The sequence below is a fragment of the Novosphingobium beihaiense genome (assembly GCF_022832375.1).
Lineage (GTDB): Bacteria > Pseudomonadota > Alphaproteobacteria > Sphingomonadales > Sphingomonadaceae > Novosphingobium > Novosphingobium beihaiensis.
In genome coordinates this window covers 1-222,686 of sequence record NZ_JALHLG010000011.1, presented here as the reverse complement: position 1 = coordinate 222,686, position 222,686 = coordinate 1, and the positions used below count along the sequence as shown (strand labels likewise).

197 protein-coding genes, 4 tRNA genes, 6 pseudogenes and 2 riboswitches are annotated in these 222,686 nt (G+C 65.1%); of the genes and pseudogenes, 108 read left to right on the top strand and 99 right to left on the bottom strand.

What is annotated here, in order from left to right; genetic code table 11:
* Positions 1-232 precede the first annotated feature (232 nt).
* The 8 genes from MTR66_RS10575 to hisN all read right to left on the bottom strand — a co-directional run bounded on the left by MTR66_RS10575 (position 233) and on the right by hisN (position 7,629).
* On the bottom strand, positions 233-982 hold the full coding sequence (locus MTR66_RS10575) for an SDR family NAD(P)-dependent oxidoreductase (protein ID WP_243920694.1): 750 nt from the start codon (positions 980-982) through the stop codon (positions 233-235).
* Positions 983-1,007: 25 nt separating this feature from the next.
* Entirely contained in the window at positions 1,008-1,889 is an 882-nt protein-coding gene (locus MTR66_RS10570; protein WP_243920691.1) for an aldose 1-epimerase family protein, read from the bottom strand.
* 152 nt (positions 1,890-2,041) lie between these two features.
* Complete coding sequence (gene pheT, locus MTR66_RS10565; RefSeq protein ID WP_243920689.1) at positions 2,042-4,441, bottom strand: phenylalanine--tRNA ligase subunit beta; 2,400 nt, start codon at positions 4,439-4,441, stop codon at positions 2,042-2,044.
* A gap of 17 nt (positions 4,442-4,458) precedes the next feature.
* Complete coding sequence (gene pheS / locus MTR66_RS10560; protein ID WP_243920727.1) at positions 4,459-5,541, bottom strand: phenylalanine--tRNA ligase subunit alpha; 1,083 nt, start codon at positions 5,539-5,541, stop codon at positions 4,459-4,461.
* A gap of 135 nt (positions 5,542-5,676) precedes the next feature.
* Positions 5,677-6,036 carry a 50S ribosomal protein L20 gene (gene rplT / locus MTR66_RS10555; RefSeq protein ID WP_243920688.1) on the bottom strand — a complete coding sequence of 120 codons (360 nt, stop codon included), beginning with the start codon at positions 6,034-6,036 and terminating at the stop codon, positions 5,677-5,679.
* Positions 6,037-6,049: 13 nt separating this feature from the next.
* Complete coding sequence (gene rpmI / locus MTR66_RS10550) at positions 6,050-6,253, bottom strand: 50S ribosomal protein L35 (RefSeq protein ID WP_021232722.1); 204 nt, start codon at positions 6,251-6,253, stop codon at positions 6,050-6,052.
* A 159-nt stretch (positions 6,254-6,412) separates the two neighbouring features.
* Positions 6,413-6,850, bottom strand: coding sequence for a gamma-glutamylcyclotransferase family protein (locus tag MTR66_RS10545; RefSeq protein WP_243920686.1), 438 nt, complete (start codon positions 6,848-6,850; stop codon positions 6,413-6,415).
* On the bottom strand, positions 6,847-7,629 hold the full coding sequence (hisN, locus tag MTR66_RS10540) for a histidinol-phosphatase (protein ID WP_243920684.1): 783 nt from the start codon (positions 7,627-7,629) through the stop codon (positions 6,847-6,849). The genes MTR66_RS10545 and hisN overlap by 4 nt, the downstream gene beginning before the upstream one ends.
* A gap of 170 nt (positions 7,630-7,799) precedes the next feature.
* Here hisN and MTR66_RS10535 point away from each other — a divergent pair, with 170 nt between their 5' ends.
* Positions 7,800-8,744 carry a helix-turn-helix domain-containing protein gene (locus MTR66_RS10535; protein WP_243920682.1) on the top strand — a complete coding sequence of 315 codons (945 nt, stop codon included), beginning with the start codon at positions 7,800-7,802 and terminating at the stop codon, positions 8,742-8,744.
* Positions 8,745-8,775: 31 nt separating this feature from the next.
* Here the strand turns inward: MTR66_RS10535 and MTR66_RS10530 are convergent, their stop codons facing one another.
* Together MTR66_RS10530 and glpX are read right to left on the bottom strand one after the other, a co-directional pair.
* Positions 8,776-9,711 (bottom strand): ribose-phosphate pyrophosphokinase, encoded by a 936-nt coding sequence (locus MTR66_RS10530; RefSeq protein WP_243920680.1) that lies wholly within the window; start codon positions 9,709-9,711, stop codon positions 8,776-8,778.
* Positions 9,712-9,879: 168 nt separating this feature from the next.
* The gene (gene glpX, locus MTR66_RS10525) at positions 9,880-10,863 is read right to left on the bottom strand and encodes a class II fructose-bisphosphatase (protein ID WP_243920678.1); all 984 of its coding nucleotides are present in this window, start codon (positions 10,861-10,863) and stop codon (positions 9,880-9,882) included.
* Between the two features lie 117 nt (positions 10,864-10,980).
* Here glpX and MTR66_RS10520 point away from each other — a divergent pair, with 117 nt between their 5' ends.
* Positions 10,981-11,376, top strand: a complete 396-nt coding sequence (locus MTR66_RS10520; protein ID WP_243920676.1) for a hypothetical protein — start codon at positions 10,981-10,983, stop codon at positions 11,374-11,376.
* Between the two features lie 19 nt (positions 11,377-11,395).
* Here MTR66_RS10520 and MTR66_RS10515 read toward each other — a convergent pair whose 3' ends face one another.
* Positions 11,396-12,703, bottom strand: coding sequence for a homoserine dehydrogenase (locus MTR66_RS10515; protein ID WP_243920674.1), 1,308 nt, complete (start codon positions 12,701-12,703; stop codon positions 11,396-11,398).
* Positions 12,704-12,777: 74 nt separating this feature from the next.
* Positions 12,778-13,623 (bottom strand): hypothetical protein, encoded by an 846-nt coding sequence (locus MTR66_RS10510; RefSeq protein ID WP_243920671.1) that lies wholly within the window; start codon positions 13,621-13,623, stop codon positions 12,778-12,780.
* 363 nt (positions 13,624-13,986) lie between these two features.
* On the opposite strand from MTR66_RS10510, the gene MTR66_RS10505 reads away from it, so the two are divergent.
* The 5 genes from MTR66_RS10505 (at position 13,987) to MTR66_RS10485 (ending at position 17,155) form a co-directional block, all read left to right on the top strand.
* Entirely contained in the window at positions 13,987-14,646 is a 660-nt protein-coding gene (locus MTR66_RS10505) for an energy transducer TonB (protein WP_243920669.1), read from the top strand.
* A 66-nt stretch (positions 14,647-14,712) separates the two neighbouring features.
* Positions 14,713-15,483 carry a MotA/TolQ/ExbB proton channel family protein gene (locus MTR66_RS10500; protein ID WP_243920667.1) on the top strand — a complete coding sequence of 257 codons (771 nt, stop codon included), beginning with the start codon at positions 14,713-14,715 and terminating at the stop codon, positions 15,481-15,483.
* A gap of 122 nt (positions 15,484-15,605) precedes the next feature.
* Positions 15,606-16,139 (top strand): ExbD/TolR family protein, encoded by a 534-nt coding sequence (locus MTR66_RS10495; protein ID WP_243920665.1) that lies wholly within the window; start codon positions 15,606-15,608, stop codon positions 16,137-16,139.
* Positions 16,140-16,168: 29 nt separating this feature from the next.
* Positions 16,169-16,603 (top strand): ExbD/TolR family protein, encoded by a 435-nt coding sequence (locus MTR66_RS10490; protein WP_243920663.1) that lies wholly within the window; start codon positions 16,169-16,171, stop codon positions 16,601-16,603.
* A 123-nt stretch (positions 16,604-16,726) separates the two neighbouring features.
* On the top strand, positions 16,727-17,155 hold the full coding sequence (locus MTR66_RS10485; protein WP_243920661.1) for an ExbD/TolR family protein: 429 nt from the start codon (positions 16,727-16,729) through the stop codon (positions 17,153-17,155).
* 6 nt (positions 17,156-17,161) lie between these two features.
* Here the strand turns inward: MTR66_RS10485 and MTR66_RS10480 are convergent, their stop codons facing one another.
* On the bottom strand, positions 17,162-19,627 hold the full coding sequence (locus MTR66_RS10480; RefSeq protein ID WP_243920659.1) for a ligase-associated DNA damage response DEXH box helicase: 2,466 nt from the start codon (positions 19,625-19,627) through the stop codon (positions 17,162-17,164).
* A gap of 158 nt (positions 19,628-19,785) precedes the next feature.
* Here MTR66_RS10480 and MTR66_RS10475 point away from each other — a divergent pair, with 158 nt between their 5' ends.
* Positions 19,786-21,060, top strand: a complete 1,275-nt coding sequence (locus MTR66_RS10475) for an MgtC/SapB family protein (protein WP_243920657.1) — start codon at positions 19,786-19,788, stop codon at positions 21,058-21,060.
* Positions 21,061-21,192: 132 nt separating this feature from the next.
* Here the strand turns inward: MTR66_RS10475 and pgmG are convergent, their stop codons facing one another.
* Genes pgmG through MTR66_RS10460 form a run of 3 tightly spaced genes read right to left on the bottom strand, consistent with a single transcriptional unit; the run spans position 21,193 to position 23,705 of the window.
* Complete coding sequence (gene pgmG, locus MTR66_RS10470) at positions 21,193-22,584, bottom strand: phosphoglucomutase/phosphomannomutase PgmG (protein WP_243920655.1); 1,392 nt, start codon at positions 22,582-22,584, stop codon at positions 21,193-21,195.
* Entirely contained in the window at positions 22,581-22,865 is a 285-nt protein-coding gene (locus MTR66_RS10465) for a J domain-containing protein (protein ID WP_243920653.1), read from the bottom strand. The genes pgmG and MTR66_RS10465 overlap by 4 nt, the downstream gene beginning before the upstream one ends.
* Before the next feature lie 30 nt (positions 22,866-22,895).
* On the bottom strand, positions 22,896-23,705 hold the full coding sequence (locus tag MTR66_RS10460) for a division plane positioning ATPase MipZ (protein WP_243920651.1): 810 nt from the start codon (positions 23,703-23,705) through the stop codon (positions 22,896-22,898).
* A 139-nt stretch (positions 23,706-23,844) separates the two neighbouring features.
* On the opposite strand from MTR66_RS10460, the gene panC reads away from it, so the two are divergent.
* From panC to MTR66_RS10415, 9 genes are all read left to right on the top strand, one after another.
* Complete coding sequence (panC, locus tag MTR66_RS10455; RefSeq protein ID WP_243920648.1) at positions 23,845-24,708, top strand: pantoate--beta-alanine ligase; 864 nt, start codon at positions 23,845-23,847, stop codon at positions 24,706-24,708.
* 117 nt (positions 24,709-24,825) lie between these two features.
* The gene (locus MTR66_RS10450) at positions 24,826-25,599 is read left to right on the top strand and encodes a CsgG/HfaB family protein (protein WP_243920646.1); all 774 of its coding nucleotides are present in this window, start codon (positions 24,826-24,828) and stop codon (positions 25,597-25,599) included.
* A 187-nt stretch (positions 25,600-25,786) separates the two neighbouring features.
* A complete protein-coding gene (locus tag MTR66_RS10445) occupies positions 25,787-26,473 on the top strand; it encodes a response regulator transcription factor (protein ID WP_243920644.1) in 687 nt (228 codons plus the stop codon).
* Positions 26,470-27,825: a sensor histidine kinase gene (locus MTR66_RS10440; protein ID WP_243920642.1), complete on the top strand. Its 1,356-nt coding sequence runs from the start codon at positions 26,470-26,472 to the stop codon at positions 27,823-27,825. Before MTR66_RS10445 ends, MTR66_RS10440 begins: the two co-directional genes overlap by 4 nt.
* A gap of 169 nt (positions 27,826-27,994) precedes the next feature.
* A tRNA-Gly gene (locus tag MTR66_RS10435) sits at positions 27,995-28,068 on the top strand.
* Between the two features lie 212 nt (positions 28,069-28,280).
* Positions 28,281-28,502, top strand: a complete 222-nt coding sequence (locus MTR66_RS10430) for an Arm DNA-binding domain-containing protein (RefSeq protein ID WP_243920640.1) — start codon at positions 28,281-28,283, stop codon at positions 28,500-28,502.
* Positions 28,427-28,855 carry a tyrosine-type recombinase/integrase gene (locus MTR66_RS10425; RefSeq protein WP_243920725.1) on the top strand — a complete coding sequence of 143 codons (429 nt, stop codon included), beginning with the start codon at positions 28,427-28,429 and terminating at the stop codon, positions 28,853-28,855. Before MTR66_RS10430 ends, MTR66_RS10425 begins: the two co-directional genes overlap by 76 nt.
* 281 nt (positions 28,856-29,136) lie before the next feature.
* Positions 29,137-31,353, top strand: coding sequence for an O-linked N-acetylglucosamine transferase, SPINDLY family protein (locus MTR66_RS10420; protein ID WP_243920638.1), 2,217 nt, complete (start codon positions 29,137-29,139; stop codon positions 31,351-31,353).
* 123 nt (positions 31,354-31,476) lie between these two features.
* Positions 31,477-31,722 (top strand): hypothetical protein, encoded by a 246-nt coding sequence (locus MTR66_RS10415; protein ID WP_243920636.1) that lies wholly within the window; start codon positions 31,477-31,479, stop codon positions 31,720-31,722.
* Positions 31,723-31,833: 111 nt separating this feature from the next.
* Here MTR66_RS10415 and MTR66_RS10410 read toward each other — a convergent pair whose 3' ends face one another.
* Together MTR66_RS10410 and MTR66_RS10405 are read right to left on the bottom strand one after the other, a co-directional pair.
* Positions 31,834-32,445: an LON peptidase substrate-binding domain-containing protein gene (locus MTR66_RS10410; protein ID WP_243920635.1), complete on the bottom strand. Its 612-nt coding sequence runs from the start codon at positions 32,443-32,445 to the stop codon at positions 31,834-31,836.
* Between the two features lie 7 nt (positions 32,446-32,452).
* Positions 32,453-33,355, bottom strand: a complete 903-nt coding sequence (locus tag MTR66_RS10405; protein WP_243920723.1) for a tetratricopeptide repeat protein — start codon at positions 33,353-33,355, stop codon at positions 32,453-32,455.
* Positions 33,356-33,582: 227 nt separating this feature from the next.
* Here MTR66_RS10405 and MTR66_RS10400 point away from each other — a divergent pair.
* Positions 33,583-33,657, top strand: a tRNA-Gly gene (locus tag MTR66_RS10400).
* A 103-nt stretch (positions 33,658-33,760) separates the two neighbouring features.
* Here the strand turns inward: MTR66_RS10400 and MTR66_RS10395 are convergent.
* Both MTR66_RS10395 and MTR66_RS21225 read right to left on the bottom strand, forming a co-directional pair.
* Positions 33,761-35,053: an N-succinylarginine dihydrolase gene (locus tag MTR66_RS10395; RefSeq protein ID WP_243920633.1), complete on the bottom strand. Its 1,293-nt coding sequence runs from the start codon at positions 35,051-35,053 to the stop codon at positions 33,761-33,763.
* A gap of 17 nt (positions 35,054-35,070) precedes the next feature.
* On the bottom strand, positions 35,071-35,196 hold the full coding sequence (locus MTR66_RS21225) for a hypothetical protein (protein ID WP_268740428.1): 126 nt from the start codon (positions 35,194-35,196) through the stop codon (positions 35,071-35,073).
* A gap of 62 nt (positions 35,197-35,258) precedes the next feature.
* Between MTR66_RS21225 and MTR66_RS10390 the strand changes: the two genes are divergently transcribed.
* Positions 35,259-36,188, top strand: coding sequence for a LysR substrate-binding domain-containing protein (locus tag MTR66_RS10390; RefSeq protein ID WP_243920632.1), 930 nt, complete (start codon positions 35,259-35,261; stop codon positions 36,186-36,188).
* Positions 36,143-36,358, top strand: coding sequence for a hypothetical protein (locus MTR66_RS10385; protein ID WP_243920630.1), 216 nt, complete (start codon positions 36,143-36,145; stop codon positions 36,356-36,358). Before MTR66_RS10390 ends, MTR66_RS10385 begins: the two co-directional genes overlap by 46 nt.
* Here the strand turns inward: MTR66_RS10385 and MTR66_RS10380 are convergent.
* From MTR66_RS10380 to MTR66_RS10360, 5 genes are all read right to left on the bottom strand, one after another.
* Positions 36,343-37,977, bottom strand: coding sequence for a DUF5597 domain-containing protein (locus MTR66_RS10380; RefSeq protein WP_243920628.1), 1,635 nt, complete (start codon positions 37,975-37,977; stop codon positions 36,343-36,345). The two genes, MTR66_RS10385 and MTR66_RS10380, sit on opposite strands and share 16 nt — an antisense overlap.
* A gap of 76 nt (positions 37,978-38,053) precedes the next feature.
* Positions 38,054-39,700, bottom strand: a complete 1,647-nt coding sequence (locus MTR66_RS10375; protein WP_243920626.1) for an alpha-L-fucosidase — start codon at positions 39,698-39,700, stop codon at positions 38,054-38,056.
* A 134-nt stretch (positions 39,701-39,834) separates the two neighbouring features.
* Positions 39,835-42,723, bottom strand: a complete 2,889-nt coding sequence (locus tag MTR66_RS10370) for a TIM-barrel domain-containing protein (protein WP_243920624.1) — start codon at positions 42,721-42,723, stop codon at positions 39,835-39,837.
* Between the two features lie 29 nt (positions 42,724-42,752).
* Positions 42,753-44,384 (bottom strand): DUF5597 domain-containing protein, encoded by a 1,632-nt coding sequence (locus MTR66_RS10365; RefSeq protein WP_243920622.1) that lies wholly within the window; start codon positions 44,382-44,384, stop codon positions 42,753-42,755.
* A complete protein-coding gene (locus MTR66_RS10360; protein WP_243920620.1) occupies positions 44,381-46,540 on the bottom strand; it encodes a WD40/YVTN/BNR-like repeat-containing protein in 2,160 nt (719 codons plus the stop codon). The genes MTR66_RS10365 and MTR66_RS10360 overlap by 4 nt, the downstream gene beginning before the upstream one ends.
* Before the next feature lie 257 nt (positions 46,541-46,797).
* On the opposite strand from MTR66_RS10360, the gene MTR66_RS10355 reads away from it, so the two are divergent.
* Genes MTR66_RS10355 through MTR66_RS10335 form a run of 5 tightly spaced genes read left to right on the top strand, consistent with a single transcriptional unit; the run spans position 46,798 to position 51,898 of the window.
* Positions 46,798-47,922, top strand: a complete 1,125-nt coding sequence (locus MTR66_RS10355; RefSeq protein WP_243920618.1) for a fumarylacetoacetate hydrolase family protein — start codon at positions 46,798-46,800, stop codon at positions 47,920-47,922.
* Positions 47,919-48,725 carry an SDR family NAD(P)-dependent oxidoreductase gene (locus tag MTR66_RS10350; RefSeq protein ID WP_407673041.1) on the top strand — a complete coding sequence of 269 codons (807 nt, stop codon included), beginning with the start codon at positions 47,919-47,921 and terminating at the stop codon, positions 48,723-48,725. Before MTR66_RS10355 ends, MTR66_RS10350 begins: the two co-directional genes overlap by 4 nt.
* Positions 48,722-49,603 (top strand): SMP-30/gluconolactonase/LRE family protein, encoded by an 882-nt coding sequence (locus tag MTR66_RS10345; protein WP_243920615.1) that lies wholly within the window; start codon positions 48,722-48,724, stop codon positions 49,601-49,603. Before MTR66_RS10350 ends, MTR66_RS10345 begins: the two co-directional genes overlap by 4 nt.
* A gap of 4 nt (positions 49,604-49,607) precedes the next feature.
* Entirely contained in the window at positions 49,608-51,068 is a 1,461-nt protein-coding gene (locus MTR66_RS10340) for a sugar porter family MFS transporter (protein ID WP_327194497.1), read from the top strand.
* Positions 51,065-51,898, top strand: coding sequence for an aldose 1-epimerase (locus MTR66_RS10335; RefSeq protein WP_243920610.1), 834 nt, complete (start codon positions 51,065-51,067; stop codon positions 51,896-51,898). Before MTR66_RS10340 ends, MTR66_RS10335 begins: the two co-directional genes overlap by 4 nt.
* Before the next feature lie 476 nt (positions 51,899-52,374).
* Here the strand turns inward: MTR66_RS10335 and MTR66_RS10330 are convergent, their stop codons facing one another.
* On the bottom strand, positions 52,375-53,463 hold the full coding sequence (locus tag MTR66_RS10330) for a LacI family DNA-binding transcriptional regulator (protein ID WP_243920608.1): 1,089 nt from the start codon (positions 53,461-53,463) through the stop codon (positions 52,375-52,377).
* 128 nt (positions 53,464-53,591) lie between these two features.
* Between MTR66_RS10330 and MTR66_RS10325 the strand changes: the two genes are divergently transcribed.
* From MTR66_RS10325 to MTR66_RS10295, 7 genes are all read left to right on the top strand, one after another.
* Positions 53,592-56,012 (top strand): glycoside hydrolase family 3 protein, encoded by a 2,421-nt coding sequence (locus tag MTR66_RS10325; RefSeq protein WP_243920606.1) that lies wholly within the window; start codon positions 53,592-53,594, stop codon positions 56,010-56,012.
* A 13-nt stretch (positions 56,013-56,025) separates the two neighbouring features.
* Positions 56,026-57,024 (top strand): alpha/beta hydrolase, encoded by a 999-nt coding sequence (locus MTR66_RS10320; protein ID WP_243920604.1) that lies wholly within the window; start codon positions 56,026-56,028, stop codon positions 57,022-57,024.
* A 504-nt stretch (positions 57,025-57,528) separates the two neighbouring features.
* Positions 57,529-60,498 carry a TonB-dependent receptor gene (locus MTR66_RS10315; RefSeq protein ID WP_243920602.1) on the top strand — a complete coding sequence of 990 codons (2,970 nt, stop codon included), beginning with the start codon at positions 57,529-57,531 and terminating at the stop codon, positions 60,496-60,498.
* 73 nt (positions 60,499-60,571) lie between these two features.
* Positions 60,572-62,086 carry a tryptophan halogenase family protein gene (locus MTR66_RS10310; RefSeq protein ID WP_243920600.1) on the top strand — a complete coding sequence of 505 codons (1,515 nt, stop codon included), beginning with the start codon at positions 60,572-60,574 and terminating at the stop codon, positions 62,084-62,086.
* Positions 62,087-62,164: 78 nt separating this feature from the next.
* Entirely contained in the window at positions 62,165-63,733 is a 1,569-nt protein-coding gene (locus MTR66_RS10305; protein ID WP_243920598.1) for a GH39 family glycosyl hydrolase, read from the top strand.
* Positions 63,734-63,806: 73 nt separating this feature from the next.
* On the top strand, positions 63,807-65,447 hold the full coding sequence (locus MTR66_RS10300) for a family 43 glycosylhydrolase (protein WP_243920596.1): 1,641 nt from the start codon (positions 63,807-63,809) through the stop codon (positions 65,445-65,447).
* On the top strand, positions 65,444-67,339 hold the full coding sequence (locus MTR66_RS10295; RefSeq protein WP_243920594.1) for a sialate O-acetylesterase: 1,896 nt from the start codon (positions 65,444-65,446) through the stop codon (positions 67,337-67,339). Before MTR66_RS10300 ends, MTR66_RS10295 begins: the two co-directional genes overlap by 4 nt.
* Before the next feature lie 286 nt (positions 67,340-67,625).
* Here MTR66_RS10295 and MTR66_RS10290 read toward each other — a convergent pair whose 3' ends face one another.
* The 3 genes from MTR66_RS10290 to MTR66_RS10280 are packed head-to-tail and all read right to left on the bottom strand — an operon-like array spanning position 67,626 to position 71,469.
* Positions 67,626-68,480 (bottom strand): SMP-30/gluconolactonase/LRE family protein, encoded by an 855-nt coding sequence (locus MTR66_RS10290; protein WP_243920591.1) that lies wholly within the window; start codon positions 68,478-68,480, stop codon positions 67,626-67,628.
* A 32-nt stretch (positions 68,481-68,512) separates the two neighbouring features.
* The gene (locus MTR66_RS10285; RefSeq protein ID WP_243920589.1) at positions 68,513-70,309 is read right to left on the bottom strand and encodes an IlvD/Edd family dehydratase; all 1,797 of its coding nucleotides are present in this window, start codon (positions 70,307-70,309) and stop codon (positions 68,513-68,515) included.
* A gap of 11 nt (positions 70,310-70,320) precedes the next feature.
* Positions 70,321-71,469 (bottom strand): aldose epimerase family protein, encoded by a 1,149-nt coding sequence (locus tag MTR66_RS10280; protein WP_407673040.1) that lies wholly within the window; start codon positions 71,467-71,469, stop codon positions 70,321-70,323.
* Positions 71,470-71,608: 139 nt separating this feature from the next.
* On the opposite strand from MTR66_RS10280, the gene MTR66_RS10275 reads away from it, so the two are divergent.
* On the top strand, positions 71,609-72,931 hold the full coding sequence (locus MTR66_RS10275) for a sugar MFS transporter (RefSeq protein WP_243920587.1): 1,323 nt from the start codon (positions 71,609-71,611) through the stop codon (positions 72,929-72,931).
* Between the two features lie 221 nt (positions 72,932-73,152).
* Here the strand turns inward: MTR66_RS10275 and MTR66_RS10270 are convergent, their stop codons facing one another.
* Positions 73,153-73,920: a FadR/GntR family transcriptional regulator gene (locus tag MTR66_RS10270; protein ID WP_243920585.1), complete on the bottom strand. Its 768-nt coding sequence runs from the start codon at positions 73,918-73,920 to the stop codon at positions 73,153-73,155.
* Positions 73,921-74,031: 111 nt separating this feature from the next.
* Between MTR66_RS10270 and MTR66_RS10265 the strand changes: the two genes are divergently transcribed.
* The 13 genes from MTR66_RS10265 to MTR66_RS10205 all read left to right on the top strand — a co-directional run bounded on the left by MTR66_RS10265 (position 74,032) and on the right by MTR66_RS10205 (position 93,108).
* Positions 74,032-75,561, top strand: coding sequence for an aldehyde dehydrogenase (NADP(+)) (locus MTR66_RS10265; protein WP_243920583.1), 1,530 nt, complete (start codon positions 74,032-74,034; stop codon positions 75,559-75,561).
* An 85-nt stretch (positions 75,562-75,646) separates the two neighbouring features.
* Positions 75,647-76,642 carry an AraD1 family protein gene (gene araD1, locus MTR66_RS10260; RefSeq protein WP_243920581.1) on the top strand — a complete coding sequence of 332 codons (996 nt, stop codon included), beginning with the start codon at positions 75,647-75,649 and terminating at the stop codon, positions 76,640-76,642.
* Positions 76,643-76,645: 3 nt separating this feature from the next.
* Positions 76,646-77,572, top strand: a complete 927-nt coding sequence (locus tag MTR66_RS10255) for a Gfo/Idh/MocA family protein (protein WP_243920579.1) — start codon at positions 76,646-76,648, stop codon at positions 77,570-77,572.
* A gap of 21 nt (positions 77,573-77,593) precedes the next feature.
* Positions 77,594-79,162 carry an alpha-N-arabinofuranosidase gene (locus tag MTR66_RS10250; protein ID WP_243920577.1) on the top strand — a complete coding sequence of 523 codons (1,569 nt, stop codon included), beginning with the start codon at positions 77,594-77,596 and terminating at the stop codon, positions 79,160-79,162.
* Positions 79,159-80,061, top strand: coding sequence for a 2-dehydro-3-deoxygalactonokinase (locus MTR66_RS10245; protein WP_243920575.1), 903 nt, complete (start codon positions 79,159-79,161; stop codon positions 80,059-80,061). Before MTR66_RS10250 ends, MTR66_RS10245 begins: the two co-directional genes overlap by 4 nt.
* Positions 80,058-80,690: a 2-dehydro-3-deoxy-6-phosphogalactonate aldolase gene (locus MTR66_RS10240; RefSeq protein WP_243920574.1), complete on the top strand. Its 633-nt coding sequence runs from the start codon at positions 80,058-80,060 to the stop codon at positions 80,688-80,690. Before MTR66_RS10245 ends, MTR66_RS10240 begins: the two co-directional genes overlap by 4 nt.
* Positions 80,687-81,721 carry an arabinan endo-1,5-alpha-L-arabinosidase gene (locus MTR66_RS10235; RefSeq protein WP_243920572.1) on the top strand — a complete coding sequence of 345 codons (1,035 nt, stop codon included), beginning with the start codon at positions 80,687-80,689 and terminating at the stop codon, positions 81,719-81,721. Before MTR66_RS10240 ends, MTR66_RS10235 begins: the two co-directional genes overlap by 4 nt.
* 102 nt (positions 81,722-81,823) lie before the next feature.
* Positions 81,824-83,254 carry a glycoside hydrolase family 43 protein gene (locus MTR66_RS10230; RefSeq protein ID WP_243920570.1) on the top strand — a complete coding sequence of 477 codons (1,431 nt, stop codon included), beginning with the start codon at positions 81,824-81,826 and terminating at the stop codon, positions 83,252-83,254.
* Positions 83,255-83,437: 183 nt separating this feature from the next.
* Positions 83,438-86,254 carry a TonB-dependent receptor gene (locus MTR66_RS10225; RefSeq protein WP_243920568.1) on the top strand — a complete coding sequence of 939 codons (2,817 nt, stop codon included), beginning with the start codon at positions 83,438-83,440 and terminating at the stop codon, positions 86,252-86,254.
* A gap of 143 nt (positions 86,255-86,397) precedes the next feature.
* Entirely contained in the window at positions 86,398-88,461 is a 2,064-nt protein-coding gene (locus MTR66_RS10220; RefSeq protein WP_243920566.1) for an MGH1-like glycoside hydrolase domain-containing protein, read from the top strand.
* Between the two features lie 136 nt (positions 88,462-88,597).
* Positions 88,598-90,997 carry a TonB-dependent receptor domain-containing protein gene (locus MTR66_RS10215; protein ID WP_243920564.1) on the top strand — a complete coding sequence of 800 codons (2,400 nt, stop codon included), beginning with the start codon at positions 88,598-88,600 and terminating at the stop codon, positions 90,995-90,997.
* Positions 90,998-91,207: 210 nt separating this feature from the next.
* Complete coding sequence (locus MTR66_RS10210; RefSeq protein WP_327194495.1) at positions 91,208-92,044, top strand: hypothetical protein; 837 nt, start codon at positions 91,208-91,210, stop codon at positions 92,042-92,044.
* Positions 92,041-93,108, top strand: a complete 1,068-nt coding sequence (locus MTR66_RS10205) for an endonuclease/exonuclease/phosphatase family protein (protein WP_243920562.1) — start codon at positions 92,041-92,043, stop codon at positions 93,106-93,108. The genes MTR66_RS10210 and MTR66_RS10205 overlap by 4 nt, the downstream gene beginning before the upstream one ends.
* Positions 93,109-93,190: 82 nt before the next feature.
* Here the strand turns inward: MTR66_RS10205 and MTR66_RS10200 are convergent, their stop codons facing one another.
* The gene (locus MTR66_RS10200; protein WP_243920715.1) at positions 93,191-95,161 is read right to left on the bottom strand and encodes a ribonucleoside-diphosphate reductase subunit alpha; all 1,971 of its coding nucleotides are present in this window, start codon (positions 95,159-95,161) and stop codon (positions 93,191-93,193) included.
* An 814-nt stretch (positions 95,162-95,975) separates the two neighbouring features.
* On the opposite strand from MTR66_RS10200, the gene MTR66_RS10195 reads away from it, so the two are divergent.
* Complete coding sequence (locus MTR66_RS10195; protein WP_243920560.1) at positions 95,976-96,221, top strand: GlsB/YeaQ/YmgE family stress response membrane protein; 246 nt, start codon at positions 95,976-95,978, stop codon at positions 96,219-96,221.
* A 27-nt stretch (positions 96,222-96,248) separates the two neighbouring features.
* On the opposite strand, the gene nadB is transcribed toward MTR66_RS10195, so the two are convergent.
* The 7 genes from nadB to MTR66_RS10160 form a co-directional block, all read right to left on the bottom strand.
* Complete coding sequence (gene nadB, locus MTR66_RS10190) at positions 96,249-97,850, bottom strand: L-aspartate oxidase (protein ID WP_243920558.1); 1,602 nt, start codon at positions 97,848-97,850, stop codon at positions 96,249-96,251.
* Between the two features lie 453 nt (positions 97,851-98,303).
* A complete protein-coding gene (locus MTR66_RS10185; RefSeq protein ID WP_243920557.1) occupies positions 98,304-99,263 on the bottom strand; it encodes an ABC transporter ATP-binding protein in 960 nt (319 codons plus the stop codon).
* 96 nt (positions 99,264-99,359) lie between these two features.
* Positions 99,360-100,172, bottom strand: coding sequence for a sterol desaturase family protein (locus MTR66_RS10180; RefSeq protein WP_243920555.1), 813 nt, complete (start codon positions 100,170-100,172; stop codon positions 99,360-99,362).
* 131 nt (positions 100,173-100,303) lie between these two features.
* Complete coding sequence (locus MTR66_RS10175; protein ID WP_243920553.1) at positions 100,304-101,068, bottom strand: molybdopterin-dependent oxidoreductase; 765 nt, start codon at positions 101,066-101,068, stop codon at positions 100,304-100,306.
* Positions 101,065-101,928, bottom strand: coding sequence for a cytochrome b/b6 domain-containing protein (locus MTR66_RS10170; protein WP_243920551.1), 864 nt, complete (start codon positions 101,926-101,928; stop codon positions 101,065-101,067). Before MTR66_RS10170 ends, MTR66_RS10175 begins: the two co-directional genes overlap by 4 nt.
* Positions 101,925-102,563 carry a carboxymuconolactone decarboxylase family protein gene (locus MTR66_RS10165; protein ID WP_243920549.1) on the bottom strand — a complete coding sequence of 213 codons (639 nt, stop codon included), beginning with the start codon at positions 102,561-102,563 and terminating at the stop codon, positions 101,925-101,927. Before MTR66_RS10165 ends, MTR66_RS10170 begins: the two co-directional genes overlap by 4 nt.
* A 69-nt stretch (positions 102,564-102,632) precedes the next feature.
* A complete protein-coding gene (locus MTR66_RS10160) occupies positions 102,633-103,049 on the bottom strand; it encodes a secondary thiamine-phosphate synthase enzyme YjbQ (protein WP_243920547.1) in 417 nt (138 codons plus the stop codon).
* 72 nt (positions 103,050-103,121) lie between these two features.
* Here MTR66_RS10160 and MTR66_RS10155 point away from each other — a divergent pair, with 72 nt between their 5' ends.
* The 11 genes and pseudogenes from MTR66_RS10155 (at position 103,122) to MTR66_RS10110 (ending at position 112,035) form a co-directional block, all read left to right on the top strand.
* Positions 103,122-103,922, top strand: a complete 801-nt coding sequence (locus tag MTR66_RS10155) for an enoyl-CoA hydratase-related protein (protein ID WP_243920545.1) — start codon at positions 103,122-103,124, stop codon at positions 103,920-103,922.
* A gap of 2 nt (positions 103,923-103,924) precedes the next feature.
* On the top strand, positions 103,925-104,056 hold the full coding sequence (locus MTR66_RS21220) for a hypothetical protein (RefSeq protein WP_268740426.1): 132 nt from the start codon (positions 103,925-103,927) through the stop codon (positions 104,054-104,056).
* Between the two features lie 95 nt (positions 104,057-104,151).
* A pseudogene (locus MTR66_RS10150) lies at positions 104,152-104,346 on the top strand (IS110 family transposase); the annotation flags it as partial.
* 189 nt (positions 104,347-104,535) lie between these two features.
* Positions 104,536-104,937 (top strand): annotated as a pseudogene (locus tag MTR66_RS10145) (integrase core domain-containing protein); the annotation flags it as partial.
* 553 nt (positions 104,938-105,490) lie between these two features.
* Complete coding sequence (locus MTR66_RS10140; protein WP_243920543.1) at positions 105,491-105,772, top strand: hypothetical protein; 282 nt, start codon at positions 105,491-105,493, stop codon at positions 105,770-105,772.
* A complete protein-coding gene (locus MTR66_RS10135) occupies positions 105,772-106,395 on the top strand; it encodes a hypothetical protein (RefSeq protein WP_243920713.1) in 624 nt (207 codons plus the stop codon). The genes MTR66_RS10140 and MTR66_RS10135 overlap by 1 nt, the downstream gene beginning before the upstream one ends.
* Before the next feature lie 125 nt (positions 106,396-106,520).
* Positions 106,521-107,249: a response regulator transcription factor gene (locus tag MTR66_RS10130; protein ID WP_243920711.1), complete on the top strand. Its 729-nt coding sequence runs from the start codon at positions 106,521-106,523 to the stop codon at positions 107,247-107,249.
* Positions 107,249-108,574: an ATP-binding protein gene (locus tag MTR66_RS10125; RefSeq protein ID WP_243920541.1), complete on the top strand. Its 1,326-nt coding sequence runs from the start codon at positions 107,249-107,251 to the stop codon at positions 108,572-108,574. The genes MTR66_RS10130 and MTR66_RS10125 overlap by 1 nt, the downstream gene beginning before the upstream one ends.
* A gap of 131 nt (positions 108,575-108,705) precedes the next feature.
* Positions 108,706-109,395, top strand: coding sequence for a carbonic anhydrase (locus tag MTR66_RS10120; protein WP_327194494.1), 690 nt, complete (start codon positions 108,706-108,708; stop codon positions 109,393-109,395).
* On the top strand, positions 109,392-110,933 hold the full coding sequence (locus tag MTR66_RS10115) for a SulP family inorganic anion transporter (protein WP_243920539.1): 1,542 nt from the start codon (positions 109,392-109,394) through the stop codon (positions 110,931-110,933). Before MTR66_RS10120 ends, MTR66_RS10115 begins: the two co-directional genes overlap by 4 nt.
* 262 nt (positions 110,934-111,195) lie before the next feature.
* The gene (locus MTR66_RS10110; protein ID WP_243920537.1) at positions 111,196-112,035 is read left to right on the top strand and encodes a TorF family putative porin; all 840 of its coding nucleotides are present in this window, start codon (positions 111,196-111,198) and stop codon (positions 112,033-112,035) included.
* 192 nt (positions 112,036-112,227) lie between these two features.
* Here MTR66_RS10110 and MTR66_RS10105 read toward each other — a convergent pair.
* Positions 112,228-112,332, bottom strand: a pseudogene (locus MTR66_RS10105) (IS481 family transposase); the annotation flags it as partial.
* Between the two features lie 32 nt (positions 112,333-112,364).
* Positions 112,365-112,859 carry a MarR family winged helix-turn-helix transcriptional regulator gene (locus tag MTR66_RS10100; RefSeq protein WP_243920535.1) on the bottom strand — a complete coding sequence of 165 codons (495 nt, stop codon included), beginning with the start codon at positions 112,857-112,859 and terminating at the stop codon, positions 112,365-112,367.
* A 288-nt stretch (positions 112,860-113,147) separates the two neighbouring features.
* Here MTR66_RS10100 and ectA point away from each other — a divergent pair, with 288 nt between their 5' ends.
* The 9 genes and pseudogenes from ectA (at position 113,148) to MTR66_RS10055 (ending at position 122,886) form a co-directional block, all read left to right on the top strand.
* Positions 113,148-113,633: a diaminobutyrate acetyltransferase gene (gene ectA / locus MTR66_RS10095; protein ID WP_268740435.1), complete on the top strand. Its 486-nt coding sequence runs from the start codon at positions 113,148-113,150 to the stop codon at positions 113,631-113,633.
* Positions 113,634-113,649: 16 nt separating this feature from the next.
* Positions 113,650-114,990 carry a diaminobutyrate--2-oxoglutarate transaminase gene (gene ectB / locus MTR66_RS10090; RefSeq protein ID WP_243920531.1) on the top strand — a complete coding sequence of 447 codons (1,341 nt, stop codon included), beginning with the start codon at positions 113,650-113,652 and terminating at the stop codon, positions 114,988-114,990.
* A gap of 48 nt (positions 114,991-115,038) precedes the next feature.
* Entirely contained in the window at positions 115,039-115,482 is a 444-nt protein-coding gene (locus MTR66_RS10085; protein ID WP_243920529.1) for an ectoine synthase, read from the top strand.
* Positions 115,483-115,506: 24 nt separating this feature from the next.
* Positions 115,507-116,421 carry an ectoine hydroxylase gene (gene thpD, locus MTR66_RS10080; RefSeq protein WP_243920528.1) on the top strand — a complete coding sequence of 305 codons (915 nt, stop codon included), beginning with the start codon at positions 115,507-115,509 and terminating at the stop codon, positions 116,419-116,421.
* Entirely contained in the window at positions 116,418-117,857 is a 1,440-nt protein-coding gene (locus MTR66_RS10075; protein WP_243920526.1) for an aspartate kinase, read from the top strand. Before thpD ends, MTR66_RS10075 begins: the two co-directional genes overlap by 4 nt.
* A 74-nt stretch (positions 117,858-117,931) precedes the next feature.
* The gene (locus MTR66_RS10070; RefSeq protein WP_243920524.1) at positions 117,932-119,188 is read left to right on the top strand and encodes an MFS transporter; all 1,257 of its coding nucleotides are present in this window, start codon (positions 117,932-117,934) and stop codon (positions 119,186-119,188) included.
* Between the two features lie 29 nt (positions 119,189-119,217).
* Complete coding sequence (locus MTR66_RS10065) at positions 119,218-120,546, top strand: MFS transporter (RefSeq protein WP_243920707.1); 1,329 nt, start codon at positions 119,218-119,220, stop codon at positions 120,544-120,546.
* Positions 120,547-120,817: 271 nt separating this feature from the next.
* Positions 120,818-120,922: pseudogene (locus tag MTR66_RS21435) on the top strand (IS5/IS1182 family transposase); the annotation flags it as partial.
* A gap of 422 nt (positions 120,923-121,344) precedes the next feature.
* Entirely contained in the window at positions 121,345-122,886 is a 1,542-nt protein-coding gene (locus MTR66_RS10055; RefSeq protein ID WP_243920521.1) for a bifunctional aminoglycoside phosphotransferase/ATP-binding protein, read from the top strand.
* Here MTR66_RS10055 and cobU read toward each other — a convergent pair.
* Genes cobU through MTR66_RS10010 form a run of 9 tightly spaced genes read right to left on the bottom strand, consistent with a single transcriptional unit; the run spans position 122,883 to position 131,387 of the window.
* The gene (gene cobU / locus MTR66_RS10050; RefSeq protein ID WP_243920519.1) at positions 122,883-123,398 is read right to left on the bottom strand and encodes a bifunctional adenosylcobinamide kinase/adenosylcobinamide-phosphate guanylyltransferase; all 516 of its coding nucleotides are present in this window, start codon (positions 123,396-123,398) and stop codon (positions 122,883-122,885) included. The genes MTR66_RS10055 and cobU overlap by 4 nt on opposite strands.
* Positions 123,395-124,855, bottom strand: a complete 1,461-nt coding sequence (locus tag MTR66_RS10045) for a cobyric acid synthase (protein ID WP_243920517.1) — start codon at positions 124,853-124,855, stop codon at positions 123,395-123,397. The genes cobU and MTR66_RS10045 overlap by 4 nt, the downstream gene beginning before the upstream one ends.
* Positions 124,843-125,778 carry an adenosylcobinamide-phosphate synthase CbiB gene (cbiB, locus tag MTR66_RS10040; protein WP_243920515.1) on the bottom strand — a complete coding sequence of 312 codons (936 nt, stop codon included), beginning with the start codon at positions 125,776-125,778 and terminating at the stop codon, positions 124,843-124,845. The genes MTR66_RS10045 and cbiB overlap by 13 nt, the downstream gene beginning before the upstream one ends.
* Positions 125,771-126,748 carry a threonine-phosphate decarboxylase gene (locus MTR66_RS10035; RefSeq protein ID WP_243920513.1) on the bottom strand — a complete coding sequence of 326 codons (978 nt, stop codon included), beginning with the start codon at positions 126,746-126,748 and terminating at the stop codon, positions 125,771-125,773. Before MTR66_RS10035 ends, cbiB begins: the two co-directional genes overlap by 8 nt.
* Entirely contained in the window at positions 126,745-127,461 is a 717-nt protein-coding gene (locus MTR66_RS10030) for an adenosylcobinamide-GDP ribazoletransferase (RefSeq protein ID WP_243920511.1), read from the bottom strand. The genes MTR66_RS10035 and MTR66_RS10030 overlap by 4 nt, the downstream gene beginning before the upstream one ends.
* Positions 127,458-128,036 carry a histidine phosphatase family protein gene (locus MTR66_RS10025; RefSeq protein WP_243920486.1) on the bottom strand — a complete coding sequence of 193 codons (579 nt, stop codon included), beginning with the start codon at positions 128,034-128,036 and terminating at the stop codon, positions 127,458-127,460. Before MTR66_RS10025 ends, MTR66_RS10030 begins: the two co-directional genes overlap by 4 nt.
* Complete coding sequence (gene cobT / locus MTR66_RS10020; protein ID WP_243920485.1) at positions 128,033-129,049, bottom strand: nicotinate-nucleotide--dimethylbenzimidazole phosphoribosyltransferase; 1,017 nt, start codon at positions 129,047-129,049, stop codon at positions 128,033-128,035. The genes MTR66_RS10025 and cobT overlap by 4 nt, the downstream gene beginning before the upstream one ends.
* Positions 129,046-129,453, bottom strand: a complete 408-nt coding sequence (locus tag MTR66_RS10015; RefSeq protein ID WP_243920483.1) for a DUF1636 domain-containing protein — start codon at positions 129,451-129,453, stop codon at positions 129,046-129,048. Before MTR66_RS10015 ends, cobT begins: the two co-directional genes overlap by 4 nt.
* Entirely contained in the window at positions 129,453-131,387 is a 1,935-nt protein-coding gene (locus tag MTR66_RS10010) for a TonB-dependent receptor plug domain-containing protein (protein ID WP_243920481.1), read from the bottom strand. The genes MTR66_RS10015 and MTR66_RS10010 overlap by 1 nt, the downstream gene beginning before the upstream one ends.
* Before the next feature lie 197 nt (positions 131,388-131,584).
* Positions 131,585-131,774, bottom strand: a riboswitch (cobalamin riboswitch).
* Between the two features lie 59 nt (positions 131,775-131,833).
* Positions 131,834-132,035, top strand: a riboswitch (cobalamin riboswitch).
* A 209-nt stretch (positions 132,036-132,244) separates the two neighbouring features.
* On the opposite strand from MTR66_RS10010, the gene MTR66_RS10005 reads away from it, so the two are divergent.
* Genes MTR66_RS10005 through MTR66_RS09995 form a run of 3 tightly spaced genes read left to right on the top strand, consistent with a single transcriptional unit; the run spans position 132,245 to position 134,741 of the window.
* Complete coding sequence (locus MTR66_RS10005; protein ID WP_243920479.1) at positions 132,245-132,829, top strand: hypothetical protein; 585 nt, start codon at positions 132,245-132,247, stop codon at positions 132,827-132,829.
* Positions 132,826-133,443: a cob(I)yrinic acid a,c-diamide adenosyltransferase gene (gene cobO, locus MTR66_RS10000; RefSeq protein WP_243920477.1), complete on the top strand. Its 618-nt coding sequence runs from the start codon at positions 132,826-132,828 to the stop codon at positions 133,441-133,443. The genes MTR66_RS10005 and cobO overlap by 4 nt, the downstream gene beginning before the upstream one ends.
* Positions 133,440-134,741, top strand: coding sequence for a cobyrinate a,c-diamide synthase (locus MTR66_RS09995; RefSeq protein WP_243920475.1), 1,302 nt, complete (start codon positions 133,440-133,442; stop codon positions 134,739-134,741). Before cobO ends, MTR66_RS09995 begins: the two co-directional genes overlap by 4 nt.
* Before the next feature lie 83 nt (positions 134,742-134,824).
* Here the strand turns inward: MTR66_RS09995 and MTR66_RS09990 are convergent.
* Positions 134,825-134,898: transfer RNA gene (locus MTR66_RS09990), tRNA-Gly, on the bottom strand.
* A gap of 249 nt (positions 134,899-135,147) precedes the next feature.
* Here MTR66_RS09990 and MTR66_RS09985 point away from each other — a divergent pair.
* Positions 135,148-136,491, top strand: a complete 1,344-nt coding sequence (locus tag MTR66_RS09985; protein WP_243920473.1) for a malonyl-CoA decarboxylase domain-containing protein — start codon at positions 135,148-135,150, stop codon at positions 136,489-136,491.
* 24 nt (positions 136,492-136,515) lie between these two features.
* Here MTR66_RS09985 and MTR66_RS09980 read toward each other — a convergent pair whose 3' ends face one another.
* From MTR66_RS09980 to pepN, 6 genes are all read right to left on the bottom strand, one after another.
* The gene (locus tag MTR66_RS09980; protein WP_243920471.1) at positions 136,516-137,052 is read right to left on the bottom strand and encodes an adenine phosphoribosyltransferase; all 537 of its coding nucleotides are present in this window, start codon (positions 137,050-137,052) and stop codon (positions 136,516-136,518) included.
* Between the two features lie 79 nt (positions 137,053-137,131).
* Positions 137,132-137,968 carry a cytochrome c1 gene (locus tag MTR66_RS09975; protein ID WP_243920469.1) on the bottom strand — a complete coding sequence of 279 codons (837 nt, stop codon included), beginning with the start codon at positions 137,966-137,968 and terminating at the stop codon, positions 137,132-137,134.
* Between the two features lie 28 nt (positions 137,969-137,996).
* On the bottom strand, positions 137,997-139,280 hold the full coding sequence (locus MTR66_RS09970; protein ID WP_243920462.1) for a cytochrome b: 1,284 nt from the start codon (positions 139,278-139,280) through the stop codon (positions 137,997-137,999).
* Between the two features lie 23 nt (positions 139,281-139,303).
* Positions 139,304-139,837 (bottom strand): ubiquinol-cytochrome c reductase iron-sulfur subunit, encoded by a 534-nt coding sequence (gene petA, locus MTR66_RS09965; RefSeq protein ID WP_243920460.1) that lies wholly within the window; start codon positions 139,835-139,837, stop codon positions 139,304-139,306.
* 252 nt (positions 139,838-140,089) lie between these two features.
* Positions 140,090-140,860 (bottom strand): peptidoglycan editing factor PgeF, encoded by a 771-nt coding sequence (pgeF, locus tag MTR66_RS09960; RefSeq protein WP_243920458.1) that lies wholly within the window; start codon positions 140,858-140,860, stop codon positions 140,090-140,092.
* The gene (gene pepN, locus MTR66_RS09955) at positions 140,853-143,507 is read right to left on the bottom strand and encodes an aminopeptidase N (RefSeq protein ID WP_243920456.1); all 2,655 of its coding nucleotides are present in this window, start codon (positions 143,505-143,507) and stop codon (positions 140,853-140,855) included. The genes pgeF and pepN overlap by 8 nt, the downstream gene beginning before the upstream one ends.
* An 87-nt stretch (positions 143,508-143,594) precedes the next feature.
* On the opposite strand from pepN, the gene MTR66_RS09950 reads away from it, so the two are divergent.
* Positions 143,595-144,440, top strand: a complete 846-nt coding sequence (locus MTR66_RS09950; protein WP_243920454.1) for a Rossmann-fold NAD(P)-binding domain-containing protein — start codon at positions 143,595-143,597, stop codon at positions 144,438-144,440.
* Here the strand turns inward: MTR66_RS09950 and MTR66_RS09945 are convergent.
* Together MTR66_RS09945 and MTR66_RS09940 are read right to left on the bottom strand one after the other, a co-directional pair.
* Positions 144,350-145,261 (bottom strand): DMT family transporter, encoded by a 912-nt coding sequence (locus MTR66_RS09945; protein ID WP_243920440.1) that lies wholly within the window; start codon positions 145,259-145,261, stop codon positions 144,350-144,352. The genes MTR66_RS09950 and MTR66_RS09945 overlap by 91 nt on opposite strands.
* A gap of 10 nt (positions 145,262-145,271) precedes the next feature.
* Positions 145,272-146,267, bottom strand: coding sequence for a threonine aldolase family protein (locus MTR66_RS09940; protein ID WP_243920438.1), 996 nt, complete (start codon positions 146,265-146,267; stop codon positions 145,272-145,274).
* 79 nt (positions 146,268-146,346) lie between these two features.
* Between MTR66_RS09940 and MTR66_RS09935 the strand changes: the two genes are divergently transcribed.
* Genes MTR66_RS09935 through MTR66_RS09925 form a run of 3 tightly spaced genes read left to right on the top strand, consistent with a single transcriptional unit; the run spans position 146,347 to position 147,578 of the window.
* A complete protein-coding gene (locus MTR66_RS09935) occupies positions 146,347-146,661 on the top strand; it encodes a GNAT family N-acetyltransferase (RefSeq protein WP_243920436.1) in 315 nt (104 codons plus the stop codon).
* Positions 146,662-146,699: 38 nt separating this feature from the next.
* The gene (locus tag MTR66_RS09930) at positions 146,700-146,864 is read left to right on the top strand and encodes a hypothetical protein (protein WP_243920433.1); all 165 of its coding nucleotides are present in this window, start codon (positions 146,700-146,702) and stop codon (positions 146,862-146,864) included.
* A 12-nt stretch (positions 146,865-146,876) separates the two neighbouring features.
* Entirely contained in the window at positions 146,877-147,578 is a 702-nt protein-coding gene (locus tag MTR66_RS09925) for a hypothetical protein (protein WP_243920431.1), read from the top strand.
* Between the two features lies 1 nt (position 147,579).
* On the opposite strand, the gene MTR66_RS09920 is transcribed toward MTR66_RS09925, so the two are convergent.
* The 3 genes from MTR66_RS09920 to MTR66_RS09910 are packed head-to-tail and all read right to left on the bottom strand — an operon-like array spanning position 147,580 to position 153,781.
* Positions 147,580-151,176, bottom strand: a complete 3,597-nt coding sequence (locus MTR66_RS09920; protein WP_243920429.1) for a hydantoinase B/oxoprolinase family protein — start codon at positions 151,174-151,176, stop codon at positions 147,580-147,582.
* A gap of 8 nt (positions 151,177-151,184) precedes the next feature.
* Complete coding sequence (locus MTR66_RS09915; protein WP_243920427.1) at positions 151,185-152,399, bottom strand: M20 metallopeptidase family protein; 1,215 nt, start codon at positions 152,397-152,399, stop codon at positions 151,185-151,187.
* Positions 152,400-152,419: 20 nt separating this feature from the next.
* Positions 152,420-153,781 carry a lipopolysaccharide biosynthesis protein gene (locus MTR66_RS09910; protein WP_243920425.1) on the bottom strand — a complete coding sequence of 454 codons (1,362 nt, stop codon included), beginning with the start codon at positions 153,779-153,781 and terminating at the stop codon, positions 152,420-152,422.
* A 162-nt stretch (positions 153,782-153,943) separates the two neighbouring features.
* On the opposite strand from MTR66_RS09910, the gene MTR66_RS09905 reads away from it, so the two are divergent.
* Genes MTR66_RS09905 through MTR66_RS09895 form a run of 3 tightly spaced genes read left to right on the top strand, consistent with a single transcriptional unit; the run spans position 153,944 to position 156,647 of the window.
* Positions 153,944-154,702 (top strand): phosphocholine cytidylyltransferase family protein, encoded by a 759-nt coding sequence (locus tag MTR66_RS09905; protein WP_243920423.1) that lies wholly within the window; start codon positions 153,944-153,946, stop codon positions 154,700-154,702.
* Complete coding sequence (locus MTR66_RS09900; protein ID WP_243920421.1) at positions 154,699-155,997, top strand: MFS transporter; 1,299 nt, start codon at positions 154,699-154,701, stop codon at positions 155,995-155,997. The genes MTR66_RS09905 and MTR66_RS09900 overlap by 4 nt, the downstream gene beginning before the upstream one ends.
* Entirely contained in the window at positions 155,994-156,647 is a 654-nt protein-coding gene (locus tag MTR66_RS09895; RefSeq protein ID WP_243920419.1) for a DsbA family protein, read from the top strand. Before MTR66_RS09900 ends, MTR66_RS09895 begins: the two co-directional genes overlap by 4 nt.
* Before the next feature lie 28 nt (positions 156,648-156,675).
* Here MTR66_RS09895 and MTR66_RS09890 read toward each other — a convergent pair whose 3' ends face one another.
* Entirely contained in the window at positions 156,676-157,104 is a 429-nt protein-coding gene (locus MTR66_RS09890; RefSeq protein ID WP_243920411.1) for an HIT family protein, read from the bottom strand.
* 16 nt (positions 157,105-157,120) lie between these two features.
* A complete protein-coding gene (locus tag MTR66_RS09885; protein WP_243920409.1) occupies positions 157,121-158,257 on the bottom strand; it encodes a CDP-alcohol phosphatidyltransferase family protein in 1,137 nt (378 codons plus the stop codon).
* A gap of 150 nt (positions 158,258-158,407) precedes the next feature.
* Between MTR66_RS09885 and MTR66_RS09880 the strand changes: the two genes are divergently transcribed.
* The 3 genes from MTR66_RS09880 (at position 158,408) to MTR66_RS09870 (ending at position 161,259) form a co-directional block, all read left to right on the top strand.
* Entirely contained in the window at positions 158,408-159,457 is a 1,050-nt protein-coding gene (locus tag MTR66_RS09880; RefSeq protein ID WP_243920407.1) for a diacylglycerol/lipid kinase family protein, read from the top strand.
* Between the two features lie 63 nt (positions 159,458-159,520).
* Positions 159,521-160,444, top strand: coding sequence for a hypothetical protein (locus MTR66_RS09875; RefSeq protein WP_243920405.1), 924 nt, complete (start codon positions 159,521-159,523; stop codon positions 160,442-160,444).
* On the top strand, positions 160,441-161,259 hold the full coding sequence (locus MTR66_RS09870; RefSeq protein WP_243920403.1) for a nucleotidyltransferase family protein: 819 nt from the start codon (positions 160,441-160,443) through the stop codon (positions 161,257-161,259). The genes MTR66_RS09875 and MTR66_RS09870 overlap by 4 nt, the downstream gene beginning before the upstream one ends.
* Here MTR66_RS09870 and MTR66_RS09865 read toward each other — a convergent pair.
* Complete coding sequence (locus MTR66_RS09865; RefSeq protein WP_243920401.1) at positions 161,225-161,761, bottom strand: DUF2141 domain-containing protein; 537 nt, start codon at positions 161,759-161,761, stop codon at positions 161,225-161,227. The two genes, MTR66_RS09870 and MTR66_RS09865, sit on opposite strands and share 35 nt — an antisense overlap.
* Before the next feature lie 301 nt (positions 161,762-162,062).
* On the opposite strand from MTR66_RS09865, the gene rpe reads away from it, so the two are divergent.
* The 5 genes from rpe to MTR66_RS09840 all read left to right on the top strand — a co-directional run bounded on the left by rpe (position 162,063) and on the right by MTR66_RS09840 (position 167,155).
* Complete coding sequence (gene rpe / locus MTR66_RS09860; protein WP_243920399.1) at positions 162,063-162,725, top strand: ribulose-phosphate 3-epimerase; 663 nt, start codon at positions 162,063-162,065, stop codon at positions 162,723-162,725.
* Between the two features lie 101 nt (positions 162,726-162,826).
* Complete coding sequence (locus MTR66_RS09855) at positions 162,827-164,638, top strand: heparinase II/III family protein (RefSeq protein WP_243920705.1); 1,812 nt, start codon at positions 162,827-162,829, stop codon at positions 164,636-164,638.
* 98 nt (positions 164,639-164,736) lie between these two features.
* The gene (purH, locus tag MTR66_RS09850; protein WP_243920390.1) at positions 164,737-166,329 is read left to right on the top strand and encodes a bifunctional phosphoribosylaminoimidazolecarboxamide formyltransferase/IMP cyclohydrolase; all 1,593 of its coding nucleotides are present in this window, start codon (positions 164,737-164,739) and stop codon (positions 166,327-166,329) included.
* Between the two features lie 168 nt (positions 166,330-166,497).
* Positions 166,498-166,647, top strand: coding sequence for a hypothetical protein (locus MTR66_RS09845; RefSeq protein WP_243920388.1), 150 nt, complete (start codon positions 166,498-166,500; stop codon positions 166,645-166,647).
* A gap of 37 nt (positions 166,648-166,684) precedes the next feature.
* The gene (locus MTR66_RS09840; RefSeq protein ID WP_407673039.1) at positions 166,685-167,155 is read left to right on the top strand and encodes a Fur family transcriptional regulator; all 471 of its coding nucleotides are present in this window, start codon (positions 166,685-166,687) and stop codon (positions 167,153-167,155) included.
* A 180-nt stretch (positions 167,156-167,335) separates the two neighbouring features.
* On the opposite strand, the gene MTR66_RS09835 is transcribed toward MTR66_RS09840, so the two are convergent.
* A complete protein-coding gene (locus tag MTR66_RS09835) occupies positions 167,336-167,809 on the bottom strand; it encodes a GNAT family N-acetyltransferase (RefSeq protein ID WP_243920703.1) in 474 nt (157 codons plus the stop codon).
* A 145-nt stretch (positions 167,810-167,954) separates the two neighbouring features.
* Between MTR66_RS09835 and dxs the strand changes: the two genes are divergently transcribed.
* Positions 167,955-169,877, top strand: a complete 1,923-nt coding sequence (dxs, locus tag MTR66_RS09830) for a 1-deoxy-D-xylulose-5-phosphate synthase (protein ID WP_243920377.1) — start codon at positions 167,955-167,957, stop codon at positions 169,875-169,877.
* 29 nt (positions 169,878-169,906) lie between these two features.
* The gene (locus tag MTR66_RS09825) at positions 169,907-170,689 is read left to right on the top strand and encodes an alpha/beta hydrolase (protein WP_243920376.1); all 783 of its coding nucleotides are present in this window, start codon (positions 169,907-169,909) and stop codon (positions 170,687-170,689) included.
* Positions 170,690-170,746: 57 nt separating this feature from the next.
* Here MTR66_RS09825 and MTR66_RS09820 read toward each other — a convergent pair whose 3' ends face one another.
* The 4 genes from MTR66_RS09820 to MTR66_RS09805 all read right to left on the bottom strand — a co-directional run bounded on the left by MTR66_RS09820 (position 170,747) and on the right by MTR66_RS09805 (position 175,599).
* Entirely contained in the window at positions 170,747-171,238 is a 492-nt protein-coding gene (locus tag MTR66_RS09820; protein ID WP_243920374.1) for a GNAT family N-acetyltransferase, read from the bottom strand.
* Between the two features lies 1 nt (position 171,239).
* Entirely contained in the window at positions 171,240-172,541 is a 1,302-nt protein-coding gene (locus MTR66_RS09815) for an amidohydrolase family protein (protein WP_243920372.1), read from the bottom strand.
* Positions 172,538-173,866 carry an amidohydrolase gene (locus MTR66_RS09810; RefSeq protein ID WP_407673042.1) on the bottom strand — a complete coding sequence of 443 codons (1,329 nt, stop codon included), beginning with the start codon at positions 173,864-173,866 and terminating at the stop codon, positions 172,538-172,540. The genes MTR66_RS09815 and MTR66_RS09810 overlap by 4 nt, the downstream gene beginning before the upstream one ends.
* A gap of 80 nt (positions 173,867-173,946) precedes the next feature.
* Entirely contained in the window at positions 173,947-175,599 is a 1,653-nt protein-coding gene (locus tag MTR66_RS09805; protein ID WP_243920362.1) for a peptide MFS transporter, read from the bottom strand.
* A 267-nt stretch (positions 175,600-175,866) separates the two neighbouring features.
* Between MTR66_RS09805 and MTR66_RS09800 the strand changes: the two genes are divergently transcribed.
* A complete protein-coding gene (locus MTR66_RS09800) occupies positions 175,867-176,148 on the top strand; it encodes an integration host factor subunit beta (RefSeq protein WP_243920360.1) in 282 nt (93 codons plus the stop codon).
* Positions 176,149-176,231: 83 nt separating this feature from the next.
* Positions 176,232-176,316: transfer RNA gene (locus MTR66_RS09795), tRNA-Leu, on the top strand.
* 399 nt (positions 176,317-176,715) lie between these two features.
* Here MTR66_RS09795 and msrB read toward each other — a convergent pair.
* The 3 genes from msrB to MTR66_RS09780 all read right to left on the bottom strand — a co-directional run bounded on the left by msrB (position 176,716) and on the right by MTR66_RS09780 (position 179,596).
* Positions 176,716-177,195, bottom strand: a complete 480-nt coding sequence (msrB, locus tag MTR66_RS09790; RefSeq protein WP_243920701.1) for a peptide-methionine (R)-S-oxide reductase MsrB — start codon at positions 177,193-177,195, stop codon at positions 176,716-176,718.
* 119 nt (positions 177,196-177,314) lie between these two features.
* Positions 177,315-178,589, bottom strand: coding sequence for an ABC transporter permease (locus MTR66_RS09785; RefSeq protein WP_243920358.1), 1,275 nt, complete (start codon positions 178,587-178,589; stop codon positions 177,315-177,317).
* The gene (locus MTR66_RS09780; RefSeq protein WP_407673038.1) at positions 178,589-179,596 is read right to left on the bottom strand and encodes an ABC transporter ATP-binding protein; all 1,008 of its coding nucleotides are present in this window, start codon (positions 179,594-179,596) and stop codon (positions 178,589-178,591) included. The genes MTR66_RS09785 and MTR66_RS09780 overlap by 1 nt, the downstream gene beginning before the upstream one ends.
* On the opposite strand from MTR66_RS09780, the gene queG reads away from it, so the two are divergent.
* Positions 179,595-180,707 (top strand): tRNA epoxyqueuosine(34) reductase QueG, encoded by a 1,113-nt coding sequence (queG, locus tag MTR66_RS09775; protein ID WP_243920355.1) that lies wholly within the window; start codon positions 179,595-179,597, stop codon positions 180,705-180,707. The genes MTR66_RS09780 and queG overlap by 2 nt on opposite strands.
* Positions 180,708-180,978: 271 nt before the next feature.
* Here the strand turns inward: queG and MTR66_RS09770 are convergent, their stop codons facing one another.
* The 4 genes from MTR66_RS09770 to MTR66_RS09755 form a co-directional block, all read right to left on the bottom strand.
* Positions 180,979-182,208, bottom strand: coding sequence for an NAD(P)/FAD-dependent oxidoreductase (locus tag MTR66_RS09770; RefSeq protein ID WP_243920353.1), 1,230 nt, complete (start codon positions 182,206-182,208; stop codon positions 180,979-180,981).
* Positions 182,209-182,283: 75 nt separating this feature from the next.
* Complete coding sequence (locus MTR66_RS09765) at positions 182,284-183,276, bottom strand: LLM class flavin-dependent oxidoreductase (RefSeq protein ID WP_243920351.1); 993 nt, start codon at positions 183,274-183,276, stop codon at positions 182,284-182,286.
* Positions 183,273-184,145, bottom strand: a complete 873-nt coding sequence (locus MTR66_RS09760) for a tetratricopeptide repeat protein (protein ID WP_243920349.1) — start codon at positions 184,143-184,145, stop codon at positions 183,273-183,275. The genes MTR66_RS09765 and MTR66_RS09760 overlap by 4 nt, the downstream gene beginning before the upstream one ends.
* A gap of 16 nt (positions 184,146-184,161) precedes the next feature.
* On the bottom strand, positions 184,162-184,917 hold the full coding sequence (locus tag MTR66_RS09755) for an alpha/beta fold hydrolase (RefSeq protein WP_243920347.1): 756 nt from the start codon (positions 184,915-184,917) through the stop codon (positions 184,162-184,164).
* Between the two features lie 88 nt (positions 184,918-185,005).
* On the opposite strand from MTR66_RS09755, the gene MTR66_RS09750 reads away from it, so the two are divergent.
* A complete protein-coding gene (locus MTR66_RS09750) occupies positions 185,006-186,142 on the top strand; it encodes a glycosyltransferase family 39 protein (protein WP_243920345.1) in 1,137 nt (378 codons plus the stop codon).
* A gap of 84 nt (positions 186,143-186,226) precedes the next feature.
* Here MTR66_RS09750 and MTR66_RS09745 read toward each other — a convergent pair whose 3' ends face one another.
* From MTR66_RS09745 to MTR66_RS09725, 5 genes are read right to left on the bottom strand one after another with little or no spacing between them, the layout of a single operon-like run.
* A complete protein-coding gene (locus tag MTR66_RS09745; protein WP_243920343.1) occupies positions 186,227-186,412 on the bottom strand; it encodes a hypothetical protein in 186 nt (61 codons plus the stop codon).
* 2 nt (positions 186,413-186,414) lie between these two features.
* Entirely contained in the window at positions 186,415-186,609 is a 195-nt protein-coding gene (locus MTR66_RS09740) for a helix-turn-helix transcriptional regulator (RefSeq protein WP_243920341.1), read from the bottom strand.
* Positions 186,606-187,211, bottom strand: a complete 606-nt coding sequence (locus MTR66_RS09735) for a hypothetical protein (protein WP_243920339.1) — start codon at positions 187,209-187,211, stop codon at positions 186,606-186,608. The genes MTR66_RS09740 and MTR66_RS09735 overlap by 4 nt, the downstream gene beginning before the upstream one ends.
* Before the next feature lie 38 nt (positions 187,212-187,249).
* A complete protein-coding gene (locus tag MTR66_RS09730; protein ID WP_243920337.1) occupies positions 187,250-187,672 on the bottom strand; it encodes a hypothetical protein in 423 nt (140 codons plus the stop codon).
* Positions 187,672-187,866 carry a hypothetical protein gene (locus MTR66_RS09725; protein ID WP_243920335.1) on the bottom strand — a complete coding sequence of 65 codons (195 nt, stop codon included), beginning with the start codon at positions 187,864-187,866 and terminating at the stop codon, positions 187,672-187,674. Before MTR66_RS09725 ends, MTR66_RS09730 begins: the two co-directional genes overlap by 1 nt.
* Positions 187,867-188,230: 364 nt before the next feature.
* Here MTR66_RS09725 and thrS point away from each other — a divergent pair, with 364 nt between their 5' ends.
* Together thrS and MTR66_RS09715 are read left to right on the top strand one after the other, a co-directional pair.
* Entirely contained in the window at positions 188,231-190,228 is a 1,998-nt protein-coding gene (thrS, locus tag MTR66_RS09720; protein ID WP_243920334.1) for a threonine--tRNA ligase, read from the top strand.
* Positions 190,225-190,665, top strand: a complete 441-nt coding sequence (locus tag MTR66_RS09715; protein WP_243920332.1) for an acetyltransferase — start codon at positions 190,225-190,227, stop codon at positions 190,663-190,665. The genes thrS and MTR66_RS09715 overlap by 4 nt, the downstream gene beginning before the upstream one ends.
* A 196-nt stretch (positions 190,666-190,861) precedes the next feature.
* Here the strand turns inward: MTR66_RS09715 and MTR66_RS09710 are convergent, their stop codons facing one another.
* Positions 190,862-191,608 carry a DUF1223 domain-containing protein gene (locus MTR66_RS09710; protein ID WP_243920330.1) on the bottom strand — a complete coding sequence of 249 codons (747 nt, stop codon included), beginning with the start codon at positions 191,606-191,608 and terminating at the stop codon, positions 190,862-190,864.
* A gap of 163 nt (positions 191,609-191,771) precedes the next feature.
* On the opposite strand from MTR66_RS09710, the gene MTR66_RS09705 reads away from it, so the two are divergent.
* The 4 genes from MTR66_RS09705 (at position 191,772) to MTR66_RS09690 (ending at position 196,556) form a co-directional block, all read left to right on the top strand.
* Entirely contained in the window at positions 191,772-192,443 is a 672-nt protein-coding gene (locus tag MTR66_RS09705) for a spermidine synthase (RefSeq protein ID WP_243920328.1), read from the top strand.
* A gap of 295 nt (positions 192,444-192,738) precedes the next feature.
* Complete coding sequence (locus MTR66_RS09700) at positions 192,739-194,595, top strand: flavin-containing monooxygenase (protein WP_243920326.1); 1,857 nt, start codon at positions 192,739-192,741, stop codon at positions 194,593-194,595.
* Between the two features lie 70 nt (positions 194,596-194,665).
* Positions 194,666-196,087 carry an aromatic ring-hydroxylating oxygenase subunit alpha gene (locus tag MTR66_RS09695; RefSeq protein ID WP_243920318.1) on the top strand — a complete coding sequence of 474 codons (1,422 nt, stop codon included), beginning with the start codon at positions 194,666-194,668 and terminating at the stop codon, positions 196,085-196,087.
* Between the two features lie 196 nt (positions 196,088-196,283).
* Positions 196,284-196,556, top strand: a complete 273-nt coding sequence (locus tag MTR66_RS09690; RefSeq protein ID WP_243920316.1) for a histidine kinase — start codon at positions 196,284-196,286, stop codon at positions 196,554-196,556.
* 3 nt (positions 196,557-196,559) lie between these two features.
* Here the strand turns inward: MTR66_RS09690 and hemN are convergent, their stop codons facing one another.
* The 10 genes from hemN to ccoN all read right to left on the bottom strand — a co-directional run bounded on the left by hemN (position 196,560) and on the right by ccoN (position 205,976).
* Positions 196,560-197,885, bottom strand: coding sequence for an oxygen-independent coproporphyrinogen III oxidase (gene hemN / locus MTR66_RS09685; RefSeq protein WP_243920314.1), 1,326 nt, complete (start codon positions 197,883-197,885; stop codon positions 196,560-196,562).
* Between the two features lie 32 nt (positions 197,886-197,917).
* Positions 197,918-198,142 (bottom strand): hypothetical protein, encoded by a 225-nt coding sequence (locus MTR66_RS09680; RefSeq protein ID WP_243920312.1) that lies wholly within the window; start codon positions 198,140-198,142, stop codon positions 197,918-197,920.
* Positions 198,139-198,291, bottom strand: coding sequence for a cbb3-type cytochrome oxidase assembly protein CcoS (gene ccoS / locus MTR66_RS09675; protein ID WP_243920311.1), 153 nt, complete (start codon positions 198,289-198,291; stop codon positions 198,139-198,141). Before ccoS ends, MTR66_RS09680 begins: the two co-directional genes overlap by 4 nt.
* Positions 198,288-200,438, bottom strand: coding sequence for a heavy metal translocating P-type ATPase (locus MTR66_RS09670; RefSeq protein ID WP_243920309.1), 2,151 nt, complete (start codon positions 200,436-200,438; stop codon positions 198,288-198,290). Before MTR66_RS09670 ends, ccoS begins: the two co-directional genes overlap by 4 nt.
* Positions 200,435-200,932 carry a FixH family protein gene (locus tag MTR66_RS09665; RefSeq protein WP_243920307.1) on the bottom strand — a complete coding sequence of 166 codons (498 nt, stop codon included), beginning with the start codon at positions 200,930-200,932 and terminating at the stop codon, positions 200,435-200,437. The genes MTR66_RS09670 and MTR66_RS09665 overlap by 4 nt, the downstream gene beginning before the upstream one ends.
* Positions 200,932-202,389: a cytochrome c oxidase accessory protein CcoG gene (gene ccoG / locus MTR66_RS09660; RefSeq protein WP_243920304.1), complete on the bottom strand. Its 1,458-nt coding sequence runs from the start codon at positions 202,387-202,389 to the stop codon at positions 200,932-200,934. Before ccoG ends, MTR66_RS09665 begins: the two co-directional genes overlap by 1 nt.
* Positions 202,390-202,468: 79 nt before the next feature.
* Positions 202,469-203,395: a cytochrome-c oxidase, cbb3-type subunit III gene (gene ccoP, locus MTR66_RS09655; protein ID WP_243920302.1), complete on the bottom strand. Its 927-nt coding sequence runs from the start codon at positions 203,393-203,395 to the stop codon at positions 202,469-202,471.
* Positions 203,388-203,558 (bottom strand): cbb3-type cytochrome c oxidase subunit 3, encoded by a 171-nt coding sequence (locus MTR66_RS09650; protein ID WP_243920300.1) that lies wholly within the window; start codon positions 203,556-203,558, stop codon positions 203,388-203,390. The genes ccoP and MTR66_RS09650 overlap by 8 nt, the downstream gene beginning before the upstream one ends.
* Positions 203,555-204,304, bottom strand: a complete 750-nt coding sequence (gene ccoO / locus MTR66_RS09645) for a cytochrome-c oxidase, cbb3-type subunit II (RefSeq protein ID WP_243920298.1) — start codon at positions 204,302-204,304, stop codon at positions 203,555-203,557. The genes MTR66_RS09650 and ccoO overlap by 4 nt, the downstream gene beginning before the upstream one ends.
* A 22-nt stretch (positions 204,305-204,326) precedes the next feature.
* Complete coding sequence (gene ccoN, locus MTR66_RS09640; RefSeq protein WP_243920296.1) at positions 204,327-205,976, bottom strand: cytochrome-c oxidase, cbb3-type subunit I; 1,650 nt, start codon at positions 205,974-205,976, stop codon at positions 204,327-204,329.
* 229 nt (positions 205,977-206,205) lie between these two features.
* Here ccoN and MTR66_RS09635 point away from each other — a divergent pair, with 229 nt between their 5' ends.
* Both MTR66_RS09635 and MTR66_RS09630 read left to right on the top strand, forming a co-directional pair.
* Positions 206,206-206,904 carry an OmpW/AlkL family protein gene (locus tag MTR66_RS09635; RefSeq protein WP_243920294.1) on the top strand — a complete coding sequence of 233 codons (699 nt, stop codon included), beginning with the start codon at positions 206,206-206,208 and terminating at the stop codon, positions 206,902-206,904.
* Positions 206,905-207,052: 148 nt separating this feature from the next.
* Positions 207,053-208,363: a sulfotransferase family protein gene (locus MTR66_RS09630; protein WP_243920292.1), complete on the top strand. Its 1,311-nt coding sequence runs from the start codon at positions 207,053-207,055 to the stop codon at positions 208,361-208,363.
* A 44-nt stretch (positions 208,364-208,407) separates the two neighbouring features.
* On the opposite strand, the gene MTR66_RS09625 is transcribed toward MTR66_RS09630, so the two are convergent.
* The 3 genes and pseudogenes from MTR66_RS09625 to MTR66_RS09615 form a co-directional block, all read right to left on the bottom strand.
* The gene (locus MTR66_RS09625) at positions 208,408-209,109 is read right to left on the bottom strand and encodes a Crp/Fnr family transcriptional regulator (RefSeq protein ID WP_243920290.1); all 702 of its coding nucleotides are present in this window, start codon (positions 209,107-209,109) and stop codon (positions 208,408-208,410) included.
* 111 nt (positions 209,110-209,220) lie between these two features.
* The gene (locus MTR66_RS09620) at positions 209,221-210,648 is read right to left on the bottom strand and encodes an aromatic ring-hydroxylating oxygenase subunit alpha (protein ID WP_407673037.1); all 1,428 of its coding nucleotides are present in this window, start codon (positions 210,646-210,648) and stop codon (positions 209,221-209,223) included.
* Positions 210,649-210,934: 286 nt separating this feature from the next.
* Positions 210,935-211,441, bottom strand: a pseudogene (locus tag MTR66_RS09615) (transposase); the annotation flags it as partial.
* Positions 211,442-211,635: 194 nt separating this feature from the next.
* Between MTR66_RS09615 and gmd the strand changes: the two are divergent.
* Complete coding sequence (gmd, locus tag MTR66_RS09610) at positions 211,636-212,760, top strand: GDP-mannose 4,6-dehydratase (RefSeq protein ID WP_243920288.1); 1,125 nt, start codon at positions 211,636-211,638, stop codon at positions 212,758-212,760.
* A gap of 11 nt (positions 212,761-212,771) precedes the next feature.
* The gene (gene fcl / locus MTR66_RS09605) at positions 212,772-213,728 is read left to right on the top strand and encodes a GDP-L-fucose synthase (protein WP_243920280.1); all 957 of its coding nucleotides are present in this window, start codon (positions 212,772-212,774) and stop codon (positions 213,726-213,728) included.
* 167 nt (positions 213,729-213,895) lie between these two features.
* On the opposite strand, the pseudogene MTR66_RS09600 reads toward fcl, so the two are convergent.
* From MTR66_RS09600 to MTR66_RS09590, 3 genes and pseudogenes are all read right to left on the bottom strand, one after another.
* Positions 213,896-214,240, bottom strand: a pseudogene (locus MTR66_RS09600) (helix-turn-helix domain-containing protein); the annotation flags it as partial.
* A 313-nt stretch (positions 214,241-214,553) separates the two neighbouring features.
* Positions 214,554-214,829 carry a lasso peptide biosynthesis PqqD family chaperone gene (locus tag MTR66_RS09595; protein WP_243920278.1) on the bottom strand — a complete coding sequence of 92 codons (276 nt, stop codon included), beginning with the start codon at positions 214,827-214,829 and terminating at the stop codon, positions 214,554-214,556.
* 238 nt (positions 214,830-215,067) lie between these two features.
* Positions 215,068-215,988: a hypothetical protein gene (locus tag MTR66_RS09590; RefSeq protein ID WP_243920277.1), complete on the bottom strand. Its 921-nt coding sequence runs from the start codon at positions 215,986-215,988 to the stop codon at positions 215,068-215,070.
* 242 nt (positions 215,989-216,230) lie between these two features.
* Here MTR66_RS09590 and MTR66_RS09585 point away from each other — a divergent pair, with 242 nt between their 5' ends.
* From MTR66_RS09585 to MTR66_RS09560, 6 genes are all read left to right on the top strand, one after another.
* A complete protein-coding gene (locus MTR66_RS09585; RefSeq protein ID WP_243920274.1) occupies positions 216,231-217,136 on the top strand; it encodes a hypothetical protein in 906 nt (301 codons plus the stop codon).
* Positions 217,137-217,289: 153 nt separating this feature from the next.
* Positions 217,290-217,472, top strand: coding sequence for a hypothetical protein (locus tag MTR66_RS09580; RefSeq protein WP_243920273.1), 183 nt, complete (start codon positions 217,290-217,292; stop codon positions 217,470-217,472).
* Positions 217,473-217,653: 181 nt separating this feature from the next.
* Complete coding sequence (locus tag MTR66_RS09575; protein WP_243920271.1) at positions 217,654-219,546, top strand: asparagine synthase-related protein; 1,893 nt, start codon at positions 217,654-217,656, stop codon at positions 219,544-219,546.
* Between the two features lie 25 nt (positions 219,547-219,571).
* Complete coding sequence (locus MTR66_RS09570; protein WP_243920269.1) at positions 219,572-220,522, top strand: hypothetical protein; 951 nt, start codon at positions 219,572-219,574, stop codon at positions 220,520-220,522.
* A gap of 23 nt (positions 220,523-220,545) precedes the next feature.
* Positions 220,546-221,385: a sulfotransferase domain-containing protein gene (locus MTR66_RS09565; protein ID WP_243920268.1), complete on the top strand. Its 840-nt coding sequence runs from the start codon at positions 220,546-220,548 to the stop codon at positions 221,383-221,385.
* 188 nt (positions 221,386-221,573) lie between these two features.
* Complete coding sequence (locus tag MTR66_RS09560; RefSeq protein ID WP_243920266.1) at positions 221,574-222,350, top strand: hypothetical protein; 777 nt, start codon at positions 221,574-221,576, stop codon at positions 222,348-222,350.
* Positions 222,351-222,480: 130 nt separating this feature from the next.
* On the opposite strand, the gene MTR66_RS09555 is transcribed toward MTR66_RS09560, so the two are convergent.
* The coding region (locus tag MTR66_RS09555) for a hypothetical protein (protein ID WP_243920264.1) at positions 222,481-222,686 on the bottom strand (206 nt) is incomplete at its 5' end.

The following is a 222,686-nucleotide window of genomic DNA, read 5'->3' as shown; positions in this document are numbered from 1 at the left end:
TGCGAGATGATAGCGAAAGTACGGCGCGAATTGCTCATCCGCGCGCCTTTACTGGCGGGCGCGGCTTACCGCAATGTCTGGCGCCAATCACTGTTGCACCCCACCGTTCGTGTCGAGCGAAGTCGAGACACGTTAGCCCGGTGTCAGCGTGTCTCGATTTCGGGCTAAAAGCCCGAAGTTTATCCTGAGCATGACGAAGGGCTCGACACGAACGGGAAGGCGCGTGTTAATCCTATGCGTCCCGCGCCACCTGAAAGCCCGCGAAGGACTGCGCCACGGGCATCACTTCCAGCGTGTTGACGTTCACATGCGGCGGCTGGCTGGCGACCCAGAGCACAGTTGCGGCGATATCCGGCCCATCCAGCGGACGCATTCCCCCGTAGAGCGTATCCGAGGCCTCCTGATTGCCGCCGGTGCGCACCAGCGTGAATTCAGTTTCCACCATGCCCGGCTCAATCGAGGTCACGCGCACGCCAGTGCCGGACAGATCGCACCGCAGGCCCAGCGAGAACTGGCGCACGAAAGCCTTGGTCCCGCCATAGACGTTGCCGCCGGTGTACGGATAAGTCGCCGCCACCGAAGCGAGGTTCACGATCACCGCCTTGCTCTCGATCAGCGCGGGCAGCAGCTTGTGGGTGAGCGAGACCAGCGCGGTGACATTGGTATCGATCATCGTCTTCCAGTTGGCGAGATCGGCGTCCTGCGCCTTTTCGGTGCCCAGCGCGAGGCCGGCATTGTTCACGAGGCAGTCGATCTTCGAAAAACCCTCCGGCAAGGCCGCGAGCGCGGCATCGCGGGCCTCTTCGTCACGCACATCGAACACGCAGGGGTGCACGCGGTCCGCGCCCAGTTCCTCGACCAGCGCTTCGAGCCGTTCCGCCCGGCGGCCGGTGGCGATCACCTTCCAGCCGGCCTCCACGAATGCGCGGGCACAGGCTTCGCCGATACCGGCAGTGGCGCCGGTGACGAGAACGGTCTTCATGGCAAGCTCCTATTTAGGCGCCCATTCAATCGGCTGTCAGCACCGTCACGTCCATGCGGAAGGTGCGGGCCGCGCCGGGGGCCAGATTCACGATCCCCGGCTTCTCGCGGAAATCGCCCGAAAAGCCAACCGGGTCGGCATGGCCCTGCCAGGGCTCTATGCACAGGAACGGCGCGCCGGGCTTCTGCCAGAGCCCCAGCATCGCCGTATCCGGGAACGCCACGGCAAGCTGCGCCCCGCCGGGCGTGCCGAAGGTGAGCGAGCGGCTGGCCATATCGGTCCAGATCATCGCATCCGCTTCGAACAGCGCGGGATCGAGCGCGAGGTGATGCCCCTCGACCGGCGTCGGCTCCCCCTCCGGCAGCAGCAGGCCCGTCACCGGATCGACGCGACGCACCGGCTGCGGCTCGGGGCTGGCAAAAGCGATTACATGGTCCGCCTTGTCCGCATCGCCGGGCAGGGGCCAGGCGAAAGCCGGATGGTAGCCGAAGCTGAACGGCAGCGCCGCATCGCCGGTATTGCGCACGGTCGCGGCCATATGCAGCGTCGTGCCGTCCAGCGCGAAAGCCATCTCCAGCGCGAAGGCGAAAGGATAGACCGCGCGCGTTTCCGCGCTGTCGCGCAGGCGAAAGCAGGCGTGGCCCTCGGCCGCCTCCACCGTTTCGAAAGCCGAACGGCGCGCGAAGCCGTGGCGGGGCAGTTCGTATTCCTGCCCGTCCAGCCGGTAGCGATTCGCATGGAGGCCGCCCACTATGGGGAACAGCAGCGGCGCATGGCCCGGCCAGAAAGCCGGATCGCCATCGGTCATGAACTCGCGGCCCTGCGCATCGGCGAGCGACCAGAGTTCGGCGCCGAAGGGATGGATCCGGGCGGTGAGATCGCCGGAACTGATGGTCACGAATTCCATTTCCGGCACCGGCGATCTCCTAAGGCTTCGCATTCAGGTTCCCGCGCGCCCGCATTCGCCATGGCGAGCGGAGCGAAGCAATCCAGGGCGGTTACCACGCGCTCTGGATTGCCACGGCCCTTCGGGCCTCGCAATGACGATGCGAAGGGGATTTACCCCCTCAGCACGGCCCCGAGCTTGGCGGCAGCGGCCGTCACCTTGGCAGTGATCGCCTTGAGGTCGTCTTCCTTATAGCTCTTTTCGAGCGGCTGGAGTGTGACTTCCAGTGCCAGCGATTTCTGCCCTTCGGGAACGCCCTGTCCGCGGAAATCGTCGAACAGGCGGGCCGAAACGATGTTCGCCTTGTCCGCGCCCTGCACCACGCGCACCAGATCTCCCGCCGGCAGGTCTGCCGGGACGAGGAAGGCATAGTCGCGCGTCACCGCCTGCAGCGCGGGCGGCGCGTAGGAACTGCGCGCGAAAGTGGCGGCGCCCTTCTTGCCGGGGATGGCATCGAGATAGATCTCCACCACGGCCACCGGGCCCTCGATGTCGAACTGCCTGGCTGCCGTGGGATGCAGCATGCCGAAGCGTGCGAGCACGTTCCTGGGGCCCAGCCGCAGCGTCCCCGACTGGCCGGGATGGAACTGCGGCCCGGCCTCGCCCATGACCTGCAGCTTGTCCGCCGGAGCCCCGGCATCGGCCAGCAGCGCCAGCGCTTCGGCCTTGGCGTCATAGGCATCGAACGGTACCGCCTTGCCCGTCGCCCAGCCGCGCGGGGCCTTTTCGCCCGCAAGCACTACGCCCAGCGTCATGCGCTCGTCGCTCGCTCCGGCCTTGCCGCGCAGATAGCGGCGGCCGAGTTCGAACAGCCGCAGCGAAGACGCCCCGCGATCGAGATTGCGCTTCACCGCCGAGAGCAGCCCCGGCAGCAGCGAGGGACGCATGACCTTCATGTCCTCGCTGATCGGGTTGGACAGGGTCCACAACCCGCCATTCCCCTCGGAGAAGACATCGGCTTCGGCCTGCGGCAGGAACGACCATGTTACCGCCTCGTGCAGTCCGCGCGCGGCTGCGGCGCGGCGCACACGGCGCTCCAGCTTCTGCGCCGGAGTGGCGGTCGGCCGGGCGACGCCATCGGTGCGCGGCAAGGCCACGCTCTCGACCTTGTCGAGGCCGTGGATGCGCACCACTTCCTCGACCAGATCGGGCGCGCCATCCACATCGGGGCGCCAGCCGGGCACGGTAACGGCCCAGGCCTCACCCGCCACGACCGTGAAGCCGAGCGCTTCGAGAATGCGCTGCTGTTCCTCAAGCGGAACCGCAACGCCGCCCAGCTTCCCGGTCAGCGCCGGATCGAATTGGACCACCTTCGGCGCCGTGGGCGCGGCACCTGCCCGCACCACGCCCGAGGCCTCACCGCCGCACAGCGTCTGGATCAGCTTGGTCAGATGCGCGAGACCCTGATCGAGGAAATCCGGATCGATGCCGCGCTCGAACCGCGCGCGCGCATCCGAAGTGAGATTGAGCTTGCGGCCGGTCCGGGCAATCCGCTCGGGATCGAAATAGGCGATTTCGAGCAGGATATCGGTAGTCCCGTCCTCGCAGCCCGAATGCTCACCGCCCATGATCCCGGCGATGTCGTGCACGCCGCTGTCGTCGGCGATCACGGTCATGTCCGAATCGAGCGTGTATTCCTTCTCGTTGAGCGCCAGCACCGTCTCGCCGTCCTGCGCGCGGCGGGCGAAAACCGCGCCATTCAGCTTGGCCAGATCATAGGCGTGCGCCGGGCGGCCATAGGTCAGCATCACGTAGTTGGTCGCATCGACCAGTGCCGAGATCGGGCGCTGTCCGGCGGCCTTGAGCCGGTCCTGCAGCCACTGCGGTGAGGGGCCGTTCTTCACGCCCTTGATAACCCGGCCATAGAACGCCGGGCAGCCCTCGGGATCGTCAGTGCGAATCTCGACCGGGCACGGGAAGGCGCCGGGAATGTCGAGATGTTCGATCGGCTTCAGCGTGCCGAGGCCCGCCGCCGCCAGATCGCGGGCAATGCCGTAGAGGCCCATGCAGTCCGGCCGGTTGGGCGTGATCGCCACGTCGATCACCGGATCGGCGCCGTGGTATTCGGCAAAGGGCGTGCCCACCGGCGCATCCTCGGGCAGTTCGATGATGCCGTCGTGATCCTCGCCGAGTTCGAGTTCGCGCGTCGAGCACATCATGCCGTTCGATTCGACGCCGCGAATGGCGGACTTGCGCAGGACCATGCCGTTCGCCGGAACCGATGCGCCCGGCAGGCCCAGCACGCCGACCAGACCGGCACGGGCATTGGGCGCGCCGCAGACCACCTGCAGCGGCTGGCCGTCGCCGGTATCGACGCTGAGCACCTGCAGCTTGTCCGCATCGGGATGCTTCGCCGCGGTCAGCACTTTGGCCACGCGGAAGCCCGCGAGCTTTTCGGCCGGGTCCTCGATACCTTCGACTTCGAGGCCGATGGCGTTGAGCCTGGCGGCGACCTCTTCGGCCGTCGCATCGGTTTCCAGATACTGCTGGAGCCAGGAGAGCGAGAATTTCATGTGTTCTTTCCTTCCGCTCAGGCTGGCGTGCCGACACCGCCCGAAAGGGTCGGCACGTCGAGGGCGGAGAAGCCGTAGTGGGAGAGCCAGCGGACATCGCCGTCGAAAAAGGCGCGCAGATCGTCCATGCCGTATTTCAGCATGGCGAGGCGATCGACGCCGATGCCGAAGGCGAAGCCCTGCCATTCGTCGGGATCGAGCCCGCCCGCCTCGACGACGCGGCGGTTGACCATGCCGCTGCCCAGCACTTCCATCCAGGCATGGCCCGGCGCATCGCCCGAACCGCCGACCACGCGGCGTCCGCCTTCATTGGCATAGCCCACGTCCACTTCCACCGAAGGCTCGGTGAAGGGGAAGTAGCTGGGGCGCAGGCGCAGGACGATATCGTCGCGCTCGAAGAAGGCTTTCAGAAACGTTTCCAGCGTCCACTTGAGGTGGCCGAGGTGAATGTCCCGGTCGATCACCAGCGCTTCGATCTGGTGGAACATCGGCGTGTGCGTGGCGTCGCTGTCCGAGCGGTAGACGCGGCCCGGCGCGATGATGCGCACCGGCGCGCCTTCGGCCAGCATCGTGCGAATCTGCACCGGCGAGGTGTGCGTGCGCAGCACCATCTCGCGGCCCGCCTCGTCCCGGTCAGGAAAATAGAAGGTATCGTGCATCGCGCGCGCCGGGTGGCTTTCGGGCATGTTGAGCGCGGTGAAGTTGTGCCAGTCGTCCTCGATCTCCGGCCCGGTGGCGACGGCAAAGCCCATGTCGGCGAAGATTTCGGCCAGTTCGTCCATCACCTGCGAGACCGGATGCACCGAACCGCGCGGCAGTTCCGGCGCGGGGAGCGAAAGGTCGATGGTCTCGGCCGCCAGCTTCGCTTCGAGCGCGGCCGCTTCCAGCGCATCCTTGCGCGCGGCCAGCGCCGCCGTCACCGCCTCGCGCAGGCCGTGGATCTTCGGCCCTTCGGCCTGCCGCTCTTCCGGGCTCATCTTGCCCAGCGTCTTGAGCAGGCCGGAGACCGAACCCTGCTTGCCCAGCGCCGCAACGCGGATCGCCTCAACCGCCGCGAGGTCGGCCGCCCCGTCGATCGCGCCGAGCAGTTCGGCCTTCATGTTTTCGATGTCGCTCACTTCACTTCCTCTCGCGAATCGCAATGGCGCCTCAAGATGACGCGAAAAGGGCGCGGCCCGCACTTGCCGGCCACGCCCTTTCGGATCGCGCTGTAAAACGAAACCTTCGTGCCAGGCTTACGCCGGCAGCGCTGCCTTCGCCTGCGCGATGACGGCGGTAAAGACCGCGCCTTCGTTCATCGCGAGATCTGCCATCGCCTTGCGGTCCAGCTCGATGCCGGCGAGCTTAACGCCGTGCATGAACTGCGAGTAGGTAAGGCCTTCGGCGCGGACGGCAGCGTTGATGCGCTGGATCCACAGGGCGCGGAAGCTGCGCTTCTTAACCTTGCGGTCGCGGTAGGCGTACTGGCCGGCCTTTTCGACGGCCTGGCGAGCAACGCGGATCGTATTCTTGCGGCGGCCGCGGTAGCCCTTGGCCTGGTCCAGAATACGCTTGTGCTTGGCGCGGGTGGTGACACCCCTCTTGATACGGCTCATCGGTCAGTACTCCTCAGTTGAGCCCGTAGGGCGCCCACTTCTTGATCGTCTTGGCATCGGCGTCGGAAATGACTTCGGTGCCGCGATTCTGGCGGATGTACTTGCCGTTATGGCTCATCAGGCGGTGGCGCTTGCCGGCCACGCCGTGCTTCACCTTGCCGGTGGCAGTGAGCTTGAAGCGCTTCTTCACGCCGCTCTTGGTCTTCAACTTGGGCATTTTCGTCTCCTGTTCAGGGACACGTCCCACCGGCCCTGGCAGCCCTTTTCGCCAGACCGGCCCGCGAATCTCTTTGTGAAAGACTCAAGTCGTGTCGATTGAAGGGCGGGCCTTTAGTGCGGGAAGGGGCGAAAGGCAAGAGTGCAAAGCCCCGCCTGCTCATGCCCCGTTGCGCAAGGTCGAGAACGGCTGGCGCCGCGTGCGCCGCAGCCAGTCCGCGAAATCACCCCCGGCAATCGCCGGAGCACCCGGCGGCAAGCCAATGCGCCACAGATAAACTTGCGCCGGGACGCTCCCCCCGCCGCCCGTTTGCACGGGCAGGCAGGCACGGCGGTACTCTGGCCCTTCATAGCGGTCCAACAGCGAGAGATCGCCCAGCGCCAGAGCAAGTTCGCACAGCGTGCCCTGCACCCGGCTGCCGGACTTCGCAGGCACCAGCGCCGGAAACCAGCCGTTGCCCCCCTGAACGGCAAAGAGGCGGCCGGGTACACAGGCCGCCTCGCTGCGCACCAGCCGCCCCTTGATCCAGCGGGCCATGCGCGTCCCCGCCTGCGGCTGCAACGTGCCGTAGACGAAAAGACGCGCCGGGCGGCTCAATGCTGGCAGGCCAGCGCTTCGACCACGTCCTCCAGCCGCGCCGGATCGCCGATCGCCAGCACATGCCCTTCCGATGCGGCATGGAGCGGATCGCCGTTCCAGTCGCACATCGTGCCGCCCGCACCTTCGACGACCGGCACCAGCGCCGCCCAGTCGTGCAGCTTGAGGCCTGCCTCGCAGACGAGATCGATCTGCCCGCTCGCCAGCAGCCCGTAGTTGTAGCAATCGCCGCCCATCATCATCCGGCGGTGATCGGTGCGCGCGGCCAGCGCCATGAAGTGCTCGCCCTGATGATCGTCGAAGTAATGCGGCCCGGTGGTCGCCAGCATGGCGCCGGACAGTTCGCGGCACGCACGGGTGCGCACCGGCTTGCCATTGAAGGTGGTCGGCTGCCCGCTGGCGCCAATCCAGCGTTCGCCCAGAATCGGCTGGTCGATGATGCCCAGCACCGGCCAGCCATCGACCAGCAGCGAGATCAGCGTACCGAAGATCGGACGGCCCGCAATGAAGGACACGGTGCCGTCGATGGGATCGAGCACCCACGTGCGTTTCGAGGAACCTTCCTTCGTGCCGAACTCCTCGCCGATGATCGTATCCTGCGGCACTTCGGCCTGCAGGATATCGCGCATGGCTTCCTCGGCCGCGCGGTCGGCTATCGTCACCGGCGAGGCATCCGCTTTGCGCTCGGCATCAAGACCGCTGCGGAAATGCGGACGGATGGCAGCACCGGCCGCTTCGGCGAGCCGGACGGCAAGGGCGATGTCCTGTTCGATCTTCATGCCTGCCCTGTGCGCATGGCGCGGCACTCCGGTCAAGGTGCGGCTCCATATTCGGCGAACCTGTAATTTAATGGTAGGGAACAACACCCCTATGTGGGTTTTCCCACGTTGCACGAGTGTTTCACGCGACGTAATGCGGATTTCCAAGGGGTCGCAGCAAGAGTGGGGGCATGAACCACAATAAACGCCCGGCGTTCGATCCAACGATCGCGCCGGAACAAGGCTTGACGAAGGATGGGCAGCCCCTGTCCTACAACCGCGCGCCCGCGCCCGATCTGGCGCCGTGGATCGCACGCCTTTACGTAACCAAAGTCGCCGCTCCGGACGGCTACACGCTGTCGTGCGGGCTGTTCAACGATACGGCCTGCGTGCGGATTCAGCTCGCCGGTGCGTGGACGGCCGAAACCGCAACCGGGCACGAGGAGTTCGGCCAGGCGGCCTTGTTCTTCGGCCCTCAGTCGAAGCGGATGCCGGTGACGGTCACCGGCAGCTTCATCAGTGTTGGCGTTTCCTTGCGTCCAGGCGCCTGCACGGCCTTGCGCGGACCGAAGCTGAGCGACTTCATCGACCGCCTGATCCCCACGACGGCCGTCGCCATGCCCTCGGACAAGGTTCTGTCGATGCTGCCGCCCGACGGCATGCCCGAAGACTGGCTGCAAACGCTGGAGAGCCTCATCCGCAGGCGGGTGGAACACATGGAGGGCGCGCTGCCCGATCCGGTAGCCGCCCGCTTCGAGGAGATCACTTTCAGCGATCCCGGGATGTCCGTCAGCGAAGCGGCCCAGCTATGCGGTGTCGAACGCCGCAAGCTGGAACGCGTGGCCAACCGCGATTTCGGGATGTCGCCCAAGCAAGTGATGCGCCGGGCCCGTGCGCTGGATATGGCCAGTCACCTGCGCGGCGTGGCCGATTCGGACGAGGGGGAGGAAATGGCTCTTCGCTATTACGACGAAAGCCACCTGATCCACGAATTCACGGCCTTGTTCGGCATGTCGCCGCGCCAGTTCGTGAAAGCGCCGCAGCCGATTCTCACGCTTGCGCTCGAATCGCGCCAGGCCCGCAGACTGGAAGCGCTCAAGCGGATCGCACCTGGCGCCGCGCGGCCCTGGGAATAGGCCCAGCGCTACCGGGCCGGGCCCGCAGATATCAATCGAACAGGCTGGAAACCGAGCTCTCGTCCGCGATGCGGCGAATCGCCTCGCCGACCAGCGGGGCAATCGTCAGCACGCGGATGCGGTCGGACTGCTTGGCGGCCTCGGTGGTCTGGATCGAATCGGTGATCACCAGTTCCTTCAGCGCCGAATTGCTGACGCGCGAAACCGCCGCACCGGACAGGACACCATGGGTGATATAGGCCGTGACGCTGGCCGCGCCCTCGTCCAGCAGCGCCTGCGCCGCGTTGCACAGGGTGCCGCCCGAATCGATGATGTCGTCGATAAGGATGCAGGCCCGGCCCTTCACGTCGCCGATGATGTTCATCACTTCGGACTGGCCAGGACGGTCGCGGCGCTTGTCGACGATGGCCAGCGGCGCATTGTCGAGACGCTTGGCCAGCGCACGGGCGCGCACCACGCCGCCGACGTCGGGCGAAACCACCATCAGCGACTGGTCGCCGTAGCGGGCCTGAATATCGGCCGCCATGACCGGCGCCGCGAAGAGGTTATCGGTCGGGATATCGAAGAAACCCTGGATCTGCCCGGCATGCAGATCGACCGACAGCACGCGGTCCGCGCCGGCCTCGGTGATCAGGTTGGCCACCAGCTTGGCCGAGATCGGCGTGCGCGGGCCCGGCTTGCGGTCCTGGCGGGCATAGCCGAAATAGGGCACCACCGCCGTTATGCGCTTGGCCGAGGCACGGCGCAGCGCGTCGATGCAGATCAGCAGCTCCATCAGGTTGTCGTTCGCCGGATAGCTGGTGGGCTGCACCACGAAGACATCCTCGCCGCGCACGTTCTCGTGAATCTCGACGAAGATCTCCTCGTCGGCGAAACGGCGCACGCTGGCATCGGTAAGCGGCAGTTCCAGATATCCCGCAATCGCGCGGGCAAGCGGAAGGTTGCTGTTACCGGACATGATCTTCATGGCGAATCCCTCAAACAAGTGGCCGGAGGTGCTGGCTGGCCGCGCCCGCCTCTAGCCATGCGTCATGCGATTGCAATAGAGCGCGCACCGTTTTCACCGGCAGCCGGTACAGAAAAGGCCGGGTTCAAGAGCCCCGGCCTTTGCAAATTGACAGGTCACACCGGCCGGTCAGACCGTGCGGTGCTCACCCTTGATCCAGCGCACCGTGCCGGAGCTGGCGCGCATCACCACGCTTTCGGTGGTCATCCTGCCGCCCTTGAGATGCTTGACGCCATCGAGCAGCGAGCCGCTGGTCACGCCGGTGGCGGCAAAGATGCAGTCCCCCTTGGCCAGCTCTTCCAGCTTGTAGATCTTGTTCAGATCGGTGATGCCCCACTTGCGGGCGCGGCCGCGCTCGTCATCGTTGCGGAACAGCAGGCGGCCGTTGAACTGGCCGCCGACGCAGCGCAGCGCCGCCGCGGCCAGAACGCCCTCGGGCGCGCCGCCGGAGCCCATGTACATGTCGATCGTGGTGTTCTCGTCGGTCACCGCGATCACACCGGCCACGTCGCCGTCACCGATCAGCACCACGCCGCAGCCCAGGCCGCGCAGTTCGGCGATCAGCGCCTCATGGCGCGGACGGTCGAGCACGCAGACGATGATGTCTTCCGGCTTCACACCCTTGGCCGCGGCCACGGCCTTAACGTTCTCCGTCGGGCTCTTGTCGAGATCGATCACCCCTTCCGGATAGCCGGGGCCAACCGCGATCTTGTCCATATAGACATCGGGCGCATTGAGCAGGCCGCCTTCTTCGGCCGCCGCCAGCACCGCCAGCGCGTTCGGACCGGCCTTGGCGGTGATCGTCGTGCCTTCCAGCGGATCGAGCGCGATATCGATCTTGGGGCCCTTGCCGGGTGCGCCACCGACCTTCTCGCCAATGAAGAGCATCGGGGCTTCATCCCGCTCGCCTTCACCGATGACAACCGTGCCATCCATGTAGAGTTCATCAAAAGCCTTGCGCATGGCTTCGACAGCGGCATGATCAGCAGCCTTCTCATCGCCTCGGCCGACCAGGTTCGAAGCAGCAATCGCAGCAGCTTCGGTAACCCGAACCATTTCGAGAACAAGAACGCGATCAAGGACTTTACTTGCGGGAGTCGGCTTTTCAGACATGTTCACTCCGGATTAATCCTGGGAGGAAAGGTTTGGCCCGCTTAGACAGAGGAATTCAAATTGTCGAGAAGCTGGAAAGTCCTTTTCGCTATTGCAGCAATCGCCCCCGCCCCGGCGATGGCTCAAACGGCGGACAAAACGCCGGGCAATGTGAGTGAAGAGGACCGTGCCATAGCCGAAAATATGCTGGGTACGGGGCAAATCACGCCCGACCGTTCGCGCAATCACTGCCTGCGCACCATCAAGCAGGGCGAAATCGTGGTCTGCGCCCCCGACGAAGAGGAATTCCGCGTCAAGTCCACTGCGGAATTGGATCCCAATTCGCCGGAAGCGCTCGACGATGGCCGGCTGCATACGCCCGATGTCGCGGGTGCGGGTATCTTCAAGGGCAAGGCGACGGCTTCCTTCGGCAGCGTCACTGTGCCCTACATCATCGATCTGTCGGAGATTCCCGAGGCCCCGGCCGGTTCGGACGCGGACAAGATCGCCAAGGGCGAAATGCGCGCGCGCTGAACCGGTCCCAGGCTAGGCCTCAATCGCCGATGATCTGCATCACCAGCGGCTGGGCGGTCAGGCTGTGCGATCCTTCCAGAATCCGCATGGCTTCGCTCACGGCGCTTTCCGGCACTTCATGGGTGACAAGGGCCAGGATCACTTCGCCGTCATCGTCCGGATCGCCCTTCTGGATCAGGCTTTCGATCGAAACGCCCGCATCGCGCATGGCCGCCGTGATATCGGCGAGCACGCCCGGACGGTCGGGAACCGTGAAGCGGATGTAGGACCGGCCGAGGCGGTGGCCGGTCGGTGCCGGTTCCATCGCTTCCAGATCGCCCGCGGGCATCGAAAACGCCGCGCCTTTCTCGCCCCGGGCGATGTCGATGATGTCGGCGACCACCGCGCTCGCGGTCGGGCCATCACCGGCACCGGCCCCCTGAAACAGCAGGCGGCCCATGAAATTGCCCTCAGCCACGACAGCGTTGGTCGCTCCATCGACGTGGGCCAGCGGGTGATCGAAAGGCACCAGATGCGGCCGCACACGCTGGAGCAGACGCGGCACGCCTTCGCCGCGGTCGATTTCCGCCGTGCCGATCAGCCGGATCACATAGCCCAGCGCACGGGCCTGTTCGATGTCCGCAGCCTTGACCCGCGAAATACCCATCGTCTCAACTGCATCGAACCGCAGCCGCGCGCCGAACGCGATGGACGCCAGGATCGCCAGCTTGTGCGCGGCGTCGATGCCTTCGATGTCGAACGTGGGATCGGCCTCGGCATAGCCCAGACGCTGTGCCTCGGCGAGCACGTCGCCAAAGTCCGCGCCCGTGTCTTCCATGGTCGAGAGGATGTAGTTGCAGGTGCCGTTGAGGATGCCGTAGACCCGGTCTATCGCATTGGCCGCCGCGCCTTCACTCAGCCCCTTGATGACCGGAATGCCCCCGGCCACGGCGGCTTCGAACTTGAGCGGCACACTCGTCTGCTCCGCGCTCGCGGCCAGTTCCAGGCCATGATGGGCAATCATCGCCTTGTTGGCCGTGACAAGCCCCTTGCCGTGCTTGAATGCCCCGCGCGCCAGAGCCAGTGCCGGGCCATCGGAACCGCCGACCAGCTCCACCACCACATCGACATCGCCGCGCGCCGCCATCGCCACCGGATCGTCTTCCCAGGCATAGGGGGACAGATCCACACCGCGGTCCTTGCTCCGGTCCCGCGCGCTTACGGCGGTAATGCGGATGGGCCGCCCGGCGCGGCGCGCAATCAGGTCCGCGTTCGTCTCGATGAGACGGACGACTCCCGTTCCAACAGTTCCCAGACCAGCCAGTGCGATTTTGAGCGGTTCAGCCATAGTGCTCCCTTTCGGGAGCGCGCCCTAGGGCAGGCGCGGACGAATTTCCAGCGCCTTCACACGGGGCCGGGCCGTCAGGACAAATTGCGGCGGCACACGCCGAGTTCGCCTAGCACCATGCGGTAGTCGGCTTCCGCCTGCCTTTTCGCGGCAAAGCCATCGGACACGTTCGCGCCCGGCGGCGGCATGTTGGGCAGGAAGCAGGCCAGGCGATACCAGGTCAGCGTGCCGGGCTGGGGAGGACGCCCCATGTCCGCCACCAGCTCCGAAAACGACACGCCCCAGACCGGCGGGCCGCTGCCATCGTGGCGGACCGTGATCGAAGCGGCAGAACCGTCTTCGGTCTTGAGGAATATCTGCGTTTCGCCTTGCCCGGCCAGATTTCCGGGAACGTAGAAGAGTTCGCGCACCCCGGTCACCTTGGCGGGCGCATCGGGCGAGACCAGCGACTGGAGCACACGGCGCAGCCGCGCTTCGCCTGCGGCAGTGCGTTCCCATTGTGCGGTGGGGGAGACCAGCTGCAGCTCGCCGGGGTGCCCGGGAACCGCGCGGGCGAACAAAAACACGCTATGTTTTTTTAACTTGGGCGGTTTGCCTCGCGCATCCAGCGGCAGGTCAACAAGGTATTTGACCGATTCGCCCAGCGGCGCACTGCCGGTCAGCAAGGCGCGGGTCTTTGCCTCGATGTAGAAGCGGCCATAGCCCGGCTGGAGTCCCGGTGCCCGCTCGTTTTCCACACGCAACATTTTCGCCACTTCCACCAGCACCACCAGACCGGCCGAATCGGCCAGATCGGCAATGTCCGCGAACGTCGGCCCGGGGTCCTGCGGACCGGCCGGCTGGGCTGCGGCCGGAACTGCGCAAACCGCCAGAATCGCACCGCTCAGCGCCGCCAGGAGGGGGTTCGATTTGACTGGCATCAACAACTGTCTCCGTGGAAAAGCGGCAGGTTATAAGCACCTGCCGGAACGGGCACAAAATCGCGCGAATGGACTTTGGCATACCCCTGCATGAATTGCGGGTTAACCCTTGCATTGCCGATAAGGCGTTGCGCAGGGTGGGCATCGCCGCTAAGGAAACTCGCGAAACGGGGCGAATAATACAAAAATGCTCCTCGGTCCGCTTGCCCGTCGCACGCTTACGGCTGGTGGACTGTCAGCCGTCAGGGTGGGTAATTTAGAGTTTCGTCATGGGCTCCGCTTCTGGGGGGAGGTCATGGGCGCCCTTGGGCTCGTTCATGTTTGGACTTGTTCCGGGGCTTGGTAATGGAGTGAAGGGTCTGAATGGCTTACGCTGACCAGCAAATGAGCGGTAACAAGATTACTGCGCTTGTCATTGTCGCGCTGATCCATGTCTTCGTCGGCTACGCCCTGGTCACGGGTCTTGCCTATGAGGCGGCGAAGAAGGTGATCAGCAAGGTAACGACGGTAGACATCAAGGAAGAGAAACCGAAGGAGGAAGAGCCCCCGCCGCCGCCTCCGAAGCAAGAAGATACGCCGCCGCCGCCCATCGTGGCGCCGCCGCCGCCGATCAACATTGCTCCGGCCCCGCCGCCGGTGCAGACCGTGATCACCCCGCCGCCTCCGCCGCCCGTAGTCATCCAGACTGCAGCGCCGCCGCCTCCGCCGCCGCCTCCGGCGCCGTCCAAGGCTCGTGGTGTGTCGCCCAAGGGGCAGAACCGGTGGGCAGCCCGTATCCAGGCAAACTATCCGACCCGCGCTGCGCGTGAAGAGCGTGAAGGCCGCGTCGGTGTGCGCGTCACGATCAACAGTGATGGCCGCGTCGATTCCTGCTCGGTGACCAGCTCCAGCGGCAGCTCCGATCTGGACGAGGCGGCTTGTGACGGCATGACCCGTTATGCCCGTTTCAATCCGGCCCTCGACGCTGCGGGCAATCCGACCAGTGGGAGCTATTCCACTGCGATCGTTTACAGGCTTAACTAATTGACGGCTCCGATCGGAGCGCCTGGCTCCGGTCCTATCCTGCATTCTTCTTGAGAGGTAATTCGCATGCTTATCGTTGATATTCTTGCCGCTGCCGGTGAAGCTGCACCGCAGAACAAATTCGGCTTCGTTCAGGCTCTCGAACAGGGCGGCTTCATTGCCTATGCCACTGTGATCATCCTGGGCATCATGTCGTTCGGCTCGTTCTACATCCTGTTCACCAAGTGGTTCGAACAGTCGAAGATCATCCGCCAGTTCAACGCCGTCCGCACCTCGTTCTGGAAGGCCCCGACCCTGAAGGAAGGCGCCACCAAGCTTGAGAAGAACAGCGCATGGCGCCAGATCGTCGACGACGGCGTGAAGGCTGAAGAAGAAGCTTCCAAGCTCAAGGACCCGACCGAATCGCACGACTGGCTGCACGGTTCGCTGGCCCGCTCGGAAGCCACCATCAACGCCCGCCTCGCCGGCGGCCTGCCCTTCCTCGCCACCGTCGGCGCGACCGCACCGTTCATCGGTCTGTTCGGTACCGTTGTCGGCATCTACCGCGCCCTGATCGCCATCGGCCTCGCCGGTTCGGCCTCGATCGACAAGGTTGCCGGCCCGGTCGGTGAAGCTCTGATCATGACCGCGCTCGGTCTGCTCGTCGCCGTTCCCGCCGTTCTCGCCTACAACTACCTGCAGGCCCGCAACAAGCGCATCGCCGAGCTGCTGACCGGCTTCTCGACCGACGTCCTTGCCAACATCGCCTCGGGCGGCGCCGTCAAGCCCGCCATGGCCGCTGCTCCGGCCAAGCCTGCCGCGCCTGCCAAGCCGGCTGCCGCTCCGGCCAAGTCGTAAGGAGCACGGGTCTGCGGAGCCGGACATCCGGTTCCGCTTTCCCGCAGGGGATACAGGCGGCGGTATGTTGCATGCGCCATCCGCCGCCCTCCCCCAGGCAACGCAAGGATTAGGATAAGACTATGGCGATATCCACGGGCGGAGGCGGTGCAGACGCACCGATGTCCGACATCAACACGACGCCGCTCGTCGACGTCATGCTGGTGCTGCTGATCATCTTCCTCATCGCGGTCCCGGTCGCGATCCAGACGATCGAAAAGCTTCACATTCCGGTCATCGTGGCCGTCGAATCGAAGGACAAGGTTGAAAACCTTCTTCTCACCGTCTCGACCACCGATGATGCCGGCCGCAGTGCAGGTGAGCCCGGTTACGAGGGTGCATCGCGCAACGGCGATTGCCGCATCTACTTCAACAACATCACGCCGGTCACCTCGAAGGAACTGCGCGACAAAGCCTTCAAGCGCCTCGACAACATCGTCAAGCGCGCAGGCGGCCCCGAGCAGCTGATGGCGAATCCGGATCTGATTCCGCAGGTTCACATCCGCGGTGACGTCAACGCACCGTGGCGGTGCATTGCCGGCGCGATCTACAACGTCCAGGTCTCGGGCTACCCGACGGTTGGTTTCATCACCAACCCGATCGACCCGAACGCGTGACGTTTCGGCAGGAACAGGAGTAACTTTCCATGGCAATGTCAGGCGGCAGCGACGATGGCGCACCGATGATGGAGATGAACACGACGCCGTTGATCGACGTCATGCTCTGCCTCCTCATCATGTTCATCATGTCCATCCCGGTTGCGACCCACTCGATCGACATCGACCTGCCGGTCGCGACCCCTCCGACGGACACCCCTCCTCCGATCGACCCGGTCAAGAACAAGGTGGTTCTCACCGTTGACGGCAAGATCATGTGGAATGGCACCCAGATCGGTTCTCAGCGTCTGCTGACCACGCTCCAGGCGACCACCCGCATGGATCCGGAGCCCGAACTGCAGTTCCAGCCCGAGCCCAACGCCAGCTACGAGCTGTCGGCTCAGGTTCTGCAGGTCATCAAGGCCTCGGCCGTGACCAAGTTCGGTTTCGTCGGCAACGAGCAGTTCTCGGAATTCGGCAAGTAAGCCGGAACCCGATCGGATCTTTCGACGATCCCACGAAGGGGCGGAGCAATCCGCCCCTTTTTTGTTGCCCGAAAAGACGGTAGAGTGCCTCCCGGCGCGGAGCAGTCAGAAAGGACTTTGCTCATGGCATCTGCCGCGCCTGCCGTTCCCCAGGATCCCATCGCTGCGATCAACACCACGCCGCTGATCGATGTCATGCTGGTGCTGCTGATCATGTTCGTGATCACCATCCCGGCCGCCACCAACAGCGTCGACATCGACCTGCCGGGAAAGAGCACTCCGCCACCGCTCGCGGCCGATAGCGTCAAGAACAAGGTCGTGCTTACCGGGCAAGGCCAGGTGCTCTGGAACGGCGTGGCCGTTACCGGACCGCAGCTTGCAGCATTGCTGCACCAGACTATGCGCATGCCGATAGAACCCGAACTCCAGTTCGAACCCGAAGCCGACGCCAGCTATGATCAGGCCCTGCGCGTGGTCGATACGATCAAGGCCTCTGGCGTTACCCGCTTCGGTTTCGTCGGCAACGAACGGCACCGCCAGTTCGGCAAATAAACGGTGTCAGAGCCCGCCGTCATCACCGGACGGCGGGTCCACCCGCATCGCCATCGCCGCCAGGCTCTCGGCCTCCACCAGCAGGTCGTCATCCGCCGCGCCTGAAGGCAGGCTTTCGCGCCCGATCATCGAAAGCGCGGGAACGGCCAGCGGGCTGATCCGGTCAAGCTGCACATGATCCACCTCGCGTGCGGCCCGGTCGAGCACGTCGGCCACGCGCGCGACATCGGTCATCCGCGCCCGCGCATCGGCCCAGGCAGCTTCGATCAGCAAGTGATCGGGCTCGTACTTCTGCAACACGTCGTAGATGAGATCGGTGGAGAACGTGACCTGCCGCCCGGACTTGCGCTTGCCAGGATGCTGGCGCTCGACGAGCCCGGAAATCACCGCCACTTCGCGAAAAGCCCGGCGCAGCAGATAGCTTTGCTGCACCCAGTCCACGAATTCGTGCGTCAGGATATCGGGCGAGAGCAGCGATGCCGGGTCTTCCACCGGCTTCAGCCCCCAGATCACCAGCGTATAGTCGGTGGCGACGAAGCCCAGCGGCCCCAGCCCCCGCTCCTCCATCCGCCGCGTGATCAGCATGCCCAGCGACTGGTTGGCGTTCCAGCCTTCGAACGTGAAGTAGCTCGTATAGGCGAGCCCCTGATGCGGAAAGCTCTCCACCAGCAGGCGCCCGGGCGCGGGCAGGTGCGAGCGCCAGTCCTGCACTTCCAGCCATTCGCGCACATCGTCAGGGAAGCGTGCCCAGCCTGCCCGGTCCGCCAGCATCGCCCGCACCCGCCCGGCCAGATGGGTGGAGATCGGCATGCGCTGGCCCATATAGCTCGGGATCGTCGCGGAGCGCCGCGCCGCGCGCACGACAAGGTCGAGATCCTTGAGCGATTCCACTTCCAGATCGAGCCCGGCGAAGCGGAAGGTATCGCCCGGCTTCAGGCTGGCGCCAAAACCCTCCTCCACCCGGCCCAGCGAACGACCGTTGCGGAAGCGCACTTCCAGCATCTCGGCATCGACGATGATCCCCGCATTGAGCCGGTGGCGCGCGGCATGTTCCGGGTGCGTCAGCCGCCAGGTTCCGTCCTTCTCGCGCACGATGCGGCGGAAGCGGTCATAGGCGCGCAGCGCGTAACCGCCCGTCGCCACGAATTCCAGAACGCGGGCGAACACCGCCTCGTCCACCCAGGCATAGGCCTGCGAGGAGCGCACTTCGTCCAGCAGCGCCGCTTCGCGAAACGGCCCGGCGCAGGCCATGGCCATGACATGCTGCGCCAGCACGTCGAGCCCGCCGCGCCGGAAAAGTTCGCCATCGCGCTGCCCCTCGCGCACCGCCTGCTGCGCGGCGAAAGCTTCAAGGAATTCGAAGCGGTTGCCCGGCACCAGCAACGCTTCGCTCGGACAATCGAGCCGGTGATTGGCGCGTCCGATCCGCTGCAACAGGCGCGAAGAGCCCTTGGGCGCCCCCATCTGCACCACCAGATCGATATCGCCCCAGTCGATGCCGAGATCGAGACTGGCGGTGCAGACGAGCGCGCGCAGTTCGCCGCGCGCCATGGCGCCTTCCACCTTGCGCCGTGCCTCTTTCGACAGCGAGCCGTGGTGGATGCCGATCGGCAGGTTCGCCGCGTTTGCGGACCACAGTTCCTGAAAGATATATTCGGCCAGAAAACGCGTGTTGGTGAAGACCAGCGTGGTGCGGTGCGCGGCGATCTGTTCGATGAGCTGCGGGATCGCCCAGGTCGCCGCATGGCCGCTCCACGGGATGCGCTCCTCGCGCGGGAGCAGGATCTCCACCTGCGGATCGGCGCCCTCCTCGCCTTCCACCAGCGCGGTGCTGCCGATATCCCCCCAGGGCGCGAGCCAGCCGCGATAGGCATCGGGATCGGCCAGCGTCGCCGAGAGCGCGGCGCGCTGCAAACCGGGGCTCAGCGCCTGCAAGCGGGCGAGCGAGAGCGCCAGCAGATCGCCGCGCTTACCTGCGGCGAAAGCATGAACCTCGTCGATCACCACCCGCCGCAAGCCCGCGAACAGCTCCGGCGCCTCGGGATAGCTGAGCAGCAGGGACAGCGATTCGGGCGTCGTCAGCAGCACATGCGGCGGGCGCGCGCGCTGGCGTGCCTTGCGATCGGACGGGGTATCGCCGCTGCGCGTCTCGACCCGGATGGGCAGGCCCATGTCCTCGATGGGGGCAATCAGATTGCGCTGCACATCGTGGGCCAGCGCCTTCAGCGGAGAGACATAGAGCGTGTGCAGCCCTTCCGGCGGCGGTGCCGCGCCCAGCCGCGAAGGGCAGAACGCCGCCAGCGTCGGCAGGAACCCCGCCAGCGTCTTGCCCGCCCCGGTATCGGCCACCAGCAGCGCGTGCCGCCCGGCATCCGCCGCCGCCAGCATCCCGGCCTGATGGCGCCGCACGCGCCACCCCCGCACATCGAACCACGCGGCGATTTCGGGCGGAACCCCGCCAGCCTCAGTCACCGGACCGGTCCGCTCTGGAATGCCAAGTCATGCCCGTGGTGGAGCACATAAAGGCCGTGCCGGAAAGGTGGTCTCTCACCCGGAAATGCCGATAGAACCTTGCGGATGCTTTCGCCTTGCCCGAAGAGCCGGGAGGCAACGATCTGGCAGCACCCATCATGACCGCGCTTTCCGGCTATTCCCATCTGATCAACATCGCCATGGGCCTTGCCCTTGGCCTGCTGGTGGGGCTGCAGCGCGGCTGGGTACTGCGCGAACAGGCCTCCGGATCGCGCTTTGCCGGTATCCGCACGTTTGCGCTGATGGGCCTGGCGGGCGGCATTGCCGGGGTTCTCTATGACCATGCGAGCGGCCCCGCCACTGCCCTGCTGGCCGCCGTCATGGTGCTCGTCCTGCTGGGATACGAGCGCACCGCCCATGCCAGCGGGCGGATCGACGGCACTTCGGGCGTGGTGGCGCTGCTGACGCTCGCCAGCGGATTTCTGGTCGGCACCGGCGAGCGGCTGACCGGCACCGCCGTTGCCGTCGTCATGGTGCTGGTGCTGGCCATGCGCGAACAGCTTCACCGCTGGGTGCGGCATCTCACCGAGAAGGAAGTGCTCTCGATCGCGCGCTTCGCACTGATCGCGCTGGTCATCCTGCCGCTGCTGCCGGACCAGCCCTATGGCCCTTACGAGGCCTGGAATCCGCGCAAGCTGTGGATGGTGGTGGTGCTCGTCTCTGGCTTTTCCTTCGCGGGGTATTTCGCCGCGCGCATGCTCGGCCCCACCCGCGCGGTGATCGCGACGGCCGCGGCGGGATCGGTGGTGTCCTCCACCGCCGTCACGGCCTCGCTGGCGACGCGGATGAAGGAAGGGACTGCCGGAACGCCGATCCTGGCGGCGGGCATCTCCACCGCCTCGGCCGTGATGTACCTGCGCGTGATGGTGCTGACCGCTGCGCTGGCCCCTTTCGCGCTCGGTTCGCTGATACGGCTGCTGGTGCCGGGTCTGCTGATCAGCCTGATCCTCACCGTCTGGTATCTGCGCCAGGTTCCCAAAGGCACCGCGGCCGAGCCGCAGGACAAGATGGAGATGCGCAATCCCTTCGACCTGCTGCCCGCTTTCGTGCTGACCGCGCTGGTCATGGTGCTGACGGTCGCCGCGCGCTGGATTCTGGAGCATTTCGGAGACCGCGAACTGGCGCTGGTGCTGGCGGTATCGGGCACAGTCGATGTCGATTCGACGATCATCACCATGGGCAACCTTCCCGCGAACACGCTCCCCTCCGTGACGGCGGCGGTAGTGCTGGCCACCTCGGTCACGCTCAACACCCTGTTCAAGGCTTTCGTTTCGGCCAGCGTCGGGGGCTGGAGCAAGGGCAAGCACGGCGCCCTGCCGCTGGCGGCCAGCGCTGTGGCGGTGATCATCGGCGCGCTGGTGCTGGTTTTCTAATGCGTGATCGTTTCACTTTGAATCGTCATTGCGAGGTCCGAAGGGTCGGAGCAAATCAGAGCGCAGTGGCACCGCTCTGGATTGCTTCGCTTCGCTCGCAATGACGAGTATTTCACGCAGAGATGGTTATCTCTAACCGCGCGAGAGGCCGCAAAGCGCAAGCTGCGCGTCGATCTCGCCGATCAGGCGCTCCAGTCCCGCCCCGGTATCGCTTTCCGCGCGCGCCGTCAGCACGGCCTGCGTGTTCGAGGCGCGCAGGAGCCACCAGCCGTCTTGCGTCGTCACCCGCACGCCGTCGATATCCACGACTTGCGCGCCCGCTTCGGCGAGCCGCGCGCGGACTTCCTCCACCGCCGCGAACTTGCGCGCTTCGGGGGCGGGGAAGCGCAGTTCGGGCGTGCTGAACGTCTCCGGCATCGCCTCGCGCAAGTCCGCCAGCGTCCGCCCCAGCCGCACCACCGCCGCCATCAGCCGCACCGCCGCGTAGAGCCCGTCGTCGAAACCGTAATAGTCATCGGCGAAGAACACATGCCCGCTCATTTCGCCGCCGAGCAGAGCGCCGGTCTCCCGCATCTTCGCCTTGACCAACGAATGCCCGGAGCGGCCCATCACCGGATGCCCCCCGTTGCGGGCAATGGCATCGAACAGCGTGCGCGAAGCCTTGACATCCGCCACCACGGTAGCGCCCGGATGGCGGCGCAGCAGATCCTCCGCGAATATCGCGATCAGCTGGTCGCCCCAGATCACCCGCCCACTGCCATCGACCGCCCCGATCCGGTCGGCATCGCCATCGAAGGCCACGCCGAAATCGAGCTTTTCGCGCGCGACCAGCGCTTTCAGGTCTGCAAGGTTCGCCTCGATGGTGGGGTCGGGATGGTGGTTGGGAAAGTGGCCGTCCACTTGGGTGAACAGCAGATGGTGTTCGCCTGGCAGGCTCGCGGCGAGCCTCTCCAGCGCGGGCCCGGCCGCGCCGTTGCCTGCGTCCCAGCCGATCCGCAGAGCGGAGAGCCCCGCCGGATCGACGCCTGCCAATCCTTCCAGCAACCGCGCCACATAGGCATCGAGGACCGCGCGCTCCTCCGCACGGCCAGCACCCTCGTCCCAGTCCCCAGCCGCCGCCATGGTACCGAGCCGCTGTATATCCGCCCCGTAGAACGGCCTGCCCTGCAGCACGAACTTGAAGCCGTTGTGATCGCGCGGGTTATGGCTGCCCGTGATCTGAATCCCCGCATCGATATCCCCGCCCGAGGCTTCGGCGTAATAGAGCATCGGCGTGGGGCCGAGCCCGATGCGCACGGCCGTGGCACCGCTGGCCATGATGCCTTCCACCAGCGCCCGTTCCAGCGCCGGGGAGCTGAGGCGGCCGTCATAGCCCACCGCGATACGGCTGCCGCCTACGCGGTGCACCGCCGACGCGAAGCTGCGGCCGATGGCATAGGCGTCCGCCGCGTTCAGCGTCACGCCTGTAACGCCGCGAATGTCATATTCGCGCAGGATTTCCGGATCGAACCGGTGCCGCTTCAAGAGCGCGGGTCCAGCGCCAGTTCGGCCAGCAGCAGATCGCGCGCGGCGTTGGCTTCGTGCACCTGCTCGCTGCTGCCGCCCCGGTCGGGGTGGATCCGGGTGATCCGGCGGCGGTGCGCGTCGAGGATGTCCTGGCGGCTGGCCTTTGCGCTCACGCCGAGCACTTCGCGGGCATGGGCGGCGGCAAAGGACGGACGCACCTTTTTCTTCTGCCAGGGCCAGCGCCCCGCGATCAGGCGCCAGGCCACGCAGGCCAGCACGATGAGCCAGATCAGCTTCACGCCCGGACCGCTTTCATGCCGCAGCCCGTCCTATTCGGCCGCGAGGGCGGCGTCCCGCGGCGCCCGCACCGGCATCGGCAGCTTGAGCCCGGCCACAAGGCTGCGCAGTTCCTGCCGGGCAACGAGGTGGCTGGTGCCCAGTTCGCCCAGATAGCCCTTGTCGAGCAGCGTCAGGCCCGAGGGAAACAGCTCGCGGTAGATAACGCGTTCGGACAGGCCGCTCGCCACACGGAAACCAACGCGCTTGGACAGCTCGGACAGCGCCCCTTCGAGACGGCGCATATTGCGCGCTTCCACATGCTGCACGCGGTTGCGCACCACCACCCAGTCCATTTCCTTGCGGCCTTCGCTCAGCGTCTTCTGCCCGCGCTTCTTGCGGGTTTCCCACATGAGTTCGGCATAGAACGAGAGCTTCTTCACCTTGAAGGTCTCCCCTTCCACCTGACCGATCAGGTCGAAATCGACGAAACTGTCGTTCAGCGGCGTCACCAGCGTATCGGCCGTGGTGGCTACGTGGCGGGCAAAGGGATCGTCGCGGCCCGGCGTATCGAAGATCAGGAAATCGTAGCCATCGGCGATCTGCTCGGCGAGATCGTCCAGCTCGGCGAGATCGTCCCCGTCATAGACCGCGAAGCGTGCGCCCGGCAGCGCGATCTCGCGCTTGCGTTCGGTCTCCACCCGGTTTTCCAGATAGCGAAACAAGGTGCGCTGGCGCGGATCGAGATCGATCGCGGCAACATTGGCGCCCTGATAGGCGAGCGCGATGGCGACGTGCACCGCCGTGGTGGACTTGCCGGTGCCGCCCTTTTCATTGGCGAAGACGATACGATGCGCTGCCACGGTCTTTGATCGCTTTCCTGCTGCGGGACGGCCTGACCGGACCTTCCGCGAGTTCAAATAGATTGCCGCACAGGGCGCGCCGCGGCTAAGGGGCGGCGCGTCCACCGGCAAGGCCATCATATCGGAGCAGCCCCAGCCAATGCAAACCGTCCACAGCCTTGATCCACTGCGCCGTGCCGTGGCGCATTTGCGGGAAGCCGGTCCGCTCGCGCTCGTGCCCACCATGGGCGCCTTGCATGAAGGCCATCTGACACTGGTACGCGAGGCGAAAAAGCACGCCGCCAGCGTGGCGGTCTCGATCTTCGTCAACCCGCTGCAGTTCAGCCCGGGTGAGGATCTGGACGCCTATCCGCGCCAGCTCGAACGCGATTGCGCATTGCTGGAAGCGGAAGGCGCCGATCTCGTCTGGGCCCCCACCGTGGACGTGATGTACCCGCAGGGTTTCGCCACCAACATTGCGGTCTCGGGCGTCAGCGAGGGACTGTGCGGCGCGGACCGGCCCGGCCATTTCGACGGCGTCGCCACCGTGGTGTGCAAGCTGTTCCACCAGGTCTTGCCCGATTTCGCCCTGTTCGGCGAGAAGGACTGGCAACAATTGGCCGTGATCCGCCGCATGGCCCGCGACCTCGACCTCACCCGCCCCCATGCGGACAAGATCCTAGGCGTGCCCACCGTGCGCGAGGCGGACGGGCTCGCGATGTCCTCGCGCAATGCCTACCTCTCGCAGGAAGAGCGCGGGCAGGCTGCCACCCTGCCCGCCGCGATGAAAACCGCCATCGCGAGCATCGAGGCCGGCAAGGATGTAAACGCCGCCCTGCACGCCCTCGAAACCGCGCTGCGGGCTGCCGGTTTCAGCACTGTCGACTATGCCAGCTTGCGCGATGCGCAAGACCTGACCGAACTGGACAGCCGGTCCGCACGGCCCATGCGCCTGCTGGTGGCCGCACGGATCGGACGCGCCCGCCTGATCGACAACATGGCCGTATCGCCCGCAAGCTGCTAAATCATCTTACTGACATCGTCATTTGTTCAAAGGCCAATGGCGGCCTAGTTCTGACATGTCGTGGGACTGGGCACCCCCGCATTTCGCGATGCGGCAGTAACAGAGGGCAGATCTGATATGAAGAAATTCGTTTGCGCGCTCAGCGCATTGGCTGTTGCGTTGACGGCGGCTCCGGCGATGGCCGCCAGTAAGTCTTCCGCACGCAAACAGCAGGAACAGGGCACGCAGGAAATTCCCGTCTGCACCCGCAATCTCGGCACCGTGGCCATTGTCGAGCCCGACACCAAGTGGTGGCGCGAACTCAGCCTGGGCAGCCCGGAAGCGATCCTGCGCGTCTTCGTTCAGCGTTCCCACTGCTTCACGCTCGTCAACCGTGGCCGCTCGCTGCGCAGCAGCGCGATGGAACGCGCCCTCGCCGAACAGGGTGAGCTGCAGGCCGGATCGAATATCGGCAAGGGCCAGATCAAGGCCGCCGACTACTTCCTGCAGCCCGACATCGTCTCCACCAACAGCAATTCCGGCGGCGGCGGCCTCGGCGGTGTCCTGGGCGGCATCGGCGGAGGGCTTTTCGGCCGCAGCGTCGGCGCCATTGCCGGGGGCATCAGCGTCAAGAAAGGCGAAGCGAACGTGACGCTTTCGGTCGTCAATGCGCGCACCACTGTCGAGGAGGCGCTGGTCGAAGGCTATGCCCGCAAGTCCGACGTCAGCTTCGGCGCAGGCGGCGGCGGTTTCTTCGGCGGCACTTTCGCAGGCGCAGGCGGCGGCGGCTACCAGAACACCAAGATCGGCCAGATCATCGTGCTGGCCTACCTCGACGCTTACACCAAGCTGGTAACACAGCTCGGCGGCCTGCCCGAAGATGCCGCCGAAGCGGCACCGGAAGCACACTGACGCTCCCAACGCGGCCAGAAGGGAAGGCAGCCTGTGGGCCCGCCTTCCCTTCCCGCATGGAAATCCGGTATCCTGCCGGGTCTGGCATTCGCGATTCTGAGATTCACGATTCCGAAAATCATGCAAGGCGTGCGATACCGGTACGATGGGCAGCAACGAAGGGGCACCGCAGGATGAGCGGGGCAGAATGACCAAGCTCAACATCCTCTATATCGAAGACGATGCGCGCGCGGCCCTGCAAGTGCAGGAACTGGCCGAGGCAACCGGCAACACGGTCGTCTGTGCCTCCACCGGCACGGACGGGCTGCGCCGGGCCGGTGTCGAACGCTTCGATGTCATCATCCTTGACCGCATGCTGCCCGATCTTGACGGGATCACCCTGCTCTCACGGCTGCGGGAAAGCGGAATCGGCACGCCCGTGCTGATGCTCTCGGCGCTCGGCCGCACGTCCGACCGTGCCGAGGGGCTGGACGCCGGAGCGGACGACTATCTGGCCAAGCCCTTCGAGGCGGAAGAACTGCTCGCCCGCCTGCGCGCGCTCCACCGCCGCGGTTCGGGCCGCGAACACAGCGCCGTCATTCTCTACGGCGCGTTCGAATGCCATGTGAAGGCGCGCACCGCCTTTCGCGAGAACCGCCACCTTTCGCTGAGCCCCAAGGAATTCGACCTGTTCCGCTATTTCATGGCGAATGCCGGCGAAGTGCTGACGCGAGAAATGCTCCTGCGCGACGTGTGGAAGATGAATTTCGATCCGCAGACCAACGTCGTCGACGTCAACATCGGCCGCCTGCGCCGCAAGCTTGAGGATGGTTTCGACACCCCCGCGCTCGAAACCATCTGGGGATCGGGCTACCGGCTGCTGGACGGGCGGTGACGCACCTCGTCGCGATCCGCCATTCGATCTTTGCGCAGATCGTCCTCTGGGCGATCTTCACTGCGGCCGAAATCACCTTCGGGCTCTGGCTCCTCACCGACAGCACGATCCAGCGGACCAACCGCCAGGCGCTGGAACGCACGGTTGACCTCGATGTGGCGGGCATGGTGGACATCTTCGCCAGCGGCGGTGCCGAGGAGCTGTCCAAGCGCATCGAGGACCGCCTGTCTCTCCAGCAGCGCAATGGCAATACGGCGCACTATCTTCTGGCCGATGCCGAAGGCCGCCGGATCGCCGGCGACATTCCGGACTGGCCCGCACTGCGCCCCGCAAACGGTAACGACGCCGAAATCCGCCTGGAAGACGGCCGGAAGGCTTCCGCCCGCACGGCCCAGCTGGGGCCCGGGCTCCGGCTTCTGGTGGCGCATGAGCATCACGATCTCGACGTGCTGCTGCGCCAGGTTGCACTCGCCTTTCTGAGCGGCGGCATTCTGGCCGTTCTGGCCGTTGCCCTGGGCGGCTGGATGGCCGCGCGGCGGCTTGCCGGGCGTATCGAGAAGATCAACGCCGCGTTCCGCCAGCCCGGCGATTCGGCGCTGGAGGAACTTTTCCTCGACACCGGCGGCCGCGACGAGATCGACGAGCTGACCACGCACTCGGCCAATACCCTGGTCCGGCTCAAGCGTCTCGCCGCCGCGAACCGCGAAACCACCGACCATGTCGCGCACGAAATGCGCACGCCGCTGATGCATCTCGACAACCGGCTGGTCAAAGCGCTCGCGGCCACGCCGGACACCGAAACCGCCGCCCGCATCGCCGATGCCCGCACCGAGATCCGCGGGATCATCCGCATGCTCGAATCGCTGCTCGACATTGCCGCGAGCGAAGCCCGGCGCGGCGACCGGCACGGCCTGGCCCCGGTCAACCTGAGCGTTGTCGCCTCCCGCCTCGGCGAACTCTATGCCGACAGCGCCGAGGAGACCGGCCGTGCGCTCAAGCTGGATATCGAACCCGGCGTTGTCATCGAAGGCGAGGAAATGGCCCTGACGCGGCTGATCACCAACCTGCTCGACAATGCCTTCAAGTTCGTGCCCGCAGGCGGCACGGTCTGGCTCGTGCTGCGCAAGGGCCCCAGGCTCGTCGTCAGCGACGATGGCCCGGGCGTTCCCGAAGAACAGCGCGAAACGATCTTCGAAAAGTTCAGCAGGGGCGAACGCTCCGCAGGTCCGGAAGGCGCCGGGCTCGGCCTGGCCCTGTGCCGCGCCATTGCCGAACGCCACCACCTGGAAATCATGCTCGTGCCTACCAACAAGGGCGCCTGCTTCAGCGTGGCCCCGGAGGCCAAACGCTGAACCGCACCGCAGCGGCGCGCACCAATAGCGCACGGACATACAGAGAAGGTGTGTTGCCAAGCCCCGATGATTGTGGCAATCGCGCTGCGCTTGCGGGACAGTCCACATCACCCGGCCTGTAACCCGCCAGCCCTGCCAGCAAGCGAGACCGACGGTTTCCTGCAGGCATGCGGGTGTAGCTCAATGGTAGAGCAGAAGCTTCCCAAGCTTACGACGAGGGTTCGATTCCCTTCACCCGCTCCATTTTCCAGTCTAGCCAAGTCCGTATCTGTCTGGGCATATCCCTGAAATCCGCGATATTTAGCGAAAATTAGGCCGCATTCGTTCAATCACGTTCACATTCAGCCGCCGTCCACTGGGGGTATGATTGGGGAGTGTAGGCGAAGTGGCTAGATCGATACCCCCATGCCTGGGGGTATTCTTGGAGTGTCGGCCCGGATGAGGCTGATTTCGCTATGGCCCTTACTGACGTTACAATCCGGAATGCCAAGCCGGGACCGAAGCCAGTCAAGCTGGCGGACGGCGGCGGCATGTTCTTGCTTGTCACCCCAGCCGGGGGAAAGCTGTGGCGGCTCAAGTACCGTATCGATGGGCGCGAAAACTGCTGGCAATCGGTGCCTATCCCGAAATTGGGCTCGGCGAGGCGCGCCGTCGCCAGGAGGAAGCGCGAGAACTGATCGCCCTTGGTAAAGACCCGTCACGCGAGAAGCAGCGGGACAAAGTGCGCGCTCGCATACAAGCGGCAGACACGTTCGCGGCGATTTGCGACGAATATTGTGAGACGCGCCGCCGCGGCGGCTCCAAAGGCTGGGCACCCGCCACTGCCAAGCGGAGCGAATATCTGCTTTCTCTGGTTTGTGGCTCCATCGGTAAGTTTCCGATTGGCGAGATTGAACCGCCTGATGTGCTGACGGCTATTCGCAGGATTGAAGGCAAGGGAAAGCTGGAAAGTGCGCGGCGCAGCCTGCAATTGGCTGGCGCGGTGTTTTGCTATGCTGTGGCCACGGCCCGGCTAGCGTCCGATCCTTGAGCCGGGGAAGGTGGGCGAACTGCTGCGGGCGATAGACGGATATGAGACTTGGGATTACTCGGCTGGCGCTCCAACTGGCTCCCCATGTCTTTGTACGGCCCGGTGAGTTGCGCCACGCCCGCTGGGATGAAATCGACCTGGATGGGGCGCTCTGGACCGCATCAGGCACCCTCGCGCAGAGGCAGGATAGGTGCATGCACTTAGTTTGCCCTCACCCCCCATAAACCCTGTTTGCCTTAACCATTCGGTAACAGGCACACTAGGACGCAAGGGGACACGGGGTGAGTGGACTGGAAACTCTCCTTATCAAAGCCAAAGGCGCGGTAAAACGCGGTGAGACCGATGAAGCGCGCGCGCTCTATCGCAAGGTGCTCGACAAGCATCCGCGCAATCCGCGCGCCCGCGCGGGGCTGGAAGCGCTGGAGGCAGCGCACAACAACCCCTCGCAGCAGCAGTTCGATGCGATGGTCTCCGCCTATCAGTCCGGCCGCATGGACGAAGCGGCGCGGCAGGGCCACGCCCTCGCCGAAGCCTATCCGCATTCGCACGGCGTGCAGAACCTGCTCGGCGCCGCCCTGCTTGCCCTCAACAACTATGCCGGCGCGGAACAGGCTTTCCGGCGCGCGATCGAGGCGGACCCGAACCATCCCGCCAGCTACAACAACCTCGCCATTTCGCTGCGCAAGCAGGAGCGCCTGAGTGAAGCCGAGGCGATCTACCGCGAGGTCATCGCCCGCAAGCCCGGCTACGCCGATGCCCAGTACAATCTGGCCAACCTGCTGCAGATCGCCGAGCGCGACGAGGAAGCTGCCGAACACTTCGCCGCCGCTATCCGCATCGATCCGAACTATACCGAAGCGCACTACAACCTGGGCAACCTGCTGGCGAAAGCGGGCCGCCGCGAAGACGCTATCGCATCCCTGGCCAATGCCGCGCGCCTGAACCCGGCCCACAGCGATGCATTGAACAACATGGGAGGCGAACTGCTCGCCCTCGAACACCTTGACGAGGCGGTCAGCGCCTTCGACCGCGCGCTTGCAGCCAATGCCAGGAACAGCAAGGCCATGGTCAACAAGGGCAAGGCTCTGGTGCTCAAGAAAAAACTTCCCGATGCCATCGCCTCGTTCCGTGCCGCTCTGGACGTCGATCCCGCCAATCACTCCGCGCGGCTGCAGGCTCTGTTCGAGGAAGCGCATATCTGCGACTGGAGCAAGCGCCGCGAGTTCGTGCTGACCGAGAATGCCGAACAGGCCTTCTCGGCGCTGCCCTTCATCGACGATCCGGCCCATCAGTACCGCAGCTCGCAAAACTGCGCCCGCGTGCAGTTCGCGGCGGTACCGCCGGTGGACATGCCCTCACCCGCACCGTCCGCCGACGGACGTATTCGCATCGGCTACTTCTCCGGCGACTTTCACGGCCATGCCACGATGCACCTGATGTCGGGCTTCTTCCGCGAGCACGACCGCTCCCGCTTCGAAGTGCGCCTCTACAGCTACGGCCCGGTCAACGAGGAGGATCCGGCGCGCATCGAACTGCGCAAGAACGTGGATGCCTTCATCGAAGCCGGCAAGATGCGCGACGAGGAGGTCGCCGCCTTGGCCCGTGCCGACAATCTCGACATCGCGGTGGACCTCAAAGGCTATACCCGGGGCTCACGCGTTCGCTGGTTCGGCCATCGTCTCGCGCCTGTGCAGGTCAGCTTCATGGGATATCCCGGCACCGTCGCCCACCCCTGCATGGACTATTTCATCGCCGATCACGTGACGATGCCCGAAGGGGCCGAACAATGGTTCAGCGAGAAAGTCGTGCGGCTCGCCCACTGCTACCAGGCCAACGACAACTTGCGCGAAATCGTGCCCGACACCAAGGGCCGCGCAGGCTGGGGCCTGCCGGAAGACGGTTTCGTCTTCGCCAGCTTCAACCACACCTACAAGATTTCGCCGCGCGAATGGGACATCTGGATGGGCCTGCTGCGCGAAGTGGAAGGCAGCGTGCTGTGGCTGCTGCGTTCGAACGAATGGGCCGAGGATAACCTGCGCCGCGAAGCAGCGGCACGCGGGGTCGATCCCGCACGCCTCGTGTTCACCCCATCCATATCGCACGGCGAGCACCTGGGCCGCCTTGTCCACGCGGACCTGTTCCTCGACACTTTTGCCGTCAACGCCCACACCACGGCGAGCGACGCCCTGTGGGCGGGCCTGCCGGTGCTGACACTGACCGGGCGGCAATTCGCCGCACGCGTCGCCACGAGCCTTGTCAGTGCGGCGGGACTGCCCGAACTCGCGGTGGACAGCGAAGAGGCCTATGCCGCGCTGGCCCTGTTCCTCGCCCGCGATCCGGCCCGCCTCGCGGACATGCGTGCCCGCCTGACGGCCAACCGCGCGGCCTTGCCGCTGTTCGATACGGTACCGTATACCCGCCGGGTGGAAACGGCTCTGGAGCGCATGCACCAGCGGCGGCTCGAAGGACTGGCGCCCGGTCATTTCGACGTGGAGTGACGACAGACACTGCCAGCACACGTCATATCCTTGGCATGAAAGGCCAAATTAACTTCTGCAGATACAGAATCTCTGATACCTAGAAAGGGATTCAAAATCGAATCAGCAACAGGGGCATCTACAATGCGCATGACTAAACTTCTGGCTGCGGTCGCCGCTTCGTCGCTGATCGCGGCGCCGGCTCTGGCCAATACGGCAGCGCCGCTTTCGATTGCGAAGGTGGCGAACATCAAAACTTCGACGTCCGCAAAGAAGTCGAACAAGATTCTCGGCCTGGGCGCCACCACCGCCGCTATCATCGGTGCCGGAATTGTCGCTGGCGCGGTGATCATCGCCACCAACGACGACAACAATTCCGATAGCCCCTGATCCCTGCTTCCTGCAAATTCAGAAAAGGCGGTTCCGGCAGGAGCCGCCTTTTTTTGTTGCCCAAGGCATGCGTGAGCGGCGGCAGCTCGGTCCGTTACGCCAGCACCGCTTCTATTGCAGCGTCGCGCCGTCCTTGTCGTCATCGCTGGTGCGGCCGAAGAATTGCATGAGCTGCACCAGCAGCTCGCACCGGGCGGCGATACCCGGCGCTTCCAGCAGGGCCTGCTTGGCCGCCGGGTCGAACGGAGCGATCTGCGAGACGCCGTTGATCAGTGAGTAATCGTCCAGCCGGGTCACTTGATCCCAATCGACCGCATAGCCCTGCGCATCGGCAAAACGGCGCGCCTCGCGCTCGAAGCTCGCCCGTTCGACCGGAGCCAGCACTTCGTCCTCATCCTCTTCCAGCAACTCCCCTTCGACTTGCCGGAACGGTGTCGTCACATCGAGCTCGTTCACGATGCGAAAGCGCTGCTCGCCCTCCAGCACGATGTTGAAGCGCCCGTCTTCCAGCGCCTCGACATCGCCGATCCGGCCCAGGCAGCCGATCGAATAGAGCGGCGCGCCTTCCTCGGCTCGCTGCGGCTGGATCATGCCGATCAGCCGGTCGCGCGCCAGGGCGTCGCTCACCATCGCCCGGTAGCGGGGCTCGAAGATATGCAGCGGAAGCTGCAAACCCGGATAGAGAACCGCGCCAGGCAAGGGAAAGATGGTGATCCGCGCCAAGGGCTGCTCAGCCGAACAGGACGGTCGAAAGCTTGCGGCGCGTGGCCGAGACCCACGGATCTTCCAGACCGACCGCCTCGAAGATCTGCAGCAGCTTGGCGCGCGCGGCCCCCTCGTTCCATTCCCGGTCGGCCGCGACCATCGCCAGCAACGCACCGGCCGCGGCATCGCGCTCACCCGCCGCGAAAGCGGCATTGGCATAGGCCAGCTGCGCCTCCATGTCTTCGGGACGGCTGGCGGCGGCAGCCTTGAGAGTGGCCAGCTCGCTGTCCTCCGGCTTGTCCTTCGCCAGTTCGAGCGCGGTGCGGGCCCGTTCCAGATGCGGATCGGCGGCCACTTCCGGCGTCAGGCCGCCCAACACCTGCCCGGCTTCCTCCAGCCGCCCGGCCACCACAAGCCCGCGGATCAGGCCGGACAGCACTTCGGCATTGTCCGGCACCATTTCCAGAATCTGCATGAAGATGCTGGCGGCACGCTCGCCGTCGTTGGCGGCCAGGGCTTCTTCGCCCATCGCGATCAGCGGCGCGATGTCCTGCTGCGGCGCGGCGCCTTCGGGCTGCACCGGCAGCTTTTCCAAAAGCTGATCGAGCATCTGCTTGAGCTGCGATTCGGTGCGGGCATTGGTGAGATCGGCCACCGGCTGCCCCTGGAAGATCGCATAGACGGTGGGAATCGAGCGCACCTGGAACTGCGAGGCGATGAACTGCTCTTCATCGACATTGACTTTGGCCAGCAGCACGCCCTTGTCTGCATATTCCGCCGTGACCTTTTCGAGCACGGGCGTCAGCGCCTTGCACGGCCCGCACCATTCGGCCCAGAAATCGAGAACCACCAGTTGGGTCATCGAAGGTTCGGCCACCGTCTTGCGGAACCGGTCTACTGCCTTCTGCTCGTCGAGATTGAGCCCCATGCTGGCCAAAGTACTTGCTCCCATATCCTGAATGCAGCCCCCTAGATCGGGTTTCCTGCGCGGTTTGTGAAGGGTGAAAGCATCCACAGCCCCTCACCGTCACCCGGGCCTTTGCCCCATCGCGCGGGCGCTTGCAAAAAAAAATGCAATTCCCTCTTGCCGCCCCCCGAACCCCCTGCTAGTGGCGCGCCTCACCCGGCGGGAATGACCTTCCGCCAAGCGCCAGAGCGGGCGTAGCTCAGGGGTAGAGCACAACCTTGCCAAGGTTGGGGTCGAGGGTTCGAATCCCTTCGCCCGCTCCAGTTTTTCCAGAAAATTTGATGATCCGAAGAATCGGGGACAGCCTGATTTCGTGTCAGTTCGCGCTGTTTGCAGCCACGGCTGCACTTGGCTGCCGCAGCGCGCTCACAGTTCGCCTGCTGCAAAGCCAAGCGTGGAAAGCAGCGCCGCGCGGGCCGTGCGGCACTGGTGCCAGAGGCCGGGCTCGCCCAGATCGCCGGGCGCGATGCGTTCGGGCCAGGTCCGCTCGATCACTTCGGCGATCCGGTCGCACGCCGCCTCGTCCAGCAGGAAGCGAGGATCGATGGCCGCGTGGGCCTCTTCGCTCACCGCGACGCGCAGCCGCAGGCAGGCGGGCCCGCCGCCGTTGCGCATCGATTCGCGGACGTCGACGACTTCCAGGTGCCGGATGGGATTGTCTGCCGCCTTCACATCTTGCAGCCAGGCCCAGACTTCGGGGGTATCACGCGCCTCCTGCGGCAGGATCAGCGCCATATCTCCGCCCGGCAGCGTGACCAGCTGCGAATTGAACAGATAAGAGCGGACCGCCGCGTCCAGACCGACGCGCTCCGCCGGGGCTTCCACGATCACCGCTTCGGGCAGCCGCGCCCGGATCGTGCGATAGACCTCGTCCCGTTCGGCAAACGCCTGTTCGTGGGTGAACAGCACATTCTCGTTCGCGACCGCCACGACATCGTTGTGAAAGGCCCCGGCGGCAATGGCCGCATCACTTTGCCGCACAAGCGCAAGGTCCGCCTGCGCCAGCCCGTGCCTGCGGGCCACGGCGGCACTGGCGGCGCGATGCTGGCGCGCCGGGAACGGCTGCCTGGCCGAGCGCTCGCCATAGACGAACAGTTCCAGACTGCGCCCGGCATGGCTGAGCCCTAAGCGCATGAAGTTGGCCGCGCCTTCATCGCCCAGCCCGGCAGGCAGCGCCGGATGGACCGCGAAATAGCGCTCGTCGGCAAAGGCCAGCCGGAGCTGGCGCAGCGTCTGCTCATGCTCGATGCTGCGGTGGAGCATCGTCGAAAGGTTTGCCACGCTCAGATGACAGCGCCCGTCTGCCGTATCGGGCGCAGGCGAGACCGTCGCCGCATTCGCAGTCCACATGGCGGACGCGGACAGGGCATTGCGCAGCAGCGCCGGTTCCTGCTGCCATGCAGCCCGGCACACGGCATCGTCATCGCCAGTGAAGCCCAGCGCCCGCAGCCAGCCCGTATCGGGCCGGTCATGCGGCAGGAACAGCCCCTGCGGCAGGCCCAGCGCCAGCATCCGCCGCATCTTGTCCAGCCCTTGCAGCGCCGCTGCGCGCGGAGCCGAAGCCGCGCCCGCATTCCGGGCGGATGCGATATTGCCGAAGGAGAGCCCGGCATAGTTGTGGCTGGGGCCGATCAGCCCGTCGAAGTTGATTTCGCGCATCGGCGCTGCCTTTCCTGTCACCGCGTTTCTTCTCCGGCATGCGGCATGATGCCCTCGGTCTGCCCGGTCATGTCAACACGTTCGCCCGCCTCGAAGCCCGCGGCCGGACAGGCCCAGATTAATACCTCATAGAGAATTTGCATAATTCCCGATCTCAAGGCATGTAAAAAGCCTGAGAATAGCCATCAGTTGATGAGTTTTACGAATGAACTACGATGACCGGCGCAGGCTGCCGCCGATGGCGATGCTGCACTGTTTCGAAGCGGCGGCCCGGCTCGGCTCCTTCACGCGCGCGGGCGAGGCGCTGCGGCTGACGCAGAGCGCGGTGAGCCGCCATGTCTCCAATCTGGAACAATGGCTGGGCGCCGCGCTGTTCGACCGGAACGGGCGCCGGGTGGTGCTGAACGATACCGGCCGCCAGTTCCTCGAAGACCTGGCCCCCGCGCTTTCCGCCATTCGCCGCGCGGCCGGGCGGCTGATGGACCCGGAGCCGGAACACGTGATCGAACTGGCGGTGCTGCCCGGCTTCGGCATGCGCTGGCTGGCCCCGCGCCTGCCCCGGCTGACCCAGAAGCATCCGGACCTTGTCGTGAACATCTCCGCCCGCACCGACATATTCGATTTCGCCCGAGAACCGTTCCACGCGGCCATCCATGTCGGCGGCCCGGACTGGCCCGGCGCGGAGCACGACCTGCTGTTTCACGAACATGTCGTGCCGGTGGTGTCCCCGGCAGTGCAAGACAAATACGCCATCACCCGCCCGGAAGACTTTCTGCGTGTGCCCTTGCTGGTGCAGTCCCGGCGCAAGGATGCGTGGTCGCGATGGTTCGCGTTGACCGGCGTGCCCGCACCCGAAGCGCGCAGCCTGCCCAGCCTGAGCCATTTCCTGATGCTGGCCCAGTCCGCCAAGGCGGACGGCGGCGCGGCCCTGCTCCCCAGCTTCCTGATCGCACCCGAACTGGAGGCGGGAGAACTGGTGATCCCGGTGAACGTGCCCTTGCCCGAAGACCGCAGCTATTGGCTGGCCTTTCCCGAAGCGAGCCGGAAAACACCGGCCTTGATGCTTTTCCGGGACTGGATTCGCGAAGAATGCGGACTGATACGCCCTTCCGGCAGCGGTCAGGCCGCCGGATAAGGCGCGAGAGTGCTGCTGTTCTCGTCAATGCCAACGGCACGCCCGATGGCGGGGAAGACGCGCGGCGGCTTTCGTCCGGCCAGCTCTGGGTCAACCCGGATTGCGGCCTCAAGGCCCGCACATGGGAGGACGTGACGCCCGCGCTCCCCGGCGTTCAGCGGATGGGATAGCTCGCCAGCTTCACGCGCAGGATTTGCGGGGCGGCGGTGAAGTTCAGGCCCCAGTCCACCTGATCGCCATTCCACACCCGCTGGAACACCCAGTGGCCATCCTTGTCATAGGTGCCTTGCTCGACCCGGTCGATCAGCAGGTTGGCGCGCTCCGGATCGGTCAGCGCGAAATCGACGCGGGCGAAGAAGCCGGTGACGAGGAATTCGTCCGGCGCGAGCTGGGCGATCGCCACCCCGCCGGAGGGATAAGGATTGCCTTTGGGTTTCGCCGGGCCCCAGTCTCCGGTGCCGTAGCTGATATGGGCGGTATATTTGCCCAGCTTGAGCGTCTGCCTGTGGCCCTCGGCATCGCCTTCCGGCTCGGCCGCGCCCCAGGTCTTGCCTTCGAAGGCAAGCCGGGCCCACAGGCGCGCGATCGGGGCGAAGAGTTCGTAGTTCGCCGCGAAAGGCGCGATCGCCTGGGCATCGAGTTTGGAATGGACCGGGCGGCTGGGCAGATAGCGCAGCGGATCGATGCCGAAGGGAGACCAGCCGATCGCCCCGCGCCCTGCCGCCGCAAAGAAATAGCGCGCGTATTCCTTGGCATGGCCGGTCTCGGGGACGAACAGCGCGTTGTCCGGCCGGTCATAGGCGTCGAGGAAGCCGAGATAGGCCTTGTGCGCCGGATTGTAGATATCGGGCGCGACCAGATCGAGATGCGGCGCGGCGGCCTTGTAAACGTCGATCACCGTGTTCGCGGGCCCGCCGCTGGCATAAGTATTCGGGTCTTGCCAGGTGAAGGGATCGCCCGGCAGCGCCGCGTTGACGTACATCGGCAGCGGCTTTTCGGCCTTTCCGGCGGCGGCGACATGATCGATGTAGCGGGCCATGTGCCAAGCGTGGAAGTACAGCTCGGCATTGCGCCCGAACAGCGTCTGCCAGTTGCCCGGCCCCTTGCCCATGCGGCGGCGCAGCGCTTCGGGCACCGGAGCGGCGAACGCCGCGTTCGCCTCGCCCGAATGATCGCGCGCGAGGCCGTAGGAGCCTGCCTCGTTCTCAACCTGCACCATGATCACGGTATTGTCCCGGTCGGCCTCAGCCAGATGGTGCATCAGCGCGGCAAAGGCCCTGGCATCGGCGGCCTGCGTCTGCTGGCCGAAGGGCGAGAGCGCATAGTGCAGCGTGCCGTCGGGGCGGCGCATGCGCGGGAAGCGGGCATTGTCGAGCTTGACCCAGCGCGGGGTGTACTGCGGATTGGTGTTCTTCCAGCTGCCGAACCACAGCAGCACAAGCCGCACATGGCGTTCGCGCGCCTGTTTGAGCAGGAGATCGACGATGGCGAAATCGAAGCGCCCTTCCTCGGGCTCGATCTGCTCCCAGCCGACCGGCACTTCGACGGTGTTGACGTGCATCGCCGCCATCGTCGGCCAGACTTTGGGCAGGGCCCAGGGCCAGGTGCTCGAATTGTTGATCTGCGCGCCCAGCATCAGATAGGGCGCGCCATCGACGATCAGCGCGTGGCGGCCATCCTTTTCGGCGATATGGGGAAGCGAGTCCGGCGCGGCGCGGAGCGGCAGCGAGGCGGCCAATGCGGCCATCGCAGCCGATGCCGCTGCGGCGGCCGTGAACAGTCTTCTCATGTCTTTCCCCTCTTCGCTGCCGGAACGCCCTTCGACAAGCTCAGGGCGAGCGGAGGTGGTGCAAGTGTCAGGCAGGTTACACCAGTCCGCGCCCTTCGATCCGCACCACCGGCACGGTGCCGAGCCCGCGCGGCAGGTCCAGTTCCAGCGCTTCGAAGGTCTGGCGGAACGGCACGGCCCCGCCGCCGAGCAGCGTCACCGCCGCCACCTCGCCCTTGCCTGCCCGTGCCAGCGCGCGGCGGCCCAGAGCCTGCACCGCAAGCGGCCCGGAGGGCGCGGCCAGCATCAGCATGTAAAGCGCCCCGTCCTTCGTGGTGAAGCGCACATCGCCCTCGGCAAAGCCCTTGAAGCCGCCTTCGTTCTGCATGCCCGGCTGCAAGGCGGTCGGCCCTTCGCCATAGATGTGCCAGGGGCGCGAGCCGAAGATCGCCTCGCCGCCCACCGCCATCCAGCGGGCGAGATCGTCGAGGATCTGCTCTTCCTCGGCATCGATCGTGCCGTCGCCGCGCTGGGGGATGGAAAGCAGCAGGTTGCCGTTCTTCGAGACGACATCGGCCAGCCGCTGGATCACCGCGCGGGCACCGACATAGCTTTTATTGGTGAAGCGCGCGCGGTTGTAGAACCAGTCGCCGATGCAGGTATCGGTCTGCCAGGGCTCGTCCCAAAAGTGGTCGGTAAAGCCGCGCTCGACATCCTGCACCAGACCGAAACGGGCGCGGGGCTTCAACTGCTTGGCGGTGAGCACCACGTCGATATCGCCGTGCCAGCCGATCGCGCGGTTGTAGTAATCGGCGGCGGCGGCGAGGCCGTAGCGGCCGAAGGGCAGTTCGTAATCGTCGAAATAGCAGAAATCCGGGCGGTACTTGGCGACAAGGTCCATCTGCCGCAGCAGCCACTGGCGCGCGAATGTATCGTCGCCGGGCGGGGCGGTTTCGATCCACTGGCCATCGTGCCGGTCATGCCAGGCGTTCATCGCCGCGATGCTGTCGATGCCGCCGGGCGCCACCATGTGCGGGCCGGTGTAGAGCTGTTGCGGATCGAGCCCATCCCACCATTTGCCCGCGCCGTCCGCCCGGGTGAGTTTGAACGCGTCGTAGCGTTCGCCCTTGCGCGGCCCTTCCGGGTCATAGGCATAAGCCGTCTGATACCAGTGCCAGGCGTGCGCGGTGTGGTTCGACACGCCGAACTTCAGCCCCGCCGCGCGCGCCGCCTTTTCCCAGGTGCCGACCACGTCGCGCTTCGGCCCCACGCGCAGCGAATTCCACGCATGATGCGACGAATCGAAACAGTCGAGATTGTCATGATGGCAGGCCAAGCTGACGAAATAGCGCGCCCCCGCTTTCACAAAGCGCTGCATCAGCCCTTCCGGGTCCCACTTGTCCGCGCTCCACAGATTCTGCATGTCCATCATGCCGGTATCGGCGGGATGGCCGTAGGTCCTGAGGTGATGCTCGTACATCGGATGCCCCTGCATGTAGAGGAAGCGTCCGTACCAGTCGCCCTGCTCGGGCACCGATTGCGGGCCCCAGTGGGACCAGATGCCGAACTTCGCATCGCGGAACCAGTCCGGATAGCGGTAGTGGGCGACCAGCGAATTCCATGTGGGCTCGACCGGGCCCGCCGTCATCTGCCCCGGCGCACCGGACAGCGCCCGCGCGGGAACGCCCGCGGCCATGGCGCCTGCCGCAATGCCGCCTGCCAGAAATGTGCGCCGGTCAGCCATAGTCTCTCCCGGGATATTCGCACTGTCTCCGCAATACGGCGGAAACCCGCCGCTGCCCCATAGATAGCGCTACCATAAGTTTGACTGGCCTGCCCTGCCTTAGGAGGAGGAGGCGGCAGGGCAGGCCAGTCCGCTCAGCGCTGCGGACGCTTCACCCGCAGTGCTTTGCCATTCCAGACCACTTCGGCGTCGGCCGTGGTATGCTCGGCCACGCTTTCGCCAGCGGCAATCCACTTGATCCGCACCGAGCGGCTCTTCGGCATTCCGGCATAGCCCTTGCCTTCGCGCGCGCCGAGCGTGACCGTGCCCGTGGCATCGTCATAACGCACCGGCATGCGGCTCCACGCGCCGGTCTTGTACCGCTCGGAGCGGCCATCGTCGTTGTAGAGCGAGAAGGCCCCGTCCGCGCCGGTGTAGATCACCAGCGTGACCGGCGCATCGGGCTTTTCGTCGGTATACTGCATGACCGGGCCCATCGGCACGATCGAGCCGGCCCGCACGAACAGCGGCATCCGCTCGGCAGGCGCGGGAACCGTGGCACTGGCGCCGCCCTTGTAGGTCTTGCCGCTTTCGAAATCGTACCAGGTCACGTCCTTGCCGGGGAAATAGACCTCGCGCTCGCGCGCCTTCCAGGCCGTGACCGGCGCCACCAGGAACGCCTTGCCGAACAGGTACTCGTCATTGATCGTGCGGGCTTTGGCGTCTTCCGGGAAGTCCATCACCAGACCGCGCATGATCGAGCCGTCCTTCATGTAGGTATCGGCGCCGAGCGTGTAGATATAGGGCATCAGGCGGTAGCGCAGCTTGTCATACCACACCATCGAGGCGCGCATCGGCGAGCCTTCGGGCGAAATCTCGTAGATCTCGCGCCAGGGCTTTTCGCCATGGCTGCGGAAGATCGGGCTGAAGGCACCGAACTGGAACCAGCGCAAGTTCAGCTCGCGCCACTCGGCCAGATCCTGCGGCTCGGGATGATCGGCGGTATAGCGCGGTTCGACCGAGAAGCCGCCGATGTCATGCGTCCAGTTGGGCAGGCCCGACATCGCAGTGTTCACGCCCGCCGAGATCTGCGCGCGCAGATCGTACCAGCGCGTGGCGACATCGCCCGACCACACCGCCGCGCTGTAGCGCTGCAAACCGCCGAAGCCCGAACGGGTCAGCAGGAACGGGCGCACGTCCGGCTTGAACGCACGCCAGCCGTCATAGAACGAGCGGGCATTCATCAGCGGATAGGAATTGAAGAACTCCGCCGCCGGGCCGATCGCCGTCGGCCCCATGGTGTCGATGCGCTTTGCGATCGAGAGGTTGGAGTGCATGTCCGGCTCGCTGGCATCGGCCCACCAGGCATCGAAGCCCAGCACGCCGAGGCGGTCCTGGATCTGGCGCCAGAAGATCTTGCGCCCCTTGGCCGAATAGGGATCATAGAACGTGTTGAGATAGCCGGGGCCGACCCAGTCCTTGTTCCCCTGCTCCAGATTGCCGTGATAGACGGCGCCCGCGGCATCGAGTTCCTTGTAGTTGTCCGTGGTCGGATAGAACTTGGGCCAGACCGAAATCATGATCTCGGCATGGTCTTCGTGCACCTTGTCGACCATCGCCTTGGGATCGGGGAAGCGCGAGGCGTCGAACTTGTGGCTGCCCCAGCTATCGTCGGTCCAGTAGCGCCAGTCGAGCACGATATTGTCGATCGGGTACTGCAGCTTGCGGTACTCGCTCAGCACGTCCAGCAGCTCCTTGCTGGTGTCGTAACGCTGGCGCGACTGCCAGAAGCCGTAGACCCACTTGGGCATCATCTCGGCCTTGCCGGTGAGCTTGCGGTAGCCCGCGATCACCCCGTCCATGTCCTTGCCGGGCACGAACCAGTAATCCTTGTCGCGCGCGACATCGCTGGAGAACCACACCGAATGGCGGTCCGCCTTGGGCAGCGGATCGTTGTGCAGCAGCGCGATATAGCCCGCGTTGGGTTCCCACTCGATGCGGATGTGCACTGGCTTGCCCGCCGTCATCGGCAGCTCGAAATTGGCATACCAGGGGTTCCAGTTCTGGCGCCAGCGGTCGAGCACCAGCTTCCCGTCGGCATAGACCTTGTAATAGCTGGAGCCGTAGAGTTCGAACTTGTGCACCCCGGTCTTGTCCGGATGCACATCGCCGTTCCACACCACCGTCTGCGTCTGCACCGCGTTGCCGGCGGTGTTCTGGCCCTCGCTGGCGGCGACCGTCTTCGCCTTGGCCGCTTCGGGCCACTTGGCCTGATCGGCGATGTACTGATAATCGACGCTCGCTTCCTGCCGCGCGACCGCCAGCTTGCCGTCGAGGAAGTATTCAGCCTTGAAGCCCGGCTTGCCGTCGCTGGTGACTTTCATCCCGCCCTCGGCGCCGACCAGCGCGTAGGGCTTCGGATTGCCGAAGCGGGTGATGCTCTCGTTATCCCACAAGAGGCCATAGCCCTTGGTGGAGACGACGAAAGGCAGGCCAATGTCCATATTGTGCTGGGCGAGCTGCACGTCCTCGCCGTTGTAGTCCATCTGCGCGTTCTGGTGCTGGCCAAGGCCGTAGAGCCCCTCGCCCGTGCCCCGGTTGAACTGCTGCGAGACGGTGACGTAAGGCTTGCCGTCCGCCTGCGTCTGGGTGAACACCGTAGGCGCCGATTCCGCGAGCAGTTCCTTGCCCCTGGGATCGAGGAAGCGGACTTTGCCGCTGGCAAGATCGATATCCGCCGTCGCCTTCGCTGCCTTCACGGTCACATGGCCGCCGCGCTCGCTGACGGTATAGGCGCCCGCCGCCGGGGGATTGGGCGCCATCAGGCTTGCGTTCGGCGCCGGAACCTCCAGCCCGCGCGGATGGGCGGTGACGTGGAAAATGCCATCGCCGTGCAGCGTCACTTCGACGCGGTCCGCCGGGCCGCCTTCGGGCGTGACCACCACGCCGCCGGGCACTTTTTCCACGTGGGCCTCTGCCGCGATGGCGGGCGCCGAGCAAAGCGCGCTGCCTGCCAGCAGTACCGCGATCCGGATATGCTTCATAATCGTATTCCCCTGCCCTTCAGGTGCGTTCATTTGGTTGCGTAGAAACCGGTGGTGACTTTGAGCACCTGCGGCTTGTTTATGAGATTGAACCCGTAATCGGTCTGATCGCCATTCCACACGCGGGTCTTGACCCACTTGCCATCGCGGAACGTGCCTTCCTCGACCGAGACGATCACGCCGTTGGGCTCGCCATGCGCGGGCGTGAAGCGCACGCGCACGTGATCGCCCATCACCAGGTATTCATGGTCCGAAAGCTGCGCCACGGCCAGGCCGCCCACCGGCTCCTTCGCCCATGGCGCCGGATCGGCGGGGAGCCAGGTCCAGTCCTTCTCCCCGAACTGCCACTGGCCCCATGTCGCGGTAATCTTCCACTTGCCCATCACGGTCTCGCGATTGGAACCGTCGTCGGGCTTGGCCGCGCCCCAGGTGGGATGCGTGTAGGCGATCCGCGCCCAGTCGCGCATGACCGGCGCCAGCGTGCCATAGGGCAGCGCGAAGGCGTGCAGCGTCTCCTTGTCCAGCGCGCGGGCGCCGAGCGGATAGTTGAAGAAGCCGGTGTCATCCATGCCGAACGGCGAAAAACCGATGCCGCCGCGCCCGATGGTGGGCCAAAAGAAGCGCGCGAATTCCTTCGCATTGCCGATTTCGGGCACCATCAGCGCATTGTCGGGCCGGGTGTACTTGTCGAGGTACTGGATGACGTTGCCACTTTCCCGATCGTAGATATCGGGCGCGGCGAAATCGATATCGGGGGCAGCTGCCTTCCAGATATCGAGCACGTCCCACTGCGGCCCGCCGCTGGCAACGCCGGTGGGATCGGGCACATTGGAAGGCCCGGCGAGCGAGGCATTCACATACATCGGCAGCGGCTTCACCGCCTTGCCCGCTTTCGCCACGGCATTGACGTAGCTGGCGACATACCAGGTGTTGAACGCGCGCGGCGCCTGCTTGCCGAAGGCCTGCTGCCAGGTGCCGTGCTTGCCGGTCTTCGCCGCCAGCGCCGCCGGGATCTGTTGCGCGAAGAGGCGGTTGCCCTCGGCTGAATAGTCGCGCGGCACGCGATAGGAGCCGGTCTCGTTTTCCGGCTGGACCATGATCACAGTGTTCTGCCGGTCATGATCGCGCAGGTATTCCATCACTTTCACGAAAGCGCGCCTGTCCGCCGCCAGCGTGGTCTTCGCCAGCGGAGTGAGCGCGTAGTGATCCGAACCGTCGGGCGCCTTCATGCGCGGGAAGCGCGCGTTGTCGAGCTTGACCCAAGCGGGGGTGTAGGACGGGCTGGTGTTCTTCCAGGTGCCGAACCACAGCAGCACCACGCGCTTGCCATGCGCCCGCGCGCCGTCGAGCAGCGCCTGAAGATAGGTGAAATCGAACTGGCCCTCGACCGGCTCGACCTGTTCCCAGGCGATCGGGATTTCCAGCGTATTGGCATGGATCGCATCGAGCACCGGCCAGACCTTGTCCAGCTCGCCCGGATAATTGCTCGAATTGTTCGCCTGCGCGCCCAGCATCAGAAAAGGCGCGCCGTCGACGATCAGCGCATGACGGCCATCCCGGCTTTCCAGATGCGGCGTTTGCGCCTGCGCGGAAACCACCTGACCGGCCAGGGCCAGCCCGGCGGCCAGCGCCAGCGTCGTGACAAATGCAGCCTTTCTCATTCTTCCCCCTTCACCGGCGTGTTCACGGGATCGCCATAGACGATGCCCCTGCCGTCGGTTCCTATGTAGACCCGCCCGAACCGGCGCGGATCGCCCGAGATCACCCGGATGCGCATGCCCCATTGATGGGCATCGTCGTTGATCCGCACCCAGCTCTCGCCACCATCGTCCGAGCGCCAGATGGCGCGCAGACCGTTGATCGCGCCCAGAGCGTAGAGCGCCGGTTCGCGGCGGCCCGGCGCGGCCTTGCCCAGACCATAGCGCTCGACCGAGATCGTTTCACCCGTGCGGGCCCAGCTTTTCCCGAAATCCACCGAGTGCCACAGCCCGCCGCCCAGATTGAGCCACAACGCGCCTGCCCGGCCCGGTTCGGCCAGCAGCGGCGCGGGGGCTTCGCGGTTGGTGAAATGGGCGGCCGAAAGGTCCGCGGGCAGGCCCTTGCCCGCCACGGCATGGAAATGCGCGCCGCCATCGTCGCTGCGCACGATCCGGCCTTTCGCGAAATCGATCGCGTAAAAGCGCCGCGCGTCCACTTTGTCCGCCGTCACCCGCACCCGGCTCGGGAGGCCTTTGGCCACTTGCCAGTGCGCGCCCCGATCCCGCGTGAAGCGGGGCACATCGGTTTCGGCAAGGAACGTCCGGCCATCGGCGGACACCGTGATCGCGGCATCGCCGGTCTGCTCGGGCAGCGGCGAGCCATCCGCGTGCGGCGTGCCTGCGGGCACATGCAGCGGCGTCCACGAATTGCCGCCATCCGCAGACCAGGCGAGCGACGTGTCCGGCACCACCCGCGCATGCACGCTGCCGCTCCTCACCATCATCCGCGGCGCCCGCCCGGCATAGTCGAGCGTATTGGTGTTCGAAAGGAATGGGTTGAGGTGCATGTGCGGCGGCGAAACCTTGAGATCGCCATGCCGGAACCCCGCGATATCGCCGAAGCCCGAAACGAGATGCGCCCCGCCGGTGGGGCTCGTCAGCGTGATGATCGCGGTCTGCTCGATCCCGCGCGTCCACGGCGCCCAGTGCAGAGTGCCGGGCTGTTCCAGCTCGTGCGTCGCATAAACGGTCGCGCCGGTGACATAGGCGGCATGATCGGCATCGAACGGATCGATCGCTAGCCCGGCTATCCAGTGGCCGAAATTGGCCTTGCCGTCGAAATCGAGAAAGGGCGTAGCCGAAACGTCGCGCACCGAGCGCTTGTAAAGCGCATCCCAATGCGCCCCGCCATCGTGCGAGAGCCAGACGGTATCGACCGGATAACCGCGATCGACGGTGCTGACGGCGATTGTCTTCGGATCGGACGCCGCCACGGAAACGCCCATGTAACCGCCCGCAGGCGCATCCTTGCCCTTGAGCGGCGTGACATCGCGCCACGCCCCGCGCGCCGGATCGAAGCGCCAGACCGCACCGCGCGTGATCCCGTTGGGGCCGATGCCGTCGCACCACGCCACCGTCAGCACGCTGTCGCTGCCGATTGCGGCTTTCACCGGCAGCAGACCATCGTCAGGCGCGCCCGGCACCGCGTGCCACGTCTGGCCGCCATCGTCGGAGCGCAGCAGCGGCGGCGTGCCCGGATCGGCGCTGCCCACGAACAGGCGGCCTTTCACCTGCGGATCGAAGACCACGAAGGAGAGCCCGCCATGCGTCGCGCGCGGATCGGTGGGCACGCCCAGCCCGGCGAGCGGGAACGAGGCCGCCTTGTGCCATGTGGCTCCGGCATCGGCGCTCGTCCACAGGCCCTGATGGCGCGAACCGAAGAACAGCCGGTCATGATCGAAAGGATCGATCGCCAGCCGCTCGCCCAGCCCGCGCCCGTTCTCGTTGCCGCCCATGCGGAACGGCACCGGCGTCACCCGCCATGTCCTGCCGTAATCGGTGGAGCGGAAGATCGCCGAGGGCAACGACCAGTGCATCCCGGCGGCGAGATAGACCGTGCCGGGATCGACGGGATCGGCGGCTAGGCTCTCGATCCCCATATAACTGCCCTCGGACACGCCGTCCTGCAGCGCCAGCCAGCGCCCGGCCTTCGCATCCCAGCGGTAAGCGCCGCCCATGTCGGTGCGCAGCCATGCCAGCCCCGGCTCGACCGGGCTGAACACCACCCCGGGCGCGAAGCCGCCGCCGCCCACGCGCACGCTGTGCCAGTCATAAGCCACGCTTTGCAAAACCGGTTTGGGCGGCATCGATTCGGAGGCGGCAGAAGCCTGCGAGGGCGCTCGGGCACACAGGGGCGCACCGGCAAGCCCTGCCAGCATCGCGAGCGCCAATAACGGCGCCTTATGAACCCCTGAGATGGCCACGGCCTTCCCTCTCTCCAGCAGTTTCAACGTCCTCGACAGGCACTTTTGGAGTCGCACCTTGACGCTGCGTCGCTCTTCATAGATAACGCTAACACCTGTGGAGGGGAATAGCAGTGACGAAAAATTATCCCGCCGTGAATCGTGGCCTTCCCGAAGACTGGCGCAGCGGCATTTTCCTGGGCCGTATCGAAACGCGCGAAGGCCCCACCCCCATTCTGATTCGCGATGGCAGCGTGTTCGACATGACGCGCGTGGCCCCGACCATGTCCGCCCTCATCGCCTCCGGCGTGCGCTCCGGCGGCGAGCGCATGGGCGGCATCGAAGTGCTGGAAAGCGCGGAGCTGCTCAGCCCCATCGACTTGCAGTGCGTGAAAGCCTGCGGCGTGACGTTCGCGGTTTCCGCGCTCGAACGCGTGATCGAGGAACGCGCGCGCGGCGATCACACCCTGGCCGCCGAACTGCGCGGCAAGATCGAAAGCGTGCTGGGCGGCTCGGTGCGCAGCACTGTCCCCGGCTCGCCCGAGGCTGACGCGCTCAAGCAGGCGCTGATCGACGAGGACATGTGGTCGCAGTACCTCGAAGTCGCGATCGGGCCCGATGCCGAAGTCTTCACCAAATGCCCGGTGCTCGCCACCGTGGGGCATGAGGCGGCAATCGGCGTGCGCTCCGATTCCGGCTGGAACAATCCCGAACCCGAAGTGGTGATGATCGCCGGGCCCGACGGCAAGGCCGTGGGCGCAACGCTGGGCAACGATGTCAACTTGCGCGACTTCGAAGGGCGCTCGGCTCTGCTGCTCGGCAAGGCCAAGGACAACAACGCCTCCTGCTCGATGGGCCCGTTCATCCGCCTGTTCGACGACGGCTTCACCATGGACGACGTGCGCGTCGCCGACGTGGCGATGACCATCCAAGGCGAAGACGGCTATGTCCTCGAAGGGCACAGCACGATGCGCGAGATCAGCCGCGACCCCGAAGACCTGCTACGCCAGACGATGAGCGAGCACCAGTATCCGGACGGTTTCGCGCTGTTCTGCGGCACGCTGTTCGCCCCCACGCAGGATCGCGACGAACCCGGCCGCGGCTTCACCCACAAGCCCGGCGATACCGTTACCATCTCCAGCGCCCGTCTGGGCACGCTGGTCAACCGGGTGACGACCTCGGCCGAGGCTCCGGCCTGGACGTTCGGCATCGGCGAACTCTTTACCAACCTGGCTCGCCGGGGCCTGCTCCCGGCATGACGAACGATCAGGACACTATGTTGAAACAGACCTCTACCGGCGGCCTCAGCGCCATCTATCCCGAGCTGCAGGACCGCAAGGTCATCATCACCGGGGGCGCGTCCGGCATCGGTGCCGGGCTGGTCGAGGCGTTCGTGGCGCAGGGCGCGAAAGTGGCGTTCGTCGATATTCAGGACGATCAGGGCGAGGCCCTGACCGCGCGTCTGGGCGAAAGCGCGCGCCATGTGCCGCTCTACCGCCATCTCGATCTCACCGATATCGACGCCGTGACCGGCACGGTCCGCGAACTGGGCGAATCGCTCGGCGGGATCGACGTCCTGCTCAACAATGCCGCCAACGATGACCGCCACACCGTGGCGGAAGTGACGCCCGCGTTCTGGGAAGAGCGCATGAACGTGAACCTGCGCCACCAGTTCTTCGCCGCGCAGGCCGCGGTGCCCGCGATGCGCGAGGCGGGCGGCGGCGTCATCCTCAATTTCGGTTCGATCAGCTGGCATCTCGGCCTGCCCGATCTGGTGCTCTACCAGACCGCCAAGGCCGCGATCTCCGGGCTCACCCGCAGCCTCGCGCGCGATCTCGGCCGCGACAATATCCGCGTCAACACGATCGTGCCGGGCAATGTGAAAACGCCCCGGCAGGAAAAGTGGTACACCCCCGAAGGCGAGGCCGAAATCGTCGCCGCGCAGTGCCTGTCCGGCCGCATCATGCCGCAGGACGTCGCCGCGCTGGCGCTGTTCCTGAGCTCCGACGGCGCGCGCATGTGCACCGCGCACGACTACTGGATCGACGCAGGCTGGCGATGAGCACGATGCAGGCCGAACACCTTCTCTCCGTGGGCGCGACGCTGGGTGAAGGCCCGGTCTGGATCGAGGATGCGCTGTGGTTCGTGGACATCAAGCAGAACACCGTGTTCCGCTTTGATCCCGCCTCGGGCGATCTCAAAAGCTGGCAGGCGCCCGAGCATGTCGGCTGGGTGCTGCCTTCGGCGCAGGGCGGGCTGATCGCCGGGCTGCAAAGCGGGCCGCACCGGTTCCTGCCGGAAACAGGCGCGTTCGAACGGATCGCCGCGACGCAGCCCGATCTGCCCGACAACCGCCTCAACGATGCCGCCATCGACGGTGAGGGCCGGATCTGGTTCGGCACCATGGACAACCTCGAAGAGAGCGAGACCGGCGTGGTCTTCGTGCTGGACAAGGGTGTGGTGACGCAGACGGCGCTCCCCCCGGTGACGATCACCAATGGCCCGGCGATCTCGCCTTGCGGCACGCGCGTCTATCATGTCGACACGCTGGGCCGCAAAGTGATCCGCCACACAATCGCGGCGGACGGCACGCCGGACGCAGGCGAAGTATTCCTCGATTTCAACGGCGAGGCCCGTACCGACTGGGGCCATCCCGATGGCGCCACCTGCGATGCCGAAGGCGCCGTCTGGCTCGGTTTCTTCGGCGGATCGGCCGCGCGGCGCTTTGCGGCGGACGGCACAATGACGCACGAAGTGCGCTTCCCGGTCAGTAATATCACCAAGGTCGCGCTCGGCGGCGCGGACGGCTACACGGCCTACGCCACCACCGCACGGCAGGGTCTGACGGAAGCGCAACGCGCGGCCGAACCTCTGGCGGGCGACCTGTTCACCTTCCGCGTAGAGGTGCCGGCTCCACCGGCCCGTCGCGCAAACACCTGAAGCAATCCGGCCCGAGGCAAGAGACAAAGAAAGCCCGGGCCGAAGGGAAAGGATCTCCTTAATGGATAGGGTCGGAATCAACACGCGCCTTGTCGCGCTCGTGGTTGCTGTCGCGACGATCGGCGGCTTCATGTTCGGCTACGATTCGGGCGTCATCAACGGCACGCAGAACGGGCTGGAAGCCGCCTTCGATCTCGGCCGTCTGGGCATCGGCGTCAATGTCGGCGCCATTCTCGTCGGCTCTTCCATCGGCGCCTTCATCGCCGGGCGCCTGTCCGACCGGATCGGGCGGCGCGGCACGATGATGCTGGCGGCTATCCTGTTCCTCGGCTCCGCGCTGCTGGCAGGCGCTGCCGGGTCTTCGGCCGTGTTCATCGTCGCGCGCATCATCGGCGGCCTCGGCGTCGGCGCGGCGAGCGTGACTTCGCCGGTCTATATTTCCGAGATGACCCCGGCCCATCTGCGCGGCCGCCTCTCCAGCATGCAGCAGGTGATGATCATCACCGGCCTCACCGGCGCCTTCCTCGCCAACTTCGTGCTGGCACGCTGGGCCGGCGGATCGACCGCAACGCTGTGGTTCGATTTCCCGGCATGGCGCTGGATGTTCTGGCTCCAGGCCATTCCCGCCGCGATCTATCTCGTGGCCTTGCTCTCTATCCCCGAAAGCCCCCGCTATCTGGTCGCGCGCGGCCGTCATGACGAGGCGCGCGCGGTGCTGACCCGCCTATTCGGCCCCGCCGAGGCCGATCGCAAGGTATCCGAAATCAACGCCTCGCTGGCCGCCGATCATCACCGCCCGCGCCTGTCCGACCTTGTCGACAAGAAGACCGGCAAGATCCGCCCGATCCTGTGGGTGGGCATCGGCATTGCCGTGTTCCAGCAGCTCGTGGGCATCAACGTGGTGTTCTACTACGGCGCGACGCTGTGGCAGGCAGTGGGCTTCACCGAAGACTATGCGCTGCAGACCAACATCCTCTCGGGCGCGCTGTCCATCGGCGCCTGCCTTACCGCCATCGCGCTGATCGACCGGATCGGCCGCAAGCCGCTGCTGCTGATCGGATCGGCGGGCATGGCCGTGGCGCTGGCGCTGGTCGCCTGGGCTTTCTCGACCGCCGTCACCGGCACCGACGGCGGGCTGGTACTGCCGGGCCACTCCGGCCTCATCGCTCTGATTTCCGCCAACGTGTACGTGGTGTTCTTCAACCTGAGCTGGGGCCCGGTCATGTGGGTCATGCTCGGTGAGATGTTCCCCAACCAGATCCGCGGTTCGGCGCTCGCCGTGGCAGGCTTCGCGCAGTGGATCGCCAATGCCGCGATCTCGGTCAGCTTCCCCAGCATGGCCGAGAAGCCGGGCCTCGCGATCACCTATGTGCTCTATGCCACGGCAGCCGCAGTCTCGTTCTTCTTCGTGCGCGCGACCGTCACGGAAACGCGCGGACGCGAGCTGGAGGACATGGAAGGGTGAGGATCGCGGCGGGAGACTGGCAGCTCGATCTCGATCCGCATCGCGGCGGGATGATCCGGGCGCTGACCCGGCAGGGGCGCGATATTCTGCGCCCCATGCCGGAAGGCAGCACCGAACCGTTCGAGAGCGCCTGTTTCCCGCTCGCCCCTTACGTGAACCGCATCGCCCATGGCCGCTTCGCATGGGACGGCACGGCTTATACGCTGGCGCCCAACCACGAAGGGCAGGCCCATCCGCTGCACGGCACTGCCTGGCTGGGCGCATGGGACATCGAAGCCGACGATGCGCACAGCGTCACGCAAGTGCATCATCACAAGGCCGGGACCGGCTGGGACTGGCCTTTCACCCTGCGGCAAGCGCTGAGCCTCTCTCCGGACGGCCTCGAAGCCCGGCTGGAACTGCACAATACCGGCAGCCGCGCCATGCCCGTGGGCCTCGGCTTTCATCCGTGGTTTGCCCGCAGCGCCGTTACCGCCATCGCCTTCGAGGCCGAGGCCGTGTGGCTGGCCGATGCGGATATGCTGCCCACGCAAACGGCTCCTGCCGATGCGCTGGGAGACTGGAGCCGGGGCGCCGGGCTCGAACGCCCCGATCTCGTCGATCATTGCTATGCCGGATGGGGCGGCGCCCTGCGGATCAGCCGCACCGATGGCGACGTGCTGCTGGAAGGCGATGCCGCGCCCTTCCTGCACCTATACGTGCCGCCGGGCGAGGATTTCTTCTGCGCCGAGCCGCAAAGCACGATGCCCGATGCCGTCAACAGAATGCCGCCTGCCCCGCTATCACCCGGCGAGATGGCCAGCATCGCCATGCGCATCCGCAACGTCTAGGTGCTGTCTGGTGAAAACGAAGTTCGTGTCATAATTCGTCGCCCCCGCCCTTCGGCTGGCCGACAGGCCGGCCGCTCAGGATAAACTGCCCTTTGGGCAGGCGGGGGCGACGCTACCTTTTTACGCTATGCTGCAAAAAGCGGGATCCCCGCCTGCGCGGGGATGACGGAAAATAGTGACGCGAACTTCAGTTCCACCACACTAGAGCGTGATCGTTTTACGTTGAATCGTCATTGCGAGGCCCGCAGGGCCGCGGCAATCCAGAGCGCAGTGGCACTGCGCTCTGGATTGCTTCGCTTCGCTCGCAATGACGAGGGTTTCCTTCAAAGGTGATCACGTTCCAGAGAAACCTGCACCACGTCCGCTCGTCCTGAGCTTGTCGAAGGACGCCGGGAGCCAACACCCTTCGACAAGCTCAGGGTGAGCGGAGTTTGTTCAGGTTTCAGGCGTGCTGATCCAAGTCAGCCGTCCCGTCCTCAACCCGGCACGCGCAGCACCGGGCGGCGGCGCGGGGCGGCGTCGGACTGGCGGCGCACCAGCTTGTGATCGACCACGATCCGGTGCGTGCTGATCTCTCCCTGCTTTTTGTTGCGCAACAGGGAGACGAGCAGTTCCACCGCGCGGCGGCTCATCTGGGCGATCGGCTGCTGGATCGTGGTGAGTTCCGGCCAGATCGTCGTGGCGAGCGCCACATCGTCGAAACCGCAAACGGTGAGGTCTCCCGGCACGTCGAGCCCGCGCCGATGCGCGATGGCAACGGTCGCGGCGGCCATGTCATCGTTGCTCGCGAAAATCGCAGAGGGCGGATTGTCCAGCGAAAGCAGCACTTCGGCCGCGTCCAGCCCCGAACGGTAGGTGAAGTACCCTTGCGCGACGAGCGATTCGTCGTAAGGAATACCCGCTTCGGCAAGAGCTTCCCGGTAGCCCTCAAGGCGCTCGCCACTGGCGGAAAGGTCAGGATGCCCGGCAATGAAACCGACCCGTTGATGGCCCAGGCCGATCAGGTGCGCGGTCAGTTCCCGCGCGGCGCTGCGATCGTCGATCATGATCGCCGCCACGCCTTCGCGCGGCCGCGCCGTGGATACCGCGACAGTCGGGATAGCGGCCCGTTCCAGCACTTCCAGAACCGCGCTTTCCTCGTTCAGCGGCGGCGGCAGGATGATGCCGTCGATCCCGCCCGCGATCATCCGTTCGGTGGCCTGCGCCAGATCGGCGCCGTCTTCCACTTTCTGCACGATGATCTGCGCGTCCGAGCGCCCGGCTTCTTCCAGACTGCCGACGATAAAGGCGCTGAGGAACGCTTCGGACGGGTTGGAATAGAGCAGGCCGATGCGGATCTGCGCCGCCCCAGCGAGACTGCGCGCAGCCCGGTTCGGCGCATAGTTGAGTTCGGCGATGGCCGCGTTCACCGCATCGCGGGTGGACTGGCGGACTTTGGGTTCGGAATTGATGACGCGCGATACCGTCATCATCGACACGCCCGCCCGCGCCGCGACATCGGCTATCGTCGGAGCGCCTGTCTGGCGGGATTTGGAGGAACGGCGTTTACGCTCTCTATCGGACATGGGGCGACATTAGCAGGAGTTGCGCAAAGGCAAAATGCCTGCCGTCACGATCGGCTGCACGATTTATGGTAGCGCAATCATTTTTGATGCCGTAGGAAATCGGGAACCTGGGAATGAATGAGGATGTGATGAGGCGTTTTCACCGCGTACTGCAAGCTGCCGCTCTGGTTTCCTGTGCGTCTGTGGCTCTGGCCCAGGCCCCGGCGCCCGAGCCTACTCCGGTGCACCCCGAACTCTGGCCCGCCGCCAAGAGCCCGGGGCTGGTCGATGCGAAGACCGAGGCACGGATCACCGCGATCATGGCGCGCATGAGCCTGCGCGAAAAAGTCGGCCAGATGATTCAGGCCGATACCGCCTCGATCAAGCCCGAAGATCTTGAGAAATATCCGCTCGGCTCGATCCTGGCGGGCGGCAACTCGCCGCCGATCGACGCGCCGGACCGCTCGCCCGCCTCGGCCTGGGTCGCCACGGCCCGCGCGTTCAATGCCGTCGCCATGGAAAAGCGCGACGGGCATGAGCCGATCCCGATCATGTTCGGCATCGATGCCGTGCACGGCAACAGCAATGTCGTGGGCGCCACGCTGTTCCCGCACAACATCGGCCTTGGCGCGATGCACGATCCCGCGCTGATGCGGAAGATCGGCGCGGCGACCGCCGCCGAAACCGCCGCCTCGGGCATCGACTGGGCCTTCGGCCCCACGCTCGCCGTGCCGCAGGACGAACGCTGGGGCCGCGCCTACGAAGGCTATTCGGAAGACCCCGCCATAGTCGCCGCTTACGCAGGCCCGATGGTCGAAGGCCTGCAGGGCAAGCCCGGCACGCAGACCACGGTGCAGGCAGGCCGCGTCGCCGCGAGCGTGAAGCACTTCCTGGGTGACGGCGGCACCACCGGCGGCATCGATCAGGGCGATACGCAAGTCGACGAGGAAACGCTGATCCGCATCCACGACGCCGGATATCCCAAGGCGGTCGATGCCGGAACGATGACCGTCATGGCCTCGTTCTCCAGCTGGAACGGCACCAAGATGCACGGCAACAAGGCACTGCTGACCGATGTCCTCAAGGGCCGCATGGGCTTTGACGGCTTCGTGGTCGGAGACTGGAACGGCCACGGCCAGATCCCGGGCTGCACCAACACCGATTGCCCCGCCACCTTCAATGCCGGGCTCGACATGGCGATGGCGCCCGACAGCTGGAAGGGCCTGTTCGAATCGACGCTCGCCGCCGCACAGTCGGGCAAGATCCCGATGGCGCGCATCGACGATGCCGTGCGCCGCATCCTGCGCGTGAAGATGAAGCTGGGCCTGTTCAATCCGGCCCGGCCCTATGAGAACAAGCCGCAGGAAATGGGCTCGCCCGCCCACCGCGCGATTGCCCGTCAGGCCGTGCGCGAAAGCCTCGTGCTGCTCAAGAACGAAGGCGTGCTGCCGATCAAGACCAGCGCCACCGTGCTCGTCGCGGGCGATGCGGCGGACGACATCGGCCGCCAGTCCGGCGGCTGGACGCTTTCGTGGCAGGGTGACGGCAATACCAATGCCGATTTCCCGGGCGCGACCTCGATCTACGCCGGCATTGCCGAGGCCCTGAAAGCGGGCGGCGGCAAGGCCATTCTCTCCACCGGCGGCAGCTTCACCCAAAAGCCGGACGTCGCCGTCGTCGTCTTTGGCGAGCAGCCCTATGCCGAGCTGCGCGGCGATGTGCGCACGCTGGAATTCCAGCCCGGCGACAAGAAAGCGCTGGCCCTGCTCAAGAAGCTCAAGGCCGCTGGCATCCCCACGGTTTCGGTGTTCCTCTCGGGCCGCCCGCTATGGGTCAATCCGGAGCTCAACCAGTCGGACGCGTTCGTGGCGGCATGGTTCCCAGGTTCGGAAGGCGAAGGCGTGGCCGACGTGCTGGTGGGCGGCAAGACCGATTTCCACGGCACCTTGTCCTTCAGCTGGCCGAAAACGGCGGCCCAGTTCCGGCTTAACAAGGGCATGGCGGGGTACGATCCGCTGTTCCCGCTCGGCTACGGCCTGACTTATGCCAAGGGCGGCCATGTCGGCCCGCTCAGCGAAGTGGCCGGGATCGATGCCAGCGACACCAATTCCAGCGTGTTCATTGCCAAGGGCATTGTCGCCAAGCCGTTCAAGCTGGAAACCGGCGCGGCCGTGCAGCGCCATCTCGTCGACAGCGCGGACCGTCAGGAAGGCGCGATCCAGCTCGCCTTCACCGGCGCGGGCGAGGCCTCCATTCTGGGGCCCAATCTCTCGCTCGAACGCGAAGCCAACGCGGAAATGAACGTGGAAGTGACCTACCGCCTCGACAAGGCGGCCAAGGGCCCGGTCACGCTGGCGCTGGGTTCGGGGCCGGTGCGGATCGACGCGGCGCTGGGCACGCCCGGCACCTGGCACAAGCTGCGCATTCCGCTCAAGTGCTTCTCCTCGCACGGCACGTACCTTGGCGGCATCAGCCACCCGTTCAAGCTGAGCGCGGATGCGCCGTTCACGATCACGATCTCGGACATGCAGCTCGCCACCGATCCGGCCGGCGCCGTCTGCCCGAACTGAGGAGACCGCCGGAATGACCGATAGCAAAGGCCCTTCGCGCCGCGCGCTGCTGGGCGGCCTCGCCGCGGCCGGGCTCGCCGCCACGATCGCCCCGCGCAAGGCGGAGGCAGGCCTCACCGCGATCGGCTATTCCGGCCCTTCCATCCCGCTCTGGCCCGGCAAGGCCCCCGGCGCTCCGGCGACGCTGCCCGTGCGCAAGGTCAAGCAGAACAGCACCAGCCCCGCGTTCGACGACCGCCTGATCACCGGCGTTGCCAATCCTTCGCTGGAAGTGCGCCAGCCCGCCTACCGCGATGGCTCGGCCGTCATGCTGATCCCGGGCGGCGGCTACGGCTTCCTCGCCTGGGACAATGAGGGCGAAGAGCAAGCCCGCTGGCTGACCGAGCGCGGCGTCACCTGCTTCATCCTCGCCTACCGCCTGCCCTGCGAAGGCTGGGCAAACCGCGCCACCGTGCCCCTGCAGGACGCCCAGCGCGCCATGCGCCTGATCCGCGCGCGGGCCGGGGACTTCGGCATCGATCCCAAGCGTATCGGCGTGCTCGGTTTTTCGGCGGGTGGCCACCTTGCAGGCAGCATCGCCACCCGCTTCGACGAAAAGGTCTACGATTCCATAGACGCGGCGGACACGCTCTCGGCCCGCCCGGACCTTGCGGGCATGATCTATCCGGTGGTGAACCTGTCCAGGTCCATCACCCACGCCGGATCGCGCGACAATCTGCTGGGCAAAGACGCCAGCGAGACGCTTCGGGTAGCCGGCTCGGTAGAGACCCGCGTGACGGACCAGACCCCGCCGGTCTTCCTCACCGCCTCCAGTGACGACGGCCTGGTGCCCATCGCCAACAGTCTGGCGATGTACAATGCCATGCTGGCGAAACAGCGCCCGGTGGAATTCCACGGCTTCGACAAGGGCGGCCACGGCTTCGGCGTGCGCCTGCCCGACGATGTGCCCGCCCACGTCTGGCCGGACCTGTTCCACGCCTACGGCAAGAGGCACGGGGTTTTCACGGCGTAGCGCGAACGTGCCTTCTTCGTGCTGATCGCGGCAGGAGAAAGAAACCACGTGCGATAAGACCAGCACCGGCACGCGACACGATCCGTATGGGTGCACTTCTCTGGATGAGGAGAGTGAGCGTCCCATTCCGGCACACGCTCTCCCTGTTCATTTGTACGATACAGCCTCATCGAGGCTTGCGCGTGCAACTTCCAGATACCTGTTTCGTAGCATTCCAGTCGCCGCGACGTCCCCCAACCGGCTCATAAATAGTTGAAATGTAAAGGCAGCATTCCCCTTAGTTTCCGGAGAGCCTATCCAGGCTCCCCGAGCGTTACGCTAGAAATTGCCCTACAAATGTTAGCGGTACATTTTTCATGTTGCACCTATGTTGCAGCGATGATAGGTGCCGTCCCAGCAGACGGACTGCTCCTCACAGAGCAGCATAACGCCTTGCCAGGCTATGAATTGATAGCGCTACCAATGCTGCAACGCAGCATTGCATGGGACAGGAGGGGACTGATAGTGACCGTTTTCAATCAGCTTTGCCGTGGAATTTCGGATTTCAGCGGCCGCAATATTCTTCGCGCCGGCGTTTCCGCAACCGCGTTGGCAGCCTGCGCGCTTCCCTCCATTGCGTGGGCACAGACCGCCTCCGAATCGGACACCGCGACTGCCGACGATCAGAACGTGGACTATAACGCCATCATCGTTACCGGCATCCGCGCCTCGCTGCAGAGTGCCCGCACCCGCAAGCGTGATGCTGAAGTCGTGGTCGACTCGATCTCCGCGCAGGACATCGGCGCCCTGCCCGACCGCTCGGTTTCCGAAGCCCTCCAGCGCGTTCCGGGCGTCACGCTCCAGCGCACCAGCGAGGCCCGCGACCCGGCCCGCCTTTCGGGCGAAGGCGGCGGCGTGTTCATCCGCGGCCTGTCCTTCGTACGCTCCGAACTGAACGGGCGCGACGTCTTTTCGGCCAACAACGGCAATTCGCTGTCGTTCGAGGATATCTCGGCCGATCTCCTTTCGGGTGTCGACGTCTACAAGAATCCCTCGGCCGACATGATCGAGGGCGGCATCGGCGGCACCATCAACCTGCGCACCCGCAAGCCGTTCGACGCTCCCGGCTTCGTGGCCGCGGTTTCGGGCGACATCAACTACGCCGATCTGCGCAAGAAGAGCTTCATGTCGGGCAGCGCCCTCGTCAGCGACCGCTGGGATACCGGCCTCGGCGAGATCGGCATTCTTGCCTCCTATTCGATCAGCAACATCGGCAACCGCACCGATTCGATCTCGGCCGACCGCTTCCTGCAGCGCACGCTCGCGTCCGACATCGACGGCCACTCGGCCGGCGACACCGTTTACGTCCCCAACAGCGTCGGTTTCCGCCGGATCGACTGGCAGCAGGAACGCCGCGCGTTCGACGCCTCGATCCAGTGGCGCCCTTCAAGCACGCTGGAATTCACGGCCGAAGCGCTGATTTCCAAGGCGACGCCGAACGACTCCGAATACTATATCGGCAATTCCTCACAGCTGACGCCAGAGGATCCCAGCTTCGTCTACGGCGATGCCGGGCAATTGATTTCGGGTACTGCAAATAACCAGCAGCCTATGCTGGACACCCGCGCGGGCCGTCAGCGCAAAAAGAATCAGGACTACTCGTTCAACGCCAGGTGGGAACCGGACAGCCACCTCACCATCACCGGCGACGTGCAGTATTCGAAGTCGACGTCCAAGGTCTATAGCATGACCGCGTTCACCGGCATGGACGTTCCGGCCACGTTCGACTTCAACCTCAGCGGCGACACGCCCTACCTCGACATGAGGCCGACCGATCCGGCCCAGTCCTTCGCCGACAAGTCTCTGAACTGGTGGGCTGCGGCGATGGATCACCTGGAAGACAATGAAGCCGACCAGTGGGCCATCCGCGGCGACATCGAATACACGTTCGACGACGGCTTCCTCAAGTCGCTCAAGGTCGGCGGACGCTGGGCCGATCGCAATGCCGTCACACGCCAGACGACCTACAACTGGGGCATACTCTCGGCCCAGTACTGGGCGCAGGACGACAAGGTCTACCTTGACCAGACCGGTCGCGCGGGCGGCATCCAGAATCCGGGCCTGCCCAACCAGTCCGTATACGTGCCGTTCCACAACTTCTTCCGCGGCGAGGCGAACAGCCCGACCAGCGGCCTGTGGCTTCCCGCTCCCGGCCTCGTCAACAAGACCACCGGCCACGCTTACGACTTCCTACAGGCCACGACGCTAAGCTGGGGCTGGCAACCGCTTAGCGACGATTTCTCGGAAACCACCAGCAAAGGCGGGATCAACAACCAGGGCCAGGAAACCTTTTCCGCCTATGCCGTCGCCCGCTTCGGCATGGAAAACAGCCCGTTCGGCCGCTTCGATGGCAATGTCGGCGTGCGGGTAGTCCATACCAAGCTCGACGCACTGGGCTCGGCAATTAACGTTGGCACGATCAGCACCAACTGTACGACTGCGGACTGCACGGACTTCGATCGTGCATCCAACTTCGCCGGCGGAGACCTGGGCAATACCCTGACTGCCGGCAGCAACAGCTACACCGATGTTCTGCCCAGCCTGAACCTGCGCTATTTCGCGACCGACGATTTCCAGATCCGTTTCGCGGCCTCGAAGGGAATCTCGCGCCCGACGTTCGCGCAGCTCAATCCCTACACCTCGCTCAACTTCTCATTCGATGATACCGGCGCTCCCAACGGCACCGGTATTGGCGGGCGCACCACGGCCTTCACCGGCACGGCAGGCAACCCCGATCTCAAGCCGACCCGGTCGAACAACTACGACCTCAGCTTCGAGTATTACTATGGCCGCTCGAACAGCCTGACGCTGGCGCTGTTCTACAAGGAGATCAGCAACTACATCTTCGTCGGCCTCGAACAGCAGAGCTACACCAGCGGCGGCGAGACCATCACGTTCGACGTGAACCGCCAGACCAATGGCGCCAAGGGCAAGATCAAGGGCTTCGAACTGGCCTATACCCAGTTCTTCGACTTCCTTCCCGGCGATCTCAGCGGCCTGGGCCTTACCGCGAACCTCACTTACGTGAATTCGACCGGTGGCCAGAACAGCTCGGTCAACGTGTTCGACACCGCCACTGGCGACAACGCGGGCCTCAACCTGCCGCTGGAAGGCCTTTCGAAGTGGTCCTACAACGTTGCCGGCGTCTATGAAAAGCACGGCATTTCCGCCCGTGTCGCCTACAACTGGCGGTCGCACTACCTGCTCACCACTTCGGCGGCGAACATCAACTACCCGGTCTGGAACGACGACTACGGCCAGCTTGATGCCTCTATCCTCGTCGATGTGGGCGACCACATGAAGATCGGTCTGCAGGGGACCAACCTGCTAACCTCGCGCACGTACCTGCGCGTGGGCGACCCCAGCCTGAAGCCGCGCTACAGCTGGACCGAAACCGACCGACGCGTAGCCATGGTGGTCCGCACCCGCTTCTGATAGCTCCTCCCAAGCCTCCCGGTCCGCTCGTTCGGACCGGGAGGCTATCTACCAGACAGGCGGGAGAGGCCACATGGGCGGGCCGGACAATCGAATTACGCGATACGTCGTTGCAGGCGGCGGCAGTGCCGGTTGGATAACCGCCGCCGTCCTGGCCCGTTTTCTCCCCCCTTCTTCAGCCAGCATCACCCTCGTCGAGTCCGAGGAAATCGGCATCATCGGCGTGGGTGAGGCAACTGTCCCCCTGATCGGTCAGCTCAACGCCCTCCTCGGCATCCACGAGCCCGATTTCGTCTCCGCAACCAACGGCACATTCAAACTCGGGATCGAGTTCGCGGACTGGGGCGAAACAGGCAACCGCCACTTCCACGGCTTCGGCGACTTCGGTGAGGACATCGCCGGGCTCCCTCCCCATCAGTATTGGCTAAAACTCCGCGAAGCAGGGCCCGTTGCCCCGCTTAGCGAATGGTCAATGCCCTGGGCCGCCGCGCAGCGCGACCGCTTTGCCCCGCCGCAGGCCATGAAAGGCGAGGCTGCGGAATTCCGGCACGCCTATCATTTCGACGCCGCGCTCTATGCCGCCTATCTGCGCCGTCTGGCCGAAAGCAAGGGCGTCACGCGCACAGAAGGCCGCATCCTTGAGGCCGCGCGCGACGGCGGGACCGGGCTTGTCTCGCACCTGATCCTCGACGGCGGCCGCCGCGTCGAAGGCGACGTGTTCATCGACTGCACCGGCTTTGCCTCGCTGCTGCTGGGACAGACCATGGGCGTTGCCTACCGCGACTGGAGCGAGTGGCTGCCCTGTGACCGCGCTGCCGCAGTCCCGTCCAGCCGTGCCGGACGGCTGACCCCCTTCACGCGCTCGACCGCTCTGTCCGCCGGGTGGCAGTGGCGCATTCCCCTGCAAAACCGGACCGGCAACGGCCACGTCTACGCCAGCCGTTTCCTCTCCGACGACGAGGCTGTCGCCCAGCTGCTCGCCGGGATCGACGGCGAAGTGCTGGCCGAACCGCGTCTGCTGCGTTTCACACCGGGACGCCGCGAGCGCTTCTGGGAAGGCAACGTCATCGCCATCGGCCTTGCCGCCGGTTTTCTTGAGCCGCTGGAATCCACGGCACTCCAGCTTATCCAGACCGGCGCCATGCGGCTCCTCGAATTCCTGCCTTGCGGCACCCCGGATCCGGCGCTGATCGCGGAATACAACCGCCAAACCGCGCTGGAATACGAGCGCATTCGCGATTTCATCATCGCCCATTACTGCCGTTCGCGCCGGGACGAGCCGCTCTGGCGCGAAGTGGCCGCCATGGATCTTCCGGAAACGCTGGCCCACAAGCTGACCGTATGGGATGCCTGTGGCCGCGTCCCGCTATACGACCTGGAATCGCATCAGGAGCCAAGCTGGGTTTCGATACTCATCGGCCAGGACATACTGCCGCGGCACTACAACCCGCGCGTCGACGCCGTGCCCGAAGACCAGCTCAGGTCCATCATGGAGCAACGGCGGCAGTTTCTCGCGCAGGCCGTCCAACGCATGCCGGGACACGATTACTTCATTTCGCGCACCTGTGCCGCGCAGGACACAGCATAGTCCTACGCATTTGGCACTTGCCGCTCGTTATGATTGCGCTAACATTGTCGTGAGCAGAGATTACCGGAGAGGACGAAAATGAAATTTGCCAATCTGGCGATAGCGGCACTTGCATGCGCTGCATCAGCACCGGCATGGGCCGGCAGCCAAGCCCCCGTCCGGCGGATCGATGTGAATGCCGCCGCAGCAGCAGGCCCGGTGGACCGCTTTTTCGACCTCTCGGTCGGCTCGGACTATCCCGGCACGCTGCGGCGCGCGGACAGTCAGGCGCAGTTGCAGATCGCATCGGACGAACTGGGCTTTCGCTACATCCGCTTTCACGACATCTTCCACGATATCCTCGGCACCGTGCGCAAGGTGGACGGCAAGATCGTCTATGACTGGACCGGGATCGACAATCTCTACGACGATCTGCTGGCGAAGAATATCCGCCCGTTCATCGAGCTGGGCTGGACGCCGTCGGTCATGCGCACCTCGGACCTGCAGCTCTTCTACTGGAAGGGCAATACCTCGCACCCCGATCCGGCGATGTGGCGCGATCTGATCCATGCTTTCGTCACCCATCTGCGCGCACGTTACGGCGCGGACGAAGTGCGCAGCTGGTATTTCGAGCTGTGGAACGAGCCCAATCTCGACGGGTTCTGGGAAGGCGCGGACCAGAAGGCCTATTTCGATCTCTATGCCGATACGGTGAAGACCATCAAGGCGATCGATCCGAAGCTGCGCGTGGGCGGCCCGGCCACGGCAGGCGCGGCCTGGGTGCCCGAGTTCCTGTCCTACGCCGAGAAGCACAAGCTGCCCGTCGATTTCGTGACAACCCACAGCTACGGCGTCGAAGGCGGCTTTCTGGACGAGGATGGCAAGCAGGACACCAAGCTCTCCCCCTCCCCCGATGCCATCGTGGGCGATGTGCGCCGCGTCCGCGCGCAGATCGAGGCGTCAGCCTATCCCGGCATCCCGCTCTATTTCACCGAGTGGAGCACCAGCTACACCCCGCGCGATTTCGTGCACGACAGCTATATCAGCGCGCCCTACATCCTCACCAAGCTGAGGAAGACGCAGGGCATGGTCCAGGGCATGAGCTACTGGACTTATACCGACCTGTTCGAGGAACCCGGCCCGCCGCCGACGCCGTTCCACGGCGGTTTCGGCCTGATGAACCGCGAGGGCATCCGCAAACCGGCGTGGTTTGCCTACAAGTACCTCCACGCCCTGCAGGGCCGCACGATTCCCGTGGCGGACGAGTTCTCGTTCGTCTCGCGCAAGGGCAAGAGCATTGCCGCCGTTGCCTGGGACTGGCACCAGCCGGTGCAGAAGCTGAGCAACAAGCCGTTCTACACGCGCCTTGAGCCTTCGCGGGCAAGCGATCCGATCGCCTTCCGCTTCACCCACCTCGCTCCCGGTACGTACCGGGCCGAAGTGCACCGCACCGGCTACCGCCATAACGATCCGCTCTCGCTCTACATCGACATGGGCATGCCTGCCTCGATCGATGCCGCCCAGATCGCCCGGTTCCAGAAGGAAACCGCCGATCGCCCCGAAAGCGACAAGCTCGTGAAAGTCGGCAGGAACGGCACGGCATCGCTGACCGTTCCGATGCAGACCAACGATGTCGTGCTGGTCACCCTGAAACCCGCCAAGCCCTGACAGTCCAGGCCCTGAGGGTCGCACCAATAGCTGGCCCACATGGACCGGCGGAAACCATATGGAAGAGGCTCGCGTGAGCATTACCCGACGCACCGTATTCAAAGGCGCCCTTGCCGGGGCGGCCATTCCCTCTCTGGCAACGGCCCTGTCCGCCCGGGATACCGGTTCCTGCACCGGCACCCCGCCGCAGCCATCCGGCCCGCAATGGGGCACGGGCGCCGAAGGCCAGCGGATCGCCGATCTCGGCAATGGCACGTACCGCAACCCGATCGTCTCCGGCGACCATCCCGATCCCACGATCCTCAAGGACGGGGACGTCTACTACATGACGTTCTCCTCGTTCGATTACTATCCCGGGCTGGTGATCTGGGAATCGCGCGATCTGGTGAACTGGGCGCCGGTGGGTCCGGCGCTGCAGTACGATCTCGGCACGGTCTGGGCGGTCGATCTCGTCAAGCACGACGGGATGTACTACATCTACATTCCCGCCGCGCCGCAGGGCAAACCCTGGTCGATCTACGCCATCTGGGCGGACGATATCCGGGGGCCGTGGAGCGAACCGGTCGATCTCAACATTCCCGGCTGCATCGATCCCGGCCACGTCGTCGGCGAGGACGGCAAGCGCTATCTCTTCACCAACGGCATCCGCAAGGTCCGCCTGACCGACAACGGCCTCGCCACCGACGGCCCGCTCGAACAGGCCTACGATCCCTGGCGCTATCCCGACGACTGGGTGGTCGAGAACTTCGCGCCCGAAGGGCCCAAGCTGATGCGCCACAACGGCTGGTTCTATCTCGTCACCGCCATTGGCGGCACGGCGGGGCCGGTAACCGGGCACATGGTGATCGCCGCGCGTTCGCGCTCGGTCAACGGGCCGTGGGAGCATTGCCCGCACAACCCCATCGTGCGCACGCAGAGCACGGCGGAGCCGTGGTGGTCGCGCGGCCATGCCACGCTGGTGGAAGGGCCCGCGGGCGACTGGTGGATGGTCTATCACGGCTACGAGAACGGGATGCGCACGCTGGGGCGGCAGACGCTGCTCCAGCCCATCGAATGGACGGCGGACGGCTGGTTTCGCGCCACCGGCGGCGACCTTTCCCGCCCCCTGCCCAAGCCGAAGGGCGGCAAGGCCTCCGCATCCCTGCCCGCGCTGTCGGACGATTTCTCGCAGGACCGCATGGGCCTGCAATGGACGTTCTTCGCCCCCAAGGCGGTGGACGGGCAGCGCGCCGTGCATGGCCCGGACGGCCTCGTAATCGAGGCGCAGGGCACGTCCCCCGCCGATTCCTCCCCGCTCACCTGCGTGGCCGGAGACCGCACTTATCAGGCCGAAATCTCGCTCGATCTGCTCGATGACGAGGCCGAGGCCGGGTTCCTGCTGTTCTACAACCACAAGGCTTTCGTCGGGCTCGGTTTCACGCCTACGGTGCTGAAAATCTTCGAATATTCCGAAGAGCTGAAATGGGCCGGCATTCCCCATCAGGCGCGCAGCATTCGCCTGCGCATCACCAATGTCGAGAATGTGATCACTTATCACTATTCCTACGACGACGGGCGCACCTGGCAGCGGCACGGCACCCGCATGGAAGTCTCGGGGATGCACCACAATGTCTTCGGCGGCTTCCTCAGCCTGAGGCTGGGCATCTACACGGCAGGCAAAGGCAAAGTCCGCCTGCGCGACTTCCGCTATCGCGCCAATGGAGCCATCGTATGATCCGGACCCGCATCCTCCCGGTTCTGGGCCTGCTGGCCGCAGGCGTCTCGCAGACCGCGATGGCGCGCCCGGTGTTCGATCCGGTCTTCACCAGCCATATGGTGCTCCAGCGCGATCGTGCGGTGCCGGTGCGCGGCACGGCGGAACCCAGGGCCGAAGTCACAGTCGCTTACGAAGGGCACAGCCTCTCCACCCGCACCGATGCGCAAGGGCGCTGGGCGGTCGAGCTGCCCTCCAGCCCGGCGGGCGCGCCCTTCAGTCTGAGCGCCAGCGATGCCAGCGGCAAGACCGTTCTCGATGATGTCGTGTTCGGGGACGTGTGGCTGTGCTCGGGCCAGTCGAACATGGAATTCACGCTGCGCCACGTCACCAATGCCGATCTGGAAGTGGCCAGCGCGGGCCATGCCGATCTGCGCCTGTTCAACATGCCGCGCCAGTCGAGCACCAGACCGCAGGCCAAGCCCGGGCAGCCGGTGTCATGGCAGCGCTCGGCCCCGCAAAGCGCCGCCGATTTCTCCGCCGCCTGCTATTTCATGGGCCGCGACTTGCAGCAGCACCTCAAGGTGCCGATCGGGCTGATTGCTTCGAGCTGGGGCGGTTCGGTGATCGAGGAATGGCTCGACCGCGAAACGCTTTCCAAAGTGCCGCGTTACCGGCGCGATCTGGCCGTGCTCGATGCCTATGCGCACGATCATGTCGAAGGCATGGCAGAATGGGACCGGCAATTGCAGCAATCGCTGGGCACGCGCGCCGAGCCGCCTGCTGACGCTGTCTGGAAACCGCTGCCCTCCCTCAGCGTCTGGGAGAACTGGGGCGGCGATACCGCGCATTTCGACGGCATCGGTTACTATCGCGGCCATGTCCGGCTGACGGCGGCGCAGGCCGAGGCAGGCGGAACGCTGAAACTCGGCCCCATCGACGATATCGACGTCACCCATATCAACGGCCGCACCATCGGCGCCGGTCAGGGCTGGGACCAGCCGCGCGCCTATGCCGTGCCGCAGCGCACGCTGCACGCGGGCGACAATCTGGTCGAGATCACCGCCATCGATATCGGCGGCGGCGGCGGGCTCAGTGGCCCGGCTCCGGCATTGGCGCTGGCCGATGGCACCAGTGTGCCGCTCACCGCCCTCGAATTCACCCGCGGCGCCCCGCTTGCCGAGACCGGCATGCCGCCGACGATGCCCTGGGTCGGCGGCAGCGGGCGCACCACGCTGTTCAACGGCATGATCGCACCGCTGGGCGATTTTCCCGTGCGCGGCTTCGCCTGGTATCAGGGCGAGGCCAATGTGACCGATCCGGAAGGCTACCGCCAGTTGCTGCCACTGCTGGCAAACCAGTGGCGCCAGCGCTTCGGCGGCAAGGCCTTCGTGATGGTCCAGCTCGCCAATTACGGGCCGCTGTCCAGCAAGCCCCGCGACAACGACTGGGGCCGCTTCCGCGATGCCCAGCGCCTGATCGCCAAGGCCGACCCGATGACCGGCCTCGCCAGCGCCGTCGACATTGGCCAGCCGGGAGACATCCACCCCACCGACAAGCAGGACGTGGGCAAACGCCTCGCTCTCGAAGCGCGCCGTCTGGCCTATGGGGAAACCGTCGTCTCGCGCGGCCCTGCGCCTCTGGATGCGCGGCGCACCGGTGCGGGGATCACGGTCCGCTTCAAAAACGGGCCGCTGCGTGCGATTGGGAGCGATACTGTCATCGGCTTCCAGCTCTGCAATGCGGCCAGCCAGTGTCATTTCGCAACCGGCCGGATCGACGGGACCACAATCGCTCTGCCCGCCGATCCGGAGGCGAAGACCGTGCGCTTCCTGTGGGCGGCGAGCCCCATCGTGAACCTCTACAACGACGCGATGCTGCCCGCGACGCCGTTCAGCCTGCCGATCCGGTAAGGCTGAAGCGGCATTGCGAACCTGCAAGGCCAGTGAAGCAATCCAGGGCCGTCCGCCACGGCTCTGGATTGCCGCGCGGCTTCGCCGCTCGCAATGACGAAGGGTGGGGTGGAAACGACGACGGCCACCGGTAACCTGCCATCAGACCCGATGGCCGATTGCCCTACAGCATCCTGCCCCCGCTCGTCCTGAGCTTGTCGAAGGACGCTGGCACTGCGCGTGTATCAACACCCTTCGACAAGCTCAGGGTGAGCGGGGAAATGGGGCAGATTTCCCGCCTTTGCGCCTACCCGCGATAGATTCCCGCAGGCAGGCCGGAAACGCCGCTTTCCACCTCGAACAGGGCGCCGTCGAATGCGGAGGCTTCTCCTCCGGTCGCGGCCGATGTCACGAACATGCGGTCCAGCCCCTCACCGGCGAAGGTCACGTTGGTGATGCGCTGTGCGGGCAGGGAAATGGAGCGGTCCCGGCGGCCATCGGGCGCGAAGCGGCTGATGCAGCCGCCGCCCCAATGCGCGACCCACAGGAAGCCCTCGCTGTCCACAGTCATGCCATCGGGATGGCCATCGCTTTCGCCGAACCGGATGAAGGGCTCTTTCGCTTCGATCCCGCTATCCGTGATTTCGAAACGGTAGATCGTGCGCTTCGCCGTGTCCGAGTGATAGAGCCAGCGGCCGCAGGCGGAGAAGGCCGGGCCGTTCGGCACCATGTAGCCGCTGTCCATCACCCGGCAGGTGCCGTCCGGATCGAGCCGGTAGAGCGAACCGCGTTCCTCTTCCTCGGCCATGTCCATGGTGCCGCACCAGACAGCGCCGTGCCGGTCGGCCTTGCCGTCGTTCATGCGGTTGCCCGGCCAGTGCGGCTCGGGATCGGCGATATAGCGAACGGCAAAGCGATCGGGCGAGATCCGGGCGAAACCGCTCTGGAACCCGCCGATCAGATCGCCGTCCTCATTCTCGGCAACCCAGCCGAGCGGCTCGGGCATGTCCCAGCGTTCAATGCCGCCATCGGCGAGGGACAGCCGGTTGAGGGCGGGCGCCAGGATATCGACCCAGTAGACCGCATTGTCGCGCGCGCTCCACAGGGTGCCTTCACCCAAGGTATCGCACAGATCGCGCTCGATCTTGCGCCATTCGGCCATAACGCCCGCTCCTCTTCAGTGCCTGTTACTCTTTAGTGGTTATCGCGCGGCAGCCCCTTGGTCTGGGCGATGCGCTGATATTTCTCGGCCCCTTCGAGGATGGCGCCGGTGTTCATCTGGCCGACCACCGAGCGCTGCAGTTCCTGCCACGGCGTCTGCGAATCCGGGTAGGGATAGCCGCCCTTGGCCTCCAGCGCGGCACGGCGCGCGGCCAGTTCCTCGTCGGAAATGAGCACGTTCACGGTGCCCTTCTTCAGGTCCATGCGCACGCGGTCGCCGGTTTCGAGCAGGGCCAGACCGCCCATCGCCGCCGCTTCGGGGCTGGCATTGAGGATCGAGGGGCTGCCCGACGTACCCGACTGGCGGCCATCGCCGATGCAGGGCAGCGCCGTCACGCCTTCGGTGATGAGGTATGCCGGCGGGCGCATATTCACGACTTCGGCCGCACCTGGATAGCCGATCGGCCCCGCGCCGCGCATGAACATCAGCGTTTCGGGCGTAATGCCGAGCGCCGGATCGTCGATACGGTGGTGATAGTCCTCAGGACCGTCGAAGACGATGGCCGGACCTTCGAAAGCGTCCGGATCGTCGGGATTGGAAAGATAGCGCTGGCGGAACTGGTCCGAGATCACGCTGGTCTTCATGATCGCCGCGTCGAACAGGTTGCCCGACAGCACGAGGAAGCCCGCCTCGTCCACCAGCGGCTGGTCGAAGGTCTTGATGACGCGTTCGTCCTCGATGGTGGCATCGCGGCAGTTGTCGCCCATGGTCTTGCCATTGACGGTCATCGCGCCTTCCTGAATCAGGCCCTGCTTGATGAGCTGCGCGATCACCGCGGGCACGCCGCCCGCGCGGTAGTAATCCTCGCCCAGGTATTCTCCTGCGGGCTGCAGGTTCACCAGCAGCGGGATCTTGTGGCCGTAGGTCTCCCAGTCCTTGAGCGGCAGCTCCACGCCGATATGGCGGGCAATCGCCGCAAGGTGGATCGGCGCATTGGTCGAACCGCCGATCGCGGCATTGGTCACGATCGCGTTATGGAAGGCCTCGATCGTGAGGATGTCCGAGGGCTTGAGATCCTCGTGCACCATATCCACGATGCGCTTGCCGGTGTGATAGGCGCATTCCTGACGGTCGCGGTACGGCGCGGGGATCGCGGCCGAGCCGGGCAGCATCATGCCCAGCGCTTCGGCCAGCGAGTTCATCGTCGTCGCCGTGCCCATCGTGTTGCAGTAACCGGTCGAAGGCGCCGAGGAAGCGACGAGCTTCACGAAACCGTCCGCGTCGAGTTCGCCCGCGGCCATCATCTCGCGGCCCTTCCACACGATCGTGCCCGAACCGGTACGCTCGCCCTTGTGCCAGCCGTTGAGCATCGGGCCGACCGACAATGCGATCGCCGGGATGTTCACAGTTGCCGCGGCCATGATCATGGCGGGCGTGGTCTTGTCGCAGCCGGTGGTCAGCACCACACCGTCGAGCGGGTAGCCGTAGAGCGCCTCGACAAGGCCGAGGTAGGACAGGTTGCGGTCCAGCCCGGCGGTGGGGCGCTTGCCGGTTTCCTGAATCGGGTGGACCGGGAATTCGATGGCGATGCCGCCCGCTTCGCGGATGCCCTCGCGGATGCGCTCGGCCAGCACCAGGTGATGGCGGTTGCACGGCGAAAGATCGCTGCCCGACTGGGCGATACCGATGATCGGCTTGCCCGAGCGCAGCTCCTCAAGGCTGAGACCGAAATTGAGATAGCGCTCCAGATAGAGCGAGGTCATGTCGATATTGTCGGGATTGTCGAACCAGGCGCGCGAACGCAGTTTGGGCTTGTTTGTGTCTGTCATGTCGGTCTCGATCAACGGTCCACGGACACGCGGTAGATCATGACATGCCGGTAGGGCTTGCCCGGATCGACGCGCGCCGAGACGAAGTTGCTGTGATTGGGAGAGTCGGGGAATTTCTGGGGTTCGAGCGCGATGCCGTCCCCCATGCGGTAAACGTGGTGGTGCTTGCCGATGTAGGTGCCGTCCAGGAAATTGCCGGAATAGACCTGCAGGCCGGGCTCGGTGGTGAGCACTTCGAGCACGCGGCCCGAGGCGGGATCCTCCAGCCGGGCGGCGAGTTCGGGCTTCTTCGTCAGCCCCTTGTCGAGCGCGAAGTTATGATCGAAGCCGCGCCCGTAGACGATCTGCTGATCGGTGCCGTCGCGCAACCCCTGCTCCAGGGCCTTGCCCTTGCGGAAATCGAACACGGTACCCGCCACGGGGCGCAGTTCGCCGGTGGGGATCAGCTTGTCGTTGACCGGCGTGTAATGGCTCGCCGGCACCGTCAGCACATTCTGCATGGCGCCCTGCGGTGCGCCCTCGCCTGCCATGTTGAAAATGGCGTGGTTGGTCATGTTGATGACGGTGGGCTTGTTGGTGGTGGCATCGAATTCGATGCGCAGCGATCCGGCCTCGTCGAGCGAATAGGTCACGCGCGCGTTCACCGCGCCGGGATACCCGGCATCGCCGTCGGGGCTCATGAGCGAGAAGACCGCGCTGGCGACCGGGCCGGACTTGACCGACACGACTTTCCAGTTCTGGACGTCCCATCCCTTGCCGCCGCCGTGCAGCGAGTTCTCGCCATCGTTCTGCGGAAGCTGGTAGCTCTTGCCGTCGAGCGTGAACTGGCCGCCCGCAATGCGGTTGGCATAGCGGCCGATAGTAGCGCCCCAGTAGTTCGGGCGCGCTTCGTAATCGGCCAGCTTATCGTAACCGAGCGTGATATCGGCCAGCTTGCCGTCGCGATCGGGAGCCATGAACTTTTCGAGTGTGGCACCGAAGCTCAGGATCGTGGCGGAAACACCATTGTCCGCTGTGAGCGTCACGGCCGTGACCGCACTGCCGTCGGAGAGCGTTCCGGCAGGCGCCTGAGTCGCTTCGGCAGCCTGAGCCTGCACCGACAGCGTGGCGGACATAGCGAAAATCGCCGCCCCTGCCATGATTTTGGAGAGATTCCTCATTCCCAAAGTGCTCCCAATAGTGTTTGGAATTGTCCTGCCCCATTGACGGGGCTGCACGCCGCATATAGTCCGACAAATAGAAAGAGCGCAAGCCGCTTCGCATCCGGTACCCGGCCGCGCCCTGATCGAGAGGATAGACATGCCACCAGTGGTCTCTTCAGCAGACATGCCCGCGACGGGCACACAGGACGAAGGAGTCCGCTACGGCCCGGCCCTGACGCTGCTTGCCAGCCTGTTTTTTATGTGGGGCTTCATTACCGTCATCAACAACACGCTGCTGCCGCACCTGCGCAGCGTGTTCGAGCTGACCTATTTCCAGGCGGCGCTGATCGAATCGGTGTGGTTCATCGCCTATTTCTTCGCCTCGATCCCCTCGGCGCTGCTGATCGAGCGGATCGGCTACAAGAAGTCGCTCGTCACCGGGCTGCTGATCATGGCCGCAGGCGCACTGGGCATGATGCTGGCGGCCAGCATTCCGTCCTACGGCGTGACGCTGGTCATGCTCTTCGTGATCGCATCGGGCATCACTCTGCTGCAGGTTGCGGCCAACCCTTATGTGGCGGTCGTCGGCAAGCCTGAAACCGCTTCCTCGCGCCTCAATCTGGTGCAGGCCCTGAACTCGGCGGGCACGATGCTGGCGCCTGCCTTCGGCGCTTACCTGATCCTTGGCCGTTCGAAGAGCGGCACGGCGGCGGCGGGCACCGTGCTGACCGAAGCCGAGCGCCTCGCCGATGCCCATGCGGTGATCCTGCCTTATGGTCTTGTCGCGGCAGTGCTGGTGGTACTCGCCGTGATCATCGCGCGCTTCCCGCTGCCGGTCATGTCCGGCGGCAGCAAGGACGGCGAAAAGAAGAAGACCCGGCTGCTCAATCCCGAGCTGCTCAAGCACCGCAACCTCGTCTTTGGCATTCCGGCGATCTTCATCTACCTGATCGCGGAAATCGGCGTCGCCAACCTGTTCATCAACTTCGTCAGCCGCCCCGACATAGGCAACATGACGCATGAGATGGCAGGCAACTACCTCTCGCTGCTGTGGGGCGGGATGATGGTCGGCCGCTTTGCCGGTTCGGCGATCATGCAGCGCTTCGATGCGGGCAAGGTTCTTGCGGTCTTCTCGATCGGTGCCTTCGTGGTGATGATGATCACGGTCTTCGCGCACGGACCGGTGGCGATGTGGTCGCTGATCCTGGTGGGCCTGTTCCACTCGATCATGTTCCCGACCATCTTCACGCTCGGCATCAAGGGCCTCGGCCCGCTGACCGAGGAAGCCTCGGGCCTGCTGGTCATGGCGATTGCCGGCGGCGCGCTGGTCGCGGTGCAGGGCTGGATGGCGGACACCTACGGCCTGCAGACCTCGTTCCTGCTGACGGCGGCCTGCGAACTCTATGTGCTGTTCTATGCGCTGTGGGGCAGCAAGCCGACGCATGTCGAACCCGATCTGGTGGCGGTCGAGGCTGAATAGGCCCCCGCCCCTCCGGCAAGAAAAAGGCCCCGGCGTGGTGAACGCCGGGGCCTTTTTGCATCCGGGCTTGCGACTGGAGGCCGCTTGGGGACCACATGCGGAAATCTGCACCCACTTCCCGCTCACCCTGAGCTTGTCGAAGGGTGTTGGCACTGCGCATGGACCAACACCCTTCGACAAGCTCAGGGTGAGCGGAGTGCGATAAGGAGCCGAATGCGGTATTACCCCTCGGCCGGCAGCTCCATGGCGCTGCGGGTATCTTCCAGCGCCAGATCGACCAGCACGCTCATCGCTTCGGCCGCAGCTTCGCCATCGCCCGCAGCAATCGCATCGTAGACCCGCACGTGATCGGGGATCGGATTGCGCGGCAGCGCCCGGGCGCGCTGCTTGAACTGGGTGGTCCAGTTCACCGCGGCGCCCATGCTGGCGCTCAGCACCATCAGTGCATCGTTGCGCGTGGCGTGGAGAATCGCGTTGTGGAAATCGCGGTCCGCCGCGCGGCCGGTCTCGGTCGTCAGCGTGTGCTGGCGCATCGCCGTCAGCGCGTCCTTCATATCCTTGAGGTCCGTCTTGTCCCGGCGCTGCGCCGCAAGGCGCGCGGCGGCAGGTTCGACGATGGCGCGCAGTTCGAACAGGCTGCGGACGAATTCGACGTCCGGCTCGCCCGCGAAAGCCCAGCCCAGAACGTCCGGGTCCAGCAGGTTCCAGCGTTCGCGCGGCAGCACGCGAGTGCCCGCCTTGGGGCGGCTCGCCACCAGCCCCTTGGCCGTCAGCACCTGTATCGCCTCGCGATAGGCACTGCGCGAGACTTTCAGTTCCTCGGCAAAGGCCACTTCGCCGGACAGGATATCGCCCGGCGCATATTTCCCGGACAAGATGTCCGTTCCCAGCTTGTGGGCAATCGCGCCATGCAGGCGCCGCCCCGGCCCCCGGGTTTCCGTGGCCGCCTTCGCGCCCTTCTTGTCTTTGACGATTTCTGTTTCTGTCACGGTCTGCACCACCTCCGGGGATAAGCCTACCAGCGCACGCACTGTGAAGGAACGACAAACATTGCGTTTATCGCCCGCACAGAATATGTCGGAGTAAATAGGGAGATTCCAATGACCGAATTCCGTTCCGTGGCCGCCGCGACCGGCGAACCGCAAGGCGAGCCTTTCGCCGTCCATGGCCCCGCCGATGTCGCGGCTGCCTGCGCCGCCGCCGAAGCCGCGTTCGACACGTACCGCGCCACCAGCCGCGAGGATCGCGCCGCGTTCCTCGAACGAATCGCGGACGAGATCATGGCCATCGGCGATTCGCTGATCGACGCCTACCTGTCCGAAAGCGGCCTGCCGCGCATGCGCGCCGAAGGCGAGCGCGGCCGTACCTGCGGCCAGCTTCGCATGTTCGCCGATGTCGTGCGCAAGGGCCAGTGGCAGCAGCTTCGCATCGACCCGGCCCTGCCCGAGCGCCAGCCGCTTCCCCGCCCCGATCTGCGCCTGCGCATGATCCCGGTCGGCCCCGTCGCGGTGTTCGGCGCCTCGAACTTCCCGCTCGCGTTCTCGACCGCGGGCGGCGACACCGCCTCGGCGCTGGCCGCGGGTTGCCCGGTCGTCGTCAAGGGCCACCCGGCCCACCCGATCACCGGTTCGCTGATTGCCCAGGCGATCAGCACGGCGGTCGCCGCATGCGGCCTGCCCGAAGGCGTGTTCCAGCACCTCGTCGGCCCGTCCAACGATCTCGGCGCCGCGCTGGTGCAGGATCCGCGCATCATGGCGGTGGGCTTCACCGGCTCGCGCGCTGGCGGCCTCGCACTTGCCAGGCTGGCGCAGGCCCGCGAAGTGCCGATCCCGGTCTATGCCGAAATGTCGAGCATCAACCCCGTGCTGCTGCTGCCCGAAGCGCTCAAGGCGCGCGGCGAAGCGCTGGGCGCCGCTTTCGTCGGCTCGCTGACCATGGGCGCGGGCCAGTTCTGCACCAATCCGGGTCTGGTCCTCGCCATCGAGGGCGAAGGGCTCGATGCCTTCGTCGCTGCCGCCACCGGCGCGGTGAGCGAAGCCAAGCCGCAGACCATGCTGACCACCGGCATCGCCGCTGCCTATGCCAAGGGCGTGGAAGCGCTGTCGGGCACGGCAGGCGTCGAGACGCTGGCCAAGGGCGAGGAAGGCAACCGCACCTGCGGCGGCGCTATCCTGTTCCAGACCACCGCCGCAAAGTTCCTCGCCGACAAGGCGATTGGCGATGAAGTCTTCGGTTCGGCCTCGGTCATCGTGCGCTGCAAGGACGAAGCCGAACTCAAGGCCGTGCTCGAAGGGCTCGAAGGCCAGCTCACCGCCACGCTGCACATGGACGAGGCCGACGAAGCCGCCGCCTCGCGCCTGCTGCCGGTGCTGGAGCGCAAGGTGGGCCGCATTCTCGCCAACGGCTGGCCGACCGGCGTCGAAGTGTGCCACGCGATGGTGCACGGCGGCCCGTTCCCCGCCACCTCGGACCCGCGCACCACGTCGGTGGGCAGCATGGCGATCGACCGCTTCCTGCGTCCGGTCAGCTACCAGAACCTCGCCCAGCCGGTGCTGCCGCCCGAGCTGCGCGACGATGCCTATGGCGACGGTGCGCCGCGCCTGATCGACGGCACGCTCACGCTGTCCTGATCCGGCCTGACCTGACCCTTTAGACACACGCATTCCCGCGGCGCGCACTTCATAAACGGCGCGCCGCGGCCCCCGGGAGAGACCCATGACTTACCTTCGCCTGCTCCAGCACCGCGCGCCCGACGGCGTGCGCTCGGTCATCCTTGCAGAGGGTGACGCAGCCCATTTCCTCGGCGGCGTTGCCACGGTCCGCGAACTGGCGCTGCGCGCGATTGCCGCAGGCGAAACGCTGGCGCAGGCGGCCAAAGCCTGCCCGGCAGGCGCAGCGGTGGACATCGCGGCCGAATTCGCAGCGGGCCGCCTGCTCGCCCCGATCGACCACGAAGATCCCGCGCACCTGCTGATGACCGGCACTGGCCTTACCCACCTCGGCTCCGCCGAAGGCCGCAACAAGATGCACCAGGCCGCCGCATCGGGCGAACACCAGACCGATTCGATGCGCATGTTCCTCGAAGGCCTCGAAGGCGGCAAGCCCGCCGCCGGAGACGTGGGCCAGCAGCCCGAGTGGTTCTACAAGGGAGACGGCTCGCAGCTCGTCGGCCCGTCCGAGCCTTTCACCATGCCGTCCTTCGCACAGGACGGCGGCGAGGAGCCCGAAGTCGCCGGGATCTACATCATCGGCGAGGACGGCACCCCCTACCGCCTCGGCCTCGCCATCGCCAACGAGTTCAGCGATCACGTGACCGAGCGCCACAACTACCTGTGGCTGGCCCACTCCAAGCTGCGCCAGGCCGCGCTCGGCCCCGAACTGTTGCTCGGCACTCCGCCCGAAAGCATCGAGGGCACCAGCCGCATCCTGCGCGATGGCGAAGTGCTCTGGGAAAAGCCGTTCCTTTCGGGCGAGGCCAATATGTCGCACTCGCTCGGCAATCTGGAACACCACCACTTCAAGTACGACCTGTTCTGCCGCCCCGGCGACGTGCACGTGCACTTCTTCGGCACCGCCACGCTCTCATTCGCCGATGGTGTGACGACGCAGGAAGGCGACGTGTTCGAGATTTCGGCCGCGCCTTTCGCGCTGCCGGTCTCCAACCCGCTGGCCCGCGCCCAGGCGCGCCCGGTCGCGGTGAAGGCGCTCTGAGCCATGGACCCGATCCGCATCGCCGTCGTCGGCGTGGGCAAGATCGCCCGCGACCAGCACTTGCCCGCGATTGCCGGGACGCCCGCTTTCAGCCTGGCCGCCACGGTCAGCCCGCACGATCCCGGCCCGGAAGGCATCCCGCACCTCTCCAGCCTTGAAGAGCTGCTGGAAAAGGGCCCCGCGATCGACGCGGTGGCGCTCTGCACCCCGCCGCAGGTCCGCTATGCCCTGGCGGTTGAGGCGCTCAAGCGCGGCATCCACGTCTTTCTCGAAAAGCCCCCCGGCGCCACCCTGTCCGAAGTCGTCGCCCTGCGCGAACGGGCGGACAAGGTGGGCGTCACCCTCTTCGCCTCGTGGCATTCGCGGTTCGCGGCGGGCGTCGCCCCGGCACGCGCGTGGCTGTCCGAGCGCAAGGTGGAGAAAGTCTCGATCGTCTGGCGCGAGGACGTGCGCGTGTGGCACCCCGGCCAGGCCTGGATTTGGGAGCCGGGCGGCCTGGGCGTATTCGATCCGGGCATCAATGCCCTCTCGATCCTCACGCACATCCTGCCGCGCCCGGTGTTCCTGAAAAGCGCGACGCTGAGCCTGCCGGAAAACCGCGCCGCGCCGATCGCCGCCGATCTGGCGATGTGCGATACCGGCGGGGCCGATATCCACATGGACCTCGACTGGCGCCAGACCGGCCCGCAGAGCTGGGACATCATCGTCGAGACCGACGCGGGCACGCTCAAGCTCTCGCAGGGCGGCGCCGTGCTGACGACGCCCGCCGGGACCGAGCATAACGAGGATCTGGAATATCCCGGCCTCTACTCGCGTTTCGCCAACCTCATCCGGGGCGGGCGCAGCGATGTCGACATGGACCCGTTCCGCCTCGTTGCCGACGCGTTCCTGCGCGGCCGCCGCGAAACCGTTGAAGCCTTTCACGACTGATCTTCCGGGAGGGGAGAGACAATGATCAAGACCTTGCGACACGCTGCCATGGCCGCCCTGCTGGGCGCCACGGCGCTGGCCGGCGCCAGCGCGCAGGCCAATACCAACGACGAACCGGTGACGGCCGAAATCCACGCCGACAAGCCCGGCCCTGTCTACGACAAGCGCATCTTCACCCAGTTTGCCGAGCACCTCGGCAACGGGATCTACGGCGGCCTGTGGGTCGGCAAGAACAGCAAGATTCCCAACACCAACGGCTTCCGCAACGATGTGGTTTCCGCGCTGCGCGAGCTTTCGGTGCCGGTGATCCGCTGGCCCGGCGGCTGCTTTGCCGACGAATACCACTGGCGCGAGGGCATCGGCCCGCAGAACAAGCGCCCGGTGAAGGTCAACACCCACTGGGGCGGCGTGACCGAACCCAACACCGTGGGCACGCACGAATACTTCGAACTGCTGCGCCAGGTCGGCGCCGAAGCCTATATCTCGGGCAATGTCGGCGACGGTTCCCCGCGCGAGATGGCCGAATGGGTCGAATACATGACCGCGCCCGCCGGTACGCTGGCGGACGAGCGCGCCAAGAACGGCCACAAGAAACCGTGGAAAGTCCCCTATTTCGGCATCGGCAACGAGCTGTGGGGCTGCGGCGGCAACATGCGGCCCGAATACGCGGCCGACGTCACGCGCCGCTATGCCACGTTCGTGAAGGCCCCGGCAGGCACGCACATCCTGAAAGTCGCCAGCGGCGCCAATGTCGACGACTACAACTGGACCGAGACCATGATGAAGGTCGCCGCGCCAGTGCTCGACGGGCTTTCGCTCCATTACTACACGCTGCCCGATGGCGGCTGGCCGCCCAAGGCCGATCCCATCCACTTCGACGAGACCGGCTGGGCCGATGCGCTCCACCAGACCTGGCGCATGGACGAGCTGATCACCAAGCACAGCGCGATCATGGACAAGTATGATCCGAAGAAGCGCGTGTTCCTCGCCGTTGACGAATGGGGTGCCTGGTATGCCCAGGATCCCGGCACGCATCCCGGCTTCCTGCGCCAGCAGAACACGCTGCGCGATGCAATGATCGCCGCGATCAACCTCGACATCTTCGCCAAGCATGCCGACCGCGTGAAGATGACCGCGATCGCCCAGATGGTGAACGTGCTGCAGGCGATGATCCTGACCGACGGCAGCAAGATGGTGCTGACGCCGACCTACTACGTCTTCGACATGTACAAGCCCTGGCAGGATGCCACGGTGCTGCCGATCGACATCGACACGCCGATCTATGTCAAAGGCAAGTACACGGTTCCGGCCGTCAGCGGCTCGGCCGTGAAGGGCAAGGACGGCAAGATCCACATCGGCCTGTCCAATGCCGATCCCGAACAGGCGAACACGGTGACCGTAAGCCTCGACGGCGTTGCGGCCAGCGGCGTGACCGGCCGCATCCTGACGGCCCCGGCGATCACCTCGCACAACACCTTCGCCAACCCGGACGCGGTCAAGCCCGCCGCGTTCTCCGGCGCGCAGGTGAAGGACGGCAAGCTGACCGTCACCCTGCCCGCCAAGTCGGTCGTGGTGCTCGAACTGCAATGAGCGAAGCGTTCGTCCTCGGCGATTGGGGCACCAGCCGTCTCCGGCTGTACCGCATGAGCGGCGGGGCCATGGCGGGGCGCCTCAACGGGCCGGGGACGAGCGCGCTCGAAACCCCGGCGGACAGCGTGCTGGCCGAGCGGCTCGACCTGTGGCTGACCGAAGGCCCGATCGCGGACGTGACGCTGTGCGGCATGGCGGGCGCGCCCGGGGCTTTGGTGGAAGCGGGCTATGCCGCCTGCCCCGCCGATGCCGCCACATGGTTCGCCTCCTGCACGCGCACCTGCGTTTCCGGCGTGCCGGTCGCGGTCATGCCCGGGCTGAGCTGCCGCACCGGCGGCGGCGTGCCCGAAGTGATGCGCGGCGAGGAAACGCAAGTCTTCGGCGCCCTTTCGCTGCATCCCGAATTGAACGAGGGCGAACATCTCATCGCCCTGCCCGGCACCCATTCGAAATGGGTCCGGCTGGTGGACGGCACGGTGGAAAGCTTCACCACCCACCCCACGGGAGAATTCTTCGCCCTTCTGGCGGGGCAATCGACGCTGACCGGCCCCGACACGCCCGGTGACGGCACCTTCGATAGCGGCTTCACGCGTGGGCTGGAACGCACCGAAAATCCCCTGACCGCCGCTCTCTTCGAAGCACGGGCAGCCCGTATGCTCGATGGCCGCTCCAAGGACTGGTCCCGCGGTTATCTTTCCGGTCTGCTGATCGGCAGCGAAACCGCATCGCAGGCGGCGTGTGACACAGTGGGCGGCACCCAGGTCACGCTGATCGGCGATCCGGCCCTTTCCGCGCTGTACGGCCGCGCACTGTCCGCCCAGGGCTGCAACGTTAGCCTGCTCGACGGCGATACCGCCGTCGTTGCGGGCCTTAATCTGGCAAGAGGCAAAATCGCATGATCATCGAAGAGGCTCTAGCCGCAGGCGCACCGCCGATCGTTGCGATCCTGCGCGACATCCGCACCGAGGAAAGCGCCGCAATCGCGGAGGCTCTGGTCGAGGCGGGCATCCGCCTGATCGAAGTGCCGTTCAACTCGCCCGATCCGGCCGGGTCGATCAAGGCCATGGCAGAGGCCGTGGGCGACCGTGCGGCCGTCGGCGGCGGCACCGTGATCAGTTCCGCGCTGGCCGGAGCGCTGGCGCAGGCAGGCGGCACGTTCATGGTCTCGCCCAATGTCGATCTCGCGGTCCTCTCCCACGCGCAGGAACTCGGGCTCGACGTGCTGCCCGGCTTCCTGACACCAACCGAGGCCTTTGCCGCCATTGGCGCGGGCGCACGCGATCTGAAGCTGTTCCCGGGATCGGTGCTGGGCAGCGCCTATATCAAGGCGATCCGCGAAGTTCTGCCGCCGCAAGTGCGCGTCTGGGCGGTCGGCGGCGTGGGCGCGGCCAATCTGGCCGAATACCGCGCGGCCGGGGCCTTCGGGATCGGTGTGGGCGGCAGCCTCTACAAACCCGGCCACGACGCGGAAACCGTGGCCGCCAAGGCGCGCGAACTGATCGCCGCCTGGAACGCAGCGCAGGCATGACGGTGCGCGGCCTGCTCCTCGGCGCGGTTCTCGCGGTCACAGCTCTTGGCACGGGCCTCGGCGGCGCCGTGATCGCGCAGGCGGACGGCACGCAGACCGCCACGCTCAATTCGCGGCTTTCGGGCGATCTCACCGTTCACGATCCGGTGATTACCCGCGAAGGCGATACCTATTACGTCTTCAGCACCATCGGCCGCTACGTCGGCATCAAGACCTCGCAGGACTTGCAGCACTGGACCGATAGCGGCTCGGTCTTCGCCGAAATCCCCGCCTGGGCAAAGAAGGCCATTCCCGGCACCCATGGCATCTGGGCGCCGGACATCTCATACGTGAACGGCGAATACCGGCTTTACTATTCGGTCTCCACTTTCGGCTCGAACCGTTCGGCGATCGGCCTTGCCACCAATGCCACGCTCGATCCCAAGGCCAGGAACTACCGCTGGAAGGATCACGGCCTTGTCGTCATGTCCACCAAGGACAGCGATTTCAACGCCATCGATCCCAACCTGATCGTCGATGCGCAAGGCCGCCAGTGGCTCGCGCTCGGCAGTTTCTGGAGCGGGATCAAGCTGTTCCGCCTCGATCCGCAAACCGGCAAGCCCGCACCGGGCGCCGAACCCTATTCCATCGCCCGCCGCCTGGTGCCCGCCGGAGCGCCCGATCCGATCGAGGCGCCGTTCATCTTCCGGCACGATGGCTGGTATTACCTGCTCACCTCGTTCGATTACTGCTGCAAGGGCGTGAACAGCACCTATTACACGGTCGTTTCCCGCTCGCGTAAGATCACCGGGCCCTATCGCGGCAAGGACGGCAGCGAGGCCATGATGGGCGGCGGCACGATCTTCCTGCGCGCCGACCTGCAGGAACAGCAACGCTTTCGCGGCCCTGGCCACGCCGGGGTCTTCACCGACACCGATGGCACCACCTACGTCGTCTATCACGCTTACGACAAGCAGGCGGACGGTGCGCCCAAGCTGCGCATCGCGCCGATCCGCTGGGGCGCGGACGGATGGCCCGTGGCCGAATACTGATCCCACCTGATGGCACCCCGGTCCCCCCCGGGCCGGGGTGTCCTTTTTTCCAAGGGCCGGAACCAAACCGGCCGCACCAACGCCGCCTTCGGAGAGGACATCATGCACTTCACACTTTCGCGACGCGCTTTTGCTGCCGGGGCCGCCATGCTGCCGATGGCCTGCACGCAGGCGGGCAAGACCGCGCTGACCGGCACGCCCGCCGCCGCCAGCTCTTCCGATGGCATCGTCAATCCGCTGGTGAAGCACCGCGCCGACGCGCAAGTCTTCCGCCACGAGGACGGTTTCTACTACATGACCGGATCGGTGCCCGAGTACGACCGGCTGGTCCTGCGCCGTTCGCGCACGCTGGCCGGGCTCACGGATGCCGAGGAGCGGGTGCTGTGGCGCCATCAGGCCAGCGGGCCGATGTCCGGCTTCATCTGGGCGCCGGAACTGCACCTGATCGACGGGCGCTGGGTCATGTACTTCGCCGCGGGCCCGAGCGGCGGCGGCGAGGACGTGTTCCGCATCCGCACGTATGCCGTCGTGTGCGACGGGCCCGATCCGATGCGCGGCAACTGGTCCGTGCTCGGCGAGTTCCAGGCACCGTGGGACAGCTTCAATCTCGATTCCACCGTCTTCATGCACCGGGGCACCCGCTATTTCGCCTGGGCCCAGCGCGAACCGGGGATCGAGACCAATTCGAACCTCTATATCGCTCCCATGGCCTCGGCGCTGACGCTGTCGGCCCCGCCCGCGCGGCTCACCGTGCCGACACTCGACTGGGAAGTGCGCGGCTTCAAGGTGAACGAGGCCCCCGCCGTGCTGGAAAAGAACGGCAAGCTGTTCATCACTTATTCGGCCAGCGCCACCGACGCGCGCTATTGCCTCGGCCTGCTCACCGCCGATGCCGACGCCAATATCATGGACCCGCGCGTGTGGACGAAGTCGCCCAAACCGGTGTTCACGTCCTGCCCGGAAACCTCGGTCTACGGCCCCGGCCACAACAGCTTCACCGTGGACGAGGAAGGCCGCGACATGCTGGTCTATCACGGCCGCGACTATGAGCAGATCGAGGGCGATCCGCTGTTCAACCCGGACCGCCACACCCGCGTGCAGCGCCTCTATTTCGATGCCCAGGGCAATCCCGATTTCGGCGTGCCGGTGGGCAACGGCCCCCTGCCCGAACGTTTCGAGGCGGCCGGACGGCCCGGCACCTGGCTGGCGCACGAAGGAACGCAGACCAAAGCAGGACAGGCCCCGCTGCCGCAAACGCAGTTCCGCTCGCTGCCTGCCGAAGGCGGAGCCGTGCGCCTCTCCCCCATCCTTCTGCGCAGCCAGTGTCTGACTGCGGCGGCGGATGGCACGATCGGCATCGGCAGTATCGACGGGGCATCGGCGGCAAGCCTGTTCCGGCGCATCCCGGGACCGGTGCAAGGCAGCGTCCGCTTCGAATCGCTCGCCCGCCCCGGCCAGGCGATCGCCGCGGAAGGCGCTGCGCTCAGGCTCGCCGCTGCAGGTGCCTCCACGACACTCTGGAAGGCTTCCTAACTCCCGATAAACTCAGACAAAGACGGATGTGCAGAACGGCAGGACAAGGCAAGTTTCTATTGTATACTATAGACTAAAATCCCCGGTGGATTTTTTTCTTGCCTTAAATAACTCCGACAAATAACAGGACTCGCAAGGTTCAACGAGGCATGGAAGAAGCCAGCCTCAATGGGAGGGTTGATTATGGCGTTCAAGCCAACTGCATTCTGCACAGCATCCGTTCTCGCACTCACCCTGGCAGGCGCAGCCCATGCCCAGGACGCCGATAACAGCGGCAATTCCGACACGGACGTTCAGGAAATCATCGTCACCGGCGTGCGCGCATCGATCGTCGGCGCCCTTAACGTCCGTAAGAATTCGACGCAGATCGTCGACTCGATCGTGGCCGAGGACGTGGGCAAATTGCCGGACAACAACGTGGTCGAAGCGCTCCAGCGCGTGACCGGTGTGCAGGTGACGGACCGCGGTGGCGGCGAGGCGGGCACAGTCACCATTCGCGGTCTGTCCGACCCGCTGACCACGCTCAACGGCCGCAACATCTTCACTGCCGCCGGGCACTCCTTTGCGCTGCAGGATATCTCTGCCAACCTCGTCAAGCAGGTCGACATCTACAAGACCCGCGCCGCCGACCAGATCGAGACCGGCCTTGCCGGCCAGATCGACGTCAAGACCCGCCGCCCGTTCGATTTCGACGGCTTCACGGTCTCGGGCCTGGCGCGCGGCATCTACAACGAGCAGGCGGACACCTATAACCCCAACTTCGCCCTGCTCGTCAGCGACCGCTGGGAAACCGGCATCGGCGACATCGGCCTGCTCGCCAACGTCAGCTGGACCAAGAGCAAGTACCGCAACATGTCGACCACGGCGGGTGCTTTGGTTCCGTTTGCCACCGAAAATCCGCCCGCAGGCTCCGGCCTTGGACGGCTTGAGCGCATCTTCCCGGGTCCCAACAACGAGAACTGGCAGCCAGGTCTCGATGCAGGCCTGCCGACCGCGGAGGGCTCGACGCTGAACATCAACGGCGTCGATACCCCCTATTACCTCTCGCGCGACGCCGTGTTTTCATCGGACCTCTATGGCCAGCGTGAACGCCCCTCGGCCAACATCGCGCTGCAGTGGGCGCCGAACTCCAGTTCGGTCTACTCCGCCGAAGTCTTCTATTCGGGGTTCCGCGGCCACACGTTCAACTCGCTGCAGTTCAGCTTCGTCGACTGGTGGGGCAACCCGGGGCCAGTGGAACTTTACGACGGCACCAACATCGTCAAATCGCGTACCGTTGACGACGTCTATGGCTTCAACAGCGGCGACTATTCGACCAACCGCACCGACAGCTATGTCTATGCTCTGAACGGGCAATGGGATCTGGGCGATCGCGGCAAGATCATGGGCGATGTCGCCTACCAGACGAGCACCAACAAGACCTCGTTCATCGCCATGCGCACCGAGCGCGTTGCGGATCAGATCACGGCGGACTTCAACGCCGGCAGCGGCATTCCGTCGTACCACTTCGCCGACGATTCGCTGCTGACCGACCCGAGTGTGTGGAACGTTGCCCAGCTCTATGACAATGCCAACAAGAACAAGGGCAGCGCCGTCACGCTCACCCTCGATGGCTACTACACCTGGGACGAAGGCTTCATCCGCCGCATCAAGGCCGGTCTTCGCTACGACGACCGCAAGGCTTCGAGCTTCACCCGCACGCAGGACGCAGGCGTGCTCGGCGTCCCGCTCGATACGCTCCCCGATGGCGCCACGTTCACCAATTCGGGCTTCCTGAAGGGCGTTGCCGACGTTCCGCGCAGCTGGGTGCTCGCCAACGGCAGCTGGCTGCATGACAATGCGGATACGGTCCGCGCGCTTTACAACGCCGACCCCAGGTACAACCTGCAGCTTTCCGACGCGCTGGCGCTCGACAAGACCTTCGGCATCGATGAAACCACCATGTCGGCCTACATCATGGCCGATGGCGAAGTGTCGATCTTCGGCCGTCCGCTGCAGCTCGAAGGCGGCGTGCGTTACGTCTCGGTGACGACGGACTCCAATTTCTTCGACCGCTACAACAACGGCGCGCTGACGCGTTCGGGCAGCCAGTCGGAGAAGTTCCTGCCGAGCTTCACCGCACGCTACGAAATCACGCCGAACCTGCGTCTGCGCTTCAACTACGGCGAGACCCTGCGCCGTCCGAGCTTCGGCGACATCAATCCGAACTACTCGCTGACCGGGGACCTCACCCACGTCGGGTACGGCAGCGGTTCGGCGGGCACGGCGGACCTCAAGCCCACGCACTCGAAGAACTACGACCTTGCCATCGAATGGTACTTCGAGCGCAACAGCGCGATCTACGTGACCGGCTTCCGCCGCGAGATCGAAGGGCTGGTGGTGCCGCTGACGGTGATGGAGACCATCCCGAACAACGGCATTTCGGAAGGGACGCCCGACTATACCGAGCGTTTCGCTATCACGCGCCCGGTCAATGCTTCGAACGGCGTGCTGAAGGGCGTGGAAATCGGCCTGACCTACTACCCGAACTATCTGCCGGGCGTGCTCAACGGCCTCGGCTTCCAGGGCAGCGCCACCATTCTGGACTCGAAGCAGAACATCCCGATGACGGATTCGGCCGGCAACATCACCGGCGAGATGACATCGCCGTTCTTCTCGGTTTCGAAGTTCTCGTACAACGCGACGCTCGCCTATGACCGGGGGCCGTTCAACGCGCGCGTCTCCTACGTCTGGCGCAAGGGCTTCCTGCACAACAACGAGGCGCGCCTATTCGCCAACCCGATCGGCGTCTGGTTCCGTCCGGAAGACAGTCTCGACGTGCAGCTTACCTGGAACGTCACCGATCGCATCGGCCTGACGTTCGACGGCACCAACCTCACCGAGACGAAGCAGCAGAACTACTACAAGTTCGGCGATGCGGGTAACTCCCAGCAGTTCAATCTGGGCACCCTTCAGCTGGCGCGCACGTTCGCGGTCGGCGCCCGCTTCAAGTTCGACTGACCAAAATCCGGCCGGAGCGCCACTGCCATTCGCGCGCTCTGGCCGGTACAAAGCGGCCGTTTCCCGGGATTCTCTCCCAACACTGCCCGGGAAGCGGCCGCTTTTCCATTTCTCCCGCAGGGGCAATCAGGAGACAGGACACCATGCGCGCAACCGTTCGTTCATTGCTCGCCAGCGCGGCGCTTTTCGCCACGGCCGCCAGTCCATCGGTCTCCGCTCCGGCGGGCTCCCATACCCCCCAGCCCGCAGCCGCTGGCGACCGGCTGGACCATGCCGCCATTGCGCGAGCACGTTTCGGCAATGACGCGCCCTGGTACGAACACCGCATTCCCTACTTCGAAAGCGCCGATGCGAAGATCGATGCGGTCTATTACTACCGCTGGTCGATCTTCCGTGCGCACCAGCGCGATCTGGGCAAGCTCGGCTATATCACCACCGAATTCGCGGACGATGTGGACTGGCAGCGCCATCCCTATGCCAGCCTCAACGATGCCAGCGGCTTTCACATCGCCGAAGGGCGCTGGCTGAACGACCGCCGCTTCACCGGCGATTACATCAATTTCATGTACGAAGGCGGCAACGACCGCCACTTCACCGATCACATGGCCGATTCGGTCTGGGGCCGCTATCTGGTGGACGGAGACCGCGCCGCGGTGACGCGCCATCTGCCGGTGATGCGCCACATCTACGGCCTGTGGGACGACCACTACGATTTCACCAAGGGCCTCTATTTCATCGAGCCGCTGCTCGATGCGACCGAGTACACCGTCTCCTCGATCGATGCCTCGGGCGGCAAGGACGGCTTTACCGGCGGCGATTCCTTCCGCCCCTCGATCAACAGCTACATGTTCGCCAATGCCCGCGCGATTTCGCATATTGCGCGGCTTGCCGGGGACGAAGCACTCGCCGACACGTTCGCAAAGCGCGCCGAAGGCCTGCGCAAGCGCGTTCTGGCGGACTTGTGGAACCCCAAGCTCGATCATTTCACCGACCGCTACAAGGCCGACAACGAATATGTGAAATACTGGGAGCCGGTCCGGGCGCGCGAACTCGTGGGCTACCTGCCCTGGATGTTCGATCTGGTGCCTGACGATCCGCGCTATGCCAGCGCCTGGGCGCATCTGCTCGATCCGGCATCGCTCGCGGGCCAGGCCGGGATGCGCACGGTGGAAAAGAGCTACCAGTACTACATGCGCCAGTACCGCTATCTCGGCACGGCGCGCGAATGCCAGTGGAACGGCCCGGTCTGGCCTTACCAGACGACGCAAGTGCTCACCGCGATGGCCAATCTGCTGGACCACTACGGCAATACCGGCCCGGTCACGCGCAGCGCCTATATGCGCCTGCTGCGCCAGTACACCGCGCTGCACTATCAGGGCAGCCGGCTGGATCTGGAGGAAGACTACGATCCGGCCACCGGCAAGCCGATCGTCGGGCTGGACCGCAGCCACCACTATTTCCACTCGGGCTATATCGATCTGATCCTGACCGGCCTCGTCGGCATCCGCCCGCGCGCGGACGATGTGCTGGAAATCGATCCGCTGCTTCCCGCCGCGGGCGATCCGCAGGCGCTGGCCTGGTTCCGCGCCGAGGACGTGCCCTATCACGGCCACAGGATCGCCGTGACATGGGATGCCGATGGATCGCACTATGGGCGCGGCAAGGGCCTCTCCATCGAGGTCGACGGCAAGGAAGTGGCCCGGCGCGCCACGCTGGGCCGCCTCACCACACCGGTCACGCGCGCGCCCAACCGCCCCATCGCGCGCGAAATCGACGAGGCGATGCAGCTTGTGCGCGGCCAGTTCCCCAAGGCCGATGCCTCCAGCAACCGCGACCCGGAAAGCCTGCACGATGCGATAGACGGGCGCGTGTGGTTCTATCCGGAACTGCCGAACGGCTGGACTTCCGCTGCCTCGGACGATCCGCAATGGTATGAAGTGAACTTCGGCAAGCCGGTCAGCCTCGATGCCACCGAACTGGCCTTCTTCGATGACGGCAAGGCCATTTCCGCGCCCTCATCCGTTGCCGTGGAAACCTGGATGGACAAGCGCTGGCAGCCGCTGGCGCGCGGGATTCCGGTGGCAAACGGCGTGACCCGGCTCTCATGGCCGAAGCAGTCCGTATCCCGCCTGAGAGTGCGCATGCAGCCCGTGCAAGGCCGCGCGATCCGGCTGGTCGAACTCAAGGCCATGCGCCCCGGCCAGTAAGTCCGCGCGCGCGTTCTCTCGCGCAGCGACATGAAAGCGTCTTCGATATGACAGGAAACTGTCCCTGAACTGACCACTGGCGGTCAGAAAACAGGACCACACGGCCCCAAACCAAATCTCAATCAGGGGGTCATCCATGCGTATCAAGACCGTTCGCCGTGCCTGCATTCTCGGCACATGCCTTGCCGCGATCACCGTAGCCGCACCGGCCATGGCCGATGAGGCGGCAGATACCGCAAGCGCGGACGCCGCAAGCGGTGAGGCCATCGTCGTCACCGGCACCCGCGCCACCTACAACAACTCGGCGCTGAGCGAGGAACTGATCGCGGACAAGCCGCCGGTCTCCTCCGTGCTCGACCTGGCCGCCACGCTGCCCGGCGTGCAGGTGCAGGAAGGCGACGCCTTCGGCTTCGACGACTGGTCGACCTCGGTCTCGATCCGCGGTTTCCAGACCGATCTCAACCAGCAGCAGGTCGGCATGACCATCGACGGCATGCCCAACGGCGGATCGAATTACGGCGGCGGCTCCAAGGCCAACCGCTATGTCGATACCGCCAATATCCGCACCATCGAAGTCTCGCAGGGCACGTCCGACATCGGCTCGCTGTCGAACGAGGCGCTGGGCGGCACGCTCAACTTCGTGATCTCCGACCCGCTCGACGAGATGCGCGTGCGCCTCTCCGGCTCCGTCGGCGATTTCAAGGCGAGCCGCTACTATGGCCGCTTCGACACCGGCCTGTTCCTGAACGGCGCGGCCAAGGCCTGGGTCTCCTATTCGCACCAGGAAGCGACCGACTGGATGGAAGGCTCGGCGCAGAACCACCGCGACAACTTCGCGGGCAAGTTCATCATCGACACCCCGGTGAAGCTGACCGGTTATGTCAGCTATGACGATGCCCACGAAAACAACTACGACCAGATGTACACCCCGGCCCAATATGCCGCGAGCCCCCATGCCGACAACCTGACCGGCGTGTGGACGGGCGTGCCCGGGCTGGACCAGAACTACCGCCGGGTCTGGGGGACGCTGCGCAAGAACTTCTTCGCCTATCTCAAGGCCGAAACGACGATCGGCAATGCGATCGATCTCAAGGCCGCGGGCTACTATCACGACATGGCCGGGCGCGGCGACTGGGCCCCGCCCTATATCATCGACACTGTCAACGACGGCACGAACACGGAAAGCGAGCTTTCGGGCAGCAGCAATTCCCAAGGCGTGCAGGCCTGGTGGCCGCGCGACACGGACGGCACTGTCATCATCCCGCGCTACTATTTCACCGATGCCGGCGGCCATCAGCTCACCCCGGATGCAACCTGCGGCGTCTACAATCCCGCCTGCTATCCGGCCGGCGCGATCGGCGCGCAATCCTACCGCCACACCCACTACCGCAAGGACCGCACCGGCGGCACGCTCGACGCCGCGTGGAACGCCGATCTCGGGGGGCTGCACAACACCCTGCGCGGCGGCGTCTGGTATGAAGACACCCATCGTCAGGAATGGCGCGACTGGCACAACGTGACCGACACCACCGTCGGCCCGGCCTACGATTCGACGCCTTACTGGACCCAGTACAGCCGCAAGTACCCGCAGGACACGTTCAAGTGGTATGCGCAGGATACGGTCGAATTCGGCCCGGTCACGGCCAACATCGGCGCCAAGCAGTTCATCAACCACGTCGACCGCGTCGACCTGTTCGGCCAGACGCCCGATACGAAGTTCAAATCGACCTCCGACGTGCTGCTTTCGGGCGGCATCCAGATCGAGCCGATGGCCGGGCTCAATGTGTTCGGCGGCTATGCCGAGAACTTCAAGGCGCTGACCGACGCGGTGCTGGAATTCGGCAATGCCGACCTGTCGCAGCTCGATCCGGAAACCTCGGAGAACTGGGAAGCGGGCCTGCGCTACCAGAACGGCTGGTTCAACGCTTCGGCGACCTGGTTCAAGGCCAAGTTCTCCAACCAGGTGCTCTTCGTCCCGAACAGCTCCTCCAGCGGCATCGACTATCTCGGCGAAGGCGACGGCAAGTTCTTCAACGCGGGCGGCATCGATTCCGAAGGCATCGAACTGCTCGCCAATGTGCGTCCGGCGCGCGGTCTGAACCTCTACGCCGCCTATACCTACATCAATGCCAAGTACCGGGGGATCAAGGATCTTGTCGCCGGAACCGAGGATGACAAGGACACCATCGATTCCCTAAACGCGATCGCGGGCAACCGCGTTGCCGGCATTCCGCGCAACATGCTCGTGCTCTCGGCCAACTACCAGTACGGCCCGGTCTCGCTGGGCGTGACCAGCAAGTTCACCGACGACCGCTACGTCAATCCGGACAACAGTTGGAAGGCGGACAGCTACATCCTCACCGATCTCAACGTCAGCGTGAAGGGCGAGGCGCTCAGCAAGTCGCTCAAGGCGATGGAATTCGCCCTCACCATCAACAACCTGACCGACGAGGACTATCTGGGCGGCATTTCAGGCGGATACGCTTGGATCGGCACGCCGCGCACGATGGTGTTCTCGGCGACCGCCGACTTCTGACCGGCAAACCACGAACGCTCGCAAGAGCGTGCCCGGCAAAGGCGGGGCGGTGTTCAGACACCGGCCCGCCTTTTTCTTTTTGCCTGAGGAATTCCGGCCTGCGCGGCGTCTCTATGACGGGCTCTGTATGACAGGGCCGTCACCGAAGTGACAACGCCGTGTAACCGCGCGCGCCTAGGTGCGCCTTCAAGTTTCGCAAAAGGGGGCGATATGACGAAACTTACGAAATCGCCGCGCGGGCGGAGGGGCCGCCGCGCGTGGTGGATGGGCGCATGCCTGGCATGGATAGCGGGTACGCCGGTTCTGGCGGCAGACCCGGCGCCGGTGATCCACCGCATCGAAGCGCCGGAGGCCCGGCAGGGCGTCGCGTCGGACGGCACTTATGTCTACGCGATCGACAATGCCACGATTGCCAAGTACCGCATCACCGACGGCAAGCGCGTGGCGCAATGGCATGGCGACCCGGCGCTCTATCCGCATATCAACAGCTGCACCCTGGCCGAACAGCAGCTCGTCTGCGCGGCTTCCAACCACCCGGGCGTGCCGCAGCTCAGCACTATCGAGTTCTTCGATCCGGCCACGCTGAAGCATGTCCGCTCGGTCAGCCTGGGCATGGCGCCCGGCTCGCTGACCGTCGTCGACCGGCATGACGGGCACTGGTGGGCGGTCTTCGCCAATTACGATGGTAACGGCGGCGAACCCGCGCGCGATCACCGCTACACCCTGTTCGCCCGGCTCGACGAGCAATTCCGCATCGACCGGGGCTGGGCCTTCCCCCCTGCCGTACTGGACCTATTCAAGCCCAAAAGCGCTTCGGGCGCGAGCTGGGGGCCCGGCGGACATCTCTACGCCAGCGGGCATGACCGCCCCGAAGTCTACGTGCTCGATCTGCCCGAGGCGGGATCGGTTCTGGCCCTGAAAGCCACCATCCCCCTCACCACACACGGACAGGCTATAGACTTCGATCCGCGCGATCCCACGCTGCTGTGGTCGATAGACCGCCCGTCGCGAACCGTCGTCGCCAGCCGGATCGGTGCGCAGCCATGATCCGGCAGCGGTTTATCCGGTTACGCTTCACCCAGCTGCGTTACCTGATCGGCGCCGTCGCGCTGGTGGGCGGCGCCTCGTTTGCCGATCCGCTGCCCGCGCCGGATATCGCGCTGATGCACGCGGCCGATCCAAACGAGACCCCGGCCGCCTGCCGCGTCGGCGACTTGTCGGTGATGACCTACAATGTCGCGGGCCTGCCCTGGCCGCTGGCCAAGAAACCCGCGCAAGCACTGCATGCCATCGGCGAGCGGCTGGCGCTAATGCGCGCGCGGGGCTGCGCCCCGGCCGTTGCCGTGCTGCAGGAGGCCTTCTCCCGCAACGCCAAAGCCATCGCCGCGCGCGCAGGCTATCCTTATGTAGTCGAGGGCCCTTACCTGCGCACCGGCACCGCCCCCAAGGGTGTGAAGCGGAACTGGATGCTGGGCGAGACCGCCGGGACACCGGTCGACAGCGGGCTGATGGTGCTATCCGAGTTGCCGGTGCTGGATGTGAAGCGAGCCGCCTTCCCCGAAGGCGCCTGCGCCGGACTGGACTGCCTCGCCGCCAAGGGCGTGGTGCTGGTGACGGTGCAGCTCGGCAACGGGCGCAAGGTCATGGTGGCAGACACCCATTTCAACAGCAAGGGCGCCTCCCGCGCGCCGGCCAGCGAAACGTTCGCGGCCTACCGGCGGCAGACCGAATTCCTCGCAAGCTTCATTGCCGCCAACCGCCAGCCCGGCGTGCCAGTGGTAATCGCCGGGGATTTCAACCGCGGCCAGCGCCCCAACCGCACCGCCGCGCTCGACGCGGCGATCGGCAGGCTGGGCGGAGAACCGGAAGCAGACGCCCTGCGCCGCTGGCTCACCAAAGATGCCGCCGCGCCGCTCGCCCGGTCGGCAGACGCCGAAACGATCGTCCACCGCGCCCGCGACATGCAGTTCACGCTTGATGGAACCGGCGATGGAGCAGGCCCCACGCTCGTTCCGGCCGGGGCGGACATTCCCTTCGGCACCGAACCCGGCGGCGCGATGCTCTCCGACCACATCGGCTACACGATCCGCTACCGCTATTCGGCGAGCTGAACGCCCCTGTCACGGCAAAAACCAAAAGAAACGGCCCCCGAAGTTTCCTCCGGAGGCCGTTCTTGTCCCGTAACCCGCAGCCTTACTGGCAGGCGAGGCACTCGTCGTAGTCGGTCGTCTCGCCGATCTCGAACTTGGGGGCCTCGGAGGTGTTGTCCGCCTCCACGCCGCCCGTGCCCGCGAAGCCCGCGCGCTGCACCGACTTGGAGCGCAGGTAGTAGAGCGACTTGATGCCCTTCTCCCAGGCCTGGAAGTGCAGCATCATCAGGTCCCACTTATCGACATCGGCGGGGATGAACAGGTTCAGCGACTGCGCCTGATCGATGTAGGGCGTGCGGTCGGCGGCGAATTCGAGCAGCCAGCGCTGGTCGATCTCGAAGCTGGTCTTGTACACGGCCTTTTCCTCCGGCGAGAGGAAATCGAGATGCTGGACCGAACCGCCGTTTTCGAGAATCGTGTTCCACACATTGGTGGAATCCTTCGACTTCGAGGCCAGCAGCTTCTGCAGGTAAGGGTTCTTCACCACGAACGAGCCGGACAGCGTCTTGTGCGTATAGATATTGGCCGGGATCGGCTCGATGCAGGCGCTGGTGCCGCCGCAGATGATCGAGATCGATGCGGTCGGCGCGATCGCCATCTTGCAGCTGAAACGCTCCATCGCGCCCTGATCGGCGGCATCCGGGCAAGGCCCGCGCTCGTTCGCCAGCAGCATCGAGGCCTCGTTGGCCTTCTGGTTGATGTACTGGAACATCTGCAGGTTCAGCGCCTTGGCCATCGCGCTTTCGAAAGCGATGCCCTTCTTCTGCAGATAGGAGTGATAGCCCATCACGCCCATGCCGACCGAGCGCTCGCGCATGGCCGAATACTTGGCGCGGGCCATCTCGTCCGGCGCGCGGTCGATATAGTCCTGCAGCACGTTGTCGAGGAAGCGCAGCACGTCCTCGATGAAGCGCTTCTCGCCCTTCCACTCTTCCCAGGTTTCGAGGTTGAGCGAGGAGAGGCAGCACACCGCCGTGCGGTCGTTGCCGAGGTGATCACGGCCCGTCGGAAGCGTGATTTCCGAGCACAGGTTCGAAGTCGAAACCTTGAGGCCGAGATCGCGGTGATGCTTGGGCATCATGCGGTTCACAGTGTCGGAGAAGACGATGTAGGGCTCGCCCGTCTGCAGGCGGATCTCCACCAGTTTCTGGAACAGCGAACGCGCATCGACCTTGCTGCGCACGGACCCGTCACGCGGGCTCTTCAATTCGAACTCGGCGCCGTCGCGCACAGCTTCCATGAACTCATCGGTCAGCAGCACGCCGTGGTGCAAGTTGAGCGCCTTGCGGTTGAAGTCGCCCGACGGCTTGCGGATTTCAAGGAACTCCTCGATCTCCGGGTGCGAGACGTCGATGTAGCAGGCGGCCGAACCTCGGCGCAGCGAACCCTGCGAGATCGCCAGCGTCAGGCTGTCCATCACGCGCACGAAAGGAATGATACCGCTGGTCTTGCCGTTGAGGCCCACCGGCTCGCCGATACCGCGCACCGCGCCCCAGTAGGTGCCGATGCCGCCGCCGCGCGAGGCGAGCCAGACATTCTCGTTCCAGGTGGCGACGATGCCTTCGAGGCTGTCGTCCACCGAATTGAGATAGCACGAGATCGGCAGCCCGCGCCCGGTGCCGCCGTTCGACAGCACCGGCGTTGCGGGCATGAACCACAGCTTCGAGATGTAGTCGTAGAGCCGCTGGGCATGCTCCTGATCGTCGGCATAGGCATCGGCGACGCGCGCGAAGATGTCCTGATACTTCTCGCCGGGCAGCAGGTAGCGGTCGTCCAGCGTTTCCTTGCCGAAATCGGTCAGGAGCGCGTTGCGGCTGTCATCGGTGACGATGGTAAAGCGGCGGTCATGGATCGCCTTGGAATCGTGCGGCTTGGTCTTCTTCGGCTCTTCCACCAGCAGGTCTGCCGTGGCCGTGTCGGTCTTGTCCATGACGATTGCCGGGCTCTTGCCCGTCTCCTTTTCCTTGGTGGCGGCCTTCGCGGATGCGGGCGCGGGGGTTTCAGTCTCGCTCATCGCGGCCTGATTTTCATCGCCGTGTTCCTGATCGTAATTGTGATCGTAACTGGCCACATGACCTTCGTTTCCGTTTCTGAAATCCACTTGCGCCCCCAGCATCCACTGCCGTCAAAACCTGTCATCAAACCGCCTCACGGCGCGTTCACAGCTAAAGGCAGCGGCCGGGCAGTGCCGGTGCGAGTCGGCGGGCAGAAGCCGCCCGTCTGGCACCCATAGCACATAAAGAGAACAAAAGTCCCTGCCTGACCCCTGCCGCGCCGCCATCCCGGCCTTGTTCCGCCTCCCCGGGAAGCGTCTTTCCGGACCGTTACCGGTCCACGGGACTTTCCTAGGTGTTGAGGCCTCTTGAGCGACGCGCCACAACCCATAGTGCTCTTTCTGGAAACAGGTGCAAGAGGGGGGCGGCGGGGTTGATACGGACCGCCCTGCAGGGGTGGACAACATGGGGCATCGCGCGACGCGTGGAAAGTCCTGCCCCCATCACTGGCGCAAGAGCCTTAATCACAAATGCGCGCAAAAATTTTTCCACATAAATTGGCGGTGAGCCGAATCGCGTTTGCGACGAACCGAGTCTGGTTCCGGCAATGTCAAGGCGCCGTTGTCGCGAATATGGGGGTATCGGCGCGCGCCGCCACCCCAGATGCTGTATCCCCACGGCTCGGAACCGGTTGCAGCTCCTGCGCTCCGTCGGCTCCCCTATACTGCTTGCAGAGACAGGGTGGGAACAGGCGCCCGGTCATGCAACTGTAGCAGCCTGCGGAGCATTATGCTCCGGCATTGCGATCTACACCGTGAAAGGGACCAAGCCCCCATGTTCAACATCATCGGCGCCATTATCAGCGGCCTGTTCATCGGCGCGCTGGCCCAGCTGTTCTATCCGGGGCACCAGGGTTACAGCTGGGTCGCGACGATCCTGCTCGGCATTGGCGGCTCGCTTGTCGCCGGCCTCATCACCAGCCGGGGCCAGCGTGACTTCAGCCGGGCCGGCTGCCTTGCCTCGGTGCTGGGCGCGATGGCGCTGATCTTTCTGGGGCACGCACTCCACATCGGCGGCTGATCCCGCCCTTCGGAAAGGAAGCCCGCGTCAGGGCACCAGCACGGTATCGACTGGTTCGTCCCGCGTCTGCGGATAGTCCAGCGTATAATGCAGGCCCCGGCTCTCGTGCCGCTTGAGCGCGGACTGCACGATCAGCTCCGCCGATTGCAGCAGGTTGCGCAGTTCGATCAGGTCGGTCGAGACGCGGAAGTGGCGGTAGTATTCCTCGATTTCGGTGTTGAGGAGCTGGATGCGGTGCATCGCCCGCTCCAGCCGCTTGGTGGTGCGCACGATACCCACGTAGTTCCACATGAAGCGGCGGATCTCGGTCCAGTTCTGCTTGATGACGACTTCCTCGTCCGGCTCGGTCACGCGGCTTTCGTCCCAGGGGCGGACCGGCGGGGGGGCATCGAAGCTGCTCCAGTTCGCCAGGATATGCGCGGCCGCCGCATCGCCGAACACAAAACATTCCAGCAGCGAGTTCGAGGCCAGCCGGTTCGCGCCATGCAGCCCGCTCTCGGTGCATTCGCCCGCGGCATAGAGGCCGGGCAGATCGGTCCGCCCGTCAAGGTCGATCAGTACGCCGCCGCAAGTATAGTGCTGGGCGGGCACGACCGGGATCGGCTCCTTCGTCATGTCGATGCCGAGCGTCAGCAGCTTTTCGTAGATGGTCGGGAAGTGCTCGCGCACGAATTCGGGCGGCTGGTGGCTGATATCGAGGTGCACGAAATCGAGACCGAAGCGCTTGATTTCGGAGTCGATCGCGCGGGCGACCACATCGCGCGGGGCCAGCTCCAGACGCTCGGGATCGTAGAAGGTCATGAAGCGCTTGCCGGTGCGCGGGTTGATCAGCCGTCCGCCCTCGCCGCGCACCGCCTCGGTAATGAGGAAGTTCTTGACGTCCAGATTGTAGAGGCAGGTCGGGTGGAACTGCATCATCTCCATGTTGGAGACCCGCGCGCCCGCGCGCCAGGCCATGGAAATGCCGTCGCCCGTGGCGCCGCGCGGCGCAGTGCTGAACTGATAGACGCGGCCCGCACCGCCGGTGGCCAGCACCGTCGCGCGCGCGGTGAACGCCTCGACGCGGCCGCTTTCTTCATGAAGGGCATAGACACCCCAGACCCGCCCGGAGCCCGAATAGCGCATCTCGTGCCGCCCGGTGATGAAATCGATGCAGGAACGGCCCGGCAGCAGGGTGATATTGGGATTGGCCTCCGCCGCCCGCAGCAACGCCTGCTGCACTGCCCAGCCGGTGGCATCGTTCACATGGACGATGCGGCGGTGCGAATGCCCGCCTTCGCGCGTCAGGTGAAGCTCGTTGCCCTCCATATTGAACGGAACGCCCAGATCGATCAGACGGCCGATCGCCCGCGGTGCACGCTCGATCACGAACTGGACCGTCTCGCGCCGGTTGAGCCCCGCCCCGGCAATCATCGTATCGCGTTCATGCTCCTCGAACGTATCGCCTTCGTCGAGCACGGCGGCAATGCCGCCCTGTGCCCACGCCGTCGACCCGCCCGCGAGGCTGCCCTTCGCCAGAACGGCGACCTTGTGCTTTTCGGCGAGCGCCAGTGCCGCGGTGAGTCCGGCCGCGCCCGAACCGATGACGAGAATATCGAAAGTGCTGGCGGCGTTTGCTTGCGATTCCATCGCATCTCCTTGCCGGGACATGACAATCCCTGCAACATTTAGTGCAGGCCGGGCAGATACATTGCGCGGAAACAATGCTATATATACGGCGTTAAGAGTCTCCAAAGAGGTAGTATCGAAAGAGGTACTGCCACGAAGCTCCCTAGGGTCCGCCAGACAAACGGCCGCACCATTCCAAAGGACGACAAAGTGGCTCGACTTTTCGCACTGTGCCTCTTCAATAGACACCGCCCCACGCGCTCGAAAGTTCACTGGGATGGTGAGAAATATTCAGGCATCTGTAAGAACTGCGGACAGCCCATCAAGCGAAAGAAACACAGAGTGTGGAAGCGCGATCCGCAAGTACAAGAAATTTAGGCGGCCGCAGGCACAGATCATGCCTGGAATCCTTCCGCCCCTCCATTGTGGTTGAAAATATTTAACTTGTAACTTTAAATGCGCACACTTGGCCTTTCAGGCCGCGCTGCGTGCCTCGCTGGTCAGCGTAACGAAGACATCCTCCAGATCGGCTTCACGCGTCGTCACATCGACGATAGCGAACCCTTGCGCCTGAACCGCCGACAGGATCTCGCCCGCGTTGCTGCGATCCTTGTCGTAGGTGATCTGCAGTTCGCGCTCGCCCGCCTTCTCGCACTTGATGACGCCGGGGTGGCTGGGCAGCTCGGTCACATCGCGGTCCAGCGTGAGAACAAGGATCTTCTCGCGCGCCATGCCCACCAGCTCGCGCGTCGGCTTGTTGGCGATCACCTGGCCGTGGTTGATGATGGCGATGCGGTCGCACAGTTCCTCGGCCTCTTCGAGGTAGTGCGTGGTGAGCACGATCGTCACGCCTTCGCGGTTCATCTCCGTCACCAGATCCCAGAGCTGGCGGCGCAGTTCCACATCGACGCCCGCGGTCGGCTCGTCGAGCACCAGCACCGGCGGCTGGTGCACCAGCGCCTTGGCGATCAGCAGACGCCGCTTCATGCCGCCCGACAGCGTGCGGGCATAGGCATTGCGCTTGTCCGCCAGATGGACCGCACGCAGCAATTCCTCCGAGCGGCGCAGGTGCTTGGCGATGCCGTAGAGCCCGGCTTGGATCTCCAGCACCTCGAAAGGGGTGAAGAAGGGATCGAAAACGATTTCCTGCGGGACGATGCCGATCGAGCGCTTGGCATTGCGCTGGTCGCGGTCGATATCGAAGCCCCAGATCTCGGCGGTGCCCGAAGACTTCCGCACCAGCCCGGCGAGGATGTTGATCAGCGTGGACTTGCCCGCGCCGTTCGGCCCCAGCAGGCCGAAAATCCCGCCCTCGGGCACATCGAACGATACCCCGTTCAGCGCCAGCTTACCTTCGGCCTCCCCGGCGGGCGCATAGCGCTTGACGAGATCGCGGATCGAAATGGCGGCGGCGGGCTGGGAGGCAGTACTCATGGCCCCAGCATGTGGGGCAGGTTTGCGCCCGCGTAAAGGCCCCCGCAACGGGTGCAGGGGCCTTTTTCGGATCGAAAGTGTGCCTTCGCCCGGCCGTCAGGCGGCCCCGGCGCCTTCCGGCACCTTCTTCGCCTTGGGCTTGTATTCCGCGCCCTTGTAGCCCGCGCCATAGTCCAGCGTGCCGAACATCCAGTCATAGAGCAGCGAAATCGTCGCGAAGTTGCCGCCGGTGAAGCGCGCGTGATGGTTGTGGTGCATCACCGACATCGTGTTGAGGTACTTGAAGGGGAAACGGTCCACCGTCCACAGATCGTGATTGTGCAGATTGATCTGCGAAAAGGCGGTCCAGGTGATCACGATCGTGACGACATGGAAATCCCCCATGAAGCGCGACAGCACGAAGATGCACGCGACATAGAGCCCCAGCCCCATCGCCACTTCGAGCGGGTGGATATAGCTCGAATCCTCACGGCACGGATTGTGCTGGCGGTGGTGCACGGCGTGGACCCAGATCAGCGGCCCGCCGAGGAACCCGGCGTCGTGGAACAGGAAGCGGTGCACCAGATAGTAGAAGAAGTCATAGACCATCAGGATCACGAAGCAGTCCAGCAGCACCCGCCAGACCGGCTGCGGCGCAGCCGTCAGGCAGAACGGCAGCACGCCCGCGAAGATCACCACCCAGAAGAACAGGCCCCACTTGCGGTTCCAGCGCTGGTTCGCCGCATAGCGCGGGTTTTCCATTTTCTGGCGATAGGTCTCGCGGTTGAGCCGACTGGCCTCGCGAAACGCGGGCACCAGCCGCACCAGCAGCTTTCCCGCCAAAGATACGGCCATGATTCCAAGCGCCGTGTAGAGCGACAATTGCCATTGATAACCTGCCGCCAGTCCATCCCAAAACGCGCTGTCCATTGTGCGATCCTCTCAAACGTTGCCTCCCGGACCGGCTGCACCGATCCCGAGAACACCGTTCTCATAGCGAGATGCGGTGGATCATTTCCTTGTTCCAGATCAAATTCGAGAACTGCGGACAGCGGCGGAATTCAGATTCCGGCGTACCAGGCGTAAGTGCCGTTATCCTCCCAATAGCCGCCCTTGCCGCCGTAGATGCCGTCGAGCGAGGACACCGCCTCTATGCGGGTGACGAACTTGGCATGCTTGTAGCCGAGCTGGCGCTCCACCCGCAGGCGCAGCGGGGCGCCGTGGGCCTGTTCGAGCGGCTTGCCGTTCATCGCCCAGGCCAGGATCGTCTGCGGATGGAAGGCATCGACCAGATCGATCGATTCGTAATAGGGCCTGCCATGATAGAGATCGGCGCAGTGGAACACGATGTACTTCGCCTGCGGCTTGAGCCCGGCAATGTTGAGAATGGGACCAAGGCGCGGGCCCGTCCATTTGCCGATCGCGCTCCAGCCTTCGACGCAGTCGTGCCGGGTGATCTGGGTGCGCTGGGGCATGGACTTGAGCATATCCAGCGGCAGCGTGAGCGGCTTTTCGACCAGCCCCTCCACCCGCAGCGACCACTGCGCGAAGTGTTGCGCCAGATGCTGGCGGTAGACCGGATCGGCCACTTCGCGGCTGCCGTTGGCGCGGAAGCGGGGGGACATGTCCGCCTCGGTGAACTCGCGCGCCAGAGCGTGGCGGCCGAGTGCGCGCTGAGTGATCTTGTGCAGGTCTTCCGCGCCCTCCAGCGTGTGGCGGAACGTGGGGTTCTCGAACAGCTTGTCGCAACCGGAAAGCATCAGGCTGCCCGCGCCGGCGGCACTGCCGCGGATCAGCGTGCGGCGCGAGAGGATGAGGCGGCTCATGCGGCGTTCTCCGTCACGGTCTTTTCCTTTGGCAGGCGGTAGCGGCCGGTGATCATCGAGCGCACTTCGTTGAAAGGCCCGGCCAGCAGAACCATCGCCATGTGAACGAGAAAGAACGCCACCAGCAGTGCCGCGCAAATGAAGTGCACCGAGCGCGCCGACTGGCGCCCGCCGAACACTTCGGTGACAAACGGGAACCACGCATCGGTGCCGGGGGACAGGGCGAGGCCAGTCAGGATCATCAGCGGCAGCAGGCCGAACAGCACGCCGGCATAGGCCAGTTTCTGCAGCACGTTGTATTTCAGCGCCGCCACGCCGGTGGGGAAACGCAGCCGTGCATGCTCTTTCACGTCATGCCAGATGTGCGAGGGCCGCCATTCGGCGCGGGTGATGTGAATGTCCCGCGCGATATGCCGGTTGACCAGCGACCACAGCAGATAGAGCAACAGCCCCACCGCCAGCACCCAGGCGAAAGCAAGATGCCAGATCCGCGCGCCCGCCAGACTGTAGCGCGAGGGGACCGTCAGCCAGTAGGGAAAGGCGCGGCGCTGTGTGCGCCCGTCCTGATCCTGCCACAGGCCCAGAACCCCGGTGGTCTCGATCCGCGCCGAGCCGATCTGGAGGTAGCCAAACTCCTTGCCGCCCATGCGCGCGGAGCTGATCTTCAGCCAGGGCGCATCGTAGTTCGCGCCATATTCGCCCCAGTAGAGGCGCGGGTGGGCATTGAAGATCATCAGCCCGCTCATCAGCATGACAAGCAGCGTCACGGCATTGGTCCAGTGCCACAGCCGCGTGGAGAGGCGGTGGCGCTTCACGAGATCGCCGCCCTTCGGCGGCGTGCTGGCGGTCTGTTCGTTCATATGCGGGTCAATCCGGGATTTCCGTCCACCAGCCGGATGCGCAGCGTGTTCTGCACAAGGGCGGTGGCGATATATTCGCCCACCATCACGGGAAATTCGATAAGTTGCGCCTCGTCCCAGCTGCGCGCCAGCACATCCCAGGTCGCGTCCGACAAGGCCTTGTCCTCCAGCAGTTCCTCCACCCCGCGCAGGATGGCCGCCTCATGCGCGGTCCAGCCGGATGCGGCGGAGCCTTCGCGCACGCGCTCTACCGCCGCGCCATCCAACCCCACGCGGCGGGCGATCTCGACATGCTGGCCCCATTCGTAAGGCGCGCGGCACAGCCAGGCGACCCGCAGCACGGCCAGCTCGCGTTCGCACGCGGGAATCCGGCCATTGAACAGCACTGCGCCCCGTTCCATCTGGCAGCGGAACAGCGCCGGGTGCTTGAAGATGGTGCGCATATATTCGGCCACACCTTCGACGCGGGGCGCCCCGGCCCCATCGCGCACGGCATGGACCAGCTCGCGGGAGGCCGCATCGATATCGTCTTGAGCCACCGGCCTGATGCGCGGGCCATCACCCACCACATGCGCCTGACGCGCCGCGATGTCGAAGCCCGGATCGAAATCCGCCGCCACTGTTCCTGTACCCATGCCCGCTCCTTTCCCCTGTGTTCGTTACGGAACCCCTTAAGGTTACAGCATGCACGCCGGCTCCGCTGCTTATTCGCCGATCAGATGGACCGCGATCTGCCGGTGGTGCGGCATCGCCCGATGCTCGGCAAGGTAAATCCCCTGCCACGTGCCCAGCGCCATGCGCCCGCTCATCACCGGGATCTGCAGGTTTACCCCGGTCAGCGTGGCCTTGAGATGCGCGGGCATGTCGTCCGGCCCCTCGTCGTCATGCGCATAGTTGCCGCCTTCGGGTGCCAGCCGGTCCAGCCAGTCCGCCAGATCGGTGCGCACTTCGGGCGCGGCGTTTTCCTGGATCAGCAGCGAGGCGGAGGTGTGGCGGCACAGCAGCGTCAGCAGCCCTTCGGAAACGCCGGTTTCCGCCAGCCAGCGGGCCATCGCACGCGTGATATCGGTGAAGCCGCGCCCCGAAGTCTCGAAGGAAAGGATAGTGGACACTTGTCTCATGGCCGCGCGATCTTGATCCCTTGCCGCGCAGGTTTCAACAGATAGCGGGACAAGACATAAGGAGAGAGGCGCATGGAAACCGAGTTCTGCAAGGTCGAGACGGACGGGCACGTCATGACCGTGACGATAGACCGGCCCGAACTGCGCAATGCCCTCCACGCCGAAGCCAGCTATGAACTGAGCGAAGTGTTCGACCGGTTCGAGAGTGACCCGGACCTGTGGGTGGCGATCCTCACCGGCGCGGGCGGCAAGGCCTTTTCCGCCGGGGCAGACCTGCGCACCCCTTCGAACAAGGACGATCCGCGCGCGTGGAAGGGGATGCCCGTGCCGGCGAAGGGCTTTGCCGGGCTCACCTGGCGCTTCGACCGGCACAAGCCGGTGATCGCGGCGGTCAACGGCTTCGCCATGGGCGGCGGGTTCGAGGCGGCGCTGGCCTGCGATGTGATCGTGGCGGCAGAGAATGCCAGCTTCGGCCTGACCGAACCCAGAGTGGGCCTGGCCGCGCTGGGCGGCGGTATCCAGCGCATCGTGCAGGAACTCGGCCCCAAGCGCGCCCACGCCATGTTGCTGACCGCGCGCAAGATCTCCGCCGCACAGGCGCACGAATGGGGCATGGTCGCCGAAGTCGTCCCCGGTGAAGAGCTGATGGCCTGCTCGCGGCGCTGGGCAGAGGAGATCATGGCCTGCTCGCCCGGCTCGATCATCGCCACCAAGGCGGTGATGCAGTCCTACTACGATCTCGGCATGGAAGCTTCCAACCGCGAGATGTTCGATCTTCCCGAAGTCCGCGCGATGCTGGCTAGCCCGGACATGCGCGAAGGCGGCAAGGCCCTGTTCGAAAAGCGCGCGCCGGTCTGGTCCAACCCGCAATGAGCGTGCCGCCGCCCGTTCTTGTCGAGCAGAAAGACGCCATCGCACTCGTCACGCTGAACCGGCCGGAGCGGCGTGACGAGTGCGATGTGGACTTGCTGTCCGTCGTCAGAACATTTGGCCAGTACGCGGCGTAGATTAGCGGGTTGCGTAGGCTTGGATCATGTGATCGCCCCCCGGCGGCATCGATGTGCCAGGGTGGGTCTGAAACGATCCACACAGGAGAGCGGTCATGTGTGAGATTATCACGGTCGGGCTCGATCTGGCGAAGAATGTGTTTCAGGTACATGGTGCTGATGCCGACGGTCATACTGTGCTTCGCAAGAGGCTGAGGCGAGACCAGGTCCTGACGTTTTTCGGTCAGATGCCACACTGCAGGGTCGCGATGGAAGCCTGCGGTGGCGCGCATTTCTGGGGGCGCGAGATCGGCCGGAGGGCCAAGGAGAACGATATTGCTCGTCGGCTGATGACGGTGCCAGACATCGGGCCGCTGATCGCCACGGCCCTTACGATCCTAGCTCCACCTCCTGAGACGTTCCGGAAGGCCCGGGATTTTGCTGCATGTGTTTAGTTCCTGCATTTGATGGTGCATCATCCATGCAGGAATGGAAGGATGCGCTACGGGATCTGCCGGTTGCCAGAGGTGACCGGCGACAGGGAACCCAAGAAGAAGTTCAAGACCTATCCGACCGGCTACTTCCACATCGACATTGCTGAAGTGCGCACCGCCGAAGGCAAGCTCTATCTCTATGTCGCCATCGATCGGACCAGCCAGTTCACCTGCCCGTCGCGTTATGCCGATGGTCCCACGGCCATCTATATGACCCATATGTCCGACATACGCTGCCGCGAGAACGGGATCGAGCACAGGCTTACCAAGATCAAGCACCCATGGACCAATGGCCAGGTCGAGCGGATGAACCGGACGATCAAGGAGGCAACGGTTGAACGCTATCATTACGACAGCCATGCCCAACTGGCCGCCCACCTCCACGACTTCATAAATGCCCACAATTACGGTCGACGCCTGAAGACCCTGCGCGGCCTCACTCCCTACGAATACATCTGCAAATGCTGGACAACCCAGCCAGACCGCTTCAGGCTGGAGCAACGCCATCAAAGGCCGGAACCAAACATCTCTAATAAACGCCGGATGGAAGTCCTGCAGCAGGTCACGCCAAGACTAGCAGCAAGCCTGAATAACGCTCATGTTCGATCAGGCCGGGTGGCACCCATCTATCGGACCGACTCCACATTTCAACTAATACACCCTGCTGCCGCTCAAGTGCCCCATACTCAACCTAGTCGAGAACATATGGCGGTTCATGCACGACAATTGGCTCTCCAACCGCATTTTCTCATCCTGCCACAGCGTCGTCGACCACCGCTGTCACGCTTGGACCGAACCATGGCGCATCATGTGTCCAGGGGTCACCAACGGGCGCATGGGGCGTGATCAGAGAATCTTGATATGAATGGCCGTGTGGCAACATTTCGTTACGGTTTCGAACAAGGCGCGAAATGGAGACTTCCTTATCTGGCGGAAACATAACCACACGATGGAGACCGCTATGATCTCGGCATTCTTTTTGGCCATTGCAGGCCTTTCCGCTGCACCCGCAAACGCGTATCCGGCCTACGCCGCCGACACAGTGAGAAGACTCAAGGGGCACGCGTCGCTTCCCGCCACGGCCAGGGGCCCGAAACCGGCGGCTACGCAAATCAAATGTCATCCAGAACCGACCAAAGGCCGCGCCTGCCGCCATCATGCCATGCAGGCCAAGCAGGAACGCCGGAATGCCACCCCGCTCGCCGAAGCCTCGAACATGACGCCAGGGGAGATCATGCAGTGATGCTCCTTCGCACGATCCTGGCAGGCTGCCTGGCGCTGGGCTGGGCCGGGTCAGCCGCAGCCTACGATGAACTGCCGCGCGGGCTCGCCAAGCTGACACCGGCCGACGTAGCCGAGCGCATTCACGTCGACGACGAAGCGCTCGAACCGCATATAGTGGTCTCGACCCATAAGGTCTGGGACCGCGGACGCAGAATCGAAGGGGCCTATGCGAGCGACGTTCACATGCGAGCCCTTGTCGACCGGCAGAGCGGCGCGGTGCGCTGGCAGGTGTGGCACGAACTGATATACCCCAGCCGCCAACCGGAAATGGTTGGGGTCAACTACCGGACTGAAGGACGTCTGAGGCAAGCTGACATTCTCATCGCCGAGCACTGGTCCGACGACTGCCCCGGCGTGGATGACGTACCCGCCTCCTGCAACAAGTACGCCCGATTCATTTTCGAAATCCCGGGGTCCGTAGTGGAGGAGATCGCGGAGACCTATCACCCCAAGAGCCGGGATCCCTGGCGGCTTCGGTTCAAGGACGAAAACGGCGGATCGATCACCGGCGGCCTGGCCCCCGCGGAAGCCGCAGGGCTGATGCAAGCTGTGGAGCGGCTTCGTACCAGCCAGGGCGATTGAACAACTGCCCGATACAAAAAACATCCAGAGCGCGGTTTGCGGGACCGCGCCCGCCCCCTATATGATTGCGAACCAGTGCAAAGACGATGACGCTCGCCCCCACGCTCAGATCCCCCCACGATTCCATGTTACCACCGCCCACTATCCTCCTGGTTGAGGATGACGGTGCATTGAGGACGTTGACCGCCCGCGCCTTGCGGCAGAGTGGATTCAATGTGCTGACCGCCGCAACCGGCGCGGAAATGTGGGTCACGCTCAAGGAAACACCGATCCAGCTCATCGTACTCGACATCATGCTGCCGGGTACCAGCGGTTTCGATCTGTTTCGCAAGCTGCGCCGCGAGAGCGACATGCCGATCATCTTCGTGAGCGCGCGGGGCAGCGAGGAAGACCGGGTCCTCGGGCTAGAACTCGGCGCCGATGACTATCTCGCCAAGCCCTTCAGCACGCGTGAACTGGCCGCACGCGTCAGCGCCGTGCTGCGCAGGGGGGGGGGAATCGAGACCGGTCTGGACAGCAGTGCCGACGGGCGTCCGCCGGATTTCATCCATTTCGATGGTTGGCAGGTCTCGCCGGCTCGCCGCGAACTGCGCTCGCCCAGCGGCGCGATCGTCGATCTTACCGGCGCCGAATTCGACTTGCTCTCCACCTTCCTGGGCTATCCGCAGCGCGTGCTCGGGCGCGAGCGGCTTATGGAGCTTTCGCGCTCGCGCATCGGCGACAGTTCCGACCGCAGCATCGACGTGCTGGTCAGCCGCCTGCGCCGTAAGCTGCAGGCCGAGAGTGGCGAGCCGATAATCGTGACGGTCCGCGGCGTGGGCTATATGTTCAAGGCGGAAGTGACCCGCAACTGATGGTCGGCCGCTTCGTCGCGATCTTCCGCCGGCTGGGACTGCCCGAGCGCCTTCTCGGCATTCTCCTGCTGGTGATCGTCGTTGATTCTCTAGCGAATTCTATGCTGTTCGACCGTGCCAACTCGTTCGAACTGCGCCGCGACGACGCGCAGCGCATCGCCGAAAACCTAGTGCTATCCACCCGCATGCTCGAACGTGCGCCACCACACGAGCGCGATGCCTTGGCCGACGCGTTCAGCACCGAGCACTTTACGCTAGACTGGACGGCGCCGGAAGACCGCAGACGCGGATCGCTGGGCCTTGCCAACTTGCGCGCGCAAGTGGTCGAGATCGAGCCGGAACTGGCCTACGCGGACTTGGAGCTGCATCTCGAGGAGCTCCCAGGGAAAGGCAATATCGGCGGCTCACTCAAGCTTGCCGACCGTAGTGTCCTTCGTTTCCATACCCATGCCCATGCGGCCTGGACCCTGACGGCGGGGCGCATTGTCAGCATGTTACTGCCGACGCTGCTGCTGATCGTGCTCGCATGGATCCTGCTGCGTGCAACGCTCAAACCGCTGCGCAACCTGATTGGAGCAACGCGGCACCTCGGCTCGGAGCTGATCCAGCCGGTTCCCGAACGTGGCCCGGATGAGCTGCGCAGCCTGATCCGTGCGCTCAACGAAATGCAGCAGCGCATTCACCAGTCGCTAGTCGATCGCACGCAGACGATGTTGGCGATCGGCCACGACCTCAAGACGCCGCTATCGCGCATGCAGCTTCGTCTAGACGATGGAGCCGTGGCTCCCGAAGTACGCGAAGGACTGGCGCATGACATCGGCGAAATGCGGATGTTGCTTGAATCCCTGCAAGCTTATGTCGACAGCGACGGACGCAACATCCGGCCCGAACGGATCGACATTGCCGTGATGGCCGAAACGCTGGTCGATACCGCAGCGGATCACGGCGCTGATGCAACCTATTCCGGCGCGTCTCATCTCGAGGTCTTTGTGCGGCCGGTCGCGATCCGGCGCGCCCTGTCGAACCTGATCGAAAATGCCATCCACTATGGCGGCAATGCCGACGTCCATGTGCGCAGGGACGGTGGTGCTGCTGAGATTGTCATTGAAGACAATGGCCCGGGCATTCCGGAAGAGCGCATCGCCGATGCCCTTCAGCCGTTCGTAAGGCTCGACACGTCCCGGGCGCGCGATACAGCCGGCATGGGTCTGGGCCTTCCCATCGTACGCAAGGCGGTTCGCATGGAACACGGCACGCTCGACCTGCACAACCGGCTGGGAGGCGGCTTGCGTGCAACAATCAGATTGCCACTGGCCCCGGATTGAGTGCCTGCTGCACTGCAGCAAGATTTCGTTACATTCGCGAACGACAGAAGAAAACCGGCCCACCTAACTCTTGGGTGATCCCGGCGGCATCAGGCCGCCGGTAGATGATGACCCACAGAAAGGTGACCGACGTGAACGAATTAATCGGCCGCGTTTTCCATTTCGAAAAGTCGATATTCCCGGCTCATGGCGAGCTGTTCGGCAAGCTGACCACGCATGGCCAAGAGCCCAAGGCGCTAATGATCTCCTGCGCCGACTCGCGGATCGTGCCCGAACAGATCATGCAGGCACAGCCCGGCGACCTGTTCGTGTGCCGCAATGCCGGCAACATCGTTCCGCCCTACTCGACGATGAATGGCGGGGTGACTTCCACAGTCGAATATGCCGTCGCCGTCCTTGGCGTAAACGACATCATCGTGTGCGGCCATTCCGACTGCGGTGCGATGAAGGCGCTCAGCGACCCGGCCGGACTGGAAGCAATGCCGAACGTCGCGGCCTGGCTGCGTCACGGCGCAGCTGCCGAGCATATCGTCAGCACCTGCCATGGCGAGCTCGAAGGCAAGGAGCGCGTTCGCGCGATCAGCCTCGAGAACATCATCGCCCAGATCAGCCACTTGCGCACGCATCCTGCCGTGGCAGCCGCCATCGCACGCGGCGAGATGACGCTGCACGGCTGGTTCGTCGATATTCACGCCGGGCAGGTGCTGGGTCTCGACGGCGATAGCGGCGAATTCATAGCACTGCGCGAGGACCGCGATCTGCCGGTCGCGCTGGCCGCCCGCACGCGCACCGCCACCGAATTCGCGGAGGCCGCCGAATGAGCGCAGCTCTCGCCGCCATGGGAGAGGCGCGCAGTGGTCTCTTCGCCCATTTCGGACGTGACTTCACTGCGTCCATCGTCGTGTTTCTGGTGGCGATGCCGCTGTGCATGGGCATTGCCATCGCCTCCGGCGTACCACCGGAAAAAGGGCTCGTCACCGGCATCATCGGCGGTATTGTTGTGGGCCTGATCGCAGGTTCGCCACTGCAGGTGAGTGGCCCTGCCGCCGGCCTCGCTGTCATCATCTTCGAATTCGTGCGCGAACATGGCCTTGAAGCGCTTGGCCCGGTGCTGCTGCTGGCCGGTATGCTCCAGGTCGTCGCCGGTGCCCTCAAGCTCGGCGGCCTGTTCCGTGCGATCAGCCCGGCCGTCGTGCATGGCATGCTTGCCGGTATCGGCGCACTCATCGTAATCGGCCAGTTCCACATCCTGTTCGATGAAAAGCCGCTGTCCAGCGGGCTTGAGAACATGGCAATGATGCCTGCCCGTGTCCTGGGCCTCGACTTCTCCGATGCCGCGGCAACCGAACTCGCACTCGCGCTCGGCCTGCTGACGATAGGTGTGATGATCGGCTGGGAAAAGCTGCGTCCCAAATCGATGTCGCTCGTCCCTGGAGCCCTGCTCGGCGTGATGGCCGCAACCCTGATTGCTTGGGGCATGAGCCTTGATGTCGCGCGCATTCAGGTGCCCGAATCGATCGGCTCGGCCTTTGCCCTGCCAACGTCGGCCAGCTGGATCGCTCCGCTGGCCAACCCATCGCTGATCGTCGCGGCGCTTGCCATCGCCTTCATCGCCAGTGCCGAAACGCTGCTTTCCGCCGCTGCGGTGGACCGCATGCACGATGGCGTGCGCACCAAGTACGACAAGGAACTGAGCGCGCAGGGGATCGGCAACCTGCTGTGCGGCCTTGTCGGCGCACTGCCGATGACCGGTGTCATCGTGCGCAGTTCTGCCAATGTGCAGGCAGGCGCCAAGACCCGGCTTTCGGCGATGCTGCACGGCATCTGGATCCTGGGCTTCGTCGCTCTCCTGCCCTGGCTGCTCGCCGAAGTGCCGATGGCGGCGCTGGGCGGCGTGCTGGTGGTGACCGGCTGGAAGCTCGTGAGCCTCAAGCATGTGCGCCACCTGTTCAAGGCCCACGGCTTCCTCCCGGCCGCGGTGTGGGCTGTCACGTTCATCCTGGTCGTAACGACGGACCTGCTGACGGGCGTTCTGGTTGGCCTGGCGCTGACGGCGCTCGAACTGCTGCCGCACCTCAAGGAACTGCGCCTTAAGGTGCATCAACATGACGACGACGAGGAAACCCGCCTCGAGATCCACGGCGCCGCGACCTTCGTCGGCCTCACCAAGTTGAATGCCGCGCTGGAACGTCAGCCGACGGGCCGCCCGGTCCACCTAGATCTCGGCAAGGTCAAGGCCATGGATCACACCACCGCCGAAACGCTCAGCGAATGGATCCAGCGCCGCCGTCAGAGTGGTCATAAGGACCGCGTGACGGGCGATCCTTCGGTCCTGCGTCCGCTGCCTCTCGGCAACTGACCCTTTCACCTGGCGGCCGGACACCCTCACGTTCGGTCCCCCTACCTTCCGGGCGGACATGTATATGCATGTCCGCCCGGCTTTCTGTCCCGCGGATCACCCGGGCGCGGAAACATTTCGTCACAGGCCAGAAAACGAAGCGACAAGCCTTCCCGGTAGGCCGGATGGGTCGGCGCGAAACGCACTCGCCACGAAGCAGAGTTCGGCGCGTCGGCCGCAGGATGGGACGGATAAATCACATCAACATGAGGGCGTTCCCAATATGAAAACTCGTCTGCTTGCAGGTGCCGCAGGTCTGGCTGCTGCCTGTCTCGCGTTTGCCGCTCCCGCCGCAGCGCAGGATATCCCCGAATCGATCACCATATCGGGCAGCGCTGCCCTGGTGACCGACTACCGCTTCCGCGGCGTCTCGATGACCGACAAGGAAATGGCGGTTCAGGCCGGTCTGAGCGTTTCGCATGAAAGCGGCGTCTATATCGGTACCTGGGCCTCAAACCTGTCAGGATGGGGCACGTTCGGCGGGTCCAACATGGAACTCGATATCTACGGCGGTTTTGCCACCGAGATTGCCAGCGGTGTCACTCTCGACGTCGGTCTGACTTGGTACATGTTCCCCGGCGGCCTCGACACGACCGACTTTGCGGAACCTTATGTGAAGCTCTCCGGTGATATCGGCCCTGCCAACATCCTCGTTGGCGTCGCCTATGCACCCAAGCAGGAAGCGCTTGGTGCATGGTACAACAGCGCCGCCTCGATCGCCTATGACAACCCAGGCGACAAGAACGACAATCTGTACTTGTGGACCGATGCAAGCGTCGGCATTCCGGGCAGCGCCTTAACTCTCAAGGGGCACATTGGTTTCTCGGATGGCAACCCTGGCCTTGGTCCCTGGGGTACAAGTCCAGCACCGACCGGTAAGTATGTCGACTGGATGCTGGGTGCAGACTATGTGCTCGGCCCCGTAACCCTCGGCGCGGCATATATCGACACCGACCTGACGAGGTCCGAAACCGCATACCTTCAGCCTAACTTCTCATCAACTAAGAACGGTTCATCGATCGCTGGATCGACGGTAGTGTTCTCACTTTCCGCTGGTTTCTAAAAGGCTTGGAACACAAGCCCGGAATAATATCAGCAGTCCAGAACATCCGGCCTTTCGGCTAGGTGTTCTGGACTTGTAATGGCTTTATGCCGGTCATTTCAGAGCACATTGCTCATCAAGAAGACAAGGGATATTCTGGAAAGGGCTACGCAGTTCTTCGCTCGCCAGCGACTGTGAAGTTAGCCTTTGTCCCTAGGTGTTTGGTCCTGGCATTTGATGGTGCGGATTTAGCCTGAAGCGGTCTGGCTCGGTTGTCCAGCATTTGCAGATGTATTCGTAGGAAGTGAGGCCGCGCAAGCATCCAGTGTGTTCTTAGCACTGCGTGCGCCTCACGGCTCCCGCTTGCCCATTTCCGCAGGCCCCTTACCTGAAGCAGGCGGCTGTGTACCGGCGGCTGCTTCCCCCAGCAGCATGTGCAGACGCTCCAGCCCGGCGAGAATCATCGCCTGTTCCCAGAAGGGTAACTCCCCGTAGCCACGGCTGAAACGCAGCTGCAAGGGGAACGGTGAAGCTTCCAGTTTTTCGCGTCCCTCCGGCGTCAGGCGCAGGATCACCTGGCGCTTGTCATGCTCGCCCCGCGTGCGCGTCACCAGCCCGGCGGCGACCAGCCGGTCGGCGATGTTGGTGACGGTAGCCTGCCCCAGGCGGAGAGCCGCTGCCACCGCGCCAGGCGTGATCGTCTCGTGCCCCGCGATCTGGCGCAGCACCATCACCTGGGATGGCGTCATGCCGATCGTGGCGGCCATTTGGCGCGTTTCGAGCTCTGCTGCCTGCAGAACTTTTCGAAGGGCTACTATCGCGGCTGGCGTGAGATCGGCTTCCATGCCCAAACGCTAGCTTTCCTGCGCCGCTGCGCCAAGCATGGATATATTTCTAAAATCGAATTATATGGCTGAAGTCTCGCGCCCAGATCAGCGCCTCCCGAACGTCACTGTTGCATTTTTTCCTTTTTTTCCTATTACACGCTTCGCATCTGACATGAAGCAGCAACAACCAAGCACATCTTATGTGCTTCGGAGGGTGAAGTAATTTACATATTGGAAGTGAGTGAAACCGGCTCCCGGGACGATTCCGGGAGCGCCAAACGCACGGCTGCTGCCCCGGACCTTGTCCTGCGCAGCCCCACTGCTGAAGATGGCCCGGCCATCACCGCCCTGATCGCGGCCTGCCCGCCGCTCGATCCCAATTCCGCGTACTGTAATCTCCTGCAGTGCAGCGATTTCGCGGACACGTGCGTGGTCGCCGAAGTGAACGGCCGAATCGCCGGCTGGATTTCCGCTTACCGCCTGCCGTCGCATCCTGAGCGGATCTTCGTCTGGCAGGTTGCCGTCGATACTTCTGCACGCGGGCTGGGCCTTGGCGGGCGTATGCTCGACGAACTGGCCGCCCGCCCCGCCGTGCGCGGCGCCACCACGCTGACCACTACCATTACCGAGGCGAATCCCGCCTCATGGGCCCTCTTCACGGCCTTTGCCCGGCGCCACGGCGCCGAACTCACGAAATCCGAGCGCTTCACGCGCGACGCGCACTTTGCCGGTGCGCACGACACGGAATGGCAGGCGAGCATTGCACCGCTGCCATCCGCCCCGACCAACTGAACAGGGAATCATCGACATGACGACCACCCCCAAGCCGAGCGCCACGACGCCCGACACCAAGATTTACGAGCGGCGCGAATCCACCGTCCGCAGCTATTCACGCTCGATGCCGCGCCAGTTCAACCGCGCGCAGGGCGTGTGGATGCACGACAGCGAAGGCGGCCGCTATCTGGACTTCCTGTCGGGCTGCTCCTCGCTCAATTACGGGCACAACCACCCCGTCCTGAAGCAGGCGCTGGTGGACTATATCGCCAGCGACGGCGTGACTCACGCGCTGGATCTGCACACCGATGCCAAGGCCCGGTTCCTTTCCACGCTGGAAGACGTGATCCTCAAGCCGCGCAGCCTTAACTACCGCGCGATGTTCACCGGCCCGACCGGCACCAACGCGGTAGAAGCCGCAATCAAACTGGCCCGCAAGGTGACGGGCCGCGAAATGGTGGTGGCCTTCACCAACGGCTTTCACGGCATGACGCTGGGCGCGCTCGCCTGTACCGGCAACGCGGGCAAGCGCGGCGGCGCGGGCGTGCCGCTGGGCCATGTCAGCCATGAACCCTATGACGGCTATTACGGTGACGAGGTGGACACCGCGGATCTGCTCGAACAGCGGCTGGAAGATCCGTCGAGCGGCCTCGATGCCCCGGCCGCCTTCCTGGTCGAGACGGTGCAAGGCGAAGGCGGGCTCAACGCCGCATCGCCCGAATGGCTGCGCAAGATTGCCGCGCTCGCCAAGAAGCATGGCGCGCTGATGATCGTCGACGACATCCAGGCGGGCTGCGGCCGTACCGGCGGCTTCTTCAGCTTCGAGGACATGGGCTTCACCCCCGATATCGTCACGCTGGCCAAGTCGCTTTCCGGCATGGGGCTGCCTTTCGCGCTGACCCTGCTGCGCCCCGAACTCGACGTGTGGAAGCCGGGCGAGCACAACGGCACGTTCCGCGGCAACAACCACGCGTTCGTGACGGCCACGGCTGCGATGCGCGAATTCTGGGCCGATCCGAAGTTTGCCGGAGATATCGCCCGCCGGGGCCGCATTCTCGAACAGCGGCTGGAGCGCATGGCCAAGCGCCATGGCCTCTCCACCCGCGGACGCGGCATGATGCGCGGCATCAACGTTGGCAGCGGCGATGTGGCGGAAAAGATTACCGGCACCTGCTTTGCCGAAGGGCTGATTATCGAGACCAGCGGCGCGCATGACGAGATCGTCAAGGTCCTCGCCCCGCTGGTGATCGATGACGACACCTTCCAGGCGGGCCTCGACATTCTGGAAGAAGCGATCGCCGAAACGATCGCACCGGTCGATGCCTCCGGCACCACCAGCGGCAAGTCGGACCGCAAGCTCGGCCTCGCGGCCTGAGCGGCGCCGTCCCCGCACTCCCAACTCTCTTATTCAAGGAATACCGGCATGATTGTCCGCCAGCTCAAAGACATCCGCAAGGGTGACAAGAACGTCAAGTCCGATGGCTGGGAAAGCGCCCGCCTGCTGCTCAAGGATGACGGCATGGGCTTCTCCTTCCACGTAACCACGCTCTACACCGGCGCGGAACTGCACATGCATTACCAGAACCACCTCGAAGCCGTGCTCGTCCTCAAGGGCAAGGGCACGATCGAGGATCTGGCCACCGGCGAGACGCACGAGCTGAAAGCCGGGGTGATGTATGCCCTCAACGATCACGACAAGCACATCGTGCGCGTCGAGACCGAGATCCTGTGCGCCTGCGTGTTCAATCCGCCGGTGACGGGCCGCGAAGTCCATGACGAGACGGGCGCCTACCCCGCCGATACAAGCGATGCTGACTCAAGCAGCGCCGCGACAGGCAACGAGCGCGAACCCGCCCTTTCCGACTGAAGCTGACCAAAAAAGGGGGTAAAGATGCAGGACCTTTATCCGACCCGTTGCACGGGCGAGCCGCAATTGCTCGCCCGCAGCGAACCTGTTGTCCGGCGCGCCTGGGAACCCGGCGCGCCGCTGACAAAAGAACAGATCGAACAATTCGGCCGCGATGGCTATCTCGTGCTGGAGGATGTCTTCTCCGCAGACGAGATGGCCGCCTTGCAGGCCGAGACCGGCCGTCTGCTGGGCGATCCGGCAGCGCTGAAGGACGAGACCGTGATTGCCGAGCCGGGCAGCCGCGAGGTCCGTTCGATCTTCGAGATCCACGGCCAGAGCGAACTGATGGCGCGCCTCGCCGCCGATGTGCGGCTGGCCGGTGTCGCCAGCTACCTGCTCGACGATCAGGTCTACCTCCACCAGTCCCGGCTCAACTACAAGCCGGGCTTCCAGGGCAAGGAGTTCTACTGGCACTCCGATTTCGAGACCTGGCACGCGGAAGACGGCATGCCGTGCATGCGCGCGCTGTCGATGTCGGTGCTGCTGGCGGAGAACACGCCCAACAACGGGCCGCTGATGGTGATCCCGGGATCGCAGCGCGTCTATGTGACATGCGTGGGCGAGACGCCGGACGATCACTACAAGCATTCGCTGCGCAAGCAGGAATACGGCGTGCCCGACGATGACAGCTTGGCCGAACTGGCCCACAAGCACGGCATCGTTGCCCCCACTGGCAAGCCCGGCACCGTGATCGTGTTCGATTGCAACCTCATGCACGGCTCGAATGGCAACATCACGCCGTTCCCGCGCTCGAACGCGTTTTTCGTATTCAATGCCGTCAGCAACCGGCTGACCGATCCCTTCGCCGCCGCCAGGCCGCGGCCGGACTTCATCGCCGCGCGCCACGTGCGCCCGATCGTGCCGGTTTCCGGCCATCTGGAAGGAGAACTTGCATGACTGCCACGCATTCCGTCGAAAAGATCGGCGGCACTTCCATGGCAGCCACGTCGACCGTCTTCGACAATGTGCTGATCGCGGGCCGCAAAGGGCCCGATCTCTACAACCGCATCTTCGTCGTCTCCGCCTATGCCGGGATGACCGACCTGCTGCTGGAGCACAAGAAAAGCGGCGAGCCGGGCGTCTATGCCCATTTCGCGGACAACGAAACGCCGGGCGCCTGGCGCGGGGCTCTGGCGGACGTGATGGGCGCCATGTGGGCCCGCAATGCCGAAATGTTCGCCCGGCCCGAAAGCCGCGAAGAGGCGGACAAGTTCGTCGCCCAGCGGGTAGCCGCGCTGGAAGCCTGCCTCGACGATCTCGACCGGCTGCGCGCGCATGGCCGTTTCTGCCTCAAGGAACAGATGACGACCGTGCGCGAGATGCTCGCCGGGCTGGGCGAGGCGCATTCCGCGCATTCGACCGCGCTGCTGCTGCGCGACCGGGGCGTCAATGCCGTCTTCGTCGATCTCACGGTGTGGAATCATGAGGACCTCGTCAGCCTCGACGACCGCATTCGCGGCGCGCTGGACAAGATCGATCTGGCCACGCAGATGCCGATCGTGACCGGCTACGCCGGGTGCGAGGGCGGCATGGTGCGCCGCTATGCACGCGGCTATTCGGAAATGACCTTTTCACGCATCGCCGTCATCACCGGCGCGCGCGAGGCGATCATTCACAAGGAATTCCACCTTTCCAGCGCCGATCCGCGCTTGGTGGGGGAAGCCAAGGCGCGCAAGATCGGCCGCACCAATTACGACGTGGCGGACCAGCTCGCGAACCTGGGCATGGAAGCGATCCACCCGCGCGCCGGGCGCGGCCTGCGCCAGTCGGGCATTCCGCTGCGCGTGCGCAACACGTTCGACCGCCATGACGGCGGCACGCTGATCTGCGGCGATTACATCTCGGACAAGCCCCGCGTAGAGATCGTCACCGGCCTTGCCTCGATGCAGGCGCTGCAGTTCTTCGAACAGGATATGGTCGGCGAAAAGGGCTATGACGCCGCGATCCTGCAAGCGCTGACCAAACACGGCGCGTGGATCGTCAGCAAGAGCTCGAACGCCAACACCATCACCCACTACCTGAGCGGCACCGGCGCCGCGAAGATGGCGCGCATCGTGTCCGATCTGGAAGCCGCCTATCCCGGCGCCGCGGTAACGACGCAGCCGGTGGCGATGGTTTCCGTGATCGGCAGCGACTTGTCCGAACCAGGGCTGGTGCCCCGCGCGCTGACGGCGCTGGACAAGGCCGGAATCGGCATGATCGCCATGCAGCACCAGATCCGCAACGTTGACGTGCAGTTCATCGTCGCCTCGCAGGATTTCGACGCCGCCGTGCGCACTCTGCACGGCGCGCTGATCGACGCCCCCGTCCAGCCGGACCTGGCCGCGGCCTGAGAGGAAAAGAAGAAGGGGACGGAACGGCCGCAGGGTATTGCGTCTGCGCCCGTCCCCTTTCACATCCTGCCTTTATGCTTCAGGCCATTCTCCCCGTTCGCAGCATTCTGATCGCCATCTTCATGCTGATGGCAGGCAGTGGCGTCATGAACACGCTGGTCAGCGTGCGGCTGGAGCGCGCGGGAAGCGGCGCGCTGCTGATCGGCCTTGTTGGTACGGCCTATTTCGCCGGACTGATCGTGGGGGCTCTGAGAATCCCCTCTCTGGTGCGGCGGGTCGGCCATATCCGGGCCTTCGCCGCCTGTGTCGCCGCGGTCAGCGCCAGCACGCTCGTCTATGCCGTCCACCGCGATCCCCTGCTGTGGGGTATGCTGCGTTTTACCGACGGCATCAGCGTCGCGGGCGTCTACATCTGCCTGGAAAGCTGGCTTAACGAGCGGGCCGACGCCGAAACGCGCGGGGCCGTGCTCGCAGGCTACATGACCGCCCTCTATGGCGGGCAGGCGGCCGGGCAGTTCCTGCTGGGGCTGGGCAATTCCGATCCGGCGCTGCCGCTTCTCGTCGCCTCGATCCTGATATCGCTGGCGTCCATTCCGGTGGTGCTGACGCGGATCATCGCCCCCCTGCCGGACGCAGACGATTCGCCGCTGTCGTTCCGCGAACTCTATGGCGTGTCCCCGCTGGGGATCATGGGCGTATGCGTTACCGGGTTGATGCTTGGCGGTTTCTACGCCCTGGGCGCCGTCTATGCGAGCAGGCTGGGCATGAACCTCTCCGCGACCGCCCTGTTCATGAGTATGGCCATTCTGGGCGGCGTGGCCCTGCAGTGGCCGCTGGGCCGCCTGTCCGACCGGATGGACCGGCGCAAGGTCATCGTGTGGAGCTTTGCAGGCACATTGGCCGCCAGCCTCGCCATTGCCCTCGTCGGCAGTCCCGGCTCGCTGCTGATGGGGCTTGGCGCCGTGTTCGGCGGCCTCAGCTTCGCGCTCTACCCGCTCTGCGTCGCGCATACCAATGACCACCTCAGGCCCGAGCAGCGCATTGCCGCCAGCGGCGGCATGGTCATGCTCTACTCGCTGGGCGCCGCCCTCGGCCCTCTCGCAGGCGCCACGGCCATGGCCATAGCGGGCACCGGCGGCCTGTTCTTCTTCATCGCGCTGTGCGCAGGCGGCGGGCTGGCCTTCGGCCTGTGGCGCCAGACCCGGTCCGCACCGATCCCGATGGATCTGCAGGAACAGTACGTCATCCTGCCGCGCACCACCCCGGCCTCGGCCGCGCTCGATCCGGTGGCCCCGGATGAGACCGCCGATGAGCAACGGAGCCTTCATTGACCAGCACCCGCAGCACCGCCCATCCCGGCATCGGCGCCAATGTGCCGAGTGGCCATCCCGAGGCCACACCGCCGGGCGTGCTCCGCCGTGCTATCGCGGCGTCCGCCATCGGCAATGCCACCGAGTGGTTCGACTATGGCATCTATGCCTATGGCGTGACCTACATCGCGGCCGCCCTGTTTCCCGGCCAGGCAGGCGAAGCCACGCTCTTCGCATTGGCCACTTTCGCGATCTCGTTCCTGGTGCGTCCGCTCGGCGGGCTGTTCTGGGGGCCGCTGGGAGACCGCTACGGCCGCAAGGCCGTGCTCGGCGCAACGATCATCATGATGGCGACAGCCACCGTGGGCGTGGGCCTCATTCCCTCCTACGATACGATCGGCTTTTGGGCGCCGCTGCTGCTGGTGCTGCTGCGCATGGTGCAGGGCTTCTCGACCGGCGGCGAATATGGCGGCGCCGCGATTTTCATGGCCGAATATGCGCCGGACAAACGGCGCGGCTTTTACGGCAGCTTCCTCGAAGTCGGCACCCTGGCGGGCTTTTCCGCAGGCGCCCTGCTGATGCTTGGCTTTTCGCTGCTGCTGGGCGATGACGCCATGCATGCCTGGGCCTGGCGCCTGCCTTTCCTGCTGGCCGGGCCACTGGGCCTCGTGGGCGTCTATCTGCGCGCCCGCATGGCCGAAACCCCCTTGTTCCGCGAAGTCGAGGAACACCACACGCAGGAACCTTCCGCCGGGCTCGAACTGCGCCATTTGTTGACCCGCTACCGCCGCCCCCTGCTGGCAATGGGCGGCCTCGTGGTCGCGCTCAACGTCGTGAACTACACGCTGCTCAGCTACATGCCGACGTACCTGGAACGCAGGCTGGGCCTGTCTACCGATGCGGCGCTGATGGTGCCGATCGCAGGCATGCTGTTCATGATGGTGCTGCTGCCCTTCGCCGGGGCCCTCTCCGACCGTATCGGCCGCAAGCCGCTGTGGCGGGTTTCACTGGCCGGACTGTTTCTGGCCGCGATCCCGCTCTACCACTTCATCGGCATGGGCATGGCAAGTGCTGTAATCGGCTTCATCATCCTGGGCCTGCTCTACGTCCCCCAACTGGCGACAATTTCAGCCACCTTCCCCGCCTTTTTCCCGACGCCGGTGCGGTTCGCCGGATTTGCGATTTCCTACAACCTGTCCACCTCGTTGTTCGGAGGCACGGCACCGGCGCTCAATTCCTGGCTGATTGGCCAGACCGGAGATCCCCTGATCCCGGCCTATGTCATGATGGCCTCATGCCTGGCCGGGCTGCTTGCCCTGCACTTCACCGAAGAAAGCGCAGGCAAACCGTTGGACCGGGGCGAGGAACCGCAACTCTAGGAAAACCGGACAATTTGAGCGGCCATGAGTTACGTCTTTCCACAACATGCAATGCTTGGCTGAGCACAGAATGCCGTCTTGGAATCAGTGAGAAGCTCGAAATTCCACAATAACTATTTATTGTTGAAAATGAATAGTAGAATTAGACAATTTTAGAACCCCAAACCCGCCCCCGATCGATCACACTGAATAGCCCCTAGATTCTGGACGCTTTCGATTGAAACCTCCCGGATTTTCCAAAGGATTCGATTCATGAGAAGGAGTTCTCGTTATGCGCAAACCGGCCCCAGCAGCCTATCGGACGACGAACTCGAAATCCTGCAACGCAACGCTGGCGAAACGGGGTTTACTCCAGGTCTGGTTGGATGCCGAGATGCAGTAGCTGTGAGCGACCACCAGCAAGCGCGGACGCCAGCATGGTGGTGAGCTTGCTAGAGATGGCCGGGTTCAACTAGCCGGTACCGTCATCCCCGCTCGCCGGAACGCAAAGCCATCGCCTGAAGCCACATTAGGCGTCGTGCCCCGCAATGAGACCGTTCGGGCAAGCCTCCACCGTGGCAAGACAATCTTGAAACGATGGAACCGCTATCACCAGCGCAGCCGCGTTGAGACCAAGATGCAATTCTTCAGCGTATGGTGCCAGCGTTCGATCTTGCCTTGGGTCTGAGGCGTGGCGCTGTCGTGGTCGGAAGATATCCAGAAATCCAGAGGCTATTCAAATGCCCTCATGCTGCAGCGGAAAGCTCGCCAGCGGGCCTGCGCTCGCGTATTCTCTGGCGGCAAAGGAGGGATACACCCGTGCATAATTGTGATGACCAGGCCGAAACCATCGCGTTTCTGTCCAGGCCAGAAACCTATGGGCTGTCTGCCCCGGTGGAACGGATCGGCACGCATGGCGCTATCGTTTTTCTGGCCGGTGACAGGGCCTTCAAGCTAAAGCGCGCAGTTCGCTATCCCTATCTTGATTTCTCGACAAAGGACCGGCGCAAGGCCGTTTGCGAAGCCGAGCTGGCGCTTAACCGCCGGACCGCGCCGGACCTTTATCTCGCCGTGCAGCCAGTGGGGAAGCAAGCCGATGGCAGACTGACGCTGGGCGCGGGCGATCCGGTGGACTGGGTGGTGGTGATGCGGCGCTTCGCGCCCGAGTGCCTGCTCGATACCATGGCCCGCAAGGGACCCCTCGCCCCCAGCCTGATCCGCGATCTTGCCGATGGCATCGCCGCATTCCATGATACGGCGGAAATTGTGGCGGACCCCGGCGCGGCGCGCGTTCGCGCGGTGATCGATGGCAACCGGGCGAGTATGGCGGCGCTGCCTGAAGATATGCTGCCCGCCGAGGCTTGCGCCCGGCTTCACAGCCGCAGTATCGCGGCGCTCGATATGCTGGCTCCCTTGCTCGACCGGCGCGGGCAGGCGGGGCATGTCCGGCATTGCCATGGAGACCTGCACCTCGCCAACATCTGCCTGTGGGAAGGCGCACCCACTCTGTTCGATTGTCTGGAGTTCGATCCCGAACTGGCCACGACCGACGTGCTTTACGATCTGGCGTTCCTGCTGATGGACTTGTGGCAGCGCGGCCTGCGTGGCGAGGCCTCGCTGCTGTTCAACCGCTATTGCGACATGCGCGCGGAAAGCGACGGTATGGCCGCGATGCCGCTGTTCCTCTCCATGCGGGCGGCGGTGCGTGCCCACGTCAATGCCAGCGCGGCTGAAAAGCAGGAGGATGCAGCACAGCGCGAAGGCAAGGCAGCGGCGGCGCGCGCGTATCTCAATGCCGCCCTGGCCTTTCTGGAACCGGAGCCGCCGCGGCTGATCGCGGTGGGAGGCCTCAGTGGCACGGGCAAATCGACGCTGGCAGGCCGCTTGGCACCATTGTGCGGCAGTGCGCCGGGAGCGCGCTGGCTGCGCAGCGATGTGCTGCGCAAACGGCTGGCGGGAGTCGCGCCCGAGCAGCCGCTGCCGCCCGAGGCCTATACCCGGGAGCGCAGCGGCGAAGTGTATGGCACCCTGATGGAGGAGACGGGCCGTGCGCTGGCCTCCGGCATGACCGTGATCGCCGATGCCGTCTTTGCCGATCCGGCGGAACGCGACGCTGCCGCCGGTGTTGCGGAGCGATGCAGGGTGCCGTTCGCCGGATTGTGGCTCGAAGCACCGGCGGGCACGATGCGGGCGCGGGTCAGTGCCCGGCGCGGCGATGCTTCGGACGCGGACGCGGCGGTGGTCGAGCATCAGCTCGGGTATGATCTGGGCGATCTGGGCGCCTGGCGGACGATCGATGCGGGAGGAACGCCCGATGCTGTGCTGGCCGCCGCGCGCGAGCGGATCGCGGATAACCGTTAGGCCGGGCTCTTGAGCGTGAGCGGGAGCCCCGCCGCGACCAGCACCACTTCGTCCGCAAGGGCTGCGATGGCTTGATTGAGCCGCCCTGCTTCGTCGCGGAACCGGCGCGCGAGGGCGTTTTCCGGCACGATCCCCATGCCCACTTCGTTGGCCACGAGTGCAACCGGCGCAGGGCAGGCCTGCAGAGCGGCACAGAGATCGCCGGTCATGGCCGCCACATCGCGCTCCGTCAGGATCAGGTTCGACAGCCATAGCGTGAGGCAATCGATCAGCACGGCATCGGCGGAGCAGGCGGCGCGGGTAATCGCATCCGGCAGATCGAAAGGGGCCTCCAGCGTTTCCCAGCGGGGGCCGCGATCCGCGCGGTGGCGGGCAATGCGCTCTGCCATCTCCGCGTCGAAGGCTTGCGCGGTGGCAATGAAGGCCAGCCGCCCGGGCTGCGCCTCGATGCGCGTCTGGGCATGGCGGCTCTTGCCCGATCGCGCGCCGCCGAGGACGAACAGCGCGCTCATGCCTCCGCGCCCCGGGCCAGTGCCAGAAGGGCATCGATGTCGAGGTGTTGTTCCAGTCCACCCGCGAGATCGTCCAGCGCGGCATCGACAAGCGCGCCGTGATCGCGAGAATGGCTTTGCACGCCGATCGCGGCCAGCAGCGCGCCGCGCAGTTCGCCCGATGCCAGCAGGCCATGGCAATACGTTCCCATGACTTTGCCATCGGGCGAAAGGCCGCCGTCGGGCTGCCCGCCGTCCAGCAGGGCGAACGGACTGCCTGCCGGGGCACCGCGCGTTTCGCCCATGTGCATTTCATAGCCTTCGAAACGGGCCGACAGCGCCGTGCCGCGCACCTGCCGCAGGGCCTTTTGCGGGCCGAGCACGGTTTCATGATCCAGCAGGCCAAGCCCGGCGATTTCGCCCGGCGGGCCTTCGATCCCCAAAGGATCGGCAATCGTGCTGCCCAGCATCTGATAGCCCGCGCAGATCCCCAGGATCGCGCCGCCGCGCCGGTGATGGGCGAGGATGTCGATGTCCCAGCCCTGTTCGCGCAGGAAGGCCATGTCGGCCAGGGTCGCTTTCGATCCGGGCAGCACGATCAGCGCGGCCTCGGCCGGGATCGGCTGGCCGGGCGGGATCATCGCCACCCGCACGCCGTGTTCCGTCTTGAGCGGATCGAGATCGTCGAAATTGGCGATGCGCGGCAGCATCGGGCAGGCCACCAGCGTCCGGCCATCCCGTGTAGAGCGCCCGCGTTCGAGCACCACGGCATCCTCGCTGGGCAAGCGGGCAACCGCAGACAGCCATGGCACGACGCCGAAGCCGCGCCAGCCGGTCAGTCCGGCAATCGCGGCATAGCCATCCTCGAACAGCGCGGGATCGCCGCGAAACTTGTTGACGATGAAGCCCCGGACCATCGCCGCGTCTTCCGGATCGAGCACGGCGCGCGTCCCCGCCAGCGCGGCGATCACCCCGCCCCGGTCGATATCGCCCACCAGCACCACGGGCACGGCTGCCGCGCGGGCAAAGCCCATGTTGGCGATGTCGCCCGCGCGCAAGTTGATTTCGGCGGGCGATCCCGCCCCTTCGACGATCACCAGATCGGCCCGCTGCGAAAGGCGCTGCCAGCTTTCCAGCACTTCGTTCAGCAAGCTGCCCCGCTTTTCACGGAAATTGGCCGAGCCGAGCGTGCCGCGCACTTTGCCATGCACGATGAGCTGCGAGGTCCGGTCCGCCTGCGGCTTCAGCAGCACCGGGTTCATATCGGTGTGCAGGTCTGCCCGCGCGCCGAGCGCCTGCAAGGCCTGCGCCCGCCCGATCTCTCCGCCATCGGCGGTGACAGCGGCATTGTTCGACATGTTCTGCGGCTTGAACGGCAGAACGCTGAGCCCCCGGTTGGCCAAGGCACGGCACAGCCCGGCGACCAGCACCGATTTGCCGACGTCGGACCCGGTTCCCTGCAACATCAAACCAGCCATGCCACGCCTCCCGCGCCGATCCATGCGAGGGCGCAGGCCCGCAGATACACGGTTCCGGCGCGGGCCATAGCCCCCGCATCGGCCTCTGCCCCCTCGCCGATCCACGGTTTGGGCGACAACACGCCGTCATAGCGGACCGGCCCGGCAAGGCGGATGCCCAGCGTTCCGGCCATCGCCGCTTCGGGCCAGCCCGCATTGGGAGAGGCATGGCGGCCATGATCGCGCCACAGCACGCGCCAGCCGCCCGCTCCGGCAAGGCAGATCAGCACGGCGCTCAGGCGTGACGGGATCAGGTTTGCCGCATCGTCGATTCGCGCGGCGGCCCAGCCATAATCGCGCAAAGGCTCTTCCGGATGGCCGATCAGGCTGTCTGCTGTGTTGATCGCCTTGTAGATCCACGCGCCGGGCAGGCCGAGCGCCAGCAGCCAGAACAGCGGCGCGATAACGCCGTCGCAGAAGCTTTCGGCAAGGCTCTCGATCCCGGCGCGGGCCGTGCCGGGCGCATCGAGCGCGGCCGTGTCCCGCCCTACGATCCAGCTTACGGCCTGGCGCGCGGCGGGCAGATCGCCGCTGGCAAGGGCGCGCTCCACCGGCCGGTAGTGTTCGTAGAGACTGCGCTGCGCCAGCGCGGGCCACGCCGCAAACGCCAGTGGCAGCCAGGCCCATGGCCCGGCGAGCGCGCGGATGGCCTGCTCCGCCGCGAAGGCCGCCCCGCCGCTGGCCAGGATCAGCGCGAGCATCCCGGCCACTCCGGCCCGCCGCCGGAAGCGGGCCGAACGGTGCGGCTGGTTCCAGCGGGTTTCGCACATCCCGATGATCCGCGCGAAGCCGCCCACCGGATGGCCGATCCGGCGATAGAGCGGCTCCGGCCATCCCAAGGCGGCATCCAGCGCCAGCGCGCCCAAGGCTACGGGCTCAACCACCGGCCGGCCAGGAGGCCAGCGCGGCGTCCAGCCGTGCCAGCTCCGCATCGTTTGCGGGCAGTCCGAAACGCAGCAGGCGGGGGTAGTCCGCAAACGGGCGCGTCAGGATCTGCGCGCGGGCCAGCGAGGCGAACAGGTCCGCAGCATCAGGCGCTGTGGCAAGCCGGAACAGGGGGCAAGTGCCCGTGGGGCGCAAGCCGTGGCGCGCCAGAACGGCGTCGAGCCGGGCCGCCCGTTCGGGCAAGGCGGCCTGTGTCTGCGCGATCCAATGCGCATCGCCATAGGCCTCTGCTCCGAAGGCGAGCGCCGCCGCGCAGACCGGCCAGTCCCCCTGCAACTGCCGTATTTCGCGCAGCAAGGCTTCGGGCGCGAGCACGAAGCCGAGCCGCACACCGGCCAGTCCGAAGAACTTCCCGAACGAGCGGGTTACGGCCAGATTGCGGCCGTTCGCCACCAGATCGGCCACGCTGGCTTCGGGATGGCAATCGGCAAAGGCCTCGTCCGCGATCAGCCAGCCGACGGCCTGCTGTTGCCGGCCGAGCGTGAAGACAAGATCCTCTCGCGGGTAGAGCCGCCCGTCGGGGTTGTTGGGATTGGTGACGATCAGCGCGGACGGTCCGGCATGGCCCTGCCGGGCGGGCGCGAAGGCCTGCGCATATGTCCCGTACGTCAGCGGGACATGGCGGGCGGGCAAATCGAGAATCCGCCCCAGCGCCCGCAAGCCCGCCTCGCTGCCGGGAACCGCGCAGCACAGCGCCGGATCGGCGCCGAAATGGGCCGCAGCCGCTTCCTCAAGCTGCCTGAGCGCCCGCACGTCGGGCAAGGCACGCCAATCCGCCCGGATCGTTTCCGCGCCGGGCCAGGGGCAGGGATTGATGCCGGTGGACAAGTCCAGCCAATCGCCCGGATCGCCGCCGAACCGCGTGCAGGCCTCGTCCAGACGGCCGCCGTGGGTGAGGAAGGCGTTCACCGGACGAAGACCAGCGCCGCCAGCGTGGCGGTTTCGACAAGTTCGATTCCCGCGCCGTGGCCATCGCCCGAAATGCCGCCGATCTTGCGGTGCAGCCAAAGGCTCCAGAGAGCCATTGCTACTGCGGCCGCTGGCAGGCCCCATGCCGACGTCCACCATGCCGATAGGCCCAGAACAACGAACCACGCCGCGCAGGCGGGCCAGTTAGCCCCGGCGCCGAAACTGGTGCCCATGCCCCGGTGCAGCGGCGGCAGGGTCAGCGTCCAGACCAGCGGCCCGATCCGCGCTGCGACCGGCACCGCCGCCAGTGCCATGAGCGGGACCGTGTCCACCGCCAGCCGCAGCAGCACCAGCTTGGCGATCAGTTGCAGGGCAATTGCGGTGACGCCGAAGCTGCCGATATGCGGGTCCGCCAGAACCGCCGAAAGCCGGTCTCGATCGTGGTGGGCTGCTCCGGCGGCATCGGCGATATCGCCCAGGCCATCGAGATGCAGCGCGCCGGTGATCGCCACCCAGACCAGCAAGGCGGCAAGAGCGCCTGTCCACGGATCGTGGCGCAGGCCCGCCCATGCCGCTGCGGCCACACACAGCCCGACGACGATCCCCGCCACGGGAAACCAGCGGATCGCGCGCGCGAAATCCTGCTCGCCAGCCGCGATGTTGGGGAGCGGCAGACGCGTCATGAACTGCACGGCAAGGATCAGTGCCTTCATTCGCGATACCCCGTTTCGAGCCCGACGATCTGGCCGGACAAGGGCTCCCCGGGCCAGATCCGCAGCGAGACGAGCGCGCGGTAAGGCAGATCGACCGCCCAGACTGCGCGGTGATCCAGCCCGGTCAGCACCGAAAGCGCCGCGCGCATGGCACCGGCATGGGTGACGGCCAGCGTTTCGTTCTCCAGCCCGGCGAGCCCCTCGCGCACGCGGGCGCACAAGTGAGACCAGCGCTCGCCCTGTGGCGGGGGATTGGCGTCAGGGTCTTCCCAGAAGCGGGACAGGGCCGCAGCATCGACATTTTCGGGGGCCTGCCCGTCCCACGCGCCGAAATCCAGCTCGCGCCAGCAGGGATCGCGCAGGAACGGCACGTCCAGCCGTTCCGCGAGGTATGCGGCCTGCATGCCGGTGCGGCGCAAGTCCGAGCTGACGATCTGCCGCACCGGCAGATGCGCCACCCGGCCCAGCATGACCGGGCATTCGGCCATGCGCGGCGGCTCGTCCAGATGACCCAGCAGCAGCCCGGTCCTCGCCGGGGGGCCGTGGCGCAGCAAATGGACGATGCGGGGGATCATACGCCGCTGGCTACGGCGGCTTCGGCGAATGTCGCCATCTCGTTGTGCGCGGCAAGGGCCGCACGCACGATGGGAACGGCGGTGGCGGCGCCCGATCCCTCGCCCAGCCGCATGCCCAGTTGCAGCAAGGGCTCCAGCCCGAAATGGCCGAGCAGCCGGACGTGCCCGGCTTCGGCAGAGCAATGCGCGGCAAGGCAGTGGTCCGTAAAGCCTGGCGCTTCATTCACCAGCGGCGCGATGGACGCACAGGCGATGAAGCCGTCCAGCAGCACCGGAATGCGCAGCATCCGTGCGGCCAGGATCGCGCCCGCCATGGCCGCGATCTCGCGCCCGCCCAGACGGCGCAGGGTCTCGAAGGCATCGTTGCAATCCGGCAGGTGCAGGATGAGCGCCCGTTCCACAGCACGGACCTTGCGCGCCACGCCTTCGCTGTCGACGCCCGAGCCCTTGCCGCACCACAGCGCCGCCTCGCCGCCGAATGCGGCAGCGCACAGCGCGGAAGCGGGCGTCGTATTGCCGATGCCCATTTCGCCCACGAACAGCAGATGCGCGTCCGGATTGACGGCCGCCGCGCCCGCATTGAGCGCGGCAAGGCATTCCGCCTCGCTCATGGCCGCCTCCCGCGAGATGTCGCCAGTGGGCCGGTCGAGATCGAGTGGCACGACCGAAAGGTCCGCCCCCGCCGCCCGGCACAGGGCATTGATCGCCGCCCCTCCAGCCTGAAAGTTCGCGACCATCTGCGCCGTCACTTCCACCGGAAAGGCACTCACGCCTTGCGCGGCAACGCCGTGATTGCCTGCGAAGACCACGGCCTGCACTTTGTCGATCCGGGGGCGCGGCGCGTCCTGCCATCCGGCCATGAACACCGCGATGTCCTCCAGCCGGCCGAGCGAACCGGCGGGCTTGGTCAGTTCGGCCTGCCGCGTGCGGGCAAGGGCCGTGGCGGCAGCGCCGGGTTCGGGCAGAGCGGAAAGAGCGGCCGTGAACGCGGCGCGGCCGGTAAAGCGGATCATGTGCACAAGTATCCTTCGGGGGGCGTTCGGGTGATGAAGTGGCCCTTCACGCCGTCGGGCCACTGGGCATAACGCACCACGCCTTCCTCGCTGGCGGCATGGCGGGCGGCATATTCCAGAATGGCGCGGGCGGCCTCGCGGTCCGGCGCGAAGTCGCCCAATACGTAGCCGACTTTGCCCGGCGCGCGGATATGGATGGTGCAGTAACGCTTGCAGGCGAAGAGGCAGGGCATTTCCTGCACCGCCACGCCCGCAAGGTCCGGTTCCTCCGCCTGTACCGCACGCAGGGCCTCGGCAAGCAGCGCGCCGCCGCGCCGCCCGCCTTCGTCCTCGCGCGCGGCGGCGCTGAAACGGCACGTGGAGCAGACCACCACCGCCGCTCCGGGCTCCGCCGCGCGCAGCATCAGAAGCGGCTCCTGAGGCCCACGTAGACCGTCCGGCCAAGCGCGCCGTAGCCGCCTGCCGTCTGATAGGTCTTGTCCGCGAGGTTCTCGACCCGGCCCTGCAGCATCAGCCCTTCGGTGACGGGCCACTGCGCGCGCACGTCGAACAGCCAGTAATCGTCCAGTCTGGCCGTGCCGCTGGCGCTGTCGAAGGTCCGGCCCGAATAGCGCGCGGCCACGCTGGCGCGCAGGCCGGAAGGCAGTTCCACGCCTGCTTCCGCATTGGCGAGATGACGCGGCACGCGGGCGAGCTGGCGGCCATATATGCCGCTATCGGGCGTGCGGTCTTCCGCCTCGATCCAGCTATAGTTGGCGTCGGCGAAGAGCACTTTCCACCGCGCGGCAGCAGCCAGTTCGAGGCCGCGCGTATGGCTCTTGTCGACATTGGCGTAATAGCCGAAGCGGGTCGTGGTGGTGCCCGGGATATAGCAGACGCCGGGCAGCGTGCCGGTGGTCGGGCAATAGGCGAAATCGATCAGATTGTCGGTATCGCGCTCGTACCAGGTGGCGGACACGCGCAGGATCTGCCCCAGGCTCTGCTCCGCGCCCACTTCCCAGCCCTTGGCCTTTTCGGGCTCCAGATCCGCCACGCCATAGGCGCTGAACATCTGGTATAGCGAAGGGGCTTTGTAGCCTTCGCTATAGCTGGCGCGCAGCACCGTGGCGCCGCCATTGGGCGTATAGGCCGCGCCGGTGCTCACCACGGTATTGCCGCCGAAGCGCGACTGGTGATCGTAGCGCACGCCGCCATCGAGCGTGAGGCCCGTTACCGGCGTCAGACGGAGCTGGCCGTAAACGCTGTTGGTATCCACCTTGTAGGGCGTTTTCGCATAGGCCGCCGTGCTGTTCGCGGGGGAGGCGGTGGTCATCCGCTGCTCCTCGCGCTCGGCCCCGAACAGGAGCTGGATCGCATCGGAGAAATTGTACGTGCCCTGATATTCGAAGCGGCGAACCCGGCCATGCGCATCGAAATTGAGCGGGCGGACATCGCGGGTGGGATCGTAGTTTTCGCGGTCCGTCACCGATTGCATCACCGCGAGCCGGTTGGTGAAGCGCCCGTCCAGCAGGCCGAAATTGAGCCCGGCATAGCCCGACCATTCCTTGGTCAGCCCGAAGCTGGGCGAATCGCCTGCAAACCCGTCGAAATCGTTGCGCGCGTCGGAATAGTATCCGCGCAAGTCCAGCGAGACCTGCGGGGCGAGGCGCACCGTTACCGTGCCGCTGGCGGCGCTGCGGCGGTAACCGTCGTCCTCGGTGCCATTGGCGCGGGCGGAAATGCCGTCCGTGGTGAACGTGGACCCGGCCAGCCGCCAGTCGACGGCCTTGCTGGTGCCGCCCACACCCGCACGGGCGGAGAACGTCTTGTGGCTGCCGCCTTCGGCCGCGAAGCTGCCTTCCAGCGCCTTTTCGGGCTTGCGGGTGGTTACGTTGACCACGCCGCCGATGGCATCGCTGCCCCACAGGATCGACTGCGGCCCGCGCAGGATCTCGATCCGCTCGGCATCGTCGAGGAACAAGTTGGCAAAGCCGAAACCGCCTGCGGTGGAGGAGGGGTCGGACAGGCGCATGCCGTCCAGCACCATCACCGTCTGGCCGGCGTCCGCCCCGCGGATGCGCAGCGAGGTGACCGTGCCGTAGCCGCCATTGCGCGACAGGCTGATGCCCGGCGTGCGCAGCAGGATATCGGTCAGCGCGATCGGCTGGGCCTCGACGATCGCGGGCTCGTCGAGCACGGTCACGCTGGAGGACACGCGGTCCTGCGCCACCGGCGTGCGCAGGACGGTGACGACAATGCTGCTGTCCGGCGCGTCATCGGCCAGCGCCGGGGTGGAAAGAGCAGCGGAAAGAAGAACGGGAGCGGCCGGTACGGCGGCCAGACGAATCAATTTGAACACGGGAATAGGTCCCTTCAAGCAAACGGCGTTTGCCCGCTGGTTGCATCCACACGAAGGAACGGTCCCCGCTTGCCCGTGGCCGGGCCCGGCTGACGCCCCTCGCACGGATCTGGCCGGCAAGGCGGTGGCTGTCGTTGCGCGAGGGGTGACCCTGCGTTTTGCAGGGCCCTCGAACACCCGGTGCACCCTGCCCGGATGAAGAACGACCGCGTCAGGCAGGTCTCCTGGCTTGCGGGTCGTTGCTCTCCGGCCGCCTTCTCAGGACCGTGTGGTCCCAATGGCGTGATGGCCGGATGGCTCGCCGCTTACAGTTGCAGGGGCAGCCCGGGTATTGCACCCGGTTCCCTTTTGATCCCTTGCGGGGGAACCTGTCGCGGCGCGGCAACTATCGCGCGGGCGAGGTCTGTGCAAGTGCAACATGCTTGCGGAGCAGGACGTCCTCGCTTAATCGTGGGGGCGTATCGGGTGCCCGCAAGGGCTTAATCGGGAAGTCCGGGTGGTGGCGAAAGCCGCCGGAACCGGCACTGCTCCCGCAACTGTGACCGGTGAGCGTACCGTCAAATGCCATTGGGAGGCTTCTCCCGAGAAGGCGGCGGCCAGCGCGATGAACCGGGTAGTCAGGAAACCGGCCTGATGCCGTCGTTCCTTCGCGCGGGCGGGATGAACCGGGCGGACGAGGGCCGCGCCAGTACGGCGCATTCCCTTGGCGGACGGCATTCGTGTGTCGCGTCGAAGGGAGCCAGTGAAGCCAGACCCAACAGTTGAACTTTCCGGGGCTTGTGCCCCCGGCTCCCCGCGCATGCCGCACCGGCTTGCGTCCAGACGCATTCTTCCCGCCTTATCCGGAGATACCGGCGATGACCCGTTCCACCGCTTTCCAATTCAACCGCTTCGAACTGACGATTCTTGGCATTCTTGCCGCCGTGATGCTGCTCACGCGCTCGCATGCGCTGACGCATCTGGTCCACATTCCGAGCACGGCGCTCGCCAGCTTTTTCGTGCTCGGCTATTTCGTGCGCCGTTTCACCGGGTTCGCGGGGCTGTTCGCGCTCGGCTATGCGATCGACGTGGTTTCGATCTCGATGCTCGGCGTGTCGGACTTCTGCTATACGCCTGCTTACGCCATGCTGATCCCTGCTTATGCAACGATGTGGCTGGCAGGCCGCTATGCCGCGCGCATGCCCGAGCGCCTGCAGTCGCTGCCTGCCATGGCCGTTCTGGTGGTAGCCGCGACGTTCGTTTCGCACCTGTTTTCCAGCGGCGGGTTCTATTTCCTCGGCGGCCGTTTCCCCGATCCCACGATCGCCGAGTTCCTGCCCCGCATCGCGCGCTATTTCCCGTTCTCGCTGGTATCGAGCCTGATGTGGACCGGCGTCGCAGTGGCGCTGTGGGCCTTGCTGCTCACGGCCCGTCCCGAGCTGCGCCGCGAGCGTTCGCGGTGAGCGACACGCAGGACCTCACCGAGGAAGAACGCCGCCACAAGGAACGCACCCGCAAGCACAAGGCGGTGGTCGATGCCAAGATCGCCGCTGCCAAAGTGGACAAGGGGCTGGTGCTGGTGCTCACCGGAAACGGCAAGGGCAAGTCCTCCAGCGCTTTCGGCATGGTCGCGCGCACGCTCGGCTATGGCCGGACGGCGGCGGTGTTCCAGTTCATCAAGGGCAAGGAAGACGTGGGCGAGCGCGCTTTCCTCTCCCGCCAGCCCGGCGTGACCTGGGAGAACTGCGGCGAGGGCTTTACCTGGGAAACGCAGGACTTGCGCCGCGATATCGCCACCGCCCGCGCCGGTTGGGAAAAGGCGAAACAGGCACTGGCCGATCCCAACGTGTCGCTGGTGGTGCTCGATGAGCTGACCTATCTCGTCAACTACCGCTACCTCTCGCTGGACGAAGTGCTGCCGCCGATCCGCAACCGTCCGGAAATGCAGCACGTCGTCATCACCGGCCGCGCGGCGCATGCCGATCTCGTCGAACTGGCCGACACGGTAAGCGCGATCCGCGACGAGAAGCACGCCTTCCGTGCGGGCGTGCGGGCGCAGGCGGGCATCGACCTGTGACTTTGGCAGCGCACTGCCCGGCCTTTCTGGTCTCCGCTCCCGCTTCGGGGCAGGGCAAAACTCTGGTGACGGCCGCGCTCGCGCGGCTGCACCGCAAGGCCGGGCGGCGCGTGCGCGTGTTCAAGTGCGGGCCGGACTTCCTCGACCCGATGATCCTCGAACGGGCGAGCGGTGCTCCGGTGCACCAGCTCGACCTGTTCATGGTGGGCGAGGACGAATGCCGCCGCCTGCTGCACGAAGCGGCGGGGCAAGCCGATGTCATCCTCGTCGAAGGCGTCATGGGCCTCTACGACGGCGATCCTTCCGCCGCCGATCTTGCCGCCTGTTTCGGCCTGCCGGTGCTGGCGGTGATCGACGGATCGGCGATGGCGCAGACGTTCGGAGCGCTGGCCCTTGGGCTGGCAACGTACAGGCCGGACATGAACCTTGCCGCCGTGCTGGCCAACCGCGTGGGCAGCGAACGCCATGCGCAGATGCTCGAAGAGAGCCTGCCGCCGTCCCTTACCTGGCTCGGCGCCTTGCCGCGCAACAGCGAGGCGGCCCTTCCCGAACGCCATCTCGGGCTGGTGCAGGCGGGCGAAGTCACCGATCTGGCTGCGCGGCTGGAGCGGGCTACGGCAAACCTGCCGGCCAGCGCCGCGTGGCTCCCCGCCCCGGTTGCGTTTGCACCGCCACCCGGCGGCGTAGAACCGGACCGCCCTCTCGAAGGCGTGCGGATCGCCATTGCCCGCGATGCCGCGTTCGGTTTTATCTACCCCGCCAATCTGGCCTGCCTGGAGACAATGGGCGCAGCGCTGTCGTTCTTCTCCCCGCTGGAAGATGCCTGCCTGCCCGAATGCGACGCCCTCTGGCTGCCCGGGGGCTATCCCGAACTCCACCTGGAGGCCCTGACCACGAACCGCGCGATGATAGAGGCCGTGCACCGCCATCACGCCGCAGGCAAGGCGATCCTCGCTGAATGCGGAGGCATGCTCTACTGCCTGGACGAGCTGGAAGACCGGCACGGATCGAGCGCACGGATGGCAGGGCTGATGCCCGGAAAAGCAACCATGCAGCCACGCCTTGCCGCACTGGGACTACAGCAGGCGGGGCTGCCCGGCGGAACCGTGCGCGGGCACACCTTCCACTATTCGCGCCTGCAAACCGCCCTGGAGCCGGAAATCCGAGCCTCTGCCGGGGACGGGCGCCAGGGCGAAGCGGTTTTCCGCAACGGCTCCCTAACGGCGAGCTACGTGCACTTCTACTTTCCCTCATCACGCCAGGCTGTGGCGCAGATATTCAGACGCTGCGAGCCCTGATATCCTTGCATTTGCGACCATGTTGGAGAGCGCAGAAATCTGCCCTTTTCTTGAGCCATCTTGGGAAATCTCGGGAGGGCGGCTGGAGCGGGTAGCGGGAATCGAACCCGCATAACTAGCTTGGAAGGCTAGGGCTTTACCACTAAGCTATACCCGCCCGCTGCAGCCTTTAGGCCACGGCAGTGAAGTCGTGTCAGGGCGCGCCGATTGCCACGATTTGTACCTGCTCGTCAACGGCTCTCTTGTATAATGTTACAATTGCGGCCTGCAGTCCCCGCAAGCGGATCATCCCGGCGGCTTTGCATGTGGAATACCGCGCAGGAAGTGCAGTTAGAGGCCTGCCGTGTTCTCACACCAGGGCGGTAATGATAGCATTGTGGCACCGGCTGGCAGACAGGAAGCGCAGATGACGAAGCAAGACACCGCGAACGCGTCACGGCGGCGTAATCCGCTGGATCTTTTGATGAGTTCCGGCCTTGGCAAGCTGCTGCGCGGGATCGGTATGGCGCCCCCGCGGGACAGCGGCGAGAGCCTGCTCGATCTGGCCGACGCCTTGCTCTCGCTGCGCGGCCGGGCCTCCGGACCGGCGCTGGCCTCGGCGTTTTTTGAACTCTATGAAGCGTCCGGTCTGGCTGTCCGGCAGGACTTTCTGGGAAAGATCCACGATCGCCATCCCGCCGATGCCAAGGCGATCGACAAGGCCATCGCCAGGTGGAATGACAAGCGCGACGAAGCCTCCGCACTGGCCCTCAACGCCGCGACCGAATCGCCCGGCACGCGCCTGATCAACCAACTCAACCTTGCGCCGCAGGGCACGCAGCGCCTGATCGGCATGCGCCGGGATCTGCTCGCTGTGCCCAGGGCCGCGGCGCCCGCAGGCCTTGCCGCGCTTGACCGCGAGCTGGAAAGCGCATTTACGGCCTGGTTCAATGCTGGCTTCCTGGAGCTGCGGCGGATCGGCTGGGATTCGCCCGCCGCGCTGCTGGAACGCATCATCCGCTACGAGGCGGTGCATGAAATCCACGGCTGGGACGACTTGCGCCGCCGCGTCGAACCGGCCGACCGGCGCTGCTATGGTTTTTTCCATCCGCAGATGCGCGACGATCCGCTGATCTTCGTCGAAGTGGCACTGACGCCGCAATTGCCAAGCGCGATCCATCAGGTCATCGCCGAGGAGCGCGAGACGATCAATCCGCGCGAGGCGAACTGCGCGATCTTCTATTCGATCAGCAATTGCCAGGTGGGGCTGAAAGGCATTCCCTTTGGCAATCACCTGATCAAGCGGGTTGTCGGGCAGCTCAAGGAGGAGCTGCCGCATCTCACCACTTTCGCCACGCTTTCACCGGTTCCCGGTTTCGCCAAGTGGCTGGCCAAAGAACAAGGCCCCGATGCCAAAGTGCCCGGAGCGAAGGACTTGCGCCAGCTGGCCGCACGTTATTTGGTGACGGCCAAGGGCCGGGGCAAGCAGCCTGCGGATCCGGTCGCGCGCTTTCACCTCGGCAATGGCGCCCGGCTGGAAGCGGTCCATGCCAATGCGGACCTTTCCCCCAACGGGCAGAAGCAATCGCACGGGATAATGGTGAACTATCTCTATGACCTTGCCTATATCGAGGCGAACCTCTTCGCGCTGACCGAACTGGGCACGGTCGCGGCATCGAAGACGGTGCAGGCACTGGCCGATGACAGCGAAAGCAGCGGCGGGAAAGGCGGAAAGAAGGCAGGCGGCACCAAGGATCCGGTTCCCGCCTGACGCTCACGGCTGCCGTGGCGGGCGTCAGTGCCCGCCGAAGCCCATCAGGGCATCGACCGCCAGCCCCGCCTCGCGCAGGCGCTCTGCACCGCCCAGATCGGGCAAGTCGATCACGAACAGGCCCTGCGTCACCACACCGCCCGCACTGCGCAGCAATTGCACGGCGGCAAGGGCGGTGCCGCCCGTGGCGATGAGATCGTCGATCAGGACGACATTCTGCCCGTCTTCGACCGCGCCGGGATCCACTTCCAGCGTGTCGGTGCCGTATTCCAGCGCATAGTCCATCGCCAGTACCGGCACGGGCAGCTTGCCCGGCTTGCGCACCGGCACGAACGGCAGCCCCAGCCGGGCCGCGACGGCCGCGCCGAAAATGAAGCCGCGGGCCTCGATGCCTGCGATCGCCTCGGCCCCGGCTGCGCGCGCACGGTCTGCCATGTGCCCGGCGGCGGCGGCAAAACCGGCGCCGTGGCCGATCAGCGTGGTGACATCGCGGAAAAGGATGCCGGGCTTGGGGAAGTCCGGAATCGTGCGGACGAGTGCTTTCAGCTCATCGGGGGTCATGAGCGCCTTTCCTCAAATGAGAAGCGCCCCTGCCATCGCGGGATGGAGGGGCGCCTCGGTATTGCTGTGAAACGGGATCTCAGTGCTTCTTGCCGGCCCAGATATTGCGGTACGACATGTAGCCCAGGATCGTCGCGAAGAGCAGGAAGCCCAGCACGGCCCAGCCGGTCTGCTTGCGCTTTTCCAGCTTGGGTTCGGCCGTCCAGATCAGGAAGGCCGAAACGTCCTTGGCCATCTGATCGACCGTCGGCTTGGTGCCATCGCCATACTCGACCTGGCCGTCGGCCGTCAGCGGCGGCGCCATGGCGAGGTTGAGGTTGGCGAAGTACGGGTTGTAGTGCAGGCCGGACGGCGTCTTGGCTTCCGGGAATTCCTTCAACAACTCGGCCGGCTGTTCGGTGAACCCGGTCAGCAGCGAATAGACATAGGCCGGGCCGTTGTGGCGGGCCTTGGTCATCAGCGAGAGATCCGGCGGAACCGCGTTGTTGTTGGCAGCGCGCGCGGCAATGTCGTTTGCGAAAGGCTTCGGGAAGTAATCGGTCGGCGTGCCGGGGCGCATGGTGGCTTCACCCGTATTCGGATCGGTGCCCGGAACGGAGAACCCGGCCGCGATGGCCTTCACTTCGGCTTCGCTGTAGCCGAGCTGCGCCAGATCGCGGAAGGCGACGTGGCTGAGCGAGTGGCAGGCCGAGCAGACTTCCTTGTAGACCTGGAAGCCGCGCTGCAGCTGCTGGCGGTCGAACTTGCCGAACGCACCGTCGCTGGCGAAATGCACCTTCTTGGGATGAAGGTGGAATTCGTGCTCGGCGGTCAGCGCGGGCGGTTCGGTAATCTGCGTGTAGGCGCCCTTACCGAAGGACCATGCCAGGGCTACCGTGAAGAACAGCCCGACGAGGATCGAGAGAATGCGTGCCATGTCTTTCGTCTTTCGTTCTAGCTGTTGATCACGCCGAAGGAGCCAGTTCGGCGCCTTCGTCCTTCCCGAGGACAGCCTCGGTAATGGAGTAGGGCAGCGGCAGCGGCTTCTCGATCGCCGAAACCACCGGCAGGATGATCAGGAAGTGCGCGAAGTAGTACAGCCCGGCAATCTGGCTGAACATCACGTAGGGCTCCGCAGCCGGAGCGCCGCCGCAGTAGAACAGCACTGCCATGGCCGGGATCAGGCCAAACCAGAAGAACTTCTTGTACGTCGGGCGGTAGGAGCCCGAACGGACCGGCGACTTATCGAGCCAGGGCAGGAAGAACCAGACCAGGATCGCGCCGAACATCGCCAGCACGCCCATCAGCTTGGCCGGGATGAAGAAGAAGTCCTGCGTGAAGGCGCGAAGGATCGCGTAGAACGGCCAGAAGTACCATTCGGGAACGATGTGCGCAGGCGTGCTCATCGGGTTGGCCGGAATGTAGTTGTCCGGGTGGCCCAGGGCGTTCGGGAAGAAGAACACCATCGCGGCGAACGCAATCGCGAAGACACCGATCGCCCAGCCGTCCTTGGCGACGTAGTAGGGGTAGAACGGAACCGTGTCGCTCTCGCTCTTGATCTCGACGCCGGTCGGGTTCGACGAGCCCGGGATGTGCAGCGCCCAGATGTGCAGGATGACGACACCCAGGATCACGAAGGGCAGCAGGTAGTGCAGCGAGAAGAAGCGGTTGAGCGCGGCATTGTCCGGCGCGAAGCCGCCGAGCAGCCACTGCTGCAGCGGTTCACCCACGAATGGGATAGCCCCGAACAGGCCGGTGATGACCTTGGCGCCCCAGAAGCTCATCTGGCCCCAGGGAAGCACGTAGCCCATGAAAGCGGTAGCCATCATCAGCAGGAAGATCACGACGCCCAGCAGCCACACCATTTCGCGCGGCGCCTTGTACGAACCGTAGTAGAACCCGCGGAAGATGTGGATGTAGATGACGACGAAGAACGCCGAGGCGCCGTTGGCGTGGGCGTAGCGGAACATCCAGCCCCAGTTCACGTCACGCACGGTCATTTCGATCGTGTCGAAGGCAACACCCGTGTTGGCTGCGTAGTGCATGGCCATGACGATGCCGGTGACGATCTGGATCACCAGGCACAGTCCGGCGAGGAAGCCGAAGTTCCAGAAATAGTTGAGGTTGCGCGGAACCTCATAGCCGCCACCGACCGCGTTGTAGATAAGACGCGGCACGGGAAGCTTTTCGTCCATCCACTTCATGAAGGGATGTGCCGGGGTATATTCCTTGGCCCAGGGAAAGCTCATGATTGCAGTCCTCTCGCTTGCCCTTAACCGATCTTGACGACGGTATCGGAGGTGAACTCGTATTCCGGAACCTCAAGGTTCTTGGGCGCGGGGCCCTTACGGATACGGGCGGCGGTGTCATAGGCCGAGCCGTGGCAGGGGCAGAAGTAACCGCCGAACTCGCCGCGGTTCTCACCCTCGCCGGCACCCAACGGCACACAGCCCAAGTGGGTGCACACGCCCATGGTGATCAGCCAGTTTTCCTTGCCTTCCTTGGTGCGCTCGGCGAGCGTCTGCGGATCGCGCAGGCTTGACAGCGGCACGGCGTTGGCCTCGGAGATTTCCTTCGGCGTCAGGTTGCGCACGAAGACCGGCTGCTTGCGGAAAACGGCCTTGATCGCCTGCCCTGGATCGATGTTGGAAATATCAACTTCGGTAGAGGAAGCCGCGAGAACGTCGGCAGAGGCCGACATCTGGCTTACCATGGGGATAACGACACCCACGCCAGCGACCCCCGCCGCGCTTACTGCGGCGATATTGATGAAATCGCGCCGACGCACGCCATCTTCTTCTGCCATGCTAAGCCCTTGCCTTGCTTACGAACACCCACTGCCGGGGGACCGACAGCATACTATAACAGCTGATGAACGCCCCTGATCCCCCGAATTCGGCAAAAGAAGCGGGCGCACCCTCTCCCACTGCCGACTTCGCGGGCCTGATATACACGAAATACAGCCGTGCCAACCGCCTTTTTGGCCCATCCCCGGCGGACGGCCCCGCTGGCAGCCAACGCCGGGCTTCTAGAAAGACGATGCGGCTGGGGTCTTGACTTAGGTCAATCCTATCAAGGAGATTTGCCGCCCGTAGTCCGGCTCGCCCTTGTGCGTGGCACGGCGGAACGAATAAAAACGCTCCGGCGCGGAATATGTATCGAGCCCCAGCACCTCGACCCGCCCGATCCCGGCCGCGGCAAGACGGGCGGCAGCATAGGCTTCTAGGTCGAATTGATAGTGCCCGGCACGGCCTGCTGCGAAGAAAGCGGCATTGCCTTCGTCCTCCGCCAGAAACCGGCCGTAGAACGCCTCATCGACTTCATAGCTGCGCCGGGCGATACAAGGCCCCACTGCCGCCACGATCCGGTCCCGGCTGGCGCCCAGCGCTTCCATCGCCTCCACGGTACGATCGGTGACACCGCCGATCGCGCCTTTCCAGCCCGCATGCGCTGCGCCGACGACACCCGCCTCGCGGTCTGCCAGCAGCACCGGCGCGCAATCGGCCGTGAGAATGCCCAGCAGCATGCCCGGCCGGTCCGTCACGAGCGCATCGGCATGCGGGCGCGCATCGTCCGCCCACGGCTGCGGCCCCACCGTGACGCAATCGGGCGAATGAACCTGATAGACCGTCACCAGCCGCGCGCCCGGCAGCACCGCCTGCACGGCGCGGCGGCGATTCTCGGCAATCCGCGCGGGATCGTCGCCCGACCCCGGCCCGGTGTTGAGCCCCGCGACATCACCAGTGCTGACCCCGCCCCTGCGGCCCAGAAATCCGTGCGGCACGCCTTCGAGCAGCCCCGCACGGTTCACTTCAACGGTTTCAGCCAAGGCTCTTGGTCACCTGCTCACGGACATCGCGCGACAGCGAAGGTTCCGCGGCGATCTTCTGCAGTTCCTCGCGCATCATCGCCGCACGGACCGGCTCGATCCGCCGCCAGCGGCCGAGCGAGGGCACAAAGCGCGCCGCCGTCTGCGGGTTGATGGGATCGAGACGGCGAATGAGATCGCCGATCAAGCGATAGCCCTCCCCGCTTTCGTCGTGGAACGCCTTGGGATTGACCGCCGCCGCCATGTAAAGCGCGCGGACCCGGTTGGGGTTGGTCATGGTGAAATCGGGATGCTCCGCCAGCGCGCGGATATTCGCCAGCACGCCGGGATGGAACGAACCCGCCTGCAGCGAGAACCACTTGTCGATGACAAGGGCATTGCCTTCGTAGCGGCTGTGGAAGTCCGCCAGCGCTTCCGCACGCTCGGGCACGTCGAGACTGGCGAGAACCAGCATGGCGCCCTGACGGTCGGTCATGTTGTCGGCCGCGCGGTATTGCGCAATGGCGCGGCGGGCGCCTTCCGCATTGTTGCCGACAGCAATGTAGCCGAGCGCCTGGCTCTTGATCTTGCGCGCGCCGCGGGCGGCGGCATCGCGGCTGTAGAGCACGGCCACCGCACGGTCGTGCAGCGCGCCAAGGATCTGCGCATATTCGCGGCCCAGCCAGGCCTTGAGCGCCTCGCGCTCGGCATGGATCGCGCCGGGATCGGCAATCAGCATCTGTTCGGCCAGATAGCTTTCGGCGGGCAGGATCATCAGTTCGCCGCGCATCAGGTCTTCGAGCGCGGAATCGGTGACGATCGCGGCAAAAGCCTCGCCAATGGCGGCGCGCCCTTCGGCGCGCGCGGCCTCATCCAGTGCCCCGCTGACCGCCGCGACCAAGTGCTGGACGACAAGGCTCTGCATCGCCTCGTAACGGGCGAAAGGATCGTCATCGTGCGCGGCGAGGAACACCAGATCCTCCACCGGCCGGTCGAACTCGATCGAAACCGGCGCCGAGAAGCCCCGGTTGATCGACAGCACCGGCGGATGGTCGAATTCCTCGAACACGAAAGTATCGCTGGCCTTGGTGAGTACGATCAGCTGTTCGCCGGTGTGCTCCTTGTTGTCCCGGTTGAACAGGCCGATGCGCAGCGGGACCGGCACCGGCTGCTTGTCCGGCTGCCCCGGCGTTGCAGGCACCGTCTGCGACAGGTGCAGCGTCGCCGTCGTCCCCTCATGCTTCAGCGTAACGGCGACCTGCGGCGTGCCGGCCTGCGAATACCACAAGCGGAACTGAGTGAGGTCCAGCCCGGCGCCTTCCTCCATCGAGCGGATGAAATCCTCGCACGTGGCGGCCTCGCCATCGTGACGATCGAAATAGAGGTCGGTGCCTTTGCGGAACTGCATGGGGCCCGCCATGGTCCGCATCATGCGGATCACCTCGGCGCCCTTGTTATAGACCGTGGCCGTGTAGAAGTTGCTGATTTCCTGATAGGAATCGGGGCGAATCGGATGCGCCAGCGGCCCCGAGTCCTCCGGGAACTGGGCCGAACGCAGCACCCGCACATCCTCGATCCGCTTGACCGCCTCACTGCCCATGGCAGCACTGAAAAGCTGATCGCGCAGCACCGTGAAGCCTTCCTTGAGGCTGAGCTGGAACCAGTCACGGCAGGTGATGCGGTTGCCAGACCAGTTGTGGAAGTATTCGTGCCCGATCACGCCCTCGACCGCATCATAATCGCCATCGGTCGCGGTTTCGGGATCGGCCAGGACATAACGGGTGTTGAAGACGTTGAGCCCCTTGTTCTCCATCGCCCCCATGTTGAAATCTGACACGGCGACGATGTTGAACAAGTCGAGATCGTATTCGCGCCCGAAAGCCTCCTCGTCCCACTTCATCGAGGCGATGAGCGAATCCATCGCGTGCTGAGTGCGGTCCTCATCACCCGGGCGGACCCAGATGTTGAGATCGACCTCACGGCCCGACATCGTAGTGAACGTGGCATGGTTCGCCACCAGATCGCCTGCCACCAGCGCGAAGAGGTAGCTCGGCTTGGGCCAGGGATCGTGCCATTCGGCCCAGTGGGTGCCGTCGGCATTCTCGCCCTGCGCGGTGCAATTGCCGTTGGCGAGCAGGATCGGGAACTGCGCCTTGTCACCCGTCATCCGCACCGAATAGACCGACAGCACGTCCGGCCGGTCGGGGAAGAAAGTAATGCGGCGGAACCCTTCCGCCTCGCACTGGGTGCACAGCATCCCGTTCGAGGCATAGAGCCCCATAAGCTGGCTATTCGCCGCGGGATTTACCTGGGTTTCCACCTCGACGATATGCTCCGCGCCAGGCAGATCGATCAGCAGATCGGAGCCATCAAGGCGCCAGTCATTGACCGCCGCGCCATCGACGCGCACGGCCAGCGGCGCGATCTGATCGCCGTTGAGGCGCAGCACCGCCTCCCCGCTGCCTTCCGGATTGCGCACCACCTTCAGCTTCGAGGTAATCCCGGCAGCATCGATGCCCAGCGTGAAATCCAGCCCGGTTTCGGGCACCAGCCATGCGGGCGGCTGATAGTCCTCCCGGCGGATGACCGGCGGCGAATGCGGCGGCGGCGCGGCATCCGCAACCTGAGTGTTCTCTGCGGGCTCGGCGGGTCTGCTGGCGATATCCATGTGTGTCTAAGTAAACCTTCCCCGGGCGATTGCCAGCACGGACGCAGCGAATTTTGCACCACAGGCCCGCGCTGCTAGACGGAGGCCATGCCCCGCATGTTCATCTTCGGCCTCGGCTATACCGCGCAAATCATCGCCCGCGATCTCGAAGCGCGCGGCTGGGAAGTGATCTCGACCGGGCGCAGCGGCACGCTGGCGTTCGAGGACGAGGGCACCGTGCGCATGGCGCTGGCCGATGCCGATCATGTGCTGTCCTCGGTTCCGCCGGGAAAGGAAGCGCGCGGGGAACCGCTAGACCCGGTGCTGGAACGTTATGGCAGCGCGCTCAAGGGCAAGGCCCTGTCCTACCTCTCCTCGACCGGCGTCTATGGCGATACGGGCGGCGCTTGGGTGGACGAATCGACGCCCACCGGCACGGGCCGCCGCAGTGCACGCAGCGAGGCGGATGCGGCGTGGCAGACCTTGGGCGCGCGAGTCTATCGCCTGCCCGGGATCTATGGCCCCGCCCGCTCGATGCTGGAGCGGGTGCGCGAAGGCCGCGCCCACTGCATAGACTTGCCAGGGCAGGTGTTCAGCCGCGTCCATGTAGAGGATATCGCCGCCGGGGTGATCGCCGGGATCAAGGCGCCACCGGGCGCCTACAACCTCGCCGACGATCTGCCCTGCGCCCAAAACCGCGTGGTCGAGGAAGCCTGCCGCCTGCTCAGCCTCGCGCCGCCGCCTCTGCAATCGCTGGAAGAGGCGGGACTCTCCCCCATGGCGCGCGCGTTCTATGCCGAGAACCGGCGCGTGGCGAACGGCAAGGCGAAGCGCATGCTCGGCTGGCGCCCGCGCTATCCCGATTACGCGGCGGGCCTGCGCGCACTGAGCGCGACGATGAGCCCGGCCATCGCCAGCACTGCCCCCGCAATGGCCACAGGCGTCCAGCGGTAGCCCTCCAGCACGGTCGAGAGCAGCATCGCGATCACCACGACCACCACGCCGTTGTACGACGCCTTGCCCGCGCCGAGCTGGCGGATCAGCGTGTAGTAGAGCGGAAAGGTCACGACCGATCCGAACAGCGCGAGATAGCCGGTGCCGAGCCAGTACCCCAGACTGACCGGCACCACCGGCGGCCCGGCAGTGATCCACGCCAGTGCGACGTCGCAAGCCGTCCCGTAGAGCATGGCCCAGGCCAGCAGGCTGACCATCGGCAGGCGCTGCCCCGTCTCGTTCGCCTGCATCACGTTCGAGACCGAAGCGCAGAGCATCGCGATCAGCGCGAAGCCGACGCCCAGCGCCACTTTGCCCTGCAATGGCGCCTCACGCGCCTCGTGCAGCAGCAAAAGCAGGATACCGGCGATCGCGATCACGCTGCCCGCCGCAAAGCGCGGCGTAACCGGCTGCTTGAGCAGAATCCGCGCCAGCACTGTGTTCGGCACCAGGAGCAGCGCGATCATGACCGCCACGATGCCCGACGTCAGATGCAGTTCCGCCCGGTAAACGAAATTGTAGTTTCCGCAGAACTGCGCGGCGCCCACCAGAATGGCCAGCATCTGGCCATCGCGCCCCAGCCGCAGGCTCTTGCCCATGGCCAGCGCCACCATGAACATCGCCGGAGTCGCCAGCAGAAAGCGCCAGGCGACAGACCAGCTTGCAGGCACGCCGTCGATCTGCCCGGTGATCACCCACCAGGTCGACCCCCAGATCAGCGAGACCAGCGCAAAGGGCAGGAACACCGCCGGGCGCAGGAAAGAGGGGGCGCCCCCGTTCATAACCGGGCGCTCACAAAGCGGAAATGGCGCGCGCCAGGGCAGAGACATGTTCCGCCCTGGCATCCCATGCCGTAACCAGCCGCGCCGCGCCGTCCCCCCAGTCGTAAAAGCCGAAGCCCTGCCCGCGCAGCGCTGCCCGCTCGGCGGCGGTGCACGAAAGGAACACTTCGTTCGCCTCCACCGGATGGAGCAGACGCCCGCCCGCTGCCGCGCCAATTTCCGCCGCGGCCGCATTCGCGGCCCGCGCATTGGCAAGCCACAGACCGTCTTCCAGCATCGCAAGGATCTGCGCGGCCATGAACCGGCCCTTGGATTGCAGATGCCCGGCACGCTTGCGGCGGAAACGGATCATGTGCGCGGCTTCGGGATCGAAGAACACCACGGCCTCCGCGCTCATGCCGCCATTCTTCACGAACCCGAAGCTGAGCGCGTCGGCCCCGGCGCAAGCCTCGGCGGGCGCACAGTCCAGAAACGCCGCGGCATTGGCAAAGCGCGCACCATCGACATGCAGCCCCAGCCCGCGTTCTTTCGCAAAGGCCGCCAGCGCAGACAGCTCCCCAGGCCGGTAAACGCAGCCGTATTCGCTCGCCTGCGTGATCGAGACGGCATGAGGCTGCACCTGATGCACCCCGTCCCGGATCGGATCGATGACCGCCGCGACAGCATCCGGCGCGATCTTCGCCTGCTCGCCACCGGCCAGCAGCAGCTTGGCGCCGTGCAGGTAAAAGCCGGGCGCGCCGCCCTCGTCCATTTCGATATGCGCCTCGCGGTGGCAGACCGCCGCCCCGTGCGGCGGCACCATGGAGGCCAGCGCCAGGCAATTCGCCGCCGTCCCGGTCGCCACCCACAGTGCCGCGCACTCGCGCCCGAACAGCGCCGTGAACGCCGCATCCAGCTCCCGGCTCAGGGCATCGCCGTCATAGGGCGCGTCGGCACTATCGGCAGCCATCATCACCTTCCAGACGGCGGGATGGACAGCGGCGGCATTGTCGGAAAGGAACTGCATGGCCATATGCCCTGAGAGGCGGCGCGTCCGCCGTCAAGCGTTCGCATCCGCACGTTCAGGCGCAGCAAGGAGAAAGCCCATGGTTGGCGTGACCATCACCAAGCACGAAAACGGCCCCTCCGGCGAATGCTCCGGTGAATGCTCCGGTGAATACAGGGCCCATATCGCGGACAGCGACGCCACCGGCCGCCTGACCTGGACGGAGCGCGGCGGCGTGCACTACGCCGAACACACGCTGGTCCCGCCCGCCATCGGCGGCCGCGGCGTTGCCGGGCGGCTGGTCGAGGCTATGGTCGCCGATGCGCGCGAGAACCAGTTCAAGATCGGGCCGGTGTGCAGCTACGTGGTGGCAGCGTTCGACAAGCACCCCGAGTGGGCGGATGTGAAAGCGTAAGGCTTCTCAAACTCCCGCGATTATACTATACTGAAACCATGAATTTAGGCCGCATCAACTCGGACGCGTCGATCGAGACTGCCAACCGCGTATTCCGCGCGTTCAAGGGCAGCTGGATCGAGGTGGAAGAAGCCGCCGAACGGCGGGAGGATGGCGTGTTCGTCATCCGCCGCCCCGACTTGCGCTCGAAACGCCAAGACTGACCGCGCAGCGCGATGCTGGGAACGTCCCTCGTCGCCATCCTGACGGCGGCGTTCCTCCTTCCCGGACTGGTCGCGGTCTATTTCTTCTACCGCGCGGGCCAGACCGCCGAAGCCGATCCCGTCCTGCCCTCCATGGGATCGCCGGAAGGACTGGTGCAGTTCGGGTGCTTCGCGATCGGCGTGCATCTCCTCTACGTCACCGGGCTCTGGCTGGTTTCCTCGGACCATCCCTGTATTCCCCTGCCCCTGGCCGATCCCTACAGCGTACTGCGCAGCGGCAGCCCGGGGCTGGACAGCCGCGAAGAACAATTCGCGGTTTTCGCGGGGCTCGTCCTGCTCAACCTGACAGCTGCCGGATTCGGCATATTGACCGGCGAGATCGTGCGCGGCGCGGGGAAACTCTCGATCTTCTACGGTCCGCTAACCGACCTGCTGCGCCACGCCCGCGGCCCGGAAGCCTTCATCACCGCCTATGTGCTGACCCGGACAGAGCAGCATGGCTATACTCTCGGCTATGAGGGCATTGTCACCAGCCTGGTGCGCGATTCCAAGAAATTGCCCGCCGTCGTGGTGCTCAAGGACGTGACGCCATTCCGGATCAAGGCTTCAAGCCGGGCAGCGCGGCGCGAGCCTGCAGGCCGCCCGATCGAAAACCTGATCCTGCGCGGCGAGGACTGGCAGAACATCGCCTTCCGCGTCTATCGGATCGAGTAGCCTATCCAGCTCCATATCCTCCGCCGCCGGGCGTCTCGATCACGAAGACATCGCCTGCGGACAGGCTGACCGAAGCCGTCGCGCCCAGTTCCTCCACGGTGCCGTCCGCCCGTTCGATCCGGTTGCGCCCCGGCGCGCCGTCTTCTCCGCCTGCCAGCCCGAACGGCGCGAATGTGCGGCGGTTGGCGAGGATGCCGGCCTGCATCGGCTCCAGAAACCGCATGCGCCGCACCACGCCGTCGCCGCCCCGGTGCGCCCCCTTGCCGCCCGAGCCGCGCCGGATCGCGAATGCTTCCAGCAAGACCGGGAAATTGCTCTCCAGCACTTCGGGGTCGGTCAGGCGACTATTGGTCATATGCGTCTGGACCACGCTGGTGCCGTCGAAATCCGGCCCCGCACCCGATCCGCCCGCGATCGTCTCGTAATACTGCCGCGTGGCATCGCCGAACGTGAAATTGTTCATCGTCCCCTGCGAGGCCGCCATCGCGCTCAGTGCCGCGAAAAGCGCATCGGTGATCGCCTGACTGGTCTCGACATTGCCCGCGACCACCGCCGCCGGGGCCTGGGGGCGGAGCATCGAGCCTTCAGGCACGATCAGCGTGACCGGCCGCAGGCAGCCCTCGTTCATCGGCACGGCATCGTCAAGCAGGGTGCGCACCACATAAAGCACGGCAGCCCGCACCACCGGCAGCGGGGCGTTGAAGTTGTCCGGCAACTGGGCGCTGGTGCCGGTGAAGTCGATCGTGGCGCCGCGCGCCTCGCGGTCGATGGAAACGGAGACGCAGATTTGCGCGCCATTGTCCATCGGCACGGTGAAGCTGCCATCCGTAAGGCGCCCGATCAGCGCGCGCACCGCCTGTTCGGCATAGTCCTGCGCATGGCCCATATAGGCATCGACCACGGCACGGCCCTGCTCCGCCGCAATCCGCCGCAATTCCGAGGCGCCGCGCGCGCAAGCCGCGATCTGGGCGCGCAAATCCGCAAGGTTCTGGTCGATCGCCCGCGAGGGATAGGGACCCGAGGCCAGCAGCGTGCGCAGGGCCTCTTCCTGCAACGTGCCGCGATCGACCAGCAGCACATTGTCGAGCAGCACGCCTTCCTCTTCGAGCGTGCGGCTGTGCGGCGGCATCGAGCCGGGGCTGATCCCGCCGATATCCGCATGGTGCCCGCGCGCGGCGACGAACCAGGCGGGCGCGCTGTCGTCCCCATCCGCGAAGACCGGCATCACCACTGTCACGTCGGGCAAGTGCGTGCCGCCATCATAAGGCGCATTGAGCGCATAGGCGTCGCCGGGCAGCATCCCGCGCCCGTCCCGGCTCCGGCGGCGGACCACGGTGCGCACGCTTTCGCCCATCGATCCCAGATGCACCGGCATGTGCGGCGCGTTGGCGACGAGGTTGCCCTGCCGGTCGAACACCGCGCAGGAGAAATCGAGCCGCTCGCGGATGTTCACCGAACTGGCGCTGAACTGCAGCGCCGCGCCCATTTCCCCGGCGATCGCCATGAACAGCGCGCCCATGATCTCCAGCCGCACCGGATCGCACGCGGTGCGGGCGTCCGCCGCAGCCTGTTGCGGCGCATCGCGGGTCAGCACGAGATTGCCGATGGCATCGACCCGCATGGCCCAGCCGGGCTCGACCACAGTGGTCGAAACATCGTCCACCACCAGCAGCGGGCCTTGCGCCGCGAAGCCTTCGGCCAGCCCCTCGCGCAGATAGAGTGGCACTTCGTACGCGTCCCCGCCGGTCCAGACCATGACTCGCTCGGCGGGGGCTGCGGATACCGGCGGCAGGGCCAGCGTGGCGCCGCCGCCCGCATGGCCTCCGGCAATCGCCTCCACCCGCAGCGTTTCGGCGATCAGCGCCTCGCCCGCGCCGAAGCCGAAGCGCTTTTGCCAGCCTTCGCGAAAACCCGCGCGCATAGCGTCCAGAGGCCCCAGCGGCACTTCGACGGCATTGTCGCTGCCTTGCGGACGGATCGCCAGCGTGGCCTCGGTCCGGATCGCATCGGCGGCCAGCCCTTGCGCCTCCAGCCCAGCCCGTGCCTCTGCATCCAGAGCGGCAACGGCCCGCGCAATCGCCGCCATGCCCCCGGCATCGAGCGGCACCGCCAGTGTGCGCTGTTGCAGCAGCCTGCGGTCCGCCAGCCCCATGCCATAGGCCGAAAGCACCGAGGCGAGCGGATGGCACAGCACTGTGGCGATCCCCAGCGCATCGGCCACTTTGCAGGCGTGCTGCCCGCCCGCCCCGCCGAACGTGACGAGCGCGGCGCGGGTAACGTCATGCCCCCGGCGCAGCGAAACAGTCTTGATCGCATTGGCCATGTTGGCGACGGCGATTTCCAGAAAGCCCTCGGCGGCTGCCTCGCCCGATAAATCCCGCCCGGTGCTTGCGCGTACCTCGGCGAGCAGGGCGTCCATCCGTTCGCGCGCGGCCTCCCGCGAGAGCGGCGCGTCGCCCGCCGGGCCGAAGACGTGCGGGAAATGGGCCGGGCGCAGCTTGCCCAGCAACAGGTTGCAGTCGGTCACCGTCAGCGGGCCGCCGCGCCGGTAGCAGGCAGGGCCGGGCACTGCGCCCGCACTTTCCGGGCCGACAAGGAACCGCGCGCCATCGAAATGGCAGATCGAGCCGCCGCCCGCCGCCACCGTCTCGATCCGCATCATCAGCGTGCGCACGCGGGTTCCGGCCACGCGCGTCTCGCTGTCGCGCTCGTACTGTCCGGCATAGTGCGAGACATCGGTGGAGGTGCCGCCCATGTCGAAGCCGATCACCTGATCGAACCCGGCCTCCTTCGCCACCGCCGCCATGCCAACGATACCGCCCGCTGGGCCGGACAGGATCGCATCCTTGCCGCGAAATGCCGCGCCCGTGGTGAGCCCCCCGCTCGACTGCATGTAGAGCGCATCGACGCGCGGCCCCAGCCCCGCTTCCAGCCCGGCAACATAGCGGCGCAGCACCGGCGAGAGGTTCGCGTCCACCACCGTGGTATCCCCGCGCGCGATCAGCTTGATCAGCGGCGCGACTTCATGGCTGACGGAAACCTGCGTGAAGCCCGCCTCGCGGGCAATCGCGGCTACCCGCGCTTCATGGGCGGTGTAGCGGTATCCGTGCATCAGCACCACCGCGACGGCGCGCAGCCCCTTATCGAAAGCCCGCTGCAACCCTTCCCGCGCGGCTTCTTCATCGAGCGGGTCATGGACCGTGCCATCCGCGCCCACGCGCTCCGCGATCTCCAGCACACCGGCATGGAGCGGTTCGGGCAGCACGATATGGCGCGCGAAGATATCGGGCCGCTCCTGCGTGCCGATCCGCAGGGCATCGCCGAAGCCCCGCGTGATCGCCAGCAGCACCGGCTCGCCCTTGCCTTCGAGCAGGGCATTGGTGGCAACCGTGGTGCCCAGCCGCAATTCGGCGGGCGGCAGATCGCCATAGCGCACGCCGGTCATGCGGCGCATCGCCTCCACCGCCGCGTCGTCATAGCGGCCGGGATCTTCGCTCAGCAGCTTGAGCCGTTCGAACCGGCCATCGGGCGTCCGCGCCACGACATCGGTGAAGGTGCCGCCCCGGTCGGCCCAGAATTGCCAGCGCCCGCCGGTCATGGCCGGGATCAGCCCCAGCCGCGTTCCAGAAAGGTGGTGGCAAGGCCCGCCAGATAGGCCGCGCCCTGCGGCATCACGCTTTCATCGACCATCATTTTGGTCGAGTGAATGCCACAGCAGTTCCGCCAGTCGTCCCCGGCGTGGCTGACGCCCAGGAAGAACATCGCGCCCGGTACTTTTTCCAGCACATAGGCGAAATCTTCCGCGCCCATGATCGGGTCAGCGAGCCGCAGGAAGCTTTCCGCGCCGAACATCGTGCGCGCCACCTGCTCGCCGAAATCGACCGCCCCCGCATCGCACAGGGTAACGGGAAAGCCCTCGCGGATCGTCACCTCCGCTGTCAGGCCATGCGCCCCGGCGATTCCCGCCACCAGCAGCGGGAGTTCCTCCTTCAACCGTGCGCGGTTGGTGGCCGACAGCGTGCGCATAGTGCCCACCATCCGCGCCGAATCGGGCACGACATTGTGCGCGGTGCCGCTCTCGATCTTCGAAATCGAAACGACGACCGGATCGAACACGCTGAACCGGCGCGCCACCATGGTCTGGATGGCACTGACGATCTCGCAGGCGACCGGCACCGGATCGAGCGTATCATGCGGCATCGAGGCATGGCCGCCGCGCCCGGTCACAGTGATCCGCAGTTCGTCCGCCGCCGCGAGCAGCGGCCCGGCCCGTCCGCCCACCACACCATGCGGCGCATTCGGCATCACGTGGAGCGCAAAGGCGGCATCGGGCAGCGGCCGGCCTGTCCCTTCGCCGCCCAGCAGGCCATCCTCCAGCATGAAGCGGGCGCCGTGATAGCCCTCCTCGCCCGGCTGGAACATGAAGCGGACCTCGCCCTTCAGGCTCTCCGCCCGGGCCGCAAGAATCCCGGCGGCACCGGCCAGCATCGCGGTGTGTGCATCGTGCCCGCAAGCGTGCATCGTGCCGGGCACGGTCGAGGCGAAAGGCAGCCCGGTCTCTTCCGGCATCGGCAGGGCGTCCATATCCCCGCGCAGCAGCACGCAGGGCCCTTCACCCGCGCCGCCCTTGAGCGTGGCGACAAGCCCGGTGGTGGACGGCCCCTCACGCCATTCAAGCGGCAAATGCGCCAGCGCCTCGCGCACTTTGTCGCGCGTTTTCGGCGTGTGCAGCCCGATCTCGGGCTCGGCATGGATCGCCCGGCGCAAGGCAACGATATTTTCGGAAAGGGCGGCGGCTTCGGCAAGGAGAGGCTGTGACATGCCGGCCATGATAGACAGGCTCAAGCTGGTGTCGAGCCGGGCGCGTCTTTCGCCAGCATGATCTCCTCGCGCGCGATCTTTTTCAGTGTGCGCCAGGCCATAACGCCCATTGCAAGGTAGGAAACCGCACCCGCCAGCGCCACGGCCCAGGCCGCCCCGCTCGGGCCGATGGGAATGAACAGCACCAGCCCCACCGCCAGCGCCGCCACCGCGATCAGCCGCGCGGCCAGCGAAAGGCGCGCCCGTCCGGCCGAGTGCAGCACCGGTTCGAATGCCACGCTGGCGAGATCGAAGCTGGCCGCGATGGCCAGCGGCACGAGGATCGCGGCGCCGCCCTCGAACGCCGCGCCGCCGATCAGCTCCAGCAACTGCCTGCCCGCCGCCAGCGCTACCCCGACCACAGCCAGTCCAGCAATGCCGGCAATCGCGCTCGTCTGCAACGCGAGCTTGCGGAATTCCGCCGCCTCGGAAGAAACGCGCACCCGCGCGACTTCGGCATAGACCGAGCGCGTCAGCAGCGTCGAAAGCTTGCTCATCGCCTGCGAGAGCTGCGAGGCGAGACGGTAGAGACCCGCCGCACGCGTGCCGACCCAGCCGCCAACGACGAGCAGCGGCCCGTTCTTCATCGTCGCATCGATCGTGGCCCCGGCATAGGTGACCCAGAAGAAGTGCCCGACGCCGGGATTTTCCTTGAGCGCCTGCCGCCATTTTCCGAAGTTCGCCAGGCGCACCGCCTGCGGGCACAGGCGCCGCGCCATGATCCAGTAGAGGACCGCTTCCAGAATATCGATCGCGGCCCAGGCGATCAGGAACCGTTCGACGGTAGGCCCGGTCAGCCAGATGACGACGGCCGCGGTCAGCCGCCCCGTCGGCACCACCGCCTCGACATAGACCGCCATGTCGAAACGGTGGAGCGCGCGCACGATTCCGGTGGGTGCAGAGACCAGCGCCCAGAGCGAGGCGCAGCTGAACCAGAAGGCGATGTTGATGTAGTTGGGGTTGAGTTCCAGCACGTGCGCGAAACCGTAGATGACCACCCCGGCGAGCGCGCAGCCCATCACCGCCCCCGCCGCGTCGAGCACGCCGCACAGCATGCCCAGACGGCCGAACTTGTCCCAGTCCTGCGCGTGGACGTGCGCGCTGCCGTAGCGCACGACAACGCGCCATGTCTGAAAGCCCGCGATGGCGATCAGGGCCTGCGCGGTGCCGAAGATCAGCGAGAAGTGGCCGAAGTCCTTCAGCCCCAGCGTGCGCGTGAGAATCGCAAGATAGAGCAGCCCGCAGACTGCGCCGAAACCCTTGCCGCCGAGCAGCCAGGCCGTGTTTTGAAGTATCCGCCTTAAAGGAGAAACATGCTCCTGGCGGTCGCGTTTGGCGGACATTGGCGTGCATTTGGACGAGCGAACCGGCTCTTGCAACCCGCTCTTGCAACGATTGCGCCTGCCCGGCGGCAAAACGGACCCAGCGGCGGCCCGGACCTTTCCCTTTCCCGCCGCAGCGGCTAGAGGGCGCGGCTTCCCCCCAATTTTGCAGAACCTGTTGTCATGATCGAACACGCCATTCTTCTCAGCGCCGGCCAGGGCTCGCGCCTGCTTCCCCTCACTGCCGAGCAGCCGAAATGCCTGATCGACTTTTCCGGAAAGTCGCTGATCGAATGGCAGGTGGAAATGCTCGCGCGCGGCGGCGTGAAGCGGATCGATGTCGTCACCGGCTTCATGACCGACATGCTGGAAGAGCGCCTGAACGCGATCGCCGATTCCCGCGTGGAAATCACAGTGCGCTTCAATCCCTTTTTCAAGGTGGCGGACAATCTCGGCTCGTGCTGGATCGCCCGCGAGGCGATGCGTGGCGATTTCCTGATTCTCAACGGCGATACGCTGATTTCCGAGGACATCGTCCATAAGGTGCAGCGGGGCGCGGTGGATGAAAACGGCCAGCCCTGGCCCATCGCCGTCACTGTCGACGTCAAGGCGGACGGCTATGACAGCGACGATATGAAAGTCGAACGCGAGGCTGATGGCCGCCTCGTCCATATCGGCAAGACCCTGACGGCAGAACAATCCAACGCCGAATCGATCGGCTTCCTGGCTTTTCGCGGCGAAGGAGCGGACTTGTTCCGCGAGACCGTGCGCCAGGCGATGCGCACGCCCGAAGGCGTGCAGCACTGGTATCTCAAGGTCATCGATTCGATCGCGCCCACCGGCAAAGTCGGCACGGTCTCGATCGAAGGGCTGAACTGGGCCGAAGTGGATTTCCTCAACGACATCGAAATCGCAACGAAGCTGACCGACACCTGGGCATGACCCCGGTGCCGGACCGGACGGCGGCGGGAGGAACAGCAGGGCGGGCCGCCTGGACCGCCTTCGTCATCGCCTCGGCCTTCTTCCTCTACGAATTCGTCACACGCATCGAGCCCAGCCTCGATACAGAGACCATTGCCGCCTTTTTCGGGCTGACGAAGTCCGGCTTCGGCAGCCTTTCCAGCCTGTTCTTCTGGATCTACGCGCCGATGCAGATCGTTGCCGGGCTGGTGCTGGACCGGTTCGGCGCGCGCACATTCGTGATCGCGGGAAGTCTGTGCTGCGCGTTCGGCGTGCTGCTGTTCACTGCCACGGATATTTCCGGCGTGGCGGCGGCAGGCCGGGTGCTGACCGGGTTCGGCGCCTCGTTCGCGTTCGTCTCGGCGCTGTGGCTGGTGAACCACTGGTTCGCGCCCGAACGGTTCGCCCTGCTTTCCGGCGCGGTCAACGCCGTGGGGATGACCGGCGCGGCCATCGGCGCGGTGCTGCTTTCCGGCCTGGTCGAAGCGGCGGGGTGGCGGCTGGTGTTCCTGGGCACCGGCCTTGCCGGGCTGGCGATTGCCGCCGCCGCCATCCTGTTCCTGCGCGAGCCCGCGTCTCCTGCGGCCGAAGCCGATACCGGCGCCGCCGAACACATCCGCCAGAGCCTTGCGGCCGTGGCGGGCAGCGGCCGGGTCTGGGCCATCTCGATCACCGGCATGCTCTTCTACATGCCGGTGAACGTCTATGCCGGGCTCTGGGGAGCCACCGAACTGACGAGCGGGCACCACCGTTCGCAGGTCGCGGCGGAAACGATCGTCTCGATGGTATTCTGGGGCATGGCGCTGGGCAGCGTGTTCGGCGGCTGGCTGTCGGACAGGCTGGGCCACCGCAAGTATCTGGTGCTGGGCGGCGCGGTGCTGACGGCGCTCGCTTATCTCTCCGTTCTCTACCTGCCGCTTTCCGCCTTCGCGGAAGGCGCCCTGCTGCTTGCAGGCGGATTCTTCGGCGGTTTCCAGATGCTGACTTTCGCCATGGCCAAGGAAGGCATCGCGAACAGCGTGACCGGCACGGCCGTTGCCTTCGTCAACATGATCGGCATTGCCGGGGCGCTGATCTTCCAGCCGCTCGTGGGCTATCTGGCCGATGCGGCGGGCGGCAACTTCGAACTAGCGCTGGCGACGGTTCCTGCCTGCGTTGCGCTTTCGGCACTGATCGTGCTGTTCGTGCCCGAATACCGCCATCCGGACCATATTTCGGATAGCGCGCAGGCCCGGTTTCCCGCACGGGCCGAAACCCTCGAAAGGACCGTGCCATGATACCTCTCTTGCTGCGCATGGCCTGCACGGCAGGCCTGGGACTTGCGGCAGCGCTGATTCCGGCGGTAGCCTTCGCCGAGGAAACCGGCGGCACGGTCCAGTCCGCCGAGGCCCGGCAGTTTCGCGCACAGCTTCGCACCGATCCTCTGGCGCCCACCGCCGGAGCGCGGAACGGCGATGTCACGATCGTGCTGTTTTCCGACTACCAATGCCCCTATTGCCGCCGCTTCGACAGCGTGCTGCAGGCGCTGATCAAGGCCGATCCCAAAGTGCGCGTCGTCTATCGCGACTGGCCCTTGCAGGGGGCGGCATCGATGCTGGCCGCGCGCGCGGCCATCGCCTCGCAGTACCAGAACCGGCACGCCGCTTTCCACGCCGCCCTGATGAAAGCCCCGGTGCGGCTGGACGAACCAACGATCCGCCAGGCCGCGCGCATGGCCCGGGTGGACTGGAACCGGCTGCAAAACGACATGAAGACGCACAAGGACGCGATCGACGCCCTGCTCGTGCGCAATTTCCGCTATGCCAACATGATGGGGCTGGAAGGCACCCCGGCCATGATGATCGGCACCTATATCGTGCCGGGACTGGTCGATCTCGGCACGCTGAAGGAAGCCATTGCCGAGGCCCGCAAGGAAAAAGCCGGATAAGGCCTTAGGGGCTGAATCCCCACAGCCCCTAGGCGAAGTGGCCTTTCAGCCAGGCCACCAGCGCTGCCAGATCCTCTCCCTCCAGCGCCACGGCCTGGCCGAGATCGGGCACCTTGGGCCAGCCCGCGTCCACGAACTCGCGCCCCTGCCACTCGCGCGCGCCTTCGTAGCGCGGGACGACGTGGAAATGGACGTGCGGGTCCACCATCATCAGCATCAGGTAATTGAGCTTGGCATAGTCAACGGCCCGGTGCAGCGCCTGCTCGATCGCTGTGGTCACCTGCTTGAGCTCGCCGTGCGCTTCGCCGGGCAGGTCCGAAAAGGCCGTGGCATCCGATTTCGCCGCCAGCACCAGTGCGCCGAGCGACGGCTGCGCCGGGCGCGCCAGCACCACCCAGTGCTCGAATTCGGCCACCAGCGTTGCCGGATAGCCGAATTTTTCCATGGTCGCGTTCATCCAGCGCCTCCCTTTCTCAGCTTTCGGACAGCCACGAGGTGATCGTACCGCCGCGCGCACGCACGATCCAGGCTTGCACCAGCCGCACGGCATGGATCAGGCACGACAGGGCCGTCCACCAGGCCACCGCGATCAGGCCGAGATCGGGCCGGGCAAACAGCATCGCGGCGAACAGGATCACCATGTTCGGATTGCGCCGGGCAGTGATCAGGCGGAAATTGCTGTCGAACTTGCGCCATACATGGATGTGCATCATGCCGTTCTGGGCGATAAACGCACCTTCGATCAGGCGCTGGACGATATAGCCGCCCTGGATCGCGCCCTGCACCCACCAGAATGTCGCAGTGTCATAGCCCAGCCCCCAGAAGGCAAGGCCCGTGGCCCAGAAATACCACCAGAACGGCGGATGAACGAGGTCCATGCCGTGATCGAAGATATTGCCCCAGTACGACGATGTGATCGTACAGCGGGCCAACTTCCCGTCCACGGTATCGAGCACCATGAACACCAGCCCGGCGGCCATCCCCGTCCAGTAATGCCCATAGGCGAACAGGACCGTGGCGATCACGCAGAACACCGCGCCCACCGCCGTCACCATATTGGGCGTGATATGCAGCTTCGCGCAGATCCGCGTCAGCACCAGCGCCCATTCGGGCCAGAGATACTTGGTCAGGATATCAGTCACGCCCTTGTAGGCGCCGAAATAGCTGGCCCGCTCGATCGCCCGCACCGAAGCGGGCGTCAGCGCCATCAGGAACGGCGTCTCACGCTTGCGCAGCTGCTTGTTCTCGATCGCCGGCCCGCTTTCGAAGGGCACCACGGTGAGGCCCTCCGTACCGGCCAGCGGTTCGCCCGCCGCCATGGCCTGCGCGATTCGGGCGGTTTGTCCGGCATCGGCGGCGTGGGCCAGAGCCGGAACGCCGCCCAGGGTCAGGACCATGCCCGGCTGGGTAACGATATGGCGGAACCACGCCGGGTCCCAGGCATGGGCGGCGTTGGAGAGAACCGCGGGCCCCTGAGGCACGGCAGCGGCCGGTGCCAGTTTCGATGCGCGGGCAATACGGCCGACACGTTCGGCCATCGTCAAACCCCAGAGTTTAACGGGGTTTTCGCCCACGGTTACGACTGTCAGGGACTGAGAAATGGTGTTCATGAACGGCGCCGTAATCCAGCCCGGCCTCACAGGCAATCGCACAGCCTATCGCGTGGCAGCGAGACAACAGTTGCCATAGAACTGTAACATCAATATGTCAGATTGCATTTCCTAGTGGTTTTCCGGGCGGGCAACACTACATAGGCGCTCGTGCACGGAACTATCTACGAATTCGAAACGCTGCCCACTTTCGGCAAGTCCAACCGTCCTCACAAGGCGGGTCCCGCCCGCACTGCGCGGCGCGGGCGGGCCGTTCCGCTCGTGGGCATCATCCGCAATCCCCGCAGCCACCGCAACAAGGGCGTGGCGCCGGAAATGGCGGAATGCTCCAATATCCTGACGGAAACCCCGCGCACACGGGAAGACCTTTTCGTCACGCTCGACGGCTTTGCCCGCCGCGGCATCGATTATCTGGTGATCGATGGCGGCGATGGCACCGTGCGCGACGTGCTGTCCTGCGGTGCCGAGATCTTCGATGAGGATTGGCCCGCGCTGATCGTCCTGCCCAAGGGCAAGACCAATGCGCTCACCGTCGATCTGGGCCTGCCCAATCACTGGTCGCTGAGCGAAGCGCTGGCCGCGGCCCATCGCGGCCATACGGAAACCCGCCGCCCCTTGCGCATCACTCCCGCCGATGACGCGGCGGAGGAACACTGCGTGCAGGGTTTCATCCTGGGCACCGGGGCCTTTGCCATGGCGACCGAGGCCGGGCAGGAAGCGCACCGCCGGGGCGCCTTCAACAGCTTCGCCGTGGGGCTGACGATCCTGTGGAGCGTGATGCAGACCCTGTTCGGCAGCGCCCGCAATCCGTGGCGCAAATGCACGCCCACCCGCATTGTCGACCGTCTCACCGGCCGCGATCTGCCGCACCCTGGCCGCGGCGATGCCGGGGAACGGTTCATGACCGTGGCCACCACGTTCGAGAAATTCCCGCTGCGCGCGCGCCCCTTTGGCCGCAATCCGGCCCCAGGGCTCAAGATGGCGGTGATCGACTGGCCCGTGCGCAGGGTCATGGCACTGCTGCCGCTGGTGCTGTTCGGCTTCTACAGCCGCTTCATGACCCGCAAGGGCACGCAGCGGTTCCACGCCAGCGAGCTGGAACTCGATATCGGCGGCCCGTTCATCCTCGACGGGGAAGCTTTCCCCGCCGGACGCTATGTGCTCGACGAGGGCCCGCAGCTCACGTTCGTCGTTCCCTGATTCCTCCCCCGTTATCCGCCCGGGCCGCTTGATTTCCGGGCGCCCCTGCGGGAGCATCGCGGCATGAGCGACGACCCTGACCATACCGCGACGCTGGACACGCGGATTGCCGCCGCACTGGAGCGCCCGGTGGACCCTGCCGTGCGCGCCTTTGCCGAGCGGCTCGCCCCGGCCGATGCGCTGGGCCTGCTGTTCTACGGCTCCAACTTGCGCACCGGCTCGCTCGATGGCGTGCTCGATTTCTACATTCTGACCCGGGGCCCGCAGGAAGAAAAGATCTGGCCGCGCGTGAGCTATCACGAATGGGTCCACGAAGGCGTGCCCCTGCGCGCCAAGGCCGCGACGATGGCGCTGGAGACGTTCCGCTCCGCCGCCGCCGGAGAGCGGCTCGACACCACGATCTGGGCCCGCTTCGTCCAGCCCTGCGCGCTCGCATGGGAACGCGATGCCGAAAGCGGGGCGGCCATCGCCGGAGCCGTGGCGCAAGCGGCCTGCACCGCGGCAAGGCTGGCCGTCGCGCTGGGCCCTGCCGCCGGGACGCCGGACGATTACTGGCGCGCCTTGTTCCGCGCCACTTACGCAGCCGAATTCCGCGTCGAGAAGGCGGGCCGGGAGGATTCGATCCTGGCCGCCAACCGCGCCCATTTCGACGGATTGCTGCCACTGGCGCTGATAGCCGGGGGTATCGGCTTCGCACGCGGTGCAGGCAGCACGATCCGCCCCGCCATGCAGCCTGCCGATCGCGCGCGAGTGCTAGGCTGGTGGAAGCGGCGGCGGCGGCTGGGCAAGCCCTATAACGTGCTGCGCCTGCTCAAGGCTTCGGCCACGTTCGACGGGGCCGCGCGCTATGCCGCCTGGAAGATCGAGCGCCACACCGGCGTGCCGGTGACGATCACCCCATGGCGCGAACGCCACCCCGTGCTCGCCGCCCCCGGCGTGCTCTGGCAGGTCTGGCGCCGCCGCAAGAGCGGAGACCGCGCCGCATGATCCCGCCATCTCTTAAGCCCTCCGCCCTCATTCTCGCCGGATCGCGCCCGGGGCCAGCCGATCCCGTGGCCGCCTCCGAAGGAGTCTGGCACAAGGCGCTGGTCACGCTGGAAGGCCGCACCATGCTGGCCCGCGTTACCGCTGCTCTGCGCGAGGCGGGGATCGAACGGATCGCCGTGGCCGCTTCCGATCCGCAGGTCATGGATCTGGCCCGGGAACTCGGCTGCGAAGTGCTGCTGGCCGCCAGCGGTCCCAGCGCAAGCGTCGCCATCGGTCTGGAAAAGCTGGGCGCTCCGCTGCTCGTTACGACAAGCGATCACGCGCTGCTGCGGCCCGAATGGGTGGCGGATTTCGTGGCTGACACACCGGTCGGCACGGATGTCTCGATCCTGCTGGCGCGGCGCGAGGATATCGAGACCGCCATGCCCGGCAGCCGCCGCACGTACCTGCGGTTCGCCGACGGCCAGTGGTCCGGCTGCAACCTGTTCCTGCTGGCCAGCGAGCGGGCGAGCGCGGCGATCGAGACCTGGAAGATGGTGGAGGCCGACCGCAAGCGCCCCTGGCGTATCGCCGCGCGGCTCGGCCTGGGCATGCTCGCCAGCTACGCGCTGGGCCGCCTGACGCTGGCCGAAGCGATTGCCGGGCTCGGCCGCCGCATCGGCATTGCCGCCCGCCTCACCGCCGCGCGCGATGGCCTTGCCGCCGTCGATGTCGACAAGCCGCAGGACCTTGCCGATGCCCGCGCGATCATCGCGGCGCGCGAGACCGGCGGGCCTCAGGTCAGAAATACTTCATCTGAATCCGGATCGACTTGACCCCGCCGTTCACCGGCACGCCCACCTTGGTGTAGCTGGGCTTGCCGAGATTGAAGATATTGATCGACGGATTGTTCGACATCGCCCCGCCATCGGACGTGATGTCGGTCTTGCCATTGCCGTTGAGATCGTGCCGCACGGCCACGCCGTAAGATCCGGGGCCAGGAACCGGCAGGCAAAACGTCATCGTTCCGGCCTTGGCAGGCACTTCGATCCGCGAAAGCCACTTGCCCTTTTCCAGCCATTCGCCGCGCGTGGCGTGATAGGTCTGGATGCGCAGGTCGCCTTCGGAAGCCTTGATGCCATCCACCGTCACCATTACCGCGGAGGGCGATCCGGCGGTGCAGCGGCTCATGTCGTTGCGGATTTCGTGGCGGTACTGCACGGCAGCGGAAGACGCCGCGGCAAGCACGGCCGTGCCGCCAGTTGCCAGCGCGGCAGCCAGCACCAGTTTCCAACGCAGAGATATCGGGCGGCGGATCCCGCCGGAATTACTTTTCATCATGTACCGTCCATAGTCTTGCAGAAGGGTTTTTCAGGCCGCCTCTGCCCGAAATGCGCCTTCGGGCATGCCGTAACCTCTTCTTCTTAATCGCCAAAATGCACCGGATGCCGTGAATAGCGACTGAATTGCCCGTTAACGGCAAGGCAGCCTTGCGTCACCCAAGCCCGCCTCACCCCCGAAAAATCGGGCAAAACCGGGGCTGCAAAGCACTATGCGTGTGGAAAACACATGGTTGACAACTTGTCCACCAAAGACCGGACACCCTATTCTTGTGCGCCAAGGAGTATCGTTTTCCAACATGACCGTTCCGCTGATTTCCCCGTCGATCCTTTCTGCCGATTTCGCCCGTCTCGGCGAAGAAGTGCGCGCTATTGACGAGGCGGGCGCGGACTGGGTCCATGTCGACGTGATGGACGGCCATTTCGTGCCCAACATCACGATTGGCCCGGCAGTAGTAAAGGCCCTGCGCCCGCATTCGGCCAAGCCGTTCGACGTGCACCTGATGATCTCCCCGGTGGACAGCTATCTGGAAGCCTTCGCCGAAGCCGGCGCGGACATCATCACCGTGCACCCCGAAGCGGGCCCGCACGTCTACCGCACGGTGCAGACGATCAAAAATCTGGGCAAGAAGGCAGGCATCTCGCTCAACCCGGCCACACCCGCCAAGATGCTGGACTACCTGATCGACGAGATCGATCTGGTGCTGGTAATGAGCGTCAATCCCGGCTTTGGCGGGCAGAGCTTCATTTCCAGCCAGCTGCGCAAGATCGAGGCGGTGCGCAAGATGATCGAGAAATCGGGCCGCGACATCCGGCTGGAAGTGGATGGCGGCGTCGACGGGATAACGGCACCCCTGTGCGTTGCCGCAGGTGCCGACGTGCTGGTGGCCGGTTCAGCGACCTTCCGCGGCGGCGCTTCGCAATATGCAGCGAACATCGAGACGCTGAAGGGATTGCGCTGAACGTGACCGTCAGGACCCGCCAGCGGCCGAAGACGAGGGACCTCGAACAGGCGCGGGCGATTCCCCTGTCCACGGTAGCGCCTGCGGTGGCTGAAGAGGGTATGTTGGATATGAGCGCGAGCGAACCCGGACCGGGAACGGGCGCTGCCGCCTCTGCCCCGGGCGCAGGTGCGGCCGCCGCACCTGCGGAAACCGGCCGCGATCTGGCGCTGGCGGATTTCTCGCCGCCTTCGGTTCATGTCGGCGAACGGCTGATCCGCATGGCTTACCGCATGGGCATCCCCGGCACCATGCTCACCGCGCCGATGGGCAAGAAAGCCCGCACGCGGCTGCTGGCGACGGTCAGCAACACCCTGCCCGGAGACCGCGTGGCCGGAACCGCCCTGCGGGCCGGGCACTTCCTGGTTCACGGCGCCAAAACGCCGATCGCGCAAGTGGACTATGCCGGAGCCGCGCGCGTCACGCCGCCGCTGGAAAAGGCCGTCCACTCGTTTGCGTGGCTGACCGATCTGGAAGCCTGCGGCCCGCGCGAACAGGGCGTGCCCGTCGCCGAGCGTATCCTTACCGCCTGGCTCCAGGCCAATCCCCAGCCGCCTGCCAAGCCCGGCAAGGGCCCCGCCTGGAGCGTGGGCAATACCGGCATGCGCCTGATGAACTGGCTGGTGCACGCCCCGCTGATCCTCTCGGGCGAAAAGGCGCTGCGCTCGCGCATTCTGGGCCACATCTCCGCCACCGCGCGCTGGCTGGACCGCCATGTGACGCGCGGCGAGGACCGGCTGGCCGAAGTCGCGGGCTGGTGCGGCATCACCGCGGCGGGCCTGCTCCTGCCCGACGGCCGCCCGCGCCGCCTCTATGGCGAGGCCGGGCTGATCAAGGCGCTGGGTGAGCTGATCGGCGATGACGGCGGCGTTCTTTCGCGCAGCCCGCTCGCACAGATGGAGGCCATCGCCCTGCTGGTGCGCCTGCGCAATTGCTACAACGCCACCCGGCGCGATCCGCCCGAAGCGATCGAGCGCGTGATCGAGATGCTGGTGCCGCCGCTGCTGGCACTGACTCACGGCGACGGCTCGCTGGGATCGTGGCAGGGCGGCTGGGCCATCGATGGCGAAGACGTGAGCGCTCTGGTTGCCGCCAGCGGCGTGCGCGCCCGTCCGCTGCGCGATGTGCGCCAGTGGGGCTATCAGCGCGTGCTGGCCAACAAGACTACGCTCCAGTTCGACACATCGCCGCCGCCGATGCCGCAGCATGCCCGCTATGGCTGCGCCTCCACACTGGCATTCGAACTGTCGCACGCCGGGCACCGGGTAATCGTGAACTGCGGCGGCGCGGCAAGCGGCGGCGGACTGGTGCCGGTGCGGCTGGAACAGGGCCTGCGCGCGACGGCGGCGCATTCCACGCTGACGCTGGACGATGCCAATTCCACCGCGATCCTGATCAACGGCATGATCGGTTCGGGCGTCAGCCAGGTCGATGTCGACCGCAAGACCCTGCCGCAGGACAACGGCTCCACCGCCACCCGCATCGAGGCCAGCCACAACGGCTATGCCGCGCGCTACGGCCTCACCCACCAGCGCATCCTGATCCTGCGCGACGACGGCACCGAACTGCGCGGAGAGGACTTGCTGCTGCCCTCCAGCCGCAAGGGCAAGCGCGGCAAAGTGGGCTTCGCTATCCGCTTCCACCTCGCCCCCGATGTCGACGTGGCGCTGACGGCCGACGGGCAAGGCGCGGGACTCGCGCTTTCGGACGGCTCCTACTGGCAGTTCCGCAGCGGTGCGGGCGACGTCACGATCGAGGATTCGCTCTGGGTCGATGGCCAGGGCCGCCCGCAGGCGACGCAGCAACTGGTGATCCAGGGCCTCGTCTCGCGCGGGGGCGGAAACTTCGGCTGGCTGCTCAAAAAAATGAGCTGAGCGGGCTTCGCAAGCCCCGAAACCCGCAGCACTCTTGCCCCCTTCCCCCGCCGGGCCTAAGGGCGCGCGCAAAGACCATTCGCGAAGGGACCCCGCACATGACCGATTCCGTCCAGATCCGCCGCGCCCTGCTCTCGGTGTCCGACAAGACGGGCCTTGCGGAACTCGGCAAAGTGCTGGCCGAGCGCGGCGTGGAGCTGATCTCGACCGGCGGCACCGCCAAGGCCCTGCGCGAGGCCGGGCTCGACGTGAAGGACATCTCCGATGTCACCCACTTCCCCGAGATGATGGACGGCCGGGTCAAGACGCTGCACCCCAAAGTCCACGGCGGGTTGCTGGCGGTGCGCGACAATCCCGAACATGCCGCTGCGATGGCGGAACACGAGATCGGCGCAATCGATCTCGTGGTGGTCAATCTCTATCCCTTCGAAGCCACGGTGGCCAAGGGCGCGGATCGTGACACCATCATCGAGAACATCGACATCGGCGGCCCCTCGATGGTGCGCTCGGCGGCGAAGAACCATGCCTATGTCACTATCGTCACCGATCCTTCCGACTACGAAGGCCTGCTGGTCGAGCTGGAAGCGACCGATGGCTGCACCACGCTGGGTTTCCGCAAGCTGATGGCCGCGCGCGCCTTCGCGCAGACCGCCGCTTACGATTCGATGATCAGCCAGTGGTTCGCCTTCGCCGACCAGAAGCAGGAATTCCCCGAGATGCTGGCGGTCAACGGCCGCCTCGTCACCGAGCTGCGCTATGGCGAGAACCCGCACCAGAAGGCCGCGCTCTACACCCCGGTAGGGCCCTACACCAAGGGTCTGGCCCAGGCCGAGCAGGTGCAGGGCAAGGAGCTGTCCTACAACAACTACAACGATGCCGATGCCGCTTTCGAACTCGCCGCCGAGTTCAAGGGCCAGAAGCCGGCCGTCGTGATCCTCAAGCACGCCAATCCCTGCGGCGTCGCCCAGGCCGATACACTGCTGGGCGCCTGGGAGGGCGCGCTTGCCTGTGACGACGTTTCGGCCTTCGGCGGCATCGTTGCCGTCAACCAGACGCTCGACGGGCCGACCGCCGAAGCGATCTGCCAGATCTTCACCGAAGTCGTCGTCGCCCCCGATGCCGACGAGGCCGCGCGCGAATTCTTCGCGAAGAAAAAGAACCTGCGCCTGCTGCTGACCGGCGAACTGCCCGATCCGCGCCGGGGCGGGCTCAACGTCAAGCCGGTCACTGGCGGGCTGCTCGTCCAGAGCCGCGACAACGGCGCGATCGGCTTCGACGATCTGAAAGTCGTGACCGAGCGCGAGCCGACCGATCAGGAACTGCAGGACTGCCTCTTCGCCTGGACGGTGGCGCGCCATGTGAAGTCCAACGCGATCGTCTATGCCAAGGACGGCGTGACCGCCGGGATCGGCGCGGGCCAGATGAACCGCCGCGATTCCTCGCGCATCGCCGCGATGAAGGCCGCCGAAGCCGCCGAAAAGTTCGGCTGGGACAAGCCGCGCACCGCGGGCAGCGCAGTGGCCTCCGATGCCTTCTTCCCCTTCGCGGACGGCCTGCTCGCCGCGGCCGAAGCGGGCGCGACGGCGGTGATCCAGCCGGGCGGCTCGATCCGCGACGACGAAGTGATCAAGGCCGCGAACGAAGCGGGACTCGCCATGGTCTTCACCGGAATGCGCCACTTCCGGCACTGATCCGGCGCTGCGCCACCTGACGGGCAGGCCGCTCACCGCAGCCTGCCCACCGCTCATCGCAAAATGATGCAATGCAGCGGAACATTCACTCGACGGAAAGGCCTGCGGCGTCATTTAGGCGACACAAACAGCTCCAAACAGCACGACAAACGGATCGCACCGCACGCCATGGGACTCTTCAAGGCCGACTTCTACCGCTTCTTCGCCCTCGGATTCGCAGGAGGGGCCTTGCTGGTGTTCGGCGTGATGAGCCATGGCAGCCACAATTCGCTCGCGGACAATATCGTCCCGCCCGCGCAGGCCGAAACCGCGCAGTAGCGCTGCGGCGATTGCGCCGACAGGCGGCACGCCCCATATGGGGCCCATGTCAGGTCTTCATGTCCATCACGAACACAGCGGCGACAGTCTGGTAAAGGCCGCGCGCCGGGCCCTTCAGGAATCGGGCGAACAGTGGACCGAAATGCGCGCCGATGTCTTCGCCGCGCTGGCCGAGCGCGAATGCCCCGCTTCCGCCTACGATCTGGCCGAAAGCGTTTCGGCGCTGCGCGGCAAGCGGGTGGCGCCCAATTCGGTCTACCGCATTCTCGACCTGTTCGTGCGCACCAATCTCGCCCGCCGGGTGGAAAGCGCCAATGCCTATCTCGCCAACAGCCACCCCGGCTGCCGCCACGACTGCATTTTCCTGATCTGCGATGCCTGCGGCAAGGCCGTCCACATCGACGACGACCGCCTGACCGGCGCCCTCATCGGCGCCGCGCGCGAGGCAGGCTTCGCCGATGTCCGCCCGGTGGTGGAACTGCGCGGCACTTGCGCAGACTGCAGTTAGAAAACCTTCACTACCTCCGCTCGTCCTGAGCTTGTCGAAGGACGCTGGCGCAGCGCTGGGTTCACGACTGGCTGCTTACAGCAGCCGCTCAGGACGGGCTTCGACAAGCTCAGGACGAGCGGGGGCAATTCAGATCCCCTGCATTTTACACGAACGGACGCCATCGTGGCTTGAGCAACCTCACAGCGCCTTGCCCATCCGTGCCAGCGGCACTGGCGCGCCGCCCCGGGCATCCTCGATCCGCTCGATCACCGCATAGCCCGCCGCCGCATAGAGCGGCTCGCCCGCGCGCGTGCCCATCAGCTCCACCGCCGTAAAACCCTCGGCCCGCGCCGCCGCCTCGCAATGGGCCAGCAACGCGCGGCCCACTCCGCGCCGGGCGAAGGCCGGGTCCGTGTACATCGCCCGCACCCGCGCGGGCTCGCTCGCCGGATCGAGCAGGCGCGGCTCGCGCAGGCCCTCGCTGTGATCGCCGCCATAGAGCGTCGCCCGCCGGCTCCAGCCGCCGCATCCGGCGATGGCCCCCTCCAGCTCCGCGACGAAATAGGTCTCGTCCGCGATCAGCTGCCGGTCGAGCCCCATGACCGCCCGGCTTGAGGCGATCTGCGCGGGACCGAGAAATCCCGCCTGCAACCCGGCGATCGACGCTTCCATGATCCGGAGCAGTTCGGGCAGGTCGGATTGAGTGGCAGTACGAATATTCAAGATGGGCTCCCTAAAGTCAGCGCCAGTGCACACCGCCGGACATGACCGTTACTGTCAATCGACATGAAAGTCATGAAGGTGTAAGGGCCCGGGAATGAATGCCAACCCGGCCACACCTCTGCTCGATACGGTTTCGACTCCCGAAGACCTCCGCAAGCTCAAGCCCGCGCAGCTGCGCGGGCTCGCTGACGAGCTGCGCAGCGAGACGATCTCCACCGTCGGCCAGACCGGCGGGCACCTCGGCTCCGGCCTCGGCGTCGTCGAACTGACGGTCGCGCTGCATTACGTCTTCAACACGCCTGACGACCGGCTGATCTGGGACGTGGGCCATCAGGCCTATCCGCACAAGATCATCACGGGCCGGCGCGACCGTATCCGCACCGTGCGCCAGGGTGGCGGGCTTTCGGGCTTCACCAAGCGCGCCGAAAGCGAATACGATCCGTTCGGCACCGCGCACAGCTCCACCTCGATCTCGGCGGCGCTGGGCTTTGCCATCGCCAACAAGCTGAAGGACGCGCCGGGGCGCGGCATCGCCGTGATCGGCGACGGCGCGATGAGCGCGGGCATGGCCTACGAAGCGATGAACAACGCGCGCGAGGCGGGCAACCGCCTCGTCGTGATCCTCAATGACAACGACATGTCGATCGCGCCGCCCGTCGGCGGGCTGTCGGCCTATCTGGCCCAGCTGGTATCCTCGCGCCCGTTCCTGTCGCTGCGCGAAGTGGCCCGGCGCATCTCGCGCCGCCTGCCCGAGCCGCTGCACAAGGCCGCCCGCAAGACCGACGAGTTCGCGCGCGGCATGGCCATGGGCGGCACCCTGTTCGAGGAACTGGGCTTCTATTACGTCGGCCCGGTCGACGGGCATAACCTCGACCAGTTGATTCCGATCTTCGAAAACGTGCGCGATGCCGCCGAGGGGCCGTGCCTGATCCACGTCGTTACGCAGAAGGGCAAGGGCTATGCCCCCGCTGAAAACGCTGCTGACAAATATCACGGCGTGCAGAAGTTCAACGTCGTCACCGGCGAGCAGGTGAAAGTCCCCGCCGGAGCGCCGAGCTATACTGGCGTCTTCGCCAAGGCGCTGATCGCCGAAGCCGAAGCCGACAGCCGCGTCTGCGCGATCACCGCTGCGATGCCGAGCGGCACCGGACTCGACAAGTTCGCCGCCCGCTTCCCCGAACGCAGTTTCGATGTTGGCATTGCCGAACAGCACGCAGTGACGTTCGCGGCGGGCCTCGCCGCACAGGGCATGCGCCCGTTCTGCGCGATCTATTCCACCTTCCTGCAGCGCGCCTTCGATCAGGTGGTGCACGACGTGGCGATCCAGAACCTGCCCGTGCGCTTCGCCATCGACCGCGCCGGGCTGGTCGGCGCGGACGGCGCCACCCACGCGGGCAGCTTCGACATCACTTATCTGGCAACGCTGCCGAACATGGTGGTGATGGCCGCCGCCGACGAGGCGGAACTGGTCCACATGACCCACACCGCCGCGCAGTACGACGCAGGCCCCATCGCCTTCCGCTATCCGCGCGGCAACGGCGTGGGCGTGCCGCTGCCCGAAACGCCCGAACTGCTGGAAATCGGCAAGGGCCGGATCGTGCGCGAAGGCTCGAAAGTCGCGATTCTCTCGCTCGGCACGCGCCTTGGCGAAGCGCTGAAGGCCGCGGACACGCTGGAAGCCAAGGGCCTCTCCACGACGGTGGCGGACCTGCGCTTCGCCAAGCCGCTCGACAGCGATCTGATCCGCAAGCTGATGCTCAGCCACGATGTGGTGGTGACGGTGGAGGAAGGCGCGATCGGCGGCCTCGGCGCCCACGTCCTCACCATGGCGAGCGACGAGGGCCTGACCGATGCAGGCCTGAAAATCCGCACCATGCGCCTGCCCGACGTGTTCCAGGATCAGGACAAACCCGAAGCGCAGTACGACGAGGCCGGGCTGAACGCGCCGCAGATCGCCGATACGGTGCTGAAAGCGCTGCGCCACAACAGTACGGGCGTTGAAGAAGCACGGGCTTGAAGCACCGCAAGGCTCGCTGAGTGCCGCGATTGCCGGCCTTTCTTCTTGGAGCTGCCGGGCTCTATGCAATCGCTATTCTGGCCCTCTACCTTGGCCAGCGAGCCATCATCTATCCGGCTCCGGGGGGCCCGGTGGCCATTCCGGCGGGCTTCGAAAAAGTTCACCTGAAAACCGGAGACGGCCTGACGCTCACCGCCGCATGGCACCCTGCCCGTTCCGGCAAACGCACCGTGCTGTTCTTTCATGGCAACGGCGATACCCTGCCCGGAGCCGCAGCCGCCACGCGGGGTCTGGCCGAAGCAGGTTACGGGGTTCTTCTGGCGGACTACCGCGGCTATGCTGGAAACCCCGGGAAGCCTACCGAAGCAGGCCTCATCATGGATGGAAAGGCGGCGGAGGCCTTTTTAAGCGCGCAAGGGATCAAGCCGGAATCTGTCATATTGATGGGCGCATCGCTGGGTACGGGAATTGCCACACAACTGGCAGCAGACCGCACGCCTGCGGCTCTTGTTCTGGTTTCGCCCTTTACCAGCCTTGCCGATGCAGGCGCGGCGGCTTTGCCCTGGGCGCCGGTTCGTCTGCTCATGCACGATCAGTTCAAAAGCCGCGATGTCATCGCTGACATGGAGGCGCCAGTGCTGGTGCTGCACGGCGCCGACGATCGCGTGATACCGTTCAAACAGGGGCGTGCGCTGGCAAACGCTGCTCCGCACGGCGAGTTTCTGCGTTTCGACGGTAACGGCCATCAATTGCAGTTCACGGCCCAGGCACAGGACGCGATAGTCCAGTGGCTTGTCCGCAAAGGACTTTGACGCAGCTCACATGACAGGAAAACTCGCCACGAGATGGGTATGGCCCCGCTCGGGAATTCACAACACCTGAAACATCACCAGCAAATCGACAAAGCCATGCTGCGGATGCCGGAACGCGCCCGGCAAGCGGCCCGCGATATCGAAACCCAGTGATTGCCAAAGGTGCACCGCCGGTTCGTTGGTACTGACGACGCAATTGAACTGCATGGCCCGGTATCCGCGCGACCGGGCCTGTTGCAGCGAATGTTCGCACATGCGCCGGGCAATGCCCCGGCCCGCCGCTTCGGCCGCCGTCACATATCCGCCGTTGCAGACGTGACGGCCGCCACCCGCCTGATTGGGCCGGACATAGTACGTGCCGAGGATCGCGCCACCCTCTTCGGCGACGAAAACCTCCTTGTCTGGAGCCATCCAATAGCGCTGGATTTCCGCTTCGGTCATGTCCGGATCGGTTGTCAGCGTCTGACCGTCGCGGATTGCGGGCAGGAGAACCGCGACGATCGCCGTCGCATCAGCCGGTTCCGCCGGGCGAATGACCAGATGGCCCATCCTACCAGTCGTAAGCCTTGGGCAGATAAGTCCGGTCCAGATCCTTGTAGCGTTCGCGCAAGCGGGTCTGGTGGTTGTCGAGCGACTGCTTCACGCCGTCGATCCACACCTCTTCGGGCGCGGAGGACAATTCCAGCGGATCACCATCCCACAGCACGACATCGCCCACGGCACCGGGGGCCAGCACGCCTGCTTTCCCGCCATATCCGCTGATCTCCGCCGGGATCGAGCTGATCGCCGCGAAAGCCTGGCCCCAGGTGAGGCCCGAGGCACCAGGCAGTTTCGTCAGGGCGACAAGGTTGCCTGCCTGCTGCGGCGCATAGCGCGGCTGGTTGCCGCCAGTGAACATGCCGATGGCGACTTTCACGCCCGCCTTGGTCATGCGGCCGACGTTGGACTGGGTGGCCGCCAGCGTCTCGAACGCATCGGGCAGGTCGCGCAGCGGCATCGTGATCACCGGCACATGCGCGGCGGCGATCTCCGGTGCAAGCAGCCAGCCTTCAGTGGCGCCGACCAGCACCAGCTTCAGCTTCGGAAACTCGCCCTTGAGCGCCAGCACGCTGCGAATGTCCGCCGCGCGCTCGACGCCAACATAGAGCGGCTCGCTGCCGTCCAGCACTTTGGCCAGCGCCATGGCATCGGGGCGGGTGAGCATGGCATCGCTCTGCCGCTGCGATCCGGCGGGCAGCGCGGCCAGTTCCTTCGCCTCGCGCAAGGCGTTGCGCAGCGCGACATGGGCAGCCACGCGGCTGCCGCCTGCCAGACGCGCGCCCGCTTCGCCCAGTTCGACGAACTGGAACGCGCGGGGCTTCATCAGCATCGCGGCATCGGCCGCCAGATCGATCACCGCGCCTTGCCCGGCGAAGATCGACTTGCCGTTAAACGCGGCGACAGTCGCGCGCGTCACCCCGCCCGCGCGGCTGATCGCGACATGCTGGCTGGAGGGATTGAGCGCGGGCGCCACGTCGAGCGCGGCGTTGAACGGCGAATCGTCCGCCTCCAGATCGTTGCTGGTATCGACCGCTTCGACATCCCACAGCCCGAGATCGGTCACGGCCGAGAACAGGCCCGGCGTCACCCATTTGCCGGTGCCGTCGATCGCCTGCATCCCCGCGGGCACGGCCACATCCGCCCCGGCGGCGACTACCTTGCCACCGCGCACGACGACGGTGCCGTGCTCGACGGGCGCGCCGCCGTCGCCGATAGCAAGCGTGGCGTTGGTGATGGCCAGATCCTGCGCCTGCGCGGCAAAAGGAAGCACTGCAGCCGCCAGCGCGGCGGCAAGAACGGCGCGGCGGCTCATTTCACGTCTCCTTCGCCGGGCTGGCCAAGCTCGAAATCGCTCACCGGGCGCAGCTTGGGATTGTCCGCATCGAATAGCATCGCGCCATCGATCCAGACTTTCTCGGGGCGGCTGTAGACCGAGAGCGGATTGCCGTTCCACAGCACCACATCGGCCATCTTGCCCTTCTCCAGACTGCCCGTCTCGCCGCTGATGCCCATGGCCTTCGCGGCGTTGTAGGTGAACCAGCCGACGACTTGCGCATCGGGAATATCAACGCCGATGCGGCGGCCCGCCGCCTGCGCTTTGGCCGCTTCCTGATTGAGGCGCTGGATGCCGTTCTCATCGTCCGAATGGATCACCACACAGGCCCCGGCATGGGCGATCAGCGCGGCGTTTTCGGGAATGCCGTCATAGGCTTCCATCTTGAAGCCGTACCAGTCGGCCCAGACCGCCGAGCAGATGTCGTTCGCCTTCAGCAGATCGGCGATCTTGTAGCTTTCCACCGCGTGGTGGAACGCCGTGACCTTGTAGCCCATCTCCTTGGCCATATCGATCACCAGCGCCATCTCGTCGGCACGGTAGCAGTGGTTCTGGACGAGGATATCGCCCTTGAGCACGCCCGCCAGCGTGTCCTTGCCCAGATCGCGGTCTGCATCGGGATCGTCCATATAGGCCCTGGCATCGATCCAGGTCTGCCGGTTCACCGCGAAATTGCCCATGCGGGTGGACGGCTTCTGGCCCTTGCTGCCGTAGACGCGCTTGGGATTCTCACCGCAGGCCATCTTCAGCGAATAGGGCGCGCCGGGAAACTTCATGCCCTGCACCGTCAGGCTGGGCACGTTCTTGAGCGTGACTGAACGGCCGCCCATCAGGTTCGCCGAACCAGGCAGGATCTGCAGCGAGGTGATACCGCCATTCGCCAGCGCGCGCGTAAAGCCCGGATCCTGCGGCCAGACCGAGTGCTCGGCCCAGACGTCAGGCGTGGTGGGAGCCGTCGCCTCGTTCCCATCGGACAGCGCGCTCACGCCCGGGCTGGGATAGACGCCCAGGTGCGAGTGGGCATCGATCACACCGGGGGTGACGAACTTGCCGCGCGCATCAATCCGCTCGTAGCCATCGGGGATCGCCAGATCCGCCCCGCCGATCGCCACCAGCTTGCCATCCGCGAACAGCACCGTGCCGTTATCGATCCGCCCGCCGCGCCCGTCATAGACGGTGGCGCCGGTCAAGGCGGTGGGGCGGCCCGGATAGGGCTTGTAGGTGGAGGGATACGGCACTTCCGCCGCGGGCGCCTCCTTGTCCTTGCGGCTCTTCGCCTCGCCGCTGGTGGTGACAAGCGTCATCGCCAGCGCGGCCAGAACCGCCGCGCTCCACTTGGCCTTAGCCGGTCTGCCCCTCATGCCGTGCCCCCTGTTCGCTGCCCTCAGGCCTTGGGTTTGAGTTCCGGGTGCATCCCGGCTTCCTGTGCTTCGATTCCGAATTCGTCACCGCCCGCAAGGCCATCCGCCCCGTCATCGAGCGTATCGAGGTGCATCCAGCGCTTCACGAAAGGCGAAAGCGCCAGCACCACCACCGCGATGCCGATCGTGACCCAGCCGATCTTGGTATAGACCGCCAGCGTCACCGCCTTGCTCATCTCTCCGCCTTCGCCGCCGGTCGCCTCGCCGATCTTGCCCGCGACGAAATTGCCGACCGCGGTCATGTAGAACCAGGCGCCCATGATGAAGCTGGCCAGATGCAGCGGCGCCAGCCGCGTCATCGCCGAAAGGCCCACGGGCGAAAGGCACAGCTCGCCGCTGGTATGCAGGAAATAGATCAGGAACACGAAGACGACCGAGGTCATCACCGCCGGATCGTTCGTGCCCGCGCCCCATACGAAGACGAGGAAACCCAAGCCGACCTGGATCAGCGCATAGCCGAACTTGGCGGGCGCGGAAGGTTCCCACCCGCGCTTGCCCAGCCACTGCCACAGCCCGGCAAAGATCGGGCCGAGCAGCACGATGTAGATCGGGTTGATCGACTGGAAGAGACTGGTGGGCACCCCGCCGCGATCGACGAACTTGTCCGTATAAAGGCTGAGCGAACCGCCCGCCTGCTCGAACAGGCCCCAGAACACCGGATTGAGCGCGATCAGGAACAGGATCGCGAAGATGCGCTCGCGCGGTTCCTTGGGCAGCTTGAACGCTTCGTAGAGCGTGTAGAGCAGCATCGCCACGCCCGCGACGATCAGCATCGTCTGGATCACGTCGATATACTGGAGCAGAAGCCAGATCACCGTCACCGATGCCGCGCCGATGGCATAGAGCATCATTTCGTGCTTCTTCGCCAGCGGGGCGGGCGGCTCGCCCTTGCCCTTGAGCGCGGGCTTGCCCAGCATGAAGATGATCAGGCCCAGCACCATGCCGATCCCGGCCAGGCCGAAGCCCCAGGACCAGCCGATCGTCTCACCCAGATAGCCGACAAGGATCGAACCCAGCGCCGCGCCGGTGTTCACGCCCATGTAGAACACCGTGTAGGCCGCATCGCGGCGGGTATCGCGCAAGCCATAGAGCTGGCCGACGATCACCGAGATATTGGCCTTGAGAAAGCCCGAGCCGACAATGATCAGCGCCAGCGCCAGCCAGAACGCATTGATCGCCGGGTCCGCCTGCTTCACGGCAGGATCGGTTACGCCCTGCAGCCCTTCGTAGGCCATGAGCAGATGGCCCAGTGCCAGAACGAGGCCGCCGAACACCACCGCCTTGCGCTGCCCCAGCCAGCGATCGGCCAGATAGCCGCCCAGCACCGGGGTGATATAGACCAGGCTGGTATAGGCACCGTAGATGAGGTTGGAATCGCTGTCGGTAAACAGCCAGAACTTGACGAGGTAGAGGATCAGCAGTGCGCGCATGCCGTAATAGGAGAAGCGCTCCCACATCTCGGCATAGAACAGCACGAACAGCCCTCTGGGGTGGCCGGCGAATTCCTCGCTCTTGCGAGTGGCGATCACGCCGCCGATGGCGAGTACGGCGAACAGGGCGACAGCGGCAATCGCCGCAATCCAGTCACCCTCTGTCCAGCTTGCAATATCCTTCATGCGACGTCTTGTTGTCCCTTGTCATCCCGGGGGGAGGCTGAAGGGTCGGCAGGTTAACAAGCAAAATGAGCCTGTAAATGGGGAACACCCGGCCTCGTCCCGCATTGTGACGGGCACCAGGCCCCGATTCGGAAGTGTTTTGGCAGTGTAAAGCTAAGCCATTGCGCGAAGGCGGCCAGGATGGCATTTTCATGGCAGTCGTTCGGGCAGACTTACGTAATTTTATGATTCGCCCGGGTTTTGACTTTTTTGCGAGGGGACGGCGCAATGATCAGGTCTGAGCTTCTTCAAGTACTGGCCCGGGACAATCCGGAGCTGCGCACGGAAGACGTGGAGCGGGCGGTCGATACATTCTTCGACGAGATCGGCCAGCGGCTGGCTGATGGCGGCCGGGTCGAACTGCGCGGCTTCGGCGCCTTTTCGACGCGTCATCGCGAAGGGCGCAAGGGCCGCAACCCGCGCACTGGGGAAACCGTGGACGTGCCCGAAAAGCGCGTGCCCTATTTCAAACCCGGCAAGGAAATGCGCGCCCGTCTCAACGTGACGTAAGCGGCCCCCTCTTCCCGGGAAATCCTTCCTCCAGGCAGTTGCCCGGCCGCCTGCGATCTGCCAGAGCGCGCTGGCCTTTTCGTGCGGGCGTGGCGGAATGGTAGACGCCGGGGACTTAAAATCCCCTGAGCTTTGCTCGTGCGGGTTCGAGTCCCGCCGCCCGCACCATTGTTGGCTGGCCCTCAAGCGCCGGGCGGCCGCATCCGCGGCCTTGGCTTTCCTCGCAATAAGCTCGGGCGGCCGGTCGGCCTTGCGAACCCTGTCGGGTTCGGGGCCTTGCTTTCAACGAAAGTTCCCCCTCCCGTTCGTGTCGAGCCCTTCGACATGCTCAGGATAAACTTCGGGCTGAAGCCTCGAAGTCGAGACACGTTAGGGCCGATCGACATTCAGAAGATGGCGAGCCGAAAATGGCGATTTTGCGTAACCCGGAGCGCAGCGTACTTTATGTACGTGAGCACCGGAAGTACGCAAAAGCGCCATTTGCAGGCCGTCAGAGCTGAATGTCGATCGGCCCTAGACCTGTGTTCTCGTGTTCCAACACGAACGGGAATGGAAAAACACCGGCCCTCAGGCCGGCCGGAATGTCATAGCCGCGCCGTTCATGCAGTAGCGCTTGCCGGTGGGCGGCGGGCCGTCGTCGAAGACATGGCCCAGATGCCCGCCGCAGCGCGCGCAGTGCACTTCGGTGCGCGGGTAGCCCAGCTTGTAGTCGGTGGATGTGCCGATCGCGCCGGGCAGCGGTTTCCAGAAGCTGGGCCAGCCGGTGTGGCTGTCGTACTTCGTCTTCGAGGAATAGAGCGGATGGCCGTCCGCCGCGCACAGGAACGTGCCCGCGCGGTGTTCCTTGTTAAGCGGCGAGGAATAAGGGCGTTCGGTCGCCTCTTCGCGCAGGACGCGAAACTGCATGGGCGTCAGCCGCTTGCGCCATTCCGCCTCGCTGTAGTGGACCGGATAGGTCTTCGCCTCGGCATCGCCGCTGCCGCAGGCGGACAGCACCGGCAGGGCCACGCCTGCACCGAGCCAGCCGAGGACACGGCGGCGCGTCATTGCATCGGGGGTGGCCTTGGGGGGCACGGCGGCTCTCCTTTGTTGCTGACACCGAAGGCGCGTGCCCATCATGACGGGCACGCTGCCGGAGAGTCAATTCGGTGGAAACCGCCCTATGGTTACAGGTTTGGCGCCGCGCTTTCGGAAACAGACCGGGAGCCACCGCGCTTGCGCCAGCCCCGGCGCTTCTTTCGTCCGGCCCGTGCGGGGCCGGACTGCATCACCCGCTTGCGGAATATCCCCGCCCCGGCGCGCACCAGCAGCAACACGCAGAGCGCCTGCCCCAGCACCGCCAGCACATGCGGCCAAAGCGCTGAATCCTGCGCCGCGCGCGCCAGCATCGCGAAGGGCGAACTGAACGGGAAGAACACCGCGAACAGCTCGATCCCGCTGCCCGGCTGCGTCATCGCGTAGCTGGCCAGAAAGAACACCATGAGCTGCAGCATCGTCACCGGCATCGAGATCGTCTGCACCTCGCGCACCGTCGCCGCCATCGAGCCGATCGAGAGGAACACCGATCCCAGCAACAGATAGGCCATGGAGAAATAGACCACGCCGAGACCGATCAGCAACGGCCAGCCGACCGCCGGTTCGGGCAGATGCGGCACGGCGGAGCCCGCCGCGACATAGAGCACGGTGCCGATCCCGCCCCACACCGAAATCCCCACCAGCGAGACGGCCAGCATCGCGAAAAGCTTGCCCAGGAACACCGCTTCCATCGGGATCGCGGCAGCCAGCACTTCGATGATCTTGTTGCCCTTTTCCTCGACGAGGTTGGACAGGACCATGCCCGCCAGCATCATCGTCAGCAGGAACAGCAGCATCTGCGCCGATTGCGCGGTGCGCAGCCGTCCGGTGCGTTCGCTGGCGTTGCTGGTGGCCGTGGTTTTCAGCGCGACATCGGGCCAGGGGCCCAGCGGCCCGGCGGAAGCCTGCGCCGCGACCATCGCGATGGCCCCGCGCCAGCCCTCGATCCGGCCTTTCGGCCCGGTCAACACCGGCGCTTGCGGTGTGCCCGAAAGAACGGCGGCGATATTGGCCTGACGCCCGGCCAGCGCCTTCGCCAGATCGTAAGTCTCGCCCGCCTGCAGGCGTTTCAGCACAACGAAGCCGGGCAGCCCGGTGCCCAGCCGTTTTGCCAGGGCATCGCGCGCCGCGACCACGGCATCGGCATCCGCGCCGGTCATCACCACCCCGACTTCGGGCCGCACCGCCGTCTGATCGACCCGGCTGCCAACGCTGCCCGCCAGCACGCCCACGATCACCGGAAACAGCGGCCCGAGCAGGAAGAAGAAAAACGTGCGCGAAAACAGGATCGCCACGAAATCGCGCCGGGCCACGACCCAGGCGGCGGCGAGAACGGAAAGGCGGCCCGTCTGCCGGTTGCCGTTCATTACTGCATCTCCTCCGGGTTTTCTTCTTCCAGCGCGCGCGCCGCGGCTTCCCCGGCAATCGCCACGAAGGCATCGTGCAGCCCGGCCCGCTCGATCGAGAGCGACAGTATGCCCGCTTCCCCCTCGATCAGGGCGCGCAGCAGCGGCTCGATCCCGCTTTCGGGCAGCGGGAAGTACCAGAAGGCCCCGCCATCCGTTTTGCCGTCGCGGCGAGCGTCAACGGGAAGCGCCGCGCGCCATGGCCCGTCACCGCTGCGCGTTTCCAGCCGGACTTGCGCCGGAATACGGTCGCGCGCGACATCCACCGGACCCGCGAAGGGCACTTTGCCCCCGGCAATGATCGCCACATCGTCGCAAAGCCGCTCGGCATGGGAAATGACGTGGGTGGAGAAAATGACCGTGGTGCCCTGTTCGGCAAGGCCCCGCATCATCCGCTCCAGCTTGCCCTGATTGAGCGCATCGAGGCCGGAGAACGGCTCATCGAACACCGCCAGCCGGGGCTTGTGCACCAGAGTGCCGAGAATCTGCACCTGCTGCGCCATACCCTTGGAAAGCTGACGGATCTGGCGGTCCGCCGCATAGCCGAGGCCGTGCTGTTCCAGCAGTTCGCGGCCGCGCCGGCGCCCCTCTTTCAAAGGCAACCCGCGCAGCGCGCCGACGAAGGCAATCGCATCCACGGCTTTCATTGCGGGATAGAGCCCGCGCTCTTCGGGCAGATAGCCGATGGCGTGGGCAACATCGTGCGGCCGCTCCGCGCCCAGCAGACGGCGTGCACCCGCATCGGGATCGATAATGCCCAGCAGCATCCGCAAGGTTGTGGTCTTGCCCGCGCCGTTGGGGCCGAGAATACCGTAGACCGCGCCTTCGGGCACCGACAGGTCCACCCCGTCCACGGCCGTGAAGCCGTCGAAACGCTTCACCAGCCCGCGCGCCTCGATCGCGAGGGGAGGATCTCCGGGCATCGCCGCATTGCCGGTCACGGGCCAATCTCCTAGTGCTGCCCTCATGCAGTCTCCTGCTCCTACCACGCCCGGGCGTCCTGGCGCAGGTCCGGTTAAGACCACGCTAAGCGCCTTTGCCCGCGATCTCGAAACCGAGGCGCGGGCACTGGGCTTCTGCGCCTTCGGCGTGGCCGATGCCCGCGAGGACAGCGCGCGCGCGCAGCGACTGGACACCTGGCTGGCCGAAGGGCGCCACGGCACCATGGACTGGATGGAAGGCCGCGCCCACCACCGCCGCTCCCCGCAAGGCCTGTGGCCCGAGGCGCGCAGCGTGATCGCGCTGGGCATGAGCTATGCCCCCGCCGCCGATCCGCTGCGGCTGGCGGACGTGCCGGAGCGGGCACGCATTTCGGTCTATGCGCAAGGGGCGGACTATCACGACACGGTGAAGAAGGCGCTCAAGCACCTCGCCCGCTGGATCGTGGCCGAAGCGAACAAGCGCGGGATCGGCCCGGCGGGCGTCAAGGTCTTCACCGATACCGCGCCGGTCATGGAAAAGCCGCTGGGGGCCGCCGCCGGGCTCGGCTGGCAGGGCAAGCACACCAATATGGTGAGCCGCGAGCATGGATCGTGGCTGTTCCTGGGCGAAATCTACACGACACTGGACCTGCCGCTCTCCACGCCCGCGCGCGACCGCTGCGGATCGTGCCGCGCCTGTCAGGATGCCTGCCCGACCGGCGCCTTCCCCGAGCCCTACCGCCTCGATGCGCGGCGCTGCGTGAGCTACCTCACGATCGAACACAAGGGGCCAGTGCCGGAAGACCTGCGCGAAGGGCTGGGCAACCGCATCTACGGCTGCGACGATTGCCTGGCGGTGTGCCCGTGGAACAAGTTCGCCGGGATGGCGCACACGATGAAGGCCTTCCTCCCCCGCGCGGAACTGACCGCGCCAAGGCTCGCCGATCTGCTGACGCTGGACGATGCAGGCTTTCGCAAGCTGTTTTCCGGCAGCCCGATCAAGCGCATCGGGCGGAACCGGTTCGTGCGCAATTGCCTCTATGCAGCGGGGAACAGCGGCGAGCGGGCGCTGCTGGCGCAGGCGGAGGCGCTGGGCTGGGATGAAGACCCGGCGGTGGCGGATGCCGCACGATGGGCGGCGGGGAAGTTGGCGGGCTGAATTACCACCCGTTCGTGTCGAGCGAAGTCGAGACACGCGGGCGCAGAGGTGTCTCGACTTCGCTCGACACGAACGGTGATAGACGAAATTCCTCCCTGTTCCTGCAAGGAATGGGGAGGTGGCAGCCCCCTTCGGCTGGCTGCTTTCAGCAGCCGCTCAGGATAAACTGCGCCTCTGGCGCAGGGCTGACGGAGGGGTTTCTCCCCCTCCACCACCAGCTTCGCTGGCGGTCCCCCTCCCCATCCCCTGCGGGGACAGGGAGGATTTGAACCTACATCAGTTCTTTCAGCGGCACGTCCTTGTCTGCCAGCTTTTCGAGGTCCGGCGAGGTGCCGGCTTCCACCAGCTTGCGGCCCTGCACATAGTCCTTGACCATGTTAACGCAGTCCACCGCGACGACCTTGCCCTGCTTCAGATAGACCACGGAGAAGCTGCGCTCTTCGGGCGTGCCGCGAATCACCGTCTGATCGAAACCCGCGTTGATGCCCGCAGTCTGCAAGCGCAGGTCGTACTGGTTGGACCAGAACCACGGGAAGGCCTTGTAAGGCTTTTCATCGCCGCACAGCGCCTTGGCCACGCAAGTTGCCATGTCGTTGGCGTTCTGCACCGATTCCACGCGCATGACATTGCCGCCCGCATAGCCGCAAGCGAAGGCAGCACAATCGCCGATGGCATAGATATCGGGCAGCGAGGTGCGGCAGTATTCGTCCACGTCCACGCCATTGGCCCCGGCCGCGCCTGCGGCGATCAGCGGGCCAACGGCGGGGACAATGCCGATGCCGACGATCACTGCCTCGGCCGGGATCACTTCGCCGTCGGCCAGCTTCACGCCCGTGACCTTGTGCCCGTCGCCCTCAAGGCATTCGACCATGGCGCCGGTGCGCAGATCGACGCCGTGATCGCCATGTTCCTTCTGGTAGAAGGCCGAAAGCTCTTCCCCCGCAACGCGCGCCAGCACGCGCGGCAGCGCTTCGAGCAGCGTGACCTTGAGGCCCATCTTGGACAGCACCGCCGCCGCTTCCAGCCCGATATAGCCACCGCCGATCACGACGATGTTCTTCGTGCCCGCGTCGACTTCCGCCATCAGCGTGTCGCAGTCCTCACGGGTGCGCACGGCATGGACGCCCGCCATGTCCGCACCCGCGCAGGAGAGACGGCGCGGATCGCCGCCGGTGGCCCAGATCAGCTTGCCGTAGCCGAACGTATCGCCATTCGAGAGCGTGAGTTCGTGCGCCTTCGGATCGACCCCGGTCACTTCGGTGCCGAGCTTGAAGGTGATTTCCTTGTCAGCCCAGAACGTCGGCGGGCGGATGTAGAGGCGATCGAAGGTCTTCTCGCGCGCGAAATATTCCTTCGAGAGCGGCGGGCGCTCATAGGGATATTCCGCCTCGCGGCCGATCACGGTGATAGTGCCTTCGAAGCCATTCTGGCGAAGGGCGATCGCGCATTGCGCCCCGCCGTGCCCTGCTCCCACGATAACGACATCTGCTTTTGTGCTCATGGGCGCATCCGTTCCCGCAATTTTAGCGCATGGTCAATGCCTGAAGCGCAATTGTCTGTCCCTCAGCGGTATCAATCAGGATGAAACCGTAGCGAGGGCGTCCATCGTCAATTCCAGCGAGCGCTGCTGCGCCGCCGGATCGAAGGTGGCCACACTGACGATCAGCTCGTCCGCTGCCGTGCGGGCAACAAATGCCTCGATATCCGCGCGGACCGTGTCCGGCGTGCCGACGGCGCTGACCGAGCGGACCTGCTCCAGCATCGCCCGCGCCGGGGCAGGCAACGATTCGCGGTAATCGCGCACCGGCGGCTTGAGCTTGCCCGGATTGCCGGTGCGCAGCGCGACGAAGCTCTGGTCGGTGGAAGAGGCGAGGTAGCGGGCCTCTTCCTCGCTATCGGCGGCCACGACATTGATGGCGGCCATGAAGTGCGGCTTGTCCAGCACGGCCGAGGGCTCGAACCGGTCGCGGTAAACCTGCGCGGCCTGATCCAGCATGGCAGGCGCGAAGTGCGAGGCGAAAGCATAGGGCAAGCCCAACCGGGCCGCGAGCTGCGCGCCGAACAGGCTGGAACCGAGAAGCCACATCTCGGCGTCCGCGCCCGAAGCCTGCGGCGAGGCGACGCCGCCCACCGCCTGCCCGGTAAAGCGCGCCTGCAGCTCCACCACATCCTGCGGGAAGCGTTCGGAGGCGCCCACGATGTCCTTGCGCAGGGCATTCGCGAGCCGCCCGTCCGCCCCCGGTGCACGCCCGAGCCCCAGGTCCACCCGGCCGGGAAACAGCGCGGAGAGCGTGCCGAACTGTTCGGCGATTACATAAGGCGTGTGATTGGGCAGCATGATCCCGCCCGCGCCGATACGGATGGTGCTGGTGGCATTGCCAAGGTGCGCCAGCACGACCGAGGTCGCGCCCCCGGCAATGCCTTCCATGCCGTGATGTTCGGCCACCCAATAGCGCTTGTAGCCCGCGCGTTCGGCCACACGGGCGGTTTCGGTGGTGATCGCCAGCGCTTCGGCCACCGTGCCGCCTTCGCGCACGCTGACCAGATCGAGGACGGAGAGGGGGATCATGGCTTCGCTTTTCCTTCCGGCCCAAGCTGGGCAATATACTGCTTCGCGGTCTTCGCCGCGTCGCTTTCCGGCGCCATGGCGAGCACCGAGTTCCAGCTGCGCCGCGCGGCTGCATCGTTGCCGGAAAGCACAGCGATCACACCTGCTTCCAGCCCTATTTCGGGATCGCGCGGGGCCAGTTCGGCGGCCTTTTCGATCTGGGTCTGTGCTTGGGCGAGCTTGTTCTGGCGGCGCGAGAGCGTGGCGGAGAGCAGCCAGGCCTGCGCATTGTCAGGCGCCGCCGTGCGCGCCTGCGCCAGCGCAGTGGCAGCTTCCTCCGGTTGATTCACCGCCACCAGCGCACGCGCGCGGTCCAGCGCGATGGCCGCCGTCAGCGCCGTATCCGCAGCAGCCTCGGCATCGCTGGCAGCAGGGGCGAGTACCGCCAGCGCCTTGCCGGGCTGGCCCGCCGCCAGCGCCGCATTGCCAGCCATCTCGCCCAGCCGGGCGCGGCTGGCATGATCGTCCGCCCCGGCGGCATCGCGCGCGGTCACGAAAGCCTCGCGCGCATCGTCCCACTGGTCCAGCTCGCTCAGCGCCACACCCAGACACAGCCCGGCGCGCACCCGCTCGCGCCCGATCGCATCCTTCAGGGCATCGCGCGCAAGCTGCGCCGAACGGGCGGGATCGGCCTCCACCGCGCCCATGCAGCCCGTTTCCGGACGCTGCGAGGGCAGCGCAACGTTCATCGCCGCTTCCTCGCGCCGCTTGCGGTCTTCGTCCGCCTTTTTCTCGACGATCTCGCGCGGGAGAGCCGAGGCATAGGGATTGTTGAGATCGAATCCGCCGGCCTGGGCCAGCATCAGCGGAAGCAGCAAAGTAAGGGGCATAGAGGGACGGCTCCGGTCAGTCTGCCGCCCCGGCGCGGGGGAGGACCAGCTCGGCCACTGTGCGCAGCAGCAGGGCAATGTCGCTCTCGCGCGAGAGGCGGTGATCGCCGTCCTTGATCAGCGTGACCTGCACATCGGCTGAACGCAACTTCTCCGCCAGTTGCAGCGAAATGTCCCAAGGCACGTCAGGATCGCGCTGGCCATGGAGCAGGCGCACCGGGCAATCGATGGCGATTTCGCCTTCGAGCTGGCGGTTGGCCTGCCCGTCCGCCCAGAAACCGGGGTGGGTGGGTGTGGGCTCGGGGCCGTAGGGATTGTCCTCCCAGATCGTCTCGCCATCCGCGAGCAGGGCCTTGTCCATCTGCGGGATGCCCCATTCGGTGAAGTCCGGCGCTGCGGCAATGCCGATCAGGCCCTTGAGCCGCTCGCCCAGCGCCAGCCCCGCCAGCAGCATCAGCCAGCCGCCCATCGACGATCCGGCGAGAATCACCTCCTGCAATTCGAGCGCCTCGATCAGCGCGAGGATCTCTTCCTTCCAGCGCGAGAGCGTGCCGTCCGCGAAATCGCCCGGGCTTTGCCCGCAGCCCGAATAGTCGAGCAGCAGGCAGGACAGTCCGGTGGCCTGCGCCATCTCGAACACGGCCGTGGCCTTGCCGCCTGCCATGTCGGACATGTAGCCGGGCAGGAAGACGAGTGCGGGCCCCTGTCCGGGGGTGAAACGGTAGGCGATCTGGCGGCCGCCGGGCATGGCGTGGAAGCGGGTTTCGGTCATGGCCACGGATAGTGGGGACCGCCGGACGCAAGCACAAGCCCAACAAAGATAATGCCATCCGCCGCGCGCGCCGCTATCCCATGGCCTCATGAGCGCCGACATTCTCCGTTTCCCCACGCCTCCCTCGCGTCTGGCCTTGCGGCTGGAATGGTTCGGATCGAACCGCTCGGTGCTGACGATGATCTGGGCGCTCTATTTCGCGCTGCGCGTGGCAGTGCTGCTGGCCGGGGTTGCCCCCACCGGAGACGCCGCTGCCTATTACGGGCTGGCGGCCGGGACCGGCCCCGCAGCCCTGCAAGCGGCCTCCTTGCCGCCGGGCTGGCCGCTGGCGCTTTCGCTGGTCTTTGCCCAGTTCGGCGCCTCGCCGGTAACGCTTGGCCTGTTCAATCTGGCAAGCGCCATGCTGGCAGGGCTGCTGACGCTGGCGCTGGGCCGCCGCCTGTTTCGCAGCGAAGCCGCCGCTCGTGCGGGCCTGCTGCTGCTGGCGGTCTATCCCCAGGCCATCGGCTACGTTCCGCTGGCGCTGCCAGAGGTGTTCACCGGCATGCTGCTGCTGGCCGGATGCTGGACGGTGATCACGCGCACCCGGCGCTGGCAGCTTGTGACCGCCGGGCTGATCTTCGGCCTTGCAGCGCTGACAAATCCGCAAACCCTGATCGCCGTGCCGCTGCTCTTCGCGGTGGAGGGCGCGGGCACGAAAGATCTTCGCCGCCACACCCTCCGCCTGCTTGGCGACGGGCTGCTGGTGCTGGGCGTGGCGCTGCTGATAACGCTGCCGTGGCTGCCGGGCCATTATCAGGCCTTCGTCCCCCCGGCCGGGAGCGGATACACCCTGACGGAGCGCCTGATCCGCCTGTGGGATGCAGATGGCGAAATGACCCGGGCCTATCTGGCCGGAGCGCCCGGCCTTGCGCCCTTGGAGGCCGCTTACCCTGCCGTGCACTACGCCGCCCTAACCTTCCGGACCGCGCTGATGCTGGCGTTTGCTGCGGCCTTCCTCGTCATGCTGGTAAAGCGCCGCCGGAACGGACAGACTTGGGCCGGATGGTGGCTGCTGCCTTATGGCATCGCGCTCTGCCCGGTGCTGGCCGTGCTGGCCTTCCCCGGACGGCCGGAGTTGCATGTCCCGGTGATGCCGTTCGTCTGCATGAGCGCGGGGTGGCTGGCGGTGACGGGCTGGAATGCCCTGGCCGAGCGCGGCAGGCCCGCCCCCACGCTGCACTGAGCCTCAGGCGTTGTCTGCATTCAGTCCAGGGTGAGTCGAAAATGGTGCTTTTGCAGGCCGCCATGGGCTGAAGGCAGACAACGCCTAGTAGAGCACCGGCCCCAGAATCCGCACCACGACGGTATTGGGCCCTGCCGTCCAGATCTCGCTCCGGGCGGCCTGCTGCGCTTCGGAACCGGAAGGCTCGCCCTTGAACAGGCCCAATGCCACGACAAGGACGATTGCGACGGCAACCCATATCCCTATCAAACGGCGTCCAGACCCGGACATCTTCACTCACCCCTCAGGAAAATCTCTTCGATCGCCATATCGAATAGATCGGCGATGCGAAAGGCCAGCGGGAGGGACGGATCGTACTTGCCGGTTTCGATGGCATTAACACTCTGGCGCGAGACTTCCAGCCGCTGCGCCAGATCCTGCTGGCTCCATCCGCGCTCGGCGCGCAGAACCTTGAGGCGGTTCTTCATTGCCCGCGCGCCTTTATCCAGAACTGGCCCAGCCCCATGCCGATGGCCCAGACAGGCACGGCCGCCCAGCCCGGCACATGAGGGACAAGCTCGAACGTTTCGAGAAAGCCCCACAGCGAGGCGATACTCAGCAATCCGCCAAGCCCGATCAACGCAGCGACCACCACACGGTACTTCAGATATTCGTCGGTTTCCTCGACAAGATAGCGCCCCATGGTCCAGATCATCCCGAAGATCGGCAAGACCGGAAGCAAGGCCAGACCATAAGTCCAGACGCCAGGATCCTGCTGATGATTGTACGCCCAGATGGCCGTACCAAGGCCAAGGACATAGGCTATCGAACTGACTCCCATGCCCCGGTTGTACCGCAGCACGGCAGGACTGGCGCAGCCGCCGCGCCGTGCCGCCCGGTTGGCCGAACGGAACAGCGGGATCAGCAAGAGCGAACAGCCGAGCATGATCGCAAAACCGGCCTTTTCTCCCACAATATCAGCAATGCGCAGTGCGGCCAGCACGGCCATGGCCAAGCCGAAACTGATTCCCCAGAATGCGGGCCCGCGGCCGCTCTTGCCAGGCTTGGCAGTATCGATGGCATCGGTCATTTCGAACCCTTTTCAAACAGACAAGCGAAGACGGATCGTCATGCCATCCCCCAGCTTCCGTATTGCACCCGGTTGACGGCCCCGCCGATGGCCAGCCCGATGAACCAGACGACGGCCCACCAATAGGCATCGACATGCGGCACCACGGCGGCCCCTTCCAGAAAGCCCCAGACCGAGGCGGACGCCATCGCCAGCCCGCTTGCGATCATCGCCTGCCGCACCGTCAGCATGCGCTGGAATTCGTCTTGCTCTTCGACGATCAGCCGGCCGATGGCCCAGAATACCCCGGAGATGCAAAACCCCGGCAGGAGCGCGAAGGCGGTACGCGTGAAAACGGACAAGTCATTCTCTTTCGTAAGCGCCGTCTGCAGAGCGAACGTGACGAGGTAGAGGCCCGTGAACAGCAGAACCCGCCTGAGATAGCGCTTCTGCGCCGGGCTCTTCGCGGCATTGCAGATCATCACTGCCCTCCCTTGCGCGCGAAGAGGCCGGGCAGGCGGCACGGGACCTCGCCCCGCAGCGTCATCACTGCAAGGATGGGCAGCACGATGACCAGCGTATCGGCAAGATCCTTCGAGATCAGGCCCTGCGAACCGGCGAACGCAACGAAAAGGATAGCAGCGGCCCATGCGAGGCCACGGAGAATCGGCGTCATGGTCAAGCTCCATTGAATTAATGTAAAGTACACTTGCCATGATTTGCCAGTCTTTGTCAATCCTAGTTTACATAACGTCCTGCACCCTTGTCATCGCACGCTTGCAGGGTGACTTTCCCCATGAATGCCCCTAAACGGGCAGACATGACGCAGCAGCGCACCACGGCGACAACCACCACTACCCGGCATGCCCGGGGACGGTTGGCCGCGGCCTGATCGCGCGAGCCACCGTCGCCCGGGTTCGGGCGGCGTGGCGTCACCTCCCGAACATGCAAAATAAGCTGGCGCCAAAGCTTCACCCGTGCGCGCGCCTGTGCCATGGCCCGCGCACGGCCCGATTGCCAGAAACGGAAAGACGAGTTCGATGTCGCAGATGTTCAAGATCAGCCTGCCCGACGGTTCGGTTCGCGAGATGCCCGAAGGTTCGACCCCGGCGGATGTCGCCGCCGCGATCGGTCCCGGCCTTGCCAAGGCGGCGCTCGCCGCGAAGATCGACGGCGAGCTGGTGGACCTGACCCGGCCCTTCGCGGGCGATGCCCAGCTCGCGCTCGTCACCAGCCGCGACGAGGCCGAGGCGCTGGAACTGGCGCGGCACGACTATGCACACGTGCTGGCCGAGGCAGTACAGGCGCTCTGGCCGGGCACGCAGATCACCTTCGGCCCGGCGACGGACGATGGTTTCTACTACGACGTGATGGCCCCGGCCTCGCGCGAACCGTTCGGCATGGACGATCTTCCCGCCATCGAGGAGAAGATGCGCGAGATCATCAAGGCCGACAAACCGCTGCGCCGCGAGGCCTGGACGCGCCAGCAACTGATCGACAAGTGGACCGCCGACGGCGAGACGTTCAAGGCCGAATGGGCCGCCGAACTGCCGGAGGGCGAGGAACTGACGGTCTACTGGTCCGGCACCGACTGGCTCGACATGTGCCGCGGGCCGCACCTGCCCAGCACCGGCAAGCTCGATCCCCAGGCCTTCAAGCTGATGCGCGTCGCGGGTGCCTATTGGCGCGGCGACCAGAAGAATGCGCAGCTCACGCGCATCTACGGCACCGGCTGGCTCAACAAGAAACAGCTCTCCGCGCACCTCACGCGCCTGGAAGAGGCCGCCAAGCGCGATCACCGCAAGCTCGGCGGCGAGATGGACCTGTTCCACCTCCAGCACGAAGCGCATGGCTCGGTGTTCTGGCACCCCAAGGGCTATGTCATCTACCGCGCGCTGGAAGACTACATGCGCCGCGCCATCGACAGCGCGGGCTGCAAGGAAGTGAAAACCCCGCAAGTGATGGACGCGCGCCAGTGGGAGCAGTCCGGTCACTGGGGCAAGTACCGCGAGAACATGTTCGTCATCCCCGACGAGGCGCCCAACACCGAAGACGATGGCCCGCTGGTCTCGGACGATGCGCAGTGGATGGCCTTGAAGCCGATGAACTGCCCGGCGCACATCCTGATCTTCAAGCAGGGCATCAAGAGCTACCGCGACCTGCCGCTGCGCATCGTCGAGAACGGCTGCTGCCACCGCAATGAGCCGCACGGCGCCCTCCACGGGCTGATGCGTGTGCGCCAGTTCACGCAGGACGACGGGCACATCTTCTGCCGCGAGGACCAGATCGTCTCCGAAGTGCGCGACTTCTGCGAGCTGGCGGACCGCGTCTACAAGGACTTTGGCTTCAAGTACGCGATCAAGCTTGCCCTGCGGCCTGACAACCGCATCGGCAGCGACGAGCTGTGGGACAAGGCCGAAGCCGAACTGCGCGACGCGGTGGTCGATGCAGGCCTTGCTACCGAGGAATACGGCTGGGAGGAATTGCCCGGAGAAGGCGCGTTCTATGCGCCCAAGCTGGAATGGCACCTCACCGATGCGATCGGCCGCACCTGGCAGGTCGGCACGATCCAGTCCGACCGCATGCTGCCCGAACGGCTCGATGCCAGCTATATCGGCGAAGATGGCGAGCGCCACCGCCCGGTCATGCTGCACCGCGCGATCTTCGGCTCCTACGAGCGCTTCATCGGCATCCTGATCGAGCACTTCGCGGGCAGGCTGCCGGTCTGGCTCGCCCCGGTGCAGGCGGTGGTCGCCACCATCGTCTCCGATGCGGACGGCTATGCAACCGACGTGACCGAAAAGCTGAAAGCGGCAGGCGTGCGCGTGGAAACCGATCTTCGCAACGAGAAGATCAACTACAAGGTGCGCGAACACTCGCTGAAGAAAGTCCCGCACTTGCTGGTCGTCGGCAAGCGCGAGGCGGAGGAAGGCACTGTGGCCGTGCGCACGCTGGGCGAACAGCAGCAGCAGGTGATGAGCCTCGACGAAGCCATCGCCCTGCTCCAGCGCGAAGCCACGGCCCCCGACTTGCGGTGACCGTGCGCCCCGGCACGGCGCAGGACGCCCCGCGCGCTTTCGCCATCTGGAAAGCCGCGGTCGAGGCCACGCACGGGTTCCTTTCGGAGGCCGACAGGATCGAGATCGCGGCCATGGTGGAAGGCATGCTCCCACAGGCCCCGCTCTGGATCGCGCAGGACGAGGCCGGAGAGGCGCAAGGCTTCATGATCTTCGCCGACGGCATGATCGAGGCGCTTTTCGTTGATCCGGCGGCGCACGGGCGGGGCCATGGTTCCGCCCTCGTCGCCCATGCGCTGACGCTGGCGCCTGCCGTGCGGGTGGATGCCAACGAACAGGCCGACAACGCCCTGCCCTTCTACGAGGCGAAAGGGTTCGAACGGATCGGCCGTTCAGACCATGATGATTGCGGCCGCCCCTATTCGATCGTCCACTTGCGCTATCGGGCGGCACCGTGATCCGGCCTCGGCTCGCGCAGCAACGCATAACCTGGGTCAGGACTTAGTATCGTGGAAACGAAGTTCACCTCACTCTTCTTCGTCATCCCCGCGCAGGCGGGGATCCCGCTTTTCATGGTGTGACGTCAGGAAAAGCGAGCGGGGCCCCCGCTTTCGCGGGGGCGACGAACATGTAGCGAACTTCAGTTCCGAATAGCTATAGACGCAGCATCCGGGCGGCCAGCACCTTGCCGCCGCCCGGCTCGCGCAGGACCAGCGCGTAGCGGTCGGCATGGGGCACTTTCAGCAGGCGGGCCGACGCGGGAAAAGTCTTCGTCCCGCCCTGCCAGGTGCCCAGACGGCGCTCGCTGAGCACGACATTGGTGTAGGAAATGGTCGCGCCCGCGTTCTCGCCGCGCCCGATGGCCACCGGCGCGCGGGCCTTGAGCGCGAGCAAGACCAGTTCGGCCGGGCGGGCGGCCTTGCCCTCCGCGCGGATGCCGAAAGCGCCATCGCTCTGCTTCGCCACGGCGAGACGGGCGGCAGTGCCCTTTCGCGCCGCGGAGACGAGGCTGCCGATTTCCCGGCCGCGCGAACCGATCGTCGCCGCCTCCCCGTCCACGACCACTTGCGGCGTATAGACCCGTCCGCCACGACCGCCCTTGACCGAATATTCGCGCTGCAATTCGGTGTTTTCGGGCCGCGCCAGCGTGTCCTTCCAGCCAAGCCGGTCCCAGTACGTCACGGGACGCGTTACCACGACCAGCGAGGGATCGGCCGACAAACGCTCTGCCAGACGGTCCGCGGGCGGGCAGGAGGAACACCCCTGACTGGTGAACAGCTCCACCAGCACCGGACGCGCACCGGGCTTCGGCGCGGACTCCGATGCCGCTTGCGTCATCATCGCGGCCCCGCCGAGGAAGACGGCGGCCAGGGCGAAGTTGAGAACGAAGACCTTGCGCATATTCGGGGCGACTCCGAAGGGCCATGTTTGGAAGGAAATACGCCGCGCCCCGGCGAACGGTTACAGCCGCCGCACGGAAAAACCGGAAGGCCCGATCCTTGCCCCCGCCCCGGGACCTGATATGGGGGCATCCCCGGCGGCAGCACAGCACCAAGGCAGCACCATGATCCAACGCGAACTCCTCGATACCGCCTGGGTCCCCGGCGGCGAAAAGCTGGAACTGTTCCGGCACGACCGCGATTTCATGATCGTGCTGGGCCACAACGAGCTGATGTCCAGCCGCAAGTGGGGCTCGGAAGAAGCGCTCGCCACGATGTCCGCCGAACGCATCAAGGGCGCGCAGCAGCCGCATATGCTGATCGGCGGCTACGGCATGGGCTTCACGCTGCGCGCGGCGCTGAAAGTGCTGCCCGCCGATGCGCGGATCACCGTGGTCGAGCTGATGCCCGAAATTATCGAATGGGCGCGCGGCCCGATGAAGGAACTGGAGAACGGCTGCCTCGACGATCCGCGCGTGAACCTGGTGATGGCCGATGTCGCCCCGATCATCGCCGGATCGCAGGGTGAATACGATGCGATCCTGCTCGATGTCGACAATGGCCCGGACGGCCTCGTGCGCGAGGACAACAACGTGCTCTATTCGAATTCCGGCCTGCGCGCGGCGAAAGCGGCGCTGGCGCCCGGCGGCGTGCTGGCGATCTGGTCCGCCGGCCCCGATCCGGCCTTCACCCGCCGCCTGCAGAAGGCCGGGTTCGCCGTCGATGAAGTAAAGGTGGCCGCCCGCAGCAATGGAAAAGGCCCCAAGCATGTTATCTGGTTTGCCCAGATCAAGTAATGACAAAAAAATGGGGCGGCCCGTCACGAGGCAGGGCCGCCCTTTAGTTGGGGAGAAGCGGTTCACACCGGGGCCGTCAAGACGGCGCGGTGCAAGACCGGCAAGGCAACTTCTCCTCCTTTTGCCTCCCCACAACATTGATCCGCATCAATAGGTGCAAACGCATTCAATTTTTTAACAATGATGCAGTCCTGGCGTGGATTTGATCCACGTCAAAGCCCGCAGCCAACTCGAATCAGTACCAAGTCAACAACAGTGTTGATTAAATACTGAACCAGACACGAGGATGGCTGCAATGACGATCTACAACCCGACCCAGTGCCCCCCTGCCTCCGAGATCGACATCCCGGCGATGCACGCGAAGTACCTGAAAGAACGCGACCGCCGCATCCGGAAGAACCACAACGACCAGTACATCTCGGCCGACGGCAAGTACGCGGATATCTACGAAGTCGATCCCTATACGCCCGTCGCCCCGCGCGAGCCGGTGACGGGCGAGACCGACGTGGTGATCCTGGGCGCGGGCTATTGCGGCATGATGGTCGCCGCCCAGCTCAAGAAGGCGGGGATCGACGATTTCTACAACGTCGATCACGGCGGCAACTTCGGCGGCACCTGGTACTGGAACCGCTATCCCGGCATCCAGTGCGACAACGATTCGCTCGTCTACATGCCGCTGCTGGAAGAGACGGGCTACATGCCCTCCAAGAAGTTCGCGGACGGCTACGAGATCCACGATCACTGCCAGATGATCGCCGACACATTTGACCTTCGCAAGAACGCGCTGTTCCACACGCTGATCAAGAACCTGAAGTGGGACCCGGAAATCAACCGCTGGCACGTGGGCACCAACCGCGGCGACGACATCAAGGCGCGCTTCGTGGTGCTGGCCATGGGCCCGCTCAACAAGCCCAAGCTGCCGGGCATCCCCGGCATCGACAAGTTCAAGGGCAAGATCTTCCACACCGCCCGCTGGGACTATGACTATACCGGCGGCGAATGGCGCAATCCGGTGCTCGACAAGCTGGGCGACAAGAAGGTCGCTATCATCGGCACCGGCGCCACCGCGATCCAGGTCGTGCCCTATCTCGCCAAATATGCGGGGCACACTTACGTGGTGCAGCGCACCCCCTCCACGATCGATGCGCGCAACAACCGCCCGATCGATCCCGAATGGTACAAGGCGCAGAAGCCCGGCTGGCAGGAAGAGCGCATCAGGAACTTCCACCATGCCGCGATGGAACGCCTCGCCCCGCAGGAACCCGATCTGGTCGAGGACATCTGGACCGAGATCAGCCGCAACGTGAATGCCGAGCTGGAAGCCGAAGGCTGGCCCGACATCACGCCGGAAGAGTACGCCGCGCGCCGCGAGGTCATGGACTACCGGGTGATGGAACGCCTGCGCAACCGCTGCGACGTGGTGAAGGACGCGAAGACCGCCGAAGCGCTCAAGCCCTATTACCGCTATCTGTGCAAGCGCCCGGCCTCGAACGACGATTTCTACCCGGCGTTCAATCAGGACAATGTCGAACTGATCGACGTCGCCGAGACGCGCGGGCTGGAACAGCTCACCGAAAACGGCTTCATCCATGACGGCGTCGAGTACGAGTGCGACTGCATCATCATGGCCTCGGGCTACGAAGTGACCAACGACCTCGACCGGCGCTGGGGCATCGACACGATCGAGGGCCGCGACGGCATCTCGATCTACGATTACTGGCGCGAGGGCTTCAAGACCTTCCAGGGGATGATGGCGCATAATTTCCCGAACATGTTCTTCACCGGCTTCACGCAGGCGGGCGCCAATGCCTCCAACTCGAAGACTTTCATCGATCAGGGCTTCCACATCGGCTACGTCGCCAGCCAGGCGATCAACCGGGGCATCGGCGTCGTCGAGCCCAGCCAGGAAGCGCAGGACGCCTATATCAAGCACTTGCGCTCGATTGCGGTCGACAATTCCGCCTTCGCCAACGAGTGCACGCCCAGCTACTTCAACAACGAGGGCGACCAGAAGAAGAAGCGCTCGATCTTCGGCGAGCCCTGGGGCGAAGGCTACTATGCCTTCGAGGACATGCTCGCGCAGTGGCGCGGCGACGGCAAGCTGGCAGGCCTGATGCTGACGCCCGAGTCGGCGCTGGAACCCGCAGAGTAAAACACGAACGGCGGGGCGGTCGGTGGGCCGCCCCGATTGCGAGCCCGGGCAAACCGGGCCGGAGGATGCCATGAACAAGCCCGAGACACTCGTCAGCGACGATCTTTCCGAAGCGCTCACGTACCCGGCCGAGGCCTTCACCAGCCGCGAATATGCCGAGGCCGAACCCGAACGGCTGTGGTCCAAAGTCTGGCAGCAGGCGGGCCGCGTCGAGGAGCTGAAACACGTCGGCGACTACATCACCTATAACATCTGCCATGATTCGATCCTGATCGTGCGCGACACGCCCACCACGCTGAAGGCCTTTCACAACGTCTGCCCGCACCGGGGACGCCGACTGGCCGGCAACAATACCGGCGGCGGCCCGAAGACAGTGGCGCAGGACACCGGCGCGCACTCGGCCCGGGGCAACAAGCTGAAATTCGGCTGCAACTACCACGCCTGGACTTTCGGCATGGACGGCCATGCCGCTTACATCCCCGACAGCGAGGACTGGAACGGCGCCGTCGGCTCCCCCGGCGCCTATGCCGCCTGCACCAGCCTGACGCCCGTGCAGGTCGATACCTGGGGTGGCTGGATCTGGATCAACATGGACCTCGAAGCGGGGCCCTTGCGCGAATACCTCGAACCGATCGCGACGCTGATCGACCCGTTCGAGTTCGACAAGATGCGCTACCGTTTCCGCTTCTGGGGTATTTTCGACTGCAACTGGAAAGTCGCGCTCGAAGCCTTTCTGGAGCCCTACCACGTGCAGGGCACGCACCCGCAGCTTATCAAGTACGGCGATTTCTACTCGTTCTCCAAGGCCTTCGGCCTGCACGGTCAGACCGGCTTCGATTCGAAGGCGCACCGCGATGAAGGCTCTGCCGTCGAGACCAGCGTCCACCGCGCGGCGGGCGAAGGCGATCCACGCCACACCATTGCGAACATGCAGCTCGAATACTGGGAAACCATCGGCGCCAGCACCAGCGAGACACTGGTGAAAACCGCCCAGCGCCTGCCCGAAGACCTGCCCGAAGGCACACCCGCCGCCGAAGTCCACAAGTACTGGCTGGAAACCGCAAAGCGCATCGATGCCGAGCGCGGGGTGCCCTGGCCCGAGATCAGCGACGCGCAGATGGCCGCCGCCGGTCTGGCCTTGTCGATCTTCCCGAACGTGAATTTCATCCCGGGCCCAACCTTCTCGCTCGCCTACCGCGTGCGCCCCTACGGCACCGATCCGGACAAGTGCATTTTCGAAGCCGTCGCACTCGACCGCTTCCCCGAAGGCGAAGAGCCGGAGACAGAGTGGACTTACGTCGAGCAGGACCTCGACAAATGGCCCTACGTGATCGCGCAGGACATCTCGAACATGGTCGAGGTGCAGCGCGGCTACAAATCGCGCGGCTTCCGGGGCAACCTTCCCAACCCCTGGCAGGAGCGCAAGGTCACCAACCTGCACCGGGGGCTGGCGAAGTACATGGGCACCGGGGACCTGAAACCGCTGAAGTGACCGCAGCCCAATCCTCCCTGTCGCGCAGCGATGGGGAGGTGGCGCGCACGAAGTGCGTGACGGAGGGGTTTTCTTCCCCCTCCACCACCAGCTTCGCTGGCGGTCCCCCTCCCCGTCGCTACGCGACAGGGAGGATTTTCGACAACGTATCTAACAAAGCCTTAAGCGCGGCTCCGCGCCACCGTCCTACGGACGGATGGACAAGTCCCGCTTCAAACCCACCCCGATCCCGCGCGAGCGGCGCCGCAGCCAGTGCGCGCGCTTTGCGCTGACCAATGCCCGCGGGGAGGCCATCGAAGTCATGGTCCGCGACATCTCGTCCAAAGGCCTCAGCGCCGCCGCGCTGGGCGATGCCCCTGCAATCAACGAAGTGGTGCGCGCGCATCTGGAAGACGGGCGCGAGGTCTGGGGTCTGGTGCGCTGGGCCGAAGGCAACCTGTTCGGCGTCGAGTTCGACACCCGCGGGTGATCCTCACACTGCCGAGCTGAAACGCCGCAGCGAATCCTTGCGATAGGGATCGAAACGCGCCGCGATGGAGCGCGCATAGGGCAAGCCGCCCGGATGGATCACCAGATCCGTGCCGTCCATCTCGCACAGGCCCGCATCGAGATAGCCCCGCAGCGTGGGCAGCGCTTCCCCCTGCAGATCGGGCTCGATCCGGGCGCGGCCCTTGCACAGCAGCGCTTCGATCACCGCGCCGCGCCGCTGGTCTTCCGGCTTACGCACGATCCCGCGATCGGCGGTAAGGTGGCCTTGCGAAAGCATCATGCGATAGCGCCCGGTGTTCTTCTCATTCTGGACGAGCAGCCCCGGAAAACTGCTGATCGCGGAAGAACCAAGACCGATCAGCACTTGCGCCTGATCCTCCGTAAAGCCCTGGAAATTGCGCCGCAGCGTGCCGTTCAGCGCCGCCTGCGCCAGCATGTCCCCGGGCCGGGCGAAGTGATCGAAACCCACCGGGACATAGCCTTGATCGACCAGATAGTCGTGCCCGAACGCCGCCATGCGAAACCGCGTTTCGGCATCGGGCAGCGCGCTGCCGTCGATCTTCTTCTGCCGCGCGATGAGGTGCGGCACATGGGCATAGCCGAAAAACGCCACCCGGTCCGCACCGAGCGCCACCGTCTGTTCCAGCGAGCTGCGCAAGTGATCCATCGTCTGCCCGGGCAGCCCGTACATCAGATCGAAATTGAGCGAACGCACGCCGCTGCTGCGCAGCATGGCGGTGGCATTCTCGATCATCCGGGCAGGCTGGACACGCCCGATCGCCTCCTGCAACGCGGGCTCGAACGTCTGCACCCCCAGGCTCGCGCGCGACATCCCCACGAAGCCAAGCACCGAAGCCCATTCCGGCCCCAGCGTGCGTGGATCGAGTTCGATGGAAAAGGCCGGACGCTCGCCCTCGGTCTGGATGCCGAATTCCAGCGTCAGCGCATCGACGATGCGCACGAAGTCGATCGGCGAAATACCGTTGGGGCTGCCGCCGCCGAACGCTATGCGCGTGATCCGGGCCGCCTTGGGCAGGTGCTCGGCCACCAGCGCGATCTCCTGATGGAGCGCATCGAGATAGCTGGTGACGCGGTCAGTGCGGTTGGCAACACTGGTGTTGCAGCCGCAATACCAGCAGATCTTCTCGCAAAACGGGATGTGCACATAGAGCGAGACGTCACCGTTCTCCCCCGCCAGCGCGGTGGACAGTTCCGTTTCACCAACGCCTTCCGCAAACTCCGCCGCTGTCGGGAAGCTCGTATAACGCGGCACGGGAACGGCCAGCAGGTCGGGGTAATACGTCCACATGCTCAGGGTAATCGCTTAAGCGACAGCGAAGATCATTGCGATCGATCAAGCCGCTTGCGCGAGGATCCGGTGTGGCAGCCCTTGGCACAGCAGGGCCCCTGTGCAGGCCCCGGAGGGCCTTCCGCAGGGGCACCTGGGATCGACACGACCCCGCCGCCGCACAGCGGCACGATGATGCCACGCGCCTCGGCCTCAAGCGGGCCGAGCATCGCCGGAAGCATCGCCAGCGTGCCCAGAAGAGCAAGGTCGCGCTTCACTGGCCGTCTTCCTCCTCGTCGATAAGGATGCGGTTGGCGGCCCCGTCCAGATCTTCGAACTGGCCGCTTTTCATCGCCCAGAAGAATGCGGCGAGGCCCACCAGGCCCATCAGCAGCGCCAGCGGGATCAGGAACCCCAGAATGCTCATGCCGCATCGTCCCGCCCCGCGGCGCGCGCCAGCCGCAGCGAATTGCTCACGACCAGCAGCGAGCTGGCCGACATGGCGACGGCCGCGATCAGCGGCGTGACGAAGCCGAAAATGGCCAGCGGCACCGCCAGCATGTTGTAGAGCGCGGCCAGCACGAAGTTCTGCCGCACGATGCCCATCGTGGCGCGCGCGACTTTCACGGCCAGCGCCACCGGCATGAAACGCTCGCCCACGAAGACCGCATCGGCTGCCTGCTGGCTGACGTCACTGGCCCCGCCCGGCGCGATCGAGACATGGGCGCCTGCCAGCGCAGGCCCGTCGTTGAGCCCGTCTCCGACCATCAGCACTTTGTGACCGGCTGCGGCGCGCTCGCCCAGCAAGTCCAGCTTGTCCGAGGGGATCATGCCGCCGGTGGCGGGAATGCCCAGCTTCGCGCCGACTTGCGCCACCGTTTCCACGCGGTCGCCCGAGGCGATGCCGGAGGACACGCCCTGCGCCGCCAGTGCGGCAATCGTCTCGCCCACATCGGGGCGCAGCGGATCGGCAAAAGCGATGCGCGTGCGGGCGCCATCGATGAGCAGGTCCACCGAGAGCCCGGCCGTCTCGGCCTCGGGGCGCACCAGAGCCACATCATGCCCCTGGAACCGCGCGGTCATGCCCATGCCTGCGGTCTCGGCCAGATCGTCAAGCACGGCGGGCTCGGTTCCGGCATCGCGCAGCGCCTTGGCCAGCCCCCGGCTGAGCGGATGGCGGCTGCCCTGCGCCAAAGCCAGTGCCAGCGAACGCGCTTGCGGATCGAGCTCACCAATATCTGCCGGGCGCGGTTCACCGAGCGTGAGCGTGCCGGTCTTGTCGAACAGGGCCTCATCCACTTCGGCCAGCCGTTCGAGCGCGGAACCGTCCTTGATCAGCAGCCCGCGCTTCATCAGCGCCCCGGCGGCCACGACCTGTGCCGCTGGAACCGCGAGCCCGAGCGCGCAGGGGCACGTGATGATCAGCACCGCGACGGCAATCGTCAGTGCATGATAGACGCCCGCTCCGGCCAGCATCCAGCCACAGAAGCTCAGGAACGCAAGGCTGTGCACGGCAGGCGCGTAAATGCGCGAGGCCTTGTCGGCAATGCGCACATAGCGCGAGCGCGACTGGCCCGCCTCGTCCATGAGCCGTGCGATGTCCGCCAGCGCGGTATCCTGTGCGGCGGCGGTGACTTTTACCTGCACCGGATTGCCGAGATTGATCATCCCGGCATGGATCGTATCGCCCGGCCCGGCAGGGCGCGGCTGGCTTTCGCCGGTCAGCATCGAGGAATCGACCGTGGTGCGCCCTTCCACCACTTGGCCATCGGCGGCGAGCGATTCCCCGGCGGCGACCAGCATGACCATGCCCGGCGCCAGCCTTTCCGCCTCGGTATAAAGCGTCGAGCCGTCCGGCTGCATCACATGCGCGCCCCGGCCCATGCGGCCGAGCAGCGAGGCGATCCCCGAGCGCGCGCGGCTGCGCATCATCGCATCGAGCACGCGCCCTGCCAGCAGGAAGAACAGCAGCATGACCGCGCCATCGAAATAGGCATGCGGCCCGCCGATGACCGTCTCGTACAGACTGAGCCCGGTGGCCAGCAGCACGCCGATAGAAATCGGCACGTCCATGTTGGTGCGCCGGTACCGCAGCGCCATCAGCGCCGAAGCGAAGAACGGCCGCCCCGCATAGGCAATCACCGGAATCGCGATCAGTGCGCTGATCAGGTGGAACATCTCGCGCGTCACCGCGTCCGCTCCCGCCCAGACGCTGACCGAAAGCAGCATGATATTCATCATGCCGAAGCCCGCGACCGCCAAGGCGCGCAGCAACCGTCTGGTCTCCGCATCGTCACGGCCCAGCGGATTGTCGGCAGCGCGTTCCGCCTCGAAGCCGAGCTTGCGCAGTTCCTCGATAATGCCGTCTTCGGTCAGCGAGGGAGCATGGCTTACCGCCACCCGCTTGGCCGAGAAGTTGACGCGCGCGGCGGCCACGCCCGGAACTGCGGAAAGCCCGCGCTCGACTTTGCCGATGCATCCAGCGCAGCGCATGCCGGGCACGGTAAAGCGGCTGTCGATGCAGGCCTCGCCCGCCTCCAGGCCGGGCTTCAGATCGGGTGTGGGCGCATTCATGGGACCGGCTGCCCCATCACCTCCAGCCCCTCGACCTGATCCTCCCCGCGCCAGGACTTTCCATCCGCCTCGATATCGAAGCGCAGGATCCAGCGGCCTTCGGGCAGCGCCTTATCGCTAACGTAAGTGCCGTCGGCATGCTTGTCGAAAGTGAGGGCGATATCGTCCTTACGGCCCAGCGGGTGGCGCGCCACGGCCTTTACCGTGGGATAGGCAGGCACGCCGGACAGCGCGGCGGCCAGGTGGCCATCGGCGCGGCGTTCCACATCGACTTTCCAGCCCAGCGCCTTTTCCTTCGCCGCTTCATCCAGCCAGCGGTTGAAATGCTGGCTGGCGACATAGGAATTCTCGACCACGATGCCGCCGAAAGTCGATGTGGCGAGCCCGGCCATCAGGAAATTCACGCCGAACACGATGCCGAAACCGCCCACAAGGATCAGCGTCATGTGCTTGCCGGTAAACGGTTTGCGGCGGGGGGCTTGCTGGCTGCTCATCACTGTCCTTCCGGCGTGTCGAACTGAACTTCCGATTCGTCCTTCTCGCGGGCGTTTCCTGCCGCCTGGAGCTTGAATGTAAAGTCCTGCGAGGCGGTATCGGATGGCGCCACGACATAGACGCGCACACTTTGCGTCTCGTCCGCGGGCACCGCGCGGGTCAGTGCCCGGGCCGCGTCCTCACGCGCCATGTCCTCGGTCCACATGGCCGCGCCGGGCAGCCCCTCGATGGTGATTTCCATCTGGCGCGGGCGGCCTTCCATGTTGCGCAGGCGCAGCGTGTAGGCATTGCGGATCGAACCGTCGCTCATCAGGATATAGGGCGGGTTGCGGTCCTTGGCGACCGTCAGGTCGGTGTGAATACGGGTGCCGAGCAGGAACAGCAGCGCCAGGCCGATCCCGGCCCAGACGCAGAAATAGAGGATCGTGCGCGGGCGCCAGATCAGCTTGAGATGGCGCGTCGGCTCCTGCCCGGCCTTTTCGCGTTCGGCATCTTCCAGCGTGGCATAGTCGATCAGCCCGCGCGGGCGGCCGGTTTCCTTCATCACCCGGTCACAGGCATCGATGCATAGCGCGCAAGTGATACAGCCAATCTGCGTACCCTGGCGGATGTCGATGCCGGTCGGGCAAACCGCAACGCACTGGTTGCAGTCGATACAGTCCCCGAACTGGCCGGGGTTCTTCTCGGCCTTTTTGACGCTGCCGCGCGGTTCGCCGCGCCAGTCCTTGTAAGTGACGATCAGGCTCTTTTCATCGAGCATCGCCGTCTGGATGCGCGGCCAGGGGCACATGTAAATGCAGACCTGCTCACGCATGAAGCCGCCGAGCACGAACGTCGTCATCGTCAGCACGAAGACCGTGCCGTAAGCGACCGGCGCAGCAGTGCCGGTCCAGAATTCGTGATGCAGCGTGGGCGCATCGGCAAAGTAGAAGATCCACGCGCCGCCGGTGGCGAAGCTTATCGCGAGGTAGACCGCCCACTTGGCCAGGCGCCGGGCGATCTTGGCCGGGCCCCAGGGCGCCTTGTAGAGGCGGAAGCGGGCATTGCGATCGCCATCGAAAAAGCGGTCAACATGCTGGAACAGATCGGTCCAGACCGTCTGCGGGCAGGCATAGCCGCACCAGGCGCGGCCGACCGCGCTGGTCACGAGGAACAGCCCGATCCCGGCCATGATCAGCAGACCGGCCACGAAGTAGAACTCCTGCGGCCAGATCTCGATGCTGAACATGTAGAACCGGCGGTGCGCAAGGTCGATGAGAACAGCCTGATCCGGCGCATAGGGCCCCCGGTCCCACCGGATCCACGGCGTGATCCAGTAGATCGCCAGGCACATCACCATGATCGCCCACTTAACGCGCCGGAACTTGCCGTCGATGCGCCGGTTGAAGACCGGCTCGCGCTTGGCATAGAGCCCCAGGGGCTCGTCTTCCGGCTTGATGGCTGCAGGCTTGTTCATGTCCTTGGTCCGCTCGTTCAATCATTCTGGGGGCTGAGCGGCCCGGGAGACGTTGCGACCCGTCCCGGGAAACCGCGGTCTATTCGACCGCGGCTGCCTCAGCTCCCGTTTCCGTTCCGGCTGGTGCCGGAGCGAATTCCTCGCCGCCGCCCAGCGAGTGGACGTAGGCTGCCAGCATCTTGATCGTCACCGGATCGAGGCGGGTGCCCCAGGCCGGCATCACGCCATGGCGCGGGTTCGATATCTGGCTGCTGACCGCGTCGCGATTGCCTGCATAGAGCCAGATCGCATCGGCCAGGTTCGGCGCACCGAACTGACGGCTGCCCTTGCCTTCAGGCCCGTGGCAGATGGCGCAGTTCGCCTCGAACACGGCCCGGCCCCGCTGCGAGGCGGCGCTGGGCTTTTCCCGGCCCGAAAGCGACAGGACGAAGCTCGTCGTGTCCTGAATCTGGGCCGGGGTCAGCAACCCGTCCCGTCCGAACGCGGGCATTTCGCTCACCCGCGTTTCGTCGTCGCCGGGCTGGCGGACGCCGTGGATCAGCGTCTGCTGAATGGCCTGGAGATCGCCGCCCCAGAGCCAGTCGTCGTCGTTGAGGTTGGGAAAGCCGCTCGAACCGGCGGCCCCGGCGCCGTGGCACTGGACGCAGTTGACCTTGAAGGCCGCTGCGCCGCCCGCCACTGCCGCGCGCATCAGCTCGGGATGCTGGGGCAATTGCTCGATCGGCATGTCCTTGAGCGCCGCCACGGTCTTGGCCCGCTCGGCAGCGGCGGACTTCAACTCGTCGTCGAGCTGGCCGCGGCTGGACCAGCCCAGCATCCCCTCGGTCGCCTTGTGAAGCCCGGGCAGTGCCGGATAGGCAATCACATAGCCGATCGAGAACAGGATCGTCAGGTAGAAGGTCCAGAGCCACCAGCGGGGCAGCGGCGTGTTGAGTTCCTCGATCCCGTCCCACTCATGGCCGACGGTTTCGGTGTTCGTGGCTGCATCGACGCGCTTGTTAGCCATCGTTTTCGTCCTTGAAGATCATGTTCGCCGCCTCGGAATTCCGCTCACGCGCGCCCGGCCGGAAAGGCCAGGCGATCAGCGCGACGAAGACCAGCAGCATCACCAGCAGGCCGTAGCTGTCGGCCAGGTGCCGCAGCATGTCGTATGTCGAGTGCATGCTCATCGGCCGTGCTCCGAAGCCAGCTCTTCCTGAGCCGCCGCCCCGTCGACATCGACCAGCGTGCCGAGCATCTGCAGGTACGCGACCAGCGCGTCCATCTCGGTCAGCCGCGAGGGATCGCCATCGAAATCGCGGATCTGCGCCTTCGGATAGCGGGCCTCAAGATCCCCCGCATCCGCTTCAGGATCGGCCTGGGCCTTGAGATCGGCCGCGGCCATCTCAACGTCCTTGTCCGTATAGGGCACACCCACTTCGCGCAGCGCGGTGAGGTTCGCCTTGATGTCCGGAACGGTGAGGTCCGCCTCGGCCAGGAAGCCGTATTGCGGCATGACCGATTCGGGCACCACCGACTGCGGGTTCTTGAGATGCTGCACGTGCCACTCGTCCGAGTAGCGCTTGCCCACGCGTGCCAGATCAGGCCCGGTGCGCTTGGAACCCCACTGGAACGGATGGTCGTACATCGATTCCGCAGCCAGACTGTAGTGCCCGTAGCGCTCCACCTCGTCACGGAAGGGGCGGATCATCTGGCTGTGGCAGACATAGCACCCTTCGCGCACGTAGATATCGCGCCCGGCCTGTTCGAGCGGCGTGTAGGGCCGCATGCCGTCCACTTTCTCGATCGTATTGTCGATCCAGAACAGCGGCGCGATCTCGACGATGCCGCCGATGGCAACCGTGATCAGCGCACCAATGCCGAGCAGCGTGACGTTCTTTTCGAGCTTCTTGTGGCGCTCAACGATGGAAGTCATGATTCTATTCCTTTCGTCGCGCTTATTCGGCAGCAGCCAGGATCGGCCGGTCGGTGGCAGGATCGTAGGCAGCATCGTGCATCGGCGCTTCGTCGCGCAGCTTGCCCGCGATCGTCTTCCACACGTTGATGACCATCAGGACACCGCCCGTGAGGTAGAGCAGCCCGCCGAAGGCGCGCAGCGCGTACATCGGGTGGAGCGCGGCGACGGTATCGGCGAAGCTGTTCACCAGATAGCCGTCCGGCCCGTATTCCCGCCACATCAGGCCCTGGGTGATACCGGCGACCCACATGCTGGCGGCGTAGAAGACGATCCCGATCGTCGCGAGCCAGAAGTGCCAGTTGACCATGCGCAGCGAGTAGAGGCGTTCGCGGCCCCACAGGCGCGGCGTCAGGTAGTAGATCGCGCCGAAGGTGATCATGCCATTCCAGCCCAGCGCGCCGGAGTGGACGTGACCGATGGTCCAGTCGGTATAGTGCGAGAGCGAATTGACGCTCTTGATCGACATCATCGGGCCTTCGAACGTGCTCATGCCGTAGAAGGCCACCGACATGATCATCATGCGGATGATCGGATCGGTGCGCACTTTGTCCCAGGCGCCGTTGAGCGTCATCAGGCCGTTGATCATGCCGCCCCAGCTCGGCATCCACAGCATGATCGAGAAGACCATGCCCAGCGTCTGCGCCCAGTCGGGCAGCGCGGTGTAGTGCAAGTGGTGCGGGCCCGCCCAGATGTAGAGGAAGATCAGCGCCCAGAAGTGAATGATCGACAGGCGGTAGCTGTAGATCGGACGCTCGGCCTGCTTGGGCACGAAGTAGTACATCATGGCGAGGAAGCCCGCGGTCAGGAAGAAGCCCACCGCGTTGTGACCGTACCACCACTGCACCAGCGCGCCCTGCACGCCCGAGAACAGCGGATAGCTCTTCGACCCAACAAAGCTGACCGGCACGTCGAGATTGTTGACGATGTGCAGCATCGCAATGGTCAGGATGAAGGCAAGGTAGAACCAGTTGGCAACGTAGATGTGCGGTTCATGGCGCTTCACGATCGTGCCGACGAAGACCAGCAGGTAGCAGACCCAGACGATCGTCAGCCACCAGTCCACGTACCATTCCGGTTCGGCATATTCCTTGGACTGGGTGATGCCCAGCAGATAGCCGGTCGCAGCCAGCACGATGAAGAGCTGATAGCCCCAGAACACGAACCTCGCCATGGCCGGAAAGGCCAGACGCGCGCGGCAAGTGCGCTGCACGACGTAAAAGCTCGACGCGATCAGGGCATTGCCGCCAAACGCGAAAATCACCGCCGAGGTATGCAGCGGCCGCAAGCGGCTGAAATTGAGGTACGGTTCCAGATTGAGCACCGGCCAGGTGAGCTGCAGGGCGATGAACAGCCCGGCGGCGAATCCCGCAATGCCCCAGAATACCGTCGCGATGACGCCCCAGCGGACCGGATCGTCATCGTATTTGCTCTGATCGGGCATCTTGAGAATGCCGCGCGCGATGGCCGAATAATCGGCCCCGCTGATCGTGAACCACACGGCGATCAGCGCGGCCAGCGCGACGATACCCATGTGAATGGCGAAACCCCCATCCGCCGCAAGCGCGACCCCGATGACGGCAAGGAAGAGCACTGCAAGCCACAAGCCTGCCCGTGCAAGGACCGTTACCATATGCCTTCTCTTTCGAGATTGTTGCTGAACCTGTTGCCGCCTTGGAGAGTATCACGAACAGCCGCATTGATAACGATCAAAATGGGCCCGGTCTGAAAAACATATGAAATTACCTGAATTTGCGCCCGATCAATTCATGTTCGAGGCAAGTAGAAGAGATGGTAAAGTCGCAGCCGCCCAAGAGGGGGGATCGCACGGTGCGGCCCCGGCGGCAATGGAAGATAGAACTATGCGCAAGATCATGATGCTCGCCGCGCTTAGCGCGACTACCGCAATTGCCACTCCGGCCATGGCTGGCAGTCCCGATGGCAAGATTCAGGTCAAGGTACTTGGCACGGCCGTTCTGCCCGATGGCGGAATTGACAAGATCAAGTATGTCGATCCCGCTCTCGCAACAACTCTTGATGGCATGGGCGTCAGCGACATCGATACGAAGGCCAACGACAATGTCGTGCCGACGATCGCGATCGAATACTTCTTCACCAAGAACATCTCGGTCGAAACGATTTGCTGCCTCACCCAGCACCACGTCAATGGCGCAGCCGATCTGGCCGGTACCAATCTGGTCAACCATGTGCTGATCCTGCCCGCCACCGTGACGGCCAAGTACCACCTCGACATGGGCGGCCCGATCAAGCCTTATGTCGGCGCCGGTCCGTCGATCTTCTTCGTCTTCGACGAAAAGCCCGGTGCGACCGCCCAGGCACTGGGCGTGGACAAGGTGAAGATGTCGAACTCGTTCGGCGTGGCCCTGCAGGGCGGCGTGGACATCGCCTTGGGTGACAGCGGCTTCGGCCTCTCGATCGATGCCAAGAAGTACTTCATGAAGCCGACCGCGAAATTCTACGCGGCGGGAACCAAGGTCCTCGAAACCAAGCACGACCTTGATCCCTGGGTTCTCAGCGCGGGCCTTGCATACCGCTTCTGAACCGGTTTCAGTTCTTTAACAAAGCGCAGAAGGGGAGCTGGAAGGCTCCCCTTTTCCGTTTCTTTCCGATGGATCATACCGGCACGGCCTGCTCCCGAAATCTCATTGTGCATTGCACCTTAAGCGCAGGCATGCACTTATGGCGGGCATGACAGGTGAGCTTCCGCTTCCAGCACGCCCGCGTCTCGTGGGCGTCGCCAATTTCGCCCTGGCCAGTCTCAACAGGCTTTCCGTCCTTCCCGATACCCCGCTCGATCTCGATGCGCTGACGGAGACGGCACGGCGGCAAACCGGCCTCGACGACTTTGGCGACCCCTGGTTCCTGCGCCCCATGGAAGTCCTGATCGAAGCGATCCGCGCGGAAGCCGCTCTCAACGATCTCGGCCATTTCGCCGCTGTCGGGCAGTTCCTGAAAGTGCTGCGCGAACGGCTTTGGACCGAGCACTGGTTCAACACGCACGAGGATATCGAGGCCGAACCGCTGGCACCCCCGGTCATCGTGGTGGGGCCGATGCGCTCGGGCACGACCCGGCTGCACCGCCTGTTGGCGGCCGACGACCGTTTCGAGCACATGCGCTTCTTCGAAACCGTCTGCCCGGTGCCCCGGCCCGGTTTCCGGCCCGGCCGCCGCGATCCCCGGCCGCGCCAGGCCGGGCGGCTGCTCTCCACGGTGCACCGGCTCAATCCGCGCACAGCCATGATCCACCCCACCGGGCCATTCGAACCCGAAGAGGAACTGGGCCTGCTGGTGCAGTCCGCCTGGGGCATGAAGCACGAGGCGCAGTGGCGCGTGCCGAGCTACGGCGAATGGATCGAGACGGAAGATGCCACGCCCGCCTACCGCCACCTGGCCCGCCTGCTGAAACTGGTGCGCTGGGCCCGCGGCAGCGGCCAGAGCCGCAGGCCCTGGGTCCTCAAGACACCCCAGCACATGCTGGACCTGCCCGCCCTGCTCCAGGTTTTTCCCGATGCGAAGCTGATCTTCATCCACCGCGACCCGTCGAAGGTCGTGGGCAGCAGCTGCTCGCTGGTGTGGAATCAGATGACGATCCATTCCGACAGCGCGGACCCGCACTGGATCGGCGAACACTGGCTCGACAAGACCAGCCTCCAGATCGACCGGATGCAGGCGGCGCGCGGCGGCATCCCGCCGCATCAGCGAATCGATGTGCTCTACCGCGATATGGATGCAGACTGGGAAGCGGTGATGCGCCGGGTCTATCACTTCCTCGATATCGAGATCGCCCCGGCCTTGCCCGGCATGCGCCGCTATGTGGAGCGGGCGAAAGGCCAGCACCGCTGGCAGCGCCACCGCTACGAGCTGGCCAGCTTCGGCCTCGATCACAGGACAGTACGCAGCCGTTTCGAGCGCTATGCCAGCGATTTCGACCTGCACCCCCGGCCCGCGCAGCCCGAGGTCAGAGCCGTGGTGTCAGGTCCGCGCCGGGCGATGGCTTAAGCACGCGCCCGCATTGCAGAACTTTCAGGGAAACGGCAGCCAGATCAACCGGCTTCGGCAACCAGCGCCTCGAAATCGAGGATCGTCACGTCGCGGCGCGAAGGCAGATCGATCACGCCTTCGTTCTTCAGCCGCGTGAACTGGCGGCTCACCGTTTCGATCGTCAGGCCCAGCACGTCGGCAATCTGCTGGCGCGAAAACGGCAGCACGACATGGCGTTCATTGGGCTTGTTCAAATCGGTTTTGCAGCCCGAACCGGTCAGGCGCTCGGCCATTTCGATCAGGAAGCTGGCCATCTTTTCCGAGGCCGACTTGCGCCCCAGCAGCAGCATCCAGCGCCGGGTGCGGTCCAGCTCGCCCAATGTGCGTTCGAGCAGCTTGTGCTCCAGCTTGGGATGCTCGCGCGCGAAGGCATCGAAATCGCGCCGCGAAAAGACACAAACCTTGGCATCGGTCAGCGCGGTCACGCCATGGCCGGATTTGCCGCCGAACGGACGCCCGATGAAGTCGGACGGATAGACCACTCCCACGATCTGTTCGCGCCCGTCTTCGGTGTTGGTCGAGAGCTTGAGAACGCCTTCGATGACATTGGCGACGAGGACCGAGTCCTCGCCCTCCCAGATCAGCGATTCGCCGGACACGATCTTGCGGGTCCGCCCGATCGAATTGAGGGCTTCCAGCTCGCCGGTATCGAGCGAAGCGCAGATCGCCCGGTTCCGGACAACGCAAAGGTCACATGTGGACATAATGTATCGGGCACCAACGTCGCAGGATCGCCTTAAACGGCTCCGTTAGCGTAAAAAGAAGGGGGTGAAAAGCACCCCCTTCGTTCATCCAGGCCATTACATGACCATATTCTAAATTTCCAGGTCGAGGATCGGGCCATCGAAATTGCCGCCCAGCTTCCGGTTGGCCGCCGCCAGCTTGGCGCCAGGCTCCCCGGCGATGTAGGCATCGATCAGCCTTTGATAATTGCTGATCAGCCCCTCCACGTCTTTGGCAAGCCGCATGAACTCGAACCCTTCCGAGTGCAGCCCCTTCTGCTGGATCGGAATGTTCGAATAATCCTGCCGCGGGATCATCGGGAAGTCCTGGCTGTCGTAAGGCAGCACGGTCGGCTCCATCGGCGGTTCCGGCTCCTGCCCTTCGGGGAAGTGTGTCAGCGACCAGATTTCAAACAGGCACTTTTCCGGCCCCAGCGGGCGGATGCGATAAGACGCATAGCTGGTGAAGAACGGCAGCAGGAAATAGTGCGGGAAGAGATATTCCACCGCATTCACCGGATCGGACACGCAAACTGCATTGAGATCGGGCACGTTCTCGCCGCGCTCCTTCAGCTTGCGGGCGATCGCATCCTGCACGAGCCCGAACCACACCGGCACCGCTTCCGCCACTGTGGGCGGAAGCTGCAGGTCCGGATTGTCCGGCCCAAGCTGTTCGGCAATCTCGATTTCCTTGGCGTGGACCATACCTGCCATGCCTGAACCGAGCAGCTTGAGATTGTCGATCTGGGCGCGGATATTGTCCTCCACGGTCTGATCGGGGTCGATCGGGAGCCCGATGCCGCCCGTCTCGTTGCCGTACCGGGCATTATAGAGCCCAGGCACCGAACGCTGCAGCTGCGGGTGCGTCATCATCACGTGATAGCCTTCCATGAAGGCCTCCATCGCGATCTTCCAGTTGGCGGGCAGCTCGGTCGCAAACCACCATTCGGACCGCACGTTCGACATGCCATGGGCGTCGAGCCGGTCGAGTACCGGCCCCATGCTGTCCTTCAGCGAAGGCGCATTCATATCGTGATTGATGAACGCGCAGCCGCCCCAGGTCTCGCAACGAACCGGCTTCAGCGCGAGTTCGCCCTGGTCCAGCAAATCATCGGAAAACAGCTGCTTGCCGTAAACGAATGTGCTTTCGCCATCCATGTTCCAGCGCCAGCCGTGGAACGGGCAGATGAAGCCGGATTTCGCGCAGTTACCATGCGCATTGCCCGATCCGCCTGCGATCGGCACGCCGCGATGACGGCAATGATTCTGGTACGCCTTGACCCCGTCCTTGGTGCGCACGACCAGCACCGACTTGCCGACATTGGTGTATTCTACCCAGTCGCCGACGTTGGGGATCGTTTCGAGGCGGCAGGCCATCTGCCAGACATGCGGCCAGAGGTGTTCCACCTCCGCACGATAGAAGGTCTCGTCGTAATAGCGCTGCGCGGGGATCAGCTCGGACCGCGTGATCGGGTAAGGATTCCCGGCCAGCGGCATGCCCGCGGAATTGATATCAGCCATGGGAGGCATCCTGTCCTGTTAGATTTTTGACTGACAGGAGTCTGCCGCATGCTGATCGAGGCAAGCTTTGATCAAGCGCAAATTTTGGTGGGAGCGCGCTTTTGGATCAGGACGGGTAGCCTGCCCTGATCCAATAAGTTTGCCCCCCGTCCCGGAAAATGCCTCGAGTGAGAACAAGAGGGACCTGGCAAAATCGAAGCTGACAAAAGCTGGAGGTTTCGCATGAAGAAAAGCTTTGTTGAGCAGATAGGCCAGCGGTCAGCGTTCCGTCTTTGATGGGAGGCGGTTACGCGGTGCGTTGAGTTTGCAGCGTTCCGCGAGCGGCGAAACGGTTGAAGGCGGCAGTTCGGATTTGCAATTCGACGACCTGGTGATCGAACTCTCGTCCCATGACGCGTTCGGCCAAAGCGATGGCACGCCCGAGCGGTTTCATTGCGAGTCCCGACGTCCGGTGTGTTCTCACCCGATGCCTTTGCGTTACGGCGGACTGGGACAACCTGCATAGGCATTACGTGCGGAGATTGCATCGTGGCAACCACTGACCGTGGCGATAGACTAACCATTTGGTATCTAGTCCAATAATCCGGGAAGCATGGGAGCAACGCCAACCCGACTGCCGGTATTTCAATGGCGCGGATCTCGCGTGTCCGGGCATCGACGCCGAGAGGGACCTTCCGCCACTGGCGGCGCTTGGACCGGCCATGCTTGCGCGCGCGCCATTCCCCATCCCCACAGCCTTGATGCCGGTGCTGTCGATCAGCAGGTGCAACGCTTCCGAACTGGGCTGGCAGGGAAAATTCCGGTCGAAGCTATCGGTGGAACGGGCAATCAGATCATGAGGGCATAAACGACAACCAGAATTAGCTTAACTCAGCCGCCAACTGTCCAAGATGGCACCACCACCTCAGACCACCGGCATGGTGGCGGTTGGTTGCTATCTCGGCTAAGGGCGGCTTGTCCCATTTTGAAAAGGCTTTGGTGTTTAGCATGGCGAAGAAAAAGGCCCTCATCACGGGGGTGACCGGGCAGGATGGTTCCTACCTTGCGGAATTCCTTCTCGAAAAGGGTTATGAGGTCCACGGCGTCAAGCGCCGCGCCTCGCTTTTCAATACTCAGCGTATTGACCACATTTACGCTGATCCACATGCTAAGAGCGCGGATTTCCATCTGCACTACGGTGACCTGAGCGACACTTCCAATCTTACTCGTCTGATCTCCGCGATCGAGCCGGACGAAGTTTATAACCTCGGTGCACAAAGTCACGTTGCAGTTAGCTTCGAGGCACCTGAGTATACCGCCGATGTCGACGGTATCGGGACGCTGCGCCTGCTTGAGGCGATCCGCTTTCTCGGGCTGGAGAAGAAAACGCGTTTTTATCAGGCATCAACTTCTGAACTCTATGGGCTCGTTCAGGAAATCCCGCAGCGCGAGACCACCCCGTTCCATCCGCGTTCGCCTTATGCGGTAGCCAAACTTTATGCCTACTGGATTACCGTCAACTACCGCGAAGCCTACGGCATGTATGCGTGCAACGGCATCCTGTTCAATCACGAGAGCCCGCGTCGCGGCGAGACTTTCGTGACCCGCAAGATCACGCGGGGCTTGGCCAACATCAGCCAGGGCCTTGAAAGTTGCCTCTACATGGGCAACATTGATGCCCTGCGCGACTGGGGCCATGCCAAGGATTACGTGCGCATGCAGTGGATGATGCTGCAGCAGGACCACCCCGAGGACTTCGTGATCGCTACGGGCGTCCAATTCTCGGTGCGTGAGTTCATCTTGTGGTCGGCGGCCGAACTGGGCATCACCTTGGCTTTCGAGGGTGAAGGAACCGAGGAAATCGGCGTCGTGGCGGCGATCGAAGGCGAAATCGCCACGAGCTTGGCGGTGGGAGATGTGATCATGCGTATCGATCAGCGCTATTATCGTCCTGCCGAAGTCGAGACGCTCTTGGGCGACCCAACCAAGGCGAGAGAAAAGCTGGGCTGGACACCCCAGATCACCGCGCAGGAAATGTGCGTGGAAATGGTGGCTGAAGATCTCAAGGCGGCCCGGCGTCATGCGCTGCTAAAGCAGCATGGTCTGACCATGCCTGTCTCGTTGGAGCTCTGAAAGGCATAACAATGAAGGTTTTCGTTGCAGGCCATCGCGGCATGGTGGGCGGCGCGATCGCGCGCAAGTTGCGAGAACGGGGAGATGACCTCGTGGTGCGCACCCGGGCCGAACTGGATCTTCTGGACCAGCGGGCAGTGCGCGCGTTCATGGCGTCCGAAAGGCCCGACGCGGTGGTCTTGGCTGCAGCCAAGGTAGGCGGCATTCATGCCAACAATACGTATCCTGCGCAGTTCATCTTCGAAAACCTGATGATGGAATGCAATGTGGTGCACGAGGCTTTCTCAGCGGATGTGGAGCGGCTTTTGTTCCTGGGGTCCTCGTGCATCTATCCGCGGGAGGCGCTGCAACCGATCAGCGAGGACGCATTGCTGACAGGGCCGCTGGAAGCCACCAACGAACCTTATGCGATTGCCAAGATCGCCGGCATCAAACTGTGCGAAAGCTATAATCGCCAGTACGGCACAGACTATCGCAGCGTGATGCCGACCAACCTCTATGGCCCCGGCGACAATTTCCATCCGGTCAATTCGCATGTGCTGCCCGCGCTCTTGCGCCGTTTCCACGAAGCAGTGCAGGATGGTGCCGAGGAAGTCGTAATCTGGGGGACGGGAACGCCCCGGCGCGAATTCCTGCATGTCGATGATATGGCGGAAGGCTCGCTCTTCGTGCTTGATCTCGACAAGGAAACCTACGCAGCGAATACCGAGCCGATGCTCAGCCACATCAACGTGGGCTATGGCGCGGATGTTACGATTGGCGAACTAGCGCACCTGATTGCGCAGGTTACTGGCTTTTCGGGGCGGATCGGCTTTGATGCAAGCAAGCCCGATGGGACGATGCGCAAACTGATGGATAGCTCTCGACTTGAGGCGATGGGGTGGAAAGCGCGCATTGTGCTGGAAGATGGCGTGCGTGAGACCTATCGCTGGTTTCTTGAGAATGGAGCCGGTCTGCGCGAGGCATGACACTGGCGGTACTATTGTAGGCTTTGATGATGTGCCCGCCCCCCGACGGCATTGATGTGCCAAGGTGGGTCTGGAATGATCCACACAGGAGGGCGGTCATGTCGGAGATTATCGCGGTCGGGCTCGATCTGGCGAAGAATGTGTTTCAAATGCATGAGGCTGATGCCGAAGCGCACGGCCAGTTCGCGAGGGGATAGTCCGGTCGCATCGAGCGCCATCTCGACGATCTGTCGCCAGACATCCCCACCAATGCGGTTCCACACCAAGCTCGGCGCCGAGGAGCGATCCTCCAGCGCTTCTGGACCACCCTCGGGGAAGCGATCATACCAACGGTATAACGTCCGGCGGGGAATGCCGAGCTTGTCCAGGATGTGCCTGGCAGGCAGGTGCGATGCTAGACGATCCGGATGATCTCCAGCTTCTCTGGGGCTGGATACCTCATTCGTCGCCCCCCATCCCCGATCATGCTTTCTCAGCAAGCGGTTCTCGAGCGTCAGGTCGGCTACGGCCTTGGTCGGCGATTTTCGCAAGGAGGGTTTGGGCTTCATCTTCATCCCTTCGTCACTACGACGAAGCCCAAACCCTCTTTGAATCTCACCCCCTAATCTGTGCCATCGGCGCTGACACCGGATAGGTAGAACATCTGTTCGCTAACGCTGTGTTTCCGACAAACCGCGACAGCGCGGCATCTCGCCAACCTCCGACTCCTTCAGAATTTCGATGATCTGTTCTTCCGTGCACCGCGTCTACTCCATGATGAGTTCCCCTTCCCATGGCATCGCATGGGAAACTCACTCTTCGCGTGGACTTCTTTTCGGGGGGAGGTCAGACTGCCCCATCGACATCGACGCCCTCTTGTTCCAGGAGTTCGTCCAGAAACTTCAGCACACCGCTCTCGCAATCGGCCCGCTCCACCTCGTACTCCTCAAGCAGCCGGTCGCACAGGACCGACACCTCCATGGGCTGCTCGATCAAGCCCCAGATCCGGCTCCCCACCTCGTCTAGTCGATAGTAGATACCCTGCTCGACACTCATCATCACCACCTCGCCGTCGATATCTGCGGACACCAAGCCCTTGCTTTGACGCACGATACTGGACATTTTAATCGCCAACGGTATTCCCTTCCCTAGACGGTATATAACTGCCCCGCAGCTTATCCCAATCCGGCTTATCCTTCACCTACTTTGATGGAACAATGGGGTTCTCCCCATTCGTTTCGCGCAGATCATGTCCGGCCCTCACACACCCGCGCCGCCGTCTGGCGAGGCTCCGCCATTCACCTGCCTGCGACATCCAGCGCAACCCACAAGCCGAACAGCAAAAGGCCGCTTCAGTGGATCATTCCAGGTTCGTCGGCACTCGCCCTAGTCGAGATTCCACTTTCAGGTAGTCGACCGTCGGCGGTCGTATGGGCTTGCCACGGGTCAACTCCAGATAACTTTCGTCACCGATGGAGTGGGCTGATACAATCCATCCCATGAAGGTCGCCAGGTTGTCCCCTTCGTGCTCTCGCGGCGGTTCGAAAAGGGAGTGGAGCCGCCGCTCCAGCGGCTCCAGGGTTTCATCGATCACCCATCGGTCCGAAGGACCGAGCCGCGCCTCGTACAGGCTGCATCCCCGTTTGACACTCACGTCCAGCTCGGCATTGGCGAGCCGTGGATGATCGGCAATGGCGGCCTGTAGCCGCCGATGAACATCAAAAGCCATCGCCAGGCCATCAACATAGAAGAACGCGCTCCAGACCCCGACGCTGTAGGGATAGTTCAAGGTACAGGCACATTTGGATGGACACGGCATGGCCGGAGCGATCTCGCGGATCGCCGCCAGCTCGGCCACACAACTAGCCTCTACTTTCACCTTGTAACAATTTCGGCAACCGAAGGGGATGAGCGATTGTCGATAGACCTCCCTGAAAAGGAACAAGTTCAAGAATGAACACGGATAATAGTGGTGCCTAGGATTCTCAGCGCCAAGACTGTTGATTTCCGCCGTTCCATCTTGCTCACCCCCTGTCGGAAGTCCCAGCCGCCCCTCGGAGGTCCACTCGATTTTTCCCGCTTCCACCGCCGCAGCCAGGATGTCGGCCAGCGTGTATCCAGCTATTTCCCGCAAGGCCATCGAATCGCCCAGCACGGCAATCAGTTCATCGCGAACCATTTTACCCCGGTTCATTTCACTCCCCACGTCGGCGATAGCGGAATTGCCTAGGGTATCATCATTCCCGAAAATATCACCCGTCTTGAAGTGGAGCTGAGCCATAGGGAGAGAGCCCTCCAGGGACCCCGGTATTGCGCGAGCTAAATGGGTTTCCGTAGGCGGCCTGCTGGCGGCGTATTGACATCCTTCAATGCACATACAATCAGTTGTGCTGCGGAAGGCCGTATGACTTCATTCATCGAAGACCGCGCAAATAGGAAGGGCGGGGTATCACGTCCACGTCTGGATGCAGTATATACTCGTACCAACACCCCTTGGAATCTTGCCCCAGCTAGCTACCTCGAATGCCCATCAATCACTATACCGCCTACGGCCTCACCGTCGCTTCCGAGTTGGAATGCCCTGAACTGATCGCGACCGATCCTCCCAGCCAAACCGACGTCGAGGTCTCACTCGCGGAGATTCCGGCCCTGCTCGACGCCCCGCTCCACGTTATACGCCAAACCCAGATCGGAAACGGCGTGTTCCAGTTCGAGCCCCCGGGGGTTGCCCGCTATCGTGCCATCGGCGGTCATACAATTCTCGTCCAGCCGTTCCCCGGCGCATCGCCGGAGGAGGTTCGTCTCTTTCTGCTGGGGACCGTTTTCGGGGTCCTGCTCCACCAGCAAGGGAGACTGCCGCTGCATGCCAGCGGTATCGAGTGGGCGGGCAGCGCAGTCGCCTTCTGCGGCCCCTCCGGGGCTGGCAAATCGACGTTGGCCGCGGCGCTCCATCGCCGCAGCCATCCACTGCTCTGCGACGACATCGGGGTGGTGGTGCCGGATGCAGAAGGGAAACCACTCTTTTATCCCGCTTTCCCCCGCATCAAGTTGTGGCGCGACACCCTCGACCATTTCGCCCTCGACCCGACAGCGTTGAGCCGAGACTGGATCCGCGCCGAGAAGTACCACCTCCAGCTCCATGACACCTTTCATCGTCAGCCGTTACCGCTACGGCGAATCTATTTTCTGGAGCGTGGGGAGACCGGCGAACCCGCCGTCATCCAGCCCGTGGAAGGCGCGCGCGGCATCCCGCTGCTGGTCGCCAACACCTACCGTGCCGGGCAGGTTCGTCGAAGCAGCAACTTTCAGGCCCATTTCACCCAATGCGCACGAGTCGCCGAGAAAGTGCCGTTGCGCCGCTACACCCGCCCCTGGTCGTTGGCACGGATAGAGGCCTCGCTCGACACCCTGGCCGACGATATATCGTAGAACCATAGCCCCACGTGATGAGCCTCCGGATCGTCGGGGAGCCCCGCGGAACCGAGGCCTTGGGGGGCGAGCTTCATACATCGATTGATGCTACTATAATTTCAACCCGATGCTGCTATAGTTTCAACCCGACGATTGAAGGAAAGCTCCACCATGAACGACAAAGATCAAAAGCCCGCCGCCATCACCAATACTCAAGATGCCTCGCTTGAAGGCGAGTCGATCACCGCCGATGAGCGTCGCTCCTGGTCCGCGCCGCGGCTGACTATCCTACCGGTCGAAAACACGCTCGGGCCCTCTACCTTTGGGTCCGGACAAGCCGCACATGTTTCGTAGGTCCTTGCCCTGGGCCAGTGGTCCGCGCTGCGGCTGACTATACCCTACGGTCGAAAACACGCTCAGGCCCTCCACCTTTGGGGGCAGGTAATTCGCGCATGTTTCGCAGGTCCTTGTCCTAGGTCGGTTCATCCGGTGTCTTCGGGATTCTGGTCGAGATGCCACCACTACGGTACACTCAATGTTCTTTTTCGTCTGTTGGTCCAAGCATGACCAAGGGCTGGGTCTCGATGCGATATCGCTGAACCGGCGCCTGGAGGCGAAGCGGTGGCCGGTCCGGGAGACTCTTGCCACCCCCGCCGGTGACCTACTCAGCTGTTTCGGTATAGCGGGCATCAGTCGCGCCGTGCGTGACAAGGGGCTGCTGCTGGCCGGCGACGTTCGCCTTGATACCCTAGACGGGCAGGTTGTGGATGGCGACCCCTTCACCGCGCTGGCCGACGGCTATCGCGTGCTGGGGCAGCGGCTGCCCGGCGCCTGTGTCGGCGATCTCGCACTGGCCATCGTCGACCCATCGGAGCGGCGCCTCATGGCCATCGGCGACCGGCTGGGGATTCATCCCCTCTATTGGCAAGAAACCTCTCACGCCGTTCTGATAACCAACCTCCCTGCCGCCTTTAGTGTTGCCGGTGCCGCCAACGACCGCCTCGATCGCGAGGCGATCCGCGAGTTCACACTCTGGTCAACCCCTGAAGACGGCGCCACCTTCCTGCGCGGTCGCAAGCGGCTGCCGCCGGGCCACTGCCTGCTCGCCGATCGACAATCCGGGACCGTACGGATCGAGCGCTACTGGCACCCCGACGACGTTACCGTCACCTTCGGCCTTAAGGACCGGGAGGTGGCCGAGGAAGGGCGGCGGCTAGTGGATCAGGCGGTGCGCCGCCGTCTTCCCGCCTCGGGGTGCGTCGGACTCGAGGTGAGTGCCGGCCTCGACAGCTCCCTGGTCACGGCGCTGGCCGCCCGGGCGGGGCGCGAGCGTGGCCTCTCCTTCGCTCCGGCGGCCATGGTCTATCCCGACTGGGCGTTGGCTGCACTGGCGTCGACTCAATTCCCCGACGCCGATCCGCGGGAGCCGGTAGCCCGGATGCTGGCCGGGCTAGGCATGCCCCCCGCCCGCTTCGTCGATGATGTCGGCGCCGACGTGGTGGATCGGACGCGGAGTTCGGTCCGGCGCCTGGAGGCGCCCTGGTCCCTGGGGCGGGCGAAGGCGGATCTCCACGACGTCTTTCTCGATCAGGGCGCGCGGGTCTTCCTCACAGGCGAGGGGGGCAACGAGGCGGTGAGCCATGGGGGGGGCGAGGTGCTGGCGGAGCATGTGGGCCGACGGCGTTATCTCGCCTTCGTTCGCGAGGCATGGCTGCGACTGCCTCGCGGCCGTCCGCGGGCCACGACACGGGCCGCCGAAACGCTGCTGTTCATCTTCCAGCCCAAACTGGCACGGCGTCTGCGCCGGGGTCGCCCAAAGAACGACATCACGTCGATTTTCATGCGCCGCGCGCTACGGCGTTTCGCCGGATCCAACGCCTCACCCGAGGTGTTCGAACGGCAGATGGCGCACGGTGTCGAGCACGCGATCTCCCCGCGGTTTCGTTCGGTGCATGACTCGATCGCCTACGCCCTGCGACGGGAGGTCAACCTTCGGGGATTGGAGGGGATGTATCTGGATGCGGCGGATCGTGGGCTCGATGTCCGCCACCCACTGCTCGACGCGGACTTGGTGCGCTTCTGCCTCTCCCTGCCTGGGGAGCACTTTAGCCGCGACGGTTATGATCGGCGCCTGATCCGCACGCTGGGAGAGGGATTGATTCCGGACGACATCCGGCTGCACCGCGGGCGTACCCCCCATGGCCTGAAGGTCACGCGGGCCCAAGTGTGGCGCGAGCGGGAGAGCGTCATCGCCTATCTGGAGCAGATGGGCCAGCGACCAGCGGTGACAGAGTTTTTCGACGTCGAGGAGATGATCGCCTTCCTCCGTGCCGAAGAGGTGTTAGATTTGCGGCGAGAGAAGATTGTCGATTGGGCCGTGCTGATCGTCGGCCTGCGGATGATCGCAGGCCTCGAGGAGATGGGCTGATCAATGGGCACCGGTTGAGCGTCGGATGGTTTCCAAGATGGACCGCCATACCACCATGTTTACCTACCTGATCGCCGGGCAACGCTGGCGTTCCGCGATCCCGCTACCCGGGTTCGCGCCGCTGGAGGATGGTTGCTACAGCGAGGCTGACGTCATCGTCGAACACGGTGAGGTTCCCATAGGGCTGGCGGAGGCGGAGTATCGCACCCGCCACCTCCAGGTCCGGCGACGTGACGGCTTGGTGCTGCTCCGCCCACCCTTGGGACCGCGCTATTTGATCGGTGGGGGGCGGATCGTGGTCGAGGCCGCTGACGGCCGCGACCTGGCACTGGCCAGCTCCGCCCTGGTCTCCACCCTCTTCGGCACCCTTTGCCACCAGCGGGGCCTGCTGCCGCTGCAGGCCAGCGGCGTGGCCGTGGGCGACTCCGCGGTATTGATCGCCGGGGCGTCCGGCGTTGGCAAATCGGCCTTGGCGGCAAGTTTGGCGTTGGAGGGTTTCGCCCCGGTCGCCGACGGCGTGGTGCCGGTCACCTTGGACGCGGGACAGGGGCCGGTGGCGCTGCCGACGACGGAGCGATTGCGCCTTTGGCCGGAAACGGTCGCCGGTCTCGGGTTGAACGCAGAGGCCGTCGATTTTTTCGCCGAAGAGGGGTTGCGGGGGCACTGGGACCCCGGGTTAAATCCAGGTTGTGGGCCGCGCCCGATCGCCGCGCTCTACGTCGTGCTGCCCCAGCGTCGCGCCGACCCCGATCTTACCCCGTTGTCCGGTAGCAAAAAGGTCGGCATGATCGCTGAGGTCACCTATAGACCTTTGCTTCAGCGGGTGCTTGGCAACCACCCTGCCGGTTTCCCAATCCAGGTGGCGCTGGGCCAGCGGGTCCCGATCCACTATTTCGCTGCCCCCTCGGGGTACGAGCGATTGCCGGATGCCTGCCGGATGCTCTACCGAAACTGGGAAGCGTTGGGCATCCTCTAGGCAGAGCATTGGGATCGAAGCAAGTGGCGAAGATCAACCTAATCGCAACCTACCCCAAGTCGGGCACCACCTGGACCCGCATCCTGCTCGACAGCCTACGCCAAGGCGGGGCCGAGGTCGGCATCAACGGCGTCTCGCTCACCATTCACCTCTCCTATCGGTATTGGATCGACGAGCAGTTAATGATGGAGACCGTCGACCTGCCGAAGGAATGGCAACGGGGATTGCAAGGCCGCGCCCTGCGCGCGCTGCACGAGGATGGCACGGAGCGCACCATGTTCGGGACCACCCACGCCGCCCATCCCGAAGCCGTCGATGCCGAACTCCTCTTTCCGCCAACGACCGTCGAGCGGGTGCTCTACATGGTGCGTAACCCACTATCGGTGGCGCCCTCCTACGCCGATTTTATGGGGCTGCCCTTGGATCGGGCAATCGATCAGCTGGCGGATCCACGCAACACTCTAGGAGTCGGCTCGGATATCCACCACGGCCCAAACTTTCCGGCCTTTCTCGGCTCCTGGAGCCAGCATGTGCGCTCGTGGCGCGAGAGTGGCCTCGAGGTGATGATCGTGCGCTATGAGGATCTGCTCGACGACGGCCACCACACATTAACTTCGATAGCCCGTTTCCTGGGCCTCCCCGATGACGGGGCGGTCGTGGAGACCGCCTTGGGCAGCCACCGTTTCGACCGACTGCGGCAACAGGAGGCACAGGACGGGTTCGTGGGTAGCCACTATCGGGAAAAGCGCTTCTTTCGTAGCGGGTCGTCCACGGCTTGGCGATCCGAGCTCTCGGCGCCTCAGGTGGCGCGCATCGTCGAGGTACACGGCGAGGAGATGGCACGATACGGCTACCTGCCGTAAGCGCAGTCCCCCTATTCGAACCGAAAGACATCGGGCCTGAGCGTCAGACGGTAAAGTCGAGTATCATTTCCGCCGTTGCCCTATTCGATCGCTTGTCCGGTAGTGCCGCCGGGGTGTCGCGATGGATCCGATGAGCCAGACCGTTCCGCTCTTCCCCTGTCTGCCGCACTTTGTATAGGCTGCCCACTATGACTCTGTCCCTCATCCTGTTCCAGCCACGTTCGGGTTCCTCGCTGCTGGCCCAGACCCTGCGCCTCCTTGGCAAGCCCGTGCTAGGCGGCTTCAACAGCAACTGTCGTCAGGCGTTGAACCCGCTGGGTTTCTGGGACATCCCGGAAATCCGCGATCATGGTCTGACCTTCGAGCGACGAGAGAAGTATCGCGAGGAGCTCGCCGATGCGGTGGTAAAGGTGCTGTGGTTTTCCACCTTCGAGGGGGGAGGCGAGCAGTGGGCTTGGTTCTCCGAGGTGCGACCGGCGATCTTCATCACCTACCGCCATCCGCTGGAACAGGCGTTGTCGGCCAATGCAGCATTCTCTCGCGAACAGGCGGGCACGCAGGAGCACTTCCTGGCGATCACCCACTCGCTGCGCAACTGGACCTTCGGCCTTGGCAAGGTCGTGCGCTTCGTCCGTGAGAACCATCCCGAATTGATCCAGCGCATCCGTTTTGTTGGCTATCACGAGCATCTGGAAGACCCGGTCGCTTTCGTGGATAAGGTCGCCCGGCATGCGGGGCTCACCCCAGACGCGGCCTGTCTCCGACGGGCTATGGAGAACATCGACAAAACCCTCTACCGGTTCCGGATCAACGAGGTTCCCGCGGAATACCTGCGCTGGTACCAGCCAATGCCAGCACGCCGATACTTCGAGATTCTGCGTACGGCACCGGCCTCTCTGTGGGAGGAGCAATGGCCTGACGAGCCGACCCTCGATGTCCTCTCCAGAGCTAATCGGATGTTCTGATTTGCCTTCAGACAGATGGCCGACCGTCGCCTCGCCGGTGGGGAACGCGGCCTTACCCGGATCAGTCACGCTGTTGGCGGGCACCTCATTTCATTATTATTGAATGATAATTTCTGGCTATCAGCCGCCTCTAGGTCTTGAAAAGTGAGCAATTCCGTAGCGATCCCGCCCGCAAGCGCGGCGGATCTTCCGGGCACGGCGTTGCCGCCCGTTCCAGCGTGTTGGCGTTAGCAAGGGTGGATTGCAGACTGCTATCGCTTACCTGTGTGTAGATTTGGGCCGTGGCCAGGTTTTGTTGCACAAATGAAGCGGTGGTTAGCCGTGTGGCTTTGACAT

Excerpts from the sequence above, each read along its gene's own strand:
- MTR66_RS09750 (WP_243920345.1), top strand. The coding sequence starts at position 185,006 with ATGAGCGCCGACATTCTCCGTTTCCCCACGCCTCCCTCGCGTCTGGCC.
- MTR66_RS21225 (WP_268740428.1), bottom strand. The coding sequence starts at position 35,196 with ATGCAAATTCTCTATGAGGTATTAATCTGGGCCTGTCCGGCCGCGGGC.
- MTR66_RS10130 (WP_243920711.1), top strand. The coding sequence starts at position 106,521 with ATGTTACCACCGCCCACTATCCTCCTGGTTGAGGATGACGGTGCATTG.
- glpX (WP_243920678.1), bottom strand. The coding sequence starts at position 10,863 with ATGTCTGAAAAGCCGACTCCCGCAAGTAAAGTCCTTGATCGCGTTCTT.
- MTR66_RS10015 (WP_243920483.1), bottom strand. The coding sequence starts at position 129,453 with ATGCTGCGCGCGGCGGAGCCCGGAGCGGCGGTGGTGGTCTGCTCCACG.
- MTR66_RS10030 (WP_243920511.1), bottom strand. The coding sequence starts at position 127,461 with ATGAAGGCACTGATCCTTGCCGTGCAGTTCATGACGCGTCTGCCGCTC.
- ccoO (WP_243920298.1), bottom strand. The coding sequence starts at position 204,304 with ATGACTTCCATCGTTGAGCGCCACAAGAAGCTCGAAAAGAACGTCACG.
- MTR66_RS10070 (WP_243920524.1), top strand. The coding sequence starts at position 117,932 with ATGCTTCAGGCCATTCTCCCCGTTCGCAGCATTCTGATCGCCATCTTC.
- MTR66_RS10155 (WP_243920545.1), top strand. The coding sequence starts at position 103,122 with ATGGAAACCGAGTTCTGCAAGGTCGAGACGGACGGGCACGTCATGACC.
- MTR66_RS10025 (WP_243920486.1), bottom strand. The coding sequence starts at position 128,036 with ATGATCCCCCGCATCGTCCATTTGCTGCGCCACGGCCCCCCGGCGAGG.
- MTR66_RS09785 (WP_243920358.1), bottom strand. The coding sequence starts at position 178,589 with ATGAACGGCAACCGGCAGACGGGCCGCCTTTCCGTTCTCGCCGCCGCC.
- MTR66_RS10430 (WP_243920640.1), top strand. The coding sequence starts at position 28,281 with ATGGCCCTTACTGACGTTACAATCCGGAATGCCAAGCCGGGACCGAAG.
- MTR66_RS10240 (WP_243920574.1), top strand. The coding sequence starts at position 80,058 with ATGATCATCGAAGAGGCTCTAGCCGCAGGCGCACCGCCGATCGTTGCG.
- MTR66_RS09975 (WP_243920469.1), bottom strand. The coding sequence starts at position 137,968 with ATGGCACGCATTCTCTCGATCCTCGTCGGGCTGTTCTTCACGGTAGCC.
- MTR66_RS10215 (WP_243920564.1), top strand. The coding sequence starts at position 88,598 with ATGCGTATCAAGACCGTTCGCCGTGCCTGCATTCTCGGCACATGCCTT.
- MTR66_RS10170 (WP_243920551.1), bottom strand. The coding sequence starts at position 101,928 with ATGAACGAACAGACCGCCAGCACGCCGCCGAAGGGCGGCGATCTCGTG.
- MTR66_RS09855 (WP_243920705.1), top strand. The coding sequence starts at position 162,827 with ATGTTGGATATGAGCGCGAGCGAACCCGGACCGGGAACGGGCGCTGCC.
- thrS (WP_243920334.1), top strand. The coding sequence starts at position 188,231 with ATGTCGCAGATGTTCAAGATCAGCCTGCCCGACGGTTCGGTTCGCGAG.
- MTR66_RS09820 (WP_243920374.1), bottom strand. The coding sequence starts at position 171,238 with ATGGGCCATCTGGTCATTCGCCCGGCGGAACCGGCTGATGCGACGGCG.
- MTR66_RS10500 (WP_243920667.1), top strand. The coding sequence starts at position 14,713 with ATGCTTATCGTTGATATTCTTGCCGCTGCCGGTGAAGCTGCACCGCAG.
- MTR66_RS09670 (WP_243920309.1), bottom strand. The coding sequence starts at position 200,438 with ATGAATGCGCCCACACCCGATCTGAAGCCCGGCCTGGAGGCGGGCGAG.
- MTR66_RS09805 (WP_243920362.1), bottom strand. The coding sequence starts at position 175,599 with ATGAAGGATATTGCAAGCTGGACAGAGGGTGACTGGATTGCGGCGATT.
- MTR66_RS09620 (WP_407673037.1), bottom strand. The coding sequence starts at position 210,648 with ATGGCTGATATCAATTCCGCGGGCATGCCGCTGGCCGGGAATCCTTAC.
- MTR66_RS09580 (WP_243920273.1), top strand. The coding sequence starts at position 217,290 with ATGAACGACAAAGATCAAAAGCCCGCCGCCATCACCAATACTCAAGAT.
- MTR66_RS09635 (WP_243920294.1), top strand. The coding sequence starts at position 206,206 with ATGCGCAAGATCATGATGCTCGCCGCGCTTAGCGCGACTACCGCAATT.
- MTR66_RS09890 (WP_243920411.1), bottom strand. The coding sequence starts at position 157,104 with ATGAACGCGACCATGGAAAAATTCGGCTATCCGGCAACGCTGGTGGCC.
- ccoS (WP_243920311.1), bottom strand. The coding sequence starts at position 198,291 with ATGAGCATTCTGGGGTTCCTGATCCCGCTGGCGCTGCTGATGGGCCTG.
- MTR66_RS10255 (WP_243920579.1), top strand. The coding sequence starts at position 76,646 with ATGGACCCGATCCGCATCGCCGTCGTCGGCGTGGGCAAGATCGCCCGC.
- MTR66_RS10205 (WP_243920562.1), top strand. The coding sequence starts at position 92,041 with ATGATCCGGCAGCGGTTTATCCGGTTACGCTTCACCCAGCTGCGTTAC.
- MTR66_RS10305 (WP_243920598.1), top strand. The coding sequence starts at position 62,165 with ATGAAATTTGCCAATCTGGCGATAGCGGCACTTGCATGCGCTGCATCA.
- MTR66_RS09910 (WP_243920425.1), bottom strand. The coding sequence starts at position 153,781 with ATGTCCGCCAAACGCGACCGCCAGGAGCATGTTTCTCCTTTAAGGCGG.
- MTR66_RS10365 (WP_243920622.1), bottom strand. The coding sequence starts at position 44,384 with ATGAGAAAGGCTGCATTTGTCACGACGCTGGCGCTGGCCGCCGGGCTG.
- MTR66_RS09930 (WP_243920433.1), top strand. The coding sequence starts at position 146,700 with ATGAATTTAGGCCGCATCAACTCGGACGCGTCGATCGAGACTGCCAAC.
- cobU (WP_243920519.1), bottom strand. The coding sequence starts at position 123,398 with ATGAGCGCGCTGTTCGTCCTCGGCGGCGCGCGATCGGGCAAGAGCCGC.
- MTR66_RS10330 (WP_243920608.1), bottom strand. The coding sequence starts at position 53,463 with ATGTCCGATAGAGAGCGTAAACGCCGTTCCTCCAAATCCCGCCAGACA.
- ccoN (WP_243920296.1), bottom strand. The coding sequence starts at position 205,976 with ATGGTAACGGTCCTTGCACGGGCAGGCTTGTGGCTTGCAGTGCTCTTC.
- pepN (WP_243920456.1), bottom strand. The coding sequence starts at position 143,507 with ATGGATATCGCCAGCAGACCCGCCGAGCCCGCAGAGAACACTCAGGTT.
- MTR66_RS09885 (WP_243920409.1), bottom strand. The coding sequence starts at position 158,257 with ATGAACACCATTTCTCAGTCCCTGACAGTCGTAACCGTGGGCGAAAAC.
- MTR66_RS09560 (WP_243920266.1), top strand. The coding sequence starts at position 221,574 with ATGACTCTGTCCCTCATCCTGTTCCAGCCACGTTCGGGTTCCTCGCTG.
- rpe (WP_243920399.1), top strand. The coding sequence starts at position 162,063 with ATGACCGTTCCGCTGATTTCCCCGTCGATCCTTTCTGCCGATTTCGCC.
- MTR66_RS10445 (WP_243920644.1), top strand. The coding sequence starts at position 25,787 with ATGACCAAGCTCAACATCCTCTATATCGAAGACGATGCGCGCGCGGCC.
- cobT (WP_243920485.1), bottom strand. The coding sequence starts at position 129,049 with ATGATCCGCTTTACCGGCCGCGCCGCGTTCACGGCCGCTCTTTCCGCT.
- MTR66_RS10125 (WP_243920541.1), top strand. The coding sequence starts at position 107,249 with ATGGTCGGCCGCTTCGTCGCGATCTTCCGCCGGCTGGGACTGCCCGAG.
- MTR66_RS09650 (WP_243920300.1), bottom strand. The coding sequence starts at position 203,558 with ATGAGCATGCACTCGACATACGACATGCTGCGGCACCTGGCCGACAGC.
- MTR66_RS09865 (WP_243920401.1), bottom strand. The coding sequence starts at position 161,761 with ATGAAAAGTAATTCCGGCGGGATCCGCCGCCCGATATCTCTGCGTTGG.
- MTR66_RS09905 (WP_243920423.1), top strand. The coding sequence starts at position 153,944 with ATGATCGAACACGCCATTCTTCTCAGCGCCGGCCAGGGCTCGCGCCTG.
- MTR66_RS10180 (WP_243920555.1), bottom strand. The coding sequence starts at position 100,172 with ATGGACAGCGCGTTTTGGGATGGACTGGCGGCAGGTTATCAATGGCAA.
- MTR66_RS09870 (WP_243920403.1), top strand. The coding sequence starts at position 160,441 with ATGATCCCGCCATCTCTTAAGCCCTCCGCCCTCATTCTCGCCGGATCG.
- MTR66_RS09970 (WP_243920462.1), bottom strand. The coding sequence starts at position 139,280 with ATGAGCTTTCCCTGGGCCAAGGAATATACCCCGGCACATCCCTTCATG.
- MTR66_RS10235 (WP_243920572.1), top strand. The coding sequence starts at position 80,687 with ATGACGGTGCGCGGCCTGCTCCTCGGCGCGGTTCTCGCGGTCACAGCT.
- MTR66_RS10110 (WP_243920537.1), top strand. The coding sequence starts at position 111,196 with ATGAAAACTCGTCTGCTTGCAGGTGCCGCAGGTCTGGCTGCTGCCTGT.
- MTR66_RS10165 (WP_243920549.1), bottom strand. The coding sequence starts at position 102,563 with ATGGGTACAGGAACAGTGGCGGCGGATTTCGATCCGGGCTTCGACATC.
- MTR66_RS10505 (WP_243920669.1), top strand. The coding sequence starts at position 13,987 with ATGGCTTACGCTGACCAGCAAATGAGCGGTAACAAGATTACTGCGCTT.
- MTR66_RS09845 (WP_243920388.1), top strand. The coding sequence starts at position 166,498 with ATGGGACTCTTCAAGGCCGACTTCTACCGCTTCTTCGCCCTCGGATTC.
- MTR66_RS10005 (WP_243920479.1), top strand. The coding sequence starts at position 132,245 with ATGACCCGTTCCACCGCTTTCCAATTCAACCGCTTCGAACTGACGATT.
- MTR66_RS09900 (WP_243920421.1), top strand. The coding sequence starts at position 154,699 with ATGACCCCGGTGCCGGACCGGACGGCGGCGGGAGGAACAGCAGGGCGG.
- MTR66_RS10135 (WP_243920713.1), top strand. The coding sequence starts at position 105,772 with ATGCTCCTTCGCACGATCCTGGCAGGCTGCCTGGCGCTGGGCTGGGCC.
- MTR66_RS09590 (WP_243920277.1), bottom strand. The coding sequence starts at position 215,988 with ATGGCTCAGCTCCACTTCAAGACGGGTGATATTTTCGGGAATGATGAT.
- panC (WP_243920648.1), top strand. The coding sequence starts at position 23,845 with ATGCAAACCGTCCACAGCCTTGATCCACTGCGCCGTGCCGTGGCGCAT.
- MTR66_RS09690 (WP_243920316.1), top strand. The coding sequence starts at position 196,284 with ATGGACAAGTCCCGCTTCAAACCCACCCCGATCCCGCGCGAGCGGCGC.
- MTR66_RS09810 (WP_407673042.1), bottom strand. The coding sequence starts at position 173,866 with ATGACGCTTGTCACCACCAGCGGCGAGGCGAAGAGCCGCAAGGACAAG.
- MTR66_RS09745 (WP_243920343.1), bottom strand. The coding sequence starts at position 186,412 with ATGTCCGGGTCTGGACGCCGTTTGATAGGGATATGGGTTGCCGTCGCA.
- ectB (WP_243920531.1), top strand. The coding sequence starts at position 113,650 with ATGACGACCACCCCCAAGCCGAGCGCCACGACGCCCGACACCAAGATT.
- MTR66_RS10490 (WP_243920663.1), top strand. The coding sequence starts at position 16,169 with ATGGCAATGTCAGGCGGCAGCGACGATGGCGCACCGATGATGGAGATG.
- MTR66_RS09630 (WP_243920292.1), top strand. The coding sequence starts at position 207,053 with ATGACAGGTGAGCTTCCGCTTCCAGCACGCCCGCGTCTCGTGGGCGTC.
- MTR66_RS10535 (WP_243920682.1), top strand. The coding sequence starts at position 7,800 with ATGAACCACAATAAACGCCCGGCGTTCGATCCAACGATCGCGCCGGAA.
- MTR66_RS10075 (WP_243920526.1), top strand. The coding sequence starts at position 116,418 with ATGACTGCCACGCATTCCGTCGAAAAGATCGGCGGCACTTCCATGGCA.
- MTR66_RS10100 (WP_243920535.1), bottom strand. The coding sequence starts at position 112,859 with ATGGAAGCCGATCTCACGCCAGCCGCGATAGTAGCCCTTCGAAAAGTT.
- MTR66_RS10295 (WP_243920594.1), top strand. The coding sequence starts at position 65,444 with ATGATCCGGACCCGCATCCTCCCGGTTCTGGGCCTGCTGGCCGCAGGC.
- MTR66_RS10415 (WP_243920636.1), top strand. The coding sequence starts at position 31,477 with ATGCGCATGACTAAACTTCTGGCTGCGGTCGCCGCTTCGTCGCTGATC.
- queG (WP_243920355.1), top strand. The coding sequence starts at position 179,595 with ATGCAGTCTCCTGCTCCTACCACGCCCGGGCGTCCTGGCGCAGGTCCG.
- MTR66_RS09985 (WP_243920473.1), top strand. The coding sequence starts at position 135,148 with ATGACGAAGCAAGACACCGCGAACGCGTCACGGCGGCGTAATCCGCTG.
- MTR66_RS10245 (WP_243920575.1), top strand. The coding sequence starts at position 79,159 with ATGAGCGAAGCGTTCGTCCTCGGCGATTGGGGCACCAGCCGTCTCCGG.
- MTR66_RS09945 (WP_243920440.1), bottom strand. The coding sequence starts at position 145,261 with ATGAACGGGGGCGCCCCCTCTTTCCTGCGCCCGGCGGTGTTCCTGCCC.
- MTR66_RS10520 (WP_243920676.1), top strand. The coding sequence starts at position 10,981 with ATGGCTCAAACGGCGGACAAAACGCCGGGCAATGTGAGTGAAGAGGAC.
- nadB (WP_243920558.1), bottom strand. The coding sequence starts at position 97,850 with ATGGAATCGCAAGCAAACGCCGCCAGCACTTTCGATATTCTCGTCATC.
- hisN (WP_243920684.1), bottom strand. The coding sequence starts at position 7,629 with ATGAAGATCGAACAGGACATCGCCCTTGCCGTCCGGCTCGCCGAAGCG.
- MTR66_RS10390 (WP_243920632.1), top strand. The coding sequence starts at position 35,259 with ATGAACTACGATGACCGGCGCAGGCTGCCGCCGATGGCGATGCTGCAC.
- MTR66_RS10375 (WP_243920626.1), bottom strand. The coding sequence starts at position 39,700 with ATGGCTGACCGGCGCACATTTCTGGCAGGCGGCATTGCGGCAGGCGCC.
- MTR66_RS10310 (WP_243920600.1), top strand. The coding sequence starts at position 60,572 with ATGGGCGGGCCGGACAATCGAATTACGCGATACGTCGTTGCAGGCGGC.
- rplT (WP_243920688.1), bottom strand. The coding sequence starts at position 6,036 with ATGAGCCGTATCAAGAGGGGTGTCACCACCCGCGCCAAGCACAAGCGT.
- araD1 (WP_243920581.1), top strand. The coding sequence starts at position 75,647 with ATGACTTACCTTCGCCTGCTCCAGCACCGCGCGCCCGACGGCGTGCGC.
- MTR66_RS10510 (WP_243920671.1), bottom strand. The coding sequence starts at position 13,623 with ATGCCAGTCAAATCGAACCCCCTCCTGGCGGCGCTGAGCGGTGCGATT.
- pheS (WP_243920727.1), bottom strand. The coding sequence starts at position 5,541 with ATGAAGGCCGAACTGCTCGGCGCGATCGACGGGGCGGCCGACCTCGCG.
- MTR66_RS10285 (WP_243920589.1), bottom strand. The coding sequence starts at position 70,309 with ATGACAGACACAAACAAGCCCAAACTGCGTTCGCGCGCCTGGTTCGAC.
- MTR66_RS09935 (WP_243920436.1), top strand. The coding sequence starts at position 146,347 with ATGGTTGGCGTGACCATCACCAAGCACGAAAACGGCCCCTCCGGCGAA.
- ccoP (WP_243920302.1), bottom strand. The coding sequence starts at position 203,395 with ATGGCTAACAAGCGCGTCGATGCAGCCACGAACACCGAAACCGTCGGC.
- MTR66_RS10115 (WP_243920539.1), top strand. The coding sequence starts at position 109,392 with ATGAGCGCAGCTCTCGCCGCCATGGGAGAGGCGCGCAGTGGTCTCTTC.
- MTR66_RS10370 (WP_243920624.1), bottom strand. The coding sequence starts at position 42,723 with ATGAAGCATATCCGGATCGCGGTACTGCTGGCAGGCAGCGCGCTTTGC.
- MTR66_RS09925 (WP_243920431.1), top strand. The coding sequence starts at position 146,877 with ATGCTGGGAACGTCCCTCGTCGCCATCCTGACGGCGGCGTTCCTCCTT.
- MTR66_RS09735 (WP_243920339.1), bottom strand. The coding sequence starts at position 187,211 with ATGACCGATGCCATCGATACTGCCAAGCCTGGCAAGAGCGGCCGCGGG.
- MTR66_RS10405 (WP_243920723.1), bottom strand. The coding sequence starts at position 33,355 with ATGGGGCTCAATCTCGACGAGCAGAAGGCAGTAGACCGGTTCCGCAAG.
- MTR66_RS10320 (WP_243920604.1), top strand. The coding sequence starts at position 56,026 with ATGACCGATAGCAAAGGCCCTTCGCGCCGCGCGCTGCTGGGCGGCCTC.
- MTR66_RS09765 (WP_243920351.1), bottom strand. The coding sequence starts at position 183,276 with ATGATCCCCCTCTCCGTCCTCGATCTGGTCAGCGTGCGCGAAGGCGGC.
- MTR66_RS09570 (WP_243920269.1), top strand. The coding sequence starts at position 219,572 with ATGGTTTCCAAGATGGACCGCCATACCACCATGTTTACCTACCTGATC.
- MTR66_RS10345 (WP_243920615.1), top strand. The coding sequence starts at position 48,722 with ATGAGCACGATGCAGGCCGAACACCTTCTCTCCGTGGGCGCGACGCTG.
- MTR66_RS10185 (WP_243920557.1), bottom strand. The coding sequence starts at position 99,263 with ATGAGTACTGCCTCCCAGCCCGCCGCCGCCATTTCGATCCGCGATCTC.
- MTR66_RS09915 (WP_243920427.1), bottom strand. The coding sequence starts at position 152,399 with ATGTCACAGCCTCTCCTTGCCGAAGCCGCCGCCCTTTCCGAAAATATC.
- MTR66_RS10230 (WP_243920570.1), top strand. The coding sequence starts at position 81,824 with ATGCACTTCACACTTTCGCGACGCGCTTTTGCTGCCGGGGCCGCCATG.
- MTR66_RS10220 (WP_243920566.1), top strand. The coding sequence starts at position 86,398 with ATGCGCGCAACCGTTCGTTCATTGCTCGCCAGCGCGGCGCTTTTCGCC.
- MTR66_RS09665 (WP_243920307.1), bottom strand. The coding sequence starts at position 200,932 with ATGAGCAGCCAGCAAGCCCCCCGCCGCAAACCGTTTACCGGCAAGCAC.
- MTR66_RS09740 (WP_243920341.1), bottom strand. The coding sequence starts at position 186,609 with ATGAAGAACCGCCTCAAGGTTCTGCGCGCCGAGCGCGGATGGAGCCAG.
- MTR66_RS10350 (WP_407673041.1), top strand. The coding sequence starts at position 47,919 with ATGACGAACGATCAGGACACTATGTTGAAACAGACCTCTACCGGCGGC.
- MTR66_RS09835 (WP_243920703.1), bottom strand. The coding sequence starts at position 167,809 with ATGGAAGCGTCGATCGCCGGGTTGCAGGCGGGATTTCTCGGTCCCGCG.
- MTR66_RS09780 (WP_407673038.1), bottom strand. The coding sequence starts at position 179,596 with ATGAGGGCAGCACTAGGAGATTGGCCCGTGACCGGCAATGCGGCGATG.
- hemN (WP_243920314.1), bottom strand. The coding sequence starts at position 197,885 with ATGTGGACGTATTACCCCGACCTGCTGGCCGTTCCCGTGCCGCGTTAT.
- MTR66_RS10085 (WP_243920529.1), top strand. The coding sequence starts at position 115,039 with ATGATTGTCCGCCAGCTCAAAGACATCCGCAAGGGTGACAAGAACGTC.
- MTR66_RS10485 (WP_243920661.1), top strand. The coding sequence starts at position 16,727 with ATGGCATCTGCCGCGCCTGCCGTTCCCCAGGATCCCATCGCTGCGATC.
- MTR66_RS10475 (WP_243920657.1), top strand. The coding sequence starts at position 19,786 with ATGACCGCGCTTTCCGGCTATTCCCATCTGATCAACATCGCCATGGGC.
- MTR66_RS10450 (WP_243920646.1), top strand. The coding sequence starts at position 24,826 with ATGAAGAAATTCGTTTGCGCGCTCAGCGCATTGGCTGTTGCGTTGACG.
- MTR66_RS10290 (WP_243920591.1), bottom strand. The coding sequence starts at position 68,480 with ATGGCCGAATGGCGCAAGATCGAGCGCGATCTGTGCGATACCTTGGGT.
- MTR66_RS09875 (WP_243920405.1), top strand. The coding sequence starts at position 159,521 with ATGAGCGACGACCCTGACCATACCGCGACGCTGGACACGCGGATTGCC.
- pheT (WP_243920689.1), bottom strand. The coding sequence starts at position 4,441 with ATGAAATTCTCGCTCTCCTGGCTCCAGCAGTATCTGGAAACCGATGCG.
- MTR66_RS09585 (WP_243920274.1), top strand. The coding sequence starts at position 216,231 with ATGCCCATCAATCACTATACCGCCTACGGCCTCACCGTCGCTTCCGAG.
- MTR66_RS09895 (WP_243920419.1), top strand. The coding sequence starts at position 155,994 with ATGATACCTCTCTTGCTGCGCATGGCCTGCACGGCAGGCCTGGGACTT.
- MTR66_RS10200 (WP_243920715.1), bottom strand. The coding sequence starts at position 95,161 with ATGAGCGAGACTGAAACCCCCGCGCCCGCATCCGCGAAGGCCGCCACC.
- MTR66_RS10495 (WP_243920665.1), top strand. The coding sequence starts at position 15,606 with ATGGCGATATCCACGGGCGGAGGCGGTGCAGACGCACCGATGTCCGAC.
- msrB (WP_243920701.1), bottom strand. The coding sequence starts at position 177,195 with ATGACGCGCCGCCGTGTCCTCGGCTGGCTCGGTGCAGGCGTGGCCCTG.
- MTR66_RS10380 (WP_243920628.1), bottom strand. The coding sequence starts at position 37,977 with ATGAGAAGACTGTTCACGGCCGCCGCAGCGGCATCGGCTGCGATGGCC.
- MTR66_RS09575 (WP_243920271.1), top strand. The coding sequence starts at position 217,654 with ATGTTCTTTTTCGTCTGTTGGTCCAAGCATGACCAAGGGCTGGGTCTC.
- ccoG (WP_243920304.1), bottom strand. The coding sequence starts at position 202,389 with ATGAACAAGCCTGCAGCCATCAAGCCGGAAGACGAGCCCCTGGGGCTC.
- MTR66_RS09710 (WP_243920330.1), bottom strand. The coding sequence starts at position 191,608 with ATGCGCAAGGTCTTCGTTCTCAACTTCGCCCTGGCCGCCGTCTTCCTC.
- MTR66_RS09705 (WP_243920328.1), top strand. The coding sequence starts at position 191,772 with ATGATCCAACGCGAACTCCTCGATACCGCCTGGGTCCCCGGCGGCGAA.
- purH (WP_243920390.1), top strand. The coding sequence starts at position 164,737 with ATGACCGATTCCGTCCAGATCCGCCGCGCCCTGCTCTCGGTGTCCGAC.
- MTR66_RS10140 (WP_243920543.1), top strand. The coding sequence starts at position 105,491 with ATGATCTCGGCATTCTTTTTGGCCATTGCAGGCCTTTCCGCTGCACCC.
- MTR66_RS09755 (WP_243920347.1), bottom strand. The coding sequence starts at position 184,917 with ATGACCGAAACCCGCTTCCACGCCATGCCCGGCGGCCGCCAGATCGCC.
- MTR66_RS09625 (WP_243920290.1), bottom strand. The coding sequence starts at position 209,109 with ATGTCCACATGTGACCTTTGCGTTGTCCGGAACCGGGCGATCTGCGCT.
- MTR66_RS10225 (WP_243920568.1), top strand. The coding sequence starts at position 83,438 with ATGGCGTTCAAGCCAACTGCATTCTGCACAGCATCCGTTCTCGCACTC.
- MTR66_RS10175 (WP_243920553.1), bottom strand. The coding sequence starts at position 101,068 with ATGAGCCGCCTCATCCTCTCGCGCCGCACGCTGATCCGCGGCAGTGCC.
- MTR66_RS09950 (WP_243920454.1), top strand. The coding sequence starts at position 143,595 with ATGCCCCGCATGTTCATCTTCGGCCTCGGCTATACCGCGCAAATCATC.
- thpD (WP_243920528.1), top strand. The coding sequence starts at position 115,507 with ATGCAGGACCTTTATCCGACCCGTTGCACGGGCGAGCCGCAATTGCTC.
- MTR66_RS09695 (WP_243920318.1), top strand. The coding sequence starts at position 194,666 with ATGAACAAGCCCGAGACACTCGTCAGCGACGATCTTTCCGAAGCGCTC.
- MTR66_RS09980 (WP_243920471.1), bottom strand. The coding sequence starts at position 137,052 with ATGACCCCCGATGAGCTGAAAGCACTCGTCCGCACGATTCCGGACTTC.
- MTR66_RS09730 (WP_243920337.1), bottom strand. The coding sequence starts at position 187,672 with ATGATCTGCAATGCCGCGAAGAGCCCGGCGCAGAAGCGCTATCTCAGG.
- MTR66_RS10195 (WP_243920560.1), top strand. The coding sequence starts at position 95,976 with ATGTTCAACATCATCGGCGCCATTATCAGCGGCCTGTTCATCGGCGCG.
- MTR66_RS10280 (WP_407673040.1), bottom strand. The coding sequence starts at position 71,469 with ATGAGGAATCTCTCCAAAATCATGGCAGGGGCGGCGATTTTCGCTATG.
- MTR66_RS10515 (WP_243920674.1), bottom strand. The coding sequence starts at position 12,703 with ATGGCTGAACCGCTCAAAATCGCACTGGCTGGTCTGGGAACTGTTGGA.
- MTR66_RS09595 (WP_243920278.1), bottom strand. The coding sequence starts at position 214,829 with ATGTCCAGTATCGTGCGTCAAAGCAAGGGCTTGGTGTCCGCAGATATC.
- MTR66_RS09700 (WP_243920326.1), top strand. The coding sequence starts at position 192,739 with ATGACGATCTACAACCCGACCCAGTGCCCCCCTGCCTCCGAGATCGAC.
- MTR66_RS10160 (WP_243920547.1), bottom strand. The coding sequence starts at position 103,049 with ATGAGACAAGTGTCCACTATCCTTTCCTTCGAGACTTCGGGGCGCGGC.
- MTR66_RS09840 (WP_407673039.1), top strand. The coding sequence starts at position 166,685 with ATGGGGCCCATGTCAGGTCTTCATGTCCATCACGAACACAGCGGCGAC.
- dxs (WP_243920377.1), top strand. The coding sequence starts at position 167,955 with ATGAATGCCAACCCGGCCACACCTCTGCTCGATACGGTTTCGACTCCC.
- MTR66_RS10575 (WP_243920694.1), bottom strand. The coding sequence starts at position 982 with ATGAAGACCGTTCTCGTCACCGGCGCCACTGCCGGTATCGGCGAAGCC.
- MTR66_RS10275 (WP_243920587.1), top strand. The coding sequence starts at position 71,609 with ATGCCACCAGTGGTCTCTTCAGCAGACATGCCCGCGACGGGCACACAG.
- rpmI (WP_021232722.1), bottom strand. The coding sequence starts at position 6,253 with ATGCCCAAGTTGAAGACCAAGAGCGGCGTGAAGAAGCGCTTCAAGCTC.
- MTR66_RS09760 (WP_243920349.1), bottom strand. The coding sequence starts at position 184,145 with ATGCCCCTTACTTTGCTGCTTCCGCTGATGCTGGCCCAGGCCGGCGGA.
- MTR66_RS10385 (WP_243920630.1), top strand. The coding sequence starts at position 36,143 with ATGCGGACTGATACGCCCTTCCGGCAGCGGTCAGGCCGCCGGATAAGG.
- MTR66_RS10210 (WP_327194495.1), top strand. The coding sequence starts at position 91,208 with ATGACGAAACTTACGAAATCGCCGCGCGGGCGGAGGGGCCGCCGCGCG.
- MTR66_RS10265 (WP_243920583.1), top strand. The coding sequence starts at position 74,032 with ATGACCGAATTCCGTTCCGTGGCCGCCGCGACCGGCGAACCGCAAGGC.
- MTR66_RS09770 (WP_243920353.1), bottom strand. The coding sequence starts at position 182,208 with ATGAGCACAAAAGCAGATGTCGTTATCGTGGGAGCAGGGCACGGCGGG.
- MTR66_RS10250 (WP_243920577.1), top strand. The coding sequence starts at position 77,594 with ATGATCAAGACCTTGCGACACGCTGCCATGGCCGCCCTGCTGGGCGCC.
- MTR66_RS10530 (WP_243920680.1), bottom strand. The coding sequence starts at position 9,711 with ATGAAGATCATGTCCGGTAACAGCAACCTTCCGCTTGCCCGCGCGATT.
- MTR66_RS10045 (WP_243920517.1), bottom strand. The coding sequence starts at position 124,855 with ATGGCTGGTTTGATGTTGCAGGGAACCGGGTCCGACGTCGGCAAATCG.
- MTR66_RS09815 (WP_243920372.1), bottom strand. The coding sequence starts at position 172,541 with ATGAGCCGCCGCGCCGTTCTTGCCGCCGCGCTGGCGGCTGCAGTGCTT.
- gmd (WP_243920288.1), top strand. The coding sequence starts at position 211,636 with ATGGCGAAGAAAAAGGCCCTCATCACGGGGGTGACCGGGCAGGATGGT.
- MTR66_RS10325 (WP_243920606.1), top strand. The coding sequence starts at position 53,592 with ATGAGGCGTTTTCACCGCGTACTGCAAGCTGCCGCTCTGGTTTCCTGT.
- MTR66_RS09725 (WP_243920335.1), bottom strand. The coding sequence starts at position 187,866 with ATGACGCCGATTCTCCGTGGCCTCGCATGGGCCGCTGCTATCCTTTTC.
- MTR66_RS09800 (WP_243920360.1), top strand. The coding sequence starts at position 175,867 with ATGATCAGGTCTGAGCTTCTTCAAGTACTGGCCCGGGACAATCCGGAG.
- petA (WP_243920460.1), bottom strand. The coding sequence starts at position 139,837 with ATGGCAGAAGAAGATGGCGTGCGTCGGCGCGATTTCATCAATATCGCC.
- MTR66_RS10570 (WP_243920691.1), bottom strand. The coding sequence starts at position 1,889 with ATGGAATTCGTGACCATCAGTTCCGGCGATCTCACCGCCCGGATCCAT.
- MTR66_RS10395 (WP_243920633.1), bottom strand. The coding sequence starts at position 35,053 with ATGCGCGAAATCAACTTCGACGGGCTGATCGGCCCCAGCCACAACTAT.
- fcl (WP_243920280.1), top strand. The coding sequence starts at position 212,772 with ATGAAGGTTTTCGTTGCAGGCCATCGCGGCATGGTGGGCGGCGCGATC.
- MTR66_RS09940 (WP_243920438.1), bottom strand. The coding sequence starts at position 146,267 with ATGCAGTTCCTTTCCGACAATGCCGCCGCTGTCCATCCCGCCGTCTGG.
- MTR66_RS09920 (WP_243920429.1), bottom strand. The coding sequence starts at position 151,176 with ATGACCGGCGGGCGCTGGCAATTCTGGGCCGACCGGGGCGGCACCTTC.